This window comes from Heyndrickxia sp. NPDC080065 (assembly GCF_050281185.1).
Lineage (GTDB): Bacteria > Bacillota > Bacilli > Bacillales > Bacillaceae_C > Heyndrickxia.
Map to the genome: position 1 here is coordinate 1 of NZ_JBNNWS010000014.1, position 169,106 is coordinate 169,106.

General features: G+C 34.9%; 152 protein-coding genes, 20 tRNA genes, 2 riboswitches and 5 other annotated features. Of the genes, 137 read left to right on the forward strand and 35 right to left on the reverse strand.

Going from position 1 to position 169,106, the window contains the following annotated elements:
* Positions 1-215 precede the first annotated feature (215 nt).
* The 26 genes from ACQKP0_RS17040 (at position 216) to menC (ending at position 10,350) form a co-directional block, all read left to right on the forward strand.
* A tRNA-Thr gene (locus ACQKP0_RS17040) sits at positions 216-291 on the forward strand.
* 11 nt (positions 292-302) lie between these two features.
* Positions 303-378: transfer RNA gene (locus tag ACQKP0_RS17045), tRNA-Lys, on the forward strand.
* Positions 379-427: 49 nt separating this feature from the next.
* A tRNA-Leu gene (locus tag ACQKP0_RS17050) sits at positions 428-509 on the forward strand.
* A 19-nt stretch (positions 510-528) separates the two neighbouring features.
* Positions 529-603: transfer RNA gene (locus ACQKP0_RS17055), tRNA-Gly, on the forward strand.
* A 9-nt stretch (positions 604-612) separates the two neighbouring features.
* A tRNA-Leu gene (locus tag ACQKP0_RS17060) sits at positions 613-701 on the forward strand.
* A 16-nt stretch (positions 702-717) separates the two neighbouring features.
* Positions 718-794: transfer RNA gene (locus ACQKP0_RS17065), tRNA-Arg, on the forward strand.
* Positions 795-801: 7 nt separating this feature from the next.
* Positions 802-878 (forward strand) — tRNA-Pro (locus ACQKP0_RS17070).
* An 11-nt stretch (positions 879-889) separates the two neighbouring features.
* Positions 890-965: transfer RNA gene (locus ACQKP0_RS17075), tRNA-Ala, on the forward strand.
* 20 nt (positions 966-985) lie between these two features.
* Positions 986-1,062 (forward strand) — tRNA-Met (locus ACQKP0_RS17080).
* Between the two features lie 4 nt (positions 1,063-1,066).
* Positions 1,067-1,143: transfer RNA gene (locus ACQKP0_RS17085), tRNA-Ile, on the forward strand.
* Positions 1,144-1,152: 9 nt separating this feature from the next.
* A tRNA-Ser gene (locus ACQKP0_RS17090) sits at positions 1,153-1,245 on the forward strand.
* Positions 1,246-1,268: 23 nt separating this feature from the next.
* Positions 1,269-1,342 (forward strand) — tRNA-Met (locus tag ACQKP0_RS17095).
* A 38-nt stretch (positions 1,343-1,380) separates the two neighbouring features.
* Positions 1,381-1,457, forward strand: a tRNA-Asp gene (locus tag ACQKP0_RS17100).
* A 63-nt stretch (positions 1,458-1,520) separates the two neighbouring features.
* Positions 1,521-1,596 (forward strand) — tRNA-Phe (locus ACQKP0_RS17105).
* A 46-nt stretch (positions 1,597-1,642) separates the two neighbouring features.
* Positions 1,643-1,718, forward strand: a tRNA-His gene (locus ACQKP0_RS17110).
* A 9-nt stretch (positions 1,719-1,727) separates the two neighbouring features.
* A tRNA-Gly gene (locus tag ACQKP0_RS17115) sits at positions 1,728-1,801 on the forward strand.
* A 9-nt stretch (positions 1,802-1,810) separates the two neighbouring features.
* Positions 1,811-1,884 (forward strand) — tRNA-Ile (locus ACQKP0_RS17120).
* Positions 1,885-1,909: 25 nt separating this feature from the next.
* Positions 1,910-1,984: transfer RNA gene (locus ACQKP0_RS17125), tRNA-Asn, on the forward strand.
* Positions 1,985-1,993: 9 nt separating this feature from the next.
* Positions 1,994-2,084 (forward strand) — tRNA-Ser (locus tag ACQKP0_RS17130).
* Between the two features lie 5 nt (positions 2,085-2,089).
* Positions 2,090-2,161: transfer RNA gene (locus ACQKP0_RS17135), tRNA-Glu, on the forward strand.
* 464 nt (positions 2,162-2,625) lie between these two features.
* The gene (locus ACQKP0_RS17140; protein WP_427407042.1) at positions 2,626-4,035 is read left to right on the forward strand and encodes an isochorismate synthase; all 1,410 of its coding nucleotides are present in this window, start codon (positions 2,626-2,628) and stop codon (positions 4,033-4,035) included.
* Entirely contained in the window at positions 4,032-5,789 is a 1,758-nt protein-coding gene (gene menD, locus ACQKP0_RS17145) for a 2-succinyl-5-enolpyruvyl-6-hydroxy-3-cyclohexene-1-carboxylic-acid synthase (protein WP_427407043.1), read from the forward strand. The genes ACQKP0_RS17140 and menD overlap by 4 nt, the downstream gene beginning before the upstream one ends.
* Positions 5,779-6,585: a 2-succinyl-6-hydroxy-2,4-cyclohexadiene-1-carboxylate synthase gene (menH, locus tag ACQKP0_RS17150; RefSeq protein ID WP_427407044.1), complete on the forward strand. Its 807-nt coding sequence runs from the start codon at positions 5,779-5,781 to the stop codon at positions 6,583-6,585. Before menD ends, menH begins: the two co-directional genes overlap by 11 nt.
* A gap of 43 nt (positions 6,586-6,628) precedes the next feature.
* Positions 6,629-7,447 carry a 1,4-dihydroxy-2-naphthoyl-CoA synthase gene (gene menB, locus ACQKP0_RS17155; protein ID WP_427407045.1) on the forward strand — a complete coding sequence of 273 codons (819 nt, stop codon included), beginning with the start codon at positions 6,629-6,631 and terminating at the stop codon, positions 7,445-7,447.
* A gap of 112 nt (positions 7,448-7,559) precedes the next feature.
* Positions 7,560-9,026: an o-succinylbenzoate--CoA ligase gene (locus tag ACQKP0_RS17160; protein WP_427407046.1), complete on the forward strand. Its 1,467-nt coding sequence runs from the start codon at positions 7,560-7,562 to the stop codon at positions 9,024-9,026.
* A gap of 220 nt (positions 9,027-9,246) precedes the next feature.
* A complete protein-coding gene (gene menC, locus ACQKP0_RS17165; RefSeq protein ID WP_427407047.1) occupies positions 9,247-10,350 on the forward strand; it encodes an o-succinylbenzoate synthase in 1,104 nt (367 codons plus the stop codon).
* Between the two features lie 87 nt (positions 10,351-10,437).
* On the opposite strand, the gene ACQKP0_RS17170 is transcribed toward menC, so the two are convergent.
* The 4 genes from ACQKP0_RS17170 to ACQKP0_RS17185 all read right to left on the reverse strand — a co-directional run bounded on the left by ACQKP0_RS17170 (position 10,438) and on the right by ACQKP0_RS17185 (position 11,630).
* Positions 10,438-10,599: a DUF1540 domain-containing protein gene (locus tag ACQKP0_RS17170; protein WP_427407048.1), complete on the reverse strand. Its 162-nt coding sequence runs from the start codon at positions 10,597-10,599 to the stop codon at positions 10,438-10,440.
* Between the two features lie 88 nt (positions 10,600-10,687).
* A complete protein-coding gene (yidD, locus tag ACQKP0_RS17175) occupies positions 10,688-10,930 on the reverse strand; it encodes a membrane protein insertion efficiency factor YidD (RefSeq protein ID WP_427407049.1) in 243 nt (80 codons plus the stop codon).
* Positions 10,931-11,027: 97 nt separating this feature from the next.
* On the reverse strand, positions 11,028-11,207 hold the full coding sequence (gene ytzI / locus ACQKP0_RS17180; RefSeq protein ID WP_427407050.1) for a YtzI protein: 180 nt from the start codon (positions 11,205-11,207) through the stop codon (positions 11,028-11,030).
* 174 nt (positions 11,208-11,381) lie between these two features.
* The gene (locus ACQKP0_RS17185) at positions 11,382-11,630 is read right to left on the reverse strand and encodes a DUF6154 family protein (protein ID WP_427407051.1); all 249 of its coding nucleotides are present in this window, start codon (positions 11,628-11,630) and stop codon (positions 11,382-11,384) included.
* Between the two features lie 103 nt (positions 11,631-11,733).
* Here ACQKP0_RS17185 and ACQKP0_RS17190 point away from each other — a divergent pair, with 103 nt between their 5' ends.
* Positions 11,734-12,063: a hydrolase gene (locus tag ACQKP0_RS17190; protein WP_427407052.1), complete on the forward strand. Its 330-nt coding sequence runs from the start codon at positions 11,734-11,736 to the stop codon at positions 12,061-12,063.
* Between the two features lie 37 nt (positions 12,064-12,100).
* Here the strand turns inward: ACQKP0_RS17190 and ACQKP0_RS17195 are convergent, their stop codons facing one another.
* Positions 12,101-12,958, reverse strand: a complete 858-nt coding sequence (locus ACQKP0_RS17195) for a DUF6612 family protein (protein WP_427407053.1) — start codon at positions 12,956-12,958, stop codon at positions 12,101-12,103.
* 111 nt (positions 12,959-13,069) lie between these two features.
* Between ACQKP0_RS17195 and ytkD the strand changes: the two genes are divergently transcribed.
* Positions 13,070-13,546, forward strand: coding sequence for an RNA deprotection pyrophosphohydrolase (gene ytkD / locus ACQKP0_RS17200; RefSeq protein ID WP_427407054.1), 477 nt, complete (start codon positions 13,070-13,072; stop codon positions 13,544-13,546).
* Positions 13,547-13,587: 41 nt separating this feature from the next.
* On the opposite strand, the gene ACQKP0_RS17205 is transcribed toward ytkD, so the two are convergent.
* Genes ACQKP0_RS17205 through ACQKP0_RS17215 form a run of 3 tightly spaced genes read right to left on the reverse strand, consistent with a single transcriptional unit; the run spans position 13,588 to position 16,174 of the window.
* Positions 13,588-14,397: an ABC transporter permease gene (locus tag ACQKP0_RS17205; protein ID WP_427407055.1), complete on the reverse strand. Its 810-nt coding sequence runs from the start codon at positions 14,395-14,397 to the stop codon at positions 13,588-13,590.
* On the reverse strand, positions 14,381-15,154 hold the full coding sequence (locus tag ACQKP0_RS17210; protein ID WP_427407056.1) for an ABC transporter ATP-binding protein: 774 nt from the start codon (positions 15,152-15,154) through the stop codon (positions 14,381-14,383). Before ACQKP0_RS17210 ends, ACQKP0_RS17205 begins: the two co-directional genes overlap by 17 nt.
* Positions 15,155-15,172: 18 nt before the next feature.
* The gene (locus ACQKP0_RS17215) at positions 15,173-16,174 is read right to left on the reverse strand and encodes an ABC transporter substrate-binding protein (RefSeq protein WP_427407057.1); all 1,002 of its coding nucleotides are present in this window, start codon (positions 16,172-16,174) and stop codon (positions 15,173-15,175) included.
* Between the two features lie 165 nt (positions 16,175-16,339).
* Between ACQKP0_RS17215 and ACQKP0_RS17220 the strand changes: the two genes are divergently transcribed.
* From ACQKP0_RS17220 to ACQKP0_RS17230, 3 genes are all read left to right on the forward strand, one after another.
* On the forward strand, positions 16,340-17,125 hold the full coding sequence (locus tag ACQKP0_RS17220; RefSeq protein ID WP_427407058.1) for an alpha/beta hydrolase family protein: 786 nt from the start codon (positions 16,340-16,342) through the stop codon (positions 17,123-17,125).
* Positions 17,126-17,176: 51 nt separating this feature from the next.
* Positions 17,177-17,419, forward strand: coding sequence for a DUF2584 domain-containing protein (locus ACQKP0_RS17225; RefSeq protein WP_427407059.1), 243 nt, complete (start codon positions 17,177-17,179; stop codon positions 17,417-17,419).
* Positions 17,420-17,670: 251 nt separating this feature from the next.
* Positions 17,671-18,453: an alpha/beta hydrolase gene (locus ACQKP0_RS17230; protein WP_427407060.1), complete on the forward strand. Its 783-nt coding sequence runs from the start codon at positions 17,671-17,673 to the stop codon at positions 18,451-18,453.
* A gap of 73 nt (positions 18,454-18,526) precedes the next feature.
* On the opposite strand, the gene pckA is transcribed toward ACQKP0_RS17230, so the two are convergent.
* Positions 18,527-20,116: a phosphoenolpyruvate carboxykinase (ATP) gene (pckA, locus tag ACQKP0_RS17235; RefSeq protein ID WP_427407061.1), complete on the reverse strand. Its 1,590-nt coding sequence runs from the start codon at positions 20,114-20,116 to the stop codon at positions 18,527-18,529.
* Between the two features lie 277 nt (positions 20,117-20,393).
* Positions 20,394-20,567: riboswitch (SAM riboswitch) on the forward strand.
* Between the two features lie 306 nt (positions 20,568-20,873).
* Between pckA and metK the strand changes: the two genes are divergently transcribed.
* Both metK and asnB read left to right on the forward strand, forming a co-directional pair.
* Positions 20,874-22,076, forward strand: coding sequence for a methionine adenosyltransferase (gene metK / locus ACQKP0_RS17240; RefSeq protein ID WP_427407062.1), 1,203 nt, complete (start codon positions 20,874-20,876; stop codon positions 22,074-22,076).
* A gap of 365 nt (positions 22,077-22,441) precedes the next feature.
* Entirely contained in the window at positions 22,442-24,340 is a 1,899-nt protein-coding gene (asnB, locus tag ACQKP0_RS17245) for an asparagine synthase (glutamine-hydrolyzing) (RefSeq protein WP_427407188.1), read from the forward strand.
* A 130-nt stretch (positions 24,341-24,470) separates the two neighbouring features.
* Here the strand turns inward: asnB and ACQKP0_RS17250 are convergent, their stop codons facing one another.
* Both ACQKP0_RS17250 and ACQKP0_RS17255 read right to left on the reverse strand, forming a co-directional pair.
* Entirely contained in the window at positions 24,471-25,232 is a 762-nt protein-coding gene (locus ACQKP0_RS17250; RefSeq protein WP_427407063.1) for a C39 family peptidase, read from the reverse strand.
* A gap of 299 nt (positions 25,233-25,531) precedes the next feature.
* Positions 25,532-26,044 (reverse strand): gamma carbonic anhydrase family protein, encoded by a 513-nt coding sequence (locus tag ACQKP0_RS17255; protein WP_427407064.1) that lies wholly within the window; start codon positions 26,042-26,044, stop codon positions 25,532-25,534.
* 232 nt (positions 26,045-26,276) lie between these two features.
* Between ACQKP0_RS17255 and ACQKP0_RS17260 the strand changes: the two genes are divergently transcribed.
* Together ACQKP0_RS17260 and ACQKP0_RS17265 are read left to right on the forward strand one after the other, a co-directional pair.
* Entirely contained in the window at positions 26,277-27,083 is an 807-nt protein-coding gene (locus tag ACQKP0_RS17260) for a lysophospholipase (RefSeq protein ID WP_427407065.1), read from the forward strand.
* 14 nt (positions 27,084-27,097) lie between these two features.
* The gene (locus tag ACQKP0_RS17265) at positions 27,098-28,219 is read left to right on the forward strand and encodes a tetraprenyl-beta-curcumene synthase family protein (RefSeq protein WP_427407066.1); all 1,122 of its coding nucleotides are present in this window, start codon (positions 27,098-27,100) and stop codon (positions 28,217-28,219) included.
* Between the two features lie 72 nt (positions 28,220-28,291).
* On the opposite strand, the gene ACQKP0_RS17270 is transcribed toward ACQKP0_RS17265, so the two are convergent.
* On the reverse strand, positions 28,292-28,864 hold the full coding sequence (locus ACQKP0_RS17270) for a class I SAM-dependent methyltransferase (RefSeq protein ID WP_427407067.1): 573 nt from the start codon (positions 28,862-28,864) through the stop codon (positions 28,292-28,294).
* A gap of 402 nt (positions 28,865-29,266) precedes the next feature.
* Here ACQKP0_RS17270 and ACQKP0_RS17275 point away from each other — a divergent pair, with 402 nt between their 5' ends.
* The 6 genes from ACQKP0_RS17275 (at position 29,267) to ACQKP0_RS17300 (ending at position 34,930) form a co-directional block, all read left to right on the forward strand.
* The gene (locus ACQKP0_RS17275; RefSeq protein ID WP_427407068.1) at positions 29,267-29,542 is read left to right on the forward strand and encodes a YtzC family protein; all 276 of its coding nucleotides are present in this window, start codon (positions 29,267-29,269) and stop codon (positions 29,540-29,542) included.
* A 16-nt stretch (positions 29,543-29,558) separates the two neighbouring features.
* The gene (locus ACQKP0_RS17280) at positions 29,559-29,729 is read left to right on the forward strand and encodes a glycogen biosynthesis protein GlgD (RefSeq protein WP_427407069.1); all 171 of its coding nucleotides are present in this window, start codon (positions 29,559-29,561) and stop codon (positions 29,727-29,729) included.
* A gap of 167 nt (positions 29,730-29,896) precedes the next feature.
* Positions 29,897-31,084: an MDR family MFS transporter gene (locus tag ACQKP0_RS17285; RefSeq protein ID WP_427407070.1), complete on the forward strand. Its 1,188-nt coding sequence runs from the start codon at positions 29,897-29,899 to the stop codon at positions 31,082-31,084.
* A gap of 86 nt (positions 31,085-31,170) precedes the next feature.
* Positions 31,171-31,402 (forward strand) — a binding site (T-box leader).
* Positions 31,403-31,447: 45 nt separating this feature from the next.
* Complete coding sequence (leuS, locus tag ACQKP0_RS17290; RefSeq protein WP_427407071.1) at positions 31,448-33,862, forward strand: leucine--tRNA ligase; 2,415 nt, start codon at positions 31,448-31,450, stop codon at positions 33,860-33,862.
* A gap of 211 nt (positions 33,863-34,073) precedes the next feature.
* On the forward strand, positions 34,074-34,388 hold the full coding sequence (locus ACQKP0_RS17295; RefSeq protein WP_427407072.1) for a rhodanese-like domain-containing protein: 315 nt from the start codon (positions 34,074-34,076) through the stop codon (positions 34,386-34,388).
* 359 nt (positions 34,389-34,747) lie between these two features.
* Positions 34,748-34,930 carry a sporulation protein Cse60 gene (locus ACQKP0_RS17300; protein ID WP_427407073.1) on the forward strand — a complete coding sequence of 61 codons (183 nt, stop codon included), beginning with the start codon at positions 34,748-34,750 and terminating at the stop codon, positions 34,928-34,930.
* 17 nt (positions 34,931-34,947) lie between these two features.
* On the opposite strand, the gene ACQKP0_RS17305 is transcribed toward ACQKP0_RS17300, so the two are convergent.
* Positions 34,948-36,219 (reverse strand): NAD(P)/FAD-dependent oxidoreductase, encoded by a 1,272-nt coding sequence (locus ACQKP0_RS17305; RefSeq protein WP_427407074.1) that lies wholly within the window; start codon positions 36,217-36,219, stop codon positions 34,948-34,950.
* Between the two features lie 296 nt (positions 36,220-36,515).
* Here ACQKP0_RS17305 and ACQKP0_RS17310 point away from each other — a divergent pair, with 296 nt between their 5' ends.
* Positions 36,516-38,105: a putative polysaccharide biosynthesis protein gene (locus ACQKP0_RS17310; protein WP_427407075.1), complete on the forward strand. Its 1,590-nt coding sequence runs from the start codon at positions 36,516-36,518 to the stop codon at positions 38,103-38,105.
* A gap of 31 nt (positions 38,106-38,136) precedes the next feature.
* On the opposite strand, the gene ACQKP0_RS17315 is transcribed toward ACQKP0_RS17310, so the two are convergent.
* Positions 38,137-38,334 carry a hypothetical protein gene (locus ACQKP0_RS17315; RefSeq protein ID WP_427407076.1) on the reverse strand — a complete coding sequence of 66 codons (198 nt, stop codon included), beginning with the start codon at positions 38,332-38,334 and terminating at the stop codon, positions 38,137-38,139.
* 146 nt (positions 38,335-38,480) lie between these two features.
* Here ACQKP0_RS17315 and ACQKP0_RS17320 point away from each other — a divergent pair, with 146 nt between their 5' ends.
* Complete coding sequence (locus ACQKP0_RS17320) at positions 38,481-39,212, forward strand: pseudouridine synthase (RefSeq protein ID WP_427407077.1); 732 nt, start codon at positions 38,481-38,483, stop codon at positions 39,210-39,212.
* A 63-nt stretch (positions 39,213-39,275) separates the two neighbouring features.
* Here the strand turns inward: ACQKP0_RS17320 and ACQKP0_RS17325 are convergent, their stop codons facing one another.
* Entirely contained in the window at positions 39,276-39,497 is a 222-nt protein-coding gene (locus tag ACQKP0_RS17325; RefSeq protein ID WP_427407078.1) for a DeoR family transcriptional regulator, read from the reverse strand.
* Between the two features lie 546 nt (positions 39,498-40,043).
* Between ACQKP0_RS17325 and pepV the strand changes: the two genes are divergently transcribed.
* The 5 genes from pepV (at position 40,044) to ACQKP0_RS17350 (ending at position 45,510) form a co-directional block, all read left to right on the forward strand.
* Positions 40,044-41,459 (forward strand): dipeptidase PepV, encoded by a 1,416-nt coding sequence (gene pepV, locus ACQKP0_RS17330; protein ID WP_427407079.1) that lies wholly within the window; start codon positions 40,044-40,046, stop codon positions 41,457-41,459.
* A gap of 97 nt (positions 41,460-41,556) precedes the next feature.
* Entirely contained in the window at positions 41,557-42,402 is an 846-nt protein-coding gene (dat, locus tag ACQKP0_RS17335; protein ID WP_427407080.1) for a D-amino-acid transaminase, read from the forward strand.
* A gap of 352 nt (positions 42,403-42,754) precedes the next feature.
* A complete protein-coding gene (gene thpR / locus ACQKP0_RS17340) occupies positions 42,755-43,315 on the forward strand; it encodes an RNA 2',3'-cyclic phosphodiesterase (RefSeq protein WP_427407081.1) in 561 nt (186 codons plus the stop codon).
* A gap of 183 nt (positions 43,316-43,498) precedes the next feature.
* On the forward strand, positions 43,499-44,458 hold the full coding sequence (locus tag ACQKP0_RS17345) for an NERD domain-containing protein (RefSeq protein ID WP_427407082.1): 960 nt from the start codon (positions 43,499-43,501) through the stop codon (positions 44,456-44,458).
* Positions 44,459-44,736: 278 nt separating this feature from the next.
* Positions 44,737-45,510 (forward strand): phosphotransferase, encoded by a 774-nt coding sequence (locus ACQKP0_RS17350; RefSeq protein ID WP_427407189.1) that lies wholly within the window; start codon positions 44,737-44,739, stop codon positions 45,508-45,510.
* Here ACQKP0_RS17350 and ACQKP0_RS17355 read toward each other — a convergent pair.
* Entirely contained in the window at positions 45,503-45,784 is a 282-nt protein-coding gene (locus tag ACQKP0_RS17355; protein WP_427407083.1) for a YtzH-like family protein, read from the reverse strand. The genes ACQKP0_RS17350 and ACQKP0_RS17355 overlap by 8 nt on opposite strands.
* Before the next feature lie 143 nt (positions 45,785-45,927).
* Here ACQKP0_RS17355 and trmB point away from each other — a divergent pair, with 143 nt between their 5' ends.
* Both trmB and ACQKP0_RS17365 read left to right on the forward strand, forming a co-directional pair.
* Complete coding sequence (gene trmB / locus ACQKP0_RS17360; protein ID WP_427407084.1) at positions 45,928-46,575, forward strand: tRNA (guanosine(46)-N7)-methyltransferase TrmB; 648 nt, start codon at positions 45,928-45,930, stop codon at positions 46,573-46,575.
* A 255-nt stretch (positions 46,576-46,830) separates the two neighbouring features.
* Complete coding sequence (locus ACQKP0_RS17365; RefSeq protein ID WP_427407085.1) at positions 46,831-47,688, forward strand: YtnP family quorum-quenching lactonase; 858 nt, start codon at positions 46,831-46,833, stop codon at positions 47,686-47,688.
* A gap of 167 nt (positions 47,689-47,855) precedes the next feature.
* On the opposite strand, the gene ACQKP0_RS17370 is transcribed toward ACQKP0_RS17365, so the two are convergent.
* A complete protein-coding gene (locus ACQKP0_RS17370) occupies positions 47,856-48,176 on the reverse strand; it encodes a PepSY domain-containing protein (protein ID WP_427407086.1) in 321 nt (106 codons plus the stop codon).
* 134 nt (positions 48,177-48,310) lie between these two features.
* On the opposite strand from ACQKP0_RS17370, the gene ACQKP0_RS17375 reads away from it, so the two are divergent.
* The 6 genes from ACQKP0_RS17375 (at position 48,311) to ACQKP0_RS17400 (ending at position 53,708) form a co-directional block, all read left to right on the forward strand.
* On the forward strand, positions 48,311-50,173 hold the full coding sequence (locus tag ACQKP0_RS17375; RefSeq protein WP_427407087.1) for an LTA synthase family protein: 1,863 nt from the start codon (positions 48,311-48,313) through the stop codon (positions 50,171-50,173).
* A gap of 64 nt (positions 50,174-50,237) precedes the next feature.
* Positions 50,238-51,308: a M42 family metallopeptidase gene (locus ACQKP0_RS17380; RefSeq protein WP_427407088.1), complete on the forward strand. Its 1,071-nt coding sequence runs from the start codon at positions 50,238-50,240 to the stop codon at positions 51,306-51,308.
* 53 nt (positions 51,309-51,361) lie between these two features.
* Positions 51,362-51,886 (forward strand): DUF84 family protein, encoded by a 525-nt coding sequence (locus tag ACQKP0_RS17385; RefSeq protein ID WP_427407089.1) that lies wholly within the window; start codon positions 51,362-51,364, stop codon positions 51,884-51,886.
* Between the two features lie 107 nt (positions 51,887-51,993).
* Complete coding sequence (locus ACQKP0_RS17390) at positions 51,994-52,500, forward strand: hypothetical protein (protein ID WP_427407090.1); 507 nt, start codon at positions 51,994-51,996, stop codon at positions 52,498-52,500.
* Positions 52,501-52,521: 21 nt separating this feature from the next.
* Positions 52,522-52,833, forward strand: a complete 312-nt coding sequence (locus ACQKP0_RS17395; RefSeq protein ID WP_427407091.1) for a thioredoxin family protein — start codon at positions 52,522-52,524, stop codon at positions 52,831-52,833.
* A 77-nt stretch (positions 52,834-52,910) separates the two neighbouring features.
* Positions 52,911-53,708, forward strand: coding sequence for a DUF1444 domain-containing protein (locus ACQKP0_RS17400; protein WP_427407092.1), 798 nt, complete (start codon positions 52,911-52,913; stop codon positions 53,706-53,708).
* A gap of 327 nt (positions 53,709-54,035) precedes the next feature.
* Here ACQKP0_RS17400 and ACQKP0_RS17405 read toward each other — a convergent pair whose 3' ends face one another.
* Positions 54,036-54,608 (reverse strand): YhcN/YlaJ family sporulation lipoprotein, encoded by a 573-nt coding sequence (locus tag ACQKP0_RS17405; RefSeq protein WP_427407093.1) that lies wholly within the window; start codon positions 54,606-54,608, stop codon positions 54,036-54,038.
* Between the two features lie 416 nt (positions 54,609-55,024).
* On the opposite strand from ACQKP0_RS17405, the gene ACQKP0_RS17410 reads away from it, so the two are divergent.
* Together ACQKP0_RS17410 and murC are read left to right on the forward strand one after the other, a co-directional pair.
* The gene (locus ACQKP0_RS17410; protein WP_427407094.1) at positions 55,025-57,715 is read left to right on the forward strand and encodes a DNA translocase FtsK; all 2,691 of its coding nucleotides are present in this window, start codon (positions 55,025-55,027) and stop codon (positions 57,713-57,715) included.
* 222 nt (positions 57,716-57,937) lie between these two features.
* Positions 57,938-59,242 (forward strand): UDP-N-acetylmuramate--L-alanine ligase, encoded by a 1,305-nt coding sequence (gene murC, locus ACQKP0_RS17415; RefSeq protein WP_427407095.1) that lies wholly within the window; start codon positions 57,938-57,940, stop codon positions 59,240-59,242.
* Between the two features lie 50 nt (positions 59,243-59,292).
* On the opposite strand, the gene ACQKP0_RS17420 is transcribed toward murC, so the two are convergent.
* Positions 59,293-60,408 (reverse strand): aminopeptidase, encoded by a 1,116-nt coding sequence (locus ACQKP0_RS17420; RefSeq protein ID WP_427407096.1) that lies wholly within the window; start codon positions 60,406-60,408, stop codon positions 59,293-59,295.
* 382 nt (positions 60,409-60,790) lie between these two features.
* Here ACQKP0_RS17420 and ACQKP0_RS17425 point away from each other — a divergent pair, with 382 nt between their 5' ends.
* The 5 genes from ACQKP0_RS17425 to lepB all read left to right on the forward strand — a co-directional run bounded on the left by ACQKP0_RS17425 (position 60,791) and on the right by lepB (position 64,969).
* On the forward strand, positions 60,791-61,282 hold the full coding sequence (locus ACQKP0_RS17425; RefSeq protein ID WP_427407097.1) for a DUF948 domain-containing protein: 492 nt from the start codon (positions 60,791-60,793) through the stop codon (positions 61,280-61,282).
* Between the two features lie 24 nt (positions 61,283-61,306).
* A complete protein-coding gene (locus ACQKP0_RS17430; protein WP_427407098.1) occupies positions 61,307-61,675 on the forward strand; it encodes a YtxH domain-containing protein in 369 nt (122 codons plus the stop codon).
* A gap of 265 nt (positions 61,676-61,940) precedes the next feature.
* Positions 61,941-63,017 carry a bifunctional 3-deoxy-7-phosphoheptulonate synthase/chorismate mutase gene (locus ACQKP0_RS17435; RefSeq protein ID WP_427407099.1) on the forward strand — a complete coding sequence of 359 codons (1,077 nt, stop codon included), beginning with the start codon at positions 61,941-61,943 and terminating at the stop codon, positions 63,015-63,017.
* 202 nt (positions 63,018-63,219) lie between these two features.
* Positions 63,220-64,218 carry a catabolite control protein A gene (gene ccpA / locus ACQKP0_RS17440; protein ID WP_427407100.1) on the forward strand — a complete coding sequence of 333 codons (999 nt, stop codon included), beginning with the start codon at positions 63,220-63,222 and terminating at the stop codon, positions 64,216-64,218.
* Positions 64,219-64,420: 202 nt separating this feature from the next.
* Positions 64,421-64,969 (forward strand): signal peptidase I, encoded by a 549-nt coding sequence (gene lepB, locus ACQKP0_RS17445; protein ID WP_427407101.1) that lies wholly within the window; start codon positions 64,421-64,423, stop codon positions 64,967-64,969.
* 169 nt (positions 64,970-65,138) lie between these two features.
* On the opposite strand, the gene ACQKP0_RS17450 is transcribed toward lepB, so the two are convergent.
* From ACQKP0_RS17450 to ACQKP0_RS17460, 3 genes are read right to left on the reverse strand one after another with little or no spacing between them, the layout of a single operon-like run.
* Complete coding sequence (locus ACQKP0_RS17450; RefSeq protein WP_427407102.1) at positions 65,139-66,311, reverse strand: acetoin utilization protein AcuC; 1,173 nt, start codon at positions 66,309-66,311, stop codon at positions 65,139-65,141.
* On the reverse strand, positions 66,311-66,958 hold the full coding sequence (locus ACQKP0_RS17455; RefSeq protein WP_427407103.1) for an acetoin utilization AcuB family protein: 648 nt from the start codon (positions 66,956-66,958) through the stop codon (positions 66,311-66,313). The genes ACQKP0_RS17450 and ACQKP0_RS17455 overlap by 1 nt, the downstream gene beginning before the upstream one ends.
* Positions 66,959-67,009: 51 nt before the next feature.
* Positions 67,010-67,642, reverse strand: a complete 633-nt coding sequence (locus ACQKP0_RS17460; protein ID WP_427407104.1) for a GNAT family N-acetyltransferase — start codon at positions 67,640-67,642, stop codon at positions 67,010-67,012.
* 287 nt (positions 67,643-67,929) lie between these two features.
* On the opposite strand from ACQKP0_RS17460, the gene acsA reads away from it, so the two are divergent.
* Entirely contained in the window at positions 67,930-69,648 is a 1,719-nt protein-coding gene (gene acsA, locus ACQKP0_RS17465) for an acetate--CoA ligase (RefSeq protein ID WP_427407105.1), read from the forward strand.
* A gap of 146 nt (positions 69,649-69,794) precedes the next feature.
* Here the strand turns inward: acsA and refZ are convergent, their stop codons facing one another.
* Entirely contained in the window at positions 69,795-70,430 is a 636-nt protein-coding gene (refZ, locus tag ACQKP0_RS17470; RefSeq protein WP_427407106.1) for a forespore capture DNA-binding protein RefZ, read from the reverse strand.
* Between the two features lie 198 nt (positions 70,431-70,628).
* On the opposite strand from refZ, the gene ACQKP0_RS17475 reads away from it, so the two are divergent.
* Entirely contained in the window at positions 70,629-71,108 is a 480-nt protein-coding gene (locus ACQKP0_RS17475) for a GAF domain-containing protein (RefSeq protein ID WP_427407107.1), read from the forward strand.
* A 198-nt stretch (positions 71,109-71,306) separates the two neighbouring features.
* Here the strand turns inward: ACQKP0_RS17475 and ACQKP0_RS17480 are convergent, their stop codons facing one another.
* Entirely contained in the window at positions 71,307-72,722 is a 1,416-nt protein-coding gene (locus tag ACQKP0_RS17480) for a sensor domain-containing diguanylate cyclase (protein WP_427407108.1), read from the reverse strand.
* A gap of 404 nt (positions 72,723-73,126) precedes the next feature.
* Here ACQKP0_RS17480 and rpsD point away from each other — a divergent pair, with 404 nt between their 5' ends.
* The gene (rpsD, locus tag ACQKP0_RS17485; protein ID WP_427407109.1) at positions 73,127-73,729 is read left to right on the forward strand and encodes a 30S ribosomal protein S4; all 603 of its coding nucleotides are present in this window, start codon (positions 73,127-73,129) and stop codon (positions 73,727-73,729) included.
* Positions 73,730-73,812: 83 nt separating this feature from the next.
* Here the strand turns inward: rpsD and tyrS are convergent, their stop codons facing one another.
* Positions 73,813-75,072 carry a tyrosine--tRNA ligase gene (tyrS, locus tag ACQKP0_RS17490; RefSeq protein ID WP_427407110.1) on the reverse strand — a complete coding sequence of 420 codons (1,260 nt, stop codon included), beginning with the start codon at positions 75,070-75,072 and terminating at the stop codon, positions 73,813-73,815.
* Between the two features lie 48 nt (positions 75,073-75,120).
* Positions 75,121-75,342 (reverse strand) — a binding site (T-box leader).
* Positions 75,343-75,469: 127 nt separating this feature from the next.
* Here tyrS and ACQKP0_RS17495 point away from each other — a divergent pair.
* The 17 genes from ACQKP0_RS17495 (at position 75,470) to ald (ending at position 94,520) form a co-directional block, all read left to right on the forward strand.
* Entirely contained in the window at positions 75,470-78,340 is a 2,871-nt protein-coding gene (locus ACQKP0_RS17495; protein WP_427407111.1) for a transglycosylase domain-containing protein, read from the forward strand.
* Between the two features lie 499 nt (positions 78,341-78,839).
* Positions 78,840-80,534, forward strand: a complete 1,695-nt coding sequence (gene ezrA / locus ACQKP0_RS17500) for a septation ring formation regulator EzrA (protein WP_427407112.1) — start codon at positions 78,840-78,842, stop codon at positions 80,532-80,534.
* Between the two features lie 294 nt (positions 80,535-80,828).
* Entirely contained in the window at positions 80,829-81,977 is a 1,149-nt protein-coding gene (locus ACQKP0_RS17505) for a cysteine desulfurase family protein (RefSeq protein ID WP_427407113.1), read from the forward strand.
* Positions 81,974-83,182 (forward strand): tRNA uracil 4-sulfurtransferase ThiI, encoded by a 1,209-nt coding sequence (gene thiI / locus ACQKP0_RS17510; protein ID WP_427407114.1) that lies wholly within the window; start codon positions 81,974-81,976, stop codon positions 83,180-83,182. Before ACQKP0_RS17505 ends, thiI begins: the two co-directional genes overlap by 4 nt.
* A gap of 109 nt (positions 83,183-83,291) precedes the next feature.
* Positions 83,292-83,489, forward strand: coding sequence for a small, acid-soluble spore protein, alpha/beta type (locus ACQKP0_RS17515; RefSeq protein WP_427407115.1), 198 nt, complete (start codon positions 83,292-83,294; stop codon positions 83,487-83,489).
* 127 nt (positions 83,490-83,616) lie between these two features.
* On the forward strand, positions 83,617-85,197 hold the full coding sequence (mbcS, locus tag ACQKP0_RS17520; RefSeq protein WP_427407116.1) for an acyl-CoA synthetase MbcS: 1,581 nt from the start codon (positions 83,617-83,619) through the stop codon (positions 85,195-85,197).
* Positions 85,198-85,393: 196 nt separating this feature from the next.
* Positions 85,394-86,323 carry an EamA family transporter RarD gene (gene rarD, locus ACQKP0_RS17525; RefSeq protein ID WP_427407117.1) on the forward strand — a complete coding sequence of 310 codons (930 nt, stop codon included), beginning with the start codon at positions 85,394-85,396 and terminating at the stop codon, positions 86,321-86,323.
* A gap of 121 nt (positions 86,324-86,444) precedes the next feature.
* On the forward strand, positions 86,445-87,455 hold the full coding sequence (sppA, locus tag ACQKP0_RS17530) for a signal peptide peptidase SppA (RefSeq protein WP_427407118.1): 1,011 nt from the start codon (positions 86,445-86,447) through the stop codon (positions 87,453-87,455).
* A 12-nt stretch (positions 87,456-87,467) separates the two neighbouring features.
* On the forward strand, positions 87,468-88,043 hold the full coding sequence (locus ACQKP0_RS17535; RefSeq protein ID WP_427407119.1) for an RDD family protein: 576 nt from the start codon (positions 87,468-87,470) through the stop codon (positions 88,041-88,043).
* Between the two features lie 84 nt (positions 88,044-88,127).
* Positions 88,128-88,805 carry a DUF2953 domain-containing protein gene (locus ACQKP0_RS17540; RefSeq protein WP_427407120.1) on the forward strand — a complete coding sequence of 226 codons (678 nt, stop codon included), beginning with the start codon at positions 88,128-88,130 and terminating at the stop codon, positions 88,803-88,805.
* Positions 88,806-89,162: 357 nt separating this feature from the next.
* Positions 89,163-89,672 carry a GerW family sporulation protein gene (gene ytfJ, locus ACQKP0_RS17545; RefSeq protein WP_427407121.1) on the forward strand — a complete coding sequence of 170 codons (510 nt, stop codon included), beginning with the start codon at positions 89,163-89,165 and terminating at the stop codon, positions 89,670-89,672.
* A 100-nt stretch (positions 89,673-89,772) separates the two neighbouring features.
* The gene (tpx, locus tag ACQKP0_RS17550; RefSeq protein WP_427407122.1) at positions 89,773-90,273 is read left to right on the forward strand and encodes a thiol peroxidase; all 501 of its coding nucleotides are present in this window, start codon (positions 89,773-89,775) and stop codon (positions 90,271-90,273) included.
* Between the two features lie 101 nt (positions 90,274-90,374).
* Positions 90,375-91,361, forward strand: a complete 987-nt coding sequence (locus ACQKP0_RS17555) for a class I SAM-dependent methyltransferase (RefSeq protein ID WP_427407123.1) — start codon at positions 90,375-90,377, stop codon at positions 91,359-91,361.
* Between the two features lie 109 nt (positions 91,362-91,470).
* Positions 91,471-92,298, forward strand: coding sequence for an EcsC family protein (locus ACQKP0_RS17560; protein WP_427407124.1), 828 nt, complete (start codon positions 91,471-91,473; stop codon positions 92,296-92,298).
* 2 nt (positions 92,299-92,300) lie between these two features.
* Entirely contained in the window at positions 92,301-92,819 is a 519-nt protein-coding gene (locus ACQKP0_RS17565; protein WP_427407125.1) for a MogA/MoaB family molybdenum cofactor biosynthesis protein, read from the forward strand.
* Between the two features lie 89 nt (positions 92,820-92,908).
* Entirely contained in the window at positions 92,909-93,058 is a 150-nt protein-coding gene (locus ACQKP0_RS17570) for a hypothetical protein (protein ID WP_427407126.1), read from the forward strand.
* 346 nt (positions 93,059-93,404) lie between these two features.
* Positions 93,405-94,520, forward strand: a complete 1,116-nt coding sequence (ald, locus tag ACQKP0_RS17575) for an alanine dehydrogenase (RefSeq protein ID WP_427407127.1) — start codon at positions 93,405-93,407, stop codon at positions 94,518-94,520.
* Between the two features lie 40 nt (positions 94,521-94,560).
* Here ald and ACQKP0_RS17580 read toward each other — a convergent pair whose 3' ends face one another.
* Positions 94,561-95,658 (reverse strand): M24 family metallopeptidase, encoded by a 1,098-nt coding sequence (locus tag ACQKP0_RS17580; RefSeq protein WP_427407190.1) that lies wholly within the window; start codon positions 95,656-95,658, stop codon positions 94,561-94,563.
* A gap of 198 nt (positions 95,659-95,856) precedes the next feature.
* Here ACQKP0_RS17580 and ACQKP0_RS17585 point away from each other — a divergent pair, with 198 nt between their 5' ends.
* The 3 genes from ACQKP0_RS17585 (at position 95,857) to ACQKP0_RS17595 (ending at position 98,417) form a co-directional block, all read left to right on the forward strand.
* Complete coding sequence (locus tag ACQKP0_RS17585; RefSeq protein ID WP_427407128.1) at positions 95,857-96,537, forward strand: metal-dependent hydrolase; 681 nt, start codon at positions 95,857-95,859, stop codon at positions 96,535-96,537.
* Between the two features lie 100 nt (positions 96,538-96,637).
* Positions 96,638-96,868, forward strand: a complete 231-nt coding sequence (locus ACQKP0_RS17590) for a hypothetical protein (protein ID WP_427407129.1) — start codon at positions 96,638-96,640, stop codon at positions 96,866-96,868.
* Between the two features lie 244 nt (positions 96,869-97,112).
* Entirely contained in the window at positions 97,113-98,417 is a 1,305-nt protein-coding gene (locus ACQKP0_RS17595; protein ID WP_427407130.1) for a DRTGG domain-containing protein, read from the forward strand.
* Positions 98,418-98,466: 49 nt separating this feature from the next.
* Here ACQKP0_RS17595 and ACQKP0_RS17600 read toward each other — a convergent pair whose 3' ends face one another.
* A complete protein-coding gene (locus ACQKP0_RS17600; protein WP_427407191.1) occupies positions 98,467-98,769 on the reverse strand; it encodes a YtpI family protein in 303 nt (100 codons plus the stop codon).
* A 115-nt stretch (positions 98,770-98,884) separates the two neighbouring features.
* On the opposite strand from ACQKP0_RS17600, the gene ACQKP0_RS17605 reads away from it, so the two are divergent.
* The gene (locus tag ACQKP0_RS17605) at positions 98,885-99,820 is read left to right on the forward strand and encodes a DHH family phosphoesterase (RefSeq protein ID WP_427407131.1); all 936 of its coding nucleotides are present in this window, start codon (positions 98,885-98,887) and stop codon (positions 99,818-99,820) included.
* A gap of 18 nt (positions 99,821-99,838) precedes the next feature.
* Here the strand turns inward: ACQKP0_RS17605 and ytrI are convergent, their stop codons facing one another.
* Together ytrI and ACQKP0_RS17615 are read right to left on the reverse strand one after the other, a co-directional pair.
* Complete coding sequence (gene ytrI, locus ACQKP0_RS17610; protein ID WP_427407132.1) at positions 99,839-100,342, reverse strand: sporulation membrane protein YtrI; 504 nt, start codon at positions 100,340-100,342, stop codon at positions 99,839-99,841.
* Complete coding sequence (locus ACQKP0_RS17615; protein WP_427407133.1) at positions 100,339-100,671, reverse strand: YtrH family sporulation protein; 333 nt, start codon at positions 100,669-100,671, stop codon at positions 100,339-100,341. Before ACQKP0_RS17615 ends, ytrI begins: the two co-directional genes overlap by 4 nt.
* Before the next feature lie 165 nt (positions 100,672-100,836).
* Between ACQKP0_RS17615 and dnaE the strand changes: the two genes are divergently transcribed.
* The 7 genes from dnaE (at position 100,837) to pyk (ending at position 111,076) form a co-directional block, all read left to right on the forward strand.
* Positions 100,837-104,187, forward strand: a complete 3,351-nt coding sequence (dnaE, locus tag ACQKP0_RS17620) for a DNA polymerase III subunit alpha (RefSeq protein ID WP_427407134.1) — start codon at positions 100,837-100,839, stop codon at positions 104,185-104,187.
* Positions 104,188-104,298: 111 nt separating this feature from the next.
* Entirely contained in the window at positions 104,299-105,537 is a 1,239-nt protein-coding gene (locus ACQKP0_RS17625; protein ID WP_427407135.1) for an NAD(P)-dependent malic enzyme, read from the forward strand.
* An 8-nt stretch (positions 105,538-105,545) separates the two neighbouring features.
* Positions 105,546-106,166: a FadR/GntR family transcriptional regulator gene (locus ACQKP0_RS17630; RefSeq protein ID WP_427407136.1), complete on the forward strand. Its 621-nt coding sequence runs from the start codon at positions 105,546-105,548 to the stop codon at positions 106,164-106,166.
* Positions 106,167-106,276: 110 nt separating this feature from the next.
* Positions 106,277-107,146 carry an acetyl-CoA carboxylase, carboxyltransferase subunit beta gene (gene accD / locus ACQKP0_RS17635; RefSeq protein WP_427407137.1) on the forward strand — a complete coding sequence of 290 codons (870 nt, stop codon included), beginning with the start codon at positions 106,277-106,279 and terminating at the stop codon, positions 107,144-107,146.
* Positions 107,140-108,117, forward strand: a complete 978-nt coding sequence (gene accA / locus ACQKP0_RS17640) for an acetyl-CoA carboxylase carboxyl transferase subunit alpha (RefSeq protein WP_427407138.1) — start codon at positions 107,140-107,142, stop codon at positions 108,115-108,117. Before accD ends, accA begins: the two co-directional genes overlap by 7 nt.
* A 220-nt stretch (positions 108,118-108,337) precedes the next feature.
* Positions 108,338-109,297, forward strand: a complete 960-nt coding sequence (gene pfkA, locus ACQKP0_RS17645; RefSeq protein ID WP_427407139.1) for a 6-phosphofructokinase — start codon at positions 108,338-108,340, stop codon at positions 109,295-109,297.
* An 18-nt stretch (positions 109,298-109,315) separates the two neighbouring features.
* On the forward strand, positions 109,316-111,076 hold the full coding sequence (pyk, locus tag ACQKP0_RS17650) for a pyruvate kinase (protein WP_427407140.1): 1,761 nt from the start codon (positions 109,316-109,318) through the stop codon (positions 111,074-111,076).
* A gap of 125 nt (positions 111,077-111,201) precedes the next feature.
* Here the strand turns inward: pyk and ytvI are convergent, their stop codons facing one another.
* Positions 111,202-112,335 carry a sporulation integral membrane protein YtvI gene (gene ytvI / locus ACQKP0_RS17655; protein WP_427407141.1) on the reverse strand — a complete coding sequence of 378 codons (1,134 nt, stop codon included), beginning with the start codon at positions 112,333-112,335 and terminating at the stop codon, positions 111,202-111,204.
* 571 nt (positions 112,336-112,906) lie between these two features.
* On the opposite strand from ytvI, the gene citZ reads away from it, so the two are divergent.
* From citZ to ACQKP0_RS17755, 20 genes are all read left to right on the forward strand, one after another.
* Complete coding sequence (gene citZ / locus ACQKP0_RS17660; protein WP_427407142.1) at positions 112,907-114,022, forward strand: citrate synthase; 1,116 nt, start codon at positions 112,907-112,909, stop codon at positions 114,020-114,022.
* A 223-nt stretch (positions 114,023-114,245) separates the two neighbouring features.
* Complete coding sequence (icd, locus tag ACQKP0_RS17665) at positions 114,246-115,517, forward strand: NADP-dependent isocitrate dehydrogenase (RefSeq protein ID WP_427407143.1); 1,272 nt, start codon at positions 114,246-114,248, stop codon at positions 115,515-115,517.
* A 256-nt stretch (positions 115,518-115,773) separates the two neighbouring features.
* Complete coding sequence (gene mdh / locus ACQKP0_RS17670) at positions 115,774-116,712, forward strand: malate dehydrogenase (RefSeq protein ID WP_427407144.1); 939 nt, start codon at positions 115,774-115,776, stop codon at positions 116,710-116,712.
* A gap of 375 nt (positions 116,713-117,087) precedes the next feature.
* Entirely contained in the window at positions 117,088-117,564 is a 477-nt protein-coding gene (locus tag ACQKP0_RS17675; RefSeq protein WP_427407145.1) for a MaoC/PaaZ C-terminal domain-containing protein, read from the forward strand.
* A 251-nt stretch (positions 117,565-117,815) separates the two neighbouring features.
* Positions 117,816-118,790, forward strand: coding sequence for an FtsH protease activity modulator HflK (gene hflK / locus ACQKP0_RS17680; protein WP_427407146.1), 975 nt, complete (start codon positions 117,816-117,818; stop codon positions 118,788-118,790).
* Entirely contained in the window at positions 118,780-119,715 is a 936-nt protein-coding gene (gene hflC, locus ACQKP0_RS17685; RefSeq protein WP_427407147.1) for a protease modulator HflC, read from the forward strand. The genes hflK and hflC overlap by 11 nt, the downstream gene beginning before the upstream one ends.
* Before the next feature lie 112 nt (positions 119,716-119,827).
* Complete coding sequence (gene polA / locus ACQKP0_RS17690; RefSeq protein ID WP_427407148.1) at positions 119,828-122,461, forward strand: DNA polymerase I; 2,634 nt, start codon at positions 119,828-119,830, stop codon at positions 122,459-122,461.
* Positions 122,462-122,610: 149 nt separating this feature from the next.
* A complete protein-coding gene (gene mutM / locus ACQKP0_RS17695; protein ID WP_427407149.1) occupies positions 122,611-123,447 on the forward strand; it encodes a DNA-formamidopyrimidine glycosylase in 837 nt (278 codons plus the stop codon).
* Between the two features lie 35 nt (positions 123,448-123,482).
* Positions 123,483-124,085, forward strand: a complete 603-nt coding sequence (gene coaE, locus ACQKP0_RS17700; RefSeq protein ID WP_427407150.1) for a dephospho-CoA kinase — start codon at positions 123,483-123,485, stop codon at positions 124,083-124,085.
* Between the two features lie 181 nt (positions 124,086-124,266).
* Positions 124,267-125,298 (forward strand): glyceraldehyde-3-phosphate dehydrogenase, encoded by a 1,032-nt coding sequence (locus ACQKP0_RS17705; RefSeq protein WP_427407151.1) that lies wholly within the window; start codon positions 124,267-124,269, stop codon positions 125,296-125,298.
* A gap of 313 nt (positions 125,299-125,611) precedes the next feature.
* Positions 125,612-125,977 carry an adenosylmethionine decarboxylase gene (speD, locus tag ACQKP0_RS17710; protein ID WP_427407152.1) on the forward strand — a complete coding sequence of 122 codons (366 nt, stop codon included), beginning with the start codon at positions 125,612-125,614 and terminating at the stop codon, positions 125,975-125,977.
* A 132-nt stretch (positions 125,978-126,109) separates the two neighbouring features.
* Positions 126,110-126,568: a transcriptional regulator NrdR gene (gene nrdR, locus ACQKP0_RS17715; protein WP_427407153.1), complete on the forward strand. Its 459-nt coding sequence runs from the start codon at positions 126,110-126,112 to the stop codon at positions 126,566-126,568.
* Between the two features lie 86 nt (positions 126,569-126,654).
* The gene (locus ACQKP0_RS17720) at positions 126,655-128,052 is read left to right on the forward strand and encodes a replication initiation and membrane attachment family protein (protein ID WP_427407154.1); all 1,398 of its coding nucleotides are present in this window, start codon (positions 126,655-126,657) and stop codon (positions 128,050-128,052) included.
* 5 nt (positions 128,053-128,057) lie between these two features.
* A complete protein-coding gene (dnaI, locus tag ACQKP0_RS17725) occupies positions 128,058-128,993 on the forward strand; it encodes a primosomal protein DnaI (protein ID WP_427407155.1) in 936 nt (311 codons plus the stop codon).
* A gap of 136 nt (positions 128,994-129,129) precedes the next feature.
* Positions 129,130-129,987: a putative sporulation protein YtxC gene (locus tag ACQKP0_RS17730; RefSeq protein WP_427407156.1), complete on the forward strand. Its 858-nt coding sequence runs from the start codon at positions 129,130-129,132 to the stop codon at positions 129,985-129,987.
* Between the two features lie 106 nt (positions 129,988-130,093).
* Positions 130,094-130,324 (forward strand) — a binding site (T-box leader).
* A 183-nt stretch (positions 130,325-130,507) separates the two neighbouring features.
* Positions 130,508-132,433 carry a threonine--tRNA ligase gene (gene thrS / locus ACQKP0_RS17735; protein ID WP_427407157.1) on the forward strand — a complete coding sequence of 642 codons (1,926 nt, stop codon included), beginning with the start codon at positions 130,508-130,510 and terminating at the stop codon, positions 132,431-132,433.
* 139 nt (positions 132,434-132,572) lie between these two features.
* Positions 132,573-132,714: a sequence feature (ribosomal protein L20 leader region), on the forward strand.
* Between the two features lie 180 nt (positions 132,715-132,894).
* A complete protein-coding gene (gene infC, locus ACQKP0_RS17740) occupies positions 132,895-133,395 on the forward strand; it encodes a translation initiation factor IF-3 (protein WP_427407158.1) in 501 nt (166 codons plus the stop codon).
* Between the two features lie 22 nt (positions 133,396-133,417).
* A complete protein-coding gene (rpmI, locus tag ACQKP0_RS17745) occupies positions 133,418-133,618 on the forward strand; it encodes a 50S ribosomal protein L35 (protein WP_066227015.1) in 201 nt (66 codons plus the stop codon).
* Between the two features lie 28 nt (positions 133,619-133,646).
* Positions 133,647-134,006 (forward strand): 50S ribosomal protein L20, encoded by a 360-nt coding sequence (rplT, locus tag ACQKP0_RS17750; protein ID WP_427407159.1) that lies wholly within the window; start codon positions 133,647-133,649, stop codon positions 134,004-134,006.
* A gap of 129 nt (positions 134,007-134,135) precedes the next feature.
* Complete coding sequence (locus tag ACQKP0_RS17755) at positions 134,136-134,705, forward strand: VTT domain-containing protein (protein ID WP_427407160.1); 570 nt, start codon at positions 134,136-134,138, stop codon at positions 134,703-134,705.
* A gap of 18 nt (positions 134,706-134,723) precedes the next feature.
* Here ACQKP0_RS17755 and ACQKP0_RS17760 read toward each other — a convergent pair whose 3' ends face one another.
* Complete coding sequence (locus ACQKP0_RS17760; protein WP_427407161.1) at positions 134,724-135,116, reverse strand: sigma-w pathway protein ysdB; 393 nt, start codon at positions 135,114-135,116, stop codon at positions 134,724-134,726.
* Between the two features lie 168 nt (positions 135,117-135,284).
* Between ACQKP0_RS17760 and ACQKP0_RS17765 the strand changes: the two genes are divergently transcribed.
* On the forward strand, positions 135,285-136,370 hold the full coding sequence (locus ACQKP0_RS17765) for a M42 family metallopeptidase (RefSeq protein WP_427407162.1): 1,086 nt from the start codon (positions 135,285-135,287) through the stop codon (positions 136,368-136,370).
* A 68-nt stretch (positions 136,371-136,438) separates the two neighbouring features.
* Here ACQKP0_RS17765 and sspI read toward each other — a convergent pair whose 3' ends face one another.
* Positions 136,439-136,648 (reverse strand): small acid-soluble spore protein SspI, encoded by a 210-nt coding sequence (gene sspI, locus ACQKP0_RS17770; protein ID WP_427407163.1) that lies wholly within the window; start codon positions 136,646-136,648, stop codon positions 136,439-136,441.
* 113 nt (positions 136,649-136,761) lie between these two features.
* Between sspI and ACQKP0_RS17775 the strand changes: the two genes are divergently transcribed.
* From ACQKP0_RS17775 to pheT, 3 genes are all read left to right on the forward strand, one after another.
* Positions 136,762-137,517 (forward strand): TrmH family RNA methyltransferase, encoded by a 756-nt coding sequence (locus ACQKP0_RS17775; RefSeq protein WP_427407164.1) that lies wholly within the window; start codon positions 136,762-136,764, stop codon positions 137,515-137,517.
* A 53-nt stretch (positions 137,518-137,570) separates the two neighbouring features.
* Positions 137,571-137,800, forward strand: a binding site (T-box leader).
* Between the two features lie 45 nt (positions 137,801-137,845).
* A complete protein-coding gene (pheS, locus tag ACQKP0_RS17780; RefSeq protein ID WP_427407165.1) occupies positions 137,846-138,883 on the forward strand; it encodes a phenylalanine--tRNA ligase subunit alpha in 1,038 nt (345 codons plus the stop codon).
* A 20-nt stretch (positions 138,884-138,903) separates the two neighbouring features.
* The gene (pheT, locus tag ACQKP0_RS17785) at positions 138,904-141,318 is read left to right on the forward strand and encodes a phenylalanine--tRNA ligase subunit beta (protein WP_427407166.1); all 2,415 of its coding nucleotides are present in this window, start codon (positions 138,904-138,906) and stop codon (positions 141,316-141,318) included.
* Between the two features lie 256 nt (positions 141,319-141,574).
* Here pheT and ACQKP0_RS17790 read toward each other — a convergent pair whose 3' ends face one another.
* A complete protein-coding gene (locus ACQKP0_RS17790; protein WP_427407167.1) occupies positions 141,575-142,219 on the reverse strand; it encodes a Bax inhibitor-1/YccA family protein in 645 nt (214 codons plus the stop codon).
* Positions 142,220-142,299: 80 nt separating this feature from the next.
* Positions 142,300-143,214 carry a ribonuclease HIII gene (gene rnhC, locus ACQKP0_RS17795; RefSeq protein WP_427407168.1) on the reverse strand — a complete coding sequence of 305 codons (915 nt, stop codon included), beginning with the start codon at positions 143,212-143,214 and terminating at the stop codon, positions 142,300-142,302.
* Positions 143,215-143,356: 142 nt separating this feature from the next.
* Here rnhC and zapA point away from each other — a divergent pair, with 142 nt between their 5' ends.
* The 16 genes from zapA to ACQKP0_RS17875 all read left to right on the forward strand — a co-directional run bounded on the left by zapA (position 143,357) and on the right by ACQKP0_RS17875 (position 164,831).
* Positions 143,357-143,611: a cell division protein ZapA gene (gene zapA, locus ACQKP0_RS17800; protein ID WP_427407169.1), complete on the forward strand. Its 255-nt coding sequence runs from the start codon at positions 143,357-143,359 to the stop codon at positions 143,609-143,611.
* A 4-nt stretch (positions 143,612-143,615) separates the two neighbouring features.
* Entirely contained in the window at positions 143,616-144,155 is a 540-nt protein-coding gene (locus ACQKP0_RS17805; RefSeq protein ID WP_427407170.1) for a CvpA family protein, read from the forward strand.
* A gap of 176 nt (positions 144,156-144,331) precedes the next feature.
* A complete protein-coding gene (gene polX, locus ACQKP0_RS17810) occupies positions 144,332-146,047 on the forward strand; it encodes a DNA polymerase/3'-5' exonuclease PolX (protein WP_427407171.1) in 1,716 nt (571 codons plus the stop codon).
* 24 nt (positions 146,048-146,071) lie between these two features.
* The gene (locus tag ACQKP0_RS17815; protein WP_427407172.1) at positions 146,072-148,426 is read left to right on the forward strand and encodes an endonuclease MutS2; all 2,355 of its coding nucleotides are present in this window, start codon (positions 146,072-146,074) and stop codon (positions 148,424-148,426) included.
* Between the two features lie 55 nt (positions 148,427-148,481).
* Complete coding sequence (locus ACQKP0_RS17820; RefSeq protein ID WP_427407192.1) at positions 148,482-148,889, forward strand: DUF350 domain-containing protein; 408 nt, start codon at positions 148,482-148,484, stop codon at positions 148,887-148,889.
* A 318-nt stretch (positions 148,890-149,207) separates the two neighbouring features.
* Positions 149,208-150,905 carry an AMP-binding protein gene (locus tag ACQKP0_RS17825; protein ID WP_427407173.1) on the forward strand — a complete coding sequence of 566 codons (1,698 nt, stop codon included), beginning with the start codon at positions 149,208-149,210 and terminating at the stop codon, positions 150,903-150,905.
* A gap of 205 nt (positions 150,906-151,110) precedes the next feature.
* Positions 151,111-151,695, forward strand: coding sequence for a TetR/AcrR family transcriptional regulator (locus ACQKP0_RS17830; RefSeq protein WP_427407174.1), 585 nt, complete (start codon positions 151,111-151,113; stop codon positions 151,693-151,695).
* Positions 151,696-151,728: 33 nt separating this feature from the next.
* Positions 151,729-152,502 carry an enoyl-CoA hydratase gene (locus ACQKP0_RS17835; protein ID WP_427407175.1) on the forward strand — a complete coding sequence of 258 codons (774 nt, stop codon included), beginning with the start codon at positions 151,729-151,731 and terminating at the stop codon, positions 152,500-152,502.
* Between the two features lie 135 nt (positions 152,503-152,637).
* Positions 152,638-153,411, forward strand: a complete 774-nt coding sequence (locus tag ACQKP0_RS17840) for an electron transfer flavoprotein subunit beta/FixA family protein (protein ID WP_427407176.1) — start codon at positions 152,638-152,640, stop codon at positions 153,409-153,411.
* A 121-nt stretch (positions 153,412-153,532) separates the two neighbouring features.
* Positions 153,533-154,513: an electron transfer flavoprotein subunit alpha/FixB family protein gene (locus tag ACQKP0_RS17845; protein WP_427407177.1), complete on the forward strand. Its 981-nt coding sequence runs from the start codon at positions 153,533-153,535 to the stop codon at positions 154,511-154,513.
* Positions 154,514-154,645: 132 nt separating this feature from the next.
* A complete protein-coding gene (locus ACQKP0_RS17850) occupies positions 154,646-157,039 on the forward strand; it encodes a penicillin acylase family protein (protein ID WP_427407178.1) in 2,394 nt (797 codons plus the stop codon).
* Positions 157,040-157,190: 151 nt separating this feature from the next.
* A complete protein-coding gene (locus ACQKP0_RS17855) occupies positions 157,191-158,006 on the forward strand; it encodes a cytochrome c oxidase assembly protein (RefSeq protein ID WP_427407179.1) in 816 nt (271 codons plus the stop codon).
* Between the two features lie 54 nt (positions 158,007-158,060).
* Positions 158,061-160,256 (forward strand): heavy metal translocating P-type ATPase, encoded by a 2,196-nt coding sequence (locus tag ACQKP0_RS17860; RefSeq protein ID WP_427407180.1) that lies wholly within the window; start codon positions 158,061-158,063, stop codon positions 160,254-160,256.
* Between the two features lie 398 nt (positions 160,257-160,654).
* Positions 160,655-160,969 (forward strand): thioredoxin, encoded by a 315-nt coding sequence (gene trxA / locus ACQKP0_RS17865; protein ID WP_427407181.1) that lies wholly within the window; start codon positions 160,655-160,657, stop codon positions 160,967-160,969.
* A gap of 83 nt (positions 160,970-161,052) precedes the next feature.
* Positions 161,053-162,825: an excinuclease ABC subunit UvrC gene (gene uvrC / locus ACQKP0_RS17870; RefSeq protein ID WP_427407182.1), complete on the forward strand. Its 1,773-nt coding sequence runs from the start codon at positions 161,053-161,055 to the stop codon at positions 162,823-162,825.
* A 458-nt stretch (positions 162,826-163,283) separates the two neighbouring features.
* A riboswitch (Lysine riboswitch) is annotated at positions 163,284-163,466 on the forward strand.
* A 132-nt stretch (positions 163,467-163,598) separates the two neighbouring features.
* Positions 163,599-164,831, forward strand: a complete 1,233-nt coding sequence (locus ACQKP0_RS17875) for an aspartate kinase (RefSeq protein ID WP_427407183.1) — start codon at positions 163,599-163,601, stop codon at positions 164,829-164,831.
* 80 nt (positions 164,832-164,911) lie between these two features.
* On the opposite strand, the gene ACQKP0_RS17880 is transcribed toward ACQKP0_RS17875, so the two are convergent.
* Positions 164,912-165,364, reverse strand: a complete 453-nt coding sequence (locus ACQKP0_RS17880; protein ID WP_427407184.1) for a YslB family protein — start codon at positions 165,362-165,364, stop codon at positions 164,912-164,914.
* Positions 165,365-165,704: 340 nt separating this feature from the next.
* Between ACQKP0_RS17880 and ACQKP0_RS17885 the strand changes: the two genes are divergently transcribed.
* The 3 genes from ACQKP0_RS17885 (at position 165,705) to sdhB (ending at position 168,980) form a co-directional block, all read left to right on the forward strand.
* Positions 165,705-166,313 carry a succinate dehydrogenase cytochrome b558 subunit gene (locus ACQKP0_RS17885; RefSeq protein ID WP_427407185.1) on the forward strand — a complete coding sequence of 203 codons (609 nt, stop codon included), beginning with the start codon at positions 165,705-165,707 and terminating at the stop codon, positions 166,311-166,313.
* Between the two features lie 60 nt (positions 166,314-166,373).
* Entirely contained in the window at positions 166,374-168,125 is a 1,752-nt protein-coding gene (gene sdhA / locus ACQKP0_RS17890) for a succinate dehydrogenase flavoprotein subunit (RefSeq protein ID WP_427407186.1), read from the forward strand.
* A gap of 87 nt (positions 168,126-168,212) precedes the next feature.
* A complete protein-coding gene (sdhB, locus tag ACQKP0_RS17895; RefSeq protein WP_427407187.1) occupies positions 168,213-168,980 on the forward strand; it encodes a succinate dehydrogenase iron-sulfur subunit in 768 nt (255 codons plus the stop codon).
* The last annotated feature ends 126 nt before the right edge of the window (positions 168,981-169,106 follow it).

Genomic DNA, 169,106 nt, shown 5'->3' on the forward strand with positions numbered 1-169,106 from the left:
CAGCTGGGAGAGCACCTGCCTTACAAGCAGGGGGTCGGCGGTTCGATCCCGTCATCCTCCACCATATATGCCGGCCTAGCTCAATTGGTAGAGCACGTCCGAATAAGCTACAAAGCTATGCTTCAGCGTACAGCTTGAGCTGCTACTTGAATAATCATACTGAAAGCTGGACGACAGTCTTCAGCAGTTCAGTTTAAGGAAACAAATATTAATAAGCCGGCCTAGCTCAATTGGTAGAGCAACTGACTTGTAATCAGTAGGTTGGGGGTTCAAGTCCTCTGGCCGGCACCATTAGGTAATATGAGCCATTAGCTCAGTCGGTAGAGCATCTGACTTTTAATCAGAGGGTCGAAGGTTCGAGTCCTTCATGGCTCACCATTTTAGAAGTAGAAAATCAAACGTTGGAAACTTCTAATATCTAAATCATGCGGGTGTGGCGGAATTGGCAGACGCACCAGACTTAGGATCTGGCGCCGCAAGGCGTGGGGGTTCGACTCCCTTCACCCGCATAATATGAATATTTTAGTCGCGGAAGTAGTTCAGTGGTAGAACACCACCTTGCCAAGGTGGGGGTCGCGGGTTCGAATCCCGTCTTCCGCTCCAGATACCCTTGCCGGGGTGGCGGAACTGGCAGACGCACAGGACTTAAAATCCTGCGGTAGGTGACTACCGTACCGGTTCGATTCCGGTCCTCGGCACCATTTTTTTCGATAATAAGCGCCCGTAGCTCAATTGGATAGAGCGTTTGACTACGGATCAAAAGGTTAGGGGTTCGACTCCTCTCGGGCGCGCCATATATTCCGGGAAGTAGCTCAGCTTGGTAGAGCACATGGTTTGGGACCATGGGGTCGCAGGTTCGAATCCTGTCTTCCCGACCATTACACACTTTGGGGCCTTAGCTCAGCTGGGAGAGCGCCTGCTTTGCACGCAGGAGGTCAGCGGTTCGATCCCGCTAGGCTCCACCAATTTAAAATGTTATGATAATGGCGGCGTAGCTCAGCTGGCTAGAGCGTACGGTTCATACCCGTAAGGTCGTGGGTTCGATCCCCTCCGCCGCTACCATAGAGGACCTTTAGCTCAGCTGGTTAGAGCAGACGGCTCATAACCGTCCGGTCGTAGGTTCGAGTCCTACAAGGTCCACCATATTTATCTGGAGGAATACCCAAGTCTGGCTGAAGGGATCGGTCTTGAAAACCGACAGGCGGGTTAAACCGCGCGGGGGTTCGAATCCCTCTTCCTCCGCCATAAAAGAATTCATTTAATATCGTCGCGGGGTGGAGCAGTCTGGTAGCTCGTCGGGCTCATAACCCGAAGGTCGCAGGTTCAAATCCTGCCTCCGCAATTATGTAAGTTATTTTAAAACTTACTTGAAAAATTTTTGGTCCGGTAGTTCAGTTGGTTAGAATGCCTGCCTGTCACGCAGGAGGTCGCGGGTTCGAGTCCCGTCCGGACCGCCATTTATCATCCTAAGATTGGGACGATGGCGAACTATAATTGAATATAGGAATTATACATTATATGGCTCGGTAGCTCAGTCGGTAGAGCAATGGACTGAAAATCCATGTGTCGGCGGTTCGATTCCGTCCCGAGCCACCATTTAAAAGTATTATGGTGCACATCCATGCTTAAATGATACAACATGGCGGCTATGGCGAAGTGGTTAACGCATCGGATTGTGGCTCCGACACTCGTGGGTTCGATTCCCACTAGTCGCCCCATAATATAAAGCGGGTGTAGTTTAGTGGTAAAACTACAGCCTTCCAAGCTGTTGTCGTGGGTTCGATTCCCATCACCCGCTCCATATTTACATGGGCCTATAGCTCAGCTGGTTAGAGCGCACGCCTGATAAGCGTGAGGTCGATGGTTCGAGTCCATTTAGGCCCATTAGATTAATATATTCCCATTTTATTCCGCAGTAGCTCAGTGGTAGAGCTATCGGCTGTTAACCGATCGGTCGTAGGTTCGAATCCTACCTGCGGAGCCATTTTTATTTGGAGAAGTACTCAAGTGGCTGAAGAGGCGCCCCTGCTAAGGGTGTAGGTCGGGTAACCGGCGCGAGGGTTCAAATCCCTCCTTCTCCGCCATTAACGGCCCGTTGGTCAAGCGGTTAAGACACCGCCCTTTCACGGCGGTAACACGGGTTCGAATCCCGTACGGGTCATATTTTTGTAGATCGTATTTCTTTTTAAGTAGTTTAAAAGTTTTCTCTAGCAGAATCTTTTAAACTACTTTTTTTCGTTCAGGAAATAAAAAAATTCTCGCTTTTGGATAACTTTTTTATTAACCAAATAGAACAAAAAGAATCTTGTACGGTAAGAGAAAAACCGTTTCATTACCCGACTAGAGCAAAAAGTATCTAATACGGTAAATGAAGTTCGTTCCATGGCCTTTAAAGAATAAATAGAGACCATCAAGAAAACAAAATGTTACCATGTTATACATAGAATATATATTACTGAATTTTTTTTTGAAGTTAATATATAATAAGGTAGATAAGTGTTTAATAAGTTATGTTCATTGACGCAATCCATTTAGAGGTGTATCTTAAAGGTTGGATATTATTAATAAGCATATAAATTTTAGAAGATTATTTAATCGTACGTTTGTTTTTTGGGGGAGATTATTTTGACACGTATTAAACAGTCGAATATTGAAACTGAATATAAAGTTGCTGTAGATAGGGCTAGAAATAAAAAGAAAACTATATTGTTTAGTTATACTGAAAAACTAAATAATATTAACCCCCTTTCATTTTATTCGTCTGCTAAACAGTTATTTCAAGGTGAAAGATTCTTTTGGAAGGTACCGAATGATGAAACATATATTGTGGGCCTAGGAGTTGCACAAAGCCTTCAAACGAGTCATGAAGAAGATCGTTTTAAGTGGGTTGAGCGTGAATGGAATCTTTTAATTAAAGATGCGCATATTTTTAATCCATTCGAAGTCCCTGGGACAGGTCCTCTAATATTTGGAGGCTTTTCTTTTGATCCGCTCAGTGTCAAGGAGCAAGAGTGGTCTTTATTTTCTAATGCTTTATTTCATTTACCAAATCTTATGTTAGTCATTAACGGTCAAGAAGCTTATATAACGATGAATATCATTTGTTCTACTAAAGAAAGTGGAGAATCATTAAAAAGAGTTTTAGCTTTGAAAGAGAAGATTTTTACAGTTAAAGAAAGAGAAAATTTAACAATTATTGAAAGTCTTCGTGAACATGAAATAAACCCAGATGAATGGAAAGAAGCAGTTGGCGAAGTTGTCCGCGCACTAAAAGAGGATAATGATCTTAATAAAGTCGTAATGGCTAGAAAAATGAATATAGAATTTAATGAGTTAATATCATCTGAAAAAGTACTTGAACACTTATGTAAAGGTCAACAAGATAGCTATATCTTTGCTTTAGAAATAATGAACAGCTGTTTTACAGGTGCTTCACCTGAAAGATTAGTAAAAAAGAGTGGAAATGATGTTTTATCAGCTTGTCTTGCAGGCTCTATTAAAAGGGATTCGAATGAAAAAAGAGATGCTATGTTAGGTCAAGATTTACTTGCCGATATGAAAAATAGACATGAACATCAGCTAGTAGTCTCTATGATAGAAGATGTTATTCAAAAATTTTGTACTGAAGTTGCAATTCCTAAAGAACCATCTATATTGAAAATGCGAGATATTCAACATCTCTTTACACCTGTTAAAGGTAAAATCAAAGATCAAAACATATCTATATTATCATTAGTGGAGGAACTCCATCCAACGCCAGCTATGGGAGGGGTTCCAACAAAAGATGCATTAAAGGTAATACGAGAAATGGAAAAAATGGATCGTGGTTTTTATGCTGCTCCAATTGGATGGATAGACTATCGAGCGAATGGAGAATTTGCTGTAGCGATCCGGTCAGGATTAATAAAAGAAAATGAAGCATTTTTGTATGCTGGGTGTGGAGTTGTATCTGATTCAAACCCAGAGGATGAATATTATGAAACAAGAATTAAATTTCGTCCAATGCTTCGGGCATTAGGAGGAAAAATGTTATGAAACACCAAGAAGCACTGACGAAGTATTTAGCTAGGTTCATTCAAGAACTTTCTAATTCTGGGGTAGAGGATGTTGTCATTAGTCCCGGTTCTAGATCTACACCATTAGCTATGTTAGTCGCGGGGCATCCTAAACTTAAATATCATATTAATATTGATGAACGTTCCGCAGCTTTTTTTGCTTTAGGAATAGCAAAACAAACAAGAAAACCTGTTGCTCTCATTTGTACTTCTGGAACCGCTGCCGCAAACTATTATCCTGCTGTAGTTGAGGCTAAACTGGCAAGGGTTCCTTTAATAGTTTTAACGGCTGACCGTCCGCATGAATTACGGGATGTAGGAGCACCACAAGCAATTGATCAAAATCAATTTTACGGTAATCATGTAAAATGGTTTTCTGAAATGGCCTTACCAGACTTAAATGAAGAAATACTCAGGTATGTTCAAACAAATGCTGCAAGGGCAGTAAGTATTTCTTTAGAAGTACCAGCTGGACCGGTGCATTTAAATTTTCCATTCCGCGAGCCGCTGATTCCAATTATGGATCCATCTCCATATACGGAAGTAAGTGAACAACCATCAATAGCTATATCACATGGAAATTTACATCTTAAAATGAATCAAATATTAGACATATGCAACCGATTGCAACAAAAGGAAAAAGGGTTAATTGTTTGTGGAGTGATTGATGATCCAAGATTTGTAGAGTCTATCATCCCATTTGCTGAGAAGCTTGGCTATCCTATTATTGCAGACCCATTGTCCCAATTACGAAGTGGAGATTTTTCAGGGGAATATATCATTGATAGCTATGATGCAATTTTGAAGGAAATCGTTTCGGATGAAAAATTAAAACCTGAGGTCATCATTCGCTTTGGAGGAATGCCGGTATCCAAACCACTGACCAAGTTTATGAAAAAACTAAACGATACAGAGCAATATATTATCGAAGCGGGCAATGGTTGGCGCGATCCTATCAACAATGCTACATATATGATCTACTGTGATGAAGCAACATTTTGCAATGATATAACAATGAAGCTGAACGAAAGACATGGTTCAAGCTGGTTAAAAATGTGGCAAGATTTGAATACTATAGCACGAAATACGGTCATAAATGAAATTTGTGATATTGATGATCTAGATGAAGGAAAAGTAGTCATAGAATTAACAAAAAGAATGCCAGCTAATAGTATTCTTTTTGTGGGAAACAGTATGCCAATTCGTGATGTAGATACATTTCTTCATTCCAATCAACAAAATATTCGAATACTAGCCAATCGTGGAGCAAATGGGATTGATGGGGTCGTATCAAGCGCACTTGGGGCGAGTTTATATGGTGAACCTTTGTTTTTATTACTTGGCGATTTATCGTTTTACCATGACTTAAATGGATTATTAGCGGCGAAAATGCACAAGTTAAACATTAACATCATTGTTATTAACAATAATGGTGGGGGTATATTCTCATATCTCCCTCAGGCAAGCGAAGGTAAATATTTTGAAGAATTATTTGGAACACCAACAGACATCGATTTTGAGTATGCTGTTAAAATGTATGATGGCTATTATAAAAAAGTGAGAAATTGGGATGAATTTCATCAGTCAATTGCAGAATCTATTAAAACAGATGGTTTAAATGTAATAGAAGTACCTACAAACCGACAAAAGAATGTAGAAATTCATAAAAAAATGTGGAAACGTGTTTCCCGGGAAATAGAGCAATTCTTTCAAGGAGATAATCATGGTGATTGAAGTCAATGGTGTGAATTATCATGTTCGTTTAATTGGACAAGGTGAACCACTATTGCTATTGCATGGTTTTACGGGAGAGATGTCAACATGGGAAGCAATTATTCCGTATTTAGGCGATAAATTTCAATTGGTTTTAGTGGATATTCTTGGGCATGGAAAAACAGAAAGTCCATTAGATGATAAGAGATATCAAATTGAAGAAATAGCAGAGGATATGAAGGCTATTTTAATGAATTTGAATCTTAATAAGGTGAACATTTTAGGTTATTCTATGGGGGGCAGACTAGCCCTTGCATTTACTATATTGTTTCCGGAAATGGTGAATAAGTTAATATTAGAGAGCGCCTCTCCAGGATTAAGAACAGAAGAGGAAAGAGAAGCTAGACGTTTCCAAGATGAAAGTTTAGCCGAGAGAATTTTAGAAAATGGGTTAAAATCTTTTGTTCAATATTGGACAAATATTCCTTTATTTCAAACCCAGAAAAAGCTTTCAGAATCAATACAGCTAAAGATTGAACAACAAAGGCTCCAAAATAATCCTATCGGCTTAGCAAATAGTTTAAAAGGAATGGGGACCGGAAGCATGCCTTCCTTCTGGGAAAAGCTCAGTTTTTTAGAGATGCCAGTACTAATCATTACTGGCAGCCTGGATAATAAGTTTTGTAAGATAGCGGAAGAAATGAAAAATGTGATTTCAGATGCAAAGCATGAAACAATTCTTAGTGTGGGACATGCAATTCACGTGGAAGATTCACAAAAGTTTGGTACAATAATAAAAGAGTTTTTGTCGAATTAAAGTTTTTTGTTCGACAAAGTCTAATACTAAAGGAGGTTTCCAAATGGCAATTGAGTGGAAAACTGAAAGAGAATATGAAGATATTCTTTATGAAACTTATAATGGAATTGCGAAAGTAACTATTAATCGACCTGAAGTACATAATGCTTTTCGTCCTAAAACGGTGATGGAATTAATTGATGCTTTTTCTTATGCACGTGATGATTCCAATATCGGTGTTATTATCTTAACTGGAGCTGGAGAAAAAGCGTTTTGCTCTGGTGGAGATCAAAAAGTACGCGGACATGGCGGATATGTTGGTGAAGATCAAATTCCTCGTTTGAATGTTTTAGATTTACAACGATTAATTCGTTTCACTCCGAAACCGGTTATCGCAATGGTAGCTGGATATGCAATTGGTGGAGGACATGTTTTACATATCGTTTGTGACTTAACGATCGCTGCAGATAATGCCATTTTCGGACAAACTGGTCCAAAAGTTGGCAGCTTTGATGCTGGATATGGTGCAGGTTACTTAGCACGTATCGTTGGACATAAGAAAGCAAGAGAAATTTGGTATCTATGTCGTCAATACAATGCACAAGAAGCTTTGGATATGGGGCTTGTCAATACTGTTGTACCTTTAGAACAGCTTGAGGAAGAAACGGTAAAATGGTGTGAAGAAATCCTTGAGAAAAGCTCTACAGCTCTTCGTTTCCTAAAGGCTTCATTCAATGCAGATACAGATGGTTTAGCAGGTCTTCAACAGCTTGGTGGAGATGCAACATTACTTTACTATACAACTGATGAAGCAAAAGAAGGTCGTGATGCGTTTAAAGAAAAACGTAAACCTGATTTTGGACAATTCCCTCGTTTCCCTTGATTACGAGAAAACTTCATTTGGATTGAATTACTCGTATAATCGGTGAAAAAAGCTTGATGGATGATCCCATCAAGCTTTTTTCTCTAAAAAATTATTTAAAAGGTGATTTTAGATGAGTCAACTACTACCGAATTTTTTAAAGCAAAGAGCCTATTTAACCCCTAATCGTACCGCACTTATTTTTGAAAAAGAGAAGTGGAGTTTTTCCGATCTTTATAAAAAAGTGGAAGTATATGCAAAAAAAATTGCTTCACTGGATATTAAAACTCAAGACTCCATTGCTGTTCTTTTATCCAATAGTCCTCAAACAGTTATTATAATTCATGCCTTACAACAAATAGGTGTTACCGCAGTATTTTTAAATCATCGGTTAACAGCTAATGAAATGGTATTTCAAATAAAAGATAGCGGTTCAAAAATATTAATCAGTGAAAGTCAGTTTGAAAATAAATTAGAGGAAATTACACAATTATATAATGATCTTTCAATTATTTCAGAAGTGGATATTGAAGAATTAGATACAAAGAAGAATCCTATACTTAACGAGTTTCGGATGGATGATGTTTGCTCAATAATGTACACATCAGGTACGACAGGTAAGCCAAAAGGTGTTTTGCAAACTTACGGAAACCATTGGTGGAGTGCAGTAGGATCAGCATTAAATTTAGGCTTAAAGGAAGAGGATGGCTGGGTCTGTGCGGTTCCTTTATTTCATATTAGCGGACTTTCGATTTTGATGCGCAGTGTCATTTATGGAATGGCTGTATACTTATATGAGCAATTTGATGAAAAAGAAATCAATCAACAGTTACTTACAGGAAATGTTACAATCATGTCAGTCGTTAGTACAATGTTATATCGACTGATTGATGATTTAGAGGATAAAAGATATCATGAGAATTTTCGCTGTATGCTATTAGGAGGAGGACCTGCCCCTAAGTCATTACTTGAATCATGTTTAGAGAAGAATATCCCCGTATTTCAATCATATGGAATGACTGAAACCTCATCACAAATAGTGACCTTATCACCAGAAGATAGTTTAATAAAACTTGGTTCCGCAGGAAAGCCCTTGTTTCCATCGCAACTGAAAATAATGGGGGAAGGGAAACCATTAGAACTAAACACTCTTGGTGAAATAGTTGTCAAAGGACCGAATGTGACAAAAGGATATTTAAATCGAGAGGAAGCAAATCTTAGCAATTTTAAAGAGGGTTGGTTTTATACAGGAGATATAGGCTATCTAGACGAAGAAGGCTATTTATTTGTTGTAGATCGGCGTTCAGATTTAATTATTTCTGGTGGAGAAAATATTTACCCCGCAGAAATAGAAGAAGTTTTGTTATCCCATCCAATGGTAAAAGAGGCTGGTGTAACAGGTGTCAATCACTCTCTTTGGGGACAGGTACCGTGTGGATTTGTTGTAACCACTCAATCATTAGAGGCGGATGAATTAATCAACTATTGTCACGAACGACTAGCAAAGTATAAAGTCCCTAAACAAATTTATTTTGTTGATGCATTACCTAGGAATGCTTCAAATAAATTGCTGCGGCGTAAATTACAAGATTTGATTTAGGCTCTTTTCTTAAACTTTACTGCTATTTGTAACAGAGTAAAAATCGGTTGAGATTTTACGAAGTAAATATCTGGTAGGATTTTTACGGGGGGTTATTACTTATACATAAAGTATGGGATGAAGAAAAGAGCACGAAGCTAATTTATTTAAGGATCGGAGCTATTTATGAAAAGCTACACTCTATATGAAAACAGTCTTGATTCAAGAAGGATGACGCTGTATGAAAATTAAAGAAATCAAACTATCAATTATAAAAATGCCTTTAAAACTTCCCTTTTCAACATCACTTGGGACAGTCCTTGACAGAGAAGGAATCATTATAGAAGTTTTTGATACAGATGGGGCAGTAGGTTATGGTGAAGTTGTAGCTTTTTCTACGCCTTGGTATACCGAAGAAACAGTACAAACTTGTTATCATATGTTAAAGGACCTATTAATTCCCCTTATTTTGGAGGAACCAATCACCCATCCAAATGAAGTCCAATCACGATTTAATCATATTAGAGGTAATAATATGGCAAAGGCTGGAATTGAAACAGCAATCTGGGATTTATATGCGAAGCTTCAGCACCAGCCACTCTGGAAACTGATTAACGGAGTTCGTAATGAAGTACTTGCAGGAGTGGTTGTTGGAACTCAAGATATAAAAGAGGCTATAGCCCAAATAAATTCATATTTAATGGATGGTTATAAGCGTGTTAAAGTAAAAATTAAACCTGGCAGCGATTATTTACTTTTAAAGGAGATTCGAAAGCACTGTCCTGATATTGCTTTAATGGCGGATGCTAATTCCGCCTATACGTTAAAAGATATTGAAATGTTGAAAGCACTTGATGATTTCGAATTGCTTATGATAGAGCAGCCATTAGCAGTAGACGACATTGTCGAGCATTCAATTTTAAAAAAGGAACTAAAAACACCTATTTGTCTTGATGAAAGTATCGTTACTTACCATGATGCCGAGAGTGCCATCTACTTAAATAGCTGTCAAGTAATAAATATAAAAATAGGACGAGTAGGCGGACTAAAAAATGCAATAAAAATCCATGATTTATGTCAAAAACATAATATACAAGTATGGTGTGGCGGGATGATTGAATTTGGAATTTCACGGGCACATAATATTGCATTATCTACTAAAGAAGGTTTTACCATTCCAGGGGATATTTCCGCTTCTAATCGATATTGGGAAGAGGATATTATCACACCCCAAGTAGACATTATTCATGGAACGATTAAGGCCCCTTCAGGGTTTGGAATTGGGTATGAGATGAATGATCGTCGTATGAACCAAGCGACAACTTATAAAGAATATTTTAGATGAAAAGCGCAAGCGTCTATACACGCTTGCGCTTTATTCCGTTTCTAGTCATCTCAATGTGCAATTACTTTAGAGCTTTTGTTAAAGTTATTACCAATTTCCCTCAGGCTTAAATGTTTTACAATCTGTTTCTTCAGTATTGGTTGCCTGATCTCCTTTGTTGCTTACTACATAAATTTGATCTGCAGAACAGCGATTCCCATTTGCCCAAAAGTGACAATTGTTTACCTCACATAGTACATCTTTTGCCATTGTACCTCACCCCTTTGTTGTATTGATGATGATACACAATTAGTCTTTGTAAAGAATCAAGTACTATGATTGGAAAGTAAAGGGATTGTCATTTGGTTTGATTTTTAGTCAGCTTTTTCTCTGGTACAGGATCAAACCCACCTGGATGGAATGGATGACATTTAAGAATCCGTTTTAGTGCCAGCCAGCCTCCACGAAAGGCTCCGTATCGTTTTACCGCTTCCAGTCCATATTGAGAACATGTTGGATAGAATCGGCAAGTAGGCGGCTTAAGAGGTGAAAGAAAAATTTGATAAAATCGAATGATTTTTATAAAAATAAATTTTAACATTAGAATAGGACATCCTTGATTTTATAATGAATTGCACATATATACTTTAAGAATAACAATTGATTAAATGTAGTGTCAAAAAGAAAAAGCCATCCAATTAATTATCGGATCGCTCTTGGGTATTTATATCATCATCTATAGATGCTTTGATATTGGGGTTATTTTCAATTGAATCGATTGTATGTTTATATGAGTAAGCTTTAGAGGTTGTTAATGCTGCAGTTAGAATAATGACAATGATTATTAAAATTGAAACCACCATGATCAACGTGAACAATTGATTGAACCTCCTAAAAAAATATAGGTTAATAATAATTTTAACATGTAATCCTTTGAAAGAGTTCAAAGAGATATGTCAATGTTTTGACTTCTTTACTGATAAATATAAAAAAGGAAACCAATGACTGTTTCCTTTTTTAGCGATATATGGATTTCTTATTTAAGTATCGATTTAATGCAAATATTTTGTTTTTAAGGGATGTATGTCAATAGAACTATTAGAGAATTTCTCTCTTAAGGTTTCAATTAAATAAATGCTAATAAAGTATTGAAGTTCTTCATCATTCATTTCTTCTACAATTTTTATTAAATCGTTTCTATCTGATTCCTCTAGAACAGCATAGGTAATGATATCTAAATCCTCATCGTCCCCAGTTAAGCGATTTTGGTACATTTCAAATAGTTCATCGACAAGTTTCACGATAATCACCCTTTTTAACTTAATAAGAATATTTTAACTTGTTTTGTGGGAAACGATACATAAAGAATCATTTCTTTTAATTTTTAGGTTAGGAGTGTCAGGAATGAATCAGCAAAAAAATACTTATTATATTGATATAGGGAGTGGAGAGATATCTAGAAGCTCAACTGATTCTCCTTGGAATTATAAAATAGAAGCGACAGATGAAGAGATTACTCGACTTAGACAGATCTTTGATGCTAACTATGATGTAGAAGTGGAAGGCTTTTTAAGAGCACATATCCCAATTGTGGAATATCATCATGATAAACCAAATGATGATTATGATAAACATATGATTGAAGTTTACCAAATGATTTATGATCTAGGAGATGAAGAAGCGAAACAACATATAGATAAAATCGGGATATTAGAAGACTTTACATCAGAATGAGAAAAGCGCAGGGCGAATTAATGCCCCTGCGCTTTTCTTAATTTAATTCTTGAGCTGTTTCTATTACTTCTTTTGGTACTTTGATTTCAGTGATCTTATTGTAGTTAGTATAAGTACCCTTCATTTCTTGTTTCATATTCACTTTTTGATTTTCAATTAACATATCTAAATCTTGTGTCATGTTAAGTGCTGTTATGTTAAATGTTTTCTTATCAATGAAAATTTCATAATCCATGCTGTTAAACGTTAGATTATTGAAAACTTCTTCATTTGCTTTTAATTGTTCTGGCATTAATTGTTTAGCAGTTTCTTTTAGAAACTTATCAAATTTTTCTCCAGACGCTTTTAATGTTAAAATATATTGTTTTTCATCTTGTTTAAATGAAAAGTCATCTGTAAATTGTTTTAATTGTTTTAATTGTTCAGCAGGATTAACCTGATCTTCAGGCATTTGTAAAGCTTGTTTAGAAAGTTCTTCAGGCATTTTTACCCATTGTTTTGATGTAGGGTCTTGTAAGAAAAATCCTTCTTTTGCCATATATGCCTCGATATCCATTGATTGACCTTGGACACTTTCATCTCCACCCTCCATGGTCATTTTCATTTGTTGGTGCATAGCAATTGGATTTAATACCATATCAATAGATAGAGTTGAATTAATATTCATAGGTGCTTGTTGATCAGGTACATTCATCGTTTGTTTTAGTTCCATATCTGAATGAACACTTTTCAATTTTTTCGATGCATCTGTTGATTTTTCAAATACTTCTTGAAGTGTAAGGCCGTCCTTTTTATTGGACTTACCATTCGAATTAACTGGATCAGCTGTTTGGCCGCATGCAGTTAAACCTAATAAAAACATAATTGAAACTAAACTTAACACTAGCTTTTTCATAGACAAACATCACTCCTTTTTATTTTCATTTAAATTTACGTAATAAAATAGGAAGGGTTTCAAAAAAGGTGTAAAATAGGAAAAAGGAACCATAAAGGATGATGAATAAATTTGGAAACTTTTAAGGATCAAAATGGATGGGATGTTACATTGTCATTTTTGGAACATTCCTTTCCCATAAAGTCAGACCATGTTTTTGTAATATGCCGATATAAAGACAAATGGTTGTTAACAAGCCATCCACAAAGGGGATATGAATTTCCTGGAGGGAAAATAGAAGAAGGGGAGACAGCTGAAGAGGCTGCTAAACGGGAAGTGATGGAAGAAACAGGTGGCGTAGTGGAGAGGCTTCATTTTATAGGTGAATACTTGGTGAATGATAGGGAAAATGGAGCTTTTGTAAAGACGATATATTTTTCAGATATAGATCAACTACTATGTACACAAAATTATTTGGAAACAAATGGGCCCATGTTGATTGAGGATGATTTATTAGAAAAAGTAAATGGGAAAAAGTTTAGTTTTATTATGAAAGATAATGTTGTAAAGCGATCTCTTGAGGAAATTATTGGTCGAAGACTTATCTAGGAAAAAGAAATGCCGAACCAAGTAGGGCCCGAGCATCTCATTTATGAATCACTCTTTACCAGCTTCTTTTCTAAGAGATCAACTAATTGATACATAAGTGTTGCTATAACAGCGACAATCATTAATGAAAGCATGACTAATGTGAAATTAAAAACTTGAAATCCATATATAATTAAATAGCCAAGTCCTTTAGAAGCTACTAAATACTCTCCGACGATGACACCTACCCATGATAATCCGACATTCACCTTTAGGGTGGAGATAATCGTAGGAAATGTTGCGGGTAAAATGGCCTCTTTGAATATTTGATAACGAGTTGCACCGAATGTTTTAAGTACTTTTATATAATTTGGATCTACGTCACGAAAAGCTGTATAAACAACAATCGTAGTAACGATAACTGAGATAATGATCCCCATTGCAATACTAGAATTTAATCCTGTGCCAAATATAACAATTAACATGGGACCAAAAGCCACCTTCGGCATCGCATTAAAAATAACGAGATAAGGATCCATTATTTTAGATAGTTTTGGTGACCACCATAGAATACCTGCTAATATTGCTCCGAAAAGGGTACCAAGAATAAATCCAAGAATAGTCTCATAAACAGTAACTGCTGTATGCATATAAAGACTGCCATCTTGAAGTTTAATAATAAATAAATTCCATACTTTTGTAGGAGAACTAAAGATGAGCGGGTCAATCCAATGTAGTCGGCTAGCTAGCTCCCATAGAGTAAAAAAGGTTATTAAAATGATTACTTGAAAAATAAGAACCCATCTTTTTTCTTTTTTTATATTTTGAAGGTATCTTTTGTGAAAAGGGCTGGAATTATTCTCTAGTTTCAAGTGACTCCAACTCCTTCCAGATTTCTTGGAATAATATGGAGTAGACTTCTTTGCTTCTAACATTGAATGGACGAGTACTCCGTAGCTCTTCTGGCACAATAAATATTTTGTGCAGTCTTCCGGGCTTGGCAGCAAACAATAATATTCTGTCACTCATCGATATAGCTTCTCCTAAATCATGTGTAACCAGCACAGTTGTTTTTTGATAGGCTTTGAGTGTGTCAAATACTAAATCTTCTAGCTTTAATTTTGTTTGATAGTCTAAAGCAGAAAAGGGTTCATCTAAAAATAGTATTTTGGGGTTTATTGCAAGTGTACGTACTAAGGCAGCCCTCTGTCTCATTCCACCTGAAAGTTGACGGGGATATTGCTTCTCAACCCCTTCTAATCCAATCTCCTTCAGTAAACTAAGAGATTTTACTTTCGCCTCTTTAGATAATTGATTTTTTAGTTTTAAGCCTAATAAAATATTGTCTTCGATTGTTTTCCATGGAAATAAATAATCTTGTTGAAGCATATAGCCAATAGAAGCGGTATTAGAATTTGGTGCTTGCCCGTCGATCATAACCTTTCCTTGTGTCGGCGAAATTAAACCAGATAGAATGGAGAGCATGGTTGTTTTTCCACAGCCACTTGGCCCAACAAGTGAAATAAATTCCCCCTCCTCCATATCGAAGCTGATATCCTGTAGTGCGGTGGTTACTGTTTTCGGTGTAAAATAACTATGATGGACGTTTTCGACGGTTAGGAAGCCCATATATCATCTAGTCCTCCTTTACTTATTTATGGCTTTTTCAACGATAGAAGTATTAACTAACGTTTTGTAGTCAACCTTTTTTGGCAGTTCTCCTGCTTTCTCCATAATATCCTGAAGATGATTCCAGCCCTCCTCATTTAAAATCAAGTCCTTGCCAAAAGATCCTTGTTTTTGATAACGTTCAATAGAAGAAGCTAAAATATCTATATCGGTATTTTCGAAGAATGGTTGAACAACTTTCGCCACTGTTTTTGGCTCATTTTTTTCGATCCATTCCGCAGCTTTATAAATGGCACGAACAAATTTTTCAAGGGTGAGCTTGTTATCTTTTATATAGCTTTGCTTCGCCATATAATCTGTGTATGGAACACTGCCAGATTCTTCACCAAAAGAGGCGATTATATGACCTTTTCCTTCTTTTTCAAATATCGATGCAGTTGGCTCAAAAAGCTGAACAAAGTCACCAGTTCCTGATGCAAAGGCATTCGCAACATTGGCGAAATCGATGTTTTGGATTAATTGTAAATCTTTATGCGGCTCAATGCCTTTATCTTTTAAAACAAACTCTCCTACCATTTGGGGCATTCCGCCTTTACGTTGCCCAAGAAAGGTCGAACCTTTTAATTGATCCCATGAAAAATGATCAATTTTCTTACGCGATACGAGAAAAGTTCCATCTGTATGAGTAAGCTGAGCAAAATTGATTACTGGATCATCTGCTCCTTGTGCATAAACATAAATCGAAGTCTCCGAACCAACCAATGCAATATCTGCTCCATTTGAAAGGAGAGTGGTCATTGTTTTGTCCCCGCCGGCAGTTGTTTTCAAATCGATATCTAATCCTTCATCCTTAAAATACCCCTTTGCTATAGCTACGTACTGTGGTGTGTAGAAAACGGAACGTGTTACTTCAGCCACTCTTACCTTTTTTAAAGATTCCGTTTTAGAACAAGCCCCTAGTGAAAAGATAAGAATGGAAGATATCAAGAGTGAGAAGCTAATTCTCAGCCACTTTTTCATAAACATTCCTCCTCGTAGAAAGTTACAAAATAATTGATAAAATAATGTATGAAAATAATAAAAATGTGTGATTGCCTATTTACAAAAACGTTGTCACGTTTTTTTGAGGTGAAAAATTGAAAGAAATCGACGTGTTAGACGATGTCATTTAAATGGAGTGTAAACATGAACCAATTAGTTTCTATACTAGAAAAGCAGCCTTTTCCTTCTCCAAACCCTAAAGTGCGAATGTATTTGATCACTTATTTATCTAATGGCTTGAAAGTGAAAGGGTTATTAGCTGAACCGAAGGATGGATTTATGTATGATGGTTTTCTTTATTTAAGAGGCGGGATTAAAAGTGTTGGAATGGTAAGACCAGCAAGAATTGGTCAATTTTCTGCAGAAGGTTTTATCGTCTTTGCTCCTTTTTATCGAGGGAATCGAGGAGGAGAGGGGAATGAAGATTTTGCCGGAGAAGACCGTGTTGATGCATATACTGCTTTTGATATTTTAAAGCAACATCACCGAGTCAAAAACAATCGAATTCATATTTTTGGATTTTCGAGAGGAGGAATTATGGCGCTTCATACCGCAATGAAACAAAAGGAAGCAAAGTCGGTTGTTACATGGGGAGGCGTATCCGATATGTTTTTAACCTATTCCGAAAGAAAAGATTTACGGAGAATGTTAAAAAGGGTGATTGGCGGCACACCGACAAAATATCCTGACAAGTATCGTGAGCGAACCCCTTTATTTTCAATCGAAAGCTTATGCCAACCTGTATTAATCATTCATGGTGAAAAAGATAGGAATGTTTCCATTGAGCATTCGATAAGATTGGAAGAGAGGCTAAAAGCATTAGGTAAAGTAGTGGAAACCTGGTATTTTCCTGAATATACTCATTATTTCCCGCCTGCAAAGAATCGGCAGATCGTAAGAGACTTATGTTCGTGGATGAAAAATAAATGATAAACATGATAAAATAAGGATTAAATAAGAATGAAAGAGGAGAATGTGAAGATGGGGATGCCATTAGAACTAAATACGATGATTGTTACAAAGGGAAGAGAACAAAGGCTGGAAGAAAATCTATTTGTTTTAGAAAAAGATGATTATCGTCTTTATCCAGTGGATATTCCACTCGATATACGAAGGACAATAGAAAGTGAAACAAGCGGAACAGCCATCATCAAAAAACTGGAATGGGAAAATAATAAAACAAAAATTTTGTATCAATTAATATCATTAAATTCGATTAATTAAAAAGGCACTTTTCTAAAACTTTGTTGCTTTTGAAAAGAAAATCTTAATAAAAACCACTAAATAATATTAGATAATAAATTATATTTAGAATAGATGCCCCGAAATCGAGCTATATTGAAAGGTTATCTTATTACGATAAAGCAACAATCTTTACAAAAACAACCATTAAATGTGAAAAGCAAGGTGATACTTACCTTCACCTTGCTTTTTTCATTTTAAAGCATAAAAAGAATAGAAAGGAACGAATGAATATGGCTCTTATTCAATGTGATTTTTTTTCTGAAATTTTAGACTTACATACTACAATGCATGTCATTCTTCCGCAACCAAATAAATCAAAAATGGACGAATTGATTGATAATGGAAAAAGATACCCCACTCTATTTCTTTTACATGGACTTAGTGATGATGGTACAAATTGGCTTCGAAAAACTTCAATAGAACGATATGTGCAAGATTTAGGGATAGCTGTAGTTATTCCAAAAGTTGATAGAAGCTTTTATACAGATATGTTATACGGGAATCGATATTGGACATTTCTTACTGAGGAGCTGCCTAGAGTTGCTAGAAGTTTTTTTCCTTTATCAACTAAAAGGGAAGAGAATTTTGTTGTTGGATTATCTATGGGGGGCTATGGTGCTTTTAAATGGGCATTACATTACCCAGATAGCTTTTCAGCTGCGGCAAGTCTATCTGGTGCATTAGATATCGTAAAATGGAAAGAAGACATTGATCAAGATGAAAAGCATCCTTTGAGACGTACGATGCATCTAATTTTTGGTAATGAAGACATAAAGGGATCATACCATGATTTAATAGGACTTCTTGAGGCACATCATTCACATACAGTAAAACCAAAGCTTTTCCAATGCTGTGGTTCTGAAGACTTTTTATTTGATTATAATATGAATTTTATGAAGAAATGCCAAGAAACAAACTTTTCATTAACAACAGACTTTGGTCCGGGGGATCATAATTGGAGTTATTGGGATGAAAAGATTCAAGACGTTTTAAAATGGCTACCGATTGGATAGGAAGAAATAAGGAAAAAGAGGACAAGAATGTTTTTATTAAACATCTTAGTCCTCTTTTTTAACAATAGCCTTTTTATTTAACTAAAGGTCCGCCTAATTCTTTAAGTTCTTGTGGAAGGTTTTGGAACTTTTTGAAATTCGCTTTGAACTTAGCTGCAAGCTCTTCTGCCTTTTCCGTATAAGCTTGTTGGTTTTCCCAAGTTTTATTTGGAATCAGAACTTCATCAGGTACACCAGGTATGTGCAGTGGAATGTGCAAACCAAAAATTTCATCTTGTTTAGTTTCGACATGATTCAGTTCGCCTTCTAATGCTGCTTGAACCATTGCTCTTGTATAGCTTAATTTCATACGATTTCCTACACCGTATTCTCCGCCAGTCCAGCCAGTATTAACTAGGAACACTTGGACACCGTGCTCATCAATCTTTTTCCCAAGCATTTCTGCATATACAGTTGCTGGTAATGGTAAGAATGGTGAACCAAAGCATGTTGAGAAAGTGGCTTCCGGTGAAGTTATTCCACGTTCTGTACCAGCTAATTTTGAAGTATAACCACTTAGAAAATGATACATCGCCTGTTCCTTTGTTAGCTTGCTAATTGGAGGTAAAACGCCAAAAGCATCTGCTGTTAAAAAGATGATGGTTTGTGGATGGCCAGCTATACTTGGCTCAATAATATTATCAATTGCTTGTATTGGGTATGCTGCTCGAGTATTTTCAGTCAATGTCGAATCATTATATAATGGTTGCCTTGTTTGATTATCTACAACTACATTTTCTAAAACGGAACCAAAACGAATCGCATCATAAATTTGTGGTTCCTTTTCACGTGAAAGACCGATGCATTTTGCGTAACAGCCGCCTTCAATATTAAATACTCCATTTGAAGACCATCCATGCTCATCATCACCAATTAATTTGCGGTTTGGATCTGCTGATAATGTAGTTTTTCCAGTTCCAGACAATCCAAAGAATAGGGCTACATCACCCTCAGCACCTACATTTGCTGAACAATGCATAGGTAAAATGTCTTTTTTAGGGAGAAGATAATTCATAATGGAGAAAATCCCCTTTTTCATTTCTCCTGCATATTCTGTACCACCAATTAAGATGATTTTGCGTTCAAAGGAAACGACTATAAATGTTTCTGAATTTGTCCCATCAGTAGCTGGATCCGCTTTCACATTTGGTGCTGAAAGAATCGTGAATTCTGTTTGATGTGTCTCTAATTCTTCTTCAGTTGGACGAATGAATAATTGATGTGCAAACAAATTGTGCCATGCATATTCATTAATTACCTGGATCGGTAATCGATTTTTTTTATCTGCACCAGCAAATCCTTTAAAAACAAAAACTTCATTTTGTTCTTTGAGATAATTAACAACTTTTGTATATAATTTTTCGAATGAATCCTCAGAAATTGGTTGATTAACAGAGCCCCAATCGATATAGTCTTTTGTAGAAGCTTCTTCAACAATGTATTTATCTTTAGGAGAACGGCCAGTATATTTGCCAGTTTCAGCACAGATCGCACCTGTTGATGTCAAAATTCCCTCTCCTCTTTGTAATACCTTTTCCACAAGTTGAGGTACTGCTAATTGAGCAAGAATATTATTTCCTTCTAAAACATTAGCTAATGTATTAGAATAAGCTACTGATTTCATTTATACTAACCTTCCTTTTTAGAAAAAATTTAATATCATTTATATGTTAATTAGTATAACACAATTACTTAAATAGTCTATACTATTCATGCATATTTTTTAAATAACTTAAATTTGACATATTTAAGGGTAAATTCGTTGCATTTTGCGAAAACAATCTTGAATAAAGGTTATTAAGTTTAGATATATATAAAGGAAATAAATGACGAATATTAATGATAACAAAAAGTATTGACATGGTAAAACAAATTGCGTAATATTTTACCTTGAACGGATACTCTTATCCCGAGTAGGTGGAGGGACAGGCCCTATGAAACCCAGCAACCGGCATTCTAGAATTTAGAGGTTTGAAGTTAGAAATAAAAAACTGGTTTTGCCAGTTTAAAAAAATCTAACCTCTAGAATGAAACGGTGCTAACCAGAGGCAAGGTTAATCCTTGAACGATAAGAGTGAAAGGCACGGGTAATCGAACTAAACCTTTCCTCTCATAATAGTATGATGGGGAAGGGTTTATTTTATGTTAGATTATCCGCTTTCGTAACCTATGAATGTGATTTTTATTCGTTTTGTAGTATATAAAACTGCAGGGGCAAACTGTTTAATAAATAAATTGTCTAAAAGGCATTTTAAAAACTTAAACAGCCAAATAAAAATCTTGAAAAGGATAAAATCCTTGGTTTATTTCATAATAATGGGAATGAGTACCGTGAGGCGTAAAAATAGATAGTAGAGATTCTTAATATGGGAGGAAAAGAGATGACAAAAAAACGTCGTTTATTTACATCTGAATCAGTAACAGAAGGACATCCCGATAAAATCTGTGACCAAATTTCAGATGCAATTTTGGATGCGATCTTAGAAAAAGATCCAAATGCCCGGGTTGCATGTGAAACATCTGTTACTACAGGGCTTGTTTTAGTAGCTGGTGAAATTACAACCAACACTTATGTAGATATTCCAAAAATTGTTCGAGGAACGATAAAAAATATTGGTTATACACGTGCAAAATACGGGTTTGATGCAGAAACATGTGCAGTTTTAACATCAATTGACGAACAATCTGCAGACATTGCTATGGGTGTTGATAAAGCATTAGAGGCGCGCGAAGGACAAATGTCTGAAGAAGAAATCGAGGCAATTGGTGCAGGTGACCAAGGTTTAATGTTTGGATTTGCATGTAATGAAACGAAAGAACTTATGCCGTTACCAATCTCATTAGCACATAAATTAGCGCGTCGAATTGCAGAAGTACGTAAAGAGGACATATTACCATATTTACGTCCAGATGCAAAAACACAAGTAACGGTTGAGTATGACGAGAATGATCGTCCGGTACGTATCGATACGATTGTTGTTTCAACACAGCATCATCCTGAAATTAGCTTAGAACAAATCCAACGTAATGTGAAAGAATATGTGATAGGTCCAGTTGTTCCAAGTGAATTAATCGATGAAAATACAAAGTATTTTATTAATCCAACAGGTCGTTTTGTTATTGGAGGACCACAAGGAGATGCTGGTTTAACAGGACGCAAAATTATTGTAGATACTTACGGAGGATATGCACGCCATGGCGGAGGGGCATTCTCTGGTAAAGATCCTACAAAAGTGGATCGTTCTGCTGCATATGCGGCTCGATATGTTGCGAAAAATATAGTGGCTGCTGGCTTGGCAGAGAAATGTGAAGTCCAATTGGCTTACGCTATTGGAGTGGCGCAGCCAGTTTCTATTTCCATTGATACATTCGGAACTGGAAAAGTAACTGAGGATGTATTAATCGATGCGGTTCGTAATCACTTTGATCTTCGTCCGGCTGGGATAATCAAAATGTTAGATTTACGTCGCCCAATTTATAAACAAACAGCTGCTTATGGTCACTTTGGTCGCCATGATCTTGATCTTCCTTGGGAAAGAACTGATAAAGCAGACGCTTTACGTAAGCAAGCATTGAATATTTAATCTTAAAGAAAATGGAGTTACAATTATATCGTAACTCCATTTCCTTTTGTAATGGCTCTTTTCTTAAACTTTGTTGCTTTTGAATCGAAAAATCTTTATAACAGTATTAAGCCATTTAAGCATACGCACTTTTCTAAGAAAAGATGCCCCGAAAACAAACTATATTAGTTTTTATACAATATGCGAAATAGCGACAAGGAAAAATCGGCAGTAGGATTTTTCCATTCTTTACGAAAACAGACTTTGTAATAAAAAAATAAAATGATTGTCTACTGCAAAAGTAGCGAAAAAATGTTAGTATTATGAAGTGTAATTTTTTTAAAAAAGTAGTATGTTAATTAGAAATGGAGTAGGTGACATACATAATGTGTGGTTTTATCGGTTGTATACATGACAATGAGATTGAATTAAGAGATACAGATAGACAGCTTTTTAAAAACATGAACAATATCATTACACATCGTGGTCCAGATGATGATGGATTTTTTGAAGATGAACATATACAGTTTGGTTTTCGCCGACTAAGTATCATTGATATAGAAAGCGGTCATCAGCCGTTAACATATGAAAATGAACGTTACTGGATTATCTTTAATGGTGAGATTTATAACTATCTTGAGCTTAGAAATGAATTACTTGAAGCTGGGTTAACATTTGAAACATCATCTGATACAGAAGTTATTCTGGCACTTTATAGTTATTATAAAGAAAAGGCAGTAGAAAAACTTCGTGGTATGTTTGCTTTTACCATTTGGGATAAACAAGAGCAAATATTGATTGGTGCCCGTGATCCATTCGGCATTAAGCCATTTTTCTATAAAGAAGAAGAGAATCGTACATTTTTTGCTTCAGAAAAGAAAAGTATTCTTCTCGCAATGGAGAATGAAGAACTAAATTATGAAGCTGCCCAACATTATATGACATATCAATTTGTTCCAGAACCAGAAACAATGACTAAATGCATCAAAAAATTAGAACCAGGTCATTATTTTATCAAAAAATTGGGCGAACCAATGAAAATGGAACGTTATTGGAAAGCTTCATTCCAGCCTGTTCAAAAATCAGAAAATGAATTTATCAAAGAAATCAAAGATGTATTATTTGATTCGGTAAATGTTCATATGCGAAGTGATGTTCCTGTTGGATCATTCTTGTCAGGCGGTATTGATTCTTCAATTATTGCATCCATTGCAAAGCAATTTCATCCAAATATTAAAACCTTCTCAGTAGGATTTGAACGTAATGGCTTCAGTGAAATTGATGTAGCAAAGGAAACAGCTGAAAAGCTTGGAGTTGAAAATATTAGCTACGTAATTACACCTGAAGAATATATGAAAGAATTGCCTAAAATTATGTGGCATTTAGACGATCCTCTAGCAGATCCAGCATGTGTTCCGTTATATTTCGTTGCACGTGAAGCAAGAAAACACGTAACCGTTGTATTATCAGGTGAAGGGGCAGATGAACTCTTCGGTGGATACAATATTTATCGTGAGCCACAATCATTAGAAGTATTTAATAAAATTCCCGCGATTGGAAAATCATTATTAAAAGCATTGGCGAAGGTTCTACCTGAAGGTGTTAAAGGGAAAAGCTTTATTGAACGTGGTATAACTCCAATGGAAGAACGGTACATTGGAAATGCTAAGATGTATACTGAAGCTGAGAAGAAGGATTTGTTAGCTCAGTATAAATCAGGTATGGATTATACAGAAATTACAAAGCAGTTATACGCGGAGACAAAAGGCTATGATCCAGTTGATCGTATGCAGTACATCGATATTCATACATGGATGCGCGGTGATATCCTTTTAAAAGCGGATAAAATGACGATGGCACATTCATTAGAATTAAGGGTTCCATTTTTAGATAAAGAAGTGTTTAAAGTTGCTTCAAAAATTCCAACTAGCTTAAAAACGGCTGATAATACGACTAAGTATATTTTAAGAAAAGCAGCTGAAGGAATAGTGCCAGATCATGTCCTTGACCGTAAAAAATTAGGCTTCCCTGTACCTATTCGTCACTGGTTAAAAGATGAGATGCATGATTGGGCAAAACAAATCATTCACGAAAGTGGTACGGATCATATTATTAATAAGCACTATGTTTTAAATTTATTAGAAGAACATTGCCAAGGCAAACTGGATCATAGTCGAAAAATATGGACTGTCCTTGTATTTATGATTTGGCATGCTGTTTATATGGAAGAAAAATATGACTTTCAAAAGCAATATAAGCTTTCTAATTTAGAGACAACGGTTTAATCTAGAGGTGAGAGTTTAGAGGTTGGATTAAAAGCAATCGACGAATTAGCCGATTGCTTTTATCACATTATATACAAGGTTCCGAAAATATAAAACTTTAAAAAAGAAGAAAGCAGCCAGTATTACAAACCTAATTGAGGTAAGTAATGGCTTGGCTGCCCATTTGCACCCAGGCTTTTTCAAAGTCGTTAATGGGTGCTTTTTTATTTTTCTCTCCAGTTAGTGGATCATTAAAATAAACATATTTCTTGTCAAATCCCGTAATTAATACAGAATGCTCCTTACTAGTAACACGAATAGGACCTTTCTCAGTATACCATGTTTCAAAATATGAATTAGGCAAATGTTTATATGTCGTATTAATAATAACCCAAACTGGTCGTTGATCAGATAAATGAACTTTAAGTTCTTCGAAAGAATTTTTTGTCAGATTTACTATTTTCCCTGGTAAGAATTTTTCAGCTAGCTCAATAATTGGTTGAACATAGACACCAAGTCCAGGCTTTTCATACGTATAAATATTTCCAACGAAACCTTCGTGAGGATTCCCATAATAAATTTTATTGTCGATATATTTCTTTTGAGTTGGATTCTTTTTAATTTCCTTTGCAAGTGTCATTTTGTCGCTGCTAATTCCAGCTGCATGTAACAGCATAGCGAGACTTGTGACTTCACATCCTCGAGCTAATTCTGGAAATTGTGAAATCACAGGGATATTAAGTAACACCTTGTCTTTTATTTTTACAATTTTATAAAATTGGTTTAAATCAGATTGTGTCAATTCAAGATTTTTATCTTTGATGGTATCAGTCTTTACTATATTTTTATAACCATATAAAAAAATGATTGTCGCTAGTAAAAAGATAGTAAATCCTGAAAGAATGGATTTCATTATCAATCACCCGTATAAATAGTTTATATTATTTACATCGACAATTTTCATCATTTTTTTAGTATGTATGTGTTTTTTTAGGCTCTTTTAGTAAATTATGTTGTTTTTAACATCAAGTAAAAATCGGTAAAGATTTTACGTAGTAAATATCTAATAGGATTTTTACGATTCTAATTTATCGTCCTTTTGGAATTAGAGACTAATTATGTAGGGAAAAGAGCACGTAACAAAATTATTTTAGCATTGAGAATTTATCCGAAAAACAACGATATATCCTAAGATAGCCTTTTTTAAGATGATTATTTCTGAAGTGACTTATAATATTGGCCTTTTTCAGCATATTCTCTTGATATTCGTAGCATATCCTTAATATCTTCTTCATTTAATGTTCTAATCACCTTAGCAGGTCGACCAAATGCTAATGTGTTAGGTGGAATAATTTTACCTTGTGGTACTAAGCTTCCTGCTCCAATAAAGGCACCTTCACCAATTTCTGCGTTATCTAATATAATTGATCCCATGCCTATTAGTGCTTTTTTTCTAATTTTACAGCTATGTAAAATAACTTGATGTCCAACTGTTACTTCATCCTCAATAATAAGTGGATTATTTGGGCTTTGATGTAAAACAGAGTTATCTTGGATATTTACTTTATTTCCAATGATTGTTGGTGCAACGTCACCACGTATAGATGTATTGAACCAAACACTCGATTCTTCACCTATGGTTACATCTCCAGTTATAGTTACATAATCAGCAATAAATGCTGAATCAGCGATTTGCGGTTGTTTTCCTTTATATGGGTAAATCATATGAGCACTTTCCTTTCTTGATTTATAATTTGAATTATTTCCTATATAGACATAAGATTGGAACAGTTGTCTTTTTTATTTTGTCATTTTTTCAGAATGGGTACAATAATAAAAACTATAAAGGTATCATAGGTTGCCCAAGGCTAATCAAGGCGCTTACGCTTTTCTTATTTTATGGTTTCATTTAAAATAATTTATAATTACAAAGCCAGACAAGAAGGAGGTTTCAGATATGTGGAAGTGGGAAGCAGATCAAGATCCAAAAGCTGTTATCGTAATTGTTCATGGGGCGATGGAACACCATGGAAGATACAGCTGGCTTATTGAAATGTGGCGATCGGCTGGATACCATGTAATAATGGGGGATTTGCCAGGCCAAGGAATGACAACAAGATCCCAAAGAGGTCATATCGATTCCTTTGATGAATATATTTTTGAAGTAAAAGATTGGGTACAAACTGCTTATCAATTTGATGTTCCCGTGTTTTTATTAGGTCATAGTATGGGAGGACTTGTAGTGATAAGGACACTGCAAGAGGAGAGGTTAAATCTAGCTGGTGTTATACTTTCTGCACCTTGTTTAGATTTAGTAAATTATCCTTCAAAATTTTTAAGCTTTTTATCTCATGGTTTAAATCGGGTAGCCCCTCAGATCAAATTTTCCAGCGGACTTTTGATTGAGTCTGTTACGAAAAATGAGGAAGTCAGGGATATTGCTTTAAATGATTCCCTCTATGTTACTAAAGTTTCTGTTAGATGGTACCGTGAGTTAATAAAGGCTATGAAATTGGCTTTCATTAACATACCCAAAATACCCGATGTTCCTTTTTTGGTTCTTCAGGGAGGAAATGATAAAATTGTAAATAAACTAGCTGTAAACGATTGGTTTAATAAAGTTTCCTTGTCTGAAAAACTATATAAGGTTTGGCCAGACAGCTATCATGAAATATTTAGTGAACCAGAACGAGAAGAAGTGTTTCAATACGCAAAGAATTTTGTTGAAACGAGACTTAGTTCTTTAGGATATATTATTAAATGAGGTGATTTTACAAAATGAACATTCCTTCACATCCAATATCATTGATGAACCGTGTATATCGGAACGTTTTTCCAAGTGTTCATCGTGAGTTAATGTACTGGAAAGATAAAGCTGCATCTATTCCAAATGAAGAGTTACGTTGTCAAGCTTTAGCCAGTATTGAACATAAAACCTTTCATTGTGAAGGAGGTTCAATTCTTGCTCTTCTTGCATTAGATCATAAGGATGAGGCAATTAAATTTATCGTAGCTTACCAAACGATTAGTGATTACCTTGATAATCTTTGTGACCGCAGTACATCTCTTGATCCGGATGACTTCGCGGCTTTACATGAGTCCATGAAAGACTCACTAACTATCGATGCAAAACTAAAGAATTATTATCGGCTGCGAGAAGATCAAAATGACGGTGGCTATTTACAGCAACTTGTTTTAACTTGCCAAGAGGTTTTGTCAGGGATGTCTAAATATTGTCTTATTAAAGAGCAATTATTAGAGCTATGTCAATATTATTGTGATCTGCAAATACATAAGCATGTTCGAGTGGAGGAAAGAGAAACTCGTTTACAGGCATGGTTTGAAAAATACAAACATTCTTTACCAATGATGGAATGGTATGAATTTTCCGCATGTTCAGGATCTACATTAGGAATTTTTTGTCTTGTTTCCTATTGCCTTCGTGAGGATTTTAAAGCGGAGCATTCCCAGATTATTCGTGAGGGTTATTTTCCATACATACAAGGATTACATATACTTCTTGACTATTTTATTGATCAAGATGAAGACCGTAATGGTGGGGATTTAAACTTTTGTTTCTATTACGATAATAATGATCAATTGTTAGAACGATTCATGTATTTTCTTACAGAAGCAGATAAACATACAGAAAAGCTGCCAGACCAAAAATTTCATAAATTAATTAATCGCGGTCTATTAGCTGTATATCTATCGGATGACAAAGTTCATAAACAAAAGGATGTTCAAAGGATTTCTAAGAAAATGATTAAATACGGGGGAAAGATTAGCCATTTCTTTTATTGGAATGGAAGAGCCTATCGGAAAATTCAAAGCTTGATTCCTTCTGGAATAGTAAAGGCTTTTTTAAGAAATAAGAAGAGAAGTGCTGAATTAAACTAAGATAAGAAAAGAAAAGCGGAAACTATGCTCTGGGTTTAGACTTGCTAGAAAAACGATAACCTAAAAATGGGGTTATCGTTTTTCTATAGCTATTATGAATGGTGGATTGTTTCTTTGGTTAATAAATTGGTATTTTAAGACATGTGCTTTTTTTTGATCAATGGATTCAACAAAGTTTATCACTGCGTCACGTTCGATGGCACCTTCAGGATGACCATGATAGATGACCAGAACGATTATTCCTTCAGGTTTGATTATTTCAAGAAGCTGTTTAATAGCCAAAATAGTTGTATTCGCCTGTGTAACTATATGTTTGTTCCCTCCAGGTAAATAGCCTAAATTAAAAATGGCTCCGGAAATTTTTCCGTAATGTTTCATTGGGATGGAATTCATGATTGTTTCATGACCCTTATTAAAAAGAACAACATTTGTTGTTAAATTTTTTTCTTCTAAATACTTTTTCGCAGATAGAATGGCTTCATTTTGTATATCAAATCCGTAAACTAAACCTTCCGAACCTACTAAGTGAGATAAAAATGCTGTATCATAACCATTTCCAACGGTTGCATCGATAACAATATCATTAACATTTATAGCTTCTTTAAGCAGTGTGTGGGCAAAATCCAAAATTTTTAATAGCTTCATGTATATTTCTCCAAATTTTTATAAAAAAGTTTTTGATAAAAGGCTCTTTTCTTAAACTTTGCTGCTTTTGAATTGAAAACTTTATACTCAGTATCAAAGCATTTTGAAAATAGTACTTTTTTATAAGAAAAGATGCCCTGAAACCAAATTATATTAGGTTATTATACATTATACGAAATAGCAAAATTCTTTGTGAAAACAACCTAATTAAATGACTCGCCTAAAATTTTATCACTAACAAGATATGCAGTCTAGATTCCTTCGATTGCCAACATAGTAAAAGCTTTTATGAACAAAATAATAGATGAAGCCCGCAGCTTCAAAAATTCATTTAAAACCAAATGCTTCGAAAAGTACGTTTGGTGTCTATTTCTTCTAATGCAAATGAAGGAGGGGACGGAGTTGGCTACAAGAAAATCGGTTGGAGAACATATCCAGCGTTGTGAAGAGGCGATTGAATATGCTAAGGAACAGTTTATTGAAGGTAGCAGGCAGGAACATTATTATGATAACGAATACCAAATTGCGCTGCAAGAGCTAGAAAGCTCATACAATGATTTAACTCAGCTAGCTAATAGTTCCAATTCACAGCAAAGAGAGCAGTTGCACCGAATGAGATTACAGCTGCAACAAGTTCAAAATCAAATGATTCTTTTAAATCATGATAGGCCAATGTAATGATTGGAGGAAAATCATGGATAAACGTTCAAAGAAAAACAATCCTGAGCAAAAAACGAAAAATGGGATAAATAATCAAGACATGGAAGCTGGGCAGGATTACGATCCTGTAAAAGAGTTGAAAAAGAAAAACGCTAAAAAGAGCCAGCCAATCCGCTCAAAACAACATATCGAACAACCTGACTAAAATGAGGGTGACTCAGGAAGCATAGTGTCGGATGCTTATGAGTCACCTTTTCTTTTTACTGAATATTAGGTGATTAATTTTCAAGTAAATTGCTACTTGCCGGGTGTCATAAAAAGGAATAGAATTGTGAGGGTAAATGTATTATGGGGAGGAAGGGAGCGGTTTTCATGCCTAGATCCTTGTGGTTATTGGTGATTGGTATGATGGTGAATGTAACAGGCTCTTCTTTTTTATGGCCTTTAAACGCGATTTATATTCATGATCATTTGGGGAAATCTTTAACGGTTGCAGGTATTGTTTTAATGTTAAATTCAGCTGCAAGCGTGATTGGAAATTTAATAGGTGGAAGTTTATACGATAAAATCGGAGGTTATCGAACGATTTTACTTGGAATATGTATTACTATCTTTTCTTTAACCGGAATGGCTTTTTGGCACGGTTGGCCAACCTATCCGATTCTTTTAACAATTATAGGATTTGGATCCGGTATCATAGTACCTGCCATGTTTGCGATGGCCGGTGCTGTTTGGAAAGAAGGAGGAAGGAAAGCTTTTAATGCAGTTTATATTGCTCAAAATTTTGGTGTTGCTGTAGGATCTGCTCTTGGAGGCTTAGTTGCTTCTTTTTCCTTTGATTACATTTTTCTTGCCAATTTAATTATGTTTATTCTCTTTTTCCTAATTGCCTTTTTTGGTTATAAAAAAATTAAAACGGACCCAGGAAATTATACAAGTGTCCTGCAAGAGAAAAAAGTGGTAAAAAGCAAATCTAAATTGGTCGCACTTATGATTTTATGTAGTGCTTATTTATTGTGTTGGGTAGGATATGTACAATGGCAATCAACCATTGCAACTTACACACAAGAAATAAATATTTCATTAGGGCAGTACAGCATGCTATGGACCATTAATGGTGCGCTTATCGTTTTAGGTCAGCCTTTGGTGAATCCAGTTGTAAAATGGTTCGGGACTAATTTAAAAGGACCTATTATCACAGGAATTATTATTTTTATGATATCTTTTGGAATAGCTGGTTTTGCTAATGATTTTAAAGGTTTCTTAGCAGCGATGATTATTTTAACCGTTGGAGAAATGTTTGTATGGCCAACTGTACCAACTATAGCTGATAATTTAGCACCAAAAGGAAAAGAAGGATTATTCCAAGGAATTGTCAATAGTACCGCCACCGGTGGAAGAATGATTGGTCCATTATTGGGTGGTATTCTTGTAGATTTATATAATATGTCAATATTATTTAATTCACTTCTTATTTTATTAGTCATTTCAATCATTCTTTCATTAATCTATGATCGACCATTAAAAACGAATGTTGAAAAACAAACGGTCTCAATGTGAGGAAGACACAATTCTCGATGAAATGATAATTTATGCTTGAAACTGTGAATAAAATTAGATAAAATTGTTAATACAATTATCAAATAGGTTTGACGTTGATAAGGAATAGTAATGGTGCCCCCTTGTATAGAGATTTGGCGGTTGGTGCAAGCCAAACAGGAACATCATGAACTCGCCTTTGAGTTGCAAATGTGAACATCCAATATTGGGTTAAAGTAATATTTGCCGTTTTCCGCGTTAAGGATGAATGAAGTGAGTGGTGTTTACACTAATTTGGGTGGTACCGCGGGAGTTATAAATCAACCTCTCGTCCCTTTAGGGATGAGGGGTTTTTTGTATTGTGATTAAAAGGAGGTAATATTCATGAGCTTTAACCATCATGAAATTGAAGAAAAATGGCAAAAGTATTGGGAAGAGAATAAAACATTTCAAACAAAAGAGGATGAGAACAAACCAAATTTTTACGCATTAGATATGTTTCCTTATCCATCAGGAGCAGGACTTCATGTTGGTCATCCAGAAGGCATGACAGCAACTGATATTATTTCAAGAATGAAGCGGATGCAAGGATTTAATGTGCTTCATCCAATGGGATGGGATGCTTTCGGTTTACCTGCTGAGCAGTATGCAATTGATACAGGAAATGATGTAAGAGAGTTTACTAAGCATAATATTGATACATTCACTCGTCAAATCAAATCACTTGGCTTTTCATATGACTGGGATCGTGAAGTTAATACTACTGATCCTGATTATTATAAGTGGACACAGTGGATTTTTCTTAAGCTTTATGAAAAAGGACTCGCTTATGTTGATGAAGTGCCAGTTAACTGGTGCCCTGCACTTGGTACGGTGCTTGCCAACGAAGAAGTTATTGATGGGAAAAGTGAACGTGGCGGTCATCCAGTTGAACGCCGTCCAATGAAACAATGGATACTAAAAATAACTGCTTATGCTGATCGTTTGCTAGATGATCTAGATGAACTTGATTGGCCAGAGAACCTAAAAGATATGCAGCGAAATTGGATCGGTCGTTCAGAAGGTGCAGAGGTTACTTTTAACATTGAAGGAACCGATGAAACCTTTACAGTTTTTACGACTCGTCCAGATACATTGTTTGGTGCAACATATGCTGTTCTAGCCCCAGAGCATCCACTTGTTGATGTTATTTCTACTGAAGAACAGAAGCAAGCGATTACTGACTACTTAGAGCAAATTAAAACAAAAAGTGATCTTGAAAGAACGGATCTTGCAAAGGATAAAACAGGAGTATTTACAGGGGCATATGCGATTAACCCAGTTAATGGTGAAAAAATGCCAATTTGGATTGCCGATTATGTGCTTATGAGCTACGGCACTGGAGCGATTATGGCAGTACCAGCACATGATGAACGCGATTATGAATTTGCGAAAAAATTTGCACTTGAAATTAAAGCAGTAGTTGCTGGTGGAGATATTGAGAAAGAAGCATATACTGGTGATGGCGACCATATTAATTCTGATTTCCTTAACGGTCTTAATAAAGTAGATGCAATTGAAAAGATGATTAATTGGCTTGAAGGGAAAAAGGTTGGTACGAAAAAAGTGACCTACCGTCTTCGTGATTGGCTATTTAGTCGTCAACGTTATTGGGGAGAACCGATCCCAATTATCCATTGGGAAGACGGTACAATGACAACTGTACCTGAAGATCAGCTCCCACTAACCCTTCCTGTATCAAAGGAAATTAAACCATCAGGTACTGGTGAATCACCACTTGCTAATATTACTGACTGGCTAAATGTGGAGGATCCTGTTACAGGTAAAAAAGGTAGACGTGAAACGAACACGATGCCACAATGGGCTGGAAGCAGCTGGTACTTCTTGCGTTATATAGATCCTAAAAATGATAAGGCGATTGCTGATTACGATAAATTGAAAAAATGGCTTCCGGTTGACATCTATATCGGCGGTCAAGAGCATGCTGTACTTCATCTACTTTATGCAAGATTCTGGCATAAATTTTTATATGATATTGGTGTTGTCCCAACAAAAGAACCATTCCAAAAGCTATATAATCAAGGGATGATTCTTGGTGAAAATAACGAAAAAATGAGTAAATCAAAGGGGAATGTTGTTAACCCTGATAAAATTATCGATAGTCATGGTGCCGACACCCTTCGTCTTTATGAAATGTTTATGGGACCCCTAGATGCATCTATCGCTTGGTCAACAAACGGTCTAGATGGTGCAAGAAGATTCCTTGATCGAGTTTGGCGCTTGTTAATTGAGGAAGATGGACAAATATCAAGTAAAGTCCAAGATGGGAATAGTGAAATTCTGGAAAAGGTTTATCATCAAACAGTCAAAAAAGTAACAGAGGACTATAAAAATCTAGGCTTCAATACAGCTATTTCACAAATGATGGTGTTCATTAACGAAGCATATAAAGCAGATGTGCTGCCAAAAGAGTATATTGAAGGCTTTGTTAAACTACTTTCACCTATTTGCCCTCATATTGCTGAAGAGCTTTGGAGCATGCTCGGGCATCAAGGAACAATTACTTACCAAGCATGGCCAACGTTTGACGAAGCAAAATTGGTAGATGCAGAAGTAGAAATAGTGATTCAATTGAACGGAAAGGTTAAGTCTAAATTGATGATTCCGAGTGATATTTCTCGAGAACAGCTTGAAACCCTTGTAATGGATAATGAACAAGTAAAAGAATTACTTGCAGGAAAAACAGTACGTAAGGTAATTGCTGTCCCAGGAAAGCTAGTAAATATTGTTGTGGGATAATAAAATGTTATAAAAGCAAGATCGGTAGTGTAAAATATTCGCTACCGATCTTGTTTTTACATTTCAAAAATTATTTGTATACTTAACGTATCGTATATTGGGTAAGTAATTTATTTGATATAGACCGCAAACTTCATAAGCCTCCATGTCGATTCTTTCCTTAACTTTTTGGTATAATAACATAAGAATGTATGTGAAAGGATGAAGTTGAATGGCTGAATATCAAAGTATTACACCTGATGAATTAAAAGAAAAGCTTGATCGCGGTGAAAAGTTGAATTTAATTGATGTACGTGAGGATGAAGAAGTAGCAGAAGGAATGATTCCGCAGGCAAAACATATTCCAATGGGTGAAATTCCTGATTCACTTGATCAATTAGATAAAAATAAAGAATATATCATGATTTGCCGCTCAGGTGGCCGCAGTGGCAGAGTATGCGAATACCTCCATGACAACGGCTATAAAGTCGTTAATATGGAAGGCGGCATGCTAAATTGGACAGGTGAAACTAAACCGAAGCTATAAGAAACTAAACCAGCTGATTAATAGTATTCAGCTGGTTTTTCTTTTAGGCTGTTTTCGTAAAGGTTGTTACTTTTTTAGTGATATTTTATTAACAATCTGAGTTGATTGTAGCGGAGGACACTTGACTCCTGCGGGAAAAAGAGGGAAGTGGGAGACCCCACAGGCGGTAACGCCGAGGAGGCTCCCATCCCTCCCCGCGGAAAGCAAGTGTCTGGAGCGGAAATCAACGGACTAAGTTTATAGTCTAAAAACAACAATTTATACGAAAAGAGCCTTCTATTTTAAAAAAATGATTGAATGTTTCGAAAATGAAATTATTGTCCAAAATAATAATAATAGATAGGAGAGGAAGAGAAAATATGATTCAAGTGAAATTATTCGATTATGAACATGAAAAGGATTTAGAGGAAGATGTCAATCATTTTTTAAGTAAAATAGAAGAAAATACGCTAGTAGATATTAAATATCATGTCGCTGTTGCATCTGAGGAAGATGATGAACAAATTTATTGTTTTAGCGCAATGGTGATGTATCGGAAATAACAAAGCTAGCGGAGCCCTTAAAAAGGCTCCGCTGAGTTAGAAGCAGCATTTACTCCCGCAAGTCTGCCTGTAACCAATGCAGAAGTAATATTATATCCGCCTGTGTATCCGTAAATATCTAGAACTTCCCCGCAGAAATATAAACCTTGAACAAACTTCGAGGCCATCGTTTTCGGTTCTATTTCCTTTACGGAAACTCCACCGCCAGTTACAAAAGCCTTCTCTAATGGTAACGTACCATTCACATGAAACTGAAAATGTTTACAAGATTTTACGAAGTTTCTTATTTGTTCTGTAGATAAATAGGATCCTTGCGTATTAGGATCAATTTGATTTTTTTCCAATAAGAACAATAAATATCTTTCAGATAAAAACCCTTTTAATGAATTTTTAATTGCTTTTTTAGGTTCATCTTTTATTATTTTTACAACCTTTTGAAATATCTCTTCTTCATTCATCTCAGGAAGGGCGTCTATATTCATCGTTACCTCTTTTAAATTCCACTTTTTCATCGCCTTGACGACAAATTGACTACATCTAAGCACAGCGGGACCGGAAATTCCAAAGTGGGTAAAGATCATATCCATTTGGTGAGTAATGATCGGTTTTCCTTTTGGATTTAAAACACTAACGGCAACATCTCTTAATGACAAGCCTTGTAATGTTTTTTCCTTAATGAAAGGCTCATTAGAAGTTACCGGTACTTCGGTAGGGAAGAGTTCAGAAATAGTGTGTCCGGCTTTTTCTGCCCAAGGATATCCATCCCCTGTTGAGCCTGTATGCGGGACAGATTTTCCTCCTACAGCGATAACAACAGAGTTAGTAGAGATGTTTTCATCATTCATCAGTTCAACACTCTGGACAAATCCATCTTTATAGTGAATATCCTTAACACTTGTATTTATACGAATCTCTACATTTAATTCTGATAGTCGCTTTAATAATGCATCTACTACTGATTGAGCTCGATTAGAAACAGGAAACATTCTCCCATGGTCTTCCTCTTTAAGTTCTATCCCTAAGTTTTCAAAAAAGTGAATAATATCTTCGTTATTAAATATTGAAAAAGCACTATATAGAAAACGTCCATTGCCGGGAATGTGCTTGACAATTTCTTCGATTGGCAGGCGATTCGTTACATTACAGCGTCCACCACCTGAAATGGCTAGCTTTCTTCCCAATTTATTTCCCTTATCAAGCAATAAAACGTTGGCACCTGTTTCGCCAGCTGCAATAGAGGCCATAAGTCCAGAAGGTCCTCCGCCGATTACGATTACATCATATTTCATTTTTTACACCTTTTTCTTTCATCATTCTGTAATAAAGTCAGTTTTCTTAAATATTGTTGCTATTTTGTACAGTATGCAGAATTCTTATAATATCTAGTTTCGGGGAATCTTTTTTAAAAAAGTGTTTCCTCCTGAATGTTATTTTACAGTATTATTAGGATTGTTGATTTAAAAGCAACAAAGTTTACGTGAAAGAGCCTTAATTAAAAAAGATTCTTCGAATAAATTGTCAATTTTTCTTGTTAGATGTACACTACATATTAGTGTCATTTAAATTTTACTATTAGAGGGATTGTATGTCTTCAAAACTAATACGAGGTACGTTTATATTAACATTAGGAACTATTATATCAAAAATTATTGGATTGTTTTATGTTATTCCTTTTTATGCGATAATTGGCGGATCTGAGCCAGCTGCACTCTATCAATTTGGTTATGTACCTTATACTATTTTTATAAGTATTGCTACAGCAGGTGTTCCATTAGCAGTATCAAAATATATTGCAAAGTATAATGCATTAGAAGAGTACGCTGTTGGTAGAAGATTATTTAAAACCGGTTTATTATTAATGACGTTAACTGGTATCGTTTGTTTTTTGATTATGTATATCTTTGCGCCTATTTTTGCGGGGTCGATGCATACATCAGATAGTCCTTATAGTATTTCAGAGATTGCAACCGTTATAAGAGCTGTTAGTTTTGCTTTAATTATTATCCCGGTAATGAGTTTGTTACGAGGATATTTTCAAGGGCATCAATCGATGGGACCATCTGCCGTTTCTCAAGTAGTGGAGCAAATTGTACGGATTGTTTTCCTTTTATTTGGGGCTTTCTTCGTCTTAAAGATTCTTCATGGCAGTATGGTAACTGCTATAAGTGTCGCAACTTTCGCTGCATTTATTGGAGGAATTGCAAGTCTTATCGTTCTTTTATGGTATTGGAAAAAAAGGAAATATCATTTTGATGAATTATTAGCACATGATAAGGGAAGTATAAAGGTTTCTCTTGTTGATATGTACAAGGAGATATTTATCTATGCCTTTCCGTTTGTTTTAGTAGGAATTGCAAATTCAATGTATCAAGAGATTGATCAATTAACATATAATCGGGCTATTACTCTTGAGCATTTGGGTGTTCTTAATTTTTCCACACATAAGCTCGTCATTATTCCAGTTTCATTAGCAACAGCATTTTCCTTAACTTTAGTACCTTTAATAACTGAGGCTTTTGCAAAGGGAAATAGAAATGAATTAGTGCGTCAAGTTGACCAAACCTTTCAGGTATTATTATTTATAACAGTTCCAGCTGCACTTGGCTTGTCCATATTAGCAGAACCCGTTTATACCGTTTTTTATGAGCATAGTACGTTTGGAACTGGTGTCTTAGCTGCATATGCACCTGTAGCGATATTATTTGCCCTGTTCTCGGTAACTGCAGCTATCCTTCAAGGAATTAATGAGCAGAGGTATACCATATTAAGTTTGTTGGTTGGGATTTTAGTGAAATTAAGTCTCAATATACCCTTAATGAAGATGTTTGAAACAGAAGGTGCTGTCTATGCTACAGCACTTGGCTATTCAGTGTCTATTTTGATCAATCTCATTGTTATAAAAATATTTGCAGATTATCCTTTTAAAACAATCATAAGAAGAACTATCTTAATAGGATTGATGAATGCAGTAATGGCGGTTAGTGTAATCGTTGTATATAAGGCTGTGACACTCATTCTCTCGCCTGAGTCTAAATTACAATCATTAATCATCGTCCTGATTTGTGGTACCGTTGGAGTCATTGTTTATGGCTATTTAGGATTAAGATCAAAATTAGCGGATAAATTATTCGGTACCCGAATTCAAAAGCTTAAATCCAAATTGCACATAGGTTAAAAGAGGAGGTCAGATTTGACCTCCTTTCACATTAGTAGTAACGTCCAATTTGTCCGTAGCCCGAAGTTCCCATAGATCTTTCGATTTGAGTTACACGTCGGTCTAAGCGGTCAAATCTTCGTTCTATACGGTCCAAGCGTCTTTCTATATTCTCGATTCTTCTGTTAATACCAACGCTTGGCTGCTGTCCGGGATATTGCATAGGCATTTGTTGTTGTCTGAAATCCATCAAGGTTCACTCACTCCAGTCTCATGTAGGATATAATAATAGGGGGGGAATGATTTCCCATATTAGCCTATGCCGAGTGAAACGAAGCGTATAGGCTAATAACCCAAGTAAATAAGATTAAGTGAATATTAATAGGGAGTGTTCGAATGAGACTCGATAAATTTCTAGCGAATGCAGGTCAAGGAAGTCGAAAAGAAGTAAAAAAAATATTAAAAGATGGGATCATTAAAGTGAATGGAGAAATTGTAAAAGATGGTAAGGTTCATATTGATCCACATCATGATGATGTAACAATTCAAGGAGAAACGATTACCTATCGTGAGTACATTTATTTAATGATGAATAAACCAGCGGGAGTTATTTCAGCAACTGAGGATATACGTGAGAAAACAGTCATTGATTTATTGGAAATGGAAGATACATTTTTTGAACCTTTTCCAGTAGGAAGATTAGATAAAGATACGGAAGGTTTATTATTATTAACAAATGATGGACAAATTTCTCATCGGCTGCTCTCACCTAAAAAGCATGTGCCAAAAACATATTTTGCAGTGATTCAAGGTGAAGTAACAGAAACAGATGTTCAAGCTTTTAATCAGGGAGTAATGTTAGATGACGGCTATTTAACTAAACCTGGTCATTTAAAAATATTAAAATCAGGGATACGTTCTGATATTGAATTAACGATAACAGAAGGTAAATTTCATCAAGTGAAACGAATGTTTGAAGCGGTCGGGAAAAAAGTAATTTATTTAAAAAGAATTTCGATGGGACCTCTTGGATTAGATGAAAGGCTTAAGTTAGGTGAATATCGTGAACTTTCGGAGGAAGAGATAACCTTATTAAAAGAATTTGAACCTGAAAAAAAACAAGGGTGACCCGTAAGTATTTGATGCTTATGGGTCACCCTTGTCATTTTATATTTTGTTGATTTACTCGCATTAAGAAGACATCTTAACTCTCTTCTCTGTTGTTGTCCATTTCCCACGATGTGGACTAATGATTAAGTCATTGTAAACTAACACATTCAAATCTCTTTGAATGGTGCGAGGTGTGATACCGAACTCATCTACAAGGTCCTGTGTTGTCACTGTCCCATTTTCTTTTATAAACATGTAGATTGATTTAATTCGGGTTAACATGCGATTTGTTGAAGGTTTCAAAAAACCACTCCCTCATCTTTATTCCAAAGACTAAGACTACGGACGGCTTATGAGATTGAAGATTAATCTTCAATATGAATTAGGATAAATGGTTATCCGATTTAGACAACTCCTTCTCTTTTACTCATATTTTTAATCTAAGATGTCTGACAATTACATTGTACACCTTCTTTTTGTAAATATCTAGGGGAAAGGTGGAAATTAATGAAAGCTTAATATACTGTGTGTTTAATTATATGAAGTAAAGGATTAATTATTATAATTTTCAGATAAAATAAACATTTTCAATTAAAAGATTTATTAAATGCTCGAAAAAGAGTAAAATAATAGGAGTTTCAACAATTAGAACATACATAAAGTCTATGTTCCAATAAATGTTGCTATTTCGTACATGTGTAAAATCCTAATATCATTTGGATACGGGCATCTTTTCTTTAAAAATATTTCTCTTTATGTTTGGATGCTGTATTTATAGGGTTTTCGATTCAAATGCAACAAAAATAAAGAAAAGAGCTTACATAAAAATTGCTAAGGAAGTGATGAGCAATGGAAAACATTAATTGGATGGAAGAGGTAGTAAAAAGAAAAGATGATTTAATCGAAGATTTGCAACAACTTTTAAAAATAAAAAGTGTATTAGACGAAGAAAACGCAACTCCTGATGCACCACTTGGAACAGGGATTAAAGAAGCTTTGCAATACTTATTAGACCTTGGTCAAAAAGACGGATTTACAGCAAAAAATGTTGGGAATTTAGCTGGTCACTTAGAGATGGGAGAAGGAAAAGATTTAGTTGGAATCCTATGTCATGTAGATGTTGTCCCTGAGGGGGATGGATGGAGTGTTGACCCTTTTGGGGGTGTAGTCAAAGATGATAAAATATACTCCAGAGGTGCAAGTGATGATAAAGGGCCAACAATGGCTGCATATTATGCAATGAAAATTGTCAAAGAACTGGGCATAAAACTAGATAAACGAGTTCGGATGATCATTGGAACAGATGAGGAAAGTAATTGGCGTTGTGTAGATCATTATTTTAAAAATGAGGAAATGCCTACAATAGGATTTGCACCTGATGCTGATTTTCCGATTATCAATGCTGAAAAAGGAATTGCTGACTACGACATTGTGATGAAGACGCAATCAGTAGATCATCAATCAAAGACAACACTTTTATCCTTTCAATCTGGAAGAAGATATAATATGGTTCCCGATTTCGCCACTGCGGTTCTTTCATTTGATGGAGAGCAAACAGATCTTCTGCAAAAATATACTGCATTTTTGGAAGAATATGATTTAAAGGGAAAATATTTTATTGATAATGGGGCATTGCATTTGGAACTAGAAGGTGTTTCAGCACATGGGATGGAGCCAAGAAACGGAAAAAATGCAGGTCTATATTTATCTAAGTTTTTGCATAATTTAGATTTGGATGAAACAGGAAAACGATATGCCCGATTTGCTGTGAACGTGTTATTTAATCAATCACGTGGTGAGGGTTTAGGTGTTCAATATAGTGATGATATTACTGGTGATTTAACGATTAATGTTGGAAAAATGAATTACGATCAAGTAAATGGCGGTATGTTTGGGTTAAATATGCGCTATCCAGTTACTTTTGATATGGAAAAGGGGAAGGATCGGATAATTACAACTGCAAGTGAACTCGGTTTTACTGTTGAAAATTTTTCAGATTCAAAGCCACACCATGTAGACGCAAATGATGAGCTCATTCTAACTCTACAAAAGGTTTATGAGGAACAGACAGGTGAGAAAGCAGAATTACTTGCAATTGGCGGTGGCACTTATGCTCGCTCTTTAAAATCAGGTGTAGCCTTTGGAGCTCTATTCCCTGGTCGCCCAGATGTTATGCATCAAAAGGATGAATATATGTTTATTGAGGATTTATTAAAAGCAACAGCTATTTATGCACAAGCGATTTTTGAATTAGCTAGAAAATAAGAAAAGCACAGGGCGCCTTGAACAGCCATTGACCTCGAGGGGCCGGTCGCTTGTGCTAGACAAAAAAATAAAACATAAGTGGGAGTGTGAGGTTAAAATGGGGAAAATCATTTTTAATGGAAAAATTGTTGACCGCTCCGAGGTAAGTATTGATATTGAAGACCGTGGCTATCAGTTTGGAGACGGAGTATATGAAGTAATTAGAGTTTATAATGGGAAGCTTTTTACAAAGATAGAACACGTAAATCGCTTATATGAAAGTGCAGAAAAAGTAGCAATTACGATTCCTTATGAAAAAGCTGAGCTCGTTCAAACTTTAGAAGAATTAGTAGCGATAAATAATCTTGTTACTGGGATTATTTACCTTCAATTAACGAGAGGGAACTTTCCAAGGCAGCACGGATTCCCAAGCTCGGATGTACCGCCAACCTATGTAGCCTATACAAGAGAAATGCCTATTCCGCAAGCTTCTTTGGATAAAGGTGTTAGAGGATTATTAATTGAGGACATCAGATGGTTAAGATGTGATATTAAGAGTCTAAATCTGTTAGGAAATATTTTAGCTAAGCAAAAAGCAGCTGAAGCGGGCTGTTATGAAGCAATCCAACACCGTGGAGAAGAAATAACAGAAGGATCTTCGTCTAATGTTTTTATTGTCAAAGGGAATTGTTTAATGACTCATCCGGCTACAAACTTGATTTTAAACGGTATTACGAGACGGGTGATCCTAAAAATATGTAAGGAAAATGATATTACTTATAAAGAAGAAGTATTTACTGTAAATGACTTAATGAATGCAAATGAAGTATTCGTATCAAGTACTACTTCAGAGGTAATGCCAGTTGTTCAAGTAAATGATAAAATTATTGCATCAGGGACTCCAGGACCTATCACAAGAAAACTACAACAATTTTTTAAGCAAGAGATAGAAAATTTAGGATAAAGATAAAACCAGCCATTTGTCGGCTGGTTTTTCTTTATGCAGTAGAAACCGATTTTAGTTGTATCTCAGACTGATGAACAAGTATTATTCTTCGATGAAGTTTTTTTATCTCACAGTACCCACTATTATAAATAAAATAGATTTCATATTCCTCACCATTGTAGTAAACCTTTTCTCCTTTATGCACAAGTCTGCTCCCTTCTATTAAAAATTTCAAGTGAATCCAAGAGGATTAATTCGTAAAATTGAATGGGTAGGTAGAATATTCTATGGTGAAAAGTGGAGAAATATGTTATATAAACGTAGAATTTTGATAAAATATGTTTAACAATTAATAAGGGGAGTTATGTACATGTCGTCCAACCACGTTTTCTTTGCCATTCCATTACCTCAAACTATAAAAGAGTACCTTCATATGAGCTGTGAAAACTTGAATAGGGATTTCCCTTTCAAGCGTTGGGTTCACCGTGAAGATTACCACATTACATTAGCTTTTTTAGGTCATGCTGAAAAGAGTCAACTAGAAACAGCAATTAACGATATAAGGGAAATGATTGTCGATACTTCCCCATTTAAATTACAAATTCATGGGTTAGGTACCTTTGGTAGAAAAGAAGCCCCAAGAATTTTTTGGGCTGGTTTACTCGCTTCACCAGAATTATATATTTTAAGGGAAAAAGTATATAATTCATGTTTAAATGCAGGGTTTCAATTAGATACAAGGCCTTTTAATCCACATATTACTTTAGCGAGAAAATGGGATGAGTCTTTTTGTCCTTTTTCATCAGAAAACTTAAAGAAGATCACCATCCATCCTCCAAGTTTTCAAGTAAATGAAATCGTCCTTTACGAAACTGTTTTGGAGGCAGTTCCGAAATATCATAAAAAAGCAGTCATTCATCTGGGTGACTGAATATAATACGTGTTCAAAAAGGAGGACAAAAAGAGCCGAGAAGTTCGAGGAAGCGCTGCCTGCGAGCACCGGAGCGTATGCTTTTAATACGTGAGGAGCGGAGCAGCAAGCTGACGAAGAAATTCGACAGCTATTTTTCCCGGACTTTTTGAACAACCTCTTAGGAAAAGGAAGTAATAAATAATGGGACAGTTAATCAAACTTCAGGATTATATATCGCGATATGAAATGGATCCATATAGATATCCAGCACAATATGTAAGAATGAAAAAACAGCAATGGGATAAATTGAAAGATCAATGGGAGAATAGATCAGATGACTATCAGAATCATTCTCCCCAGTTATACATAAATGAAGAGGAAAACAAAATAAAATCAAAAAATGTATTTCGAAGGTTATTTGGAAAAGTAAGCAGTGTACAAGAGGAGAGTGTAATTGAAGAACCAAAAAAAAATGAATCCTTGTTTCATTTTTCTCCACAGTTAGCATACTATCCAGATACCATCGATGAGTTAAAGCAATTATTTCTAGATCAACTATTTTCTTTTCAAATGAAATGGGCTAGCTCAACGATACATGAAAAATCTTATCCTGATCAGAGTTATTTTAGAAATGAAAGATTGAAATACTTTTTACAACGATTCCCGGATACCTTTTTATTTTTATATGAGCCTATATTTATTTTGAAAAAGGCTCCTATTGAAATGGAGGTTATCTTAATTACACCTACTGAGGTTTGGTGTTTAGCATTTCTAGAAGAGGAAAAAGAGGCCGTGTTTCTTGGGTCAAATAGCCGTTTTTGGATAAAACGAGCAAATAATAAAGAAAGTAAAGTATTAAATCCGTTACTTTCCTTAAATCGAATGTCAAAAATAATTAGTCAATTATTAACTTACTATAGCTTAGAAATACCGTTAAAAAAAGCAATCATTTGTAGAAATGGATATATTGATTATCCTACTGCTCCAACAGATGTTTTTTTATTAGAAAAAAGGAATTATCCTGAATGGTTTGAGCAACAAAGGAGTCTCCAATCACCATTAAAGCATGTTCAATTAAAAACTGCAAAAGTCCTTTTGGATTATTGTCAAACAAAAAGTGCAAGAAGAATAGATTGGGATAATAAGGAGGAAAGCTATTGAAATCAAAACAAAATAAATATTTACATAAATTATGTAAGTAGAATAAATCTTTTTACATCAATACTTAAAATTGAGCTAGCAATCTATTTTATTTAATTTCAACTTGACGAAAAATGTCATAAAGAATAAAATTTATTAAAAGGTGGCTATTGATGTCTGCTTAGTTCCAATAGCTATCTTTTTTATTCTTTCCTATAGAAAAATGTAATTTATATAAAATTGTTATTTTGAACGCCGTATAAAATTGTGACTGGCGAATTAATTGAAGGTGAATGATGTTGGAACACATACTTGGTCAAGGCTGGGAAATTACTTCAGCAGGTGGGGCAACAGGAGAAGCATTCTTTGCCAAACATCAAGAACAAAAATTATTTTTAAAAAGAAATTCCTCTCCCTTTTTAGCGGTTTTATCAGTAGAGGGGATTGTCCCTAAGCTTGTTTGGACAAAAAGGACAGAAAATGGTGATGTGATAACAGCACAGCAATGGCTGAATGGGAGAGAATTAAAGTCCAAAGAAATGAGCCAAGAACGTGTTGCCAAGCTATTAAAAAAAATTCATGATTCTGCACCACTGCTTTCCATGCTGCCTCGTTTAGGTAAAGCACCATTTGAACCTGATATGATGCTTTTGCAAGTTGAAACAGAGTTGGATCATGATTTATTGTCATTACCTAGTATTCAGTCATCTATTCGTTTTCTACAAGATAACTTGGAATACATTAGAAGTGAAGAATATGTTGTCTGTCACGGAGATGTAAATCACAACAACTGGCTGCTCTCAGATGACAACCAGCTGTATTTAATTGATTGGGATGGAGCAATGATTGCCGACCCCGCCTTAGATATTGGAATGCTTCTTTATTTATATATTGAGCGTGAGAATTGGAATACGTGGCTTGCACAGTATGGAATAGATTTAAATGATGATCTTTTATTACGAATGAAATGGTATTTTATTGCACAAACACTTTTGTCTATACAATGGCATAAAAGTAAAAAACGTTTAAATGAAATGGAACATTGGATTAACAAGCTTTCTGCTATTATTTAATATTTGTATTCATATGATCAATCCAGTGGGACAAATTGTCTAGATTCGCTTCAATATGTGAATCGAGATGCTGTGTGTATTGCCCGTTTTGACTATAGCTATAAACTTCTTGTAAAACGGGTTTTATTTGATCACTAATATTCGGATTAACAAGTAAAGATTTAACTAAACGCTCCAACTGTTCACACTCTGCTACTGAACCACAACAATCTAATTGGTGATTGTTTAATATATCTTTTAATAATGAAAATTGGTCATGATGGCTAAGAGGCATAATGATAAACATCCTTTCAATTCTAGGTCAAAGTAGGTTCGAAAAATTGTTAAAGTAAAAAGGAATCCACAATTATTTTGTGAATTCCTTTTGTCTTTATGCATAGTCAACTAATTAATTATTACTTTATGAGGTGGAATGAAATGCGGTTACGACATAAACCATGGGCAAAAGAGAAACTAATGCAGTATCCACAATATGTTATACAAAATCCTGAAGATTATAAAGGGGAATGGACAAAGGCTTTTTCCAATGAAAATCCTATCCATATTGAGGTTGGAACAGGAAAAGGGAAATTTATCGTAGGAATGGCAAAGGCAAATCCGAATGTGAATTATATAGGAATTGAAATGCAAGATAGTGTCATTATTTCAGCACTAGATCAATTAATTGAGGCGGAACTTCCTAATCTAAAATTACTAAATATAGATGGCAGTAATTTGAGAAATATATTTGCAAAAGATGATATTGAACGAGTTTACTTGAATTTTTCTGATCCTTGGCCAAAAAATCGTCATGAGAAACGTCGATTAACATATAAAACATTTTTAAAATTATACGAAGACATGATGGAAGACGGAGGAGAGATTCATTTTAAAACGGATAATCAAGGACTCTTTGAATACTCATTGAGAAGCTTTTCAGAGTACGGATTATTATTGAAATTTGTTAGTTTGGATCTACACAACAGTGAGTTTGAGGGCAATATTATGACAGAATATGAAGAGAAATTTTCTTCGAGAGGCCAACGCATTTATCGCTGTGAAGTGAAATACCAAATTAGAGGGTAGAGATTGGATTGGAAGGAATTGGTGTATAAGCCAATTCCTTTTTTTATTATTGTCTAGCTCCAGCGCCTATCGGCTAGCGGATTTCTCCGTCTTCTCCCTACGATAAGTCAACATCGACTCGTCCCTTGTCGTGTCTCCTTTATCTCAGTCGAAGACTACAAAATCCGTACGCTAGACCTGCGGCGCTTGCACTTTTCTAATTTGTTACCACTCCAATCTTCAGAATGTTACAATAAAATTGAGGAGGGATATAAGATGGAGAAATTAACGGTTGGAAATCTAACTATTCATTGGTTAAATGGCGGGGTAACTTTTTTAGACGGTGGTGCCATGTTTGGTGTGGTTCCTAAACCACTATGGTCAAAAAAATACCCGGTAAATGAGAAAAACCAAATTGAACTGAGAACCGATCCTTTATTTCTACAAGTGAACGGTAAGAATATTCTTATTGAAACAGGAATCGGAAGTGGAAAGTTAACAGATAAACAAAAAAGAAATTTTGGTGTTACAGAGGAATCTAGAATCGAAGAATCATTAACTGAGCTTGGTTTAACAACCTCGGATATTGATATTATTTGTATGACTCATATGCATTTTGATCATGCTAGCGGTTTAACAAAAGTGGAAAATGATAGGCTTGTTTCAGTATTTCCGAATGCAGTTATCTATACTTCTCGAGTTGAATGGTCGGAAATGAGGGAGCCAAATATTCGATCAAGAAATACATATTGGAAAGAAAACTGGGAACCTATTCAACATCAAGTAAAAACATTCGAAAATAGGATCACTATTGAAGATATGATCACGATGATTCATACCGGAGGTCATAGTGATGGACATTCGATTATTCTTATCGAAAGCAATGGGCAAAAGTTCATACATATGGCAGATTTAATGCCAACACACGCACATAAAAACCCATTATGGGTTTTAGCATATGATGATTATCCAATGACATCTATTTTCGCAAAGGAAAGATACATTCCGAAAGCAATTAATGAAGACACTTGGTTTATATTCTATCATGATGCCTACTATCGTGCACTTAAATGGGATTTAAACGGAAACATTATAGATGCAGTGAAACGAGATTTTAAAGAAAGGCTTTGTTAATGATTATTGTTGATAAAATTGCCTGTAGGGTATGCGTGAAGCGATTTCTATACGGAGTATAATTAGCTGAACGCATACCCTACAGGACTTTTTCGGAAGCAAAAGTATTGTTTAACAAAGCCTAAAGAAAAATGAAAGAGAGTGACCATGAAGTCACCCTCTTCCTCTTATGTAGCAGTTATAGGATAAATATCTAAAACACTGCCTGTATAGGCATCAGCAATGAATTCATATTGCTTTCTTTCTTCTTCAATACGGCACGTAATTCCACCACGATATATTTTTGTATGGATTGGGAACTTCACATAATCTTCTTTCGTTAATTGAATCCAGGAACCGTCAACAATGGTCGACTCTTTAAAAGCATTTTTCACTTTTGTTAACACCGTTTCACTTGAAATAAAGGTTTTACTTTTTACGGCTTCATTAATTAAATAACCGCTTACAGCACCAACAGCAACACCGGTAATAAATGTCTTCCAATTCATTATTTAAAACCTCCTATCTTAAATAGTTTACCACATCCATCATTTTCCCAATATTGAATTATTCAAAAATTGTTTGATTTAACTTGTAAAAAGTTATCTGTATTTTTAAAATGGAAAAGGAGAGGATGAATGAAATGAAAAAGTTGAATGGTTTTTCTCTTTTTATACTGGCAGTTGTTTTATTATGGATAAAAACCTTGGTGATTTATTTTTTTGAATTTGACTTAAGAACCGATTCTTTTCCAGGAACTTTAATATTATTGATTAATCCGATTGGATCTATTGTTTTTTTTCTTGGTTTAAGCCTTTTTTTTTCAAGTAAAATCAGGAAAACCGCTTTAATTATTTTTTACATACTATTATCGGGACTTTTATATGGAAATATTTTATATTACCGTTTTTATATTGATTTTATTACTGTCCCAGTTCTTTTTCAATTTCAAAATGTAGGAGGATTAAGTCAAAGTACACTTGAACTAATCCATTGGACCGATCCTTTTCTTTTTGTTGATATTGCTTTTTTAATTTGGGCTTTAATAAAACGGGCGGATAAAGGATTACATATTACAAAAAGGAAAAAGCGGTCAATAATGGGAGCAAGTATACTTTTGATAGGTGTAGTAATTATTGGCGGTCAATATGAAAATCCACGTTCATTAAAATCCTATGACCGAGAGTTATTAGTAAAAACACTAGGCAGCTTTAACTACCATATTTATGATATCCTCTTTAATTCAAAAGTGTTTGTAGAGCGGGCATTTGCTGATAGTGCAGATATTAAAGAAATTAACCAATATGTTGACGGTTTAAATAAGGATAAAAGTACCTCAACACTGAATGGTATTGCGAATGGGAAAAATGTTATATTGATTTCTTTAGAATCAACACAACAATTAGTCATTAATCGAAAAATAAATGGCGAAGAAATCACTCCGTTTCTAAATTCATTAATAAAGGAAAGCTCATACTTTCCTAATTTTTATCATCAAACTGCTCAAGGAAAAACATCAGACGCCGAGTTTATCATTGACAACGGTCTTTACCCGCTATCCGGTGGTTCAGTTTTTGTTAGAAGACCAAGAAATGAGTTTTACGCATTACCGGAAATATTAAAAGAGCAAGGTTATTATAGTGCTGTTTTCCATAGTAATGATGAAACATTTTGGAATCGAGAGAATATGTATCAAACCCTGGGGTATGATAAATTCTTTTCGAAAAAGTACTATAAAGTAACGGATGAAAACAGTGTGAATTATGGGTTAAAGGACATTCCATTTTTTGAACAGTCTATTCCATATTTAAAAAAATTACCTCAGCCTTTTTATGCTAAATTTCTAACATTAACCAACCATTTTCCTTTTTTACTTGAGCCAGAGGATCAATACCTTAATCAACATGAAGAAAATCCTGGTTTAGTAGAGCGGTATTTTCAAACGGTCCGATATGAAGATGAGGCAATTAAAACCTTTATTAAACTGCTTAAAAAGAATGGGCTTTATGATAATTCAATCATTATCTTATATGGTGATCATTATGGAATTTCGAAAAGCTATTATAAAGAATTAGAAAAGGTTTTAGGAAAAGAGATCACACCAAGCGAGCAGGTCAATCTTCAAAGGGTTCCATTGATTATTCATATTCCTGGACAAAAAGGGCAAATAATTAACACAATTGGCGGTCAAATAGATATTAGGCAAACAATACTTGATATTCTTGGAGATACGCCTCAGAAACAGATGATTGATTTTGGAAAAAGTTTATTATCAGATAATAAGAGGGATATCCTTATTTTCCGTGATGGCAGTTTTGTTACTGATAAATATACGTATACTGAAAATACTTGTTTTGATAAATCATCTGGTGAGAAAATTAAAATGAGTAAATGCACACCTTACTTTAATAGAGTTCAAGATGAACTAAATTACTCTGATAATGTCATTTTTGGAGACTTATTACGATTTAAATATGATCATTTGAATGATCAATCAGAAAACTAGAAAGCAGAGTGAAAGTTCTGTAAAATAGAGAGGTCCATAAAAAATTAGATTAGAGGGGTATTCCATGGAAAGAGAAACACTAGAGCTTTTTAAAACATTAACTGAATTACCTGGTGCGCCAGGAAATGAACATGCAGTTAGAAAATTTATGCGTTCTGAACTAGAAAAGTATGCGGATGAAGTCGTTCAGGACCGACTTGGCGGTATTTTCGGTGTCAAACGTGGGAAAGAAGATGGGCCAACAATAATGGTGGCAGGACATATGGATGAGGTAGGCTTCATGGTGACGTCTGTTACGGAAAATGGCATGATTCGTTTCCAAACCCTTGGAGGCTGGTGGAGCCAAGTGTTACTAGCACAAAGAGTTGAAATTTTCACCGATAATGGACCTGTTGTAGGAGTTATCGGATCAATCCCGCCACATTTATTAGATGATAATCAGAGAAATAAACCAATGGATATTAAAAACATGTTAATTGATATTGGTGCCGATAACCGTGAGGATGTAGAGCGAATTGGGGTTAGACCTGGTCAACAGATCGTTCCAATTTGTCCATTCACCCCAATGGCCAATGAAAAGAAGATATTGGCAAAGGCTTGGGATAACCGCTATGGGTGTGGACTTTCTATTGAGCTATTAAAGGAACTAAGAGGAGAAACCATTCCAAATATCCTCTATTCTGGTGCTAATGTTCAAGAAGAAGTAGGTCTGCGTGGTGCACAGGCTGCAGCCAATATGATTAAACCGGATTTGTTTTTTGCTTTAGATGCAAGTCCTGCAAATGATATGTCAGGAGATAAAAATGAATTTGGTCAGCTAGGAAAAGGGGCATTACTTCGGATTATGGATCGTTCCATGATCACTCATAAAGGTATGCGTGAACTGATTTTAGATACAGCTGAAAGCAATAATATTCCTTATCAATACTTCGTTTCACAAGGTGGCACAGATGCAGGACGGGTACATACCTCAAATGAAGGAGTTCCAAGTGCAGTAGTTGGAATTTGTTCTCGCTACATTCATACACATGCATCCATCATCCATATTGATGATTATGCTGCAGCAAAAGCTCTAATAGTTAAGCTAGTAAAATCTTGTGATCGATCAACTGTAAATACAATTCTTGCAAAATAAGGGGGAGCTAAAGCTCCTCTTTTTTAAATATGGATATCAAAAGGAGATACAGTATGAATATTGCTATAGGATCAACCAATCCAGCAAAGGTGAGGGCAGTAGAGGAAGCTTTCAAGCGAATGGAAAAAGAAATAATCGTGACTTCGCTAACTGTTCCATCAGGTGTAAATGAGCAGCCTTTTTCAGATGAAGAAACCATAGAAGGTGCGATTAATCGAGCGAAAAATTGTTTTCTGGAAGCTGATATCGAAATTGGAATCGGCCTTGAAGGTGGTGTTGTTGAGACTCAATATGGTTTATGTGTTTGTAATTGGGGTGCACTAGTGGAGCATGGAAAACCGCCTCTAATTGCAGGTGGAGCTAGAATTCCTTTGCCTGAAGAAATATCAGTCCGGTTAAGAAGAGGAGAAGAATTAGGACCGGTGATGGATGCATATTCAAAAGGAAAAAATGTTCGAAAAAAAGAAGGTGCAGTTGGAATTTTTACGAATGGGCTTGTGACACGAGATAAAATGTTTTTACATGTTATGAATCTTTTAATTGGGCAATACATATACAGAAAATCAATTTGTGATTAAAAGTCAATATACTATTCATTAAGAATTTTTCGAAAAATCCCTTGTCAAGTTTTGTCTAATTTCGTTAAAATGGTAGGGTAGCCTCACAAATATAGGAGGAAAGTTCTGTGCGAAAATGGATAGGTGGATTTTCTGTATTACTATTAATGGTTTTAATCATAGGATGTAGTCATTCTATCGAAGATGAACAAAAAAAGGCAATAAAAAATGCTGAGCAGGTTTTTAATAATAAAAAAGAAGACGTAAATGATGAATCAAAAGAAATTAAGTTTTATTTACCTTATGGTATGTCAATTAAAGATGAATTACAAAATAATGTTATTTTAGAAAAAGGCGGAAATGACTATATATTATTTTATAATCAAAATGAATCAAAGGATAGTCAAGTAGTTTATAAAATGTCGAGGCCGGAAAAAGGCATCATAGTTGATAAAACTTTTAATAAGAAAAATCAATTTGGATACTTAATTATTTCAAAAGTAAATAAGGAAACATATGAAGTGACGGTTGGAGTCGGTGGTGTTAAAATAACAACTGAATCAAAAATAAAAAAAATAGCCGATAATACAGAAATAATGATGAAGATCCTTAAATCTGTTCAAAAGAAAAAATAATAAAATTTTAGGAGGAAAAAAATGAATAAATTAACTTCGATTGAAGAATTTCAACAGTTAAAGAGTGAAGGAAAACATATATTTATGTTTTCTGCAAATTGGTGCCCAGATTGTCGTCTCATAGAACCAATATTGCCGGAAATTGAAGCTGAGAATAGTGAGTTTACATTCACTTATGTTGATAGAGATCAATTTATTGATCTTTGTGTTGATATGGATATTTTTGGTATTCCGAGCTTTGTTGCCATTGAAAATGGTAAAGAAATTGGACGTTTTGTCAGCAAGGATCGTAAAACAAAAGAAGAGATTGAGAATTTTATAAAAGAACTGTAATCCTTCATCTTTGAGGTGAAGGATTTTTTCATGTAAAATGTTTAGAGGCAACTGAACAAAAGGAGGGAAGAGCCTTAATGAAGATGGATACATTGAAAATGAAACGTGAGCTTGAAAGTCGCCTTCGGAATGAAAAACGGAGAATAACATATGATCGCGAAAAAGAAATGCTAAGATTTGAAAATATTGATACAGGCAAAGGGATTAATATCTCTCTTCCAAGTATTGTATCAAAATGGCATGAGCAAAAAGATAAAGCTATTGATGAAGTTGTTTACTATGTAGAAGAAGCGTTAAAGGTTATGGGGACAGAGCATGGAATGGGTGGAAAGGAAAATCGTATCTACCCAGTTATTCGTTCCACTTCCTTTCCTAAGGAATCATCTGAAGGAATTTCTTTTTTTACAGAAGAGCATACAGCTGAAACACGGATTTTCTATGCGGTAGATTTAGGAAATACGTATCGTCTCATTGATGAGCCTATGCTGCAAAAAGAAGGTTGGGATAAGGAAGAAATCAAACAAATGGCTCGTTTTAATCTTCGTTCCTTATCTACTGAAACAAAAAAGGATAATGTGGCGGGAAATACGTTTTATTTTTTGAATACGAATGATGGATATGATGCAAGTAGAATATTAAATGAGAAATTTTTAAAAAACATGTCTGAAAAAATTACTGGAGATATGACGGTATCAGTTCCTCATCAAGATGTTCTAATTATCGGAGATATTCAAAATGAGACAGGATATGATGTATTGGCACAAATGACTATGAGCTTTTTTACAAACGGACATGTTCCAATTACCGCTCTTTCGTTTATATACGAAGAAGGAAAGCTAGAGCCAATTTTTATTATGGGAAAAAACAAAAGATAAAAAGTCAGCTTTTTAAAAAGCTGACTTTTTTTTGCTGTTAAACAATGGTGTTTTTTAAATAGGCTCTTTTCTGCAACAATGTAAAAATCGGCAGTAGGATTTTTACAGTTATTTACTACTTCCATAAATGAGTATAGGATGATGAAAAGAGCACGAAGCCTATTTAAGGATTGGAGCTATATACGAAAAGCAACAATCTATGCGAAAACAGCCTTTAAATAAAACCCTGTATGGTATGTGTTCAGCTAGTTTTACTTCGTAAAGAAGTCGCTTTACACACACCATACAGGTCACTTATTAACAATAACTATTAACAAATCCTAATTTTTATCTTGCATTTGGGAATATCCGTTGAACGGTTTGATTAAATTGATTAAATAGACCGCTAACTGGATGTCCGCTGCGGATTTGGCTTACATAATCAGTTGTTCTATCATAGAAATCAGGATTTGTTGAGACATATACATTATCGATTCTATTATCTGCTTTTCTAACTTCCCTCGCAATTTTGTTTTCAACTGTACGTGTTAATTCATTACGAGCTCGGTTATTTAACATGACAGCTACATATGCATTCCGATTAGTGACAATTACATTTGCCCGATTGACCTCTTTTAATCTTGCTACCCTGCTCGCAGCTTCATCAGCTACTCTCATTTTGTTATTGACAGTACGAGTAGTACCGGGAGCAGGAGTAGTAGGAGTAGTAGTAGGACCAGTGCGTGGAGTGGTCACTAAATCCGGATTATAGTTAACATTTTGCGGATTTGTTGTTCGATCATTATTATAACGAACAGGATTAACATTGTTTCTTGTAGTTAAATTTTTATTCGTTGTTGCACATCCCATTAATAACCCTGATACTACACCTACACAAATAAAGGTTTTTGCAATTTTCATGATTAACGCCTCCTTTTTTTAAAAGTCAATATTAATTTTCCATTGAAAAAAATTTTTATGCTTAAAAATTGTAGGTTAATTTTTCTAGTTCCTTTTGCTTTAGGTAAGAAAGTATTAAATTTACTAAGGATATTAGGCATGAAAAGTGTCTGCTATGTCTAGTTCCAGCGCTTATCGGCTAGCGGATTTCTCCGTCTTCTCCCTACGATAAGCGGGCATCGACTCGTGTCCCTCGTCGTGTCTCCTTTATCTTACGAAATCCATTCGCTAAAACTGCGGCACTTGCGTTTTTCTAATATCTCTTAAAATTTCTCGATATTTTTCTTTTTACTTGTATAATGAAAAGGAGTTAGTTTTTTCGAGGTATACGAAAGATTTAATTCACTGCAATCCATTAAAGAAAGAGTGATTTAAAAATGAACTGGATTAAAAAAATAATGAATATCTTTACCGTTGAGGTAGAAGAGGAAAATATAGATAAAGAAAAAAATAAAATTAGTCAAACCAATACAAGTAGAAATATTGAAACACGAATAAAGTACCAATATCCTAAAGGGAATTTTCGCTTCCCTATGATCCCTGACGAAGTAAAAAGGAAGAAAAAAAATGATCTCACTCCAAAAAATGTGAACCGATCAAGTAAAAATGATCTAACTTCAAAAAATGTGATTCGATCAAGTAAAAATGAACATACTTCGATAAATCCAGCAGCAGAGATAACAAATAAAACCGTCATAAAAAGAAAAATTGAGCCAAAAATTACGCAGCCATTTAAACCAACTGAAATTCCTTCTCCAGTTTTTGGTTTTCAACGCCCGCCTCGTCCAGTAAAGGAAAAGGTTATTGAGTTGGAATTATTTAATAAAGAGAATCTTCATCTAACCGATGTGCCCCCATTAAAGGAGCCTTTATTAAATATGATAAATGCAAAAGATGAAAAACATATGCCTTTACAGGAAGAACAAACCTCACAAGTCGAATATCATGAAACTAATTTGGAAATTGAGAAAGTGAATGAAAAGGTTGAACTGGATGTAATTGAATTTGAATGTAAAATTGAGGAAATTGATATTCATACAAATGAACATTTTCAACTGGTTAATGATGAAAAAAATATAGTTGAAACCAAAATGGAAGAGGAACATGTATTAGAAGAAACAGAACCGATGCATATAGAAGAGGATTATGTATTAGAAGAAACGGAACCAATACATATGGAAGAGGAACATGTATTAGAAGAAACGGAACCGATGCATATAGAAGAGGATTATGTACTAGAAGAAACGGAACCAATACATATGGAAGAGGAACAAGTATTAGAGGAGACGGAACCAATACATATGGAAGAGGAATATGTATTAGAGGAAACGGAACCAATACATATGGAAGAGGATTATGTATTAGAAGAAACGGAACCAATACATATGGAAGAGGAAAATGTATTAGAAGAAACGGAATCAATACATATAGAAGAGGAATATGTACTAGAGGAAACGGATCTAAACCAAGTGGATCTAATTGAAAAAGAGGAGAAGCCTGCAAGATCACACATCCCATTTAATGTCATCATGTTAAAGCAGGATCGACAAAAATGGGAACAGAAGCAAATAAAAGAGACTCCTGTTCAAATGGAGGAAAAAGTATTACTAATAGATGATGAACTTGAAAATAAGAATTATCCGGCTTTTGCTTTTCCAGCTCCCCAATTGTTAGTGCCACCTATTAAAGAGGATCTAGATAATAATTGGATTCACGAACAAAGTACGATATTAAATGAAACATTATTAAATTTTAATGTAAGAGCGAAAGTAGTTAATGTAAGTCAAGGTCCATCAGTAACTAGATTTGAAATTCAACCTGAACCAGGTGTAAAGGTAAATAAAATTACTAATTTAAGTGATGACTTAAAGTTAAGCCTTGCAGCAAAAGATATTAGAATTGAAGCGCCAATACCGGGAAAACACACAATTGGAATTGAAATTCCAAATGTGAAATCCCGCCCGGTGATGATCAGCGAAATTATTTTACATTCGGAGTTTAAAGAAAGCCGATCACCTTTAACTGCTGCCTTAGGACTCGATATTTCTGGCAAACCAATTATTACAGATCTTAGAAAGATGCCACACGGGTTAATTGCAGGAGCAACTGGATCTGGAAAGAGTGTTTGTATTAACTCAATTCTTGTGAGTTTACTTTTTAAGGCTACACCAAAAGACCTAAAACTATTATTGATTGATCCAAAAATGGTTGAGCTTGCACCGTATAATCATATTCCACATTTAGTGAGTCCAGTGATTACGGACGTAAAAGCAGCCACAGCAGCTTTAAAATGGGCAGTGGAAGAAATGGAAAGAAGGTATGAGTTATTTGCTCACACAGGTGTGAGAGATATTCAACGCTTTAATGATCTAGCGGAAAGCAACCGACAGTTTAATGATAAACTTCCATACATTGTAATTATTATTGACGAGTTAGCAGATTTAATGATGATGTCCCCTGCAGATGTAGAAGAAGCTATTTGTCGTATTGCTCAAAAAGCACGTGCATGTGGTATCCATTTAATTATTGCAACTCAAAGACCATCGGTTGACGTAATAACTGGTCTAATTAAAGCAAATGTTCCAACGAGAATTGCCTTTTCTGTTTCTTCGCAAGTAGATTCGAGGACCATTATTGATATTAGTGGAGCGGAAAAACTGCTTGGACGTGGTGATATGTTATTTTTGGAAAATGGTTCTTCAAAACCTGTGCGACTCCAAGGGACATTTGTATCAGATGAGGAAATTGATCGAATTGTCCACCATGTTCGCCAAGAAGAAAGGCCAAATTATTTATTTGAGCAAGAAGAGCTATTAAAAAAGGCTCAAATTGAAGATGAAGAAGATGAGTTGTTTTTAGAGGCATGTGAATTTGTTTTTGATCAAGGGGGAGCATCTACTTCATTATTACAAAGAAATTTTCGGATTGGATACAACCGTGCAGCAAGATTAATTGAAATGATGGAGCAGCAGGGGATTATCTCTGAGGCAAAGGGAAGTAAGCCGAGAGACATTTTAATTTCTAGATCTGACTTAGACACTTTCTATAATTCTCATTCAATTGGATGATCTGTAATGAAGAAGTTACACATATCATAGTCATGAAATATAAAAAGTGCTATAATTATTGAATATGAACATTTATAATCAAATAAATTGTTCAATATATCCTTTATAAATAGGATTTTATACACTATACGATATAGAAACAATCTTTGCGAAAACTGGCTTAGCAAATGATATTTATATATCATATACTGTGTACATATAGACATTGTTGGAGGTTCTATTATGACTGTATACCATTTCGTAGGTATTAAAGGATCCGGTATGAGTGCATTAGCGCAAATACTACACGATATGGGTTATAAAGTGCAAGGATCAGATGTTGAAAAGTATTTTTTTACCCAAAAAGGCTTGGAGGAATCAGGAATAAACATACTTCCATTCCAGCGTGAAAATATTAAACCGGGCTTAGTTGTTATTGCAGGAAATGCGTTTCCTGATACACATGAAGAAATTGATGAAGCTTTTAAAAACGATATTCCAGTGATCCGTTACCATAAATTTTTAGGGGAATTTATGCAAAAGTTTACGAGTGTTGCTGTAACTGGAGCGCATGGTAAAACATCCACGACTGGATTATTATCACATGTTATATCCGGTTCAAAACCAACGTCTTACTTAATTGGTGATGGTACAGGACATGGTGAAAAGGGTGCTGAATACTTTGTTTTTGAAGCATGTGAATATAGACGTCATTTTCTTTCATACTATCCAGATTACGCGATAATGACAAATATCGATTTCGATCATCCGGATTATTTTGCAAATATTGAAGATGTATTTTCTGCCTTTCAAGAAATGGCCATGCATGTAAAAAAAGGGATATTCGCTTATGGTGATGATGAACAATTACAAAAGATACAAGCAAAGGTACCTGTCTTATTTTATGGATTTGGCGAAGAGAATGATTTTCAAGCAAGGAACATCGAAAAATGTGCAACAGGAACTAAATTTGATGTGCTAGTTCGCAATAATTTCTATGCAAGCTTTGAAATTCCAACGTATGGAGACCATAATGTTCTTAATGCCCTATCTGTTATTGCATTGTGCCATTACGAAGAAATTGATACAGATACAACCCAAGCTTTCTTAAAATCATTTCAAGGTGTTAAACGAAGATTTACTGAAAAACAAATTGGGTCACAAATTGTTGTCGATGACTATGCACATCATCCTACTGAAATTAAAGCAACGATTGATTCAGCAAAACAAAAGTACCCAGATCGAGAAATTGTTGTTGTTTTCCAACCTCATACATTTACTCGAACACAAACGTTCCTAACGGAATTTGCACAAAGCTTAAGTGAGGCTGATCATGTTTTCTTATGTGAAATATTCGGTTCTGCTAGAGAAATTCACGGGAAACTAACTGTTAATGATTTAAAAGATAAAATAGAAGGGGCACAAATTATACGGGAAGAAGATACGTCTCCTCTTCTAAAGCTTAAAAACAGTGTTATTTTATTTATGGGTGCAGGAGATATTCAAAAGTATCAACTTGCATACGAAAAGCTTCTAGAAAATGAATAATTTAAAATAAACAGGCTGCCTTAGGCAGCCTGTTTATTTACAAATAATTATCATTTCAAATTATCTGGATTTAAACATTCCAACTCGGGTAATACGAAAAGACCGTCTTTTCGTATAAGAACATCATCAAAATAAATTTCTCCACCTCCATATTCAGGACGTTGAATTAGTACCATATCCCAATGAATATTTGAGTTGTTTCCATTAGGGGCGATATCATAGCATTGTCCTGGTGTAAAGTGAATGCTTCCAGCGATTTTTTCATCAAATAATATATCTTGCATTGGATGAAGGATGAAAGGATTAACTCCAATTGCGAATTCACCGATATAACGTGCACCTTCGTCTGTATCGAAGATTTTATTAATTCTTTCCGTATCATTAGAAGTAGCTTCAATAATTTTTCCATCTTTAAACTTTAACACAACATTCTCGAAAGTGAATCCTTGGTATGGAGATGGTGTATTATATGTAAGAGTTCCGTTCACAGAATTACGAACTGGTGCAGTATACACTTCTCCATCAGGAATATTCAGACGGCCGGCACATTTTATCGCAGGAATATCTTTAATCGAGAAGACTAAATCTGTACCTGGACTTACAAGACGAACTTTATCTGTTTTGTTCATTAAAGCAACTAAGGAGTCCATTGCTTTGTCCATTTTACTATAGTCTAAATTACAAACATTGAAATAAAAATCTTCAAATGCTTCCGTACTCATTTTCGCTAATTGTGCCATTGCAGAATTAGGATAGCGAAGAACAACCCATTTTGTTTTCGGCACACGAATTTCTCTGTGGACTTTTTTACCAACTGTATTCCCTTCAATTTTCATTTTTTCATCCGGAACATCAGCATGTTCATTGATGTTATCCCCTGATCTTAAACCAATATATGCGTCCATTTTCTTCATAACTTCAGCTTCAAAATCAGCGATCATATTAAATTGTTCTTCCTGTGCACCCATTAAGAGAGCTCGGTCAACTTGATGGTCTTTTAAAGATACAAATGGGTATCCACCTGCTGCATATGCCTCCTTTACTAAGGCTATAACCAGTTCTCTTTGAAGTCCAAAGTTTTCAATTAAAACCTTTTCACCAGGCTGTAATTGGATGGAATAGTTTATTAAATTCTTAGCTAATTGTTCAATACGCGGATCTTTCACTTTGTTTTCCTCCAATATTCAATTTAGTACTATTTTATTGTACCTGTAATTCTCTCATTTGTTGAATTAAAAAGATTTATTAAGGAAAAGATTTTTAATCGAAAAATATTTGGCGAAAATGGTTGATTATGAGAAAATAGAGTTAGAAAACATATGTAAATGGTCGAAAAAATATTATGTGACTTTTTTACAGATGGCTTTGTTTTAGGTAACTGTTGATAAAATCCTCTGCAGGGTATACCTGAAGCGATTTCTTGACGTAGTAAAACTAGCTGAACGTATACCCTACAGATTTTATTAGAAACAACAATATTTTTTACAAAGCCATACAAATATAAAATTAAAAAGGGAATTGTTAGATGTACAAGGAGGGGTCGACCTAATGATTATTATTCTTTATTTAAGTGTTGCATTAATTGCAATCGCTTTTTTGATTTTTGTTATTAGTGTGTCGAAAACATTAAATTCAGTAAAAGACACATTAAATCAAGTTACCAAAACAATGGAGGGGTTAGAGGGCCAATTACAAGGGATTACTCGTGAATCAGAGCTGCTCTTACAAAAGACTAACGCCCTGGCAGAAGATTTTCAGAAAAAGGCAGAGAAGCTAAATACAGTTGTTAATGCTGCTCAAGATGTTGGGTCAACGATTAAATCTTTTAATTCAACAGTGAGAAAAGTAACGAATAATGTTTCCTATAAAATGGAACAAAATCAAGATAAAATAGCACAAGTTGTCCAATGGAGCAATGTTTTAAAAGAACTAAAGGATAAATGGGTAGAAAAGAAGGAAAAAAAGCTTAGTAGGCAAGAAGAAAAAAATAGGCTCGAAAATGAACCTCAATTAAGAGAAGTTAAGAGAGCAAGAAGTTAAAACATATTTTAAGGAGGAGTAAAAATGGCAAATAAAAATGAGACAAAACAAATGGATAATCAAGAGCAATTAAATAGAAAAGACTTTATTGCTGGTGCACTTATAGGCGGGATTGTCGGTGCAGTAACAGCTCTTCTTTTAGCCCCTAAATCAGGCAAGGAATTACGAAACGACTTGAGTGGACAAGTTGAGGCGTTAAAAGGAAAAACGGATCATTTACGCATTGCTGTTACTCAAAAAGGAAATGAATTGGCATCTGCTACAAAAGATAAATCAATTCTATTAAAGGATTTTGCAGTTGAAAAAGGAAACCAACTAGTTGGATCAATTAAGGATAAAAGTAAGGTTGAAAACAAAGTAGAAGAAGATACGTATGAAGAAGAGTTTATCTAATAAAATCGGAGGCTGACTGCCTCTGATTTTTTATTATGCTTCTAAGTTTTTTGAAAGGCTGTTTTTGCACAAATTGTGGCTTTTCGTAAATAGCAACAAAGTTTAAGAAAAGAGCCTTTTGAAAACATTCACCGTCTTTGAATTTATTCATAAAATACTTTATCACTTAAAAGCGTTTAATTGTTAAAGTTTTTTAGTGACATTTTTCAACCAATGGATTATAATTATTCAAAATTGCAATTTGATGCTAGAGAGGATGGAAGGTATGGGAAATCAAGAGCTTGATCAATTACGGAAGCAGGTTGAGGAAATAAATTTAAAATTATTAGCATTAATTAATGAAAGAGCTCAGCTAGTTCAGGAAATTGGACGAGTTAAAGAAACCGGCGGTGTTAATCGTTATGACCCAGTCCGTGAGAGAATGATGCTTAATATGATAAAGGAAAATAATAATGGTCCCTTTGAAGATAAAACGGTTGAACATATTTTTAAAGAAATTTTTAAAGCAGGGCTAGATCTTCAACAAGATAATCATCAAAAAGCACTCCTAGTTTCTCGTAAAAAGAAGCCTGAAGATACGATTATTAATATTAAGGGTGAAGCGATTGGTGACGGAAACCCTCACTTTGTTTTTGGACCTTGTGCAGTGGAATCATATGAACAAGTTGCACAAGTCGCACAATCCGTAAAATCAAAAGGATTAACCTTATTAAGAGGAGGAGCTTATAAACCTCGTACTTCACCTTATGATTTCCAAGGACTTGGTGTAGAAGGCTTGAAAATTTTAAAACAAATTGCAGATGAATTTGGTTTAGCCGTTATTAGTGAAATTGTTTCACCAGCGGATATTGAAAAGGCTGTAGATTATATAGATGTCATTCAAATTGGAGCAAGAAATATGCAAAACTTTGAATTACTTAAAGCAGCAGGTTCGGTTAAGAAACCAGTTCTATTAAAAAGAGGAATTGCCGCTACGATAGATGAATTTATCAATGCAGCTGAGTATATCATGTCACAAGGAAATGGAGAGATTATTCTTTGTGAACGTGGAATAAGGACTTACGAAAGAGCAACTCGTAATACATTAGACATTACAGCAGTACCAATATTGAAACAAGAAACTCATTTACCGGTATTTGTTGATGTAACCCATTCAACTGGAAGAAGAGATCTATTATTACCTGCAGCAAAAGCAGCACTTGCAATCGGGGCTGACGGTATTATGGCAGAAGTACATCCAGATCCAGCGGTTGCCCTCTCTGATGCAGCGCAGCAAATGGATTTAGATCAATTTGATAAATTTTATAAAGAATTGCAATCTACTCAACCAGTTAAAGCTTAATTCTTCTAAAAAACCTTCTGTAAATCACAGAAGGTTTTTAAATGGATGAAAAAGTGTTGTCAATTTCGTGTATTTCATTGCAGGAAATTGTTGTCTATCGTATGATAAAGTATAATACATATTTTCACTGTAATGTGATTAGAAATGTAATGACTGATAAAAACTAAAGATATATCTGTCAGTAATGGAGTGTGAAGTATCAATGAATATAACGATTTATGATGTAGCACGTGAGGCAAATGTTTCTATGGCTACTGTATCAAGGGTTGTAAATGGTAACCCGAATGTAAAACCAGCAACAAGAAAAAAAGTTAATGAGGTAATTGAAAGACTAGGATACCGCCCGAATGCGGTTGCTCGTGGTTTAGCAAGCAAGAAAACAACTACAGTTGGAGTAATTATCCCTGATATATCAAATATTTTCTTTGCTGAGTTAGCAAGAGGAATTGAAGATATTGCAACAATGTATAAATACAATATAATTTTAAGTAATTCAGATCAAAACAAAGAAAAAGAGTTACATTTGTTAAATACAATGCTAGGTAAACAAGTGGACGGTATTGTATTCATGGGTGGAAATATTACGGAGGAGCATGTGGTAGAATTTGAGCGGTCTCCGGTTCCGATTGTTTTAGCAGGTTCGGTTGAACCATTCAACAAAATCCCATCGGTTAATATTAACTATCGCCAAGCAACTTATGATGCAATCACGGAATTTATTGAAAGAGAGCATAAGCATATTGCTTTTGTTATTGGTCCAAAACATGATCCAATTAATTCAGAACAAAAACTTGAGGGTTATAAAGAGGCCCTAGAAAAAGCGGGAATCCCATATAATGAGGAATATGTGATTGAAGGCGATTATACTTATGACTCTGGAATAGAAGCATGGCAAAAACTAAGCACCTTACCAAATAGGCCAACAGCTATTTTGGTAGGAAATGATGAAATGGCATTAGGAGTTATACACGGGGCACAGGACGAAGGAATAACTATCCCTGATCAAGTAGAAGTTATAACATCTGATAACACTCGTTTAGCTTTAATGGTTCGTCCACAGCTGACATCTGTGATTCAACCACTTTATGATATGGGCGCGGTTGCTATGCGCCTTTTAACTAAATATATGAACAAGGAAAAGGTGTCGGAAAATATCGTTATTCTTCCACATCGAATTGAGCATCGAAGTTCGACAAAGTAAATAATAGAAATACATGCCTTTTGATAAAAAATATCGAGAGGCATATTTTTTAGTTTGTACCTATAATATTTTTAACTGATAACCTTTATAAAAGAAAATTGATACATGACATTATTTCTGATAAGCTAAATATGAGGAATAAGATATAAATTAAACAATAATATTATTTAGTATATGAGGACCAAAAGGATGTGAAGTAGTTTTGGGGAAAGATTCAAAAAAAGAACTTTTTTCTTGGATTAAATCTATTTTACTTGCGGCTATAATCGTTTTTGTTTGCAGGTATTTTGTGTTTACTCCATCCATTGTTGTAGGACAATCAATGGAGCCAAATCTTCAAGATGGAAATAGAATTATTGTTAGCAAGTTAAGTGATATAAAACGGTTTGATGAAATTGTTTTTCACGCACCAGATGAAGATGAACACTATGTAAAAAGAGTCATCGGTTTACCTGGAGATCATATTGAAATGAAAAATGATGTGTTATACATTAATGGTAAGGCTTATCAGGAACCTTACTTAAAAGAAAAGAAAAAAGAAATTGCCCCTATGCAAAAGTTAACCGAAGATTTTACTTTAGAAGAATACACTCAGAAAAAGAAAATACCTAAAGGTTATCTATTTGTTTTAGGGGATAATCGTCTAGTAAGTAAAGACAGCAGAAGTTTTGGTCTAATCCCAATGGATTCGGTGATCGGAAAAGTAAAAGTACGATTCTGGCCATTTAATGAAATCAAGGTATTTAAATAAGAAGGTTTTATTAATAATTATTGTTGATACAATTGCCTATAGGAAATGCGTGAAGCGATTTATATATGGAGTATAACTAGCTTGAACGCATAGCCAACAGGACTTTTTTAGAAACAACAACATTTTTTAACAAAGCCAATAAGAAAAATAGTCCTCATTGATAAGAGGACTATTTTTTTGTAGTGTTTTTTTGCTGTTGAATGAAATGCAATACCCTTTCAAGATTTTTTCGGTTTTTTTCTGTTATCTCTTGTTTCCTTGGAATCGGTTTATACATATCATTTGGATCTTCCCATGTTGTTGCTATTGGAATAGGTGCTTTTGACTTCCAATTGTTTACCCATGTAGGAGGCAATTCCCCAGATACACTTGGAAAATTAATCATTTCTAACCAAATGTGTGACCACGCTCTCGGTACAACCCTCCATATATCATATCCACCACCGCCAACTGCGATCCATTTTCCATCACAGTATTGATGGGCAAGCTCATGTGCAATCTTCGGGATTTCTTTGTATATATTGATAGTCGCAGATAAATGGGTGAGCGGGTCATAATAATGGGCATCAGCCCCATTTTGAGTCAGAATAATATCTGGTTTAAAATAATTTGCTACTTCCCATACAGACTCCTTATAGCATTCTAGCCATGATTCATCTTCTGTAAAAGCATCTAAAGGTATATTAAACGAAAAGCCATAACCTTTTCCGTTTCCCCATTCATTTACATTGCCTGTACCTGGAAATAAATATCTTCCTGTTTCATGAATTGAATAAGTACAGACTGATTCATCATCATAAAATGACCATTGGACACCATCACCATGGTGTGCATCTGTATCAATATAAAGAACTCTTGCATGATACTTTTCTTGCAAATATTTGATTGCTACCGAACTATCATTATAGATGCAAAAACCTGATGCTTTCCCTCGAAATCCATGATGAAGCCCGCCGCCAAGATGAACAGCATGTTTACTCTTATCCGTCATTACATGATCTACAGCAGTAAGTGTTCCTCCGACTAAAAGGGCACTAGCTTCATGCATACCTGTAAAAATGGGTGTATCTTCCGTTCCTAATCCATAGTTTTCTGCAATATCTTCCGCTAGCATTCCAAGTCCCGCTTTTTTGACAGCTTCAATATATGCAGGATCGTGGATTAAACGAAGTTCTTCATCTGATGCAATACGAGGAGAAATGATGTCATCATTACTAATTGCCCCAATCTCTTTTAATAAATCAAGTGTCAGAGTTAGACGAAATTGGTTAAAAGGATGGTTCTTGGAAAAACGATAAGAAAGTAATTCATCTGAATAAATAAAAACAGCATCCTTTGTCATTATGACATACCTGGCATATTTGGCCATAGAACTTGATGGCCTTTTTCTTCAAGATGTTTAATTACACGGATCGGATTCATTGTTTTGATTCTAAATACTAGAATTTTTGAATGCTGATCTTTCTTATCAGGGTATACAAGAACACTATGGACATTTACATTTAATTGACTAAAAATACTTGTTATTTCATGAAGAATTCCGGTTCGATTCGGGACTTTGATTTCAATTTGGGATCCAGGTTGATTCGCACCTGTCAACTCAACCATTGTTCGCAAAATATCTGTACCAGTAATGATGCCCACTACTTTTTGATGAAGAACAATTGGGAGGCATCCAATACGATGTTCGTATAATAAGCCTGCTACTTCTTCAACAAAATCTAAAGGATGCCCAAATATTACATCTGTTTTCATGATTTCCTTAAGTGGAATATCAAGTTCTTTTTTTAGATGCTCGTTTTCGAAAAAGGGTGATGGTGATGCATCCTTAATATCGCGTTCTGTTACTAGTCCAATTAGATGGCGTTCTTGATCGATAATGGGGATATGGCGAATTTTTCTTTCTCTCATTAATATAAGGGCAGAATGTATTGTATCATCCGCATATAAAGTGGCCACATCCGTCTTCATAATTTCTTCAATTACCACAAAAACCAACCCCTTTTAGGTAATTTACCAATCCAATCTCTAACCTTTAAATTAATACATAAATCGATTCATAAATCGTAATTGGTCGAATTTTTGAATAGAATCATTGTCAATTCTTTTGCCAATCTTGGCCATCAGACAATTAGCTGGGTGGGAGCTTATTTCGGGATCATCAGTTGCAAACCATTCTAACCCGCCTGCACCCATCATTTTTTCCATTACTTTTCGATACTCCCAAACATTTAAGCCTGTTCCTTTTAAATCCCAATGCCAATAATATTCCGTAGTTATGATTATATAATCTTCCATGGCATCGTCCATCATAGAGACTTTTATTAAGCTTTTACCTACTGAACATCCTCTATATTTCGGAATGACCTCAATTGCACCGAGCTCTATTAAATTCTCCATCTTTCCTTGTGACCATCGCTCCAGAGGATCTGGATATAAATATGTAACATATCCAACAATGGTATTATTTTCTCTAGCAATAATAATTCTACCTTCAGGTAAATCAGCGATCTCTACTAATGCTTTATGCTGTTGTAAAGGTGGGCGAAAGGCAATCAAATCTTTGTGAAATTCAAGACTTGATAATTGGTCAGAAGGAATAGGTCCTTCGATAATTAAATTGCCTTTAGTTGTCTTTAATTCCATGGCATTATATATTCTCACATGCTCCATTTTGCCACCCCTAATACTATTTTCTAAAGCTATTATACATGATGGATTGTTATTCTCTAAATAATAAATCGAATTTTTTGTATATTTATCGAGTGGCTTTGTTAATTATTGTTCAAATAATGTCTGGGGAGTATAATGCTCAGCTAGTTATCATTCGTCTGGAAATAGCTTCTGTCAATTTCAATAAAAACTAATTTCAAAGTTTTACGAGAAAATAAAAATTTTTGTGAAATCTTTTATTTTATACTATAATAATAGAGTGAATATTTGAAAAAGGGGGATTTGCAATGAAATTGGGAGCGCTATCACCTATTAAGGGAAATTATAATCTACAAAGTTATGAGGATACTTACAGTACCTTTGATTGGAAGGATACAGAAAAAGCTTTTTCATGGTTTGAAACAGGGAAAGTAAATATGGCTTATGAAGCAATTGATCGTCATGTAAATACATACCGTAAAAATAAGGTAGCCCTTTATTATCGGGATGAAACAAGAAATGAAAAATATACATTTAAAGAAATGAAGGAGCTTTCGGACAGAGCGGGCAATCTTTTTAAATCGCATGGGAATGTGGAAAAAGGGGATCGGGTGTTTATTTTTATGCCGCGTTCACCAGAGTTATACGCGGCAGCCCTCGGAGCTATTAAAGTAGGAGCAATCATCGGACCGCTATTTGAAGCGTTTATGGAAGGTGCTGTTAGGGATAGATTAGAAGATAGTGAAGCAAAGGTTTTAGTGACTACACCTGAGCTTGTTAGCCGTGTTCCTGTGGATCAGCTGCCAGCATTGAAAACAATTTTCTTAGTGGGGTCAAATATAGAAGAAAGTGACAAATATATAGACTTTCTAAAGCATTTAAAAACGGCATCTAAGGAATTAGAAATAGAATGGGTAGATAGAACGGACGGCTTAATCCTTCATTATACATCAGGATCGACTGGGAAACCAAAGGGTGTTCTTCATGTCCATAATGCGATGATTCAACAATATCAAACAGCTAAATGGGTGTTAGACCTACAGGAAGAAGATATTTATTGGTGTACAGCAGATCCAGGGTGGGTTACAGGTACTTCTTATGGAATGTTTGGCCCTTGGTTAACTGGAACATCTAATGTTATTGTAGGTGGGCGTTTCAAGCCGGAAGATTGGTATAAAACCATTGAAGATTTTGGAGTAACTGTATGGTATAGTGCACCAACTGCGTTTCGTATGTTAATGGGTGCAGGCGATGAGATTATTAAAAAATTTAATTTGGATTCCTTGCGACATGTTTTAAGTGTAGGTGAACCACTTAACCCTGAAGTAATCCGTTGGGGAATGAAGGTATTTAATAAACGAATCCATGATACATGGTGGATGACGGAAACAGGTGCACATTTAATCTGTAACTATCCTTGTATGGAGATAAAACCAGGTTCGATGGGGAAACCGATTCCTGGTGTTGAAGCGGCCATCGTCGATGATCAAGGAAATGTTTTACCGCCGAATCGTATGGGGAATTTAGCAATTAAAAAAGGATGGCCTTCTATGATGCATGCGATTTGGAATAATCAAGCAAAATATGAATCCTATTTCTTGCCAGGCGGTTGGTATGTTTCAGGAGATTCCGCCTATATGGATGAGGATGGATATTTTTGGTTCCAAGGCCGAGTCGATGATGTCATCATGACTTCTGGGGAACGTGTAGGACCATTTGAAGTTGAAAGCAAATTATTAGAACATCCGGCAATCGCTGAGGCAGGAGTTATTGGCAAACCTGATCCTGTACGTGGTGAGATTATAAAAGCCTTTGTTGCTCTAGTAGATGGTTATAATGAATCAGATGAGCTAAAAGAAGAAATTCGTCAGTTTGTGAAAAAAGGTCTTGCAGCACATGCGGCCCCTAGAGAAATTGAGTTTCGTGATAAACTGCCAAAAACAAGAAGCGGTAAAATTATGCGTCGTGTCTTAAAAGCATGGGAATTAAATTTACCAGCTGGAGATCTATCAACAATGGAAGATTAAAAATATACAAAAAAGCCCGTTTGAATTATTCGGGCTTTTTGTATGCTAATAATTGAGTTTTATTTAGAAAAGTGTAAAGGAACTAGGTTTATCGTGAAGGATTTATTTTTAATATGAAAGAATGCTTCGAAACATCAATAGAGATTTCAAATTGGAATATTTACCATTTTCGTTTTTTGAAGTAGTCCAGCATCAATCCAATCATCTATATGCTGATAATATTTTTCTACAAAATAACGATCTTGAGGGAAAATATTCCACACTTCTCTTAAATATTGTCCATTTAGAAATGGCATTGTGAGAAGACTTTTTAGTTGAATAATCAAAAAGCTGATATCGCTAATAGAATAGGTGTTTTCTTGAATTGCCGCTTCAATTAATTTTTTGTATAAAAATCTTTCCTTCATCAAATAGGATGAAGTAATTTCTCTTACAATCTGTGAATCAAGAGACACCTCTCTCCAAACTAACCTCGACAGCAAATGGTTGTTACTCTGAAAAGATAATATTTTATAAACTGCTCTCTTTAAACAATAGTCCGGTCGCTCGTATGCTAATAAACTTACTTCTTCCTCTAAATAAGTAAGATAAGCCTCAAAAAAAAGAACGAGACATTTCTCTAGCAGACCTTGTTTACCTTCAAAATAATAGGAAATATTTGCAGGATTCACTTTTGCCTTTTTGGCAATATCTCTAATTGATGTTCCATCATAGCCTTGGATATTAAATAATGAAATGGCTGCCTCAATAATCGTTTCCTTAGTAGACACCTTCACTTTCATCTAAAATCCCTCATTTCAATTTCTTTTGCTTGATTAATAGAATCATTTATGCTAAAAGTAATTCAAGCATATAAAAATATCTCTTTAATTATTTCTCGATTTAGTTTAGTTTCCCTTTAAGTAAATATCGACAAGATCTTTAAAAAAAGACAAGGATCTACAACTTTAGTAAATATTTGTTGAGTTAGGGTGATAATGATGTTTCATTCGACAGCATATGAAGGAACACAAGAGGAAAAATACAATTTATTAAAAAAACAACTAAAAGCATTAGTTGAAGATGAACCTAATCGAATAGCCAATTTAAGTAATGCTTCTGCATTATTAAACCAATTTTTGGATCGAATCAATTGGGTTGGTTTTTATTTAATGGATGGGGAAGAGCTTGTATTAGGTCCATTCCAAGGGCTTCCAGCATGTGTGCGCATTCCTTTAGGAAAAGGAGTTTGTGGAACAGCAATACAAGAAAGAAAAACATTAAGGGTAGCAGATGTGAATGAATTTCCAGGACATATAGCTTGTGACGCTGCTTCACAATCAGAAATTGTTGTTCCTATTATCAAAAACAACACATTAGTCGGTGTTCTTGATATTGATAGTCCTGAAAAAAATCGTTTTGATGAGACCGATGAAATTCAATTAAATGAATTTGTAGAAATTTTAAAGAAATACCTCTAATAACAAATGCGTAAGCGCCTTGATCAGCCCCGACAAGCAAATAACCTTTCACCATTGAAGTCCGCTCTTTGACTTCCTTTGGAAAGTCCAAATGCCGACTTTCCTCGGTGAAAGGTTATTTGACCTCGAGGGGCTAGGCGCTGGAGCTGGATGTAGAATAACAAAGAGCCTCCAAAATTGGAGGCTCTAAATAATTTGTTAATTATCTTCTTTTACCACAACTTGATTTTTTCCTAATTCTTTTGCATGATAAAGACCTGTATCAGCACGATTAAAGAGACTCCTAAAATCATCTTTTCTTTTTTTATTCCAATAGGATACGCCACAGGAAACTGTGATTTGTGGACTAGTATGGAGATAAACAGCCTCTAATAATCTATTGGCTACTTGTGTTCCGACATTTAAAGAGACTCCTGGAAGATAAATAGCAAGCTCTTCTCCTCCCCATCGGGCACCAATGTCAGTAGTACGAATATTTTGTTGAATTAGCTTTGCAACTTGAATAAGAATTTCATCCCCAATTTGATGGCCATATGTATCATTTACCTCTTTAAAATTATCGATATCTAAAAGTATAAACGTACCTTCCTCATCCTTTTGCATAGAGTGTTGTATTTGATTATTAAGAAAATTTTTTTCGAAAAGCTGTGTTAAATGATCCGTTATAACCATCTTTTCTAATTCTTCTCTTAGCATGGAATTGGTAACTGCCAATGTTGAGTGATGGATCAGTGATTGGAACAATTTATACATATCGAAGGTAAAGTAATACGGTTGTTCATGTAAAACAACACAGAACCCCTTTAAGGTATTCCCTTCCAGCATTGGCACTGCCATTAAAGAAGCATAAGAAAAGGACTCGTCATTCAAAAGATTCCCTAAATTACTATAATAAAGAGATTCTTTTTTCTTTCGAATATTGTCAGTGATAAATTCTATACATGCTTTCCCAGCAGTGCAGTGGAAGAAACTGCTGCTTTCTTTCAAAATAGAGATTTCATCATAATTTATCAAAACAAATCCTATGTTAGAGACACAAAAGGATTTTAATATTTGGGCTTTAAGAAATTGTAAGGTCTCATCTAATTTAGAGAAAGAATTTAATCGATGTGAAGTATCATTAATAAGCTGTAAATCCGCTATTAATCGTTGTGATTGTTCGTATAATTTGGCATTTTCCAACGCACTTCCTGCTGTAATCGCTAGTAATCTAATGAACTCCTCTTCACTGTTTTGAAAAATAACTGTAGAAAATGATATTACTTGAAGTATACCGTATACTCCTTGTTTACCACATAATGGAGCATATAAAATGGTTTGATTGCAAGAAAAATTTTTGTCGATGCGAATTTCTCCAGTAACAAAAGATTCCATTATTACATCATCTGCAAGATCAAATTGAAATTCTTTAATAGGTAAATTTTTATCATGGTTTGTATCATTTGAAAGCAATAAAGTATATTCAAAATGTGGAAATACCCTCCTAAGGGTTTTTATTATCTCGTCTAATACAATATCTACATTCATTGAAGAATGGAACTTTTCGGTTACACGAAATAACTCTTTGAATTTTTTTTCTTCATTTATAATGTTAGAAAGCTTACTTATGTCCATATGTAATCACCTATCATTAGTAGTTTGCAAATAACTAGTATTGATACATTATACCTATGTGATTTTAGGAATATAGTACTATTATACTATATATTAGCATTTTTTGTATAAAATTTACTAAAATATAATAATTGTTGTACGGTATATTCTATTGACTTTATCTTTCTAAGGACATATAATGAAGTTTGTGTAAAATAATGCAGCCTTTGCGGACAACTTTATGATCGTATTTTGTTCCCATTTTAGATTTCATATTAGAAGTTTCTAACCTCTAATATCTAGAATGAGGTGTATCGCGTAACCCTCTGCTGCTAGGGCGATGGTACATGAAAACATCATACACTTAATTTTTGTTCACACCTGTTTTTATTTTACAAAATAAAAACATAAAGGAGGAGTCTTAAATGGCTCGTTATACTGGTCCAAGTTGGAAATTATCTCGTCGTCTTGGCATTTCACTTAGTGGTACTGGTAAGGAATTAGAAAAACGTCCTTATGCACCTGGACAACATGGTCCTAACCAACGCAAAAAACTTTCTGAATATGGTCTTCAATTGCAAGAGAAGCAAAAGCTTCGTCACATGTATGGTGTAAATGAGCGCCAATTCCATAACACTTTCGTGAGAGCTGGAAAATTGAAAGGTAAACATGGTGAAAACTTCATGATTCTTCTTGAATCACGTTTAGACAACCTAGTATACCGTCTTGGGTTAGCTCGTACTCGCCGTCAAGCTCGTCAGCTTGTTAACCATGGTCATATTCTTGTTAATGGAAAACGTGTTGATATTCCATCATACCGCGTAGCACCTGGTCAAACAATCGGTGTTCGTGAAAAATCTCGTAACTTATCAATCGTCAAAGAAGCGATCGAAGTAAATAACTTCGTTCCTGAATTCCTTACATTTGATGCTGATAAACTTGAAGGTACATTCACACGTTTACCAGAACGTTCTGAATTACCAGCTGAAATTAACGAATCATTCATCGTTGAGTTCTACTCTCGTTAATTTTTCAAAAAACACTTGCGATTATGCAAGTGTTTTTTTGATCAAAAAAAATAAAGACGAACCAAGATTGGTTCGTCTTTATTTTAATATCTAATTAAGAAGTATTTCTTTTTCCCTCTTCTAATTATTGTAAACTGACCTTCGATTCGATCTTGTTCGGAAATCATATATTGTACATCTGTGTTTCGATCCCCGTTAATATAGATCGCTCCATTTTGAATATCTTCACGTGCTTGGCGTTTCGAAGGAGAAATTTTTGCTTCTACCAATAAATCAACAAGTCCAATTTCTTTATTATTGTTGTAATCAAATGAAGGAACATCTTTAAATCCTTGTTTGATTTCGTCAGCGGATAATTCCTTTACCTCGCCGCTGAAAAGGGCGTCGGTAATTTTAATCGCCTGCTTTAAGGAATCATCTCCATGTATTAAGCGAGTCATTTCTTCTGCTAATGCTTTCTGTGCTTTACGTAGATGCGGTTCTTCCTCAACTGATTTTTCAAGTGCTTCAATTTCCTCGCGGGATAGGAATGTAAAATATTTAAGATATTTAATTACATCAGCATCAGCAGTGTTAATCCAAAACTGATAGAATTCGTATGGTGATGTTTTAGCTGGATCCAGCCAAATCGCACCACTTTCTGTTTTTCCAAATTTTGTTCCATCTGCTTTAGTAACAAGTGGAATCGTTAGACCGAAGGCTTTTGCACCATCTGAAGTCATTTTACGAATCAGCTCTAAACCTGTTGTAATATTTCCCCACTGATCACTTCCACCGATTTGCATTTTACAATTATGATTTTGATATAGGTGATAGAAGTCAATAGCTTGTAAGATTGTATAAGTGAATTCAGTAAATGATATTCCTGTTTCAAGTCTTGAAGCAACCGTATCCTTCGCTAACATATAATTGACACCAATGTATTTTCCATAATCACGTAAGAACGTAACTAAATCCATCGTACCATCCCAATCATAGTTGTTTACCATGATTGCACCATTTTCGCCTTCAAAATTGAAAATATGCTCAAGCTGATTCTTAATACAACTTACATTATAGTTAACCGTATCTAATGTTTGCAGCTTTCTCTCTTCTTTTTTTCCACTTGGATCGCCAATTAATCCTGTCGCTCCACCAACAAGGACAATCGGACGATGGCCTTCTTGTTGAAATCTTCGTAATGTAAGAAATGGAAGTAAGTGACCAATATGCATACTATCTGCTGTTGGATCAACTCCACAATATAGTGAAATTTTTTCTTTATCTAATACTTCTTTAATACCTTCTTCATCGGTTTGCTGGTAAATAATACCTCTCCATTGTAAATCTTCTAATAAACTCATTTCATTCACTCCTATCCAATAAAATAAAAAAGTCCCTTCGTATAAATACGAAGGGACGATTATGCATCGTGGTACCACCCAACTTGAGAAAAGCAAAACTTTTCTCCACTCAACTTCTATAACGGGTTCTCCGTTTACTGCTACTATTATTATTCACAGTAAAAGCTCCAGGACGTAATTCATCTAAACTATTTGTGCCGATTTTCACCGAACATCGACTCTCTAAGTAACAGGGATAGTTTGACTACTTCTTCCTCTCTAAGCCATTCACTATTTAAACTTAATCTATTCTACACACATTTAAAATTAATTGTCAAATGATTTCAGAAAAATAATGATTTTAGTATTTCAATATTCAATTTATGCTATAATGAATTTGATTTTGAGGGGGTATTTGATGGGTGGAAAAATGAATAGATTATTAGGAATTTTCAAGGAATCATTATTTGTTTTTCAAAATGAAAAGTTACAAAAAAATTCAAGAATTACTTTCGGAGTTATTTGGAATTTAATATTAATATTTTTTATCTTGATTGTTATAGGCGGCTTCTTTGCAGGAGGTGTAGCTGCAGGATATTTTGCCGCATTAGTAAAAGACGAACCAATTCGTCCATATACTAAAATGAAAAAAGATATATACAATTATGAAGAAACTTCACAGCTCTACTTTGATAATAATGTTTATTTAGGAAAGGTAAAATCCGATTTAGAGCGTGAAGAAGTAAAAATTGCTAATGTCTCAAAATATTTAAAAGATGCCCTTATTGCTACCGAGGATAAATATTTTTATGAGCATGACGGCATTGTTCCGAAAGCACTGTTTCGTGCTGTATTTCAAGAAGTGACTAATTCCTCAACCCAAACTGGAGGAAGTACACTCACACAGCAAATTATTAAAAATCAAATCTTAACAAATGAAGTATCTTTTGATCGGAAAGCAAAGGAAGTGTTATTGGCACTTCGTTTAGAAAAGTTTTTTAAGAAGGATGAAATTTTAGAAGCCTACTTAAATGTCTCTACGTTTGGAAGAAATTCTTCCGGTCAAAACATCGCTGGTATTGAATCGGCAGCAGAAGGTATTTTTGGAGTTTCAGCGAAAAAATTAAACTTAGCTCAATCTGCTTTTATTGCCGGTTTACCGCAAAGTCCTTTTATGTACACACCTTTTACGAATGAAGGAAAGTTAAAAAGCAAAGAGGGCTTAGAACCTGGAATTAATCGGATGAAGCTCGTCCTTAGCCGTATGCATGAAAACGGTTATATTTCAGAGCAGCAATATGAAAAAGCTGTAAAATATAATATCGTGAAGGATTTTATCAAACCACAAAAAAGTCCAAGAGAAAAATACCCTTGGCTAACTTATGAAATTGAAGATCGTGCTAGAAACGTTATGGCCATAATATTAGCAGAAAAAGATGGTCACAAAGAAAAAGAATTAAATAAAAATAAAAAGTTATATGAAAAATATATAACCCTTGCAGACCGTGATATCCGGCAAAATGGCTATTCCATCCATACAACGATCAATAAAAAGATGTATGATCAAATGCAAAAAGTGAAAGATGAATTTAATGGATATGGTCCAAATAAAACGGTGACTAGAATTAATAAAAAAACTGGTGAAGAAGAATCGATTGTCGAGCCAGTACAAATAGGCGGTATATTAATAGAGAATAAAACTGGAAAAATTCTAAGCTTTGTAGGTGGTAGAGACTTTAAAAAAGAACAGATAAATCACGCTACACAAACCCGAAGATCGAATGGATCTACGATGAAACCATTACTAGTGTATGCACCCGCAATGGAAATGGGTGTTACATCACCCGGAACCGTCATTGCTGACTCGGATACTGGGATAAAAAACAATGGCAGAGCATGGCCAACTAATTTTTCAGGGAGATATTATGGTCTCGTAACAACACGAGAAGCTTTAGCGAAATCACATAACGTAACAGCCGTAAAAGTCTATCAGAGAATAGTTAATCAAAGGCCTGCACAATATCTAGCGAAAATGGGATTTTCAGATCTAGTACCTGTTGACTACGAAATCCTTTCAGCTGCCTTAGGAGGTTTAACTGAAGGAGTAACAGTGGAAGAAGATGTTAATGCTTATACAACCTTTGCGAATGATGGTCAATTTATTGATGCGTATTTAATCGATAAAATAGTGGATAAAGATGGAAAAACGATTTATAAGCATAAAGTAAAGCCAGTCAATGTATTCAGCCGCCAAACTTCTTATTTAATGTTAGATATGATGAGGGATGTATTTAGATATGGTACGGCTGCAAGTGTTCCAAACATGCTTAAATTTTCTACGGATTGGGCTGGGAAAACAGGAACGAGTAATGACTATAAAGACTCATGGCTCATTGGTTCTAATCCAAATGTCACGTTTGGTACTTGGATCGGCTATGATACTCCAAGTAGTCAAGTCCCAGGATATGATCAAAGGAACTATGCAATTTGGAGTAAACTCATCAATTCTGCCTATGATGTCGATCCAAAATTAGTTGCTCCTACAGAACGTTTTAAAATGCCAAGCGGGATTGTTCAACGCTCCTTCTGTGCGATATCGGGAATGCTGCCTTCTGAAGGCTGCTCTAATGCTGGTTTAGTAAGAACTGATTTATTCAATGCAAAATATGTACCAACTGAAACAGACAATAGTTTAATTCAAGGTAAATTTGTAACAATAAATGGGAAAAAATATTTAGCCCTTGATTCAACACCTGCAGAATTTTCGGAGGCTGGATTGATTTTAAATCCTGATTTTGTTAAAAAGATTTCAAGAGGCAATAACATTGATCCCGATCAAATAATTCCAAAAGATAATCCTCTTTGGAAAAAAATTCTTGCACCAGAAGATAAAATAAGTGATGATGGCAAAGCACCATCTCCAGTCAAACTATCTGTCTCAGGTACTACTATTTCATGGACGGCATCAGCAAGCAATGATGTTATTGGATATCGTATCTTTAGTAGTGGCGGTAAAAAAGTAGGTTCTATTAAAGCTGATACTAATTTATCTTTTACTCCGGGAAATGGAGAATTTTATGTAGTAGCAGTAGATATTGCTGGGAAACAATCAAGTCCTTCTAATGGAGTGAAAATTGGAGTTAATGATCCAAAGCAAGAAGAAAAGCCCGATAAAGAAAAGCCTGATAAAGATAAACCTAATAAAGAAAAGCCTGGAGATAACTCTGGTGATAAAAATGATGACGGCAAAAATTCTGGGGAAAATGGTAATTCTACAGGAAAGCCTTAATTAGAGAGATTAATTAATAATTTCATAATGTGAATTTACAAAGGTTGCACCAAAAGATCAGTAAAATTAGATCTTTTGGTGCAACCTTTTTTATGGTTTATGAAATATTAAAATATTCGCAATGTGGATAACTTTATAAAGAGCGAGGTTTACGTCTAGCGCAAGCAGCCGTCGGCTAGCGGATTTCTCCGTCTCCTCCCTACGATAAGTCAACATCGGCTCGAGAACTATCTCACCGTGTTTCCTTTATCTCAGTCGAAGACTACGAAATCCGTACGCTAGAGCTGCGGCGCTTGCGCTTTTGTTCATAATAATGATAACTAAATTATTTTGTTTTTTTAGCATTTGTGAAAAAAAGGGTAATAATGCTGTAAAAGTTGTAAAAAATGTTGAAATTAATAGTCACAAATTGTCGTTACATGGTATCATTAATACTACATACTAAAATAAGTAAATCGTATAAATATAGATTAGGAATGGACGGAACAGGGGGCTTACGATGGAGTTTATCATCGGTGCAATCGTAATTGTACTTATTTTACTGGTTTTTGGATTTGTTACCAGGAAAAAATATTATAAAGAAATAGATAAGCTAGAAGCGTGGAAAATTGATATTATGAATCGTCCCGTTACAGATGAGATGGGGAAAGTAAAGCAGCTGAACATGACCGGTGAAACAGAAGAAATGTTTGAACGCTGGAGAAAAGCTTGGGATGATATCGTTGCAACCGAGCTGCCCGAAGTTGAGGATCATCTTTTCGATTCTGAAGAATTTACTGATAAATATCGTTTTAAAAAGGCTAAAGAATCAAATCGAAGGATTGAATCTATTTTAAAAAGTGTCGAAACCAAGATTGAAAATATACTAGCTGAATTAAATGAATTGATTGGCAGTGAAGAAGCTAGCCGCGTTGAAATAGAGGAACTTAGTAATCAATACAAAATGATGAAAAAGACTCTTTTAATACAGCGTCATGTTTATGGTAAATCTATTCAAACATTAGAAACGAAATTGGATGCTTTATCAACAAAGTTCGATCTTTTTGAAGAACTTACTGAAAATGGTGATTATATAAAAGCAAGAGAAGTTGTTATTGTCCTAAAGGATGAAGGACAAACCCTATTAGAAAAAATTGAAAAAATTCCTGATTTACTGACAGAGGTTAGCACAATCCTTCCTTCACAATTAAATGAAATTGAAGAAGGTTTTAAAGAAATGATAGAGGAAGGATTTATGCTTGATCATTTACAAATTGATAAGGAATTAGAGAGTTTAAGAAAATCCTTGAATACATACACTGAATTGCTAGAAAATACGGAAGTACATGAAGTTGAAAATGGTATAAATGAACAAAAAGAAAAAATAGATGTTTTATACGAGCTGCTAGAAAAAGAAGTCTTTTCGAAACATTTTATTTTTAAACACCGTGATGAAACCCAAAACCAATTAAGGGAAATAAAAGCTGCAAATGAACAAATTAGAGTCGAAACAGAATTTGTCCGACAAAGTTATCAATTGGCTGAGGGGGAATTGGAAATCCCGAATAGTCTTGATAAACAATTATTAAAACTTATAAAACGATTTGAAGCACTCGAAACAAAAATAATGGAGGATCAATCAGCTTATACGATTTTAAGTGCTGATTTGAGTGAAATTCGAGAGGGTATTGAAAAAGTAGTTCAAGACCAGCAAGAATTCACATCACATTTACAAAATTTACGTAAAGATGAAATAGAAGCACGTGAAAAATTAGCTGATTTGAGGAAGAAAACTAGCGAGGCAATAAAAATTGTTTCAAAAAGTAATATTCCAGGTCTTCCAAATGATTATCAATTATTTATGGAAAAGGTTCATGAAAATATACAAAATGTCTTTAAGACTTTGAATGAAAAGCCTCTTAATATTAAAGCTATACAAGAATATTTACAACAGGCGATTGAGTCAGTAGACACTTTATACAACAAAACAGTAGAACTCGTTGAAACAGTGGTTTTAGTTGAAAAAGTTATTCAGTACGGTAATCGCTATCGGGCTCGAAATACAAAGCTTGCCGATGGTCTTCAAAGGGCTGAAGAGTATTTTAGAAGCTATGATTATCGTTTAGCATTAGAGGAAGCTGCATCAGCAGTGGAAGAAGTTGAACCAGGTGCCCTTAAAACAATTGAAGATATGATAAATCATGAAGAAATATAAGACGAATGTTCAGAATGCATTCGTCTTTATTCTTTATTAATAAGGCTTTGTTAATGGATACTGTTGATAAAATCCTCTGTAGGGTATGCGTGAAGCGATTTCTTTACGAAGTAAAACTAGCTGAACGTATACACTACAGATTTTATTAAAAACAATAAACTTGTTTAACAAAGCCATTAACAATAAAAAATGGTTATTTTTAGTTTAATGAGATTCCTCCATTTTCAATTTTTCTATCATATGTTATGATTTATCATTGAAATATTAAAAAGACAAGTTATGAAGGTGTAAAACATGATATATTTTGATAACAGTGCAACGACGAAGCCGTATGATGAAGTTATTGATGCTTTTACAAAGGTATCAAAAGATTTCTATGCGAATCCGTCTTCACTTCATAATTTTGGCGGGAAAGTAGAGATATTAGTCAAACAAGCAAGAAAACAGATTTCTGAGCTCCTGCATGTGAAAGAAAATGAAATATACTTTACTTCCGGCGGTACTGAAGGCAATAATTTAGCCATTAAAGGAACTGCCCTTCAATATCGTTCGCGTGGTAATCATATTATCACAACAAGGATTGAACATCCTTCGGTATATGAAGCTTGTGAACAGTTACAGCAATTAGGGTTTGAAATTACGTATTTACCTGTTAATAAACATGGTTTAGTAGAGTTAAATGAACTTGAATCGGCAATCAAGGATGAAACAATTCTTGTTTCAATCATGCATGTTAATAATGAGATCGGATCTATTCAACCAATCGAGGAGATTGGAAAATTGCTGAATAAATATCCAAAAATACTATTTCATGTTGATCATGTCCAAGGAGTTGGAAAGGTCCCATTAAATATCCACCAATCTCACATCGATTTTTGTACGATTTCAGCTCATAAATTCCATGGTCTTAAGGGAAGTGGGATTCTATATATTCGAAATGGTATTCGAATTTCACCTTTATTTTCCGGCGGAAATCAAGAAAATAAAGTGCGAAGCGGGACAGAAAATGTTGGTGGAATTGTTACTATGGCTAAAGCACTTCGATTAACAGAAGATAAGAGAAAACAAAAAGTAACTGAAATGATTGCGATTAGAGATTATTTGATAACAAACTTAAGTAGTATTGCCAATATACAAGTGCATACAGATGTTAATGCTGCTCCACATATTATTAATTTTTCTGCCATTGGTTTGAGGGGAGAAGTCATTGTCCATGCACTTGAGGCTGAAAGTATTTATGTTTCAACAACTAGTGCCTGCTCTTCAAAACAAAAATCAATTAGTAGAACCTTACAAGCTATTGGTGTAATCGAAAAGATTGCAGAAGGTGCAGTCCGCATTAGTCTATCTTATGAAAATACAATGGATGAAGCAATCATATTTATGAACAAATTAGAAAAAATATTAAATAATTTGAATGATGTAATGAGGGATACTAAGTGAAATATGATCGTATATTAATTAGATATGGAGAATTATCCACAAAAGGTAAAAACCGAAACCATTTTATCACCCATTTAAAAAGAAATATTCGTGGGGTTTTAAAGGAGTTTAAAAATATTAGTATTCAAGGCGGACATGATCGAATGTTTATCCTGCTAAATGGGGAAGACAGTAAACAGATCATGCAAGAATTATCGAAGGTATTCGGTATCCAATCCTTTAGCTTAGCCGTAAGAACAAATAAGAATATTGATGAAATGAAAGAGATTGGTCTAAAGCTCGTACAACAGCTTTATCACAACGGCGCAACATTTAAAGTGTCAACGCGTCGAGGAGATAAGACCTTCGAATATGATACAAATGAGATTAATCATGCGATTGGTTCGCATATTTTAATGAATATTGAAGGGCTGAAAGTAGATGTAAAAAAGCCTGATATTAATTTAATTGTAGATGTTCGAAAAGATGGCGTTTATTTATCAAGTGAAATTATTCAAGGTGCTGGAGGATTACCGGTTGGTTCTTCTGGGAAAGCCATGCTCATGCTTTCAGGGGGGATCGACAGTCCGGTTGCAGGATACTTAACAATGAAGCGCGGAGTAAAAATTGAAGCGGTGCATTTTCATAGTCCTCCTTTTACTAGTGAACGAGCGAAACAAAAGGCAATAGACCTTGCGAAAAAAATGGCGGCTTATAATGGATTTGTAAAAATGCATATTGTTCCATTCACCAAAATTCAAGAAATTATTCATAAGAAGATTCCGGAAGGGTATTCTATGACGGCAACTAGAAGATTGATGCTCCGAATTACTGACGAGATTAGAAGAATAAATAATGGCTTAGCAATTGTAACAGGTGAGAGCTTAGGACAGGTGGCGAGTCAAACATTAGAAAGTATGGTGGCAATCAATGATGTTACCACTACTCCAATATTACGACCATTAATTTCAATGGATAAGTTAGAAATTATCGATATTGCCCAAAAAATTGACACATATGATATATCCAATTTACCTTATGAGGATTGCTGTACTATTTTTACTCCTCCAGCACCAAAAACGCGCCCTAAATTGGATAAAATACAGCATTATGAAACCTATGTAGATTTTGATTCTTTTATAAAGGAAGCCTTGGAGAATGTTGAAACCATTATTGTTTCAACTGAAAATGAGAGTAGAAAAGAGGGTTTTTCTGATTTACTATAATATATATTGGATAACAATATATTTATATTTAAGGAAGAATTACCAAATGATATTTTGAATGAAGGCATGTGTTTTCGCACAATCTATACTCACAAGGAGGTGAAAACACATGCCAAACAACAATCAATTAGTAGCTCCTGGAGCACAACAAGCTATAGATCAAATGAAATACGAAATTGCTCAAGAATTCGGGGTAAATCTTGGTGCTGACACAACTTCACGTGCTAACGGTTCTGTTGGTGGTGAAATTACAAAACGTCTTGTATCAATGGCAGAATCACAACTAGGTGGTTACCAACAACATTAATTTAATAATATGGCTAAGGGAAGCGGATAACCGCTTCCCTTTTCTATGATTTACTTCCTTCTTGTTAATTATTTTAAATTTTAAAATTATTTAGTATAATAGAAATAAGTTGAAGGAGGTAATAAAAATGAAACGTGAAGACTTACTAGCCCCTAATAAATACAATATAGTTGAAGAAGTTGAGAAATTTGCATCTAACCTATCAAAAATTGCAATAATATGGGAGAATGATTTAGGAGAAACAAAAGAAATTACATATAAAGAATTGATGAGAAATGTGAATAAAATTGGAAATGTTTTCTTGGAAAGTGGACTTCAAGAAGGGGACACACTTTTAATTATCGTTCCAAGATTAATAGAAGCTTACCAGGTATATCTTGCAGCATTAAAAACAGGAATTGTCGTGATCCCTAGTTCTGAAATGCTTACATCAAAAGATTTGCAATACCGTATTCAACATGGTGATGTGAAGGGAGTTGTATCCTTCTATCCATATGCAGGTCAAATAGATGGCGTAGAAGAATCAAAACCTTTAAAAAGATTTATCATTGGAGAGAAAAGAAATAATTGGCTAAATTTAGAGGACTTAATGGATGGTGCTAGCGATTCCTTAGAGATCGCTAATACTTCTCAAGATAATATGGCGTTTTTATCCTATACATCTGGTACAACTGGAAATCCAAAAGGGGTTGTACATACTCATGGTTGGGGGTATGCACATTTACGAACTGCTGCCCCTCATTGGCTTAACATTCATGAAGATGATATCGTTTGGGCAACTGCTGGACCTGGCTGGCAAAAGTGGATTTGGAGTCCGTTTCTTTCCGTTTTAGGATCAGGTGCAACCGGCTTTGTTTATAATGGAAAGTTTGATCCAAAAGTTTATTTAAGTCTTCTTGATAAATATGATGTAAATGTATTATGTTGTACTCCGACAGAATATCGTTTAATGGCCAAGGTGGATCATCTGTCACAGTATCAATTAAAAAATATACACAGTGCAGTTTCTGCTGGTGAACCGTTAAACAGAGAAGTAATTGAAACGTTTAAAAAATATTTTAATATTATTGTTCGTGATGGGTATGGTCAAACGGAAAATACGTTATTAGTTGGAATTACTAAAGATATGGAATTGAAACCTGGATCGATGGGAAAACCGACACCTGGAAATCGAGTAGAAGTTATAGACGGAAACGGAGTTCCATGTAAAGTTGGAGAAGTAGGTGATATTGCAGTGCACATAGAAACGCCTGCTTTGTTTAAAAATTATTATAAAGATCCTGAACGAACTGCAATGCAATTTCGTGGTGACTACTACGTAACTGGAGACAAGGCTAAAATGGATGAGGACGGTTATCTATGGTTCGAAGGGCGTGGAGATGATATTATAATTAGTTCTGGATATACAATTGGTCCATTTGAGGTAGAGGATGCACTTGTTAAACACCCAGATGTCAAGGAATGTGCAGTAGTAGCAAGTCCAGACGAAATAAGGGGAAATATTGTAAAGGCATTTGTTGTTTTGCAGGAGGGTGTTGATCCAGAAAAGGAAGATTTAATTGAAAATTTACAAAATCACGTAAAAGAACTTACGGCACCATACAAATATCCACGTGCAATTGAATTTATTAAAGAGCTACCAAAAACAACATCTGGAAAAATTCGTCGAGTAGAGCTACGGCAGCGAGAACTTGAGAAAGTAAAATAATCATTCCATAATAATTAACAGATAGTTATATAGACTATCTGTTTTTTATATGAACATTTTTCCCCTGGCTAACCAAGGAATCCCCAATTTTCTTAAATGTCTAAAATTGTGGATAGAAAAGGGTTGTAATTAAGACTTTTTCAATTTACAATAATACTTATTTCGAAAATCTAAAGAATGAATTGAGGCGCATTAGATGAAACAAGAAGAGAAAATAGGAATTTTTTATGCCGCCTTTTCGTATATCATTTGGGGAGTACTTCCAATGTATTGGAAGTGGCTAAATAGTATATCAGCGGAAGAAATATTGGCAAACCGAATTTTTTGGTCATTTATATTTATGATTATACTCCTAATAGTGACAAAGAAGTGGAAAGTATTTATTCAAACATTGAAAGATTTAAAAATGAATAAAAAGGTGCTTTTTTCATTAGTGGTGGCATCCTTATTAATTACTGCTAATTGGTTTATTTACATTTGGGCTGTCAATGAGAATCACATAGTGGAAACCAGTCTTGGGTATTACATAAATCCTTTGGTGAGCATTCTTTTAGGAGTTTTTATATTAAAAGAAAGACTGAATAAAGTTCAAATTATATCCTTTTGTATTGCTGCTGTAGGGGTTTTAATTTTAACTGTATCATATGGGCAGTTTCCGTGGATATCCTTTAGTTTAGCCATTTCATTCGGTCTATACGGTTTGGTAAAAAAAGTTATCAAGGTTGATTCTGCTATCGGTCTTACACTTGAAACAATGACAATTGCTCCCATTGCATTTATTTATATGGTGTATTTGCTGTCCACCGGTCATCTTTCGTTTTTAGATGGAGATTTAAAAATAGATTTATTATTAATTGGAGCTGGAGCAGCAACAGCGATACCTTTACTTTTTTTCGCAAAAGGAGCACAAAAAATACCTTTATATTTGATTGGGTTTCTTCAATATATTGCTCCAACAATCATGCTGTTCTTAGGAGTCTTTTTATACGGTGAACATTTTAGCTTAGTCCATATGATTGCATTTATATGCATTTGGACTGCTGCAATTGTTATCTCTGTAGGAAATTCAAAATGGTTTATTGGTATGATAAATAGAATGAAAAAAGATAATAGTTTTAGCGCATAAAAATACTATCAAAAATGGGTGACTCATGATGTGTCACCCATTTTTATGAAACTTTTTGATACAATATTCGTAAAAATAAATTGTTTTTTCTTAAAGAGAAGAAGAAAGAGGAGGATAACTGATGAACAAAAAAAGGTGGGGAGCCCTAGCAATAGCTGTATTTCTGTTTGTAGTATCAATCATTGTAAATGTTGCAAGCATGGCATTTAAGACAGATGTTACAAGTCTTTTTGATCAATTTTTTAATACACAAGATCAAAACTTTACAGAAGAAGTGATGGAAGATGGAGATGAATTTAAGAAAATAGCAGTTCTTGAAGTAGAAGGAGTTATCCAAGATTCGGGAAGTAGTAGTTCTTTACTTAATAGTGGGACCTATAATCATAGATCTTTTATGGAACAATTAAATTATGTAAAAAAAGATAATGATGTAAAAGCTATAATTCTAAGAGTGAATTCACCAGGCGGCGGGGTAGTAGAATCAGCAGAAATACATAATAAGATTATTGAAATACAAAAAGATACAAAAAAACCTGTTTATGTTTCAATGGGAGCAACAGCTGCTTCTGGCGGCTATTACATATCAGCTCCGGCAAACAAAATTTTTGCTAGTCCTGAAACAATGACAGGTTCATTAGGTGTGATCATGCAAGGAGTTAATTACTCAGAATTGGCAAAAAACTTTGGAGTTGACTTCGTAACAATTAAAAGTGGCCCATACAAAGATATTATGAGTCCTTCACGTAAAATGACAGATGAAGAGAAGAAAATTATCCAAAAAATGGTGAACAATTCTTATGAAGGCTTTGTTAATGTCATTGCAAAAGGACGACATCTTCCGGTGGAAACTGTAAGAAAAATTGCTGATGGACGTGTTTATGATGGAAGGCAAGCGAAGGAATTAAAATTAATTGATGACTTTGGATATTTGGAAGATGTAATTAACAATGTCCGAAAGGATTATAACTTAAAAAACGCAGAGGTCGTTCGTTATAGTGATAATGCAGGTTTCGGATCTCTCTTTTCGATGACTGCTCAAAAAATAATGGGAAAAGAAGCAGATGTAACGGGATTAATGAAAATGTTATCTCAACCCAACGCTCCTAGACTCATGTATATTTATTCCGAATAAGGGGGGAGTAAAATGAATGAAGAACAAAAGGCGAATCAACAACATATTACAAATGAAATAGCTGAGAATGAATTTATTCCTGAACAAACCTCAGTACAAACTTTTAATTCAGGAAAATCGGATATTGATACAACTCCAGTTGGGCAAAACTATTATTTCGCAGGATTTTGGATGAGATTTTGGGCATATCTTCTCGATTTAATAGTTATCGCAAGTATTGAGCGATTAATCATAAAGCCAATTTTTAGAATATCTGATATTCCCTTTACCGATTCAGGAATGTTCACTCCATATGCTATAGCAACTGCAATTACATTTTATTTGTATTTCATATTAATGACCAAGTTTTTTTCTCAAACTATCGGGAAAATGGTGTTTGGTCTCAAGGTGATTTCATTTAAGGAAACAAAACTTTCATGGGGAACAATTATTTTCCGGGAGGGAATTGGTCGATATATTTCTGTTTTTATAAAAATATTGTATATACTTGTTGCCTTTACTCCGAATAAACAAGGACTGCATGACATTTTTGCAGATACATCAGTTATACATGAACGTCCTCTAAAACAATTGCAACCCACTTTTTAGTGGTTTCGAACGATAACCCGCCAATGAGCGGGTTTATTTTTTTTCTTATTTGGCAACAATGGTAGGCTGAAAGGTTGTGAAGAAATGATCTTAACCACTATTATTATTGCTATCATTCTTGTTTTTTTTATTATTATATGGTTTACATCAATCACAATCTCAATCGATTATTCTCATAAGATGGATGATGATCATTTAAGGATACAATTTATCATTTGGAAAATCATTCGTTATAAAATGAAGGTCCCAAAAATTAAGATAGAAAAAGATGAACCAACGATTACCTATGAGGAAAAAACCAATACTGGAACGAAGCAGCACTCAGAAATTACACCTGAGGAAATTTCTGATCAATTTTCAGATTATAAAGAGCTATTAGAACATATTTTTGGATTAAAAGTGATTATACGGAAGTTTTTAAAGAAAGTTAAGATTATCCAATTGGATTGGCATACAACAATCGGTATGAAGGATGCCGCTCTTACAGGCAAATTAACCGGAGTAGTTTGGACGGTAAAAGCTATTATTGTGGGGATACTTAGTAAGTATATGAATCTCAAGCTAATGCCTAATTATACGGTTACTCCATCATTTCAAACTCCTTTATCTGAAACAACGATAAAATGTATGTTTAAATTACGAATCGGGAATGCTATTCTAGCAGGAATAAAAATATTTAAGTTTTGGAGAGGCGGAAAAGGAGCTTTCAAAACAAAGCCCTTAACAATGCTATCAAAAAAAGAATCTAAGCATTCTTTGTAAAGAACAAAAGCGCAAGCGACTAGCTCATCGGCGTACGGATTTTGTAGTCTTCGACTGAGATAAAGGAAACACGGTGAGGTAGTTCACGAGCTAGTGAAATTGGCACTTCAAATTTCACCTGATGTTGACTTATCGTAGGGAGAAGACGGAGAAATCCGCTAGCCGACGGCTGCTTGCGCTAGACGTAAACCTCGCTCTTCATAAAGTTATCCACAGTGCGAATATTTTATACTTTTCTAAACGATTAGAAAAGTATTGGGTACCTTAGTCGGCCCCAACAAGCAACAAACATTCTAGATATGATGCAAGGTTTCGTTAATTAGTCTGAAACAAGACAAAATGGTTAGGAGGATTACTATGAGTGAGCATCCAATTGAAGGATTAATGTCCGCAGCGATGGAAAATTTAAAGGAAATGATTGATGTTAATACAATTATTGGTGATCCAGTAGAAACACCTGATGGAAGTGTTATTTTAACTGTGTCAAAAGTGGGGTTTGGTTTTGCTGCTGGAGGAAGCCAATTTAATGCTAACGGACAATCGGGTTCAAATGGTCAAGGACAACAACAACAAAGTGGTCAGCAGGGTGGGCAAGGCGGACAAGGTGGAAAATCCGAATTGCCATTTGGAGGTGGTAGTGGCGGCGGTGTTTCGATTACTCCAATTGCCTTTTTAATTGTTAATTCTCAAGGTGTTAAAATGCTTCATCTTGATGAAAGCACTCATTTACTAGAAAAAATATTAGATATAGCACCTAATGTAGTTGAGAGAATACAAGGTATGCTTAAGAAAAATAATCAAAACTCTAATTCAAATGGATGGAAAAATCATCAGCCTACAAATCAAAAACAAGATTTTGATTTCTAAAAAAACTCGCCATTGGCGAGTTTTTAATTGGAAAAATAATAAATAGTTCAGTATGATATGTATAGTAGATACATACTAACTAAAAAGGAGGTCATTAATTATGGTACAAGTAACCTTTAAAGGAAATCCGATTACTGTACTTGGAAATGAAGTGAAAGTAGGGGATACAGCTCCCAATTTCACTGTTTTGGCCAATGATTTATCTGAAGTCACTTTAAATGATACGAAAGGAAAAATTCGGATCATTAGCGTAGTACCTTCTATTGACACAGGCGTATGTGATGCTCAAACCCGACGTTTTAATGAAGAAGCTAGAGGATTAGATAATGTTCAAGTTTTAACGATTTCAGTAGACTTACCATTTGCACAAAAACGTTGGTGTGCAGCAAGTGGTCTAGAAAATGTCCAAACGTTATCCGATCATCGTGATCTTTCATTCGGAGAGGCTTATGGTGTAATTATGAAAGAATTACGCTTGCTGGCTCGTGCTGTTTTTGTAATTGACAGCAGCGATAAAGTGACATATGTTGAATATGTATCTGAAGGAACGAATCATCCTGATTATGAAAAAGCGATTGAAGCAGCAAAACAAGTAAAATAAAGACACGAATTTTTAATGAAACCAAAGTTCAAGGTGACCCAAAATCGAAGTGTCAAACACTTATGGGTCACCCTATTTATGTTTACGAGGAGGAATGAATCATGAGTATCTCTCCAATGGAAACTATTTTCAATGTCCTTAATGAGACGTCTTTGATTCTAAAAGATGAATTAAATTGTACTTATTTAGAGGCTCTTTCAGAAACGGGAGAGAATCTATTTCATGGAGATATCATACAAGATGAGCTAAGCGAATTGACGAAAAAAAGATTAAAGAAACAATATGAAAGAATAAATCTTTCTGCTTTTTCAAAGGAAGAAGTTAGAAAATCCTATCAATTAGCTATTTTAAAAGGGATGAGGGACAATGTTCAATCCAATCATCAGATGACCCCTGATTCAATTGGTTTGGTTATGAGCTATTTAATTAAGAAGTTTACAGATAAAGCTGAAGCTTTTTCCTTATTAGATCCTGCAGTTGGGACAGGGAATCTTTTAACCACTATTTTAAATCAAATAGATGATAAAGAAATTACATCCTATGGTGTCGATATAGATGATTTACTAATTAAATTGGCTTATATAGGTGCAAATTTACAAAGTCAGCCTATTCAGTTTTTTAATCAAGATTCTTTAGAGCACTTGTTTATTGATCCAGTTGATGTTGTTGTAGGTGATTTACCGGTAGGATTTTATCCTAATGATTTAGGATCGCAAAAATATATACTTAAATCAGAAAAAGGCCATTCGTATGCACATCATTTATTTATCGAGCAAAGTTTAAAGCATACAAAGTCTGGCGGATACTTGTTTTTCCTTATTCCTAATGGATTATTTGAATCTGAGGAAGCCCCAAAATTACAAAGATTTTTATCAGAGCATGTATATATTCAAGGTGTTTTACAACTTCCTGAGTCCATGTTTAAAAATCCTAATGCAGCAAAAAGCATATTAATCCTTCAAAAGAAGGGTGATGAAATTAAAGGACCGAAACAAGTATTAATGGCAAAACTACCTACCTTATCTCACCAACAAGCAATGGAAGCAATGATTGCCAAAATTGAAAAATGGTTTGATGAGAATAAATGAATAATTTATCTACAAAAAAGCAAATCAATTATTTTTGATTTGCTTTTTCTTTGCATACAGGTCTCTATGTTATACTATGGATAATCATTCCTTATGAGAGGTGAAACGAATGAATTGGACTGAAAGAGATCGAGAAGTTTGGCAACAAGTTCAAGAATGGATTCATACATTGCACCAAGAGGAATTAAATGATTTTAAAAGAACATACGAAAAGTGGGTGAACAAAGGACTTTCACTCATCCCTGAGAAATTCACAGAAGCTTTTTTTGGAAAATTAGATACATGGTTATTTCACCTTAATGCTCTAATTCAAAGCTTAGAAATTCAAGATGATACGAGAAAAAGAATTTTGAGATCTGCTAGAATTTTTGACGAAAATATTCATACTATTTCTGATATGAAAAACTTAACGATCGATCAGGCTTCATACATATCTGATCAATATTCTGCACGTCATCGATTATACTCCTTTGTCCAAGGGGGAATTACTGGAACAGGAAAGAAAATAATTTTAAGTACTGATTTTCTAGTGATGATATTATTAAACTTACGAGCAGTTCAAATAACAGCAATGTCGTATGGCTATGAAATTAAAACACCTTATGAAATGATGACATCGCTAAAGGTATTTCATGCTGCCACCCTCCCTAAACATTTAAAAGGTAATGCATGGGAACAGCTCATGATTGATTTAGAGCAATCCCAGTATTTTTATGAAGGAACTGAACAAGTGACAACCTTTGAATGGCTAGAGGAACCTTTTAAACAATTAGTAAAAGCCTGCTTTATATCATCTTTTCATAAGGAAAAAGACTCGAAACTATCCTTAATACCAATCGTTATCGGGGCAGGGGTTAACTATAAATTTTCTAAAAAAGTTACTGATTTTGCAGATACATATTATAAATATCGATATTTACAAGATAAAGGATGTTAAATATGAGTATTTCAAAGCATAAAGAATTCGCTCGAAAGGAAATCAATTGTGGTGTTATTACTGTAAGTGATACAAGAACTGGGGAAACAGACAAAAGCGGTAAGCTCATGATAGAATTATTAAAATTCCATGGTCATAGTATTCATAATTATCAAATTGTAAAGGATGACCAACAACAAATTAAAGAGACAATTGAGGATATGTCTAGAGATGAGACAGTAAAAGCCATATTAATAAATGGTGGAACCGGGATTGCAGCAAGGGATGTTACAATTGAATCGGTTACTTCCCTTTTTGATAAGGAAATTACTGGATTTGGAGAATTTTTTCGTTATTTAAGCTATAAAGAGGATATAGGTTCGGCAGCTATGCTATCTAGAGCAACAGCTGGAATATACATGAACAAGGTTATTTTTGTAACACCTGGTTCCACTGGAGCGGTAAAGATTGCAATGAATAAGCTTATTTTACCAGAACTTGGGCATATTATTCATGAAATTGAAAAAGATATAATTGTGTAAACATATTGCCTTTTTGTTATTTCCATATTGTGGTTAGTATATCTATTAGGAGATTTCGAAAAATTCGGATATAGGAAGGGGGCAATATTATGGATAAAGAGAAATCGAAGAAAGAGTGTTTCTTTGATGAAGAAGGTGTAGAGAAAGTCAGTAATCAAATTATGGGCGCATATGCAAGCGGCGTAGTTGATCAGCCAGATGGTCAGTTTCATATCTATGATCAAGAAAAAGATGAGTAAGAAAGAAAAGTGTAAGCGCCTGCTCATCGGCGTACGGATTTCGTAGTCTTCGACTGAGATAAAGGAAACACGGTGAGGTAGTCCACGAGCCGATGTTGACTTATCGTAGGGAGGAGACAGAGAAATCCGCTAGCCGATAGTCGCTGAAGCTAGACACAGCAGACACTTTTTATGTCTAGTATCCTTAGTAAATTCCATGCTTTCTTATATTTCAAAAAAGGAGGAAATTGTTTCCTCCTTTTTCATATAGGCATAGAATAATAATAGGTAAATAAGGTTTTATTTGCTAAAATGATAGTGTGATTAACTTTATTAAATATAATTTTCTTTAAAGGAGGTTCATCAGATGAAAATAGGTGTTCCAAAGGAAATTAAAAATAATGAAAACCGTGTGGCAATGACCCCAGCTGGAGTAGTAAGCTTAACAAAGTTTGGTCATGAAGTTTTTATCGAAACAAACGCAGGGCAAGGCTCTGGTTTTATGGATGATGATTATGTTCAAGCAGGTGCAAAAATTGTTGAAACTGCACAAGAAGCATGGTCAATGGAGATGGTTATGAAAGTAAAAGAACCATTGCCAAGTGAATACCAATACTTTCGAGAAGGACTAATCCTATTTACTTATTTACATCTTGCAGCTGAACCTCAATTAACGGATGCTTTATTGAAAAATAAGGTAGTAGGAATTGCATATGAAACAGTACAGCTGCCAAATCGTTCATTGCCATTGCTTACACCTATGAGTGAAGTAGCAGGGAGAATGGCACCACAGATTGGTGCTCAATTTTTGGAAAAAAATAATGGAGGCAAAGGTATTCTTCTATCAGGTGTCCCAGGAGTTCAAAGAGGTAAAGTCACCATTATAGGTGGCGGGGTTGCAGGAATGAATGCTGCTAAAATGGCTGTCGGTCTTGGGGCGCAAGTTACAATTATCGATCTTAATCCAGAACGTCTACGTCAATTGGATGATATATTCGGTAGTGAGATTACCACTCTGATGTCTAACCCCTACAATATTGCTGAAGCAGTTAAGGAATCTGATTTAGTTATTGGTGCAGTATTAATTCCTGGAGCAAAGGCACCGAAGCTAGTTACAGAAGAAATGATAGCTTCTATGAATCCAGGCTCTGTAGTAGTTGATATTGCTATCGATCAAGGCGGGATATTTGAAACCAGTGATCGTATTACAACACACGATAATCCAACTTATGAAAAACATGGAGTTGTTCATTACGCTGTAGCTAACATGCCTGGAGCAGTTCCGAGAACTTCTACAATAGCATTAACAAATGTAACTGTTCCATACGCTTTACAAATAGCAAATAAAGGCTACAATAAAGCCTGCATTGAAAATGAACAGCTGCTTAAAGGAATGAACACTCTAAATGGCTATGTTACATATCAAGCAGTCGCTGAATCCCTAAATTTAAATTATAAAGAGGCAAAAACATTATTTGTATAAAATAACAAAGGAATCAGCTAATGGCTGATTCCTTTTAATCTTATTTTACAATTTGCAATTTTTTAGGGAATGAAGTTAATATTTCTACCCCATCTTTTGTTACATAAACATCATCTTCGATACGAACTCCTGCTACATTTGGAACATAAATACCAGGTTCGATGGTGAAGACCATTCCTTCTTGAATAATAAGTTCATTGGTATTGGTGACAGAAGGATATTCATGTACACCAATTCCTAATCCGTGACCTAGACGGTGAGGGAAATAATCTCCGAATCCAGCATCTGTAATAATATCTCGTGCGAGTTGATCTAATTCTTTAGCAGTAATACCAGGTTTTACTGCTTTTACAGCTTCTTCTTCTGCTTTTAAGACAGTGTTATAAATTTTTTCTTGTTCCTCATTAAAATGATCATAAGCAACCGTACGGGTAATATCAGAACAATATCCTTCATAGACAACACCTAAATCAAATAGAACGAAGTCACCTTTTTTAACTTTTGTTAAACCAGGATTCCCATGAGGAGAAGCGGCATTTGCACCTGTGAGTACCATTGTTGAAAATGACATTTCGGAAATTCCCTTTTTCTTTAGTTCGTATTCAATGGCTGCAATGATATCTAGTTCAGTTTTTCCTTCTTGTATTTCATTAACACCTACTTGAACAGCGAAATCTGCATATTCAGCAGCTTTTTTCAAAATTTCTTTTTCTTTTTCGTCTTTAATCAAGCGCAATTGGCGTAGTTTTTCTTCGGCAGCAACAAAGCGGGCGCCTTCGAAACGATTAAGTAATTGTTCGTATCGCTCAATATTCATATGTTCTTTTTCTAATGCCAATACATTTACATTACTAATCCGATTCTTAATGTGCTTCTCTAACTTTTCCCATGGATTTTCTGTGTCAGAACAACCGATGATCTCATACTCCCATCCTGATTCTTTCGCATCATGAACATCTAAAGATGGGCAAATTAAAAAGGGTTCTATTTCTGGAAAAACTACAATACCAAGTACACGTTCATGTGGATCACTTCGAAATCCACTTAAATAAAATACGTTTTCAGTAGAAGTAATAAATGCTGAATCGATATTTTCCTGCTTAAGCCATTGCATTAAATCTTGTAGTCGGTGATTCAATTTTTTCATCTCCTTAACTATGAATAAAATAAGAATATCAGAAATTATATATTGTTTCTATTTTCTAGTTTAAATAAATAAAATAAAAAATGCTTTTAAATTCAGGTGAAAAAGGGTATTTTGTTTAAATGTGAAGGAATTTTATCATTTAGTCTTGAATAAAGAAACTGAACAAAAAGTTAAAAGGAGAGGAAATGAATGAGAGTATCATACCATGGACATTCTATCGTAAAGGTTGAAACAAAAGGAAAAACAATTATTTTCGATCCATTTATTACAGGAAATTCACAAACTGATTTACAAGTAGAAAATGAAAATCCAGACTATATTATTTTAACCCATGGCCATAATGATCATGTAGGTGATACGATAGAGCTTGCAAAACGGAGTGGAGCATTAGTCATTGCTAACAATGAGATAGCGGATTATTTAAGTTGGCAAGGTTTAAATACCCATGGAATGCACATTGGAGGTTCGTTTGAATTTGATTTTGGCAAGGTAAAACTTACACCCGCCTTTCATGGTTCTGCTTTAGTTACAGAGAATAATGAAATCATTTATTTAGGAATGCCAGCAGGGATTTTACTGATGGTTGAAGGGAAAACAATCTATCATGCAGGAGATACTGGTCTATTTTCAGATATGAAATTAATAAGTGAACTCCATCCGATTGATTTAGCCTTTTTACCAATTGGTGATAATTTTACGATGGGACCTGAGGATGCTGCTATTGCGGCAAAATTTTTAAAGGCGAAAACAGTGGTGCCAATACATTACAATACATTCCCGGTAATTAAGCAAGATCCGGAGCGGTTCATTAACTTGTTAGAAAATCAAACAGGGCAAATAATGAATGCTGGTGATTCTATCGAGCTATAAAAAACATCAAAGTACATTTGCTAAGGCAGATGTACTTTTTTGTGTTGTAAACACATATTAAAGCATAGAATAAAACAAGCTTAATTATGGAGGGAATTTAATGAAAAATAGATACCTGCTCTGTTTGCTTTTAACTATTCTAATGCTTTATTATGCAATTCCACATCTGTCTTTTAACTTTCAAAGTAAAGAAGGAATTTTTTCTTTTACATGGCTCGGCTTTTCTTTACTTGTTTTTGCTGGAAATCTTTCAGCTTGGCTGTTTACTCCAAAAAAATATTATGCCAATCAAAATAGGGAAAAGCAACGAAAACGTATAAGATCATACTAAGCTGCGGGTAGTGTTAAACAACTCTGTAAATCTTATAAAGTCTTGTAGGAATGCAATTACACAAGTTATACTTCGTACAGAAATTGCTTCAATTATGACTCACAGATAATTTTATCAACAATAACTATTAACAAAGCCAAATAGTAAAGTTATTAGGTTAACTTAGCGTTACAATTGAATTGTCAAGCTTTTCACCTTATAATGAAGCTAATATAGTAAGTGCGGTAGGAAAAGGGTGAAAAGCTTGGCAACTAAACATGAACAAATTTTGCAATACATAGATAGTCTACCAATCGGTGAGAAAATTTCGGTAAGACAAATTGCCAAAGCACTAAATGTTAGTGAAGGTACTGCATATAGGGCTATTAAGGATGCTGAAAATAAAGGTTATGTTAGTACCATTGAACGTGTCGGTACGATTCGAATTGAAAGTAAGAAAAAAAATAATATTGAAAAACTAACCTTTGCTGAGGTTGTAAATATTATTGATGGTCAAGTACTGGGTGGAAAATCAGGTCTTCATAAAACATTGACAAAGTTTGTAATAGGTGCAATGAAACTTGAAGCTATGATGAAATATACTGGTGCAGGAAATTTACTCATTGTCGGAAATCGGACGAAGGCACATGAATTAGCTTTAAGAGAAGGGGCTGCTGTTTTAATAACAGGTGGTTTTGATACAGATGATGAGGTGAAAAAATTAGCAGATCAGCTAGAATTACCAATTCTATCAACCAGTTACGATACTTTTACCGTTGCAACAATGATTAATCGTGCGATTTATGATCAATTAATCAAAAAGGAGATTATTTTAGTAGAGGATATTTTAACACCTATTGGTCAAACAGCGTATTTAATAATCAACGATCGGTTAGATAACTGGTATGAAAAGAATAGAATTACCGCTCATAGCCGCTTCCCAGTTGTAGACCAAAATATGAAGGTCCAAGGGATGGTCACTTCAAAGGATATTATTGAACAAGACCAGGATTCGACTATTGATAAAGTAATGACCAAAAATCCAATTACCGTTGGACTAAAAACAAGTGTTACCTCTGCCGCTCATATGATGATTTGGGAAGGAATTGAGGTCCTTCCTGTAGTTGATGATTACAACCGTTTATTTGGAATAATTAGTAGACAGGATGTATTGAAAGCATTACAGATGACCCAGCGACAGCCGCAAGTTGGCGAAACAATTGATGATATTGTTACAACCCAAATAGAATCATCTTCAGAAGAGGATAGATATTTGTTCGAAGTTTCCCCGCAAATGACCAATCCGCTTGGAACGATCTCTTATGGAGTATTTACTACTCTTGTATATGAGGCAGCCACTCGTAAGTTAAAAAAACAAAAAAAAGGTGATATCGTTATTGAAAACATGACGATTTATTTTATAAAACCTGTACAAATAGAAAGCAATATTGAAGTGGTTCCAACTATTTTAGAGGCGGGAAGGAAGTTCGGGAAAATTGATGTAGAAGTCTTTAATGATGGATTACTTGTCGGAAAAGCATTGTTAATGTGTCAACTAATTGAGAGATAAGTAGAACAAAAAAAGCCATTTTTAAATGGCTTTTCTTACATAGAAATAATTAATTACTCATCTCTTCTAATTCTTTAATAGCAAATGGACGGTAATAGCGTAAAGATTTAATTCCAGCCCAAACGCTAAAAAAGCCTAGGATAATGAAAATTCCTCCGATTATATAAGTAATGGTTGTCGGGTGGATAAATAATTGATTAATTCCAAATAAGCCAACAAATAGTCCAAGGCAAATTCCAGATTTCCCTGTTAAATATTTTCGTTCCATTGGAAGATTGCTCCGGACAAATTTTATTTTATAGAAGACATAGAATGACAATGATAAAATAATAAAAAATACGATAAATGGCATAAGGGTTTCACTCCATCCAGTAAAAATAACATTGATTCCATTGTAACGATTTTTAAATGAAAAAGCCACAACGTGAAATCAATTAATAATGACAAATTAACGAAGGAGTCTTTATATGAAAGAGCAAATCTTAGAAATGATAAAACAATATGATACGATAATCGTTCATCGACATGTTCGACCAGATCCCGATGCATATGGGTCACAAGGAGGACTTGTAGAAATTTTACGTGCTTCATTTCCAAATAAAAGAGTCTATGCTGTTGGAAAACCTGATCCATCACTAGCGTTTTTACGAAAACTAGATGAAATACCAGATGAAACTTTTCAGAATGCGTTAGTGATCGTTTGCGATACGGCCAATAAAGAAAGAATTTGTGATGATCGATATCATTTGGGGGATAAGTTAATAAAGATCGATCACCATCCAAACGAAGATGCTTACGGAGACTTACTTTGGGTCGATACTTCTGCTTCCTCTGCTAGTGAAATGATCTATGAATTTTACCTTTATGGTCGTGATAAAGGATTGAAAATAAATAATAAAGCAGCCAGATTAATTTACGGTGGAATTGTTGGTGATACTGGAAGATTTTTGTATCCTAGTACGACACAAAAAACCTTCGATTATGCAGGGGAATTAATTAAATTTCCCTTTGATCGAAATGAATTATATGACAAAATGTATGAGCTAGACCCTAAAGTAATTAAATTACAAGGATATATTTTGCAAAGCTTTAAAATGTATGACAATGGTGCTGCATCGGTCATGTTGAGCAAGGAACTTCTTACACAATATGATGTCGTTCCATCTGAAGCCTCATTGCTTGTAAGTTCATTAGGAAATATTAAAGGTATAAAAGCATGGTGTTTCTTCATTGAAGAAGAGGATCAAATACGTGTCCGTCTTCGTTCGAAAGGGCCGATCATTAACCAAATTGCAAAAAAATATAATGGCGGCGGACACCCGTTAGCTGCAGGAGCTTCTGTGTATTCCTGGGACGAAGTAAATAATGTCATCCGGGATTTAATAAACATATGTAATGACTAGGGCGGAATTATGCTCTAGTCATTTTCCTAATTTTAATTCTAGCTCTATATTGATTGTCGAGTAAAAAAAGATATTTTTAATTACATAATTAAAACGATGGTTATTAAACTTCACACTTTTGTTTTCTATTGTTTTTATAATCAAATCTTTATTTTTGTAAATAATATTTAAATCTTTAGCAATTAATGATTTTAGATCCTCTTTTATATCGTTCTCCGCTTCAGAAATGCTCAGGGTATCAATATCGTATTTTTCATAGTTTTTAATTTTAACTTGAACATTTTGTATAATTAATAACTCGGCATTTTTACGATTTAATTCTTTTGTATCTTCCTGCCAAATCTTCTTTTCTTGTATGAGATTTTCAATGGTTTCCTTTTGCGTTTTGATTTTTTTGGCCTGTTTTTCCTGTAAAACGCCAAACATGAATAAAAAAATTATCCAGCTTATACAACCACCTACCACTACTCCACCCAAAAAACGCTGCCATGAAGGTCTGCGATACAACGGAGGAATTCTCATTGGACATGCTCCTGTGTTAACCATGCGATAATAAGTGCCGCAGTATTAGCCCCGCCCATTGCTGACAAAATTAATAAAAATTGCTTAAATAAATCTTTTGTTTCACCATTTAAGAACCCTCTTTCAAAGCTATATACAGTATCAAAAGTTCCGCCAATTGCTGCGATGATTGCCCATATTCGCAGTCCTTTTGAGATTCTGTCAATTTGGGTTAATAGTAATTCTCCGGTTATAAATGACGCAAGACCACCAATTAATGTCCCCCCTATCATGACGCCGAAAGCGATAAAAAAACTATTAAAAAATGCAGGGAAAAATGCTTCATTCACAATTAATCATCTCCAAACAAGTTATCCCACTATTAATATATATGGGACAACTTAAGACGATATGTAAATGAATAAAAATAAAAGATTAAGGGGAACGTATTTTCTTTTTGTTTCTTTCCGATTTATAATAAAGTAAATAGATGTACATAGAAGGTGGGTGGGATTTTGTCATTTGTTCATCTACAAATATCGACAGCATATAGTTTATTATCCAGTACAATATCCATTCAGAAGCTAGTGGAAAAAGCGAAAAAACTTCAATATCATACACTAGCGATTACCGATCGGAATGTTTTATATGGAACGATTCCTTTTTATAAGGAATGCATAAAAAATAATATTAAACCGATAATTGGTTTGACCATTGATGTAATCAGTGAAATAAACAGAGAACTTTCTTATCCTCTCGTATTATTAGCAAGAAACGAACAAGGATATCGAAATTTATTGAAGTTATCCAGCACGATTCAAACATTATCTCCTCAAGGAATTCCTTTAAAGTGGTTAAGGGGCTATCATAATGGCTTAGTAGCGTTTACGCCTGGTTTAAGTGGTGAAATTGAGCAGCTGCTGTTAAAAGGCGAGGATGAAAACGCAGAGAAAGTCGTTCAAATTTTTCATAACGTTTTTGAAAAACAATCATTCTATCTCTCCTTACAAAATCACCAACTATCCGAAGAGAAGATAATTAATGAAAAAATTATGCATTTAGCAAAAAAGTATACTATTAATCCTATTGTAGCGAATGATGTGCAGTATTTAGATAAGGAAGATGCCTTTAGTCATGAATGTTTATTGGCTATAAAAGAGAACCAAAAGTTAAGTGATGACGATAGATTGAAACTAATTACAGAAGAATATTATTTAAAAGATAAAGAGAGTATGCTCGAAATTTTTCATGATTATGTAGATGCACTTGAAAATACAGTTTTACTAGCTGAATCATGTAATGTCCAAATTGAAATGCAACGGGAACTTTTACCTAAGTATCCACTACCTGAAGGACAATCTGCAAATGAAGTATTACAAAAGCTTTGCAGTATGGGATTACAGAAAAGATTAGGGAATCCTACATCCGAATATTGGAGTCGTTTAGAATATGAAATAAATATTATCCAACGCATGAATTTTAGTGATTATTTTCTTATCGTGTGGGATTTCATGAAATTTGCACGGTCGAAGGGGATTTTAACTGGACCTGGACGTGGATCATCAGCTGGGTCACTTGTTGCCTATTCATTACAAATTACGAATGTGGATCCAATTGAACATGATCTGCTTTTCGAGCGATTTTTGAATCCAGAACGGATAACGATGCCTGATATCGATATTGATTTTCCCGATCATCGTCGTGATGAAGTAATTCATTATGTGAAAGAAAAATATGGCGAGCTGCATGTTGCTCAAATAATAACCTTTGGGACATTTGCTGCAAAAGCTGCTGCTAGAGACGTAGCTAGAGTATTTGGTTTTAACCCGAAAGAAATGGAGCGCTTGTCAAGAATGATTCCATCAAAGCTAGGAATAACTTTAGAGCAAGCATACAAAGAATCAGAAAAGCTAAGGGAATTTGTAAAAGAGTCAGATCTTCATCAAAAATTGTATCAAACAGCCCTTAAGCTAGAAGGAATTCCTAGACATGCCTCAACACATGCTGCAGGGGTAGTCATCAGTGAAGAGCCGCTTGTAAATCTCATCCCTATTCAAGAAGGGAATTCGGGAATATATTTAACACAGTATTCAATGGATATATTAGAGGAAATTGGTTTATTGAAAATGGATTTTCTTGGTCTTCGTAATTTATCACTTATTGAGCGGATTTTGACAAGTATTCAAAAAGGAATCAAAAAAGAAATAAATATAGAAAATATCCCTCTTAATGATGAGAAGACATTTCAATTATTGAGTAAAGGGAACACAACAGGGATTTTTCAATTGGAATCAGAAGGTATGAGGAGTGTTTTACAAAGGCTGAAGCCAACCGAATTTGAAGATATTGTTGCAGCGAATGCTCTCTTTCGACCAGGACCGATGGAAAATATCCCTCTGTACATTAAACGCAAGCATGGGAAAGAAAAGGTGATATACCCTCATTCAGATTTAGAACAGATACTAAAGAAAACCTATGGGGTTATTATCTATCAAGAGCAAATTATGCAAATTGCGTCAAAGATGGCTGGATTTTCACTAGGAGAGGCTGATTTATTAAGAAGAGCAGTATCGAAAAAGAAAAAAGAAGTTTTAGACCATGAAAGAACACATTTTGTAACAGGTGCGGTTAAAAACGGATATGATGAAATGACAGCCAATAATATATACGATTTGATCGTACGATTCGCAAATTATGGGTTTCCTAGAAGTCATGCAGTAGCCTATAGCTATATTGCCTATCAATTAGCTTACTTAAAAGCCCATTATCCTTTATATTTTATTGCTTCTTTACTAACATCAGCTATTGGAAATGAGGATAAAATTTCACAATACGTTCGTGAAGCGAATCAAATGGGATTGGAAATTCTTCCGCCTTCTATTAATAAAAGTCAATATCCTTTTACAGTTGAAAAAGGAGCAATACGTTTTAGTTTGGCAGCTATTAAAGGAATAGGTGTTTCTGTATTAAAGGATTTAATAGATGCAAGGGCCAATAAACCATTTAATGATTTATTTGATTTTTGTCTAAGAACAGCAAATAAATCAGTTAATCGAAAAACGATGGAAATGCTTGTTTTTTCTGGTGCATTTGACGAGTTTAACAAGGACCGTTCTACTCTTTTGGCTAGTATTGATGTTGCCGTTCAACATGCTGATTTAGTAAATCCTAATGATCAGGAAATTGATCTATTTGCTAACGAAGAAATCTTTCAAATAAAACCTAAATATATGGAAGTAGAACCTATGAGTATTATGGATAAGCTTGCCTTTGAAAAGCAAGTGCTTGGTGTATATCTAACCGATCATCCAGTACGACCATATCAAAATCTATTTCAAGAATTTAAGGCACAATCTATTTTTTCATTAAGTGAAAATCAGAAGCAAGCAATAGCTGGGATATATATTACAGAAGATAAAACGATTCGAACAAAAAAAGGAGAAGTAATGTGTTTCTTAAAATTAAGTGATCCTACTGGTGAAATGGAAGGAGTCGTATTCCCACAAGGCTATCGTCATTTTGGTCAATTATGTAAACAAGGGGAAATAGCTCTAATTGAAGGAAATATTGAAGAAAGAAATGGAAAACCTCAATTTATTATTCAAAAAATGAATGATGTGCAAAGTCTGGAGAATAAAAAAAAGAAATTATATTTGAAAATTCCCCAGTCACTTCATCCACATGAAAGTTTACAAAAAATAAAATCGATTTTACATACGAACATTGGGAACGTTCCAGTTATCTTATTTTATGAAGAAAAGGATCAAACGATCCAGCTTTCTAAAAGTGATTGGGCTAACCCAACAGCGGAATGTTTAAATCAATTAAAGCTTTTTTTAGGAGAACAAAATGTAATTTTGCGATAATATTTTTCACTAAAAAGAGAAATATGTTATATTATTTTATAGACCGATGTGGTCAGACCACCTAAATGTAAATAAGTGTACCATTTGCAGGAATAAAGGAGTGGAAGAAGTTTGACTTTACGAGAAGAAGCACTACATATGCATCGTATAAATAAAGGAAAACTAGAATCTAAATCTAAAGTTGAAGTGAAAAATGCAAAGGATTTAAGTCTAGCCTATTCTCCAGGAGTAGCTGAACCATGTAAAATGATATATGATAAACCTGAAACTGTATACGAATATACGATGAAGGGAAACATGGTGGCTGTTGTAACAGATGGTACTGCTGTATTAGGATTAGGAAATATTGGACCGGAAGCTGCATTGCCAGTAATGGAAGGTAAAGCTGTATTATTTAAAAGCTTTGCTGGTGTAGATGCATTTCCTATTTGCTTGAATACTACTGATATTGATAAAATTGTTGAAACTGTAAAGCTTTTGGAGCCTACGTTTGGCGGTGTGAATCTGGAAGACATTGCTGCACCAAATTGTTTTGTAATAGAGGAAAGACTAAAAAAGGAAACAAATATCCCTATTTTTCATGATGATCAGCATGGAACAGCAATTGTAACAGTTGCAGGTCTCGTCAATGCTTTAAAATTAGTTGGAAAGAAGATGTCCGAAATAAAAGTAGTTGCAAGCGGGGCTGGTGCAGCTGGGATTGCAATCATTCGCCTGCTTTATCATTATGGTGTTCGTGATATTATTATGTGTGACTCAAAAGGTGCTATTTTCGAGGGACGTTCCTATGGGATGAATCATGTTAAGTCTGAAGTTGCAAAATATACTAACCGTGATCATATAGAAGGGACCTTGGCAGATGTTATTAAAGATGCGGATGTCTTTATTGGCGTGTCTGTAGCAGGAGCACTTACAAAGGAAATGGTAGAATCGATGAACGATGATTCCATTATTTTTGCAATGGCAAATCCAGACCCTGAAATCATGCCAGAAGATGCAAAAACAGCAGGTGCAAAAGTAATTGGAACAGGTCGTTCTGATTTTCCTAATCAAGTAAATAATGTATTAGCTTTTCCTGGAATATTCCGAGGAGCCCTTGATGTTCGGGCAACACATATAAATGAACAAATGAAAGTAGCAGCTGTAGAAGCTATTGCAGACCTTATCGATAAAAAAGAATTAAATTCTGATTACGTCATTCCGCGTCCATTCGATCCACGTGTTGCTCCAGCTGTAGCAGCGGCTGTTGCAAAAGCCGCAATGGAAACTGGAGTTGCACGTATAAAAGTGGATCCAGAAGAAATAAGAGAAAGAACAAAGAGGCTTGCTATTATCGGAAAAGGTGAGTGATTTGTTCAGTGAACAAAAAGGCAAGTAAGAAAGCTTATCTTGAAATTGTCAACCAAATTCGTCAAATGATAAATGACGACGGTCTTGTTACGGGTGACAAGCTACCTTCTGAGCGTGAATTAGCAGAGCGTCTTAATGTAGGACGCTCTTCTGTAAGAGAAGCTTTAAGATCTTTAGAATTATTAGGTCTAATAGAAACCCGAAGAGGAGAAGGAACATTCTTACGGGATTTTAAGGATCATCAGTTAGTGGAATTATTAAGTACTTTTATTTTACAAGATGAAAAAGTAAAAAATGATGTATTAATTACTAAAGCATTAATTGAAAAGGATGCAATTAGGCTTATTATTCATAATTTTGATGGAGATTCTATTTTGTTTTTAAAATCAAAGCTCGAACAAGGAACTTTCATAGTAGAAGATGACTTCTTTTTTGAAATAGTACAACTTTCAAATATACGTCTCCTTCTTAAAATTTGGTTATTAATTAAAGAATATGCATCTCCATTAAATGTTTCTCGCAAAATAAAGGATCTAAATCCTTATTTAAATTTTATTAATGCAATATTAGCTGAAGACTTGCTTTTATCACTTCATCTTTATGATAATTTAAGAAATATGTCGAAGTAAGAACGACAATTTTTAGCAAAATTATTAGGCATTTTCCTTTATATTAGGACAAGAAGATTTTTTTTGGATAAATATTTTGTGAAATCAGCCTTTTAAAGGAGGATTAACTTTTGCTGAAAGATTTTTTTACCAAACCAAAGAAGAAAAAATATGCAACAATTCCATCAGAAACTGCAAAGAGCGATGTTCCTGAAGGAATTATGTCAAAGTGTCCCAACTGTCGAAAAATTTTATATACAAAAGAATTACAAAAGAACTTAAAAGTTTGTATTCATTGTGGGTATCATCATCCAATGAATGCTTATGAACGAGTAGAGAGTTTTTTAGATGAGAATACTTTTAAAGAATTTGATCGTCATTTGCAATCAGAAAATCCATTAAATTTCCCTGACTATCTTGAAAAATTACAAAAAGACCAACAAAAAACAAATATGAATGAGGCTGTTCTTACTGGAAGTGGGAATATTAATGATCATGAGGTAGTTGTAGCTATAATGGACTCATCCTTTCGAATGGGAAGTATGGGCTCTGTTGTTGGTGAGAAGATTACGAGAGCGATCGAAGAAGCAGATAAGCGACATATTCCTTTCATTATTTTCACTGCATCTGGTGGAGCGAGAATGCAAGAAGCTGTGTTGTCATTAATGCAAATGGCCAAAACAAGTGCCGCATTGAAAAAATTTAGCGAAAATGGCGGTCTTGCGATTTCTATTATGACTCACCCAACAACTGGAGGAGTTTCAGCAAGCTTTGCATCTTTAGGTGACTTCAATTTTGCAGAGCCTGGAGCGCTAATTGGATTTGCTGGCAGAAGGATTATTGAGCAAACGGTTCGTGAGGAACTTCCTGAAGATTTCCAAACAGCTGAGTATCTGTTGAAGCATGGACAATTAGATGCGGTTATTAATCGTTTAGACTTAAAAGAGAAAATCACAACAGTTCTTGAAATTCATAGTCAAGCAGGTGAAATAACATGGTAAATGAGCTTGAATTTGAGAAGCCATTACTTGAGCTTCAGAAAAAAATTGCTGAACTAAAGGAGTTTACTAAAAACTCCGATGTAGATTTATCAGCAGAAATTGAAAAGCTTGAATCAAGGTTTAAAAAACTAGAATCAGATATTTATGAAAACATGAAACCATGGGATCGAGTTCAAATAGCAAGACATCCAAGCAGACCTACTACATTAGATTATATTCCACTTCTTTTCACAGATTTCTTTGAATTACATGGGGATCGTTGCTTCGGAGACGATGGAGCGATTGTTAGTGGAATTGCAAAATATAAAGGCTTGCCAGTAACAATCATCGGGCAGCAAAGAGGAAGAGATACGAAAGAAAATATTCGCCGTAATTTTGGTATGCCAAACCCTGAAGGCTATCGTAAAGCCCTTAGATTAATGAAACAAGCGGATAAATTTAATCGTCCAATTATTAGTTTTATTGATACTAAAGGTGCTTTTCCAGGTAAGGCAGCTGAAGAACGAGGGATTTCTGAATCAATTGCTCGTAATTTGTTTGAAATGGCTGGGTTTAGAGTACCAGTTATTTGTATTGTTATTGGAGAAGGAGCTAGTGGCGGTGCACTAGGAATAGGCGTGGGCAATCATATACATGTTTTAGAGAATTCTTGGTTTTCGGTCATTGCACCAGAATCTGCAGCAAATATTTTGTGGAAAGATGCATCACAAGGAAAACGTGCGGCAGATATTATGAAGATTACAGCACCAGACCTAAAAAAATTAGGTGTAATCGAAGAAGTAATTCCTGAAGTTAAAGGTGGAGCCCATAAAGATTTGAATGCTCAAGCTCAAGAGATTGACAAAGTGTTGAGTAACTCATTAAAAGAATTGGTCGGTTTATCAGGTGAAGAACTAATACAACAACGCTATGATAAATACAGAAAAATAGGTGTATTCACTGAATCAAATGATTTTGTAGAGATTAAGTAACAATATGTAAAAAAAAAGCAATCGGATTATCCGATTGCTTAAATTGTTTTTATTAATATTTCCATTTCTATTTTTTCGGCATTAATAGTTTGTGAGTAAGGGGAATAAGTGGTATTTTAGAAATATTAAATAGTTTCTTGAAGAATTTTATGTTATATGATTAATTATTATTAAATCTTTAGAACTATATTACAATGAAGAGAATTTTGAGGTGACCATAATGAAACGTATTGGTATTTTAACTAGTGGTGGAGATGCACCAGGAATGAATGCAGCAATACGTGCTGTTGTACGTAAAGGAATATATCACGATTTAGAAGTATACGGAATCGAAAATGGCTATAGCGGACTCATTAACGGAAAAATAGAAAAGCTGGAAGTAGGATCTGTTGGTGATATTATTCACAGAGGCGGAACCATTCTTCATTCTGCACGTTGTGTAGAATTTAAGACAAAAGAAGGACAGCAAAAAGGCATTGAGCAATTGAAAAAGCATGGTATTGAAGGGTTGGTAGTTATAGGAGGAGATGGATCCTACCAAGGAGCAAAGGCTTTAACAGAACTCGGTTTTCCATGTATTGGCGTACCAGGTACCATTGACAACGATATCCCTGGAACAGACTTTACAATTGGATTTGACACAGCATTAAATACAGTATTAGACGCTATAGATAAAATTCGTGATACTGCCTCTTCACATGAAAGAACGTTTATTATTGAGGTTATGGGTAGGGATGCAGGCGATATCGCTCTTTGGTCAGGGTTAGCTGGTGGTGCCGAAACCATTTTAATACCAGAAGAAAACTATGATATGGCTGAGATTGCTGACCGCTTAAGAAAAGGAAATGAACGCGGGAAAAAGCATAGTATTATCATTGTTGCTGAAGGAGTAAAAAGCGCTACAGACTTTGCTGAGGAATTAGAAAAAGCTACAAATTTTGATACAAGGGTATCAGTTCTTGGTCATATTCAACGAGGTGGTTCTCCTACTGCGAGTGATCGAGTATTGGCCAGCCGTCTTGGTGCAAAAGCAGTTGAGTTATTGATTGATGGAAAAGGTGGAAGAGCAGTAGGTATCCAAAATAATGAACTAGTTGATTACGATATTCTTGAAATTTTAGGAACACCACATAAAGTTAATTTGGATATGTTCCGATTATCGAAGGAATTATCAATATAGGACAAAGGAGTTAAAATAATGAAAAAAACTAAAATTGTCTGTACCATTGGACCTGCAAGTGAAAGTATAGAAATGCTAGAAAACCTAATGAAATCAGGTATGGATGTTGCTCGCTTAAATTTCTCACATGGCAATCATGAGGAGCATGAAGCAAGAATTAAAAACATCCGAGATGCAGCAAAAAATACAAATAAGACAGTAGCGATATTGCTTGATACTAAAGGACCTGAAATTCGTACAAATGATATGGTTAACGGTTCGATTGAATTACATGAAGGCAATAACATAATCATTTCCATGAATGAAGTACTAGGAACAACAGATAAATTTTCAATTACATATGAAGGATTACTTAATGATGTTCACATTGGGTCCAAAATTCTGTTGGATGATGGGCTGATTGAATTAGAAGTAAGTGATATTGACAAAGAAAACAAAGAAATTCATACAAAAATAATGAACAGTGGTGTATTAAAGAATAAAAAAGGTGTAAATGTACCGGGAGTTTCGGTTAATTTACCTGGAATTACTGATAAGGATGCAAGTGATATCTTATTTGGGATTAAACAAGGAGTTAATTTTATTGCCGCTTCTTTTGTCAGACGTCCATCAGATGTTTTAGAAATTAGACAGCTTCTAGAAGAGAACAACGCATTACATATCAAAATCATTCCTAAAATTGAAAATCAGGAAGGAGTGGACAATATTGATGAGATACTAGCGGTTTCTGATGGACTAATGGTAGCTCGTGGAGATTTGGGCGTAGAGATTCCAACAGAGGCTGTTCCCCTTGTACAAAAGGCTCTTATTAAGAAATGTAATGAACTAGGAAAGCCGGTTATTACTGCTACACAAATGCTTGATTCAATGCAAAGAAACCCAAGACCAACAAGAGCAGAAGCTAGTGATGTTGCAAATGCAATTTTTGATGGAACAGATGCTATTATGCTCTCAGGAGAAACAGCTGCCGGTGCATATCCAGTTGAAGCGGTTAAAACAATGTATAATATTGCTATTCATGCAGAGAAAGCATTAAATCATGATGCTATTTTATCAGAACGGAGTAAAAAAAGTGATCACAAAATGACAGATGCGATTTGTCAATCTGTGGCACATACTGCTATCAATTTAGATGTAAATGCAATTATTACTCCAACAGAAAGTGGTCATACAGCTAGAATGATTTCAAAATATCGTCCGAAAGCACCAATAATAGCTGTGACATCAAATGAAAAGGTATATTTAAGTCTTGCATTGGTATGGGGGGTATACCCTAGAATTGGTCGGAAAGTAAAGACGACTGACGAAATGCTAGAATTAGCTGTACAAGAAAGTTTGAATACTGATATCGTTAAGCATGGGGATTTAGTGGTTATTACCGCAGGCGTACCTGTCGGTGAAACTGGAACAACAAATCTAATGAAAGTTCATGTCGTCGGTGATATCGTTGCTAAAGGACAAGGGGTCGGCAGAAAATCCGGATATGGTAAAGTAGTAGTTGCGAAAAAAGTGAAAGAAGCTGAAGAGAAAGTAGTTCCTGGTTCAGTTTTAGTTACTGTTGGTATAGATAAAGAAATGGTTCCATTGTTGAAAAATTGCAGTGCTCTTATTACTGAAGAAGGCGGACTTACAAGTGATGCTGCAGTAGTTGGAATCAATTTAGGTATCCCGGTCATTGTTGGGGTCGAACAGGCAACTAATTTATTTACAGATGGTCAAGAAATCACTGTGGATCCTGCACGTGGTGTCATTTATAACGGGCATGCCAGTGTTCTATAGTCTTAAATTTAATATTTGAATCCAATAAAAAAGAGGGTACTCCAAAGTATATTTGACACTTTGGAACACCCTCTTTCCTTATTGTGTTTCCATTCTATTTATCAACAATAATCATTAACAAAGTCTTATTTTGAATTTATATTATTAATCGGTTTCCCCATGATAAAGTTCCAAATATCCCGAAATACATTTGCTTTATTTAACGTGGAGATAATAACAAGTACTACAGGTCCCAGTATTAATCCTAAAAATCCAACAAGTTTAAAACCAACGAATAAAGCAATTAAAGTTGCAAGTGGATTTAGACCAATACTGGAGGATAATATTTTCGGCTCCATAATTTGTCTTTGAACAACCACTATTGTATAAAGGATACCTAACCCTACAGCAAGTGAAACATCTCCTGATATGGCAGAATAAATAATCCATGGTATGAAAACAACGCCGGTCCCTAAATATGGCAGTAAGTCAACAATTCCAGTCACCAAGGCAATTGTAATTGCATAATCAACCCTTAAAATAAGAAGCCCAATTAATACAATAACTAATGTAATAGAGATTAATGTAAGCTGTGCACGAATAAAACCAAATAATGCTTTCTTTAAATCTGCAAAAACAGTTCTTACACTTTTCATCGCACGATTAGGCAGTAGCTTTCCACCGAAATTTGAAAACTTATACCAATCTTTACTGATAAAGAATGTAGCAAGCATTGAGAAAACAAGAACTGTCGCTGCATTAGGTATCCATGAAACTAATGCAGGGAGCTTTAAAAAGAAGTTTTGAAGAAAGTTCCCTGCACTGGTAGCAATTTTTTGACCGGCAGTCTGAATGTTGGCTAAAATCGTATCCTGCTGACCAACATCAAGTGTTTTAAATAATTTAGCAACCTGATCATATAACGGAATAATTTGTCCCGCGATAAAATTTTCGATAAATTTAACTACAGTATCTACATGCTTGGGCACAACTTTTGCTAAATAATTCGTGCCAGATACAATTTCAGTAATTAATAATGTTACAATTCCGCTAAAAACACCAATAAGTAAAATGATTGATACAATAACGGCAAGTGCTCTAGGGAATCTCGCTTTTTTCTCTAAAAAATTTACGAGCGGATTAATGAGAAAAGCAACACCAATAGCAATCAAAAAAGGATAGGTTACCGTAGAAACAAAATACAAGATAATTGCTGCTGCAATAACACTGCCTAGAACAATTAAAAATCGAATGGTTCGATAAATATATTCGGGATTCAACATTCACCCTCCTGTCATAATAGTACTTTTATTTTACATGCTGCCGCTATTAAAAAAAAGCATATTGTTAAACTTTAGCATTAGAATAACAAATATGGAAATAATCTATTAGACTTTTTTTCATACTAATCTTTGTTTTTTATCCATTTTCCATATAAAAATAATATGGTCAAATTAGGTAGAAATACCATATCTTCATTACATGATATTTCTATATTCGGAAATAAATATTAAAGAATGTTAGTAAAAATGGAAAAGAATTAAAAAAATTATTTAAAGATAAAAAAGTAAAACGATTAATTAAATGCTAAAAATGTAGAAATTTATTACACATAGATATTGTATTTGTTTATAATAAGAAATGTAAGCGGATAATTTCAAAGCACCAAAATGGACAAGATTATAAATTATATTATAATAGGGTATGTGACTGCTTGCATTTGTTATTACATATTTACGGGCAAATGCTTGCCTGCCGGATTTTATTCGGTAAAAAGTTAATTCTTTTTTATATCATAGCAGCTGCTTGCTGAGGATAAAAGTTTCATTAATTTAAAAAGGAGAGATGATCATGACAGCAACAAAAGGTCTTGAAGGTATTGTAGCAACTACCTCTTCTATCAGTTCAATCATCGATGATACCCTTACATATGTAGGTTACAACATTGATGATTTAGCTGAAAATGCTAGCTTTGAGGAAGTTATATACTTACTATGGCATCAAAAATTGCCTAACAAAGCAGAATTAGATGAATTGAAGCAACAATTAGTAGATAATATGGAGCTGCCAAAAGAAATATTGGAAAGCTTTAAAACTTATCCAATTAATAAAGTACATCCTATGGGAGCTCTACGTACAGCTGTTTCAGCTCTTGGTCTTTATGATGACGAAGCAGATATTATGGAAGATGCAGCAAACTATCGTAAAGCGGTTCGTCTACAAGCGAAAATGCCTGCTATTGTCGCTGCCTTTGCTCGTGTACGTAAAGGTCTTGAGCCAATTGCACCGCGCAAAGATTTAGGATTTGCAGCTAACTTCCTTTATATGTTAACTGGTAAAGAGCCAGAGGCTATTGCTGTTGAAGCATTTAATAAGGCGCTCGTACTACATGCTGATCATGAATTGAATGCTTCAACATTTACTGCTCGTGTTTGTGTTGCAACTCTATCAGATGTGTATTCTGGTGTGACAGCTGCAATCGGTGCATTAAAAGGACCTTTACATGGTGGAGCTAACGAGCAAGTAATGAAAATGCTTAGCGAAATTGGTTCAGTTGAAAATGTTGATTCTTATATTCGTGAAAAACTTGCCAATAAAGAAAAAATCATGGGATTTGGACACCGTGTTTATCGTAAAGGTGATCCACGTGCGAAACACTTAAAAGCTATGTCTGAAAAATTGACTAAGCTTACTGGTGAACCAGAATATTATGAAATGTCTACAAAAATTGAAGAAATTGTTACATCTGAAAAGCCTCTACCGCCAAATGTTGATTTCTATTCTGCTTCTGTATACCATAGTTTAGGAATCGATCATGACTTGTTTACACCTATATTTGCTGTTAGTCGTGTATCTGGATGGTTAGCTCATATTCTTGAACAATATTCGAACAATCGCTTAATCCGTCCTCGTGCAGAGTACACTGGACCAGGAATGCAAGCATACGTACCAATCGAAAAACGATAATAAGATATTTACAATATCGCAAAAAATTGGTCTAATTAAAATGTAGTTTATGGGTTAGAATATTTTTTCTAACCTTAGAAACATGTCCAGCTCCAGTGCCTAGCCCTCGAGGTCAAATACCAGCCGCCTATAAAACAAGAACAGATTTTATTGGCGAGAGAACATTTTTGCCCGCGGCTAATTATGGCGCTTTGAGCTTTTCTAATGAACTGGAGGGAAAGAAATGTCACAAGGTGAAAAAATCACTGTAGAAAATGGTGTTCTAAAAACACCGAACAATCCAATTATCCCATTTATTGAAGGAGACGGAACTGGTCCTGATATTTGGGCATCATCTCAAAGAGTTCTCGATGCAGCAGTGGAAAAAGCATACAATGGTGAACGCAAAATTGAATGGAAAGAAGTTTATGCTGGGGAAAAAGCATTCAATAAAACTGGTGAATGGCTTCCTGCTGAGACATTAGATGTTATTCGTGAATATCTAATTGCCATTAAAGGACCTCTTACTACTCCAGTTGGAGGCGGTATCCGTTCATTGAACGTAGCATTACGTCAAGAACTAGATCTTTTCGTTTGTCTACGTCCAGTACGTTATTTTGAAGGAGTTCCTTCACCTGTAAAACGTCCTGAAGATACAGATATGGTAATCTTCCGTGAAAATACTGAAGATATTTATGCAGGTATTGAGTATCAAAAAGGTTCAGATGCAGTGAAAAAAGTGATTGACTTCTTACAAAATGAAATGGGAGTTGAAAAAATCCGCTTCCCTGAAACTTCTGGTATTGGTATTAAACCTGTATCTGAAGAAGGAACAAAACGTCTTGTACGTGCAGCTATTAACTATGCAATTAAGGAAGGCCGCAAATCTTTAACACTTGTACATAAAGGAAATATTATGAAGTTTACAGAAGGTGCATTCAAGAACTGGGGCTATGAGCTAGCTGAACAAGAGTTTGGTGATAAAGTATTTACATGGGCTCAGTATGATAAGATTAAAGAAGAGCAGGGTGCTGATGCTGCGAACAAAGCTCAAGCTGATGCAGAATCTGCAGGCAAGATTATTGTAAAAGATTCTATTGCAGATATCTTCTTACAACAAATCTTAACACGTCCACGTGAATTTGATGTTGTAGCTACTATGAATTTAAATGGTGACTATATTTCTGATGCTCTAGCTGCACAAGTTGGTGGTATCGGAATCGCTCCTGGTGCGAACATTAACTATGAAACAGGCCATGCTATCTTTGAAGCAACACATGGTACAGCACCTAAATATGCAGGTCTTGATAAAGTTAATCCTTCATCTGTTATCCTTTCTGGTGTTCTTTTACTTGAACATTTAGGATGGAATGAAGCAGCTGATTTGATTACTAAATCTATGGAAAAAACAATTGAGTCTAAAGTTGTAACATATGATTTTGCTCGTTTAATGGAAGGCGCTACAGAAGTGAAATGTTCAGAATTTGGTTCTGAACTTATCAAAAACATGGAATAAGTTAAAGTAATAAAAGTAAATTTCGGCCTGACAACAGGCAACAAGAAATTGCCGGCTTGAAGGGTTCTAAATCTCTTTAAGCCGGCATTTTTTATTTCATAGGCTATAAATAATTATTGTTGATAAAATCACCTGTATGATATGTGAGAAGCAATTTCTATATGGAGTATAATTAGTGAGCGCATACTCTACAGGACTTTTTCAGAAATAAAAGCTTTGTTTAACAAAGCCATTCTATAAAAAAGGAGATTTTAAAATGACTATGAAAAGAAAGAAAATTTCTGTTATCGGTGGCGGTTTTACAGGAGCGACAACTGCTTTCTTATTAGCGCAAAAAGAACTTGGAGATGTAGTTCTTGTCGATATCCCTCAAGCGGAAAACCCAACTAAAGGAAAAGCACTTGATATGTTAGAAGCTGGACCTGTACAAGGTTTTGATGCTAATATTATTGGTACTTCTAACTACGAGGATACAAAAGATTCAGATGTAGTCGTTATTACTGCTGGGATTGCTCGTAAACCAGGCATGAGCCGTGATGATTTAGTGCAAACAAATCAAAAAGTAATGAAAAGTGTTACTCAAGAAATTGTTAAATATTCTCCAAACTGTTTTATCATTGTGTTAACAAATCCTGTTGATGCCATGACATATACAGTATTTAAAGAATCAGGTTTCCCTAAAAACCGTGTAATTGGTCAATCTGGTGTACTTGATACTGCTCGTTTCCGGACATTTGTTGCTCAAGAACTTAATTTATCTGTGAAAGATATTACTGGTTTCGTTTTAGGTGGTCATGGTGATGATATGGTGCCATTAGTACGCTACTCATATGCTGGTGGTATTCCTTTAGAAACATTAATCCCTAAAGATCGTTTAGATGCAATTGTAGAGCGTACACGTAAAGGCGGCGGAGAAATCGTTAACCTGCTTGGAAATGGAAGTGCTTACTATGCACCTGCAGCATCACTTGTTGAAATGGTTGAAGCACTTGTAAAAGATCAACGTCGTGTTCTTCCTTCCATTGCATATCTTGAAGGTGAATATGGTTATGAGGGCATTTATCTTGGAGTACCAACAGTACTTGGTGCAAACGGAATTGAAAAGGTAATCGAATTAGAATTATCAGCGGATGAAAAAGCTGCATTAGATAAATCAGCTGAATCTGTTCATAAAGTAATGAAAGTATTAGCATAATCATATAAAATAAGGTTAAACTGAATCGATGCAGTTTAACCTTATTTTTTTGTACCTATTATATAAAAAGTGTTATGATTAATTCAAAGTTTTAGGCTGTTTTCGTAAAGTTTGTTGCTTTTTTAGTGATATTTTATTAAAAATCTGAGTTGATTGTAGCGGAGGACACTTGACTCCTGCGGGAAAAAGAGGGAAGTGGGAGACCCCGAAGGCGGTAACGCCGAGGAGGCTCCCATCCCTCCCCTCGGAAAGCAAGTGTCTGGAGCGGAAATCAACGGACTATGTTTTATAGTCTAAAAACAACAATTTATACTAAAAGAGTCAAGTTTTATTATCAGAAAATTGTAACCGTTTTCAAACGTTAGGGGTGTTTTAATGTTATTGAAAAAAAGAGGAAAACTAGGGAGAAAAATCGAACAAATAACAGTTGGAGAAAAATTAACGTTTACTGAAAAGATAGAAGATAAAGATTTGCTTCTATATTTAGGACTAACAAATGATGCAAATCCGCTATATATACAACATGATTACGCAGCTCAAACACCATTTGAAAGACCAATTGTACCAACAATTATGTTAACAGGATTTATTACCTCAGCTATATCAAAATATTTACCCGGTCCAGGCTCTCATATAGTAAAACAATCTCTGGAGTTTCCGAAACCTGTATATCACTATGAATCCATTCATTTTTTATTTGAAGTAACCGAAGTAAATAGAAAAAAACATATAATAGACATTAACATTCATGCAACAAATGAATTAAGTGAAACAGTCGTTACAGGTTCGGTAACCGTTTGTCCAACACACCGGATTGAAACATTAAATGAAAAAGCATTGGATAATTTTTAAAAAGATATAGCTTAGGCTGTATCTTTTTATTTGGCTTTGTTAAACTATGCTGTTGTTTCTGATAAAGTCCAGTGGGATATGCGTTCAGCTAGCTATACATCGAATAGAAATCGCTTTATATATACCATACAGGTAGCTTTAAAAATTATAACCATAAAAAATCCTTTTTCTAAATTGAAATCTTTTGGGAACCTTTTCATTATTATTATCGTACTTACAGTTAGATCATCAGGGGAGAAAGGAAGGTTGCTATGAGTTTAAAAAGAATATATACGATAACAGGTTTAATTATTACTGTTATCGTACTAGGGATCGTGTTAGTATCATCGTGGTACACGGTAGATGAATCTGAGCAGGCTGTTATCATGACGTTCGGTAAGGCTAATGAAGCAGTTCAAGAACCAGGATTACATTTTAAGCTTCCATGGCCAATTCAGTCTGTAGAAAAATTATCAAAAGAAACATTTAGTTTGCAATTTGGATATGAAGAAAAAAAAGGAAATATGAAAGATTTTCCGGACGAAACGAAAATGATTACTGGTGATGAGAACATCTTACAAGCTGATCTAGTTGTTCAATGGAAAATTACGAATCCTGAGAAATATTTATTTAATTCTGCGGAGCCTAAAGAAATTTTATATAATGCCACATCTTCTTCTTTAAGAAGTATTATTGGGAGCTCTAAAATCGATGATGCTTTAACATCAGGGAAAGCTAAAATTGAAGCAGGTGTAAGGGAACTCCTTTCATCATTAATTGAGAAATACGATATTGGGATTTCTATATTAGCTGTCAAATTACAGGATGTTGAGCTTCCAAATGCTGATGTCAGAAAGGCCTTTACGGATGTTACAGATGCTAGGGAGACGATGAATACTAAATTGAATGAAGCTGATAAATATAAAAATCAGCGTATAAATGAAGCGGAAGGAGAAAAAGATGCGATTATTTCTAAAGCGGAAGGAGAAAAAGCTTCTAGAATAGAAATTGCAAGAGGCGATGTTTCGGTTTTCAATAAATTATATAGTGAATATAAGAAAAATCCAGAAGTGACGAAAGATAGATTGGTATTAGAGACTTTAGAACAAGTGCTGCCCGGTGCAGAAATTTATATAATGAATGATGATGGAAATACAATGAAATACTTCCCTATTCGGCCAATAGAAAAAGATACTACTAAGCAAGAAACGAAAGAAGAAGGGGGAGAGCAAAAGAATGAAAGATGATACGATAATAAATTTTAAAGAAAAAAAGAGAGAAGATTTTGTTTGGAGAAAATACACTAAAATTGGAGTATTTTTTATCTCCTTAATCATTATTTTGGGATTAATCTTTTCTAATATTTTTATCGTTAAAGAAGGGGAATATAGAGTAATCCGCCAATTTGGGGAAGTGGTAAAAATAAAAAGTGAACCTGGATTGAACTTTAAAATTCCTTTTATTCAAACTGTATCTACACTGCCAAAATATCAAATGACCTACGATGTTTCAAAGGCAGAGATTAACACGAAAGATAAAAAGAGAATGATTATCGACAATTATGCCGTGTGGAAAATTGTTGATCCGAAAAAAATGATTTCGAATGCTAGAACAGTAGATAATGCCGAAAGACGAATGGAGGAATTTATTTATTCGATTGTTCGGACTGAATTGGGACATTTAAATTATGATGAAATTATTAATGATGAAAAATCTTCAAGGGGAAGTCTAAATGATAAAGTAACAAAAATGGTCAATGATCTATTAGAGCAGGACAATTACGGAATTGTCGTTACAGATGTTCGGACGAAAAGGACAGATTTACCAGAGGAAAATGAAAAGTCGGTATTTACACGAATGATTTCAGAACGTGAATCAAAAGCGCAAGAATATTTATCGAAAGGTGATGCAGGCAAAAAAAGAATTGAAGCAGAAACCGATCGAAAAGTGAAAGAAATGCTATCAAAAGCACAGGCGGATGCAGAAGTAATCCGTTCTGAGGGTGAGGGGGAAGCGGCAAAAATTTATAATCAAGCATTCTCTAAAGATAAAGAGTTTTACCACCTTTTTAGGACTCTCGAATCCTATAAGAAAACAATTGGTAATGAAACAGTGATTGTACTCCCATCGGATTCTCCATATGCAAAATTATTAATGGGTTATGCAAAATAACATGTAAGTATGGTCAGCAAATATGCTGGCCATTTTCCTTTTATAAAGTGAACATGCTAAAATGGATACAGGTAAATATACGAAAACTAAAATGATATAGGAGGGGAATGTATTGAAAAAAAAGTTAGTTTTAATTGATGGTAACAGCATAGCATATCGTGCCTTTTTTGCGTTACCACTATTAAATAATGATAAAGGAATACATACAAATGCGGTTTATGGTTTTACGACCATGCTAATGAAAATATTAAACGAGGAAACTCCAACAAATATATTGGTTGCTTTTGATGCGGGAAAAACGACTTTTCGTCATCAAACATTTAAAGAATATAAAGGTACTAGACAAAAGACCCCACCAGAGCTTTCAGAGCAATTTCCTTTTATTCGTGAGCTTTTAGATGCATATGGAATTAAAAGATATGAGCTTGAAAACTATGAAGCTGACGATATTATTGGGACACTATCTCTTCAAGCTGAAAAAGATGGGTATGAAGTAAAGGTTATTTCAGGAGATAGAGATTTGACCCAGCTTAGTTCTAAAGATACAACTGTGTGTATTACGAAAAAAGGGATAACTGAAATTGAAGAATACACACCGGAGTATATACTTGAAAAATATGGTTTTTCACCAGATAAAATTATTGACATGAAAGGCTTAATGGGGGATGCATCAGATAATATTCCAGGAGTACCAGGGGTTGGTGAAAAAACAGCCATTAAGCTTTTAAAAGAATTTAACTCATTGGAAGGGATATTTGCATCAATCGATCAAGTAAGTGGAAAAAAACTAAAAGAAAAACTTGAAGAATTTAAAGATCAAGCCGTCATGAGTAAGGAGCTTGCTACAATCTTAAGAGAAGCACCTGTAGCTATTACACTTGATGAAACCTCCTATACAAATGAAAACGATGAGAAACTTGTTTCCCTATTTAAAGAATTAGGATTTAATTCACTATTAGACAAGCTAGATGTTGACATTTCAAAGGAACAAAATGAAGAAATGGAGGAGCTTCATTTTGAAATAATAACCGACATTACTGAAGATCTTTTTTCTCAAGAAACTTCGCTTTACATTGAAATGCTAGAAGAAAACTATCATACTGGTGAAATTGTTGGATTAGGATTATGTAATCAAAATGGAGTGTATTATTTGCCCGTGGAAAAAGCCATAAAGTCTGATGTATTTAAAAATTGGGCAGAGGATCAAACAAAGGTTAAATATGTTTACGATGGCAAAGCTGCAATTGCATCATTAAGACGTTATGGAATTGATTTCAAAGGGATCGAATTCGACTTATTAATTGCTTCGTATTTACTTAATCCATCTGAGAATGTCGATGATTTTGCATCTGTTGCTAGACGTCACGGTTTTACAAATATTCATAGTGATGAAGCAATATACGGAAAAGGAGCAAAACGAAAAGTTCCAGAAGCAAACGTTTTAGCCGAACATGTAGCAAGAAAAGCATTTGGTATTTCCAAACTTGTTGCCCCATGCTTGTCTGATTTAGAAAAAAATGATCAGTTAAATTTGTTTACCGAATTAGAATTACCTCTCTCTTTTATTTTGGCGGATATGGAATCAGCAGGTATTAAGGTTGATATTGAGCGGCTTAATGAAATGGGAAATGAAATTATAGGACGTCTTAAAAAAATTGAGAAAAAGATTTTTGTATTAGCAGGGGAATCATTTAATATCAATTCACCAAAACAATTAGGAATTATTCTTTTTGAAAAGCTTGGATTACCATCTGTTAAGAAAACAAAAACAGGTTACTCCACTTCGGCTGATGTGCTAGAAAAACTCGAATCTAAACATGAAATCGTAAGGGAAATTCTTCATTATCGTCAATTAGGAAAATTGCAATCAACCTATATCGAAGGTCTTTTGAAGGTCGTTCATTCGGATAATAGTAGAATTCATACGAGATTTAATCAAGTACTTGCTCAGACAGGGAGATTAAGCTCTGTTGACCCGAATCTTCAAAATATACCGATTCGGCTAGAAGAAGGACGTAAAATAAGACAAGCATTTGTTCCTACTGAAAAAGATTGGCTAATCTTCTCTGCTGATTATTCTCAAGTTGAATTACGTGTGTTGGCTCATATCGCAGGTGATGAAAATCTGATTGAAGCCTTTAATGAGGATATGGATATTCATACAAAAACAGCGATGGATGTATTTCATGTAAGCAAGGACGAGGTCACAGATAATATGCGTAGACAAGCGAAAGCTGTTAATTTTGGTATTGTTTATGGAATTAGTGATTATGGTCTCTCTCAAAACTTAGGAATCACAAGAAAAGAAGCAGGTCAATTTATTGAACGCTATTTTGAAATCTTTCCTGGTGTAAAGGAATTTATGAGTGATGTGGTTCAAGAAGCCAAACAAAAAGGATTTGTTACAACTATTTTAAAACGAAGACGCTATATCCCAGAAATAACAAGTCGCAATTTTAATATTCGGAGCTTTGCAGAAAGAACCGCAATGAACACACCAATACAAGGCAGTGCTGCTGATATTATTAAAAAAGCTATGATTGATATGGCAGCCAGATTAGAAGAAGAAAAGCTCCAAGCCAAATTGCTTTTACAGGTACATGATGAATTGATTTTTGAGGCACCAAAAAACGAAATTGAACAATTAAAGAAAATAGTACCTGAAGTAATGGAAAATGCTGTGAAATTAAATGTGCCGCTTAAGGTCGATTATGCATATGGTCCAACATGGTTTGATGCGAAATAATTGATTTTGTTTTTTAACAAGGCTTTGTTGATAATAATTGTTGAAAAATGACCTATGAGGTATCAGATAGCAAGCTCAAAATATGCCTCACAAGATTTTTTCGCTTTTAACCAAGCCTGCAATTTAGTCTATATTAGAGGTGAGCAGCTGTGCCAGAGTTACCAGAAGTTGAAACGATAAGAAGGACATTACAAGAACTGGTTGTTGGGAAAACGATTCAACATGTTACAGTGTATTGGTCAAAAATCATAAAAAAGCCGATCGAAGTAGAGCAATTCAATGATGCTTTAGCTGGTGAAACAATTACGGATATAAATAGAAGAGGGAAATTTTTAATTATAAATACAACAACATTTGCTCTAGTTTCCCATCTGCGAATGGAAGGAAAGTACGGTCTTTTTAAAAGTTCCGAACCGTTTGATAAGCATACCCATGTTATCTTTCATTTTACGGATGGGACAGAGTTACGGTATCGTGATGTCCGTAAATTTGGTACGATGCATTTATTTTTAAAGGGGGAAGAGAATACCAACCTTCCACTTTCTCAATTGGGACCTGAACCATTTTCGGCAAATTTCACAAAAAAATATTTACAAGAAAAACTCAAAAAAACTGAACGGAAAATAAAACCCGTTCTTCTAGATCAAACAATTGTAACAGGGCTGGGGAATATTTATGTCGATGAAGCACTATTTCGTGCTAAAATCCATCCAGAAAGAAAGGCAAATACTCTTTCTAGCAGAGAAATTACGGAGCTTCACCGTGAGATTATTAATACTTTAACTGAAGCGGTAGAAAAAGGCGGAAGCACCATTCGTTCGTATGTAAATTCTCAAGGACAAATTGGGATGTTTCAATTACAGCTCTTTGCCTATGGAAGAAAAGGGGAAGAATGTAAAAGATGTGGAACGCCGATTGAAAAAATTGTGACTGGAGGAAGAGGTACCCACTTTTGTCCGAAATGTCAAAAAACGAAAAATAAATAAATGTCTTAAATTTTTATTTCGATGAGGTAGAAAATATGACGATGATTTTAGGGTTAACTGGTGGGATTTCTAGTGGGAAAAGTACAGTATCAAACATGCTATCGGCAAAAGGATATACGATAATTGATGCAGATATAGCTGCAAGGGAAGTAGTAAATATTGGTGAAAGTGCTTATCATCAAATAGTCGAAGCCTTTGGAGAGGACATACTACTTGAAGACAAGAGTTTAAATCGAAAAAAACTAGGCGGTATCGTATTTCATGATACGGAAAAAAGATTGCTTCTGAACAGTATTGTTCACCCTGCTGTCAGATCGTATATGCTACATAAAAAAGAAGAGGCAATTGCTGTAGGGAAGAAAACAGTCATAATGGATATCCCATTATTATTTGAAAGTAAACTTACGTATATGGTGGATCGAACAATCCTTGTATATGTCGATCAGATGGTTCAACTACAGAGGTTAATGAATAGGGATCAACTGTCAAAAGAAGAAGCACTAGCAAGAATGAATGCACAAATGCCACTGGAAGAAAAAATTAAATTATCCGATGCTGTTATTGATAATAATCAAGATATTGATAAGACGAAAAAACAGCTAGAAAACATTATTAATGATTGGAAGCTGCGTCCTTAATAAGCAAAACGAAAGAACAAAGAAATCACTATTACCATAAATAGTGATTTTTTTTGTTTTAGTATATGTGTTTTGTGAAATATACACCAATTAATACTTACATAATACAACAAATGTGTTATACTATTTTTAGCAAAACTACACAATAAGTATAACGTTAAATATTTGGAGGCTAGCATTGATGAAAACAAGAATAGCAATTAATGGATTTGGTCGAATTGGTCGAATGGTTTTTCGAAAAGCGATATTAGAAAATGATTTAGATATAGTAGCAATTAATGCAAGTTATCCGGCTGAAACATTAGCGCATTTAATTAAATATGACACCAATCATGGGAAATTTGATGCAGATATTCTTTATACTGAAGAAGCATTAATTGTAAATGGACATCGAATTCAGTTACTTAATCAGCGCAATCCAAATGAACTTCCTTGGGAAGAACTAAATATAGATATCGTTATTGAAGCTACTGGAAAATTTAATGCACGTGATAAAGCAGCACTTCATTTACAAGCTGGTGCAAAAAAAGTTATATTAACAGCTCCAGGGAAAAATGAAGATGTAACCATTGTAATGGGAGTAAATGAAAGCGCATTAAATATATCAGAACATGATATTATTTCTAATGCCTCTTGTACAACCAATTGTTTAGCTCCTGTTGTAAAAGTTTTACATGAGCAATTTGGAATAGAAAATGGCTTGATGACTACGGTCCATGCATATACAAATGATCAAAAGAACATTGATAATCCACACAAGGATTTACGTCGTGCACGTGCATGTGCTCAATCAATTATTCCTACCACTACAGGGGCAGCAAAAGCATTAGCGCTAGTTCTTCCTGAGTTAAAAGGAAAACTGCACGGAATGGCATTAAGGGTGCCGACACCAAATGTATCACTTGTAGATTTAGTGGTGGATTTGAAGAAAGAGATTACAGTAGAAGATGTCAATAATGCTTTTATTACAGCTTCAACGGGATCTCTGCAAGGGATTTTAGATTATACAACTGAACCGCTTGTATCTATTGACTTTAATACAAATCCTCATTCTACAATTATCGATGGATTATCAACTATCGTAATGGAAGGAAAAAAAGTAAAAGTTCTCGCTTGGTATGATAATGAATGGGGCTATTCCTGCCGCGTTGTCGATCTAACAAAATACGTAGGTAAAGAACTAAATAAGAAATCAGAAGTTAATATTGGCTAGGAACAAATACGCAAACGCCTTGATCAGCCTCGAGGGGCTAGGTGCTGGAGCTGGGCGATGAATAAAGCTTGCTGAGGACAGCAAGCTTTTTTTAATCAAATAATTTTTGAAATGTATATTGCAAAAAGAAATTAAACCAAGTATACTAATTTTCGTGAACTTCACTAAGTAATAGATTGAAAAATTTAATATTAGTGACTACTTAAAGGGTTAGGACCTCTTAGGACTAACTTTCCCCCGTGGTAGTTGCGTATGTGTGACAGCGATTAAGTTTATTTACCGCAAAAATATTAAGTTTAAGGGGGAACGATCAATGGAAACAATGGGTCGTCATGTAATTTCTGAATTATGGGGTTGCAATTTTGAAAAGTTGAACAATATGGATTTTATTGAAAAAACGTTTGTTGATGCAGCATTAAAGTCTGGTGCTGAAATACGTGAAGTTGCGTTTCATAAATTTGCTCCACAAGGTGTAAGTGGAGTGGTAATCATTTCTGAATCTCATTTAACTATCCATAGTTTTCCTGAACATGGATATGCTAGTATTGATGTGTACACATGCGGGAATTTAGATCCCAACATTGCCGCTGATTATATAGCTGAAAGTTTAAATGCTGAGAAAAGGGAAACCATTGAACTACCTAGAGGTATGGGTTCCGTAGAAGTAAAACAATCGTAAATAAAATGTACTTTAATAAATTCAAGTAAGAAACTAGTAACGGGGTATGTATACCTCGTTTTTTTCTTGTGATTTTCATTTGTTTTATATATCATGAAAGTAATAAAGATCTTTAAATGGAGCTGATCATCTATGAAATGTCCTTCATGTTCACACAGTGGAACACGTGTTGTTGATTCGCGTCCAATAGACGAGGGGCGTTCGATTCGTAGAAGGCGAGAATGTGAACTTTGCTCCTTTCGATTTACTACTTTTGAGAAAGTGGAAGAGACACCGCTCATTGTAGTCAAAAAGGAAGGAGTAAGAGAAGAATTTACCCGTGAAAAAATATTACGAGGATTAATAAAAGCCTGTGAAAAAAGGCCGGTAGCACTTGCACAATTAGAAAAAATATCATTAGAGATTGAGAAGGAATTAAGAAATCTTGGCTACTCTGAGGTTAATTCAGAATTTATTGGCGAATTAGTAATGGACAAGCTTGCAAAGGTTGATGAGGTAGCATATGTACGGTTTGCTTCTGTGTATCGACAATTTAAGGATATTAATGTGTTTTTAGAAGAGTTAAAGGAATTGATTAAAAAAGAACAGTAAAGGCTAGAGATAACTTGTCTAGCCTTTTTTAAAATATTGCTTTGTTAAACGCTCAGAGGGCGTTTTTCTAATAAGGAAGTGTAATAATGAATCAAATGTGGAATGAGGTCCAGCCTGTTGATCGGTACCAAGTAGTATCTAATGGACTCCTGCATGAATATGATCGGAAGGTCATCTCGTTTCTATATCAGCCATTAATCGGAACGAATTGTTTTAGTTTATATTCTATTCTTTGGAATGAATTGGAGGAGAACAGACTTTGGTCAGATGAATGGACACATTATCACTTAATGAATTTTTTAGCATTAAACTTAAAAGAAATTTATGAGGCACGATTAAAACTTGAAGGTATCGGATTACTTAAAACATATGTAAAAAAAGCAGGGGATGAACGAAGTTTCATTTACGAGCTTCAACCACCACTATCACCTGAGCAATTTTTCACCGATGGGATGCTCAACGTTTTTTTATATAGACAATTAGGGCATAGTCATTTTCAAAGATTAAAAAAGTTTTTCTCTGATCGAGCAATAGAAAAGGATGCACATCAGGAAATTACTCGAACTTTTCAAGATGTATTTACCACTAATGGAAATCAATTTATTCAAGATGTAGATGCGCAAAATGCGAGTACGATTGACAATCATCACCAGTATATCTCACGAAAAAATACAAGTACAATAAAAGTAAATGCAGAGGATTTTAATTTTGAATTATTGTTTGCAGGTTTACATGAGTTACTAATACCCAAAAAAGCGATTACTAAGCAGGTAAAAGAAGCAATTAGTAATCTTGCTTTTTTATATAATGTCAATGCTGTTGAAATGAAAAATTTACTTCTTAGCTCCCTTAATTCTGAACAAGAAATAGATATAAATGAACTTCGTAAGGCCACTAGAGATTGGTATCAATTAGAGCATGCTGATGAGGTTCCCAAATTAGTGGATCGCGTGCAGCCAAGTATCCACCGAGACGTTTCAGAAGAAACAAAAACTCAAGAGGATAAATTAATTTATTATTTAGAGATTACATCCCCTCGTCAGCTTCTAATCGATATTTCGGATGGAGCAGAACCTTCAAAAGGTGATCTGCAAGCGATTGAGGAAATTATGTTTCAACAGCAGCTCCCAGCTGGTGTTGTGAATGTTTTAATTCAATATGTTATGCTAAAAACAGATATGAAATTGACCAAAAATTACTTAGAAAAAATCGCCTCCCACTGGTCTAGAAAAAAAGTGAAAACAGTAAAAGAGGCAATGGAATTAGCAAAAAACGAACATCGCCAATATCAACAATGGGCTGATAATAAAAAGGATAAAAAAACGATTAAGAAACCAACAATTCGTACAGAAAAATTACCAAAATGGTTTACTGAGAAAGATGAAATACCTAAAGAAAATATTGATATTCAGGATGAAGAATCCATTGAAGAAAAGCGTAGAAGACTTGAATCCATTCAAAAAAAATATAAAAACGGGAGGTGAAAAAGTTGGAAAGCATTAATGATACATTAAGAAGTCTATCCATGAACAGTAGCTTTAAACAAAGATATAGCGATATGAAACATGAAATTATGAATCATCCAGATATCCGACAATTTTTTCTAAGCCATCAAGGTGAGATAACATCATCGATGGTAGAAAACAGTTTGATGAAATTGTACGAGTATATTACTCAAACGAAGGATTGTCAGGCATGTTCTAGGCTAGAAAGTTGCGTAAATATGATGCAGGGATTTGAACCAAAATTAATTTTAAACAGCAATTCTATTGATATTCAATATCATCCGTGCAGGAAAAAAATTGTACATGATGAACGGAAAAAGACGGAAAAATTAATTCAAAGCATCTATGTACCTAAGGATATATTACAAGCGTCTTTTGCTGATTTTTCTTTGGAATCAGATGGAAGATTAATGGCCTATGAACATGCAGAGCGTTTTGTACGAGAATATGAAATTGGTAAAAAAATGAAGGGTCTTTACCTTTATGGTAAGTTTGGCGTTGGTAAATCCTATTTATTAGGGGCGATTGCTAATCATTTAGCAGAAAAGAAACAAATCTCTTCTTTAATCGTTTACGTTCCGGAGTTTTTCCGGGAAATGAAGCAATCATTAAGTGATCATTCCACTAATGATAAGCTGGAAGTGGTAAAAAAAGCGCCTGTTTTAATGCTAGATGACATTGGAGCTGAAGTAATGACGAGCTGGACAAGGGATGAAATTCTTGGTTCAATTATACAGTTTCGAATGCAAGAGAATTTGCCTACCTTCTTTTCTTCTAATTTTGACTATGGAGAACTCCAACATCACCTTACCTACTCTCAAAGAGGTGAAGAAGAAAAAATCAAAGCAGCACGAATTATGGAGAGAATTAAATATTTATCAACACCCATACTAGTTAACGGTCCAAATTTAAGAAACTAGGATGGGTAATACTTCTAGTGTCTGTTCAAAAATTCGACTGCTATTTTTCTCGGACTTTTTGATCAACCTCTTCTAAATTGTCCAAGCAACCCATATATATATAACATGGATTATTCCATGTTAAGGGGGGATATGCTTGGACTTTATTTTTAAAGAAATAGATGATGCCATTTGGCTTCATGAGTATTTTATTAAAAGAAATAAAAATGTTTGGTTCCATGAGACAATTTTTCAAAATCAAAAACAATATTTTCTAACGATTGATGTAAATGTGGTTCCTAAAGAAGAGGTTAAGTCTGGATTTATTAAATTTATCATAATGAAAAAGCGGGTAGATTGGGTTAAAGATATTCTTAAAGAGTATTTTTATTATAAAGAGGATTCCGAACAAAATAATATATTAGACATTGTGATTGAGATGTTCAACGGTGAAAGAAAAGAACTGACAAACAATATAGGGAAGATGAATGATGAGGAAATGATTCAAGAAGCGATATTTCCTTTATTTGAACAACATGAATCAGTTTCTTTTGACTCTTTGATTAAATTTAGACTAAAAAAATATTTTGATCAATTAATTCAATATGTCGAAATGGCGATTGATGAATATAAAATGGAACAGGAATACCAAGTTTTCATTCAAATGTTAAGGGATTATCTTCATAAACGCGAGCCACTAATGAATACAATTCGAATTTATTTCGGAAGCAAGGTTAGGTTTTATAATGAACAATTTAAGGAACTTTCGAGAGAAGAAATTTCAGATTTATTGGATAGAAGGCTATTAACAAATCATCCTGTATATATTGATTCTGTTACAATTGCCCCATTATTATCAATCGCGCCAAAGAACATATACCTATATGTAGATTCAGAAGAAAATGGTTTGAACCGTACGATTCAAAATATTTTTGAAGAGAGAGTTGTGCTGTTAAGAAAAGAACAGTTTTGGTTAGAAAAAAGTACATTAGCTGATGATACTGTAAAGCGTTGAAAAATTTTTCTTGCCTCTTGATTTTCTTGGACGAACGAACTATAATTACGTACATATTAAGAAAAATGTATATTGCCTTAATAAGAGGCTTGTTTAATAAAAACAGTTAAATGTAATGATGAGGACAAGAGTATTCCTTTACGGTTCACAGAGAGGAAAGATCAGGTGAAACTTTCCAACACGAATTGAGTACTTACCACCTCTAAACAGCAGCTGCAAACGATTTTCCTATTAGCAGCTGACGGAAACATTCCGTTACAAATGATCCGAAGTCATATTGTCTTTTCTTCAATATGAAAACTAGGGTGGAACCACGTGTGTTAAACTCGTCCCTTTCCATAGGGACGAGTTTTTTTAATTTAGGCTTTGTTACTTGAGTATTGTTGAAAAAATCACCTGTATAGTATACGTGAGACAATTTCTTTAGTGAATCATGCTGTACATATACCACCTAGGGTTATTAGGAACAACAACATTGTTTAACAATGCCTTTTTATAAATAAATAAAGGAGTGTACAAAATGTCTGACATGATTAAAATGATTTTTCCAGATGGTGCTGTAAAGGAGTTTCCTAATGGAACAACAACAGAAGATATCGCAGCATCCATCAGTCCTGGATTAAAGAAAAAAGCCATTGCAGGTAAAGTAAACGAAAAATTAATTGATCTTCGTACACCAATTACTGCTGATGGATCAATTGAAATCGTAACGCCTGACCATAACGATGCAATTGAGGTGCTTCGTCATAGTACAGCACACTTAATGGCTCAAGCGATAAAACGTATTTATGGAAATGTAAAATTGGGTGTTGGCCCTGTCATTGAAGGCGGATTTTACTATGATATGGATCTCGAGGTTTCCATAACACCTGAGGATTTGTCAAAAATTGAAAAAGAAATGAAGAAAATTGTTAGTGAAAACCTTGAAGTTGTTCGTAAAGAGGTTACTCGCGATGAAGCAAAAGTCCTTTTTGCTGATGATGAATATAAGCAGGAATTAATTGAGGCTATTCCTGCAGATGAAAAGGTTACAATCTATGAGCAAGGAGAATTCTATGATCTTTGCCGCGGTATACATGTTCCTTCAACTGGTAAAATTAAAGAATTTAAACTTCTAAGCATTGCTGGAGCGTATTGGCGCGGAGATAGTGACAATAAAATGTTACAACGTATTTATGGTACAGCCTTCTTCAAAAAGGATGATCTTGAAGAGCATTTACGCTTCCTAGAAGAGGCGAAAGAACGTGATCATCGTAAATTAGGTAAAGAATTGAACCTATTTATGAATTCTCAAAAGGTTGGTCAAGGTCTTCCATTATGGCTCCCTAAAGGCGCAACCATCCGCCGTGTAGTAGAACGTTATATTGTAGATAAAGAAGAACGACTTGGCTACAATCATGTTTATACACCAATTATGGGAAGTGTTGATCTTTATAAAACGAGCGGCCATTGGGATCATTACCAAGATGATATGTTCCCTGTAATGGAAATGGATAATGAACAATTAGTCCTTCGCCCGATGAACTGCCCGCATCATATGATGGTTTATAAAAATGGAATTCATAGTTACCGTGAATTGCCAATCCGTATAGCAGAGCTTGGTACAATGCATCGATATGAAATGTCAGGAGCTCTTTCAGGATTACAACGTGTTCGTGGTATGACTTTGAATGATGCACATATCTTTGTCCGTCCAGATCAAATCAAAGAGGAATTCCAAAGGGTTGTTGAGCTTATTATCGCTGTTTATAAAGATTTCGATATTAAAGATTATTCATTCCGTTTATCGTATAGAGATCCTGAAGATAAAGAAAAGTATTTTGATGATGATGAAATGTGGAATAAAGCACAAAGTATGCTCAAGGAAGCTATGGATGATTTAGGTCTTGATTATTTTGAAGCGGAAGGAGAAGCAGCATTCTATGGTCCTAAATTAGATGTACAAGTCCGGACAGCATTAGGAAAAGATGAAACACTTTCTACTGTTCAACTTGATTTCTTGCTTCCTGAGCGCTTTGATTTATCTTATGTTGGGGAAGATGGAAAACAACATCGTCCTGTTGTTATCCATCGCGGTGTTGTGTCGACAATGGAACGCTTTGTTGCATACTTGATTGAGGAGTACAAAGGTGCATTCCCAACTTGGTTAGCACCTGTTCAAGCTGTGGTTATTCCAGTTTCTCCTGACGTACATTTTAATTATGCAAAACAAGTAGAAGAAAAGCTTAAATCTGAGGGATTCAGGGTAGAATTAGATGCGCGTGATGAAAAAATCGGCTACAAAATTCGCGAGCATCAAATGCAAAAAATTCCGTATATGCTTGTTGTCGGTGACAATGAAGTAAGTGAAAATGCTGTAAATGTTCGTAAATATGGAGAACAGAAATCTGAAACAATTCCTTTTGAGCAATTTATTGCCGATTTGAAAAAAGAAGTAGTCAAGTAAGCATAAAAACTATTGCGAAAAAAACAAGAGTTTGATATTATAAATAATGTTGAAAAAAAGAAGTAGAAATAATGAAAAGCCATTTGACATCAAATTGTAATTCATGATATATTATCTAAGGTAAATTGAATATTTGTTTGAGGAAAAGAAGAAGCACCCGCTTCTCGCCTGATTGACGCAATTTTGCAGTTGGCAGGTTTCGAAATTCATCACATTCTAAACTATTCATGCGTGGATGTAAAGTGCGGGTATCTTCAGGAGACCTGCACTTTTTTATTGTTTAAGAAACCAATGTTAGCGCAAAAAATTGTGTTCAAACGGTATAGCAGGAAAGATTCTTCACCCAAACCATGTATTCTATGCTTGCTCAAAAGTAAGCTAAGTTACTCTTAAAGTGATTTAGAAATAAATCTGATCAACGCAAAAAACCTTGGAGGTGGCTAATTATTAGCAAAGATATGATGGTTAACGATGGCATTCGTGCTCGTGAAGTTCGTCTTATTGGTCAAAATGGCGAGCAGCTAGGTGTTAAATCTCGAAATGAAGCAATTGAGATTGCATCACGAGTGAATCTTGATCTTGTTCTTGTTGCTCCAAATGCAAAACCACCAGTAGCCAAAATTATGGATTATGGTAAATATCGTTTTGAACAGCAAAAGAAAGAAAAAGAAGCACGTAAAAATCAAAAAGTTATCAACTTAAAAGAGGTTCGTTTGAGCCCAACGATTGATGAACATGATTTTAATACTAAGCTACGTAATGCTCGTAAGTTTCTTGAAAAGGGCGATAAAGTTAAAGCTTCTATTCGTTTTAAAGGTCGTGCCATCACACATAAAGAAATTGGTCAAAAGGTTCTTGACCGTTTCGCGAATGAATGTGATGACGTTAGCACAATCGAATCGAAACCGAAAATGGACGGTCGTAGTATGTTCTTAGTATTAGCACCAAAAACTGAAAAGTAATGTCTGAAGGAGGAAATATCCTATGCCAAAAATGAAAACTCACCGCGGCTCAGCAAAGCGTTTCAAAAGAACAGGTTCTGGTAAATTAAAACGTTCTCATGCTTACAGAAGCCATATGTTTGCTAACAAAACTGTAAAACAAAAACGTAAGCTTCGTAAAGCAACACTTGTTTCTAAAGGTGATTTTAAACGTATTCGTCATATGCTTGACAATCTTAAGTAATAAGCGATTTATATAGGAGGGAAATAATATGCCACGTGTAAAAGGCGGAATAGTTAGCCGCAGACGTCGTAAAAAAGTATTGAAATTAGCTAAAGGTTATTTTGGTTCAAAACATACATTATATAAAACAGCCAATGAACAAGTAATGAAATCTTTAATGTATGCTTACCGTGACCGTCGTCAGAAAAAACGCGACTTCCGTAAGCTTTGGATTACTCGTATCAATGCAGCTGCTCGTATTAACGGTTTATCATATAGCCGTTTAATGCACGGCTTAAAGCTTGCTGGTATTGAAGTAAACCGCAAAATGCTTGCTGATCTTGCGATTCATGATGAAAAAGCATTTGCAGAACTTGCAAACCAAGCTAAAGCACAATATTCAAAATAAGACTTTATAAAAGCCATTCCTCTATTATTTGAAGGATGGCTTTTTATATTGTCATAACAGCTAATCTTTTAAAATATCTTTTATAAGAGACCATCATCAAGAATTCAACAACAAAGGCGGGTGAAGTTAGTGAATGAGCAATTGTTAATGTTATTTTCATTTGTTGAGGGAAGCGCAATTTTAGCTCCATTTATGTTTATTCTATTTCATTTACTTCGTCAGTTTCTTTTTATCCCAGTTGCAATTGTATGTATGGCAGGAGGCATATTATTCGGCAGCTTACTTGGAATCATATATTCCTTAATCGGATTACTGCTTTTGTCAGCACTTTTTTATTTTTGTATTAAAAAAATGCCCAAAACCTACGAAAAGCTATTAAGAATTAAATTAAAGTGTTTTGGTCACCATGCAAAACTTACTGTTGGGCAAATTGCCATATTACGCTTAGTTCCTTTCTTTCATTATCATTTACTAAATGTTTGCCTGTTAGAAAGAAATTCAACATTGAAGAGCTATATGAAGGGTTCGTTAATATCTAATATACCTCTTGTAGTATTTTATACTGTATTTGGTCAGTTTATCTCCCGTTTTACTCCTACAATGATCGTAATTATTCTCTTAGCACTATCCATATTATTTTTTATTTTACGAGAAAAAGTGGTTGTTATGAAATGGAAAGAGTTTTTTCAAGGTACATAAAAAACTGCTGAACAGATCTCAGCAGTTTTTATTTTTCAGTACTAATTCTTTTATCGGACTTTTCCAATCAATCGCTGCATTTGGGTACCTAAGACTAATTTCTTTTTCCAAAAACAAAAAGTCTTGATATGTGAGTCCGTTTAACGCACTAATACTATGCGGCCACACGAAGATAGACACAACTTCAAAGGATTGTTCAGTCGTTCCCAAATATTTTTCACCTTCAAATAATACACCATTATAAGTGATGAGAAAATTTTTACGAACATTTTCTGTTTCATCATAAAAGAAATACCTTTTTTCCTCATGTGCTAATTCTAATTTTCGCTTTGGATTAAATAGATATTTTATTATCTTAATGATTAGGTAAATAATTAATGCAAAAAGTGCTAGTCGTATAAACCAAAGCATCATATTTTCCTCCAATTCCGTATTATTATCTATTGTGTTACGAATGACTAAAAAAAAAGATTCATTTTTTTTAAAAAGGAAGATTTTAATAGGAATTTTTGCATTTTTTCGATTACATCTATTATAATATTTATGGTAAATACACATAATTTTTTGGAGGTCGAACGAATGGCAAATCTTGATGAAACGCTTACAATGCTAAAGGACCTAACTGATGCTAAAGGAATCCCAGGCAATGAAAAAGAAGCACGAGATGTGATGAAAAAATACATAGAACCATTTGCGGATGAAGTAGAAACCGATGGTTTAGGGAGCTTGATAGCTAAAAAGGTTGGAGATGCAAATGGTCCGAAAATCATGGTTGCCGGACACTTAGATGAAGTAGGTTTTATGGTAACGCAAATTGATGATAAAGGCTTTATTCGTTTTCAAACAGTTGGGGGCTGGTGGTCCCAAGTAATGCTTGCTCAGAGGGTCACCATTGTTACCAAAAAAGGAGATATTACAGGAGTGATCGGCTCAAAGCCGCCACATATTTTATCGCCTGAGGCTAGGAAAAAGCCTTATGAAATTAAAGATATGTTTATTGATATTGGGGCATCAAGCAGGGAAGAGGCATTAGAATGGGGAGTCATTCCAGGTGACATGGTTGTTCCATATTTTGAATTCACAGTGATGAATAATGAAAAAATGCTATTAGCAAAAGCGTGGGATAATCGAATCGGATGTGCAATTGCTATTGATGTATTAAAAAACTTAAAAAATGAAGACCATCCTAACATTGTTTATGGTGTTGGGAATGTTCAAGAAGAAGTAGGGCTTCGCGGGGCAAAAACGGCTACTCAAAAAATCCAGCCAGATATTGGCTTCGCTGTAGATGTAGGAATCGCGGGAGATACACCTGGGATTACTGAAAAAGATGCATTGAGCAAAATGGGGAAAGGTCCACAAATCATCCTTTACGATGCATCAATGGTTTCACACAAAGGTTTGCGAGATTTAGTCGTTGGTGTGGCAGAAGAATTAAATATTCCATATCAATTTGATGCGATCCCTGGTGGAGGAACAGACGCTGGCTCCATTCATTTAACAGCAAACGGTGTTCCAGCATTAGCCATTACTATTGCAACACGCTATATTCATTCTCATGCAGCAATGCTTCACCGTGATGATTTTGAAAACACAGTTAAACTAATTACAGAGGTAATTAAACGCTTAGACCAGGAAACAGTTAATAAAATCACGTTTGATTAATGAATAAAAACCCGATGCAAAAGCATTGGGTTTTTACTTTAGCAAAAACATACGGGATTTATGTGCTATTAATGTTTCAGGCCTTGTTCTAATGTTTCAAGCATTGTATGCTTCTCTTGGTCACCTGAATGATTCCAAATAACTTCAAATAAAACACCTAAACCTGGTAACATTTTTTCTTCGCCTCTTTGAATAGCATCAACTATAGTATCTTCTAGCTGATCTTGAGTATTACCGGAAACATTATGAATAATCGCATTCCTGAGATTTAAGTTCATATTCCGCACTCCTTTTAAATATTTTTCTTTATTAGGGTGTCACTGTTTGAATTTAATATGTATAAAATTTAAGTTATAATGAGATATTGAGAAGTAATGAAGGAGTATGTATGGTGAAATATATAGAATCATTAAAGAACCCGCAAGTTAAACAATGGAAAAAGTTATTAACTAAAAAAGAGCGCGAAAAAACAAATACATATATTGTTGAAGGTTTTCACCTTGTAGAAGAAGCGTTAAAAAATAAAGAAAATATAGTTGAAGTGATATATAGTGAAGAAATAGATCTTCCCGGTCATTGGGATGTAAGTAATCTTTCTATAACTAAAATTACGCCTGATATTAGTAAAACGATATCAGATACAGAGACGACACAAGGTGTTTTTGCGATTTGTCGAATGATTCAACCTTCACTATCTATTTTAAAAGGGAAATCGTATATTTTAATCGATGCTGTTCAGGATCCGGGTAATATTGGAACAATTATACGTACATCGGATGCAGCAGGTATCGATACGGTTATTTTGGGACAAGGAACGGTGGATGTCTATAATCCGAAAGTACTCCGCTCAGCGCAAGGGAGCCACTTCCATATCAATTTAGTTTTTGGAAATTTAGAAGAATGGATTCAAAAATTTGATCAGGAACAAATCCCTGTATATGGGACAGCATTAGAAAATGGAATTCCTTTTAAGCAAGTACAACCGCAAGAATCATTCGCACTCATGGTTGGAAATGAAGGAAGTGGAGTTTCTAAGAATTTATTATCTTTAACAAAGCAAAATTTATATATTCCTATCCATGGGCAGGCTGAATCACTTAATGTAGCGGTTGCTGCAGGAATTCTTATGTACTACTTAAAAGGATAAAATAAATTTGAAATTCATTTAACAAAATACTATAATAAAATCAATTCAATAAATAAAAGACAATGATAGGGAAAAGTAACTTAATGTAACATTTAGGGAGAAAATGCCTAAGACTGGAAGCATTTTTATGAAAAGTTAAGTGAAGTTCACCCCAGGAGTCAGCATCGGGACCGTTTATTTAACGTAAAGATGCCTCGGTGAAAAGCCGTTATTCTATGAAGATGAGCATAGTAATACGAAATGCTAATTAGGGTGGTACCGCGATGATAAACTCGTCCCTTCTCAGGACGAGTTTTTTTTATGCTCTAAATTAAAGGAGGTTTAAACAATGGAGGAAAGATTAAAAGAGCTGCAAACAGAAGCATTAACTAAAATTGAACAAGCGATCGATTTGAAATCATTAAATGATATCCGTGTTGCTTATTTAGGAAAGAAAGGCCCAATTACTGAGGTTTTAAGAGGGATGGGTAAACTATCCGCTGAAGAACGCCCAAAAATGGGGGCTCTTGCTAATGAAGTAAGAGAAGCAATAACTAATAAGCTTGAAGAAAAGATTAGCGCACTTGAAGCAGAAGTGGTTGAAAAACAATTGGCTGCAGAAACGATCGATGTCACACTTCCAGGTCGTTCAGTAAACAGTGGAAATCATCATCCCTTAACGAGAGTAATCGAAGAAATTGAAGATTTATTTATCGGCATGGGATACAAAGTAGCGGAAGGTCCAGAAGTTGAGAAAGATTATTACAATTTTGAAGCCTTGAATCTGCCAAAAGGTCATCCTGCTCGAGACATGCAAGATTCTTTCTATATTACTGAGGACATTCTTCTTCGTACACATACTTCACCTGTTCAAGCAAGAACAATGGAAAAACATGAAGGAAAAGGCCCTGTTAAAATTATTTGTCCTGGTAAGGTTTATCGTCGAGACAATGATGATGCAACCCATTCCCATCAATTTATGCAAATTGAAGGACTTGTTGTCGACGAAAATATTACAATGGGAGATTTAAAGGGAACATTAGAGGTATTTGCAAAGAAAATGTTCGGTGAAGATCGTCAAATTCGTTTACGTCCAAGTTTCTTCCCATTTACAGAGCCTTCTGTAGAAGTAGATGTATCCTGTTTCCTATGTGGGGGAAAAGGTTGTCATGTATGTAAGAAAACTGGATGGATTGAAATGCTGGGAGCTGGTATGGTTCACCCTAATGTTTTAGAAATGGGTGGATTTGATTCAAAAAAATATACTGGATTTGCTTTCGGTATTGGTGCGGAAAGAATTGCGATGTTGAAATATGGTATTGATGATATCCGTCATTTTTATACAAATGATATTCGTTTCTTAAAGCAATTTTCGGCACATGAATAATAGGTTAGGAGGAGAAAAACATGTTTGTTTCATATAAATGGCTTCAGGAATATGTTGATTTAAATGGAATTTCCGCAGAAGAATTAGCAGATAAAATCACAAGAAGCGGAATTGAAGTAGAAGGTGTTGAGCATAAAGCTTCGACCATCAAAGGAGTCGTTGTTGGTCATGTTTTAGAATGTGAAAAACACCCGAATGCGGACAAATTAAATAAATGCTTAGTTGACCTTGGCGCGGAAGCTCCAGTGCAAATAATTTGCGGTGCAAAAAATGTAGCTAAAGGACAAAAAGTAGCTGTTGCTATTCCTGGTGCAGTGTTGCCTGGAAACTTTAAAATCAAAAAATCAAAATTACGTGGTGAAGAATCAAATGGAATGATTTGTTCTTTACAGGAATTAGGAATAGAAGGAAAGCTTATTCCGAAAGAGTATTCTGAAGGTATTTTTGTTTTCCCTAATGATGTTGAAGTTGGATCTGATGCATTAGCATTGTTAAACTTAGATGATAAAATCTTAGAATTAGGTTTAACACCAAATCGTTCAGATTGCTTAAGTATGTTAGGTGTTGCCTATGAAGTAGCGGCTATTCTTGGAGTCGATGTAAAATTACCTGGAATAAATGTTAAAGAAGTTTCAGAAAAGGCTTCCGAATATATTTCCATAAAGGTTGAAGTAAAAGAAGAAAACCCGTTATATGTGGCAAAGATCATTAAAAATGTAAAAATTGGACCTTCTCCATTATGGATGCAAACAAGATTAATGTCTGCTGGGATTCGTCCACATAATAATGTAGTTGATATTACCAACTATATTCTACTTGAGTATGGTCAACCATTACATGCATTTGACTATAACAAGTTAGGATCTAAAGAAATTGTCGTTCGTCTTGCACATGAAGGGGAAAAAATCATTACACTAGATGATGCAGAAAGAACATTGAAAGCGGAGCACTTAGTTATTACGAATGGTAAAGAGCCGGTTGCATTGGCAGGAGTTATGGGCGGTGCAAATTCCGAAGTTAGTGATTCAACTACAACTGTATTACTTGAATCCGCATATTTCAATGGTCAAACTGTCCGCAATGCTTCAAAAGATCATGGCTTACGTAGTGAAGCAAGTGCTCGTTTTGAAAAAGGGGTCGATCCTAATCGTATACATGAAGCTGCCGAACGTGCTGCACAATTAATGGCTGAGTATGCAGATGGGGAAGTGCTGGAAGGGATTGTTGAAGAAAATACATTAACAATCGAACCAGCTATTGTAGAAATCTCCCTTAAGAAAATAAATGGTGTCCTTGGAATGAATATTTCTGTTAATGAAGTAGCAGAGATGTTTAAAAGACTTCAATTTGATGTGACAATCGAAAACGAAAGCTTTATAGTAACGGTTCCAACTAGACGTGGAGATATTACAATTGAAGAGGATCTAATTGAAGAGGTTGCTCGTCTGTATGGGTATGATAATTTACCAACAACATTACCTACGGGTGCTTCTATACCGGGTGAACTAAATGATGCACAAAGGAAACGTCGTGCAGTAAAAAGATTTTTAGAAGGAGCAGGCTTATATCAAGCAGTTACGTACTCCCTAACCAGTAATGAAAAATCAACAAAATATGCAATTGAAAAACGTGAACCTATCCGTTTAGCAATGCCGATGAGCGAGGAAAGAAGTCATTTACGTTTAAGTATTATCCCTGAACTTCTGGATGTTGTATCTTACAATCTTGCCAGAAAAAATGATTCGGTGTTCTTATATGAAATTGGATCTGTCTTTTTGAAAACAACTGATCATAAACAACCTGAAGAATATGAGCATTTAGCTGGTGCAATAACTGGTTTATGGCATTCTCAGTTATGGCAAGGTGAGAAAAAATCAGTCGATTTTTATGTAGCAAAAGGAATTTTAGAAGGCATATTTGATAAACTTGGAGTAAGTAAATCCATTTCGTATCAAGCAGCAAAAATTGAAGGCATGCATCCAGGAAGAACTGCAGAGATTATCCTTAATGGGAATGTAATTGGATTTGTTGGTCAAGTTCATCCACAAGTACAAAAAGATATGGATTTAAAAGAGACATATGTATTCGAATTAAAAACGAAATCAATTTTTGAAAGTGATGTTCAGCCATTAAAATACTCTTCGATTCCACGATTCCCATCAATTACAAGAGATATTGCATTAGTGGTAGATTCTAAGGTGGAAGCTGGAAAACTAAAAGAAATCATTGAAGAAGCTGGTGGAAATCTATTAAAAGAAGTTACGATTTTCGATCTTTATGAAGGAGAGCATATGGAACCAGGTAAAAAATCCATCGCTTACTCTTTAAAATATTTTGATCCAGAACGTACTTTAACAGATGAAGAAGTTGTGAAAGCACATGATAAGGTCCTTAAGGCAGTTAAGGAACAAGCAGGTGCTGAATTAAGAGGCTAAAAATAAAAACGCGGATACTAATTTCCGCGTTTTTATTTTTTCAAAAGGTAAGAAAGTATAAAATTTACTAAGGATATTAGGCGTGAAAACTGTCTGCTGTGTCTAGCTCCAGCGCCTATCGGCTAGCGGATTTCTCCGTCTTCTCCCTACGATAAGTCAACATCGACTCGTCCCTCGCCGTGTCTCCTTTATCTCAGTCGAAGACTACGAAATCCGTACGCCGATGAGCAAGTCGCTTGCGCTTTTCTTATAATAACTAATCTCTACTAATAAATCCGAAAAATCTTAAAAGATTCAAGAATAAATTAATAAAGTCTAAATAAAGATTAAGTGCTAAAAGTGGAATTGCTTCTTCCGTAAAATCAATATTTTTCATACGGTTAAAGTCATACATAATATAAAGTGAGAATACGACAGTACCGATAATAGATGCTACAAATAAAGCTGTTGATGAAAAAGGTGAAAAGAGGTTAATTACCCCGATCACAATAAGTGCAAGTAAAGCAGTCATTAAAAATCCGCTTAAAAATGATAAATCCTTTTTTGTAGTTGTCCCGATAAAGCTCATAACTGCAAATATGACAAGAGTTGCTGTAAATGCAGACAATACAACCTGTCCGCCAGATGCTGCTAAATAATGAGCAATAATTGGATAGGTTGTGATTCCTGAAATAAAGGTAAATGCGTAAAGGAATCCGTAACCGACACTTTTTCGTTTGCGTGCAAAAAATGCGGCTAATAACATAACAAATTCAATAATAATTAATGGCATAAATAATACTGGAGGGACCTGTGTCCCAATTAGCATTCCTAATACTGCTACGAGTAATGATAGAGCAAATGCTTTTAACACGGATCCCATAAGATCACGTTTACTAGTCGTACTATAAACTTCATTCATCATTTCTCATCCCCTTTTTTTCCTTATATTATCATATATTCTCCTTAGATGTTAGTGGCATATTTTCGTTATTATTAATATTATATTAATTTTTTGGCTTTTTCAGTATTTGCAAAATGAACTTTTGCATATTTATATAATGCTGCTTCTCCTTTTTGTTTAATCAATTTCGCAGCAGCTTGGTCGACTTGATGGCCTGCTCCTTTGGGCAGAGTAAATTCCGCCTCGTTACTAAGATCATCAAATGATTTAACAAAAGCATATCTCGCTAAAATAGACGCAGCTGCTACTGCAATATGTACACTTTCACCTTTCGTGCTGAAAAACACGTTTTCTTTAACGATTTCAGCTTGACCTTTTAAATGACGATAATAGGTGTCTGCTTCTACAAATTGATCAATGAGAATGGCTTCGGGTGTTTCAGGTGTTATTTTTTTCAAAAGATTATTTAAAGCTTGGTTATGCAGGAGTGCCTTCATTTTTCCTTGTGTCATTCCTGAGGCTTGTAATTTATTATATTTTTCATTACGTAATAATAGTAAACTGTATGGAATAACATGGAGTAAATCTTTAGCGATTTTGATAATTTGTATATCCGAAAGGTCCTTTGAATCCTTAACTCCAAGTTCTTTTAACAATGGAATTTGCTCTTTTTTGACATAGGCACTGACAACGGTAATAGGACCAAAATAATCACCTGTACCAACCTCATCAGAGCCGATTAAAGACATTCTTGAAATATTAGGCGGTAATGGACTTCCAGATGTTTTTCTCTTTGCCGGTGGATCGGAAGGCTTTCCCCACTTCATTGCTTCTTCAGCATGCATTTTTCCTTGAAACATCACTTTACCTGATCGGTACGCTGTTATGGAGCAGCTGTTATGTTTTGCGGCAAACACTGCTCCTGGCGGAATTTTTTCAAGTAGTGAGTCAGCATAATGCTTCTTCATAGAATGAATTAAATCTGATGAAACTTGTATAACTGTATTAGACATCATCATACCTCCAAAAAGTGATCAATTTAGCATTTTGGTTAATAACTTTAGTCATTCGTTAATGGCGGACGAATTCTTCCCAACCCTGTTTATTCATGCTATTATATAATATAGGATTTTGATAATGAGGGGGCAAAATAGATTGACAGACAAAAATCGGACTAAGGTCGAAATATATGGTCAGCAATATACCATTATTGGGACGGATCCGGCAAGCCATATTCACCTGGTTGCCTCATTAGTTGATAAGAAAATGCATGAAATGAGGTCAATGAATGCTTCATTAGATACTAATAATCTTGCCGTTTTAACTGCTGTAAACGCAGTACATGACTATCTAATATTAAAGGAGCAATTTGAGCTTCTAGAGAAACAACTACAACATTTAAAGGAATGAAATCATGGTTAACTTAGTGATTCTATTAATCTTAGTAATTGGTTTTTTTGTTGGATTGAAGAGAGGATTTATTCTTCAATTAATCCACATAATTGGTTTTACCATTGCTTTTATTGTAGCATATATGTACTTTAAAGATTTAGCACCGCATTTAAAATTATGGATTCCATACCCTGCATTTGATGAAAATAAATCACTTTCCATGCTATTGGATGGCTTAAACCTTGAATCGGCATATTATCGAGCTATTGCATTTGCTATGATTTTCTTTGGAGTGAAAATCATCTTACATATTGTCGGTTCTGCACTTGATTTCGTAGCACGTTTACCAGTTCTTAAACAATTGAATGTATGGGCCGGTGGAATACTAGGATTTTTAGAAGTATACCTTATTGTATTTATCGTGCTTTATATCGGCGCTTTGCTGCCAATCGAATCCATTCAAAATGCGATTGACCATTCTTTTATAGCTAAGGGAATGATAAAAAATACACCTATTTTTTCTAAACAACTTGAAAACTGGTGGATTAATAATATTTCATAAAAACTTCTCTTTAAAGGGAGGTTTTTTTCTTGATAACTATGTTTATAGCTATTATTAAAATTACTGTGTATATGTGGTTAGTGTAAGCTTATCGTATGTCTTTTATTAATATTTTTGCTAGTATATATTTAAAATAGACATTTTAAACACTTTCTATTGTAGGAAGGGGACTGTACATGAAAATAAACAAAAAGGATGTTATTCGATTATTAGAACAAATCGCCATTTATATGGAGCTTAAAGGCGAAAATGTTTTTAAAATATCAGCTTTTCGTAAAGCAGCTGCAGCGCTGGAGTCAGATAAACGAAGTTTAAATGAGATAAAGGATTTTACTTCAATTAGTGGAATAGGAAAAGGAACAGCTGATGTCATTACAGAATTTATTGAAACAGGAATATCTACAGTTTTAAAAAATTTGCAAGAAGAGGTACCAAAAGGTCTGATCCCCTTATTACAAATACAAGGTCTTGGTGGAAAGAAGATAGCAAAACTATATCAAGAGTTGAGTATTACGGATGTAGATTCCTTAAAAGCAGCTTGTGAAGAAGGACTAGTTCGGGCTCTAAAAGGATTTGGAGAAAAAACCGAAGCGAAAATATTAGATGCAATAAATGCATTCAGTACAAAGCCAACGAGATTCCCACTTGCGTATATGTTAAAGTATATAGAAATTTTTGACGATATTTTAATGAACATGGATGGTGTTATTCAGTATTCTCGAGCTGGAAGCTTAAGGAGGATGCAGGAAACCCTTAAGGACTTGGACTATGTAATCGCTACAAACGAACCGAAAAAGGTAAAAGAAAAACTTCTGCGACTATATGAGACGAAAGAAGCCATTGCAAGCGGTGATACTAAGGTATCTATCACGATATCAGGTGTTTATGATATTAATGTTGACTTTCGACTTGTAGGTCCTAACGAATTTGCGACCACATTACATCATTTTACTGGCTCAAAACATCATAATGTCAGGATGAGGCAGATCGCAAAAAAACGTGGAGAAAAGATTAGTGAATACGGCGTTGAAAACCTTGAAACAGGTGAAATTTTTACGTTTAATAATGAAGAGGATTTTTATCACCATTTTAATTTACCGTATATCCCCCCTGAAATTCGAGAAGATGGTAATGAAGTAGATGAGTATAATGCTGATATGGAGTTAATCACTATTAATGATATAAAAGGTGATCTCCATATGCATTCAACATGGTCTGATGGTGCACATTCCCTTGAAGAAATGATTAATGCGTGTAGGAAAAAGGGATATAAATATATGGCGATTACTGACCATTCGAAATATTTGAAGGTAGCAAACGGTCTAACCGAAGAGCGATTAAGAGAACAAAAAGAAGAAATCAAACGATTAAATGAAAAATACGATGACATAGTGATATTATCGGGAATTGAAATGGACATTCTTCCAGATGGGACACTTGATTATGATGATGAATTATTAGCGGAAATGGATATTGTTATTGCATCTATCCATTCAAATTTTAATCAATCTAAAACAAAGATTATGGAACGTTTGAAATCTGCATTAACAAATCCTCATGTTGATATTATCGCCCATCCTACTGGCCGATTAATTGGAAGCAGGCAAGGTTATGACGTCGATATTGATTTGTTAATAGAGCTGGCAAAAGAAACGAATACAGTTCTTGAATTAAATGCGAATCCGAATCGACTAGATTTAATGGCTGATTATGTCCGTAAAGCTCAAGCTCATGGTGTTAAAATAGTCATTAATACTGATGCACATAGCATCGAAAATTTAAAATATATGGAATACGGTGTCGGGACTGCAAGAAAGGGCTGGATTCGAAAAGATATGGTCCTAAATGCGATGGATTCAGAACAGTTATTAGCATTTTTAAAACGAAAGTGATATTTAGGAGGCTTGCAACTTAAAATGCAAGAAAAAATATTAAAAACATTAGAATATAATAAGATTAAAGAATTATTGCTTGAGCATGCATCTTCAACACTCGGTGAAGATAAGATTAATCATCTAGTCCCATCTTCTTCTTTTGAAGAAGTATTGGGAATGCAAGCGGAAACAGATGAAGCGGTACATGTGTTACGTCTAAAAGGAACGGCACCATTAAGCGGCATTTACGATATTCGCCCTCATATTAAAAGAGCTTTAATTGGAGGGGTATTAAATCCGCATGAATTAGTTCAAACAGCAAATACGATTCATGCTGCACGTACGATGAAAAGATTTGTCGAGGATCTTCTGGAAAATAGTGTAGAAATCCCTATTTTAGAAGAGAAAGCAGCACAAATTGTTGTTCTAACACCACTTGAACATAAAATTAAAAATGCGATCGATGAAAATGGAGAAATTCTTGATGGTGCAAGTGAAGCGTTAAGACAAATTCGTCAAAAATTGCGTTCAAATGAAAGTAGGATAAGGGAAAAACTAGAAAGCATAATTCGCTCGCGAAATGCAGCAAAAATGTTATCTGATGCGATTGTTACAATAAGAAATGATCGTTATGTTATTCCAGTGAAGCAAGAATATCGGTCGAACTATGGAGGAATTGTCCATGACCAATCTTCTTCGGGACAAACTCTTTTTATAGAACCTCAATCAGTTGTGGAATTAAATAATCAGCTACGAGAATTGCATATGAAGGAGCAGCAGGAAATTGAACGGATCTTAAGCGAATTATCTGCTGATGTTGCGGAGGTGGGTGAGGATCTAGCGGTCATTGTTTCAGTAATGGGTGAGTTTGATTTTATTTTTGCTAAAGCTAGCTTCGGTAAAACAATTAAAGCGACAAAGCCGATTATGAACAATAAAGGAATCATCCAATTAAATAAAGCTAGACATCCACTTTTACCAATCGATAAAGCAGTACCAAATGATATCGGATTAGGTAAAGATTATACATCCATCGTCATTACTGGACCGAACACAGGTGGAAAAACCATCACACTTAAAACGTTAGGAATTTGTACACTCATGGCCCAATCTGGTTTACAAATTCCAGCTCTAGATGGATCTGAAGTTGCTGTATTTAAAGAGGTGTTTGCTGATATTGGTGATGAGCAATCCATTGAACAAAGCCTCAGTACTTTTTCTTCGCATATGGTGAATATAGTTGAAATATTAAAACAGGTCGACCATGAAAGCTTAGTATTATTCGATGAGCTTGGTGCCGGCACTGATCCGCAGGAAGGTGCGGCATTAGCAATATCAATATTGGATGAGGTATACCAAAGAGGGGCAAAAGTAGTTGCAACAACTCATTATCCAGAATTAAAAGCGTATGGCTATAATCGAGATGGGGTTATCAATGCGAGTGTTGAATTTAATGTAGAAACCCTTAGTCCTACCTATAAGCTGCTTATCGGTGTACCCGGTAGAAGTAATGCCTTCGAAATATCAAAGCGATTAGGACTTCCTGAATATGTGATCCAACATGCAAAATCACATATTGGTACAGAATCTAACCAAGTAGAGAATATGATTGCTTCATTAGAAAAAAGTAAGAGAGATGCTGAAAGGGAACGTTTTGAGGCATTGGATTATAGGAAAGAGGCAGAGAAGCTTCATAAAGACTTACAAAAACAGATGATTGAATTCTACGAGCAACGTGACAAAATGTATGAGAAGGCAGAAGAAAAGGCAGCTAAAGTAGTTGAAGAAGCAAAAGAAGAAGCAGACGAAATTATTCGTGAGCTACGTAAAATGCGTCTTAATAATCATGCGGCAATTAAAGAACATGAGCTCATTGAGGCTAGAAAACGATTAAATGATGCGGTTCCAAACCTTGAAAAAACAACTGTGAAAAAGTCAGCTAACAAAAAGCATCAATTTATGCCTGGAGACGAAGTAAAAGTGATAAGTTTTAATCAAAAAGGTCATTTAATCGAAAAAATAGACGGTGGTCAGTGGCAGGTTCAAATGGGGATTATGAAGATGAAGGTGAAGGAGTCGGATTTAGAATTTATCCAATCACAGAAAAAAGTTGAAACAAAGCCTCTTGCTACTGTAAAAGGAAAAGATTATCATGTTGGTCTAGAGCTTGATTTACGAGGAGAAAGGTATGAGAATGCGCTTCTTAAGGTAGAAAAGTATATTGATGACGCGTTGCTCGCTGGATATCCTCGAGTTTCCATTATTCATGGAAAAGGAACTGGTGCACTTCGTCAAGGAGTTCAAGATTATTTGAAACATCATCGCTCAGTAAAACGTATTAGATTAGGTGAAGCTGGTGAGGGAGGAAGCGGAATAACCGTTGTCGAATTTAAGTAGGCAGCTGCCTTATTTGTGACTAATTCATGTGATAAAAGGAGTTCTGTGAGTAATGATGAATCAATTTTGGGAGAATCCCTTTGTTCAAACGGCGGGGTACTACAGTGTTGTCATACTATGTATGATTGTTTTTTTGGTAGTTTTTGAAATCGTTACTAAATACAAAAATTGGGAAGAAATCAAAAAAGGAAATATGGCAGTTGCAATGGCAACTGGCGGAAAAATCTTCGGAATCGCTAATATCTTTAGATACTCGATTCAGCATCATAATACACTTTTTGTTATGGTCGGCTGGGGATTTTACGGATTTCTATTATTGTTAATCGGTTATTTTATTTATGAATTTTTAACACCGAAATTTAAAATCGATGTCGAAATTGAAAATGATAATCGTGCAGTTGGCTTCATATCCATGGTGATTTCAGTCGGATTATCATTTGTAATCGGAGAAAGTATTTCTTGATGGAAGGATTTAGGTGAGGTAATTATATGGAAACATTAGCAAAGGTTTTACTCGCGGTATGTGCGTGTTTCTTAATAGTGGGAATCATTTATTTAGTAGTATCATAAAAAGGGGAAGGGACTGTTGTCTTGACAGTCCTTTTTTCTACGTCAACCATCCAGTCAAAAACCTTTCATTGAACATATACTTTTATAGAATGACCCTAGCTTTCCTTCTATTTGTTACTTTCTATACTTTTCAAATTGTAACAATGTATGTAATGGTCTATAATAAATAGAAGAAGTTTAAATTTTCTAACTCTATTTTAGGAGGGGACATATGGTAAATAAACCTTGGTTGTTACAGTATCCTGATGAAATACCGGGAACGATATCGTATGAGGAAAAACCAGTACATTCCTATTTAACTGAAGCTGCCAAGAAATACTCAAAAAATATTGCCGTACATTTTATGGGCAAAGAATTAACTTACCAAGAAATTTATGAATCCGCATTAAAGTTTGGGAATTATTTAAAGAAATTAGGCATTAAAAAAGGTGACAGGGTTGCAATCATGCTTCCAAACGGTCCACAATCTGTAATTGGTTACTTTGGCATACTATATGCAGGTGCAATCGTTGTGCAAACAAATCCACTTTACACGGAAAGGGAACTGGAATATCAGATGGATGATTCTGGTGCAAAGGTGATCTTAACTCTTGATTTATTATTCCCGAGAGTGTCAAAGGTAATGGAAAAAACAAATTTAGAACATATAATTGTAACCGCTGTCAAAGATTATTTACCTTTTCCGAAAAATCTTATCTATCCATTTATCCAAAAAAAACAATCAGGCATCGTTGTAAATGTCTCACATGAAGGAAATCACCATTTATTAAAGAGAATCCTTGCTGAAACAAAAGCTATACCTTTGGAAAATGAGTTTAACTTTGAAGAGGACGTCGCATTACTTCAATATACAGGTGGTACAACCGGTTTTCCAAAAGGTGTGATGCTAACACATAAAAACCTTATTGTAAATGCATCTATGTGTGATGCTTGGATTTATAAAGCAAAAAAGGGAGAAGAAATTATACTTGGTTTATTACCTTTTTTCCATGTTTATGGGATGACTGCGGTTTTACTTTTATCTGTCATGCAAGGATATAAAATGATATTACTGCCAAAATTTGATGCAGAAACGACTTTGAAAACGATACAAAAACAGAGTCCAACCCTATTTCCAGGTGCTCCGACGATCTATATTGGTTTACTAAATCATCCGGATATTCAAAAATATGATTTAACATCTATTGAAGCATGTATTAGTGGTTCTGCCGCTTTACCAGTAGAAATTCAACAAAAATTTGAAGAAATCACAGGTGGCAAGCTTGTTGAGGGATATGGTTTAACTGAATCTTCACCTGTAACACATGCAAATTTTATTTGGGACTCTGAACGTGTAAAGGGAAGTATTGGGGTTCCATGGCCAGATACAGATGCTGCGATCATGTCCCTTGAAGATAGTTTTCCCTTGCCAAGTGGTGAAATAGGAGAGCTTGCTGTCAAAGGACCGCAAGTGATGAAAGGATATTGGAATCGTCCGGAAGAAACAGAACAAGTACTAAAAGATGGCTGGTTATATACAGGGGATTTAGGTTATATGGATGAAAAAGGATACTTTTACATTGTAGACCGCAAAAAAGATATGATTATTGCTGGAGGTTATAATATCTATCCTCGTGAAATTGAAGAAGTACTTTATGAGCATCCTGATATTCAAGAAGTCGTTGTTGCTGGAGTACCTGATCCATATCGTGGAGAAACGGTAAAAGCCTATATTGTCCTTAAGGAAAATGCATCAGTAACTGAAGAAGAATTAAATGTATTTTCTAGGAAATATTTAGCGGCATACAAAGTACCAAGGCTTTATGAATTTAGGAAGGAATTACCGAAAACTGCAGTTGGAAAAATTTTAAGACGATCATTAATTGAGGAAGAACGCAAAAAGCTCGAAAATAATGAAAAATTAGGGTAAACTAATTTTACAGAGCCAAGCGTGGCTCTTCATTTTTTACACAAAATCTTGACATAGTAATTCATTCACTTTATTATAAAGATATGAATGAATAGTCATTCATTTTTTATAAAGGATTAGCGAGTGTGTTGATTTTAAATGTCAAGGATGATTATCTTTAACCTCCACCTCTCGCTTTTATATTTCGAAAGGTGATGGTTTTTTTTTGAAAACAAATAAACCGAAATACAAACAAATTATTGATGCAGCAGTCATTGTTATCGCTGAAAATGGCTATCATCAAGCACAAGTTTCAAAGATTGCGAAACAAGCAGGTGTTGCCGATGGGACAATCTATTTATATTTTAAAAACAAGGAAGATATCCTTATTTCATTGTTTCATGAAAAAATGGGAATGTTTATTGAAAAAATTGATGAAGAAATAGCAGGAAAACAAACAGCTGCAGAGAAATTATTAGTGATGGTGAAAAGTCATTTTAAAATTTTGTCTGACGATCACCAACTTGCCATCGTTACCCAATTAGAGTTACGTCAATCGAATAAAGAACTTCGAATGAAAATTAATGAAGTATTGAAAGGTTATTTAAAACTAATCGATTCAATTATTGATCATGGTATAAAAAATGGTGAATTTAAAGAAGACATTGAGGTTCGTTTAGTTCGTCAAATGATTTTTGGAACAATTGATGAAACGGTGACTACATGGGTAATGAATGAAGAAAGATATGATTTAGTTAGTCTGGCTCCTTCCGTCCAACAATTATTAATAAACGGTTTTGGTGCACACTAAACAATATTTAGGCATTAAGCAAGGGGGATTGAAATGGAGTACCTAAAAGTTATGCGAGAAAATCAGGTGGCCCTGGTTACTATTAATAGACCACCTGCTAACGCTTTAGGATCCGCATTGTTAGATGAATTATCTGGACTGCTTCATCAAATGGAAACCGACCAGGACGTTCGAGTGATTGTCCTTCACGGTGAAGGTCGTTTCTTTTCTGCAGGTGCAGATATAAAAGAGTTTACTACGATCCAATCAAGCGATGATTTTGGTAGTTTAGGAGAAAAGGGGCAAACCCTTTTTGAGAAAATGGAAAGGTTCCCTAAACCAATTATTGCTGCGATACATGGAGCAGCCCTTGGCGGGGGATTAGAATTGGCAATGGCCTGTCATATTCGTTTAGTCACGTATAAAACGAAATTAGGGTTGCCAGAACTTCAATTAGGATTAGTTCCTGGCTTTGCAGGGACACAACGGCTGCCAAGATATGTTGGAGCAGCAAAAGCTGCTGAAATGCTATTTACAAGTGAGCCGCTGTCTGGAAAAGAAGCGGTAGAATGGGGCCTTGCAAATCATGTCTATGAAGAGGAAGATTTATTGGATAAAGCTAAGGAGTTAGCTGGAAAAATTGCTAAAAAGAGCCCTGTTTCTATTAAAGCAGCAATTGAATTATTAAACTATGGAAAAACGAATCAGTTTTATGAAGGCGTAAAACGTGAAGCAGAGCTATTTGCAGAGGTTTTTGCGTCAAAGGATGGACAAGAAGGCATACAGGCATTTATAGAAAAGCGGGAACCACAATTTAAAGGTGAATAAAAGGTTTAATCCCTATTATTTAAACATAGATTTTCAAAGAAGAGTCATATCTATTTGAAGTTCTATGAATCTAAAATAAATATTCAAAATCTTTAAAACTGGTAAAATGTTTTTTAAATCCTAGGAGGGACTGTCATGAATATCTTCGTACTATTAAAAAGAACATTTGATACTGAGGAAAAAATTACGATCTCAAATGGATCGATAAATGAGGATGGAGCAGAATTTATTATCAATCCGTATGATGAATATGCTGTTGAAGAGGCAATCCAAATCCGTGATGAGCATGGTGGTGAAGTAACAGTCGTTTCAGTTGGTAATGAAGAAGCTGAAAAGCAGCTCCGCACTGCCCTTGCAATGGGAGCTGATAAGGCGGTGCTAATCAATACTGAAGATGATCTAGAATATGCAGATCAATATTCTACAGCAAAAATTTTATCTGAATATTTAAAGGATAAAGAGGCGGAATTAATCATTGGCGGGAATGTAGCTATTGATGGTGGATCTGGTCAAGTAGGACCACGTGTAGCTGATCTTTTAGGAATTCCGTATGTTACGACAATCACAAAATTAGATATTTCCGGTGAAAATGTTACAGTTGTCCGCGATGTTGAAGGTGATTCTGAAGTGATTGAAACGAAATTACCTTTACTCGTTACAGCACAACAAGGCCTTAATGAGCCTCGCTACCCATCATTACCTGGAATTATGAAGGCAAAGAAAAAGCCTTTAGATGAACTTGAATTAGATGATCTTGATCTTGATGAAGACGATGTAGAAGCAAAAACAAAAACAATTGAAGTTTATCATCCACCGAAAAAAGAAGCGGGAAGAATTCTTGAAGGTGAGCTGGGAGACCAAGTGAAAGAACTAGTTAATCTTCTCCATAAAGAAGCGAAGGTCGTTTAATTAGGCTCTTTTCAAAGCTTTTGTGTTTTATTATCGAAAACAGCCTATATTCAGAAATGAGTTTACGAGTGTTAGAAATAATGAAAACTTCATTCATGTTCACATACAGGAGGGAATGTAAATGGCAAGAAAAGTTTTAGTACTAGGAGAAGTTCGTGACGGATCACTTCGAAACGTATCTTTTGAAGCAGTTGCAGCAGGAAAAACAATGGCTGAAGGCGGAGAAGTGGTTGGTGTTTTACTTGGCAATAATGTAAACGCTTTAGCACAAGAACTCATTCATTTCGGTGCAGATCGAGTGGTAGTTGTTGAAGATGAAAAATTACATCAATATTCTTCTGATGGTTATTCTCAAGCCTTTATGGAGGTTGTTGATAATGAAAATCCTGAAGGCATTGTATTTGGACACACAGCACTTGGAAAAGACTTGTCACCTAAAATTGCAAGTAAATTAGAAACGGGCCTTGTTTCAGATGTAACAAATGTTGAGGTTGAAGGAGGTAATCTAGTATTTACTAGACCAATCTATTCTGGTAAAGCATTTGAAAAGAGAATAGTTACAGATGGTATTATTTTTGCTTCAATTCGTCCGAATAATATAACTCCACTGGAAAAGGATGAAACAAAAACTGGTGAAGTAAGTTCAATTTCTGTAGAAATTAAGGATCTTCGTACAATTATAAAAGAAGTTGTTCGAAAGACTAGTGAAGGTGTAGATTTGTCAGAGGCTAAAGTTGTCATTGCTGGCGGTCGTGGTGTAAAAAGTGCTGACGGATTTGAACCATTAAAAGAGTTGGCAAATGTATTAGGCGGGGCAGTAGGTGCATCACGTGGAGCGTGTGATGCAGATTATTGCGATTACTCATTACAAATCGGTCAAACCGGTAAAGTTGTTACCCCAGATCTTTACATTGCATGTGGAATATCTGGAGCGATTCAACATTTAGCTGGAATGTCCAATTCAAAAGTAATCGTAGCAATTAATAAAGATCCAGAAGCAAATATTTTTAAAGTAGCAGATTACGGAATTGTAGGGGATTTGTTCGAAGTTGTCCCAATGCTGACAGAAGAATTTAAAAAATTAAAAGTAGCAAGTTCATAAGTAAGTTCTTAATCGTAATATACAGCCGGAGAAAAAGTTCACTTTTCTCCGGTTTTATAATTTCACTATTCAAAAAGTAAACGGACTCTCTTCGTATATTAACGAATAATTTATATAAAGGGGGAAAGCTGGATGGAAGTAATTATAGAACAGAAAAGAAAGACGAAAAAATGGAAAAAGCCTTTAATCTGGACGTTAATTATTTTAGCGCTACTCATTATAGCTGCGATTATTTTTGCTAACTTTTACAGCTTACGATCATTGCCAAAAACAACAGGTCAAGTTTATTTAAAAGGGGTCAATAAACCTGTTGATGTTACAAGAGATGAAAAAGGGGTCCCTCATATTAAAGCGCAAAGCCTGCATGATTTATTTTTTGCCCAAGGATATGTCGTCGCACAGGACCGTCTTTTTCAAATGGATTTAAGCAGGAGGCAAGCTTCTGGACAATTAAGTGAGGTTATTGGTGAAGCAACAGTAAACAATGACAAATTTTTTCGGACCCTTGGATTAAGAAGAGCGGCTGAAAGCTCCTATTCAATATACGATAGTGAAAGTAAAAATGCATTAAAATGGTTTGCTGATGGTGTGAACGCATATATGAAAGAAGCAATTGCAGACAAAAAGTTACCCATTGAATTTACTTTATTAAATTATCAACCAAACCCTTGGACACCAATAGACTCTTTAACAATCGGAAAATATATGGCTTTTGATCTTGGAGGACACTGGGAGGCTCAAGCATTTAATTATTGGGCTTTAAAAAATTTACCTGAGGAAAAAGCAAAGGATTTGTTACCAAAATATCCAAAGGATGCTCCTTTGATCATATCACAGCTTAATGACACAAATATTAATATTGAAAAAAGCTTTGCAGAAGCGATTAGTCCTCCTGAGTTTAATGGAAGTAATAATTGGGTTGTAAGTGGAGATAAAAGTGAATCCGGTAAACCGCTTTTAGCTGATGACCCACACCTTTCTTTGGCTACTCCATCGATTTGGTATCAAATGCATTTACAAGCCGAAGATATCAATGTAAGCGGAGTAATCTTTGCTGGAATACCTGGTATCATACTTGGGGCAAATGAGCATATTGCATGGGGAGTGACAAATACTGGTCCAGATGTACAGGATTTATATATTGAAAAACGCAATCCAAAAAACTCTACTCAATTTTTATATAATGACAAGTGGTATGATGCAAGTGTCGTTGATGAACCTATAAAAGTAAAAGGAAAGAAAACGATACCTTATAAAGTGACAATTACAAAACACGGTCCAGTTATTTCTGAATTTGCTTATAAAAACAAGGATAATACAGTGTTTTCGATGCAATGGACAGCTTTAGAGGCATCTAAAGAACTCGAGGCTGTACTTAATATGAATAAGGCGACCAATTGGAATGAATTCGAAAGCGCTTTAAAAGATTTCCATACACCTACACAAAACTTTGTATTTGCATCAAATGATGGCACAATTGCTTATAAGGCGAATGGAAAAATTCCGATTCGAAAAAAAGGTGACGGACTATTACCAGTTCCTGGGTGGACTGATGAATATGGCTGGAAGGGGTATATTCCATATGACGAACTTCCTAAAACTATTAATCCGAAGGAAGGATTTATATCGAGTGCTAATAATAAGGTAATTGATGACAGCTATCCATATCATATCAGTCATGTATGGACACAACCTTATCGCCAAATGCGGATTCAGGAAGTTTTAAAAGAAAAAGATAAATTATCAGTAAAAGACATGCAAGAATTACAGATGGATCAAACCAATCTTTATGCACGAGAATTTGTTCCATTACTATTAAATGTGTTAAATGATGCAAAACTTTCTGATATGGAGAAAGAAGCGTTAAATGAGCTGAAAAATTGGGATTTTACAGATGACAAAGATAAAGCGGCACCACTTATCTTTCATCTCTGGATGAAGGAAATACCGAAAATTTTGTTCGAGGGTACCATTCCTAATAAAGTGTTGGAGATATTTGAAGGAAAACAACAAGTAGTTGACAACATATTAAGGGATGCGTTGAAGGATAATGAGGGACCTTGGGTAAAAGAAAAAGGTGGAGTAAAAACGGTTTTGTCAGTTTCACTTAACCATGTTCTAGAAAAATTAAGTAAGCAATATGGCAGCAACCCAACAAAATGGAAATGGGGAAAATATCATCAACTATATTTTGCTCACCCTATTTCAGGAGTCTCTGATATTTTAAAATTCTTTTTTAATAATGAAAAGCCAGTAGCTATAGGTGGAAGTCAAGTAACTGTACAGGCAGCATCTTATAAAGAAAATGGAATTGTCGACCACGGAGCATCATGGAGGTTTGTTATTGATACGAATGATATGCAGACAGGATACCATATTGTAGGACCTGGTCAATCAGGAAATTTCCGTAGCAAATGGTATCATGATCAGATCGTAGATTGGGTAGATGGAAACTATCATAAAACTACATTAAACGAAAGTGCTTTGAAAGGAGATAAGTTAACACTGTTACCAAAGAATAAGTAATAAACAGAACCGGCTAAATATTGATATTAGCCGGTTCTTTTTTTTTATCAATTCCTTGTCATGTCACCATAGATTTATAAATAAAATAAAATTGAAGCAAGGTTTTTTCATCTAACCTCTCACCTCTAACAATGAAAAAAGGAGTGGTATCTTGCCATATTATATAATCCTTGCAAATCGTTTAGATTGGAATTTCCCTCTTCTTGTAGTTTCCCTCCTTCTTTTATGTTTTTATTATTTCTTCATTTATTATAGGAAAAGCAGTGGTAAGCATTCTTTACTATTTATCATCGGAATGTGTCTATTTTACTTATTAGCTGGGAGCCCCATAGCGGAAATAAGCCACATCTCGTTTACAACACATATGTTCCAAATAAGCATGCTTTATTTTATTATTCCTCCGCTGCTCCTGTTCGGCATCCCTAAGGACCTATTTCGATTTTTGTTTATGAAGAAAATAAAATTAGATCCGATTATTATTATGATCATCTTTGCATTCTTCTTATATATTTATCATACACCAGCATTTTTAGAGTTTGTTACAACACAAAAAAGCTATCATACCTTGTTTACATGGTTCCTGTTTATTTTATCAATTTTCATGTGGATTCCATTGATATCATCAAAAATCAATCAAAATGTCTGTTTTGAAAAAAGCTTGATGAAATTAAATGTATGGTTCATAACTCCCGCATGTCTTTTGTTTCTTTTCTTGCCTTTTCAATCAGTTAATCCGATGTTATTACAAATGTTGAATCTATGCTTTCCTCCTACCGAAACCACAAAATTAATTCAGCCATTAATCAATATACAACTCGATCAACAATTAGCAGGGATCATCATGTTCTTTATGCATAAAGTGGGTTTAGCTATGACAACTATACTTGATCAAGTTATACATAACAGAGAGCGTTCATTTGGTTATTCCTGCAGTGTCGACTTCTTTTTTATACAAAAATTGCAATGAAGTTCTAGTCCAAGTTTACAAAAATACACTATTAAAAACGATGGAATAAAGCTGGTGAAAATAGTGATCGAAACGATGCAGATTGATATTAAAGGGATGCATTGTAGTGCATGTTCCACTAGGATAGAAAAGATTGTTTCGAAAATGGAGGGTGTTCACAAGATTAATGTAAATTTAGCAACAGAAAAGGGGAGGGTTTTGTTTGATCCCAATCTAACGAGTAAGCTCATTATCTTGAATCGAATAAAGAAAATTGGCTATGAAGCGATTGTATCTCGAAATAACTATAATTTAACCGATTCAAAAAGGAAAGATATGAATATTCTTACATGGAAATTTTTAATATCATTAATTCTTGCACTTCCATTAATTTGGACGATGTTGGCTCATTTCAATTTATTTTACATATCTGTTCCGAATTTATTTTTACAACCATGGTTCCAACTTGCCTTGGCTACTCCAGTACAATTTATCATCGCTTACCCCTTTTATGAAGGTGCTTGGAGTGCATTGAAAAATCGAAGTGCAAATATGGATGTGCTTGTTGTCTTAAGTACCTCTGCAGCATACTTTTATAGCCATTATTTAACTTTTTCTTCAGCAGAACCAACTGTGCTTCATTATGAAACGAGTGTACTCATTATTACCTTTGTCTTGTTAGGTAAACTGATGGAAGCTAAGACAAAAAGAAAAACGATAGATGCAATAAAAAAGCTTAACCAATTACAAGTAAAATCCGCAACGAAATATATGGATGGTATAGAATCTGAAACATTCATTCATCAAATAGTACCAGGGGATATTTTATTAGTGAAGCCAGGAGAAAAAATCCCAATAGATGGGCAGGTGATTGAAGGATTTTCATCGGTTAATGAATCTATGCTTACTGGTGAAAGTTTGCCTGTTGAAAAAAACATTGGAAATACTGTTTACTCTGGTACGATTAATGAAAACGGATTGTTAAAAATAAAAGCAACTAAAAAAGAATCTGAAACTTTCTTATCTAAAATTATTGGAATAGTTGAAGAAGCACAAATATCTAAACCACCTATACAACATATTGCAGATAAATTCACAGCAATATTTGTGCCTATTGTTATTGTCATTGCTGCAGCTACTTTCGTTTTATGGTATTTATACTTAAGTCCTGGACATGTAAATGAAGCTTTAGAAAAAACAATTGCCGTATTGATTATATCTTGTCCATGTGCATTAGGTCTTGCTACACCAACTTCGATTATGGTCGGAAGCGGCAAAGCTGCACAATTAGGCATTCTTTTTAAAGAAGGGAAAATGATTGAACTTCTTGCTAAAAATAATATGGTTGTATTAGATAAAACGGGGACTATTACGAAAGGGGAACCAGTAGTAACGGATATATTTGTGCGAAATCTTGAAGAAAAATTATTTATGCAATTGATTGGTGCAATTGAAAAAAATACTAATCATCCTATTGCGAAGGCTATAATAAAAGAAGTAGAAAAAAAAGTGGATACTATACCAACTTTAGCAAATGTTAATACGATTCCGGGACATGGGATAAAGGCATTTGCCGATGGTAAGCAAATAATCATTGCAAATCCTAGCTTCTTTAATAAGCAAACCAAGATCGTATTATCGGAAGTTCAAAAAAAGGTAAATGAGTTGGAACAGGAAGGGAAGACGGTCGTTCTAGTCTCAATTGACCATCATATTCATGGAATTATTGCAGTAGCAGACGAAATTAAAGAATCGTCTGGAAAAGCAATAACTAGATTAAAAAACATGGGATTAACAGTCATAATGCTTTCGGGAGATAATATAAATTCTGCAACATCAATTGCTAATCGGACAGGCATTAATCATGTAAAGGCCGAGGTAACCCCTGAAATGAAAGCAGAATGGATAAAAAAATATCAAAACAAAGGAAAACAAGTAATAATGGTAGGTGATGGCATCAATGATGCACCTGCTCTAACCGTAGCAAACATTGGGATAGCAATGGGCAATGGATCCGACATAGCGGTTGATTCTGGAGATATTACCTTATTGAACGGTGATTTGAATAGAATAGCTGATTCAATCATTATAAGTAAAAAAACGATGAGGAATGTTAAACAAAATTTTTTATGGGCATTCATATATAATATTATAAGTATACCGTTGGCGATAACTGGTTTTTTGCCACCGTGGTTTGCAAGTGCAACAATGGCGTTTAGTTCAGTTTCCGTTGTATTAAACTCCCTAAGATTAAAGAACATTCGGTTATAAGAAAAGCAGGTGGAACTCGGTTAGCCTTGGGGAAAGATGTTACTCGTTTTTGACCTCGAGGAGACAGACGGCTTGCACTAGACTAGTCAACGTATAAATCAACTCAGGAAACTAATGAATATCTAAGAATGATAAGGGAAGTTTAAAACTGAAACAAATCATTAGCTTCTCTTAATAATCGATGTTATACTTGCGTTAGCATTAGTTTTAAGAGGTTGTTCAAAAAGTCCGGGAAAAATAGTTGTCGAATTTCTTCGTCAGCTTGCTGCTCAGCTCCTCACGTATTAAAAGCATACGCTTCGGTGCTCGCAGGCTTCGCTTCCTCGAACTTCTCGGCTCTTTTTGTCCTCCTTTTTGAACAAGCATTTTAATAGTTATATTTAGGAGGTCATGAATAAATGGCAATTACTCATGCAACTGATCAAAATTTCACTTCAGAAACTTCTGAAGGACTAGTTTTAATAGACTTTTGGGCAACTTGGTGTGGACCATGTAAAATGATTGCACCAGTTCTAGAAGAATTAGATAGTGAAATGGGCGATAAAGTTAAAATTGTAAAAGTTGATGTGGATGAAAATCAAGAAACAGCTAGCAAATATGGCGTAATGAGCATCCCAACACTAATTTTAATGAAAGATGGTCAAGAAATAGATAAAGTTATTGGTTATCAACCTAAAGAAGCTTTAGTTGAGTTAGTAAATAAACACTTATAATAAATACTACATCCGAGTCCAAATGACTCGGATTTTTTAAAATCTTAGGATATAACACCTAACCTCCAGAAAGGTAGAAAGGTATGAATGATACAATCAAGAATAAATTAGCTCTCCTGCCTGATCATCCAGGCTGTTATTTGATGAAAGATAGGCAAGGAACGATCATTTATGTTGGGAAAGCGAAAATTTTAAAAAATCGGGTTCGTTCATATTTCACGGGCTCCCATGATGGGAAAACACAAAGACTTGTAAGTGAAATTGAAGATTTTGAATATATTGTCACATCCTCAAATATCGAAGCACTCATCTTAGAATTGAATTTAATCAAGAAGCACGATCCAAAATACAATGTTATGTTAAAGGATGATAAAAGCTACCCTTATATCAAGCTTACGCATGAGCGTCATCCGAAGTTAATAACGACACGTAAGGTAAAAAAGGATAAAGGGAAATACTTCGGTCCCTATCCAAATGTTCAGGCCGCAAACGAAACGAAAAAGCTATTGGATCGAATCTATCCACTTAGAAAATGTTCAACATTACCAGATCGAGTTTGTTTATATTATCATTTAGGACAATGCTTAGCACCATGTGTAAATGAAGTGAACGAAGAAACGTATAAAGAAATAGTAGATGATATTACAAGATTTTTAAATGGCGGGTATAAAGATATTAAACAAGAGCTTTCGAAAAAAATGGAAGATGCAGCAGAAAATTTAGAATTTGAAAGAGCTCAAGAATACCGAGATCAAATTCTTAACATAGAAGCAACAATGGAAAAACAAAAAATAACAATGACTGATTTGGCTGATCGAGATGTATTTGGCTATTCAGTTGATAAAGGCTGGATGTGTGTACAAGTCTTTTTTATTCGTCAAGGTAAGCTCATTGAACGTGATGTTTCAATGTTTCCTATATATAATGAACCAGAAGAAGAATTTTTAACTTTTCTAGGACAATTTTATTTAAAACCAAATCACTTTAAACCGAAGGAAGTATTAATTCCGGAAGCTGTAGACTCTACTCTAGCTGAACAATTACTGGAAACAAAAATCATTCAGCCTAAAATAGGACAAAAAAAAGAATTAATCAAGCTAGCTGAAAAAAATGCGACCATAGCTTTAACAGAAAAGTTTGCATTAATTGAACGGGATGAAGAAAGGACAATTAATGCTGTTGAAAGCCTAGGTGAGGCAATGGGGATTTATACACCTCATCGTATTGAGGCATTCGATAACTCAAATATTCAAGGTACTAATCCAGTATCCGCGATGGTTGTTTTTATTGATGGAAAACCAGATAAAAAGGAGTATCGTAAATATAAAATAAAGACGGTTAAAGGTCCAGATGACTATGAATCTATGAGAGAAGTAGTAAGAAGAAGATACAGTAGAGCATTACGAGAAGAACTTCCTCTGCCTGATTTAATTATAATAGACGGTGGTAAAGGGCAAATCGAAGCAGCAAGGGATATTTTAGAAAATGAACTAGGCTTATCAATTCCGATAGCAGGATTAGCAAAAGACGAAAAACATAAAACCTCTCAATTGCTTGCAGGTAATCCTTTAGAAGTTGTTCCTTTAGGAAGGACTAGCCAAGAGTTTTATTTATTGCAAAGGATCCAAGATGAGGTACACAGATTTGCCATTACATTTCATCGTCAGCTTAGAGGTAAAACCGCCTTTCAGTCTATTTTAGATGATATTGCGGGAATTGGTCCGAAGCGAAAAAAACTTCTTCTTCGTCACTTTGGATCGATGAAGAATATGAAAGAAGCCTCTATTGACGACTTTGTTAAGCTGGGAATTCCTCAAGCCGCAGCGGAAGCATTAAAAGAAAAATTAGAGGATTAAAGTTTTGTTCGTAAATTTTGATATTTTGGAATAGAAAATTTAATGAACTAGCATACAACTATAGGAATAATTTTCTCACGAAATGATGCCCTAAGTTCTTTCTTTAAGGCTGTTTTCGTAAAGTTTGTTGCTATTATAGTGATATTTTATTAACAATCTGAGTTGATTGTAGCGGAGGGCACTTGACTCCTGCGGGAAAAAGAGGGAAGTGGGAGACCCCGCAGGCGAGTAACGCCGAGGAGGCTCCCATCCCTCCCCGCTGAAAGCAAGTGTCTGGAGCGGAAATCAACGGACTAAGTTTATAGTCTAAAAACAACAATTTATACGAAAAGAGCCTTCTTTAAAAACTATATAAATTAAATATTACATCAATCTTTTGAAAACTACGTTAATTAAGTATAGTCAAGTAAATAAGCTTGTGCTATAATGATAAAAAATTTAATAAACTTTTATTACTAATAAGTGATAGAGGTGCAAAACTAAAGAGTAGATGCTTGGAGAATGATGAGATTCTATGAAAAGCTTTGAAAGGTAGTTTTGCCGAAGTGAAAACAGGCTCATTCCTTTTTTTGCTGGTTCATGTATTTAAGAAGTGCTGAACTGTCAAGATGATTCGTTCATCTTGGAGAGCTATCTCGCAAAGTGTTTTTCGTAATAAGTTTTAGTTACGTCATCACAAGCAATGAGATAGATTTCTCATTGCTTTTTTATTTTGTTTTTATTTTACATTTGGCTGTAACTACAAAATCATTTGTTGAAAGTAGGCGAAATCATTGGGGTTAGTTGTACTAAAATTTGGCGGGACATCAGTTGGCGATGTAGAAAGAATTAAAAATACAGCAAATCGAATTTTAGAGGAAAAGAAGAAAGGCCACAAAGTAGTTGTTGTCGTATCTGCGATGGGAAAAACAACTGATCAACTTGTTGCCTTATCTAAGGAGCTATCTTCTTACCCGAGTAAAAGGGAAATGGATATGCTACTATCAACGGGCGAACAAGTTACTATTGCCCTTTTATCAATGGCATTAGCTGAGAAAGGTCATTCAGCCATCTCATTTACCGGATGGCAGGCTGGTATATTGACGGAAAATATACATAGTAATGCTCGTATTATTGATATTGATCCAAATAAAATAAAGAAATATCTTGCAGAAGAACAAATTGTAATCGTTGCAGGGTTTCAAGGAGCAACAGAAAATGGGGAAATTACGACATTAGGCAGAGGTGGTTCAGATACAACAGCAGTAGCTTTAGCAGCAGCATTAGCAGCAGATAAGTGCATCATTTATACAGATGTAACGGGTGTATTTACTTCTGATCCTAGATACATCCCTGGTGCTAGGAAACTTGAAGCAATATCGTATGATGAGATGCTGGAGCTGGCAAATCTTGGTGCTGGAGTTTTGCATGCAAGAGCGGTGGAGTTTGCGAAAAATCACCAAATTCCATTAGAGGTTTGTTCGAGCTTGGTTAAAGAATCTGGGACTGTAATTGAGGAGGAAATAGCTGTGGAAAAAAGTTTAATTGTTCGTGGAGTAGCATTTGAGGGGGCAATCACAAGAATTACTGTTTTCGGATTGAAAAATGGCTACAACAACCTTTCTTCTATTTTTAATAAATTGGCAAGAAGAAACATAAATGTTGATATTATTATTCAAAATTTAACCGTTGGTGAAGATACCTATCTCTCTTTTTCAATAAAAAATGATGATTTGCGTGAAACAATTGACATACTCGAACAGTATCAAGAAGCTTTAGGATTTGATCATTTCGAATATGAATCTGATCTTGCCAAAGTATCAATTATTGGTTCTGGAATGATTTCAAATCCAGGAGTAGCAGCCAAAATGTTCGACATACTAGCAAAAAATAATATTCAAATTAAGATGGTCAGTACATCAGAAATTAAGGTATCAACGGTAATTGAAGAAAATCATATGATTGAAGCATCCCGAATTCTTCATACAGCATTTGAACTTGATTCGGTGGGGCAAAAAATAAAATAAAAGCAGTTGACTTTAGAATACTGGAGCAAAAAGAAGAATAGGAGCTATCTGAAAAGCAAAGTGTCAGACAGCCCCTATTTTTAAATATCTAGGTCTTTAAAATCCCAACGTATAAGTATTTTAATCTTTTTATGTCGTTTAATAATTTCCTCAAATGCTTCTGTTCGCATTTTTCTTTGTGATTGAATTTGTTCTGCTAAAAATCCCGCCTCTAATTTAAAACATGATTCGGTTTTCATTTCGAATTGTCTGCTAATAAGCGAGCTTGATAGCTCAAATTCCATCCCATTTTTTTCTTCTTTTGTGATATGGAGAGTTCCCCAGCCAGCTTCCTCAAAAAAGGAGATCACTTCATTTATTGACATTAACGGAAACTTGCGAGCTAGGTGTTTTCCGGCCCAATACAATATATCTGCTGTTTCTTTTCCTAATATTTCAGGTAGTAGTATATCCCGAATAAGTTCGTATCCGAATGCTGGAACTGTAAGATCAATTTCAGTAGTTTTTTGTTCTAATTCTGCAGAAGATTTCACGTTATTCCCCTCTTTCTCTATGCCTTTATTATATACAAAAATTTATTTCAGTTTAATATAAATTTTGGTAAGAAGGTTTTAAAAAATTTTTCTAATAATTTGAGGCATATTATCATCAAAATCAATTTGTGTATTATCAATGATTATATGAAGGATAACATGAAAAAGTATTAGATTATATGTCGAATTTGTGTATCCGTTTCCTTGACGGTCTCTAAGTGCAGGAGTAAAATGGATATGTCACATAAATGCTATATACTTAAAGCATAGTAAATTCAAGAAAAATTTTTTGAATCATTTTGCTATGCACAAACGCTTTTATTATTAAGGGGGGTAAAATGTGGCCGGAAATCGTGAGTTTTTAAATCGCAGATTGCATTCATTGCTAGGTGTAATACCAGTTGGACTTTTCTTAATTGTACACTTAGTTGTGAACCATTTTGCTACAGGTGGAGAAGAATCTTTCAATAAAGCTGTAGGTTTTATGGAAAGTCTACCGTTCCTTATCTTTCTTGAATTTATTTTTATTTATTTACCATTGCTGTTCCATGCAATTTATGGACTTTATATTGCATTCACAGCAAAAAATAATACGAGCAGACTAGGATTTTTTCGAAATTGGATGTTCCTATTCCAACGTGTATCCGGAATTATCGTGCTAATTTTCTTAGCATGGCACGTATATTCAACTCGTATTCAAATGGCATTCGGAGAAGAAATGAATTATAGCTTTATGGAAAATGTTTTCTCTAATCCATGGATGATCGCATTCTACATAGTGGGCTTAATTGCAACAACTTTCCATTTTTCAAATGGTTTATGGTCTTTCTGTGTTAGCTGGGGTATTACTCAATCACCACGTTCCCAACAAATATCTTCATATGTTGTATTAGTTGTATTTGTTGTGTTATCCATCATTGGTATTCGAGCAATCTTCGCTTTCGTTTAAGCCTTATAAGGAAATTATTATTATGTTCGGAGCATGTTTTTAAAAAGGAGTGAGTCTCGAGTGAGTAAAGGGAAAATCATCGTAGTTGGCGGCGGTTTAGCCGGCTTGATGTCAACAGTTAAAATAGCAGAGGCAGGCAAACAAGTAGACTTATTTTCATTAGTGCCAGTAAAACGTTCTCACTCTGTATGTGCACAAGGTGGAATTAATGGTGCAGTGAATACGAAAGGTGAAGGAGATTCACCATATATCCACTTTGATGATACTGTTTATGGTGGGGACTTTCTAGCGAATCAGCCGCCTGTTAAAGCAATGTGTGAGGCAGCACCTGGAATTATTCATTTATTTGATCGTATGGGTGTAATGTTTAATCGTACTCCAGAAGGATTATTGGACTTCCGTCGTTTTGGTGGTACTCAGCATCACCGTACAGCTTTTGCTGGGGCAACTACAGGTCAACAATTACTATATGCTCTTGATGAGCAAGTTCGCCGTCATGAAGTAGCAGGATTAGTTAACAAATTCGAAGGATGGGAATTTTTGGGGGTTGTTCAAGACGATGAAGGAATTTGTCGTGGAATAGTTGCTCAAAACTTAACTTCAATGGAAATTAAAGCTTTTGAAGCTGATGCTGTAATCATGGCATCTGGTGGCCCTGGAATTATCTTTGGAAAATCTACTAACTCAATTATTAATACTGGTTCTGCAGCTTCTATTGTTTACCAACAAGGAGCTACTTATGCAAATGGTGAATTCATACAAATTCATCCAACTGCGATTCCTGGAGATGATAAGCTTCGCTTGATGAGTGAATCTGCTCGTGGTGAAGGTGGACGAGTTTGGACATATAAAGATGGTAAACCATGGTACTTCCTTGAAGAAAAATATCCAGCATATGGAAATCTTGTTCCGCGTGATATCGCAACACGTGAAATTTTCAATGTTTGTGTAGATATGAAACTTGGAATCAATGGTGAAAACATGGTTTATCTAGATCTTTCCCATAAAGATCCACATGAACTAGATGTTAAACTAGGTGGAATCATAGAAATTTATGAAAAATTCGTTGGTGAAGATCCACATAAAGTACCAATGAAAATCTTCCCTGCTGTTCACTATTCAATGGGTGGATTATGGGTAGATTATAAACAACATACAAGCATCCCAGGATTATTTGCTGCTGGAGAATGTGATTATTCTCAACATGGTGCGAACCGTTTAGGTGCCAATTCACTACTTTCTGCTATTTATGCCGGAACTGTAGCTGGTCCTGAAGCAGTAAATTATATTAATGGATTAGAAAAAAGTTCAGATGGCTTATCTTCTTCTATTTACGATAATGCTGTTAAGAAAGAAGAAGCAAAGTGGAACGATATTTTATCATTAAATGGCAGCGAAAATGCTTATATTCTTCATAAAGAACTTGGAGAATGGATGACAGATAATGTAACTGTTGTTCGTTACAATGACAGACTTAAAAAGACCGATGATAAAATTCTTGAGTTGATGGAACGTTACAATAACATCAATGTGAATGATACAGCTAAATGGAGTAATCAAGGGGCAGCATTTACACGCCAATTGAAAAACATGCTTCATCTTGCACGTGTTATCACTATCGGTGCTTTAAATCGTAATGAAAGTCGTGGGGCTCATTACAAACCAGACTTCCCTAAACGTAATGATGAAGAATTTTTAAAAACTACTATGGCTAAATTTGATGCTGCAACTAATACACCGCAATTTAGCTATGAGGATGTAGATGTATCCCTTATTAAGCCTCGTGAGCGTGACTATACTAAGAAACATTAATCTTGGTTCTAGACTTTAAACCACTATTAATGTTCCTTATAAGCCTCGTGAACGCGAGTAAACTAAAACGAAAGAGGAGAAATAAGGATGAGTGAACAAAAAACGGTACGCTTTATAATAACTCGCCAAGATAATCCGAATTCTTCCCCTTATCAAGAAGAATTTGAATTACCGTATCGTCCAAATATGAACGTAATATCATCATTAATGGAAATTCGTCGTAATCCGGTAAATGCACAAGGCGAAAAAACAACTCCAATTACTTGGGACATGAACTGTTTAGAAGAAGTTTGTGGTGCGTGTTCTATGGTGATTAATGGAAAACCAAGACAATCATGTTCTGCACTTGTAGATCAATTAGAACAACCGATTCGTCTTGAACCTATGCGTACATTCCCAGTTGTCCGTGACCTTCAGGTTGACCGTAGCCGTATGTTTGATTCCTTGAAAAAGGTAAAAGCATGGATTCCAATTGATGGTACTTATGATCTTGGTGAAGGTCCTCGTATGCCGGAGAAAAAACGTCAATGGGCATATGAATTATCAAAATGTATGACTTGTGGTGTTTGCTTAGAGGCTTGTCCGAATGTTAATAGCAAATCTAACTTTATCGGACCTGCACCACTTTCACAAGTTCGTTTATTTAATAGTCATCCGACAGGTGCTATGAATAAAGATGAGCGTTTAGAAGCGATAATGGGAGATGGAGGACTAGCAAACTGTGGGAACTCACAAAACTGTGTGCAGTCTTGTCCTAAAGGAATTCCATTAACTACTTCGATCGCAGCATTGAACCGTTCAACAACATTCCAAATGTTTAAAAACTTCTTCGGAAGCGATCATATGGTAGACTAATACTTTAGCCTTCAATCTTTTGATTGAAGGCTTTTTTATGTGTGCCAGGCATGGCAACTATCTTGGTGGTGAAAGTCCACTGTGGGGGTACACATCGTCCAACCACTAAGGAAGCGCAAGGTACTT

What these genes read in the sequence shown, in the direction of transcription:
- menD (WP_427407043.1), top strand. Translation starts at nt 4,032, where the DNA reads ATGAAACACCAAGAAGCACTGACGAAGTATTTAGCTAGGTTCATTCAA.
- menH (WP_427407044.1), top strand. Translation starts at nt 5,779, where the DNA reads ATGGTGATTGAAGTCAATGGTGTGAATTATCATGTTCGTTTAATTGGA.
- menB (WP_427407045.1), top strand. Translation starts at nt 6,629, where the DNA reads ATGGCAATTGAGTGGAAAACTGAAAGAGAATATGAAGATATTCTTTAT.
- ACQKP0_RS17160 (WP_427407046.1), top strand. Translation starts at nt 7,560, where the DNA reads ATGAGTCAACTACTACCGAATTTTTTAAAGCAAAGAGCCTATTTAACC.
- menC (WP_427407047.1), top strand. Translation starts at nt 9,247, where the DNA reads ATGAAAATTAAAGAAATCAAACTATCAATTATAAAAATGCCTTTAAAA.
- ACQKP0_RS17170 (WP_427407048.1), bottom strand. Translation starts at nt 10,599, where the DNA reads ATGGCAAAAGATGTACTATGTGAGGTAAACAATTGTCACTTTTGGGCA.
- yidD (WP_427407049.1), bottom strand. Translation starts at nt 10,930, where the DNA reads ATGTTAAAATTTATTTTTATAAAAATCATTCGATTTTATCAAATTTTT.
- ACQKP0_RS17190 (WP_427407052.1), top strand. Translation starts at nt 11,734, where the DNA reads ATGAATCAGCAAAAAAATACTTATTATATTGATATAGGGAGTGGAGAG.
- ACQKP0_RS17195 (WP_427407053.1), bottom strand. Translation starts at nt 12,958, where the DNA reads ATGAAAAAGCTAGTGTTAAGTTTAGTTTCAATTATGTTTTTATTAGGT.
- ACQKP0_RS17210 (WP_427407056.1), bottom strand. Translation starts at nt 15,154, where the DNA reads ATGGGCTTCCTAACCGTCGAAAACGTCCATCATAGTTATTTTACACCG.
- ACQKP0_RS17215 (WP_427407057.1), bottom strand. Translation starts at nt 16,174, where the DNA reads ATGAAAAAGTGGCTGAGAATTAGCTTCTCACTCTTGATATCTTCCATT.
- ACQKP0_RS17220 (WP_427407058.1), top strand. Translation starts at nt 16,340, where the DNA reads ATGAACCAATTAGTTTCTATACTAGAAAAGCAGCCTTTTCCTTCTCCA.
- ACQKP0_RS17225 (WP_427407059.1), top strand. Translation starts at nt 17,177, where the DNA reads ATGGGGATGCCATTAGAACTAAATACGATGATTGTTACAAAGGGAAGA.
- ACQKP0_RS17230 (WP_427407060.1), top strand. Translation starts at nt 17,671, where the DNA reads ATGGCTCTTATTCAATGTGATTTTTTTTCTGAAATTTTAGACTTACAT.
- pckA (WP_427407061.1), bottom strand. Translation starts at nt 20,116, where the DNA reads ATGAAATCAGTAGCTTATTCTAATACATTAGCTAATGTTTTAGAAGGA.
- metK (WP_427407062.1), top strand. Translation starts at nt 20,874, where the DNA reads ATGACAAAAAAACGTCGTTTATTTACATCTGAATCAGTAACAGAAGGA.
- asnB (WP_427407188.1), top strand. Translation starts at nt 22,442, where the DNA reads ATGTGTGGTTTTATCGGTTGTATACATGACAATGAGATTGAATTAAGA.
- ACQKP0_RS17250 (WP_427407063.1), bottom strand. Translation starts at nt 25,232, where the DNA reads ATGAAATCCATTCTTTCAGGATTTACTATCTTTTTACTAGCGACAATC.
- ACQKP0_RS17255 (WP_427407064.1), bottom strand. Translation starts at nt 26,044, where the DNA reads ATGATTTACCCATATAAAGGAAAACAACCGCAAATCGCTGATTCAGCA.
- ACQKP0_RS17260 (WP_427407065.1), top strand. Translation starts at nt 26,277, where the DNA reads ATGTGGAAGTGGGAAGCAGATCAAGATCCAAAAGCTGTTATCGTAATT.
- ACQKP0_RS17265 (WP_427407066.1), top strand. Translation starts at nt 27,098, where the DNA reads ATGAACATTCCTTCACATCCAATATCATTGATGAACCGTGTATATCGG.
- ACQKP0_RS17270 (WP_427407067.1), bottom strand. Translation starts at nt 28,864, where the DNA reads ATGAAGCTATTAAAAATTTTGGATTTTGCCCACACACTGCTTAAAGAA.
- ACQKP0_RS17280 (WP_427407069.1), top strand. Translation starts at nt 29,559, where the DNA reads ATGGATAAACGTTCAAAGAAAAACAATCCTGAGCAAAAAACGAAAAAT.
- ACQKP0_RS17285 (WP_427407070.1), top strand. Translation starts at nt 29,897, where the DNA reads ATGCCTAGATCCTTGTGGTTATTGGTGATTGGTATGATGGTGAATGTA.
- leuS (WP_427407071.1), top strand. Translation starts at nt 31,448, where the DNA reads ATGAGCTTTAACCATCATGAAATTGAAGAAAAATGGCAAAAGTATTGG.
- ACQKP0_RS17295 (WP_427407072.1), top strand. Translation starts at nt 34,074, where the DNA reads ATGGCTGAATATCAAAGTATTACACCTGATGAATTAAAAGAAAAGCTT.
- ACQKP0_RS17300 (WP_427407073.1), top strand. Translation starts at nt 34,748, where the DNA reads ATGATTCAAGTGAAATTATTCGATTATGAACATGAAAAGGATTTAGAG.
- ACQKP0_RS17305 (WP_427407074.1), bottom strand. Translation starts at nt 36,219, where the DNA reads ATGAAATATGATGTAATCGTAATCGGCGGAGGACCTTCTGGACTTATG.
- ACQKP0_RS17310 (WP_427407075.1), top strand. Translation starts at nt 36,516, where the DNA reads ATGTCTTCAAAACTAATACGAGGTACGTTTATATTAACATTAGGAACT.
- ACQKP0_RS17315 (WP_427407076.1), bottom strand. Translation starts at nt 38,334, where the DNA reads ATGGATTTCAGACAACAACAAATGCCTATGCAATATCCCGGACAGCAG.
- ACQKP0_RS17320 (WP_427407077.1), top strand. Translation starts at nt 38,481, where the DNA reads ATGAGACTCGATAAATTTCTAGCGAATGCAGGTCAAGGAAGTCGAAAA.
- pepV (WP_427407079.1), top strand. Translation starts at nt 40,044, where the DNA reads ATGGAAAACATTAATTGGATGGAAGAGGTAGTAAAAAGAAAAGATGAT.
- dat (WP_427407080.1), top strand. Translation starts at nt 41,557, where the DNA reads ATGGGGAAAATCATTTTTAATGGAAAAATTGTTGACCGCTCCGAGGTA.
- thpR (WP_427407081.1), top strand. Translation starts at nt 42,755, where the DNA reads ATGTCGTCCAACCACGTTTTCTTTGCCATTCCATTACCTCAAACTATA.
- ACQKP0_RS17345 (WP_427407082.1), top strand. Translation starts at nt 43,499, where the DNA reads ATGGGACAGTTAATCAAACTTCAGGATTATATATCGCGATATGAAATG.
- ACQKP0_RS17355 (WP_427407083.1), bottom strand. Translation starts at nt 45,784, where the DNA reads ATGCCTCTTAGCCATCATGACCAATTTTCATTATTAAAAGATATATTA.
- trmB (WP_427407084.1), top strand. Translation starts at nt 45,928, where the DNA reads ATGCGGTTACGACATAAACCATGGGCAAAAGAGAAACTAATGCAGTAT.
- ACQKP0_RS17365 (WP_427407085.1), top strand. Translation starts at nt 46,831, where the DNA reads ATGGAGAAATTAACGGTTGGAAATCTAACTATTCATTGGTTAAATGGC.
- ACQKP0_RS17370 (WP_427407086.1), bottom strand. Translation starts at nt 48,176, where the DNA reads ATGAATTGGAAGACATTTATTACCGGTGTTGCTGTTGGTGCTGTAAGC.
- ACQKP0_RS17375 (WP_427407087.1), top strand. Translation starts at nt 48,311, where the DNA reads ATGAAAAAGTTGAATGGTTTTTCTCTTTTTATACTGGCAGTTGTTTTA.
- ACQKP0_RS17380 (WP_427407088.1), top strand. Translation starts at nt 50,238, where the DNA reads ATGGAAAGAGAAACACTAGAGCTTTTTAAAACATTAACTGAATTACCT.
- ACQKP0_RS17385 (WP_427407089.1), top strand. Translation starts at nt 51,362, where the DNA reads ATGAATATTGCTATAGGATCAACCAATCCAGCAAAGGTGAGGGCAGTA.
- ACQKP0_RS17395 (WP_427407091.1), top strand. Translation starts at nt 52,522, where the DNA reads ATGAATAAATTAACTTCGATTGAAGAATTTCAACAGTTAAAGAGTGAA.
- ACQKP0_RS17400 (WP_427407092.1), top strand. Translation starts at nt 52,911, where the DNA reads ATGAAGATGGATACATTGAAAATGAAACGTGAGCTTGAAAGTCGCCTT.
- ACQKP0_RS17405 (WP_427407093.1), bottom strand. Translation starts at nt 54,608, where the DNA reads ATGAAAATTGCAAAAACCTTTATTTGTGTAGGTGTAGTATCAGGGTTA.
- ACQKP0_RS17410 (WP_427407094.1), top strand. Translation starts at nt 55,025, where the DNA reads ATGAACTGGATTAAAAAAATAATGAATATCTTTACCGTTGAGGTAGAA.
- murC (WP_427407095.1), top strand. Translation starts at nt 57,938, where the DNA reads ATGACTGTATACCATTTCGTAGGTATTAAAGGATCCGGTATGAGTGCA.
- ACQKP0_RS17425 (WP_427407097.1), top strand. Translation starts at nt 60,791, where the DNA reads ATGATTATTATTCTTTATTTAAGTGTTGCATTAATTGCAATCGCTTTT.
- ACQKP0_RS17430 (WP_427407098.1), top strand. Translation starts at nt 61,307, where the DNA reads ATGGCAAATAAAAATGAGACAAAACAAATGGATAATCAAGAGCAATTA.
- ACQKP0_RS17435 (WP_427407099.1), top strand. Translation starts at nt 61,941, where the DNA reads ATGGGAAATCAAGAGCTTGATCAATTACGGAAGCAGGTTGAGGAAATA.
- ccpA (WP_427407100.1), top strand. Translation starts at nt 63,220, where the DNA reads ATGAATATAACGATTTATGATGTAGCACGTGAGGCAAATGTTTCTATG.
- ACQKP0_RS17450 (WP_427407102.1), bottom strand. Translation starts at nt 66,311, where the DNA reads ATGACAAAGGATGCTGTTTTTATTTATTCAGATGAATTACTTTCTTAT.
- ACQKP0_RS17460 (WP_427407104.1), bottom strand. Translation starts at nt 67,642, where the DNA reads ATGGAGCATGTGAGAATATATAATGCCATGGAATTAAAGACAACTAAA.
- acsA (WP_427407105.1), top strand. Translation starts at nt 67,930, where the DNA reads ATGAAATTGGGAGCGCTATCACCTATTAAGGGAAATTATAATCTACAA.
- refZ (WP_427407106.1), bottom strand. Translation starts at nt 70,430, where the DNA reads ATGAAAGTGAAGGTGTCTACTAAGGAAACGATTATTGAGGCAGCCATT.
- ACQKP0_RS17475 (WP_427407107.1), top strand. Translation starts at nt 70,629, where the DNA reads ATGTTTCATTCGACAGCATATGAAGGAACACAAGAGGAAAAATACAAT.
- ACQKP0_RS17480 (WP_427407108.1), bottom strand. Translation starts at nt 72,722, where the DNA reads ATGGACATAAGTAAGCTTTCTAACATTATAAATGAAGAAAAAAAATTC.
- rpsD (WP_427407109.1), top strand. Translation starts at nt 73,127, where the DNA reads ATGGCTCGTTATACTGGTCCAAGTTGGAAATTATCTCGTCGTCTTGGC.
- tyrS (WP_427407110.1), bottom strand. Translation starts at nt 75,072, where the DNA reads ATGAGTTTATTAGAAGATTTACAATGGAGAGGTATTATTTACCAGCAA.
- ACQKP0_RS17495 (WP_427407111.1), top strand. Translation starts at nt 75,470, where the DNA reads ATGGGTGGAAAAATGAATAGATTATTAGGAATTTTCAAGGAATCATTA.
- ezrA (WP_427407112.1), top strand. Translation starts at nt 78,840, where the DNA reads ATGGAGTTTATCATCGGTGCAATCGTAATTGTACTTATTTTACTGGTT.
- ACQKP0_RS17505 (WP_427407113.1), top strand. Translation starts at nt 80,829, where the DNA reads ATGATATATTTTGATAACAGTGCAACGACGAAGCCGTATGATGAAGTT.
- ACQKP0_RS17515 (WP_427407115.1), top strand. Translation starts at nt 83,292, where the DNA reads ATGCCAAACAACAATCAATTAGTAGCTCCTGGAGCACAACAAGCTATA.
- mbcS (WP_427407116.1), top strand. Translation starts at nt 83,617, where the DNA reads ATGAAACGTGAAGACTTACTAGCCCCTAATAAATACAATATAGTTGAA.
- rarD (WP_427407117.1), top strand. Translation starts at nt 85,394, where the DNA reads ATGAAACAAGAAGAGAAAATAGGAATTTTTTATGCCGCCTTTTCGTAT.
- sppA (WP_427407118.1), top strand. Translation starts at nt 86,445, where the DNA reads ATGAACAAAAAAAGGTGGGGAGCCCTAGCAATAGCTGTATTTCTGTTT.
- ACQKP0_RS17535 (WP_427407119.1), top strand. Translation starts at nt 87,468, where the DNA reads ATGAATGAAGAACAAAAGGCGAATCAACAACATATTACAAATGAAATA.
- ACQKP0_RS17540 (WP_427407120.1), top strand. Translation starts at nt 88,128, where the DNA reads ATGATCTTAACCACTATTATTATTGCTATCATTCTTGTTTTTTTTATT.
- ytfJ (WP_427407121.1), top strand. Translation starts at nt 89,163, where the DNA reads ATGAGTGAGCATCCAATTGAAGGATTAATGTCCGCAGCGATGGAAAAT.
- tpx (WP_427407122.1), top strand. Translation starts at nt 89,773, where the DNA reads ATGGTACAAGTAACCTTTAAAGGAAATCCGATTACTGTACTTGGAAAT.
- ACQKP0_RS17555 (WP_427407123.1), top strand. Translation starts at nt 90,375, where the DNA reads ATGAGTATCTCTCCAATGGAAACTATTTTCAATGTCCTTAATGAGACG.
- ACQKP0_RS17560 (WP_427407124.1), top strand. Translation starts at nt 91,471, where the DNA reads ATGAATTGGACTGAAAGAGATCGAGAAGTTTGGCAACAAGTTCAAGAA.
- ACQKP0_RS17565 (WP_427407125.1), top strand. Translation starts at nt 92,301, where the DNA reads ATGAGTATTTCAAAGCATAAAGAATTCGCTCGAAAGGAAATCAATTGT.
- ACQKP0_RS17570 (WP_427407126.1), top strand. Translation starts at nt 92,909, where the DNA reads ATGGATAAAGAGAAATCGAAGAAAGAGTGTTTCTTTGATGAAGAAGGT.
- ald (WP_427407127.1), top strand. Translation starts at nt 93,405, where the DNA reads ATGAAAATAGGTGTTCCAAAGGAAATTAAAAATAATGAAAACCGTGTG.
- ACQKP0_RS17585 (WP_427407128.1), top strand. Translation starts at nt 95,857, where the DNA reads ATGAGAGTATCATACCATGGACATTCTATCGTAAAGGTTGAAACAAAA.
- ACQKP0_RS17590 (WP_427407129.1), top strand. Translation starts at nt 96,638, where the DNA reads ATGAAAAATAGATACCTGCTCTGTTTGCTTTTAACTATTCTAATGCTT.
- ACQKP0_RS17600 (WP_427407191.1), bottom strand. Translation starts at nt 98,769, where the DNA reads ATGCCATTTATCGTATTTTTTATTATTTTATCATTGTCATTCTATGTC.
- ACQKP0_RS17605 (WP_427407131.1), top strand. Translation starts at nt 98,885, where the DNA reads ATGAAAGAGCAAATCTTAGAAATGATAAAACAATATGATACGATAATC.
- ytrI (WP_427407132.1), bottom strand. Translation starts at nt 100,342, where the DNA reads ATGAGAATTCCTCCGTTGTATCGCAGACCTTCATGGCAGCGTTTTTTG.
- accA (WP_427407138.1), top strand. Translation starts at nt 107,140, where the DNA reads ATGGTAAATGAGCTTGAATTTGAGAAGCCATTACTTGAGCTTCAGAAA.
- pfkA (WP_427407139.1), top strand. Translation starts at nt 108,338, where the DNA reads ATGAAACGTATTGGTATTTTAACTAGTGGTGGAGATGCACCAGGAATG.
- pyk (WP_427407140.1), top strand. Translation starts at nt 109,316, where the DNA reads ATGAAAAAAACTAAAATTGTCTGTACCATTGGACCTGCAAGTGAAAGT.
- citZ (WP_427407142.1), top strand. Translation starts at nt 112,907, where the DNA reads ATGACAGCAACAAAAGGTCTTGAAGGTATTGTAGCAACTACCTCTTCT.
- icd (WP_427407143.1), top strand. Translation starts at nt 114,246, where the DNA reads ATGTCACAAGGTGAAAAAATCACTGTAGAAAATGGTGTTCTAAAAACA.
- mdh (WP_427407144.1), top strand. Translation starts at nt 115,774, where the DNA reads ATGACTATGAAAAGAAAGAAAATTTCTGTTATCGGTGGCGGTTTTACA.
- ACQKP0_RS17675 (WP_427407145.1), top strand. Translation starts at nt 117,088, where the DNA reads ATGTTATTGAAAAAAAGAGGAAAACTAGGGAGAAAAATCGAACAAATA.
- hflK (WP_427407146.1), top strand. Translation starts at nt 117,816, where the DNA reads ATGAGTTTAAAAAGAATATATACGATAACAGGTTTAATTATTACTGTT.
- hflC (WP_427407147.1), top strand. Translation starts at nt 118,780, where the DNA reads ATGAAAGATGATACGATAATAAATTTTAAAGAAAAAAAGAGAGAAGAT.
- coaE (WP_427407150.1), top strand. Translation starts at nt 123,483, where the DNA reads ATGACGATGATTTTAGGGTTAACTGGTGGGATTTCTAGTGGGAAAAGT.
- ACQKP0_RS17705 (WP_427407151.1), top strand. Translation starts at nt 124,267, where the DNA reads ATGAAAACAAGAATAGCAATTAATGGATTTGGTCGAATTGGTCGAATG.
- speD (WP_427407152.1), top strand. Translation starts at nt 125,612, where the DNA reads ATGGAAACAATGGGTCGTCATGTAATTTCTGAATTATGGGGTTGCAAT.
- nrdR (WP_427407153.1), top strand. Translation starts at nt 126,110, where the DNA reads ATGAAATGTCCTTCATGTTCACACAGTGGAACACGTGTTGTTGATTCG.
- ACQKP0_RS17720 (WP_427407154.1), top strand. Translation starts at nt 126,655, where the DNA reads ATGAATCAAATGTGGAATGAGGTCCAGCCTGTTGATCGGTACCAAGTA.
- thrS (WP_427407157.1), top strand. Translation starts at nt 130,508, where the DNA reads ATGTCTGACATGATTAAAATGATTTTTCCAGATGGTGCTGTAAAGGAG.
- infC (WP_427407158.1), top strand. Translation starts at nt 132,895, where the DNA reads ATGGTTAACGATGGCATTCGTGCTCGTGAAGTTCGTCTTATTGGTCAA.
- rpmI (WP_066227015.1), top strand. Translation starts at nt 133,418, where the DNA reads ATGCCAAAAATGAAAACTCACCGCGGCTCAGCAAAGCGTTTCAAAAGA.
- rplT (WP_427407159.1), top strand. Translation starts at nt 133,647, where the DNA reads ATGCCACGTGTAAAAGGCGGAATAGTTAGCCGCAGACGTCGTAAAAAA.
- ACQKP0_RS17760 (WP_427407161.1), bottom strand. Translation starts at nt 135,116, where the DNA reads ATGCTTTGGTTTATACGACTAGCACTTTTTGCATTAATTATTTACCTA.
- ACQKP0_RS17765 (WP_427407162.1), top strand. Translation starts at nt 135,285, where the DNA reads ATGGCAAATCTTGATGAAACGCTTACAATGCTAAAGGACCTAACTGAT.
- sspI (WP_427407163.1), bottom strand. Translation starts at nt 136,648, where the DNA reads ATGAACTTAAATCTCAGGAATGCGATTATTCATAATGTTTCCGGTAAT.
- pheS (WP_427407165.1), top strand. Translation starts at nt 137,846, where the DNA reads ATGGAGGAAAGATTAAAAGAGCTGCAAACAGAAGCATTAACTAAAATT.
- pheT (WP_427407166.1), top strand. Translation starts at nt 138,904, where the DNA reads ATGTTTGTTTCATATAAATGGCTTCAGGAATATGTTGATTTAAATGGA.
- ACQKP0_RS17790 (WP_427407167.1), bottom strand. Translation starts at nt 142,219, where the DNA reads ATGAATGAAGTTTATAGTACGACTAGTAAACGTGATCTTATGGGATCC.
- rnhC (WP_427407168.1), bottom strand. Translation starts at nt 143,214, where the DNA reads ATGTCTAATACAGTTATACAAGTTTCATCAGATTTAATTCATTCTATG.
- ACQKP0_RS17805 (WP_427407170.1), top strand. Translation starts at nt 143,616, where the DNA reads ATGGTTAACTTAGTGATTCTATTAATCTTAGTAATTGGTTTTTTTGTT.
- polX (WP_427407171.1), top strand. Translation starts at nt 144,332, where the DNA reads ATGAAAATAAACAAAAAGGATGTTATTCGATTATTAGAACAAATCGCC.
- ACQKP0_RS17815 (WP_427407172.1), top strand. Translation starts at nt 146,072, where the DNA reads ATGCAAGAAAAAATATTAAAAACATTAGAATATAATAAGATTAAAGAA.
- ACQKP0_RS17820 (WP_427407192.1), top strand. Translation starts at nt 148,482, where the DNA reads ATGAATCAATTTTGGGAGAATCCCTTTGTTCAAACGGCGGGGTACTAC.
- ACQKP0_RS17825 (WP_427407173.1), top strand. Translation starts at nt 149,208, where the DNA reads ATGGTAAATAAACCTTGGTTGTTACAGTATCCTGATGAAATACCGGGA.
- ACQKP0_RS17835 (WP_427407175.1), top strand. Translation starts at nt 151,729, where the DNA reads ATGGAGTACCTAAAAGTTATGCGAGAAAATCAGGTGGCCCTGGTTACT.
- ACQKP0_RS17840 (WP_427407176.1), top strand. Translation starts at nt 152,638, where the DNA reads ATGAATATCTTCGTACTATTAAAAAGAACATTTGATACTGAGGAAAAA.
- ACQKP0_RS17845 (WP_427407177.1), top strand. Translation starts at nt 153,533, where the DNA reads ATGGCAAGAAAAGTTTTAGTACTAGGAGAAGTTCGTGACGGATCACTT.
- ACQKP0_RS17850 (WP_427407178.1), top strand. Translation starts at nt 154,646, where the DNA reads ATGGAAGTAATTATAGAACAGAAAAGAAAGACGAAAAAATGGAAAAAG.
- trxA (WP_427407181.1), top strand. Translation starts at nt 160,655, where the DNA reads ATGGCAATTACTCATGCAACTGATCAAAATTTCACTTCAGAAACTTCT.
- uvrC (WP_427407182.1), top strand. Translation starts at nt 161,053, where the DNA reads ATGAATGATACAATCAAGAATAAATTAGCTCTCCTGCCTGATCATCCA.
- sdhB (WP_427407187.1), top strand. Translation starts at nt 168,213, where the DNA reads ATGAGTGAACAAAAAACGGTACGCTTTATAATAACTCGCCAAGATAAT.